Annotated in this window: 222 protein-coding genes and 3 tRNA genes (2 of these 225 only partly in view); 128 read left to right on the forward strand and 97 right to left on the reverse strand. The window is 57.6% G+C overall.

The features are described 5' to 3' along the window. From Q0802_RS00805 to Q0802_RS00820, 4 genes are all read left to right on the forward strand, one after another. Positions 1-336, forward strand: partial view of a metallophosphoesterase gene (locus Q0802_RS00805; RefSeq protein ID WP_298912169.1) — the end only. 1026 nt of this gene lie to the left of the window's left edge; the window shows 336 of its 1362 coding nt (coding positions 1027-1362); its start codon lies beyond the left edge, outside the window; it ends in the stop codon at positions 334-336. Next, complete coding sequence (locus Q0802_RS00810) at positions 333-2360, forward strand: hypothetical protein (protein WP_298912173.1); 2028 nt, start codon at positions 333-335, stop codon at positions 2358-2360. Before Q0802_RS00805 ends, Q0802_RS00810 begins: the two co-directional genes overlap by 4 nt. A gap of 2 nt (positions 2361-2362) precedes the next feature. Beyond that, the gene (locus Q0802_RS00815; protein ID WP_298912175.1) at positions 2363-3367 is read left to right on the forward strand and encodes a hypothetical protein; all 1005 of its coding nucleotides are present in this window, start codon (positions 2363-2365) and stop codon (positions 3365-3367) included. Positions 3368-3720: 353 nt separating this feature from the next. Then, positions 3721-4359 (forward strand): recombinase family protein, encoded by a 639-nt coding sequence (locus tag Q0802_RS00820; RefSeq protein WP_298912177.1) that lies wholly within the window; start codon positions 3721-3723, stop codon positions 4357-4359. Between the two features lie 1208 nt (positions 4360-5567). On the opposite strand, the gene Q0802_RS00825 is transcribed toward Q0802_RS00820, so the two are convergent. From Q0802_RS00825 to Q0802_RS00840, 4 genes are all read right to left on the reverse strand, one after another. Further along, the gene (locus tag Q0802_RS00825; protein ID WP_298912179.1) at positions 5568-6824 is read right to left on the reverse strand and encodes a relaxase/mobilization nuclease domain-containing protein; all 1257 of its coding nucleotides are present in this window, start codon (positions 6822-6824) and stop codon (positions 5568-5570) included. Next, positions 6821-7261: a hypothetical protein gene (locus Q0802_RS00830; protein ID WP_298912180.1), complete on the reverse strand. Its 441-nt coding sequence runs from the start codon at positions 7259-7261 to the stop codon at positions 6821-6823. Before Q0802_RS00830 ends, Q0802_RS00825 begins: the two co-directional genes overlap by 4 nt. 332 nt (positions 7262-7593) lie before the next feature. Continuing rightward, positions 7594-9183 (reverse strand): ABC transporter ATP-binding protein, encoded by a 1590-nt coding sequence (locus Q0802_RS00835; RefSeq protein ID WP_298912183.1) that lies wholly within the window; start codon positions 9181-9183, stop codon positions 7594-7596. Beyond that, a complete protein-coding gene (locus Q0802_RS00840) occupies positions 9180-10244 on the reverse strand; it encodes a hypothetical protein (protein WP_298912185.1) in 1065 nt (354 codons plus the stop codon). The genes Q0802_RS00835 and Q0802_RS00840 overlap by 4 nt, the downstream gene beginning before the upstream one ends. A 318-nt stretch (positions 10245-10562) precedes the next feature. On the opposite strand from Q0802_RS00840, the gene Q0802_RS00845 reads away from it, so the two are divergent. The 4 genes from Q0802_RS00845 to Q0802_RS00860 all read left to right on the forward strand — a co-directional run bounded on the left by Q0802_RS00845 (position 10563) and on the right by Q0802_RS00860 (position 16048). Beyond that, positions 10563-12140: a HAMP domain-containing sensor histidine kinase gene (locus Q0802_RS00845; RefSeq protein ID WP_298912186.1), complete on the forward strand. Its 1578-nt coding sequence runs from the start codon at positions 10563-10565 to the stop codon at positions 12138-12140. Between the two features lie 119 nt (positions 12141-12259). Then, positions 12260-13534 (forward strand): hypothetical protein, encoded by a 1275-nt coding sequence (locus tag Q0802_RS00850; RefSeq protein WP_298912188.1) that lies wholly within the window; start codon positions 12260-12262, stop codon positions 13532-13534. Next, positions 13531-14280, forward strand: coding sequence for a hypothetical protein (locus Q0802_RS00855; protein ID WP_298912191.1), 750 nt, complete (start codon positions 13531-13533; stop codon positions 14278-14280). The genes Q0802_RS00850 and Q0802_RS00855 overlap by 4 nt, the downstream gene beginning before the upstream one ends. A 436-nt stretch (positions 14281-14716) precedes the next feature. After that, positions 14717-16048, forward strand: coding sequence for an MATE family efflux transporter (locus Q0802_RS00860; protein ID WP_298912194.1), 1332 nt, complete (start codon positions 14717-14719; stop codon positions 16046-16048). Between the two features lie 178 nt (positions 16049-16226). Here Q0802_RS00860 and Q0802_RS00865 read toward each other — a convergent pair whose 3' ends face one another. The 3 genes from Q0802_RS00865 to Q0802_RS00875 all read right to left on the reverse strand — a co-directional run bounded on the left by Q0802_RS00865 (position 16227) and on the right by Q0802_RS00875 (position 17872). Then, positions 16227-17000 (reverse strand): polyphosphate polymerase domain-containing protein, encoded by a 774-nt coding sequence (locus Q0802_RS00865; RefSeq protein WP_298912196.1) that lies wholly within the window; start codon positions 16998-17000, stop codon positions 16227-16229. A gap of 42 nt (positions 17001-17042) precedes the next feature. Further along, on the reverse strand, positions 17043-17615 hold the full coding sequence (locus Q0802_RS00870) for a DUF4956 domain-containing protein (protein ID WP_298912198.1): 573 nt from the start codon (positions 17613-17615) through the stop codon (positions 17043-17045). A gap of 167 nt (positions 17616-17782) precedes the next feature. Beyond that, positions 17783-17872: transfer RNA gene (locus tag Q0802_RS00875), tRNA-Ser, on the reverse strand. Positions 17873-18508: 636 nt separating this feature from the next. Between Q0802_RS00875 and Q0802_RS00880 the strand changes: the two genes are divergently transcribed. Then, entirely contained in the window at positions 18509-18946 is a 438-nt protein-coding gene (locus Q0802_RS00880; protein WP_298912200.1) for a universal stress protein, read from the forward strand. Positions 18947-18960: 14 nt separating this feature from the next. Then, positions 18961-20511, forward strand: coding sequence for an alanine/glycine:cation symporter family protein (locus tag Q0802_RS00885; protein ID WP_298912203.1), 1551 nt, complete (start codon positions 18961-18963; stop codon positions 20509-20511). Between the two features lie 76 nt (positions 20512-20587). Here the strand turns inward: Q0802_RS00885 and Q0802_RS00890 are convergent, their stop codons facing one another. The 3 genes from Q0802_RS00890 to Q0802_RS00900 all read right to left on the reverse strand — a co-directional run bounded on the left by Q0802_RS00890 (position 20588) and on the right by Q0802_RS00900 (position 27577). Further along, on the reverse strand, positions 20588-23173 hold the full coding sequence (locus Q0802_RS00890; RefSeq protein WP_298912206.1) for an EAL domain-containing protein: 2586 nt from the start codon (positions 23171-23173) through the stop codon (positions 20588-20590). Then, positions 23174-24406 carry an ABC transporter substrate-binding protein gene (locus tag Q0802_RS00895; protein WP_298912209.1) on the reverse strand — a complete coding sequence of 411 codons (1233 nt, stop codon included), beginning with the start codon at positions 24404-24406 and terminating at the stop codon, positions 23174-23176. Positions 24407-24616: 210 nt separating this feature from the next. Next, a complete protein-coding gene (locus Q0802_RS00900; protein ID WP_366523287.1) occupies positions 24617-27577 on the reverse strand; it encodes an ABC transporter transmembrane domain-containing protein in 2961 nt (986 codons plus the stop codon). Between the two features lie 355 nt (positions 27578-27932). Between Q0802_RS00900 and Q0802_RS00905 the strand changes: the two genes are divergently transcribed. After that, positions 27933-28115 (forward strand): hypothetical protein, encoded by a 183-nt coding sequence (locus Q0802_RS00905; RefSeq protein ID WP_298912215.1) that lies wholly within the window; start codon positions 27933-27935, stop codon positions 28113-28115. A gap of 20 nt (positions 28116-28135) precedes the next feature. Here the strand turns inward: Q0802_RS00905 and Q0802_RS00910 are convergent, their stop codons facing one another. From Q0802_RS00910 to Q0802_RS00920, 3 genes are all read right to left on the reverse strand, one after another. After that, the gene (locus Q0802_RS00910) at positions 28136-28708 is read right to left on the reverse strand and encodes a hypothetical protein (protein ID WP_298912219.1); all 573 of its coding nucleotides are present in this window, start codon (positions 28706-28708) and stop codon (positions 28136-28138) included. Positions 28709-28811: 103 nt separating this feature from the next. After that, positions 28812-29534 carry an RlmE family RNA methyltransferase gene (locus tag Q0802_RS00915; RefSeq protein WP_298912222.1) on the reverse strand — a complete coding sequence of 241 codons (723 nt, stop codon included), beginning with the start codon at positions 29532-29534 and terminating at the stop codon, positions 28812-28814. Further along, the gene (locus tag Q0802_RS00920) at positions 29534-30649 is read right to left on the reverse strand and encodes a Ppx/GppA phosphatase family protein (protein ID WP_298912224.1); all 1116 of its coding nucleotides are present in this window, start codon (positions 30647-30649) and stop codon (positions 29534-29536) included. Before Q0802_RS00920 ends, Q0802_RS00915 begins: the two co-directional genes overlap by 1 nt. A 320-nt stretch (positions 30650-30969) precedes the next feature. On the opposite strand from Q0802_RS00920, the gene Q0802_RS00925 reads away from it, so the two are divergent. The 11 genes from Q0802_RS00925 (at position 30970) to Q0802_RS24705 (ending at position 39471) form a co-directional block, all read left to right on the forward strand. Next, complete coding sequence (locus Q0802_RS00925; RefSeq protein WP_298912227.1) at positions 30970-31266, forward strand: virulence factor; 297 nt, start codon at positions 30970-30972, stop codon at positions 31264-31266. Between the two features lie 47 nt (positions 31267-31313). Then, positions 31314-32240 carry a methylenetetrahydrofolate reductase gene (locus Q0802_RS00930; protein WP_298912230.1) on the forward strand — a complete coding sequence of 309 codons (927 nt, stop codon included), beginning with the start codon at positions 31314-31316 and terminating at the stop codon, positions 32238-32240. Positions 32241-32255: 15 nt separating this feature from the next. Further along, positions 32256-33338 (forward strand): methyltetrahydrofolate cobalamin methyltransferase, encoded by a 1083-nt coding sequence (locus Q0802_RS00935; RefSeq protein WP_298912233.1) that lies wholly within the window; start codon positions 32256-32258, stop codon positions 33336-33338. A gap of 234 nt (positions 33339-33572) precedes the next feature. Beyond that, the gene (locus Q0802_RS00940) at positions 33573-33848 is read left to right on the forward strand and encodes an STAS domain-containing protein (RefSeq protein WP_298912236.1); all 276 of its coding nucleotides are present in this window, start codon (positions 33573-33575) and stop codon (positions 33846-33848) included. Next, positions 33845-34210, forward strand: coding sequence for a response regulator (locus Q0802_RS00945; protein WP_298912239.1), 366 nt, complete (start codon positions 33845-33847; stop codon positions 34208-34210). The genes Q0802_RS00940 and Q0802_RS00945 overlap by 4 nt, the downstream gene beginning before the upstream one ends. 30 nt (positions 34211-34240) lie before the next feature. After that, positions 34241-36490: a chemotaxis protein CheA gene (locus tag Q0802_RS00950; protein WP_366523295.1), complete on the forward strand. Its 2250-nt coding sequence runs from the start codon at positions 34241-34243 to the stop codon at positions 36488-36490. Continuing rightward, positions 36487-36945, forward strand: coding sequence for a chemotaxis protein CheW (locus Q0802_RS00955; protein ID WP_298912244.1), 459 nt, complete (start codon positions 36487-36489; stop codon positions 36943-36945). The genes Q0802_RS00950 and Q0802_RS00955 overlap by 4 nt, the downstream gene beginning before the upstream one ends. Next, complete coding sequence (locus Q0802_RS00960) at positions 36945-37823, forward strand: protein-glutamate O-methyltransferase CheR (RefSeq protein WP_298912247.1); 879 nt, start codon at positions 36945-36947, stop codon at positions 37821-37823. Before Q0802_RS00955 ends, Q0802_RS00960 begins: the two co-directional genes overlap by 1 nt. 4 nt (positions 37824-37827) lie before the next feature. Further along, complete coding sequence (locus tag Q0802_RS00965; RefSeq protein ID WP_298912249.1) at positions 37828-38214, forward strand: response regulator; 387 nt, start codon at positions 37828-37830, stop codon at positions 38212-38214. Then, entirely contained in the window at positions 38215-38589 is a 375-nt protein-coding gene (locus tag Q0802_RS00970) for a hypothetical protein (RefSeq protein WP_298912251.1), read from the forward strand. It begins immediately after the preceding gene. 666 nt (positions 38590-39255) lie between these two features. Next, positions 39256-39471, forward strand: a complete 216-nt coding sequence (locus Q0802_RS24705) for a hypothetical protein (protein WP_366523288.1) — start codon at positions 39256-39258, stop codon at positions 39469-39471. A 65-nt stretch (positions 39472-39536) separates the two neighbouring features. Here the strand turns inward: Q0802_RS24705 and Q0802_RS00975 are convergent, their stop codons facing one another. The 8 genes from Q0802_RS00975 to Q0802_RS01010 all read right to left on the reverse strand — a co-directional run bounded on the left by Q0802_RS00975 (position 39537) and on the right by Q0802_RS01010 (position 49985). After that, positions 39537-39923, reverse strand: coding sequence for a chemotaxis protein CheD (locus tag Q0802_RS00975; protein WP_298912253.1), 387 nt, complete (start codon positions 39921-39923; stop codon positions 39537-39539). A gap of 131 nt (positions 39924-40054) precedes the next feature. Continuing rightward, entirely contained in the window at positions 40055-41206 is a 1152-nt protein-coding gene (gene cheB / locus Q0802_RS00980; protein WP_298912257.1) for a chemotaxis-specific protein-glutamate methyltransferase CheB, read from the reverse strand. 126 nt (positions 41207-41332) lie between these two features. After that, positions 41333-42481 (reverse strand): acyl-CoA dehydrogenase family protein, encoded by a 1149-nt coding sequence (locus Q0802_RS00985; protein WP_298912259.1) that lies wholly within the window; start codon positions 42479-42481, stop codon positions 41333-41335. 95 nt (positions 42482-42576) lie between these two features. After that, a complete protein-coding gene (locus Q0802_RS00990) occupies positions 42577-44817 on the reverse strand; it encodes a molybdopterin cofactor-binding domain-containing protein (protein ID WP_298912262.1) in 2241 nt (746 codons plus the stop codon). A gap of 103 nt (positions 44818-44920) precedes the next feature. After that, a complete protein-coding gene (locus Q0802_RS00995; protein ID WP_298912265.1) occupies positions 44921-45970 on the reverse strand; it encodes a lipocalin-like domain-containing protein in 1050 nt (349 codons plus the stop codon). Further along, complete coding sequence (locus Q0802_RS01000) at positions 45960-48320, reverse strand: ABC transporter permease (protein WP_298912268.1); 2361 nt, start codon at positions 48318-48320, stop codon at positions 45960-45962. The genes Q0802_RS00995 and Q0802_RS01000 overlap by 11 nt, the downstream gene beginning before the upstream one ends. After that, complete coding sequence (locus Q0802_RS01005; protein ID WP_298912272.1) at positions 48317-48997, reverse strand: ABC transporter ATP-binding protein; 681 nt, start codon at positions 48995-48997, stop codon at positions 48317-48319. Before Q0802_RS01005 ends, Q0802_RS01000 begins: the two co-directional genes overlap by 4 nt. A 97-nt stretch (positions 48998-49094) precedes the next feature. After that, positions 49095-49985, reverse strand: coding sequence for a LysR family transcriptional regulator (locus tag Q0802_RS01010; RefSeq protein WP_298912275.1), 891 nt, complete (start codon positions 49983-49985; stop codon positions 49095-49097). A 144-nt stretch (positions 49986-50129) separates the two neighbouring features. Between Q0802_RS01010 and Q0802_RS01015 the strand changes: the two genes are divergently transcribed. The 3 genes from Q0802_RS01015 to Q0802_RS01025 all read left to right on the forward strand — a co-directional run bounded on the left by Q0802_RS01015 (position 50130) and on the right by Q0802_RS01025 (position 52545). Further along, the gene (locus tag Q0802_RS01015; protein WP_298912278.1) at positions 50130-50750 is read left to right on the forward strand and encodes a glutathione S-transferase family protein; all 621 of its coding nucleotides are present in this window, start codon (positions 50130-50132) and stop codon (positions 50748-50750) included. A gap of 55 nt (positions 50751-50805) precedes the next feature. Beyond that, a complete protein-coding gene (locus Q0802_RS01020) occupies positions 50806-51786 on the forward strand; it encodes a pyridoxamine 5'-phosphate oxidase family protein (protein ID WP_298912281.1) in 981 nt (326 codons plus the stop codon). Between the two features lie 81 nt (positions 51787-51867). Continuing rightward, a complete protein-coding gene (locus tag Q0802_RS01025; protein ID WP_298912284.1) occupies positions 51868-52545 on the forward strand; it encodes an HD domain-containing protein in 678 nt (225 codons plus the stop codon). 37 nt (positions 52546-52582) lie between these two features. On the opposite strand, the gene Q0802_RS01030 is transcribed toward Q0802_RS01025, so the two are convergent. Together Q0802_RS01030 and Q0802_RS01035 are read right to left on the reverse strand one after the other, a co-directional pair. Next, a complete protein-coding gene (locus Q0802_RS01030; protein WP_298912287.1) occupies positions 52583-53560 on the reverse strand; it encodes a 2-dehydropantoate 2-reductase in 978 nt (325 codons plus the stop codon). 1 nt (position 53561) lies between these two features. Next, entirely contained in the window at positions 53562-55091 is a 1530-nt protein-coding gene (locus tag Q0802_RS01035) for an acyl--CoA ligase (protein ID WP_298912290.1), read from the reverse strand. Between the two features lie 93 nt (positions 55092-55184). Between Q0802_RS01035 and Q0802_RS01040 the strand changes: the two genes are divergently transcribed. The 5 genes from Q0802_RS01040 (at position 55185) to Q0802_RS01060 (ending at position 59534) form a co-directional block, all read left to right on the forward strand. After that, positions 55185-55493 carry a hypothetical protein gene (locus Q0802_RS01040; RefSeq protein WP_298912293.1) on the forward strand — a complete coding sequence of 103 codons (309 nt, stop codon included), beginning with the start codon at positions 55185-55187 and terminating at the stop codon, positions 55491-55493. After that, positions 55474-56160 (forward strand): fumarylacetoacetate hydrolase family protein, encoded by a 687-nt coding sequence (locus Q0802_RS01045; RefSeq protein ID WP_298912296.1) that lies wholly within the window; start codon positions 55474-55476, stop codon positions 56158-56160. Before Q0802_RS01040 ends, Q0802_RS01045 begins: the two co-directional genes overlap by 20 nt. A 154-nt stretch (positions 56161-56314) precedes the next feature. Next, positions 56315-57016: a sulfite exporter TauE/SafE family protein gene (locus Q0802_RS01050; RefSeq protein WP_298912298.1), complete on the forward strand. Its 702-nt coding sequence runs from the start codon at positions 56315-56317 to the stop codon at positions 57014-57016. 102 nt (positions 57017-57118) lie between these two features. After that, entirely contained in the window at positions 57119-58948 is a 1830-nt protein-coding gene (locus Q0802_RS01055; protein ID WP_298912300.1) for a glycerophosphodiester phosphodiesterase, read from the forward strand. Further along, on the forward strand, positions 58935-59534 hold the full coding sequence (locus Q0802_RS01060; RefSeq protein ID WP_298912303.1) for a hypothetical protein: 600 nt from the start codon (positions 58935-58937) through the stop codon (positions 59532-59534). Before Q0802_RS01055 ends, Q0802_RS01060 begins: the two co-directional genes overlap by 14 nt. Before the next feature lie 57 nt (positions 59535-59591). On the opposite strand, the gene Q0802_RS01065 is transcribed toward Q0802_RS01060, so the two are convergent. Then, positions 59592-60464 carry a LysR family transcriptional regulator gene (locus Q0802_RS01065; RefSeq protein ID WP_298912306.1) on the reverse strand — a complete coding sequence of 291 codons (873 nt, stop codon included), beginning with the start codon at positions 60462-60464 and terminating at the stop codon, positions 59592-59594. A 102-nt stretch (positions 60465-60566) separates the two neighbouring features. Between Q0802_RS01065 and Q0802_RS01070 the strand changes: the two genes are divergently transcribed. The 3 genes from Q0802_RS01070 to Q0802_RS01080 all read left to right on the forward strand — a co-directional run bounded on the left by Q0802_RS01070 (position 60567) and on the right by Q0802_RS01080 (position 63955). Continuing rightward, positions 60567-61709 (forward strand): TauD/TfdA family dioxygenase, encoded by a 1143-nt coding sequence (locus Q0802_RS01070; protein WP_298912309.1) that lies wholly within the window; start codon positions 60567-60569, stop codon positions 61707-61709. Then, the gene (locus Q0802_RS01075; RefSeq protein WP_298912312.1) at positions 61706-62302 is read left to right on the forward strand and encodes an HD domain-containing protein; all 597 of its coding nucleotides are present in this window, start codon (positions 61706-61708) and stop codon (positions 62300-62302) included. Before Q0802_RS01070 ends, Q0802_RS01075 begins: the two co-directional genes overlap by 4 nt. Before the next feature lie 102 nt (positions 62303-62404). Further along, positions 62405-63955: an acetolactate synthase large subunit gene (locus tag Q0802_RS01080; protein WP_298912314.1), complete on the forward strand. Its 1551-nt coding sequence runs from the start codon at positions 62405-62407 to the stop codon at positions 63953-63955. Between the two features lie 25 nt (positions 63956-63980). Here the strand turns inward: Q0802_RS01080 and Q0802_RS01085 are convergent, their stop codons facing one another. The 4 genes from Q0802_RS01085 to Q0802_RS01100 all read right to left on the reverse strand — a co-directional run bounded on the left by Q0802_RS01085 (position 63981) and on the right by Q0802_RS01100 (position 68751). Continuing rightward, positions 63981-64277 (reverse strand): DUF1653 domain-containing protein, encoded by a 297-nt coding sequence (locus tag Q0802_RS01085; protein WP_298912317.1) that lies wholly within the window; start codon positions 64275-64277, stop codon positions 63981-63983. A gap of 23 nt (positions 64278-64300) precedes the next feature. Continuing rightward, entirely contained in the window at positions 64301-66025 is a 1725-nt protein-coding gene (locus Q0802_RS01090; protein WP_298912320.1) for an adenosylcobalamin-dependent ribonucleoside-diphosphate reductase, read from the reverse strand. Positions 66026-66598: 573 nt separating this feature from the next. Next, the gene (locus Q0802_RS01095; RefSeq protein WP_298912323.1) at positions 66599-67906 is read right to left on the reverse strand and encodes a glutamine synthetase family protein; all 1308 of its coding nucleotides are present in this window, start codon (positions 67904-67906) and stop codon (positions 66599-66601) included. Continuing rightward, the gene (locus Q0802_RS01100; protein WP_298912326.1) at positions 67903-68751 is read right to left on the reverse strand and encodes a MurR/RpiR family transcriptional regulator; all 849 of its coding nucleotides are present in this window, start codon (positions 68749-68751) and stop codon (positions 67903-67905) included. The genes Q0802_RS01095 and Q0802_RS01100 overlap by 4 nt, the downstream gene beginning before the upstream one ends. Before the next feature lie 123 nt (positions 68752-68874). Between Q0802_RS01100 and Q0802_RS01105 the strand changes: the two genes are divergently transcribed. From Q0802_RS01105 to Q0802_RS01140, 8 genes are read left to right on the forward strand one after another with little or no spacing between them, the layout of a single operon-like run. Further along, complete coding sequence (locus Q0802_RS01105) at positions 68875-69639, forward strand: N-formylglutamate amidohydrolase (RefSeq protein WP_298913523.1); 765 nt, start codon at positions 68875-68877, stop codon at positions 69637-69639. Beyond that, a complete protein-coding gene (locus tag Q0802_RS01110) occupies positions 69639-70289 on the forward strand; it encodes an isochorismatase family cysteine hydrolase (RefSeq protein WP_298912328.1) in 651 nt (216 codons plus the stop codon). The genes Q0802_RS01105 and Q0802_RS01110 overlap by 1 nt, the downstream gene beginning before the upstream one ends. Then, positions 70282-71007, forward strand: a complete 726-nt coding sequence (locus Q0802_RS01115) for an ABC transporter ATP-binding protein (RefSeq protein WP_298912331.1) — start codon at positions 70282-70284, stop codon at positions 71005-71007. Before Q0802_RS01110 ends, Q0802_RS01115 begins: the two co-directional genes overlap by 8 nt. Positions 71008-71033: 26 nt before the next feature. After that, complete coding sequence (locus tag Q0802_RS01120; protein ID WP_298912333.1) at positions 71034-72185, forward strand: ABC transporter substrate-binding protein; 1152 nt, start codon at positions 71034-71036, stop codon at positions 72183-72185. 57 nt (positions 72186-72242) lie between these two features. After that, positions 72243-72947 carry an ABC transporter ATP-binding protein gene (locus Q0802_RS01125; protein WP_298912336.1) on the forward strand — a complete coding sequence of 235 codons (705 nt, stop codon included), beginning with the start codon at positions 72243-72245 and terminating at the stop codon, positions 72945-72947. Between the two features lie 3 nt (positions 72948-72950). Beyond that, the gene (locus Q0802_RS01130; RefSeq protein ID WP_298912339.1) at positions 72951-73847 is read left to right on the forward strand and encodes a branched-chain amino acid ABC transporter permease; all 897 of its coding nucleotides are present in this window, start codon (positions 72951-72953) and stop codon (positions 73845-73847) included. Beyond that, positions 73844-74872: a branched-chain amino acid ABC transporter permease gene (locus Q0802_RS01135; protein ID WP_298912344.1), complete on the forward strand. Its 1029-nt coding sequence runs from the start codon at positions 73844-73846 to the stop codon at positions 74870-74872. The genes Q0802_RS01130 and Q0802_RS01135 overlap by 4 nt, the downstream gene beginning before the upstream one ends. A gap of 13 nt (positions 74873-74885) precedes the next feature. After that, complete coding sequence (locus Q0802_RS01140) at positions 74886-75824, forward strand: acetamidase/formamidase family protein (RefSeq protein ID WP_298912346.1); 939 nt, start codon at positions 74886-74888, stop codon at positions 75822-75824. Positions 75825-75862: 38 nt separating this feature from the next. On the opposite strand, the gene Q0802_RS01145 is transcribed toward Q0802_RS01140, so the two are convergent. Then, the gene (locus tag Q0802_RS01145) at positions 75863-76309 is read right to left on the reverse strand and encodes a cupin domain-containing protein (protein ID WP_298912348.1); all 447 of its coding nucleotides are present in this window, start codon (positions 76307-76309) and stop codon (positions 75863-75865) included. A 359-nt stretch (positions 76310-76668) separates the two neighbouring features. Here Q0802_RS01145 and Q0802_RS01150 point away from each other — a divergent pair, with 359 nt between their 5' ends. After that, on the forward strand, positions 76669-77397 hold the full coding sequence (locus Q0802_RS01150) for a transglutaminase-like cysteine peptidase (RefSeq protein ID WP_298912350.1): 729 nt from the start codon (positions 76669-76671) through the stop codon (positions 77395-77397). Between the two features lie 152 nt (positions 77398-77549). Here the strand turns inward: Q0802_RS01150 and Q0802_RS01155 are convergent, their stop codons facing one another. After that, complete coding sequence (locus Q0802_RS01155) at positions 77550-77978, reverse strand: hypothetical protein (RefSeq protein ID WP_298912353.1); 429 nt, start codon at positions 77976-77978, stop codon at positions 77550-77552. A gap of 209 nt (positions 77979-78187) precedes the next feature. Next, entirely contained in the window at positions 78188-78928 is a 741-nt protein-coding gene (locus Q0802_RS01160; protein ID WP_298912355.1) for a choice-of-anchor K domain-containing protein, read from the reverse strand. A 591-nt stretch (positions 78929-79519) separates the two neighbouring features. On the opposite strand from Q0802_RS01160, the gene Q0802_RS01165 reads away from it, so the two are divergent. Further along, entirely contained in the window at positions 79520-79909 is a 390-nt protein-coding gene (locus Q0802_RS01165) for a cytochrome c (RefSeq protein WP_298912358.1), read from the forward strand. Positions 79910-79917: 8 nt separating this feature from the next. Here Q0802_RS01165 and choV read toward each other — a convergent pair whose 3' ends face one another. From choV to Q0802_RS01185, 4 genes are all read right to left on the reverse strand, one after another. Then, positions 79918-80949 carry a choline ABC transporter ATP-binding protein gene (gene choV, locus Q0802_RS01170; RefSeq protein WP_298912360.1) on the reverse strand — a complete coding sequence of 344 codons (1032 nt, stop codon included), beginning with the start codon at positions 80947-80949 and terminating at the stop codon, positions 79918-79920. Then, positions 80946-81779: a choline ABC transporter permease subunit gene (choW, locus tag Q0802_RS01175; RefSeq protein WP_298913526.1), complete on the reverse strand. Its 834-nt coding sequence runs from the start codon at positions 81777-81779 to the stop codon at positions 80946-80948. Before choW ends, choV begins: the two co-directional genes overlap by 4 nt. Positions 81780-81844: 65 nt before the next feature. Next, a complete protein-coding gene (locus Q0802_RS01180; protein WP_298912363.1) occupies positions 81845-82771 on the reverse strand; it encodes a choline ABC transporter substrate-binding protein in 927 nt (308 codons plus the stop codon). A gap of 115 nt (positions 82772-82886) precedes the next feature. Further along, positions 82887-86132 carry a chemotaxis protein CheB gene (locus Q0802_RS01185; protein WP_298912366.1) on the reverse strand — a complete coding sequence of 1082 codons (3246 nt, stop codon included), beginning with the start codon at positions 86130-86132 and terminating at the stop codon, positions 82887-82889. Between the two features lie 236 nt (positions 86133-86368). Here Q0802_RS01185 and Q0802_RS01190 point away from each other — a divergent pair, with 236 nt between their 5' ends. The 3 genes from Q0802_RS01190 to Q0802_RS01200 all read left to right on the forward strand — a co-directional run bounded on the left by Q0802_RS01190 (position 86369) and on the right by Q0802_RS01200 (position 88655). Continuing rightward, positions 86369-87046 carry a hypothetical protein gene (locus Q0802_RS01190; protein WP_298912369.1) on the forward strand — a complete coding sequence of 226 codons (678 nt, stop codon included), beginning with the start codon at positions 86369-86371 and terminating at the stop codon, positions 87044-87046. A gap of 76 nt (positions 87047-87122) precedes the next feature. Then, positions 87123-88076, forward strand: a complete 954-nt coding sequence (locus Q0802_RS01195; RefSeq protein ID WP_298912372.1) for an aldose epimerase family protein — start codon at positions 87123-87125, stop codon at positions 88074-88076. A 249-nt stretch (positions 88077-88325) separates the two neighbouring features. Beyond that, a complete protein-coding gene (locus Q0802_RS01200; protein WP_298912375.1) occupies positions 88326-88655 on the forward strand; it encodes a TfoX/Sxy family protein in 330 nt (109 codons plus the stop codon). Positions 88656-88715: 60 nt separating this feature from the next. On the opposite strand, the gene ndk is transcribed toward Q0802_RS01200, so the two are convergent. Next, positions 88716-89138, reverse strand: a complete 423-nt coding sequence (gene ndk, locus Q0802_RS01205) for a nucleoside-diphosphate kinase (protein WP_298912378.1) — start codon at positions 89136-89138, stop codon at positions 88716-88718. Positions 89139-89358: 220 nt separating this feature from the next. Here ndk and Q0802_RS01210 point away from each other — a divergent pair, with 220 nt between their 5' ends. The 3 genes from Q0802_RS01210 to Q0802_RS01220 are packed head-to-tail and all read left to right on the forward strand — an operon-like array spanning position 89359 to position 92529. Continuing rightward, a complete protein-coding gene (locus Q0802_RS01210; protein WP_298912381.1) occupies positions 89359-91221 on the forward strand; it encodes an ABC-F family ATP-binding cassette domain-containing protein in 1863 nt (620 codons plus the stop codon). A 52-nt stretch (positions 91222-91273) separates the two neighbouring features. Then, positions 91274-91897, forward strand: a complete 624-nt coding sequence (locus Q0802_RS01215) for a MarC family protein (protein WP_298913529.1) — start codon at positions 91274-91276, stop codon at positions 91895-91897. 50 nt (positions 91898-91947) lie between these two features. Next, positions 91948-92529, forward strand: coding sequence for a TIGR02281 family clan AA aspartic protease (locus tag Q0802_RS01220; RefSeq protein WP_298912383.1), 582 nt, complete (start codon positions 91948-91950; stop codon positions 92527-92529). A 21-nt stretch (positions 92530-92550) separates the two neighbouring features. Here Q0802_RS01220 and Q0802_RS01225 read toward each other — a convergent pair whose 3' ends face one another. After that, positions 92551-93009 (reverse strand): DNA polymerase III subunit chi, encoded by a 459-nt coding sequence (locus Q0802_RS01225; RefSeq protein WP_298912388.1) that lies wholly within the window; start codon positions 93007-93009, stop codon positions 92551-92553. Between the two features lie 138 nt (positions 93010-93147). Here Q0802_RS01225 and lptF point away from each other — a divergent pair, with 138 nt between their 5' ends. From lptF to rsmA, 6 genes are read left to right on the forward strand one after another with little or no spacing between them, the layout of a single operon-like run. Further along, positions 93148-94284 (forward strand): LPS export ABC transporter permease LptF, encoded by a 1137-nt coding sequence (lptF, locus tag Q0802_RS01230; RefSeq protein ID WP_298912391.1) that lies wholly within the window; start codon positions 93148-93150, stop codon positions 94282-94284. Further along, a complete protein-coding gene (gene lptG, locus Q0802_RS01235; RefSeq protein WP_298912394.1) occupies positions 94281-95378 on the forward strand; it encodes an LPS export ABC transporter permease LptG in 1098 nt (365 codons plus the stop codon). The genes lptF and lptG overlap by 4 nt, the downstream gene beginning before the upstream one ends. 3 nt (positions 95379-95381) lie before the next feature. Further along, positions 95382-97502, forward strand: coding sequence for an LPS assembly protein LptD (gene lptD, locus Q0802_RS01240; protein WP_298912396.1), 2121 nt, complete (start codon positions 95382-95384; stop codon positions 97500-97502). 5 nt (positions 97503-97507) lie between these two features. Beyond that, entirely contained in the window at positions 97508-98728 is a 1221-nt protein-coding gene (locus Q0802_RS01245) for a peptidylprolyl isomerase (RefSeq protein ID WP_298912399.1), read from the forward strand. After that, positions 98725-99699, forward strand: coding sequence for a 4-hydroxythreonine-4-phosphate dehydrogenase PdxA (gene pdxA / locus Q0802_RS01250; protein WP_298912402.1), 975 nt, complete (start codon positions 98725-98727; stop codon positions 99697-99699). Before Q0802_RS01245 ends, pdxA begins: the two co-directional genes overlap by 4 nt. A gap of 3 nt (positions 99700-99702) precedes the next feature. After that, positions 99703-100545, forward strand: a complete 843-nt coding sequence (rsmA, locus tag Q0802_RS01255; protein WP_298912405.1) for a 16S rRNA (adenine(1518)-N(6)/adenine(1519)-N(6))-dimethyltransferase RsmA — start codon at positions 99703-99705, stop codon at positions 100543-100545. Positions 100546-100565: 20 nt separating this feature from the next. Here rsmA and Q0802_RS01260 read toward each other — a convergent pair whose 3' ends face one another. From Q0802_RS01260 to prfA, 3 genes are all read right to left on the reverse strand, one after another. Next, entirely contained in the window at positions 100566-101141 is a 576-nt protein-coding gene (locus Q0802_RS01260; RefSeq protein WP_298912408.1) for a DUF4167 domain-containing protein, read from the reverse strand. 222 nt (positions 101142-101363) lie between these two features. Beyond that, positions 101364-102179 (reverse strand): peptide chain release factor N(5)-glutamine methyltransferase, encoded by an 816-nt coding sequence (gene prmC, locus Q0802_RS01265; RefSeq protein ID WP_298913532.1) that lies wholly within the window; start codon positions 102177-102179, stop codon positions 101364-101366. Positions 102180-102193: 14 nt separating this feature from the next. Next, positions 102194-103249, reverse strand: a complete 1056-nt coding sequence (gene prfA, locus Q0802_RS01270) for a peptide chain release factor 1 (protein ID WP_298912411.1) — start codon at positions 103247-103249, stop codon at positions 102194-102196. Between the two features lie 62 nt (positions 103250-103311). Here prfA and Q0802_RS01275 point away from each other — a divergent pair, with 62 nt between their 5' ends. Beyond that, complete coding sequence (locus Q0802_RS01275; protein ID WP_298912414.1) at positions 103312-103599, forward strand: hypothetical protein; 288 nt, start codon at positions 103312-103314, stop codon at positions 103597-103599. Here the strand turns inward: Q0802_RS01275 and Q0802_RS01280 are convergent. From Q0802_RS01280 to Q0802_RS01295, 4 genes are read right to left on the reverse strand one after another with little or no spacing between them, the layout of a single operon-like run. Further along, complete coding sequence (locus Q0802_RS01280) at positions 103543-103944, reverse strand: DUF1499 domain-containing protein (protein ID WP_298912416.1); 402 nt, start codon at positions 103942-103944, stop codon at positions 103543-103545. The two genes, Q0802_RS01275 and Q0802_RS01280, sit on opposite strands and share 57 nt — an antisense overlap. Positions 103945-103992: 48 nt before the next feature. After that, the gene (gene speB / locus Q0802_RS01285) at positions 103993-104943 is read right to left on the reverse strand and encodes an agmatinase (protein WP_298912420.1); all 951 of its coding nucleotides are present in this window, start codon (positions 104941-104943) and stop codon (positions 103993-103995) included. Positions 104944-104945: 2 nt separating this feature from the next. Next, positions 104946-105914 carry an agmatinase gene (gene speB, locus Q0802_RS01290; RefSeq protein WP_298912424.1) on the reverse strand — a complete coding sequence of 323 codons (969 nt, stop codon included), beginning with the start codon at positions 105912-105914 and terminating at the stop codon, positions 104946-104948. A 3-nt stretch (positions 105915-105917) separates the two neighbouring features. Continuing rightward, positions 105918-107087: a M20 aminoacylase family protein gene (locus Q0802_RS01295; protein ID WP_298912427.1), complete on the reverse strand. Its 1170-nt coding sequence runs from the start codon at positions 107085-107087 to the stop codon at positions 105918-105920. Between the two features lie 63 nt (positions 107088-107150). On the opposite strand from Q0802_RS01295, the gene mazG reads away from it, so the two are divergent. From mazG to Q0802_RS01315, 4 genes are all read left to right on the forward strand, one after another. Beyond that, the gene (gene mazG, locus Q0802_RS01300) at positions 107151-107975 is read left to right on the forward strand and encodes a nucleoside triphosphate pyrophosphohydrolase (RefSeq protein ID WP_298912430.1); all 825 of its coding nucleotides are present in this window, start codon (positions 107151-107153) and stop codon (positions 107973-107975) included. A 232-nt stretch (positions 107976-108207) separates the two neighbouring features. Further along, positions 108208-109149 carry a nucleoside hydrolase gene (locus tag Q0802_RS01305; RefSeq protein WP_298912434.1) on the forward strand — a complete coding sequence of 314 codons (942 nt, stop codon included), beginning with the start codon at positions 108208-108210 and terminating at the stop codon, positions 109147-109149. Next, entirely contained in the window at positions 109146-109595 is a 450-nt protein-coding gene (locus tag Q0802_RS01310) for a GNAT family N-acetyltransferase (RefSeq protein ID WP_298912437.1), read from the forward strand. The genes Q0802_RS01305 and Q0802_RS01310 overlap by 4 nt, the downstream gene beginning before the upstream one ends. A gap of 76 nt (positions 109596-109671) precedes the next feature. Beyond that, positions 109672-111084, forward strand: coding sequence for a protein adenylyltransferase SelO (locus Q0802_RS01315; protein ID WP_298912440.1), 1413 nt, complete (start codon positions 109672-109674; stop codon positions 111082-111084). Positions 111085-111087: 3 nt separating this feature from the next. Here Q0802_RS01315 and Q0802_RS01320 read toward each other — a convergent pair whose 3' ends face one another. Next, positions 111088-111975, reverse strand: a complete 888-nt coding sequence (locus Q0802_RS01320; RefSeq protein ID WP_298912443.1) for a DMT family transporter — start codon at positions 111973-111975, stop codon at positions 111088-111090. A gap of 160 nt (positions 111976-112135) precedes the next feature. Here Q0802_RS01320 and Q0802_RS01325 point away from each other — a divergent pair, with 160 nt between their 5' ends. After that, positions 112136-112957: a tellurite resistance TerB family protein gene (locus tag Q0802_RS01325; protein WP_298912446.1), complete on the forward strand. Its 822-nt coding sequence runs from the start codon at positions 112136-112138 to the stop codon at positions 112955-112957. Positions 112958-113005: 48 nt separating this feature from the next. Here the strand turns inward: Q0802_RS01325 and Q0802_RS01330 are convergent, their stop codons facing one another. Further along, the gene (locus Q0802_RS01330) at positions 113006-114319 is read right to left on the reverse strand and encodes a DEAD/DEAH box helicase (RefSeq protein WP_298912449.1); all 1314 of its coding nucleotides are present in this window, start codon (positions 114317-114319) and stop codon (positions 113006-113008) included. Positions 114320-114662: 343 nt separating this feature from the next. Between Q0802_RS01330 and Q0802_RS01335 the strand changes: the two genes are divergently transcribed. From Q0802_RS01335 to Q0802_RS01355, 5 genes are all read left to right on the forward strand, one after another. Continuing rightward, positions 114663-115076, forward strand: a complete 414-nt coding sequence (locus Q0802_RS01335) for a Fur family transcriptional regulator (protein WP_298912455.1) — start codon at positions 114663-114665, stop codon at positions 115074-115076. Positions 115077-115078: 2 nt separating this feature from the next. Continuing rightward, positions 115079-115636 (forward strand): chloramphenicol phosphotransferase, encoded by a 558-nt coding sequence (locus Q0802_RS01340; protein ID WP_298912458.1) that lies wholly within the window; start codon positions 115079-115081, stop codon positions 115634-115636. A 61-nt stretch (positions 115637-115697) separates the two neighbouring features. Next, complete coding sequence (locus Q0802_RS01345; RefSeq protein ID WP_298912461.1) at positions 115698-116570, forward strand: DMT family transporter; 873 nt, start codon at positions 115698-115700, stop codon at positions 116568-116570. A gap of 61 nt (positions 116571-116631) precedes the next feature. Then, complete coding sequence (eno, locus tag Q0802_RS01350) at positions 116632-117906, forward strand: phosphopyruvate hydratase (protein WP_298912462.1); 1275 nt, start codon at positions 116632-116634, stop codon at positions 117904-117906. Continuing rightward, complete coding sequence (locus Q0802_RS01355; protein ID WP_298912465.1) at positions 117906-118418, forward strand: GNAT family N-acetyltransferase; 513 nt, start codon at positions 117906-117908, stop codon at positions 118416-118418. The genes eno and Q0802_RS01355 overlap by 1 nt, the downstream gene beginning before the upstream one ends. Here Q0802_RS01355 and Q0802_RS01360 read toward each other — a convergent pair. Beyond that, positions 118408-119487, reverse strand: a complete 1080-nt coding sequence (locus Q0802_RS01360; protein ID WP_298912468.1) for an FAD-dependent oxidoreductase — start codon at positions 119485-119487, stop codon at positions 118408-118410. The two genes, Q0802_RS01355 and Q0802_RS01360, sit on opposite strands and share 11 nt — an antisense overlap. Before the next feature lie 46 nt (positions 119488-119533). Here Q0802_RS01360 and Q0802_RS01365 point away from each other — a divergent pair, with 46 nt between their 5' ends. Then, positions 119534-119956, forward strand: coding sequence for a cupin domain-containing protein (locus tag Q0802_RS01365; protein WP_298912471.1), 423 nt, complete (start codon positions 119534-119536; stop codon positions 119954-119956). Positions 119957-119965: 9 nt separating this feature from the next. On the opposite strand, the gene Q0802_RS01370 is transcribed toward Q0802_RS01365, so the two are convergent. After that, positions 119966-121090 carry an anhydro-N-acetylmuramic acid kinase gene (locus Q0802_RS01370; protein ID WP_298912474.1) on the reverse strand — a complete coding sequence of 375 codons (1125 nt, stop codon included), beginning with the start codon at positions 121088-121090 and terminating at the stop codon, positions 119966-119968. 64 nt (positions 121091-121154) lie between these two features. Here Q0802_RS01370 and tyrS point away from each other — a divergent pair, with 64 nt between their 5' ends. Continuing rightward, on the forward strand, positions 121155-122405 hold the full coding sequence (gene tyrS, locus Q0802_RS01375) for a tyrosine--tRNA ligase (RefSeq protein ID WP_298912477.1): 1251 nt from the start codon (positions 121155-121157) through the stop codon (positions 122403-122405). Here the strand turns inward: tyrS and Q0802_RS01380 are convergent. Beyond that, entirely contained in the window at positions 122402-122533 is a 132-nt protein-coding gene (locus Q0802_RS01380; protein WP_298912479.1) for a hypothetical protein, read from the reverse strand. The two genes, tyrS and Q0802_RS01380, sit on opposite strands and share 4 nt — an antisense overlap. Before the next feature lie 37 nt (positions 122534-122570). On the opposite strand from Q0802_RS01380, the gene Q0802_RS01385 reads away from it, so the two are divergent. Then, positions 122571-123464: a GNAT family N-acetyltransferase gene (locus Q0802_RS01385; protein WP_366523289.1), complete on the forward strand. Its 894-nt coding sequence runs from the start codon at positions 122571-122573 to the stop codon at positions 123462-123464. A gap of 55 nt (positions 123465-123519) precedes the next feature. Further along, a complete protein-coding gene (locus Q0802_RS01390; protein WP_298912482.1) occupies positions 123520-124275 on the forward strand; it encodes an SDR family NAD(P)-dependent oxidoreductase in 756 nt (251 codons plus the stop codon). Positions 124276-124277: 2 nt separating this feature from the next. On the opposite strand, the gene Q0802_RS01395 is transcribed toward Q0802_RS01390, so the two are convergent. The 3 genes from Q0802_RS01395 to bamE all read right to left on the reverse strand — a co-directional run bounded on the left by Q0802_RS01395 (position 124278) and on the right by bamE (position 127448). Beyond that, positions 124278-126086, reverse strand: coding sequence for an ATP-binding cassette domain-containing protein (locus tag Q0802_RS01395; RefSeq protein WP_298912485.1), 1809 nt, complete (start codon positions 126084-126086; stop codon positions 124278-124280). Positions 126087-126168: 82 nt separating this feature from the next. After that, on the reverse strand, positions 126169-126894 hold the full coding sequence (locus Q0802_RS01400) for a GNAT family N-acyltransferase (RefSeq protein WP_298912487.1): 726 nt from the start codon (positions 126892-126894) through the stop codon (positions 126169-126171). 71 nt (positions 126895-126965) lie between these two features. Beyond that, on the reverse strand, positions 126966-127448 hold the full coding sequence (gene bamE / locus Q0802_RS01405; protein WP_298912490.1) for an outer membrane protein assembly factor BamE: 483 nt from the start codon (positions 127446-127448) through the stop codon (positions 126966-126968). Positions 127449-127535: 87 nt separating this feature from the next. Here bamE and Q0802_RS01410 point away from each other — a divergent pair, with 87 nt between their 5' ends. The 8 genes from Q0802_RS01410 to Q0802_RS01445 all read left to right on the forward strand — a co-directional run bounded on the left by Q0802_RS01410 (position 127536) and on the right by Q0802_RS01445 (position 133465). Beyond that, positions 127536-128099, forward strand: a complete 564-nt coding sequence (locus Q0802_RS01410) for a DUF177 domain-containing protein (RefSeq protein ID WP_298912493.1) — start codon at positions 127536-127538, stop codon at positions 128097-128099. A gap of 186 nt (positions 128100-128285) precedes the next feature. Continuing rightward, positions 128286-128492 carry a 50S ribosomal protein L32 gene (gene rpmF, locus Q0802_RS01415; protein WP_195820411.1) on the forward strand — a complete coding sequence of 69 codons (207 nt, stop codon included), beginning with the start codon at positions 128286-128288 and terminating at the stop codon, positions 128490-128492. Positions 128493-128538: 46 nt separating this feature from the next. Then, entirely contained in the window at positions 128539-129612 is a 1074-nt protein-coding gene (gene plsX, locus Q0802_RS01420; RefSeq protein WP_298912504.1) for a phosphate acyltransferase PlsX, read from the forward strand. Next, a complete protein-coding gene (locus tag Q0802_RS01425; RefSeq protein ID WP_298912508.1) occupies positions 129609-130580 on the forward strand; it encodes a beta-ketoacyl-ACP synthase III in 972 nt (323 codons plus the stop codon). The genes plsX and Q0802_RS01425 overlap by 4 nt, the downstream gene beginning before the upstream one ends. Before the next feature lie 95 nt (positions 130581-130675). Beyond that, a complete protein-coding gene (ihfA, locus tag Q0802_RS01430) occupies positions 130676-130978 on the forward strand; it encodes an integration host factor subunit alpha (protein WP_159979738.1) in 303 nt (100 codons plus the stop codon). A gap of 4 nt (positions 130979-130982) precedes the next feature. Next, positions 130983-132188, forward strand: coding sequence for a MerR family transcriptional regulator (locus Q0802_RS01435; protein WP_298912511.1), 1206 nt, complete (start codon positions 130983-130985; stop codon positions 132186-132188). Positions 132189-132245: 57 nt separating this feature from the next. Next, a tRNA-Pro gene (locus tag Q0802_RS01440) sits at positions 132246-132322 on the forward strand. A gap of 66 nt (positions 132323-132388) precedes the next feature. After that, positions 132389-133465: a 2'-deoxycytidine 5'-triphosphate deaminase gene (locus tag Q0802_RS01445; RefSeq protein ID WP_298912513.1), complete on the forward strand. Its 1077-nt coding sequence runs from the start codon at positions 132389-132391 to the stop codon at positions 133463-133465. 3 nt (positions 133466-133468) lie between these two features. Here Q0802_RS01445 and Q0802_RS01450 read toward each other — a convergent pair whose 3' ends face one another. The 7 genes from Q0802_RS01450 to Q0802_RS01480 all read right to left on the reverse strand — a co-directional run bounded on the left by Q0802_RS01450 (position 133469) and on the right by Q0802_RS01480 (position 140295). Then, positions 133469-133666 carry a hypothetical protein gene (locus Q0802_RS01450; protein ID WP_298912515.1) on the reverse strand — a complete coding sequence of 66 codons (198 nt, stop codon included), beginning with the start codon at positions 133664-133666 and terminating at the stop codon, positions 133469-133471. Positions 133667-133738: 72 nt separating this feature from the next. Next, complete coding sequence (gene scpB, locus Q0802_RS01455) at positions 133739-134344, reverse strand: SMC-Scp complex subunit ScpB (RefSeq protein ID WP_298913538.1); 606 nt, start codon at positions 134342-134344, stop codon at positions 133739-133741. Positions 134345-134394: 50 nt separating this feature from the next. Continuing rightward, entirely contained in the window at positions 134395-135186 is a 792-nt protein-coding gene (locus tag Q0802_RS01460; protein ID WP_298912517.1) for a ScpA family protein, read from the reverse strand. A gap of 13 nt (positions 135187-135199) precedes the next feature. Beyond that, positions 135200-136198: a beta-N-acetylhexosaminidase gene (gene nagZ / locus Q0802_RS01465; protein ID WP_298912519.1), complete on the reverse strand. Its 999-nt coding sequence runs from the start codon at positions 136196-136198 to the stop codon at positions 135200-135202. Next, on the reverse strand, positions 136195-137196 hold the full coding sequence (locus Q0802_RS01470) for an SPOR domain-containing protein (RefSeq protein ID WP_298912522.1): 1002 nt from the start codon (positions 137194-137196) through the stop codon (positions 136195-136197). Before Q0802_RS01470 ends, nagZ begins: the two co-directional genes overlap by 4 nt. A gap of 78 nt (positions 137197-137274) precedes the next feature. Then, positions 137275-139020: an arginine--tRNA ligase gene (gene argS, locus Q0802_RS01475; RefSeq protein ID WP_298912525.1), complete on the reverse strand. Its 1746-nt coding sequence runs from the start codon at positions 139018-139020 to the stop codon at positions 137275-137277. 132 nt (positions 139021-139152) lie between these two features. Next, on the reverse strand, positions 139153-140295 hold the full coding sequence (locus tag Q0802_RS01480) for a deoxyguanosinetriphosphate triphosphohydrolase (RefSeq protein ID WP_298912528.1): 1143 nt from the start codon (positions 140293-140295) through the stop codon (positions 139153-139155). Between the two features lie 83 nt (positions 140296-140378). On the opposite strand from Q0802_RS01480, the gene Q0802_RS01485 reads away from it, so the two are divergent. Further along, a complete protein-coding gene (locus Q0802_RS01485; protein WP_298912532.1) occupies positions 140379-140702 on the forward strand; it encodes an iron-sulfur cluster assembly accessory protein in 324 nt (107 codons plus the stop codon). Positions 140703-140733: 31 nt separating this feature from the next. Here Q0802_RS01485 and Q0802_RS01490 read toward each other — a convergent pair whose 3' ends face one another. Both Q0802_RS01490 and Q0802_RS01495 read right to left on the reverse strand, forming a co-directional pair. Continuing rightward, entirely contained in the window at positions 140734-141783 is a 1050-nt protein-coding gene (locus tag Q0802_RS01490) for a hypothetical protein (RefSeq protein WP_298912535.1), read from the reverse strand. Positions 141784-141876: 93 nt separating this feature from the next. After that, positions 141877-142158, reverse strand: a complete 282-nt coding sequence (locus Q0802_RS01495) for a DUF6749 domain-containing protein (protein WP_298912539.1) — start codon at positions 142156-142158, stop codon at positions 141877-141879. Positions 142159-142513: 355 nt separating this feature from the next. Here Q0802_RS01495 and xth point away from each other — a divergent pair, with 355 nt between their 5' ends. The 3 genes from xth (at position 142514) to Q0802_RS01510 (ending at position 144687) form a co-directional block, all read left to right on the forward strand. Beyond that, positions 142514-143296: an exodeoxyribonuclease III gene (xth, locus tag Q0802_RS01500; RefSeq protein WP_298912542.1), complete on the forward strand. Its 783-nt coding sequence runs from the start codon at positions 142514-142516 to the stop codon at positions 143294-143296. 89 nt (positions 143297-143385) lie between these two features. Continuing rightward, positions 143386-144279, forward strand: a complete 894-nt coding sequence (locus Q0802_RS01505; protein WP_298912545.1) for a hypothetical protein — start codon at positions 143386-143388, stop codon at positions 144277-144279. Positions 144280-144285: 6 nt separating this feature from the next. Then, positions 144286-144687, forward strand: coding sequence for a hypothetical protein (locus Q0802_RS01510; RefSeq protein ID WP_298912547.1), 402 nt, complete (start codon positions 144286-144288; stop codon positions 144685-144687). Positions 144688-144705: 18 nt separating this feature from the next. Here the strand turns inward: Q0802_RS01510 and Q0802_RS01515 are convergent, their stop codons facing one another. From Q0802_RS01515 to Q0802_RS01535, 5 genes are all read right to left on the reverse strand, one after another. Continuing rightward, a complete protein-coding gene (locus Q0802_RS01515; RefSeq protein WP_298912549.1) occupies positions 144706-145290 on the reverse strand; it encodes an HNH endonuclease in 585 nt (194 codons plus the stop codon). A 256-nt stretch (positions 145291-145546) separates the two neighbouring features. Further along, on the reverse strand, positions 145547-146035 hold the full coding sequence (locus tag Q0802_RS01520; protein WP_298912551.1) for a DUF995 domain-containing protein: 489 nt from the start codon (positions 146033-146035) through the stop codon (positions 145547-145549). Between the two features lie 196 nt (positions 146036-146231). Then, the gene (locus tag Q0802_RS01525; protein ID WP_298912554.1) at positions 146232-146897 is read right to left on the reverse strand and encodes an alpha/beta fold hydrolase; all 666 of its coding nucleotides are present in this window, start codon (positions 146895-146897) and stop codon (positions 146232-146234) included. After that, positions 146894-147526: a DNA-3-methyladenine glycosylase 2 family protein gene (locus Q0802_RS01530; protein WP_298912557.1), complete on the reverse strand. Its 633-nt coding sequence runs from the start codon at positions 147524-147526 to the stop codon at positions 146894-146896. Before Q0802_RS01530 ends, Q0802_RS01525 begins: the two co-directional genes overlap by 4 nt. Then, complete coding sequence (locus Q0802_RS01535; protein ID WP_298912560.1) at positions 147523-148239, reverse strand: precorrin-6A/cobalt-precorrin-6A reductase; 717 nt, start codon at positions 148237-148239, stop codon at positions 147523-147525. The genes Q0802_RS01530 and Q0802_RS01535 overlap by 4 nt, the downstream gene beginning before the upstream one ends. 102 nt (positions 148240-148341) lie before the next feature. Between Q0802_RS01535 and Q0802_RS01540 the strand changes: the two genes are divergently transcribed. Next, positions 148342-149565 (forward strand): MFS transporter, encoded by a 1224-nt coding sequence (locus Q0802_RS01540; RefSeq protein WP_298912563.1) that lies wholly within the window; start codon positions 148342-148344, stop codon positions 149563-149565. A 19-nt stretch (positions 149566-149584) separates the two neighbouring features. Here the strand turns inward: Q0802_RS01540 and Q0802_RS01545 are convergent, their stop codons facing one another. Genes Q0802_RS01545 through cysS form a run of 5 tightly spaced genes read right to left on the reverse strand, consistent with a single transcriptional unit; the run spans position 149585 to position 154349 of the window. Next, positions 149585-150376 (reverse strand): squalene/phytoene synthase family protein, encoded by a 792-nt coding sequence (locus Q0802_RS01545; protein ID WP_298912566.1) that lies wholly within the window; start codon positions 150374-150376, stop codon positions 149585-149587. After that, complete coding sequence (locus tag Q0802_RS01550; RefSeq protein WP_298912569.1) at positions 150366-151094, reverse strand: class I SAM-dependent methyltransferase; 729 nt, start codon at positions 151092-151094, stop codon at positions 150366-150368. The genes Q0802_RS01545 and Q0802_RS01550 overlap by 11 nt, the downstream gene beginning before the upstream one ends. Then, positions 151091-152713, reverse strand: coding sequence for a citramalate synthase (gene cimA / locus Q0802_RS01555; protein WP_298912572.1), 1623 nt, complete (start codon positions 152711-152713; stop codon positions 151091-151093). Before cimA ends, Q0802_RS01550 begins: the two co-directional genes overlap by 4 nt. Continuing rightward, positions 152710-152964 (reverse strand): hypothetical protein, encoded by a 255-nt coding sequence (locus Q0802_RS01560; protein ID WP_298912575.1) that lies wholly within the window; start codon positions 152962-152964, stop codon positions 152710-152712. The genes cimA and Q0802_RS01560 overlap by 4 nt, the downstream gene beginning before the upstream one ends. Continuing rightward, the gene (gene cysS / locus Q0802_RS01565; RefSeq protein ID WP_298912578.1) at positions 152961-154349 is read right to left on the reverse strand and encodes a cysteine--tRNA ligase; all 1389 of its coding nucleotides are present in this window, start codon (positions 154347-154349) and stop codon (positions 152961-152963) included. Before cysS ends, Q0802_RS01560 begins: the two co-directional genes overlap by 4 nt. A gap of 221 nt (positions 154350-154570) precedes the next feature. On the opposite strand from cysS, the gene Q0802_RS01570 reads away from it, so the two are divergent. Continuing rightward, entirely contained in the window at positions 154571-155743 is a 1173-nt protein-coding gene (locus Q0802_RS01570; protein ID WP_298912581.1) for a pyridoxal phosphate-dependent aminotransferase, read from the forward strand. Positions 155744-155791: 48 nt separating this feature from the next. On the opposite strand, the gene Q0802_RS01575 is transcribed toward Q0802_RS01570, so the two are convergent. Beyond that, the gene (locus tag Q0802_RS01575; RefSeq protein ID WP_298912583.1) at positions 155792-156403 is read right to left on the reverse strand and encodes an outer membrane beta-barrel protein; all 612 of its coding nucleotides are present in this window, start codon (positions 156401-156403) and stop codon (positions 155792-155794) included. A 407-nt stretch (positions 156404-156810) separates the two neighbouring features. Here Q0802_RS01575 and Q0802_RS01580 point away from each other — a divergent pair, with 407 nt between their 5' ends. Continuing rightward, positions 156811-158349 (forward strand): trimethylamine methyltransferase family protein, encoded by a 1539-nt coding sequence (locus tag Q0802_RS01580; protein ID WP_298912586.1) that lies wholly within the window; start codon positions 156811-156813, stop codon positions 158347-158349. A 110-nt stretch (positions 158350-158459) separates the two neighbouring features. On the opposite strand, the gene Q0802_RS01585 is transcribed toward Q0802_RS01580, so the two are convergent. After that, positions 158460-158696, reverse strand: coding sequence for a hypothetical protein (locus tag Q0802_RS01585; RefSeq protein WP_298912589.1), 237 nt, complete (start codon positions 158694-158696; stop codon positions 158460-158462). 64 nt (positions 158697-158760) lie between these two features. Next, positions 158761-158928: a hypothetical protein gene (locus tag Q0802_RS01590; protein ID WP_298912591.1), complete on the reverse strand. Its 168-nt coding sequence runs from the start codon at positions 158926-158928 to the stop codon at positions 158761-158763. Positions 158929-158959: 31 nt separating this feature from the next. On the opposite strand from Q0802_RS01590, the gene Q0802_RS01595 reads away from it, so the two are divergent. Then, on the forward strand, positions 158960-159463 hold the full coding sequence (locus tag Q0802_RS01595; protein WP_298912593.1) for a sigma-70 family RNA polymerase sigma factor: 504 nt from the start codon (positions 158960-158962) through the stop codon (positions 159461-159463). 698 nt (positions 159464-160161) lie between these two features. Here the strand turns inward: Q0802_RS01595 and Q0802_RS01600 are convergent. Next, positions 160162-163815, reverse strand: a complete 3654-nt coding sequence (locus Q0802_RS01600) for a vitamin B12-dependent ribonucleotide reductase (protein ID WP_298913543.1) — start codon at positions 163813-163815, stop codon at positions 160162-160164. 790 nt (positions 163816-164605) lie between these two features. On the opposite strand from Q0802_RS01600, the gene Q0802_RS01605 reads away from it, so the two are divergent. Continuing rightward, positions 164606-165130 (forward strand): hypothetical protein, encoded by a 525-nt coding sequence (locus Q0802_RS01605; protein WP_298912595.1) that lies wholly within the window; start codon positions 164606-164608, stop codon positions 165128-165130. A gap of 37 nt (positions 165131-165167) precedes the next feature. On the opposite strand, the gene Q0802_RS01610 is transcribed toward Q0802_RS01605, so the two are convergent. The 4 genes from Q0802_RS01610 to pdxH form a co-directional block, all read right to left on the reverse strand. Then, positions 165168-165244, reverse strand: a tRNA-Pro gene (locus Q0802_RS01610). 41 nt (positions 165245-165285) lie between these two features. After that, positions 165286-165747, reverse strand: coding sequence for a DUF192 domain-containing protein (locus Q0802_RS01615; RefSeq protein ID WP_298912598.1), 462 nt, complete (start codon positions 165745-165747; stop codon positions 165286-165288). Next, positions 165744-166280 (reverse strand): cold-shock protein, encoded by a 537-nt coding sequence (locus Q0802_RS01620; protein ID WP_298912599.1) that lies wholly within the window; start codon positions 166278-166280, stop codon positions 165744-165746. The genes Q0802_RS01615 and Q0802_RS01620 overlap by 4 nt, the downstream gene beginning before the upstream one ends. 280 nt (positions 166281-166560) lie before the next feature. Beyond that, positions 166561-167166: a pyridoxamine 5'-phosphate oxidase gene (pdxH, locus tag Q0802_RS01625; RefSeq protein WP_298912600.1), complete on the reverse strand. Its 606-nt coding sequence runs from the start codon at positions 167164-167166 to the stop codon at positions 166561-166563. Between the two features lie 149 nt (positions 167167-167315). Here pdxH and fabI point away from each other — a divergent pair, with 149 nt between their 5' ends. The 8 genes from fabI to Q0802_RS01665 all read left to right on the forward strand — a co-directional run bounded on the left by fabI (position 167316) and on the right by Q0802_RS01665 (position 177257). Further along, positions 167316-168119 carry an enoyl-ACP reductase FabI gene (fabI, locus tag Q0802_RS01630; protein WP_298912601.1) on the forward strand — a complete coding sequence of 268 codons (804 nt, stop codon included), beginning with the start codon at positions 167316-167318 and terminating at the stop codon, positions 168117-168119. After that, complete coding sequence (locus Q0802_RS01635) at positions 168119-168736, forward strand: LysE family transporter (RefSeq protein WP_298912602.1); 618 nt, start codon at positions 168119-168121, stop codon at positions 168734-168736. The genes fabI and Q0802_RS01635 overlap by 1 nt, the downstream gene beginning before the upstream one ends. Before the next feature lies 1 nt (position 168737). Further along, complete coding sequence (gene gpt, locus Q0802_RS01640) at positions 168738-169265, forward strand: xanthine phosphoribosyltransferase (protein WP_298912603.1); 528 nt, start codon at positions 168738-168740, stop codon at positions 169263-169265. Positions 169266-169327: 62 nt separating this feature from the next. Beyond that, positions 169328-170509: an aminotransferase gene (locus Q0802_RS01645; protein WP_298912604.1), complete on the forward strand. Its 1182-nt coding sequence runs from the start codon at positions 169328-169330 to the stop codon at positions 170507-170509. A 78-nt stretch (positions 170510-170587) separates the two neighbouring features. After that, complete coding sequence (locus Q0802_RS01650; protein WP_366523291.1) at positions 170588-172426, forward strand: peptidyl-prolyl cis-trans isomerase; 1839 nt, start codon at positions 170588-170590, stop codon at positions 172424-172426. Positions 172427-172429: 3 nt separating this feature from the next. Then, positions 172430-173941 (forward strand): anthranilate synthase component I, encoded by a 1512-nt coding sequence (gene trpE / locus Q0802_RS01655; protein WP_298912606.1) that lies wholly within the window; start codon positions 172430-172432, stop codon positions 173939-173941. Beyond that, positions 173942-174979 (forward strand): succinylglutamate desuccinylase/aspartoacylase family protein, encoded by a 1038-nt coding sequence (locus Q0802_RS01660; protein WP_298912607.1) that lies wholly within the window; start codon positions 173942-173944, stop codon positions 174977-174979. A gap of 208 nt (positions 174980-175187) precedes the next feature. Further along, a complete protein-coding gene (locus Q0802_RS01665) occupies positions 175188-177257 on the forward strand; it encodes an EAL domain-containing protein (protein WP_298912608.1) in 2070 nt (689 codons plus the stop codon). Between the two features lie 3 nt (positions 177258-177260). On the opposite strand, the gene Q0802_RS01670 is transcribed toward Q0802_RS01665, so the two are convergent. Beyond that, a complete protein-coding gene (locus tag Q0802_RS01670; RefSeq protein WP_298912609.1) occupies positions 177261-178934 on the reverse strand; it encodes a divergent polysaccharide deacetylase family protein in 1674 nt (557 codons plus the stop codon). Between the two features lie 248 nt (positions 178935-179182). Here Q0802_RS01670 and Q0802_RS01675 point away from each other — a divergent pair, with 248 nt between their 5' ends. From Q0802_RS01675 to lexA, 7 genes are all read left to right on the forward strand, one after another. Further along, the gene (locus Q0802_RS01675) at positions 179183-179764 is read left to right on the forward strand and encodes an aminodeoxychorismate/anthranilate synthase component II (protein ID WP_298912610.1); all 582 of its coding nucleotides are present in this window, start codon (positions 179183-179185) and stop codon (positions 179762-179764) included. Further along, the gene (gene trpD / locus Q0802_RS01680) at positions 179761-180780 is read left to right on the forward strand and encodes an anthranilate phosphoribosyltransferase (protein ID WP_298912611.1); all 1020 of its coding nucleotides are present in this window, start codon (positions 179761-179763) and stop codon (positions 180778-180780) included. The genes Q0802_RS01675 and trpD overlap by 4 nt, the downstream gene beginning before the upstream one ends. Continuing rightward, positions 180777-181448 (forward strand): uracil-DNA glycosylase, encoded by a 672-nt coding sequence (locus tag Q0802_RS01685; RefSeq protein WP_298912613.1) that lies wholly within the window; start codon positions 180777-180779, stop codon positions 181446-181448. Before trpD ends, Q0802_RS01685 begins: the two co-directional genes overlap by 4 nt. Next, on the forward strand, positions 181445-182257 hold the full coding sequence (gene trpC, locus Q0802_RS01690; protein WP_298912615.1) for an indole-3-glycerol phosphate synthase TrpC: 813 nt from the start codon (positions 181445-181447) through the stop codon (positions 182255-182257). The genes Q0802_RS01685 and trpC overlap by 4 nt, the downstream gene beginning before the upstream one ends. 1 nt (position 182258) lies before the next feature. Then, on the forward strand, positions 182259-182738 hold the full coding sequence (gene moaC / locus Q0802_RS01695; RefSeq protein WP_298912617.1) for a cyclic pyranopterin monophosphate synthase MoaC: 480 nt from the start codon (positions 182259-182261) through the stop codon (positions 182736-182738). Next, the gene (gene glp, locus Q0802_RS01700) at positions 182735-183907 is read left to right on the forward strand and encodes a gephyrin-like molybdotransferase Glp (RefSeq protein WP_298912619.1); all 1173 of its coding nucleotides are present in this window, start codon (positions 182735-182737) and stop codon (positions 183905-183907) included. The genes moaC and glp overlap by 4 nt, the downstream gene beginning before the upstream one ends. A 66-nt stretch (positions 183908-183973) precedes the next feature. Continuing rightward, positions 183974-184675: a transcriptional repressor LexA gene (gene lexA, locus Q0802_RS01705; protein ID WP_298912621.1), complete on the forward strand. Its 702-nt coding sequence runs from the start codon at positions 183974-183976 to the stop codon at positions 184673-184675. 9 nt (positions 184676-184684) lie between these two features. Here lexA and Q0802_RS01710 read toward each other — a convergent pair whose 3' ends face one another. Further along, a complete protein-coding gene (locus Q0802_RS01710; RefSeq protein WP_298912622.1) occupies positions 184685-186715 on the reverse strand; it encodes a ComEC/Rec2 family competence protein in 2031 nt (676 codons plus the stop codon). A 90-nt stretch (positions 186716-186805) separates the two neighbouring features. Between Q0802_RS01710 and gltX the strand changes: the two genes are divergently transcribed. The 3 genes from gltX to Q0802_RS01725 all read left to right on the forward strand — a co-directional run bounded on the left by gltX (position 186806) and on the right by Q0802_RS01725 (position 190308). Continuing rightward, positions 186806-188218: a glutamate--tRNA ligase gene (gene gltX, locus Q0802_RS01715; RefSeq protein ID WP_298912623.1), complete on the forward strand. Its 1413-nt coding sequence runs from the start codon at positions 186806-186808 to the stop codon at positions 188216-188218. Between the two features lie 85 nt (positions 188219-188303). Next, positions 188304-189599 carry a citrate synthase gene (gene gltA, locus Q0802_RS01720; RefSeq protein ID WP_298912626.1) on the forward strand — a complete coding sequence of 432 codons (1296 nt, stop codon included), beginning with the start codon at positions 188304-188306 and terminating at the stop codon, positions 189597-189599. A 376-nt stretch (positions 189600-189975) separates the two neighbouring features. Further along, entirely contained in the window at positions 189976-190308 is a 333-nt protein-coding gene (locus Q0802_RS01725) for a hypothetical protein (RefSeq protein WP_298912628.1), read from the forward strand. On the opposite strand, the gene Q0802_RS01730 is transcribed toward Q0802_RS01725, so the two are convergent. The 10 genes from Q0802_RS01730 to Q0802_RS01775 all read right to left on the reverse strand — a co-directional run bounded on the left by Q0802_RS01730 (position 190305) and on the right by Q0802_RS01775 (position 201620). Beyond that, positions 190305-191081, reverse strand: a complete 777-nt coding sequence (locus tag Q0802_RS01730; RefSeq protein WP_298912630.1) for an enoyl-CoA hydratase-related protein — start codon at positions 191079-191081, stop codon at positions 190305-190307. The genes Q0802_RS01725 and Q0802_RS01730 overlap by 4 nt on opposite strands. 70 nt (positions 191082-191151) lie before the next feature. Beyond that, complete coding sequence (locus tag Q0802_RS01735) at positions 191152-191604, reverse strand: cytochrome c-type biogenesis protein (RefSeq protein WP_298912632.1); 453 nt, start codon at positions 191602-191604, stop codon at positions 191152-191154. After that, positions 191601-193562: a heme lyase CcmF/NrfE family subunit gene (locus Q0802_RS01740; RefSeq protein ID WP_298913545.1), complete on the reverse strand. Its 1962-nt coding sequence runs from the start codon at positions 193560-193562 to the stop codon at positions 191601-191603. Before Q0802_RS01740 ends, Q0802_RS01735 begins: the two co-directional genes overlap by 4 nt. Positions 193563-193621: 59 nt before the next feature. Further along, positions 193622-194209, reverse strand: coding sequence for a holin family protein (locus tag Q0802_RS01745; RefSeq protein WP_298912634.1), 588 nt, complete (start codon positions 194207-194209; stop codon positions 193622-193624). Next, entirely contained in the window at positions 194200-194811 is a 612-nt protein-coding gene (locus Q0802_RS01750) for a holin-associated N-acetylmuramidase (protein ID WP_298912637.1), read from the reverse strand. Before Q0802_RS01750 ends, Q0802_RS01745 begins: the two co-directional genes overlap by 10 nt. A 79-nt stretch (positions 194812-194890) precedes the next feature. Next, positions 194891-195334 carry a cytochrome c maturation protein CcmE gene (gene ccmE, locus Q0802_RS01755; protein ID WP_298912640.1) on the reverse strand — a complete coding sequence of 148 codons (444 nt, stop codon included), beginning with the start codon at positions 195332-195334 and terminating at the stop codon, positions 194891-194893. A gap of 6 nt (positions 195335-195340) precedes the next feature. Then, the gene (gene argC / locus Q0802_RS01760; protein WP_298912642.1) at positions 195341-196369 is read right to left on the reverse strand and encodes an N-acetyl-gamma-glutamyl-phosphate reductase; all 1029 of its coding nucleotides are present in this window, start codon (positions 196367-196369) and stop codon (positions 195341-195343) included. Positions 196370-196402: 33 nt separating this feature from the next. Continuing rightward, positions 196403-197212, reverse strand: a complete 810-nt coding sequence (locus tag Q0802_RS01765; protein ID WP_298912645.1) for an aspartate/glutamate racemase family protein — start codon at positions 197210-197212, stop codon at positions 196403-196405. Between the two features lie 27 nt (positions 197213-197239). Further along, on the reverse strand, positions 197240-198121 hold the full coding sequence (locus Q0802_RS01770) for a lysophospholipid acyltransferase family protein (RefSeq protein ID WP_298912648.1): 882 nt from the start codon (positions 198119-198121) through the stop codon (positions 197240-197242). 79 nt (positions 198122-198200) lie between these two features. After that, a complete protein-coding gene (locus Q0802_RS01775) occupies positions 198201-201620 on the reverse strand; it encodes an indolepyruvate ferredoxin oxidoreductase family protein (RefSeq protein ID WP_298912651.1) in 3420 nt (1139 codons plus the stop codon). 174 nt (positions 201621-201794) lie between these two features. Here Q0802_RS01775 and Q0802_RS01780 point away from each other — a divergent pair, with 174 nt between their 5' ends. Next, positions 201795-202700, forward strand: coding sequence for a LysR family transcriptional regulator (locus Q0802_RS01780; RefSeq protein WP_298912654.1), 906 nt, complete (start codon positions 201795-201797; stop codon positions 202698-202700). 329 nt (positions 202701-203029) lie between these two features. Next, on the forward strand, positions 203030-205189 hold the full coding sequence (purL, locus tag Q0802_RS01785) for a phosphoribosylformylglycinamidine synthase subunit PurL (protein WP_298912657.1): 2160 nt from the start codon (positions 203030-203032) through the stop codon (positions 205187-205189). A 4-nt stretch (positions 205190-205193) separates the two neighbouring features. Here the strand turns inward: purL and Q0802_RS01790 are convergent, their stop codons facing one another. After that, positions 205194-206456: a VWA domain-containing protein gene (locus Q0802_RS01790; RefSeq protein WP_298912660.1), complete on the reverse strand. Its 1263-nt coding sequence runs from the start codon at positions 206454-206456 to the stop codon at positions 205194-205196. A gap of 27 nt (positions 206457-206483) precedes the next feature. Next, positions 206484-207392 (reverse strand): MoxR family ATPase, encoded by a 909-nt coding sequence (locus Q0802_RS01795; RefSeq protein ID WP_298912663.1) that lies wholly within the window; start codon positions 207390-207392, stop codon positions 206484-206486. Between the two features lie 473 nt (positions 207393-207865). Here Q0802_RS01795 and Q0802_RS01800 point away from each other — a divergent pair, with 473 nt between their 5' ends. The 20 genes from Q0802_RS01800 (at position 207866) to Q0802_RS01895 (ending at position 227723) form a co-directional block, all read left to right on the forward strand. Continuing rightward, positions 207866-208915 carry a glycosyltransferase family 2 protein gene (locus tag Q0802_RS01800; protein WP_298912665.1) on the forward strand — a complete coding sequence of 350 codons (1050 nt, stop codon included), beginning with the start codon at positions 207866-207868 and terminating at the stop codon, positions 208913-208915. A gap of 105 nt (positions 208916-209020) precedes the next feature. After that, a complete protein-coding gene (locus Q0802_RS01805) occupies positions 209021-209950 on the forward strand; it encodes a phosphoadenosine phosphosulfate reductase (RefSeq protein WP_298912668.1) in 930 nt (309 codons plus the stop codon). Positions 209951-209988: 38 nt separating this feature from the next. Continuing rightward, positions 209989-211023 carry a dihydroorotase gene (gene pyrC / locus Q0802_RS01810; protein WP_298912670.1) on the forward strand — a complete coding sequence of 345 codons (1035 nt, stop codon included), beginning with the start codon at positions 209989-209991 and terminating at the stop codon, positions 211021-211023. A 58-nt stretch (positions 211024-211081) separates the two neighbouring features. Beyond that, positions 211082-211762 carry an orotate phosphoribosyltransferase gene (locus Q0802_RS01815; RefSeq protein ID WP_298912673.1) on the forward strand — a complete coding sequence of 227 codons (681 nt, stop codon included), beginning with the start codon at positions 211082-211084 and terminating at the stop codon, positions 211760-211762. Between the two features lie 146 nt (positions 211763-211908). Beyond that, positions 211909-213402 (forward strand): replicative DNA helicase, encoded by a 1494-nt coding sequence (locus Q0802_RS01820; RefSeq protein WP_298912676.1) that lies wholly within the window; start codon positions 211909-211911, stop codon positions 213400-213402. Between the two features lie 12 nt (positions 213403-213414). Further along, positions 213415-214242 carry a DUF1194 domain-containing protein gene (locus tag Q0802_RS01825; protein WP_298912679.1) on the forward strand — a complete coding sequence of 276 codons (828 nt, stop codon included), beginning with the start codon at positions 213415-213417 and terminating at the stop codon, positions 214240-214242. 95 nt (positions 214243-214337) lie between these two features. Next, positions 214338-215369: an alanine racemase gene (alr, locus tag Q0802_RS01830; protein WP_298912682.1), complete on the forward strand. Its 1032-nt coding sequence runs from the start codon at positions 214338-214340 to the stop codon at positions 215367-215369. Further along, complete coding sequence (locus Q0802_RS01835; protein ID WP_298912685.1) at positions 215366-216142, forward strand: ABC transporter permease; 777 nt, start codon at positions 215366-215368, stop codon at positions 216140-216142. The genes alr and Q0802_RS01835 overlap by 4 nt, the downstream gene beginning before the upstream one ends. Continuing rightward, positions 216139-216885, forward strand: coding sequence for an ATP-binding cassette domain-containing protein (locus tag Q0802_RS01840; RefSeq protein ID WP_298912688.1), 747 nt, complete (start codon positions 216139-216141; stop codon positions 216883-216885). Before Q0802_RS01835 ends, Q0802_RS01840 begins: the two co-directional genes overlap by 4 nt. A gap of 184 nt (positions 216886-217069) precedes the next feature. Next, complete coding sequence (locus Q0802_RS01845; protein ID WP_298912691.1) at positions 217070-217846, forward strand: DNA repair protein; 777 nt, start codon at positions 217070-217072, stop codon at positions 217844-217846. Between the two features lie 47 nt (positions 217847-217893). Further along, a complete protein-coding gene (radA, locus tag Q0802_RS01850; RefSeq protein ID WP_298912694.1) occupies positions 217894-219255 on the forward strand; it encodes a DNA repair protein RadA in 1362 nt (453 codons plus the stop codon). 27 nt (positions 219256-219282) lie between these two features. Beyond that, on the forward strand, positions 219283-219837 hold the full coding sequence (locus Q0802_RS01855) for a CvpA family protein (protein WP_298912697.1): 555 nt from the start codon (positions 219283-219285) through the stop codon (positions 219835-219837). Positions 219838-219926: 89 nt separating this feature from the next. Further along, positions 219927-221033: a PAS domain-containing sensor histidine kinase gene (locus tag Q0802_RS01860; protein ID WP_298912700.1), complete on the forward strand. Its 1107-nt coding sequence runs from the start codon at positions 219927-219929 to the stop codon at positions 221031-221033. Positions 221034-221166: 133 nt separating this feature from the next. Then, a complete protein-coding gene (purF, locus tag Q0802_RS01865; protein WP_298913549.1) occupies positions 221167-222648 on the forward strand; it encodes an amidophosphoribosyltransferase in 1482 nt (493 codons plus the stop codon). Between the two features lie 46 nt (positions 222649-222694). Continuing rightward, complete coding sequence (locus tag Q0802_RS01870; RefSeq protein ID WP_298912703.1) at positions 222695-223099, forward strand: DUF1801 domain-containing protein; 405 nt, start codon at positions 222695-222697, stop codon at positions 223097-223099. Positions 223100-223130: 31 nt separating this feature from the next. Beyond that, complete coding sequence (locus tag Q0802_RS01875; protein WP_298912705.1) at positions 223131-223766, forward strand: SDR family NAD(P)-dependent oxidoreductase; 636 nt, start codon at positions 223131-223133, stop codon at positions 223764-223766. 89 nt (positions 223767-223855) lie between these two features. Then, on the forward strand, positions 223856-224641 hold the full coding sequence (gene surE / locus Q0802_RS01880; RefSeq protein ID WP_298912707.1) for a 5'/3'-nucleotidase SurE: 786 nt from the start codon (positions 223856-223858) through the stop codon (positions 224639-224641). Next, the gene (locus Q0802_RS01885) at positions 224638-225282 is read left to right on the forward strand and encodes a protein-L-isoaspartate(D-aspartate) O-methyltransferase (RefSeq protein ID WP_298912712.1); all 645 of its coding nucleotides are present in this window, start codon (positions 224638-224640) and stop codon (positions 225280-225282) included. The genes surE and Q0802_RS01885 overlap by 4 nt, the downstream gene beginning before the upstream one ends. Before the next feature lie 68 nt (positions 225283-225350). Beyond that, on the forward strand, positions 225351-226547 hold the full coding sequence (locus Q0802_RS01890) for a LysM peptidoglycan-binding domain-containing protein (RefSeq protein WP_298912715.1): 1197 nt from the start codon (positions 225351-225353) through the stop codon (positions 226545-226547). Between the two features lie 153 nt (positions 226548-226700). After that, complete coding sequence (locus tag Q0802_RS01895; protein ID WP_298912718.1) at positions 226701-227723, forward strand: Hint domain-containing protein; 1023 nt, start codon at positions 226701-226703, stop codon at positions 227721-227723. Positions 227724-227890: 167 nt separating this feature from the next. Here the strand turns inward: Q0802_RS01895 and Q0802_RS01900 are convergent, their stop codons facing one another. The 4 genes from Q0802_RS01900 to tatA are packed head-to-tail and all read right to left on the reverse strand — an operon-like array spanning position 227891 to position 230312. Then, a complete protein-coding gene (locus tag Q0802_RS01900; RefSeq protein WP_298912721.1) occupies positions 227891-228736 on the reverse strand; it encodes an ATP-binding protein in 846 nt (281 codons plus the stop codon). Continuing rightward, positions 228733-229647 carry a twin-arginine translocase subunit TatC gene (locus Q0802_RS01905; RefSeq protein WP_298912723.1) on the reverse strand — a complete coding sequence of 305 codons (915 nt, stop codon included), beginning with the start codon at positions 229645-229647 and terminating at the stop codon, positions 228733-228735. The genes Q0802_RS01900 and Q0802_RS01905 overlap by 4 nt, the downstream gene beginning before the upstream one ends. Further along, complete coding sequence (gene tatB, locus Q0802_RS01910; RefSeq protein ID WP_298912725.1) at positions 229644-230096, reverse strand: Sec-independent protein translocase protein TatB; 453 nt, start codon at positions 230094-230096, stop codon at positions 229644-229646. The genes Q0802_RS01905 and tatB overlap by 4 nt, the downstream gene beginning before the upstream one ends. 3 nt (positions 230097-230099) lie before the next feature. Further along, the gene (gene tatA, locus Q0802_RS01915; protein ID WP_298912727.1) at positions 230100-230312 is read right to left on the reverse strand and encodes a twin-arginine translocase TatA/TatE family subunit; all 213 of its coding nucleotides are present in this window, start codon (positions 230310-230312) and stop codon (positions 230100-230102) included. Between the two features lie 220 nt (positions 230313-230532). On the opposite strand from tatA, the gene Q0802_RS01920 reads away from it, so the two are divergent. Next, positions 230533-230686, forward strand: the beginning of a protein-coding gene (locus Q0802_RS01920) for a hypothetical protein (protein WP_298912729.1). It continues 221 nt past the right edge of the window; the window shows 154 of its 375 coding nt (coding positions 1-154); the start codon lies at positions 230533-230535; its stop codon lies off the right edge, out of view.

Consider the following 230686-nt stretch of genomic DNA (forward strand, 5'->3'; position numbering starts at 1 on the left):
GGAGAGGTTTTCTTAGTGCGGTTAATTGAATACCGCCCTGACGAAAATGGCAGAATTGGAAATTATTCAGATCAACGTGCAACATTCTTTCCGCTAATCGCCGACAACCGAACGCTGCTTACACGTAACGCAAGGAAACTGTGGGATAGATTGCGGGACAGCAAACGACTGAACTGGCGTGAAGCTGTGGATGAGTGCGGCTCATTGCACATAAATGAAGATGAGCTAGAACACCTCCTGTTGCTATTGTTTTGTGCCGGGGTTGTTGAACTTGTCAATCTTGGAAAGCCGCGCGCGAAATGGCGTATAGTCGCGATGGAGGGTTTGGGCGGATGATGAACCCCTTCCAACCAACAAAGTCTGAATTTGAAAAAAAGCCGCGAGTTTGGCTTTCGTCATGGGCAAAGGGCTTAATCAGAAATAAGAAAGCTGACTTCGTTGTAGGCACCCGCGGCAGCGGGAAAACGACCGTGCTGCGCTCACTTCATTCAAAACTTCTCTTTGAAAATGAATTGCTTGCCGAACAGTTTCCGGCTCGAAGGTTTCACTGGTTCGGCTGCTACATGCAATTCAATCACAGCTTCCAGCATTTAACAGAAGATATTCAAAAACAGGTCTCAAGCGGAGCTAATCGAGAACCAACCGACCTAGAACGATACAAACTTTTCTGTGCATTTTTTGAGCTGAGCTTATTGGAAAGCGTTCTTGAAGACCTCAAGTCACTTGAAGACAATGAAACTCTTCATTTTTCAGCTAAAAAGGAGTTTGAGGCTTGCCAAGAGATTAGTGAAGTCTTCGCGAACCTTGGATTAAAGCACGTTAGGAAAATTGCAGACTATAGTGATGCACTGCGGTTGGTTCGCACTCTTCGATCATCTTTTTTGGCCATCTACGACAATGAAAAACTTTCAGAAGCCAGAATGGTTATTGATGCGTTCACACCAGCTACACTCATCAAGCTGATAAGTAACAAGATTGTCCCGTCCGTAATGCACTCGAGGCTAAAAAAGTCATCAGAGCTTGATCTGTTTATACTGCTGGACGACTGTGAAAACCTGAGTTCTTTGCAGCAAAAAGCGCTAAACACATACCTCCGATCAACCGAAGGTCAAGCGAAGTGGGTCGTCGCTTATATCAGAGGAGAATACAATACAGTCGAAACGACCATTCCTGAAACTTCCCTCAGTCATGCAGATCGAAAATTCTGCAATGTCGATGAACTAAAAGAAGATGATTTCAAAAAATTCTGTGAGAGCGTGGCCGATCTGCGAATTCGTGGTCTTGTCACGACAAACACAAAGAAAGTTACTTCCGACAACCAATTGTTCTCACTTGACAAAAAGTGTGGGGACCCTTCTTACAATTCATTGATGGAAGAAGTCTTGGGTGGGCAATACCGGAGTGCTGCAGTTACAAAGTTTCGTTCTGACGTTGGGCGCACTAAAGAGCTGTTGGACAGGACACTGTCACCAGACCAAAAAAGTTCCTTTCATGTAGTTTCGGGTCGTTCGCCATTTACCGAACATGTTGTAATTGACAGTCTTGGTTTGGACGTAACCAAATATCCTACGAAAGATGACCAAGTAAGGCTTCGAAAAGAAATTTATCGCAAAGAGGCCATTGCTTACATAGTTGCTTGCTTACAATGCAACCGACCTCCTATTTATGCGGGTCAGCGGTTCATAATATGGGCTAGCGACGGCAACATACGCGACTTCCTCGATATCATGGCGGAATTTTTTGATGCACAAAACCCTACAAGCCGAGTAGAGAGCGAGAGCGGTCAAACACTGGCAAGAGCTTGCCGAAAGTTTTTGAACAACTCACAGCGATTTTCTTTTAAGCTTCAAGATCAAGCCTTGAAGGCCGTGTCTGGGCATTCGTTTGAGACGATTGAAGAGATGCAAGATACTGGTGATGCCCATCAATACTATCTGCTGTCGGGTGTTGCAGAGCTGCTCAAGTTGTTACACCAGTATAATGAAAATGGAGAAGCTGTAAGATACCCTGATCGTGGTGTTTTCGTTGTTAATGCAGCTCAATTCGCCGCTTTGGCTAGGACATTGCCATTCTTCGATATCACATCTTTGCTGCGCCGGATCGAACGGGATGGTTTTGTTAGAATTCTTGATGGACACAGCTCAATTGGAAAAGACGACATCGCGTTCAGGCTCCATCGCCGCCTCTCCGCTCATCTACAGTGTTCTCCAAGAGGTGCATACGAAAATACTCGAATAGACCCTAAGGCGCTCGTTCGGCTGATGGCTCAAGTAGCACCATTGTCTCCGTCTGATTGGGCCAAAGAGTATTTTGATGGATTTATTGCCGTAGACAAACGTCAGGGGCGTTTTGAGATTTGAACATGATATTTGATGGATACTCCTTTGAGGAAACTTCTTGCGACTTGACTTCAATTCCCAGGGCCGCCGTTGACCAAGCCATCTTCACAATTGGTTGGGAAGACCGAGCTGAAGCCTTGCTTAAGTCTGGGGCCATCACTGGCGAGCACGCCTATTGCGTCCGATTTGACGGGGATGGTGTAGAAAACAGCAAGGTGAGCAGCTTTATTGCCGAGGCCAAAAAGAACTTCCAAAAAGTCGATCTGATAACACTCGGCAGCGCTTTGGATAAATTGTCATGGGAAGGCAGTCTAGAAAAGTTTGTGACCGGAACGATGGCTGAGGCTCCCGGCTATTCTGTGTTTATCGACTATACTTGTATGCCTAAAGCGATCACACAAACGCTTTATCGTATGCTGCTAAAGCGCACGAACTACCCCAAAACATTTTGGGGCTACTGCGAAGGAAAATACGAAGCAAGCATTGGTAATGTTCAGTTCGACCAAGGCTTGAGCGGTAAGTTCTTTCCAATACGTTTCACTCCCGGAAAAGGGGGAACTTCAAACGAACGCGCTCTGATCTTGGCGTTGGGAGGCGACCCAAAACTAATTTTCACGTTGCTCGAACAGGCTGATCGCGACCATATTTACGTTTTAACAGCAAGTGCTCCATCTTCCGCCGAACTATTTCACACCGCACATGACCAGAAGTCTCGATTAATGAGGGAATTTCACGTTCCACAGGGCAATTTCGTAGAAGCCAACGCGGCTTCTGTTAACAACTGTTTGGGAAAGTATTTATCGATTGTGAGAGCGCTTCCAAAGGCTTGCGCAATTGAAATCTTCTGTTCTGGGCCAAAATCACATGCGGTCGCAGCTTGTGCAATCGCGGAAAAATTTAGCGATACTGTTTCGCTACTCGGAAGAACACCGCTTGAATACTCGAGGCACAATGTCCCTGCGTCTGGACCTGTCTCAATCAGCACAGTGACAAATTTCTGCAATCCAGATGTAAGACAAATTTTATAAATGGCTGGCTCAACTGGTTGGTATTGCAAATATTCACGTTGAAAAAATTTGTGCCGCTTGGAATGTAAAGCACATTGGGTTCCTTCCCCCGTGGGGCCTGTCAGCAGTTTAAGCTGATTTCAACGGGTTTGTTTCATTGCAACCGTATTGAACAGTTATTTTCAGTTCGGTCTGTTCGCACCTTGTCAAAATCCCGATTGCTTGAAGCGTTGTCTGCAACCTGATGACAATTGTTCATAGTGGTATAGGGCAGTGAACATAGGGCTGGTATGCAGAAAGTATGTTCATAAGGGTTGACTTACCTTTGTGAACATATCATTTGTATGAACACTACTCTTGTGAACAGGTGATCAATGTCCAGAACAATTCTTTATACCCGCGTTTCCACTGCCGAACAGACCAGCGAACATCAACTTGAGCAGGCCCGCAAAGCAGGATTTCAGATAGATAAGGTGGTGACCGATCACGGCACTTCGGGCGTTACCACCAAGCTGGCAGAGCGCGAAGGCGGCAAGCGGCTCTTCGATATGCTACGCGAAGGGGACACGTTAGTGGTTCGTTGGGTGGACCGTCTAGGGCGCAACTATCAGGACGTGACTGACACCATTCGGGAGTTCATCCGCAGAGGCGTGACAATCAAGACCGTGATCAACGGCATGGTCTTCGACGGCACGACCACAGACCCCACTCAGAAGGCCATCAGGGACGCGCTCATTGGCTTTATGGCGGCGATGGCGGAAGCACAGGCAGAGGCCAACAAAGAGGCTCAGAGGGCCGGTATTGCGCACCATAGGGCCGCCTCTCCGGACAAGTTCAAAGGGCGTAAGCCAAACTTCGATAGGGCCAGCTTTGAAGCTGTGCAAGCGATGCTGAATGCAGGGCAAGGTCACTCAGCGATTGCTAAGGCCACAGGCGTCAACCGGAACGCCGTGATCAGGATTGCCCAAGACCCTTCGAAGGCAGAAGCTGCACTGGAGAAGTGGGGGTTGTGACGCCGCAACCCACATACAAGCCCAAGACACCGATAACAGTTGAGGACAGGACCAAGCCGAAGGCACTTCGTTGTTGACCGTGCATGGCAACTTGTAACCCACACCTTAGGCATAAACGGCATTAGTTGGCGGTATTCTGAGCGAGAGCAATTCACACACATACTAGACACAAACTCGCTTGATGCGCATCCATTGGCTTTACCGCCACTATAGAACCAACGGTGGTCAGTTTCGCGGAGAGCCAATGAACCCTCATACTAGAGGCAAACGCCGAAAGCCGAACGGCGTCGCCAATTAACCCACCCCATAGCACTAGAAGGGGTCAAGCATGCTGTGACGCAACAAACCCCCACCCTAGCCATAGCAGACCCTTTTCTACCATTGCCCACAACGTAGCCCCAGACCAAACGCCGAGACGTATTGACCCGCATCTGAGAGATAAAGAACGGCTGTCTCCTGCCTTTTTATTCGCCTGTTACTTTCAACTCGTGAATGATTGAGGGGGTGATCAGTATTTGAGGAAGCTGGCATGTAACGGCCAACTATGTGCATTCAGCCGATGACCTTACCTTCACATTTGAGGTGCATGTAAAGGAAATATCCTCTCCGTGGCAAAGCCATCGGAATTGGGTCTTCAAGCGATAGCGACATGCGAAGGTGAATGACTGGCAACCTTTTAGGGAGCATCCAGATTATCTGGAGCATTCAGTCCAATCTCCTTCGAGGTTCACCTCAAATTCTTTGTCGGCTGATGCCGCCATGATGATTTCCTCCCCCAAGTGAACCCGTTTGGTTTCCTATGCGATTACCAGTTGAGGTTGCTCTCGATGGTTCCCCTTTAAGGTTTCCCTCTCACAAACAACAGGTTTACGGCAGCGTGCCGTCGAAGCCTGAATTATCATTCATCTTCATATACTTACGACCTCTCTCAATTTCGAGTGAGACAGATGTGCCGTCCGCACCTCTCTTTTGCATCCCACAATCCCGGCCCTCAAGGCCAATGAACCGCTTCATCTCGAGGCCCCCAAACAGAAAGCTATCACATGCTCTACCCCAATCGCTCGACACACACCGTCATCATCGACCACACAGTGCTTTGGGCTACCGCCCGCCTGCGCCTGAAGCCATCGTCTTGATGGACCAAAGGCCAATCATGCACTAACTTTCAATTTGGACCACTCAAGTGGGGCTGCTCACTAGGGCGAGAACTACCGCTCAAAAATCGGCCTGTCTCGTGTCCTGTCCGATGACTTGCCGCGCACGTCCCTGAATTTCTCACGATCCATCGCAAGAGCCTGTGCCTGCTCTTTGATGGCATCCATCTCGTGCCGTTGTTGTCGTCCCAGATTTTTACGCTCATCCAAATGCTGAAAGACAAGCTGATCAGTTTGTTCGTGATCCCGTAGGTGAGCAGTCCAGGCCTGCGCTTCATTCTCTTTTTTGATCTTCGAATGCTCGCCGCGCAGACGATCCCATAGACCTTTGAGCCCAACACGAAAGCGCTCTTGTCTCTGTTTGACTTCAGCGATCTGGCGTTGCTCCAGCCTCTCTTTCAAACGCTGGCGCTCCGCACGTTGCCGCTCAATCAGCTTTCCGCGTTCTTGGTCTTGGCGTTGTTTTAGCTTCTGTTTTCTGGCCTTGAGCTCGGTCTGCGATTGATCGAGTGCAGGCTGCATTGACTTGGCGATATGGGCTTTGGTCTCTCCGACAGATCGAAGCTCTTTGGGAATACCCAGCTTTTCTTTCACCTGCCTGGTGCGCTGGCCCGTCCATTTCGCAACGGCATAGACTTCCCCATGAACATCCAACGCGACAAAACCGCGTCGATCACCTTTTGCTAGAAAAAAGCCCTTCTCCTCCAGTGCAGCAGCAAATGCGGCGCGGTTGTCTGAGACCTGCCATGCTTCCTGAAAGACCATTTTGATCTGCCGGGCGTCTTTGCCGATGCGTTTGGCCTGCTGCCACTCCGAGAGGCTGAAGTTTCTTGGATCGCGGTTCTGTTTATCCCTAAATCCGTCCGGTAGCCGCCAGCCATGCTCTAGAAACAGCTCTTTGGATAGACCTTTGAGCCGCTGTTTGTAGAAGGGAAGACAAACGGCTTTCATCTCCATTGCATCAATGCGGGACCAGACGACATGGGCGTGTCGCCGCCCGTTCTTTTCATGAAAAACAATTGCTCGTGCCTGATCATTCAGCCCGAGCTGCTGTTCTGCACGCTCAACGGCATCCAGAATATCAGCCGTTGAAACCCGTTCTGTCTCTGGCGGATTGATACTGAGTGAGAACAGATATTGCTGGCACTTGGTCCCTTTGGAGATGGCATCGGCTTCCTGGAATGCGCCGTGCAATGTCTCTGCCGTGAAGCCCCGCAGCTCGTGAACCTCCACATGATCGTTGTCACGGGAGTTCATCAAATGCGCCGCCAGTTTCAGGCCACCGCTGCGTTGGCTGCCTTTGAGGATCATTCACGTTCCTCTGGTTTGTAACCCAGGGCTGTCATCAGCTCCGAACGGATCGCAAGAATGGCAGCGCATGTTGTCATCAGTTCTTCTTCGACTTCGGGCGATACAGCAAGCGTTCCCAAATTCACGGCCTTGGCGAGTTGGTTGAGGTTGCTGGCCAAACGGAGATTGCCGAGCAGGCCGAGTGCCCGCGCCAGCGCGGCGTGATCTTTGACGGGAGCCCGTCCGCGAGTGCGACGTGGTTTGCATTCACCATCAAACACCTTGTTTTTGATGAACGATCCAAGCGGCATACCAGCCGCATCACGCTCCAGCCTCTGCCGTTCCTCCTTGCTCAAGCGCAGCGAGAATGGTGGGAGTTTCTTGCGGGCTTTCCGCTTCGAGGTCGTCGCGGAATTTGCAACTTTTGTATCAGTGAATGTTTGCGAGAGATGGTTCATGGTTCCATCTCCGGCAGGTTAGACTGATGGGGCTTCAACTGCGCTTCCACATCCTCCAAAGTCTCAAGAAGAGTGTTCGAGTTCCCTCCTAGGGAGCGCACCATAAAGTCCAAGCAATTAATAAGATATGATATTGTTGCGCTCGTTCGAAAGTAGATATTCTGCAATTCGAGTTCGGTGCGGAATCGCACCACATCGATCTGATTTTGGCGCCCGTTTGCCTTTAGAGCGTCCTCCAGCATCGGCAGCTTGATCGTTTCGACCGGTTTCGAGAAAAGGTCGGACAGGTGATATTCGATCCGCCGTCGATATTCTCTAAAGTAGGCTCGCCGTCAGAACGCCTGATCGGAGCTGAGGTCTTGGCCTGCGGCGGGACGCGTTGGATTGGCCCGGAAACTGAAAGACTGATCATCAGAGGCCCGGCGATCGACAACGACAATCGTGCTTTCAACGTGATCCGACAAAAGTTTGAGCAGTTTTTCACATTCCGGGTCCGCTGCAAACCGCGAAGTATCAATAATCACCAGGTCAGGTTTGGCCAAGGCTATGCGAGCGAGATCAATCCGCAAACTGTCAGCGGTGCTGAGATTTCGCGCCGCTTCGGCGACCCGCCCCCTCAATGATTTGCGGCCCTGCGGCAGCAACTCACCAAGGCCGAACGCGCGCGCGATTCTGGCAATGCTCTTACCCGCCGGCCGTGGGGAAATGCCCAGTGTCAGCGTTCTCCTCAGACTACCCTGTAACGCCACCGGCGTATCGCCAATGAAATGGATCCGCGGCAATACCGCAGTTCCTGTTCCGTAGTCGATTTTCAGGTCGGCATCGGTATCCAACCCGGCAATCAGCATCGCCAGTATCGATCGGCTTCGGGCATTGCCCCCTTGCAACAGGCCGATTGAGCCTGCGGGAACCGAAAGCGAAACGCACTTGCCGTCAAGAATGCCCGAGACCGTGACCCCCACAGGCCCGATGGCAGAAGCTTGTTCGCGCAAGCGGCTGGGTTTGTCGAAAAGTCTCAAAGCCTTACCTTTGGCAATACGCCAGCCGTTGTACTGATCCCACGACATTGCCAGATCACGCAGCGGCAGCGCCAGCACCCCCAACATTGACACTATCGCCGCAACCGTGCCCGGCGCCGTGCTGGACTGGGCTGCCTGCCACAGCGCCAACGCGCCGGCAGTGGTCAACCCCAGCTGCGGGATCGCGCTCAATGCGCCGGCCCTTCGCGCGCGCGCGGTTGCCTCCTCGCGGAGTTGTTGCCCGCTTTCTTCCAGAGCCTTCAACTCCTGTTCGGTTCTGCCCATCAGATCCAGGAGCGGCGCAATGGAAATGCGCTCCATCATGGCGATTGCAATGCGGGCACGTCGGCTTCGCAATCTCAGGTGGAGTCTTTCAAACCCGATTGCCACCGCCGCCATGAACAAAAGAGCAAGACCCAGCACAACGCTGCTGGTCAACGCGATGCCGGAATCCAGAAGCCAAAGCACCAGTAATGCACCGGGCAGCACGATGGCTGCTGAGACGACCCTTGGCAGACCCCATCCGAACCAGTTACGCGCAGCAGAAAGATCCCCGACAAAGCGGAGGGATAATGCACCCAGTCTTCGCGCGTCCAACTCGCTTTTCTGCATACCGGCGAGATGCCGATAGAGGCCAAGGCGCAAGCTGCTCGCGTAGCTCTGGCCCAGTCGTTCGGCGCAAATACGACGGAGAAATTCCAGCCCGACAGCCAGAATGCCTGAGCCCGCAAGCTTGCAGAGCGTCATGTTTTGCAATTGCACGCCTTCATGCAGAGCGCCGAATGCTTCGCGGGTGGCGAAGACGCCAATCCCAAGAAAAACCGCCTGACCTACGCTGAGCAACGGGAGGGCGACCGCATCAAGAATGCGGTCGCTTGCCAAGATTTTTGGTAACTTGTTCATGAGGCCGCACAGAGTTTTGGTTGACGCACATAGGGGCGGACCAGTTGTGTGACCATCGAACGGTCCCAAAGCTGCTCTCTTGTGAGAATGGGCAGCCCGGTGATTTCGGCAGCTTCTGCTGTCGCGAGCGGCGAGCAGCTGACCATGCCGGAGATGGCAAAAGGACTGAGACCGTAACGTTCAAGAACGGTTACGCCACCAAAGGCCCCAAGCGCGTCGGGGGCTGCGAACAAGATGCCATCAAGCCGCTCGCGAATTCGGGACTTGTTGAGAATGGCGCGCGTTTCTCGCTGGAAAACCCCATCCGCAATTTCGACGATGACCATGTTGGCACCGTTCGCCGCTGCGGTTGCAACCAAGGTATCAAAGCCACGCTCGATGCGTTCCAGCGGCATTTTGTAAGTGGTGGCCATGCCTGCATCAGTGAAATCTGTCACTGGCACGCCCGCGTCTTCGAAAGCATTGAAATCGCCAAACGCCCCGGTACCGGTCGCTTTGATCCCTGCGACACGGTACCCTGCCCGTCGTAACCCATGTGCCAGGCTCGCGGCGGCAGTGGTTTTACCCGAATTCATCGACGCTCCGAAAACACCGAAAACTGTCACGTCTCCATTTGGGGCTTTCGCGGGCAATGCGTAGTCGGAAACATTCATGACCTTACCGCTGGCGTTGGTCAGCAATCCCAGAGGCATAACCGCTGTTGGGGCCCGCATGCGCGCGTGTGATCGTTCGACGATGCCCACGATCCCGCCGCCTGCGGCGAGTTGCATGGGGCCATCATGGATCTCGGCGCGGCACAAGAATTGATCAGGTGCGTAACGATCACCCAGACAAAGTACGACCAGATCACCCGGATAGCTCGTTGAATTGCGGCGGTCAGATAGCTGAATATTCTTGTGCTGCCCAACTTCCAGAATCTGGCACAGCACCAAGTCACCAGCCGCCGCGCGCGCATAATCTTTGGTCAGCGCCACCGCATCCCCTTTGCTGACACGGCGTGTCGTGAAGGCCCATTTCGCGGCCGAAACGAGTTGAGTAGTCGGATTGGATTGGAAGGTCATGATAGGTCTCTCGATTGTTTGGTTTCGGTTCCCTCAATTTGACCCTTGTTGATAAATTCAGCTTGTCAGCCCGATTAACGTCTCAGAACGCCCACATGAACAAATCCTGAAGATCGCGTAACGGCTTTTCAAAGCCCGTGCCTTCGTTCATCAATTGTTCATCTTCCGGTCAGGGCGTGTTCAGATGGATCGGGCTATCAGTCTGACAGGCGGCCCGGATGTTATCATGTGCGGTACGTTTTACTGCCCCCAAGACTGTACTGAACTGCTAACACACCGACATTCCACTCCACCCCTCACACAGGAAGCGCGAACAAAATGAAGATTGCTCACATCGTCAGCATATTTGCATTTGTCGTGCTGCTGGTCGCATCGGCCAGCGTGTCGGTTGCAATCTGGGCCGCCAAACAGAGCGATTTTCACAACTATCGGATTTCGCTTGCCCACACCTCTTACGAACAACATCTGCAGTTGGCGACAGATACCTACCTGCTTTTCAAGAGGTTCGGAGATCTGCTCCTGGTAGGCGACTCCGACCGTGTGCAGGATGTCAATGAGATATCCAAACGGCTCAGCGTTCACATCTCCAATATCCGGGAGACAATCGAAAAGGAAATTCAGCTGGTCGGGGACGAAGAGATCGAAGACCTTGAGCACCTGATTGAAGTTGAGGCTGTCATCGAAGAGTTGACGTCACTGTTCGACCGGACATTGGCACACGAAGATATCGGCGATGTGAGATCAAATTGGCGCGATCTGTCACTGGTTCTCAATGACAACATCAAAAGCGATTTTCGTGAGCTAATCTCCGTCGCTCTGGAGGAAGAAGAGGAAGAGGTCGCTGAGACCGAAGCCGAGGCCAGCGCTCAGATGGCGCTTGTGCGGCTGATTTCCTACGGGCTGGCCGCAGTGTTTCTGCTGATCACGATCAGTACACTCATGATTTTCCGCCGCGAGTTCACGCATCCGTTCAAACATCTGCTGGATGGTGTGCGAAAGTTCGCAGCGGGTGACTTTTCTACAAGAATTGACCTAAGGGGGCGCAGCGAGCTTTCGGAGATTGCAGCGGTTCTGGATGAAATGTCAGAGGTCGTTGCTGCACGGACAAGAAGCCTGACCACGCAAAATCTTGAGCTCGAACAAGCGGTCCAGCAACGCACCGAAAAGCTGGAGGAGTTGCTGACCGAAGCCCGAAAATCAGAAGAAAACCGCCGTCAGCTTCTTGCTGATGTCAGCCACGAACTTCGTACACCGCTGACAATTATCCAGGGAGAAAGCGATGTCGCGCTGCGCGGATCAGACAAAACGATAGAAGAATATAAACAGGCGTTGGGACGCGCGCGTCTGGCGGCAAATCACACGGCCAATCTGATCAGTGATTTGCTGTTCATTTCTCGCAAGGAATCCGGTTCACTGCGCCTCTCACGCGAAACCGTCGACCCTTCGAGATTGATACGCGATGCTGTCACTTTGTCCGGACTTGACGCGAAATTGACCTTACCCACCCATGCGACAACAATCTCGCTCGACGGCAAGCGGATCAAGCAAGCGGTCCTGGCTTTGCTGGAAAACGCGCGGCGCCATGGCGGAAATACGATTGAGGTCGCCTTGGTTTCAGGTCCCGACGTCATCCAGATTTCCGTCGCTGATGACGGACCGGGCATGAAGGATGAGGACAAAGAACTCGCTTTTGAGCGGTTTTTCCGTGGTTCCAATGCAGCGGGGCAATACACCGACGGTTTGGGCCTGGGTCTGCCAATCGTGTTGTCGATCGCTGAAGCGCACGGGGGCTCTGCGCGAATTTTTGATCGCGAGCCCAAAGGGACAACGGTCGAACTGACCCTTCCCCGAATATCAGAAGATCAGAACGAGGATCATGATAATCCATCTGCCTGAAGACGAGACGCATATCGCAAAGTTGCATGTGACGTCGGCGAGGTTCCCCGCAACATCACGGATTTGAAACCTTGCTTTCCGACCTCTCGGTGCCCATCCTAAGCTGCGGAGGTATCGTGATGAGTGACAGTACACGTGGTTTACGCCATGCCCGCGAAGTTGAAGGCCATCTGACCTGGCTGAACAGTTTCAGTTCCGCAGCTCTTGGTGTTCTCGCTGTGGCTTCCGGCATATACACCTATCTTGGTGTGCGGGGCTTGCTCGATGATGGTGGCGCGCTGGCACTTTTTGCAGCCGTCGCATATAGCGCCGCAGTCTCAACCGGTATTTTTGTTTTCTGGTCCTACCTGATGCGGTTGTTGCCAACCATGCAAACGGCGGCGACGCGGCTGTGGCTGGTCATCGCGATGGCCATTGGGTCGGCCGCGATCATCGCGATGTCATCCTGGCTCAACGCCGCCGCTTTGGCCGGTTCAGCGGCGGTCGAACAGCATCTTGCGCGGACAGTTCAGGATTACCAGTCGTCTCTGGAACGCGCCCACGAGATTACGCTGCAGGGTCAAGCACTCGGCCTCGACGTTGGTCGGAGCCGACAGGGTTTTGAGGACCTGTCCCAGCAAGAGGCCGGGGGCGGACTGTCGGGCCTCGCAGGACGCGGCGCTGTCTTCCGCGTCTTGACCCAAAAGTCGGACGAACTTGCAGCGCTTGAAGAACTCATCGCCGCGCAAGACGCGCCTGTTGCCGCCGCTTTCGCCGAGGGCAACGCTACCCTCAGCCGAATGCGGGCCCTGATTGTAGCACCGGGACCGGTCGACGCACGCGCCGTGGAGTTTTCGGAGGAATCTGTTCGGCTGGCCGGGGTCATCACCGAGTTGCGCCAGCTTTCTGTCGCCCCGCTTGTCGACCGCGCCGCGCGCGATCTGGCCCAATCGGTGGTGCTGCCGCGCCTTGACGCGGGCAACGCAGGCGGGGTGGCTGCCCAGCAAGCCACAATCACCTCCCTGCTGGAAGTTCTCGCCAAACGGGCCGAAACACTTCAGGCGGCGGCAGCCGAAGTGCGCGCACTCGAACCCGCAGCCGAGGTCATCTACACACCTATTTCAACCGCCGACGCGGTGATCCGCTATGCCCACAACTTTGCGCCCTCCTGGGCAGGTGCGATCGCGATAGACTTGTTGCCCGCAGTCCTTGTGCTCATTCTCGCGGTTGCCCAGTCCGCCATCCGCGCCGGTCGCGAGCCTGCGCCACCAGAAGATGCAATGACAGTGGCCGATTTGCGGGCCGCCGTGCTGGCTCTGCGCGACATCGAGGCCGCGGAAGTAAGCGGGGTCAGCGCGCCTCTTATTCAAGAACATCGACCGGAGACCAAATCTCCGCGCGAGGCCGCTGAATGAGCGCAGCCCAAGACCACGATGCAAACGCTACAAAGCGGGCCCTGCGGTGGCTGCTGACCGGGCAAATCGCTCTGGCCCTGGGGTTGATCATTATCGACATCGGGCCCGCCGTGCCGCGTTTCCTGTCACCGTCAAGCCAGCCAGAACTGGATTTGCGGACAAGCCCGGGCGATCAGACACGGCGGTACAGAACGCGTGATCCTTCGAACCCCGGACCGGGGATTGATCCCGACATGCCCAGCCGTTTACGCGCAGAAGAGGTCGACGTCGACGGAACGACGGCCTTACAACTACGCGGTGCCATTGCGCCGGGCGACGCAAGCCGAATTGTCGACGAGCTTCGGAGCACTGCTCCGGCAACATTGCTTCTCGATAGCCCGGGCGGAAGTGTATCGGATGCACTCGAGATCGGGCGTGCTGTTCGCGAGCTCGGAGCGGAGACCCGGCTTTTGGACAATGCCGTTTGTTTGTCGGCCTGCCCCTACATATTTGTTGGCGGCGTCAAGCGCAGTATCTCGGAAAACGCACGCATTGGGGTCCACCAGCACGCCTTTGGCGAATCCACGATACTTCCGGCATTTCTTGCCGTGGAGGATATCCAGCGCGGGCAGGCTGAAGTCCTAATGCACCTTGATACCATGGGCATCGATCTCAGGATCATGGGTCCGGCGATGGCGACACCTGCCGATGAGATTTACATTCTGACGTCGGATGAGCTTGTCACATGGAATGTAACGTCGGATTAGGGCGGAACGGGAAATAGCTTCGCTGAAGGGCCCTGCCCCGGTTCGTGCCGTTTTCGACATTTTGGGTCTCACGAGGCAACGCAACGCCATCTCGACCCTCAGATGCCCCCTCCTTATCTGTTGAAGGATGGAGCAAGACCTTTGCCCTGGCATGAAGCTTTCATCGAACACCGCAAAATACTTGCCCCAAAAAAAACCACCGCGATGCCAGCGGCAAAAACGGATGCGCAACGGCCCGCATTTTACGGGCGACCGGAAAGAATGCGTCGTACGATCTGGACGTCGCATGTCAAATACCGTAAACGACCCGAACAATTGATCCTCAAAGGACCGAACTCATGGATTTCCCGTCGCCGGCCTAAGTGCCCCAGCATAAATCGAAGCACAGGCTTCGCCGAGCGACTTATACGCCGGGCATCACCCCGGCAGGTGACCCATGACACATTCATCCCTTATCCATCAGGCGTCTACGCGCGCCGAATTCTGGCCCCTTATCCGGTTGGCCGTCCCACTCATGGTCGGGTTGGCAGCCGCCCTGTTGATCGGCGTCGTCGACACGGCCATGATCTCCCCTCTTGGGACGGTGCCGCTGGCCGCCGCAGGTGTGACAACGGCGGTGCTGATCATTCTGATTTCAGCACTTTGGGGTGTCATCACCGTTATTTCAGTACAGATCAGCCAGGCGGAAGGTGCTGGTGATCCAGCCCGCGTTGCATTTGCTTTGCGCAGCGGTTTGCTGCTTTGCCTCGTTGGTGGCGTGGGTGCAGCCCTCTTGATGATCGCGCTCTACCCGCTTTTGGGCCCCCTGGGCCAGCCCCAGGAAGTGCTGTCGATCCTCCTGCCCTACTGGATTTCAATGGCAATCTGGATTGTCCCCTTCACACTCTTCTTCGGGCTCAAAGCGCTCTTTGACGCCGTGGACCGCCCATGGACTGCGGTGGGCTTGTCCTATCTGGGCGTCCTTTTCAACGTGCCCGCCAACTACACACTGATCCATATTCTGGAACTCGGGATTCTCGGGGCGGGACTGGCCAGCATCCTGTCACAATGCGTTTCATTGGTCGCAGCCTGGATGGTTCTATCGCAATCGAGCGGGCTCGCAATGTTCCGCCAGAGAGTCAGGGTTGCAGGCAGTGATGTCTGGGCACAATTGAAGGAAGCTCTCCCGCTTTGCCTTGGCTATGCCGGAGAAGGCGGGGCCTACGCCGCCGTCGGGCTGATGATGGGTTGGTTGGGGGCCGAAGCTCTTGCAGCGCACCAGATTGTCAATGCGATGGCAGGGCTGGCTTACATGATACCCCTCGGGATGGCGGGCGCTGTCTCCATAAGGGTCGGTCAAGCCGTCGGCGCCGGTCGCCAAGCCCGGCTTCGCCCCATCCTGAAAGCTTCCCTTGCCATGGTCACGCTCTGGCAGGGTCTGGCCGCCGTGTTCTTTATCGCGGCGGGCCGCGCAATGGCCGAAACCATGTCGACAGATCCCGCTGTAATCGATCTGGCCGTCGCGCTGTTCATCCTGATAGCACTCCTTCAGATCGCAGATGGCGTACAGGGCACAGCACTCGGCGCGCTGAGAGGCATGTCTGATATGACCTTGCCCACGGTGATCACACTCGTGGCCTATTGGCCGCTGGCACTCCCGGCGAGCTATCTGTGGGCGTTTGTATTCGACTTCGGGGCCGTCGGACTTTGGTCAGGGTATACTCTGGGGCTGGTGGTCGCTGCGATTGCCCTGCCCTGGCGTTTCTGGTGGCTGACAACTGACGACTAAACCTTTTGCAGTTAACCAAAAGAGAGGACCGGCTTGGAGGCGTTGCGCGGTTTCGCAAACACCCTCTTACACGGTCACCGGTCGAGCAGATGTATCAACCACTGATGGCCCTGAAGCGGATGGCCGTTTCAGGGCCATCCGAAATGTCGCCTGACATCCGCGCTTTGATCCCTCCATACTATCGCGAATTTGCCAGCTGCAGCTTTCTAAGCGCGGGTAAAAACCCATTGTGGCGCGTTACGGCGCCGGTCGAGGCCATCCCAATGCAGTACTTCGAGCAACGCTTGGTCGGATGATGGTGAAACCCGCGCAGGATTTTATCGGCAAGACCATTCCCGCGCGCGGATTTCGTTTCCACGATGAACATCTCGGGTTGAACTTTGCGGAATATCCCATTGGCTTCGAATTGCAGACCGGTATCGATGGTCATACGCTCACCGCCCGCCTTGGCCACCAGTGTTATGCGCTCGTATTGCATGGCAATGACGGGGTGCAGCGTCTTGTTGAAACACTCTCCATAGAGACCAAAATACTGATCTTCGATAAAGCTCAACGCGCTTTCGTTGAGGTCATTTGCCCGATTGGCAATCTTCAGGCGCTTCTTCACCGTGACCTTGCGCTTGTCCTTCAGCTTTACTTCAAGAAAGCTGAAACCGGCATCCACATACTCTCGAATCCGAACCTTGCAACGTTTGCGGCGACCTTGAAGGTGATCGTAATAGCTGCGTCTGGCCGGATCGTCATAGTATCTGGTGGCGTAGGTAAAGGCCCGCTTGCCCTCAATTTCCAACACTTCGAAGTATTCGGAAAATTGCATCAGGGCAGGCCCCAGGGCGCTGGCCGTGAGAATGTACTTGTTGTCGAGACGTTCCAGCATGGCAGCTTTGCCATTGAGATCGTCCAGATTGATAACGTCGAAACCTGCAAGCGTTCGGGCAATTATGCGGTCCATCGCATTGTCCTCTCAGTGGAGTATCCGTTTATCTCAGGCGGATCAGTTGCGGTAAAAGACGTTGATGCGCGCCATGTCGTTTATGTAATCAAGCGCGGTGATCTGATAGGACATCACATCGACACCCAGTCTCGAAGACAGGTCTTTTCGCATCGCGTCGGGATCGGACAGCGCGTGCGCGTCGATCTTGTCCAATGTAATTTTCACACCATCAGAGGATTGCAGCATCCGAGGGTGATCCAACAACCATGCGCCCAAAAGGACGAGCGATACGACAGCGGCCACAAAGGCAAGACCGGTTCCCTGAATGGAACAGATCACGGCAATTGCAATCGAGCCAAAAAAATAGGTGATTTCGACTTTTGAAATCTGCTCGGATCGCAACGTGAAAAGCGCAAGGATCGCAAAGAGGCCAAAGCCCGCAGCCAGACTGAACTCCACCGAGGACAGCACCGTCAGCACACCAAACGCAAAGACATTGAATAGCGAGGCCGCCGTGACGAGTTCCTTGTCGCGGTAACGACGATAAAACAGGCCGAAAATCAAGCAAACCATGGCACCGATGTTAATTGCAAATCGAATGAAGGTTTCGGGGGCGACAACGTGTTCGGGCATTGTATGATCCTTGACAATTGACTGCCCGTCAGGGGCAACCGGTGGATCAATGATTGCTGAGATGCTGTGAATTCATCCTGATCGGCGAATTAACCGCTCGTAACACTTTTATGAACAATCCATGACAGCGGGGAACTCGATTACCCCGAAAAGACGCTTGTGTTTGGTGGCGGAGACGAAGGGATTCGAACCCTCGAGACCCTTCCGGGCCTACTCCCTTAGCAGGGGAGCGCCTTCGACCACTCGGCCACGTCTCCGTCGACCGTCCTATCGACACCAATCACAGGAAACAACCCAAAAAAAGCGCAGCCGTACCCTTCTCCGTCCATTTTTATCTGATCAAAGATCGCTATTTCTGAGGCCGGCCAAGCATAAGCGAAGCACTCACTCCGTTTAGCATACCGACAGTGCTATGAACTTTTAGAACTTTACGAGGAATATGCGCATTTGAATACTGATGCTGTCTCGAAACAACAAACAAATGACCGGTAGAAACCCAGTCTATTCCGACCCGTTTGTTGCTACCAATGGGACCGTTCCAGGCGCTCTCTTACGCAACCAATGATCGTTCTGCCACAAAATAGAACCCAGGATCAGGTGCCTCATTCCTAGTTCGCCATACGCAATATATTGCAAAATTACTACCTCAGCTCAGCAACCGCTTTGTACGGGCTCTAGTCATATTTCCTGTAGAATGCCTCAAATAAGGGCGATCGTCCGAAATATAGGCGAATTAAGCTCCAAATACCGGTCAAATTGCCTAGTATGGGAGATCACGTAACGTGCGAGCGACCACCTGCCTCTAAGTAATTGGGGATTGCCGTTCAACACGTATGCGTTGAAACTGGGTTACACAAAACAAACCAACCAACTTGGGAACAAAGGGACAAAAAATGACCACAAAACTGGTGATTGGCACAGACGGAGAAGGGTCGGGAGACCGTGCTCTGTCATTTGCCACGGATCTGGCGAAGAGGATTGGCGACTGCGAGCTATTGGTCGCCTACGTGATCGAATGGTCACCGTATTCTTTCCAGACTGCCGAAGAGAATGCACAGCGGCATAAACGCCGTGAAGAAGAGATTTCAACGGCAATGGAGCGGGTCGTAAGCCCGGCCGTTGCCGCGCTCAAGGAGGCAGGCCTCGCAGCATCCGGCGTGGTGCGCCATGGGGACGTGGCCAACACGCTCAACAACATTTGTGAGACAGAAGGTGGCCATCAGATCATCGTTTGCCGATCTTCAGAGGGCGGCATTACGAAACGCATTTTTGGAAGTTCAACGGCGAACCTCGTCATGAGCGCGACGGTGCCAGTGACGGTCATTGGATGAGAAGGACGATAACAATGAAAATTATGAACAGAGCGCTGCTTGCGGCAGCGGCATTGGGTGGGGCATTGCCAGCCCATGCACAGGAAGCGATGTCACTGGATGAAAAGGTCAACAGTGTTTTCGCGCAATTCACCGGCCCTTTTGTCAGTCTGATTTTTGCCCCCCTGCCCGGAACCAGTTTCCCTTGGATCGTGTTGTGGCTGGTGGTCGCGGCATCAGTCTTTACCATCTACTTTTCCTTTGTGCAGCTGCGGTACTTTGGCCACTCCATTTCTTTGGTCAAAGGAGATTATTCTGATCCCAATGATGCAGGCGAAGTCAGTCACTTTCAGGCTCTCGCGACAGCACTCTCGGGCACCGTGGGTTTGGGTAACATCGCTGGTGTTGCGGTCGCCGTTGGTATCGGTGGGCCGGGTGCAACCTTCTGGATGATCCTTGCCGGATTGCTGGGCATGGCATCGAAGTTCACCGAATGTACGCTGGGCGTGAAATATCGCAATGAATATCCCGATGGCACCGTGTCGGGCGGTCCGATGTACTACATCTCCAAGGGTTTCAAGGAACGCGGTTTGCCAGGTGGCGGTGCCCTTGCCATCCTCTTCTCGGTCTTCTGTATCCTGGGTGCCCTAGGTGGCGGTAATATGTTCCAGGCCAATCAGGCACATGCTCAAATTGCCGGCATCGTGGGAGATTACCCTGGTTGGATCACGGGCCTTGTCTTTGCAGCCGTTGTGTTTGCAGTGATCGTCGGCGGGATCAAATCCATCGCCAATGTCACAGAAAAAGTTGTGCCTTTCATGGGTATTCTTTACGTCGGTGCCGCGCTGATCATCCTGATTGTGAACTACGACAAGATCGGGTGGGCCTTTGGCCAGATCTTCGCAGGGGCCTTCACGGGACTTGGCGTTGCCGGCGGATTTGTGGGAGCCCTTATCCAGGGTTTCAAGCGCGCCGCCTTCTCCAACGAAGCGGGTGTTGGGTCGGCAGCCATTGCGCACTCCGCCGTCCGAACCAAAGAGCCAATCACCGAAGGCTTCGTCTCGCTGCTGGAACCGCTCATTGACACGGTGGTCATCTGCACAATGACGGCTCTCGTCATCACTATTTCTGGGCAATTGATCTTTGATGCAGAAACCGGCCAATACGTGTTGAACGAAGCAGGTAATGCGATTGCAACGGAAGGTGGCGTTGGCGGTGTTGCGCTGACATCCGCTGCATTTGGCGCCTCGATCAGCTGGTTCCCTTATCTGCTGGCGATTGCGGTGGTACTCTTCGCCTTCTCGACGATGATCTCATGGTCCTACTACGGCCTGAAAGCCTGGACCTATCTCTTCGGAGAAGGCAAGACAGCAGAGCTGATATTCAAGATCATTTTCTGCGTCTTCATCGTGATCGGTGCGGCGGCAAGCCTGGGGCCGGTAATCGACTTCTCGGATGCCGCGATCTTCGCAATGGCGGTGGTCAACATCACGGCGTTGTATTTCCTGATGTCGATTGTCCGCGAAGAACTCCGGTCTTACTCAGCTCGGCTGGCCTCCGGTGAAATCCGGAAATTCGCGCATTGAACCAATTCCCGGGATGGCCTGCGTCATCCCGGGATACCCTCCTCTCGCCCAAGGAATTGGTCTTCCGAATTTGAGACTACCCGAGCTTTCGCTGAGGCTCTTCGGTCGGTGAGAGAAAATTTTTCAAATGCTCAAACGACATGGGCTCTGCAAAATGAAATCCTTGCAGTGTCTGACAACCCATTGATTGCATCATTTCAGCATGCATATAGGTTTCCACACCTTCTGCCGTAACGGAAATCTGCAAGGATTCGGCTATCCCGATGATGGACCGAACCATGTTTTGACAGACCTCTGTTTGTGGCGCACCGTAGACCAGGCGTTGGTCGATTTTCAGCACATCAGGGCGCACCCGCATCAAGCTGATCATCGATGCATGTCCCGAGCCAAAGTCGTCAATCTCAATCGAAAGCCCCTTTTCCCGCAGCAGGTCGAGGGTGAAATCGAGGTACTCCGGCTGATCATCCAGAAACACGGATTCCAGAATTTCAAAAGACACTTTTGTATCCTTGAACTCGCGCGCATCTATGGCGACCAGAAGCTCAGGGTCGGAAAGCCTGCTGGCTGTGACATTGAATGACACCTTGGGCAGCGCAATCTGCGCCCGCTCCAGTTCGGCCACGTCTTCAAGCGCCTTGTTCATGACCATGGCATCAAGGGTCGTCAGCATGGACAATTGTTCGGCGACTTCCAAAAACCCGGCCGGAGAGACAACGTTCCCATTTGGCTGAGCCCAACGGGCCAGCACTTCGACGCCAACCACCTCCAGGGTCTGAGCGTCGATTTGTGGTTGGTAGAAGGGCACGAATTCACCGCGTTGAAGACCAAGGCGTATCTGTTCTGCGACGTCGCGGACTTCGACCACTTTGTCGTGTTCCGCGGGCCCGTAAGTGATGACCTGGCTGCGTCCGCGCTCCTTTGCGATATAGAGCGCCGCATCTGCCGCACGAACCAGATCCTCTTTTTCAACGAGCGCGCATTCTTCGGTTGCAACACCAAAACTTGCGCCAACACTTAGTGATTTACCCTCGTAATCCATGGGCTCCGAAATTCTCGAAAGCATGTTGTTCGCAAGTCTTTGCGCATTCACCAAGGAACCGTCTTTGCCCAACAAAACGATAAACTCATCCCCGCCAATACGCACCGGAATGTCGTGTTCCGTGATCTCTTCCCTGAGAATTTGAGCGACACGGCACAAAACCTCGTCTCCGGCCTCATGCCCCATCGTATCGTTGACATTCTTGAAATGATCCAAATCAATCCGAATAATCGCGATCGATGCCTCGTCCGATTTTTCGGCGCATAACTTTTCAAACGTGACATTGAAACACCTTCGGTTCGGCAATCCCGTCAGTTCGTCATGCAGGGCCTGCCATTCCATGGCTGATGTTGTCGAAATCAGGTTTTTCTCATATTTCTTTTGGTCCGTAATATCGCTTGAAATAGCCATAAATCCATAAGCCTGACCTTCGTCATCAAACAGAGTGGAAATGCTCAGTCTGATCCAATATTCTTCGCTTCCAAACCGATAATTAAGCAGTTCAACCGTGATTGGTTGGCGCGCGTCCAGAGCCTTGCGAATTTCGGCGCGGGTTGCCGGATCGGTTTCCGGACCCTGCAACAAGCTCGTCGGTTTTTTCCCTATGATATCCTTGGCCTTGTACCCAGATCTTCGTTCAAATGCAGGATTATGCCAGATAATCCGCGTTTCTAGGTCCGTGATCAGGATCGCTTCTTCTGCCTTTCGGGCAATTGATGCAAGTTCACTCAACTCCTTTTGCTGCTCTCGAAGCTTATTGCGCGACCTTTCGACTTCCGCATGAGGGCGCAGAATCGTTTGACGCCCCAGCCAGCCAAAGATGCTGAAGGGCAACAGCAGTGCCGCGGATATTGCAACAATTGCCTTGAGAACCAATTCCTGACCGATGGTTGCGAATAAAGTTCCCTGAGAGTTCAATACCAGTTGCATCCCGGTTTTCCCGACCGGGACGACAATGGCATCCTGGCGCTCAAGATCAGCTGACCAAGGATCATCCGCATCCACAATGCGCGCCTGCATGGCGATTTGCCCGGGCCCGACCTCATCCTGGCGTAAATCAACTTCCAAGACAGATGTCAGCACGCCCTCGACAAAGCCTTGATTCATGATCGGTGCCGCAATCAGTATCTCCTGAAAGCTGGTGTTCACGGCCCGATAGGTATCAACTGTTCTGATCGCAAGGGTCTGTGTCTCCAGAACCTCCCTGGCCAGTTCACCCGCAGCCGAGGTTGTCTCAAGAGAATGTGACCTTGTCGATACCATGTGAAAACTCAACGCACTTCCCTCAAAATCGAAGACGAAAAACTCGGAAACGTTTTCGGGGACGACGGTATCTTGCAGACGATCAACAAAGGCGTCGTCGCGTGTGACATCGCCGATGACAAAGGACAAAAGCGATGGTTCGGATGCCAGATAAACAGTCAATGATGCACTGGGGTCGAGAACAGAATAGATCCTTGACGCTTCCTGCTTGGCCTGGCTGATCACCGCACGCTTGTGCGTTTCGGTCAAAAACGGCTTTGCCGTGACCCAGACAGCAACCGCAGCCGTCGCCAAGGCAAAGGCAAAGCTGCACGCCAACAAAATCCAGAAGACCTTGTTTATGGACACGGCTTTTCGCATCTATTGATGAGGCTCCACCGTTTCGGACAAAACCAGCTGACCGGACTCGGAGAATGACACCACGCAAAGATCCTGTAATCCCAGGGCCTCATGTGCATCCTGAGACGCATCGCTATAGGGCGCAAATGGCCTGTTGTAGGTTTTCAATATGCCTTCGACCGGTTCGGACAGATTTTCCAGAGAGCTGCGAAACAGATTGCGACGATCAACGATTGATCCGTCTGCCCAACCGTCCATTTCCATCGCATTGCTTAGGGCGGCAATGAGCAGCCTTGTCAGATCGTAACCATGCACGAAGCCAGTGGCCGCAGGAACGTCCGACAAGCGTTTGAAGGGTCGGACTTCGGTACTGGCGTTTTTGAGCGCTTGAACCAGTTCCGCCCGGCCCTTGCCCTCGACCTCAAGGCCGCAAGTTTGCAGAACTTCGATCTGCAAATCCGAGCGCACGCTGTGGGGCACCTGCGCTACGAAATCGCCGGACAATATCCCCCAGTGGCTGATGATCCGGATGTCAGCAGATTGCTGATGAAGCTCATTGACCAGAAGCGCTCCTTCGCGGGCCCTCGATAGCATGATCGCGCAATCCGCATTCGTCATTTTGATTTTTTCAGCAATTGTCCGTGCGCTGGCAGGCCCAAGCGAGGAAGAAAACATGAAAACAACCGGCGCAGGCACACCAGCTGCTTGGAATGCGTCACCCATGGTAACGCGGTTGGCGCGTCCCCATCCGGTGTCAACCAACAGCAAGACGGTTTGCTCACACTCGATGTTGTTAAGCGCATGTCCCACAAGGAACGGGCCCGCTTTTGTGTCGTCGACAGACAACCGGAAAATCCAGTTTAGCTGATCGTCGTCCGGTCTGGTGATTGGTCCCGCCGCGGACCAGGGCAATAGAAGTGGAATACCGCTTTCATTGATGTCCTGGCGGTGCGTCAGATAGGGAGGCGAATGGACCCCGCCGATCACCGCGATCCCGGTTGGGTCCTCCGTAAAGGCCCTCAAATTGGAATAAGATCGCTTTGAATTCGCGCGGTGATCTTTTGGAACGATCTCTATCTCAAAATTGCCGACCCGGTTTGCCACATCGGACATCGCCGTCCGGACCCCCAATTCGATGGCTTCAGCCGCCGGGCGTGCCATGGAATAATCGGCATCAATGTAGATACGCAGCTTCTCACCCGCAACGGACTGCCCCGCAAAACAACAAACCAAAAGAAACCAGATTACACGCATAAGACCAACCATCGCATTCAAAAGATCATCCCGAACCCCCTCGGAAACATACCCAAGGGACGCTCAGCAAATCGTTAAAACATGGATTGAAACTTTTAAGGAGATGGCAAAATTCTCCTGATCGTTTGCTTCAATTTTTCGGTGTCTCTGTCCGGATCAGCAGGTTGAAAAGCGCCCGTTCGTAGTACGTCAAGATACAACGACAGCAGTTCAGGCGGTGTAACCTGCAACGACCTGCAATAGCTTGAAGGACGTCGCGGCATCGTTTTCCACAACTGCGAGGAATTCTTCTGCCCCGAGACGCAAGGCTTCAACGTCGGTTTCGGCGCGCATCGTCAATGCACGCGGTACATTCCGGATCAGACCCAGCTCTCCCACAAGCGTCCCCGGTCCCACCATGGCGACATGGGTTTCCCGCGCGCCATTTTCAGGGTTGAGAAGCTCCGCCGCCCCGGACAGGATCATGTAGGCGCCATCTCGGGGATCGTCGTCCTTGTTGAAGATGACGTCTCCTGCTGCTGCCGTGTACCATTTCGCGCCGAAAGCGAGCAATCGCAACTGCTTGCGGCTCATTCCGGAAAACAGGGTCGTAGCCTCCAGAGCTCTGACCTTACGCAATAAATCTGCGCCTGCGGCACCGTCCTCCGTATCCTCATCAACCTGGCTCGCAGACACCATGCGGCCCTGCTTGATTTCAAGGAAAACATCGTATTGATCCGGATCGTCGAAGGCTTCTCCCAGCAGGATGATGGTGGTGTCTGGCAGCAGCGCGCGCAGCTTCGCAATCACCTCGTCGCGAAGCTTGGTATCATAACCAGACAAGACCTGTTCGAGCACCAACACATCCGGTCGTTTGACAACAGCGCGGCTGATGGCCAAAGGCTCGACGAAAGCCGTCGGGAGATTTTCGCCGCCAAGAGACAGTTCGAAATCATACATCAGCGCCATTACTTCAGCCTTCAACCCTTCAGCCTGCAAAACATCCGACACAATTTTTCTCAGATCATCGGCGCGCGCACCGGCGCTGTCGGAAACCTTGCCAAAGATGGCGTTCTCCAAAACGGAAAGACCGGGTGCCACGGTGGCGGCGTTGAGAGGGGCATAGAGATCGCCCAGGCCTTCGCGGATGCTCAGCCCGTAGTCCGCACGAAGTTCGAGAACCTTCTCTTTCATCGCGTCCGAAAAGGCCGGACCGATCTGCTCCGCCGTGATTTGCGCAAGCACGGACATCAACCTGGCCCTTGCGGCGGCATCAATCTCTCCGCTCGGGGTCTGTGCACGTTTTCGCAACGACTGGACCGACTCTTCAAACAGAGCCGGGTCGAGGCCCAATTTGCGGAAAAGAGGATGTTCTGTGCCGTCCGTGCCAAAAATCTGGTTCAACAGCTCGACAACATCCGCAGAGAATTCAACCAGCCCCGCTTCGAGCCCCAGTTTCCGCATCAGATCACGCAGATCGGTCTGGCTGACAAGCTCCTGTTGCGTCACCGGTCGCCGCATGGTCGCAAAGAGGAGGTTGTTGATCACCGGAAGCGCGGGATTATATGTCGCCGGATCAAAGCGATGCACATGCCGCGCCAGATCGGCCTCGACAATCGCCTCCCAGACCTTCGGACGGACAGCGACAAGCCCGCGCGCAAGTTCGGTATGTTCCGACAGATCGGTTTTCTGATCCAGTGAACGCCGGAAAAACGCCCCGCCTGAGCCCATGGTATCCAGCAATGTCAGCCACCAGCTCTGAACCTCGGCCCGGGTCGAGAGATTTGCAAGCGAGGGATCAAGCCATTCCGCCTCCGTCGCGTCAGCGCTGTTACCCGCCGCCTGCGCTTCCATTGCAGTCGCATGTGGCACGGTCATGCTGTCCGATTGGGGTTCTTGCTTCAGCGACATCATTGTGTTGTCCCCAAAGGAGCCCCGAAAAAGCACAGGGCGGGTATTGGCATGCCCTATCCGGTTGGCAATGACGGTCTGATGCAATTGCGTCAAGTCATGCCCCGCCATCACCACCTCGCCTGTTGCAGGCAGCACCTCTCTGGTCAAAACACCTGCCAACGCCTGACGGTCTTCGTCGCTTGGTGCCTCGATGGCCACCAGGGTCCCTTTTCCAAAGGCAGCGGTGATATGTTCAAGCACCGGGTTCCCGTCCATATCCGTGACGGTCACATCCCGAAGCTCGATCGTTCCTGCCAATCCGGGAATGTTCGCTGGCCCACCCTGCATCAGTTTCTCGTCAACTACCGTGGCTGGCGAAAATTTTTCGGTGACGGTTTCCCAGCGCAGACCCATATCTTGAGACTGATTGTAATAGGTCAGCAATTCCTTCCACGGCGAACTCAAATCCTTGTAGGCCGCCAATGCAGCAACCAGAGCGCCAAGCGACACGGCCCCCTGAATGACAAGATAGCCGCCAACTGAGAAGAAGAAGAAAGGCGTCAGTTGAGTGATGAAGTTGTTGATGAACTTCATGAAAAACTTCTTCTTGTAGATCTTCAGCCGGATATTGAAAACGATCCCCAGGCGTTCGCTGATCAGGGCGAGCCGGTATCTCCAACCGCCGTGGATGCGCAGATCGGAGGCACCCTGCGCACTTTCGCCGATCAGAGCCGCAAGTTGCCGGACCTCCTTGATGCGCTGTTTGTTCATCAGATTGATCTGGCGCTGCAGTTTCGGGATCAGCCAGGCCTGCAGCGGGATCAGGGCAACGGCGGCAAGCCCGAACCAGACGCTTTGCAAAAACAGGAAGACAAGGATGGTGATCATTTGGCCCGCCTGCAGGACGGGTTGGGTCAACGCGTCCCCCATGAGCCCGCCCATCGGTTCCGTCTCGCCGGTGATCATCGCCACAAGTTCACCTTGCGAAGTTCTGCGGAAGTAAGGTTTGGGGAATCGCAGCATCCGCGAGATCAAAGTATAGCGCAGGCGTCGCAACAACCGTTCGGACAGGATGCCCTTCATGGTGTTAATCCGCATTTTCAACAACCCATGCATCAGCACGGACCCCAGGAATGCGGCACATAGCAGCGCCAGAAATCCAACCTGGCTGATGACGATGCCGAAGACTTCAATCTGATTGCTCACCGAACCGATCGCATCGTTGATGATGCGCTTGGGCAATTCCAGCGTCAGGTACAAGAAAGGAAACAACGCGCAGGTAAAGATCAGCAGGATCAATTGGTCGCGCTTTGAGTGCTTCCAAATAAATTGAAAGATCGACTTTTCGATGTGCCGCACCCCCATGCGAGCCAGCGGATTCTTTGCGTCCGCGCCTTATGAAATTACGGCACCATAACCCAATAAAGATGCATCGGGAAATCCGAACTTTAACCAAATCTTGTACTTTGGTGCTGCCCATTTGCCTCAGGCCGCGCCCTGACGGGGTACGCTCTACCTTGGGTTACAGATCAGAGCGGGTTTTGGCGCACTTCTCATGGAATCGCAATTTGACGTTCTAGCGCCCAGATCCCGCCCAATCGCAGCCGCAGTCACCGTCTAGAAGTGATCCAAAATAACGCTACTGGATGAAATTATGTCCCAAACTTACGATGATCGTGATCCGCGCCACATGAAATTATTCGAGCTGATCCGGCAAAAAAATCAGGCCGATACTGCGGTCGCACGTCTGAGGGAAACTGATTTTAGCGAGATTACAACCGAGCAAGTCGCCCAGCTTCAGCAAGCCGCCACGCGGTCATTGCAGGCGCGGGTCTGAACGCGCCTGCCAATAGTATTTCAAAAGAAGGCTTCTGCATTCAGGCCTACGGTCATCGCGCCGATCACATCGCCGCTGTCGGGATCGGTGATCGCGAAGGATACCTGCCCCTGATAAGTCTGTGAACTTTCGTCGAACTCGACTTCGTCTACAAAGACGGAACCAGCACCCATACCGTAAGTTTTTGCATGTTTGTCCTCATCGCCCTGCCAGTAGTCCGAGGTGACGCCGCTTGCTGCAACGTTCAATCCCAGGGCGTCCATGATGAAAATTTCGGTGATGCGCCCACCGGAGGCGGCAACACGCTCCCCCAGAGTGACGGAAAGTTCGCGGCCCATGACTTCGTCAATGAGAGGCTGTTGGTCTTGCCCAACCTGCGCACGCCAGGCTGTGTCCCACTCTTCGATCTGAGTGATCGACGCACCATTCGTTTCGATATTCTGCGCGGCAATCGCATCGGTTACCTGAGCAGATTGCGCCCAGTCCATTATGTCGGCTTCAACAAAGGCTTTCATCGCCGGCGGGGCGTCCACGGCATATGCCAGGCCAGCCGCTGCGACCAGCGGCGCTGAAAGTAAGAATGTGCGGATCATAGTTCGGGTTCCTTAATAGCGAAGGCTCACCACATTGGTGCGGCCAATGCCCATACGCTAAGCAGAACACATTTAACGGCAGGTAAAGGATTGAGAGCGGCGTTTACGCTTCGGCCCGAAAGCCTGTCGCCACAACGAATTTTTCCGAACTATCCGCACGGGAGGACGGCGGTTTGATATTGGCAACCTTGGAGAATCGCTGCTTCAAGAGCTTCTGCAATTCACCCTCTGCCCCCCCGGCCAGGACCTTCGCCACGAAGGTGCCGCCTTCATCCAGGACATCAAAAGCGAAATAGGCGGCGGCCTCGCACAAGGCGATGATCCGCAAATGGTCGGTCTGTTTGTGCCCCGAACTGCTGGCCGCCATGTCCGACATGACGACATCTGCGCGCCCGCCCAGCCACTCCTTGACCTGTAGGTCTGCATCGTCAGACATGAAATCGAGCTGATAAAGATCGCAGCCCGCAATCGGTTCCATTTCCTGAAGATCAATGCCCAGAATCGTCCCCACGGCCTTGCCGGATTTCTCCCCCAACGCATTCACGCGTTTGACAGCCACCTGACACCACCCGCCAGGTGCCGCGCCCAGATCGACCACGCGCGCGCCAGGCACCAGAAAGCGATATTTGTCGTCAAGTTCCATGATCTTGAAGGCTGCCCTGCCCCGGTACCCTTCCGCCTTGGCACGTTTGACATAAGGATCGTTCAATTGCCGTTGTAACCACCGTGTCGAGCTCAGCTTGCGACCCCGCGCGGATTTCACCTTGACCTTGAGCTCGCGCTGCCCGCGACCGGAGGTGTTTTTGCCACTGGGTGTCTTCGCCATCAGAAATCTCCGTCTTCCAGCACGCCATCCGCACTCATCTGCGCGTATAGCAGGCCCTCGCGCAAACCACGATCCGCAACTGACAGCCTGTCCGTGGGCCAGCACCTCATCAGCGCCTGAAGGATCGCAGCCCCCGACATGATCAGGGCCTGTCGGTCCTGACCAATGCGCGGATCAGCACGCCGCCCGGCTGGACCCAGCGCCAGATACGACCGGATCACACGATCAATCTGCTCGGTTGTCATGTGCAGCCCGTCGACCTTGGTGCGGTCATAGCGCTTGAGGCCCAGATGGCTTGCCGCCACGGTCGTGACCGTTCCGGAGGTGCCGACGATCTGGAATTTCTCGTGTGGCTGAGTGTCATGATAGGGGGTGAAATCCGCAAGGTTTTCCTCAAAGAACCAGCTCATCAGGGCAAACCGCGCCGCATCGTCTTCGACATCGTTGAACTGGTCGCGTAGGGTGGCCACCCCGAGCGGGACTGAGATCCAGTCAACCACACGGGCGGCCGGCAACTCCGACACGACCTGTTTGAAACCACTGTGCAAACGCATGATCGACTGGGGCCGGTCATTTCTGGGCACATCCGTCAGGTCAATCCAGACCAGTTCTGTTGATCCCCCCCCAATATCGACAACCAACAGGTTTTCGGTAGAACGCCCCACAAGTGGCGCGCAGGAGATCACGGCCAGTTGCGCTTCTTCCTGCGGTTCGATGATATCCAGACGCAGCCCGGTTTCGCGATGCGCCCGTTTGATGAACTCATCGGCATTCAGGGCGCGTCTGCAGGCCTCGGTCGCTACCAGCCGCATACGCCGCACCTTGTTGCGCCGCAGTTTCTGCTGGCAAATCCGCAAAGCCTGTATGGTACGCGTCATGGAACCGCGCGACAAACGCCCGGTTTTCTCCAGCCCCGCCCCCAATTGGACGGATTTGGAGAAGCTATCAACCACATGAAAACCATTGCCCTTCGGTTGGGCGATCAACATGCGGCAGCTATTTGTGCCCAGATCCAGGGCGGCATAAAGCTCTCCTGACCGGGGCGGAACTGGCGCGGGGCTCAGAGCCGTCTTTTGTTCGAGCGCGCCCGCACCTTTGGGACGCTGTGGCGCCATCTTACGCGCCTTTCATTTCGAGTTGGGATCAGGCTAGCGGCTATGGTCTTTGCGCGCAAGTTGTCGTGAGGCATCGCGCGCATTTCCAGTGCCTGTCAGACCGTTCTCTCGCGTCACGCGCGAATTCAGCGTGTCACTTTGAACACGACCGAACCTCAGCATCATTATCAAGATTTTGAGCATCAGCCGATCTCGCGGTTTTCATCGGATTACGATAGACCCTGTCACGTCGCGGAAAGAGGTTGTTCTGTCGAAAACCGGCATTGGTATGGACCTATGTACCATTAGACAGGCGAAAAGAGTTCGAGAGGAATCAGCGAATGCCTGACGTCACGATTGTTTATTGGCGCGATATTCCGGCCCAGGTGATTGTGGGTAAAGGGCGTCGCGGGTCCAAGCGACAACTGCCAGAGCGTTTCGAGCAGGCCATTGACCGTGCGGCCATGAAGGTTGGCGCGGAGGACACGGATGCTTATCTGGCTGAATGGCGCAAGGCGGCCCCGTTCGAAGTTGCGGGGGATCCTGACGCAGTGGCAGATGCTGAGGCCGCCAGACTGGACGCTGAGTATGACAAGGAGCGCATCAAGGCGCTGATCAACAACGACGGATGGGCCTGACCCTGCCCAGTATCTTCGACACCCTTCTTCCGCGAAAGGAACGCCTGATGGCATTGTTGAACTTCAAAAAGAAAGAGGCTCCTGTTGGCGACGCTGCCAATCCGCAGGTCGAAGCCTTCTTGCAGGACTATTCCATCGAAGTGATGCCCCGCACCGCCGAGAAAGTGGAAAACTTTCGCGACCTTTTGCCCGAAGGAACGCGCGTCTATGTCGCGCATATCGAAGGCACCCCCATCGAGGACATGGTCGCAACCGCCAAACGCCTGAATGCCGATGGTTTCCCGGTGATGCCGCATTTCCCCGCACGTATCATCAAAGACAAGGCAACCCTTGCGGATTGGATCGCCCGGTATCAGGGCGAAGCGGATGTCAAACAGGCGCTGCTGCTTGCGGGGGGTGTTGCCAGCCCGCACGGCGACTTTGACAGTTCCATGCAATTGATGGAAACCGGCCTCTTTGATGCCGCAGGGTTTGAGCGGCTGCATGTTGCAGGCCACCCCGAAGGCAACCGTGACATTGATGCGGATGGCTCCATGTCCAATGTGACTGCTGCCCTGAAATGGAAAAACGACTTCCAGAGCCGCACGGACGCCAAGATGGCGCTGGCCACGCAGTTCGCCTTTGACGCCAAGCCCATCATCAAATGGGCAGATGATCTCGCGGCAGAGGGCATCACCCTGCCCGTTCACATCGGTATCGCGGGGCCTGCCAAGCTGCAAACACTGATCAAGTTCGCCATTGCCTGCGGTGTTGGTCCGTCGCTCAAGGTTCTGCAAAAACGCGCGATGGATGTGACCAAACTGTTGTTGCCCTATGAACCCACAGAGGTGGTCGCTGAACTGGCCGCGCACAAGGCCGCCCACCCGGACTTCAACATTTCCAATGTGCACTTCTTCCCCTTGGGCGGCATCAAGACCAACGCCACCTGGGCGATCCAACATGGTGGCGATGCTGCCACCCCTGCAAACGCCTGATCCAAGGACAGCTTCATGACCCGCACTATTGTCGAATCCAAAAGCAAGACCGCCATCATCGGCTTTGACCAGCCGTTCTGCGTGATCGGCGAACGGATCAACCCCACAGGCCGCAAGAAACTGGCACTTGAGCTGGAAGCGGGGGATTTCTCAACCGTCGAGGCCGATGCGATCGCGCAGGTTGCGGCAGGCGCTACGGTGCTGGATATCAATTCCGGGGCGGTTTTCACCAATAAGATGGCCGAAGATACCCGCTATGCGGACAACAACTTCGTCGAACCGCCCCTGATGAAGGAACTGGTAGAGCGCGTACAGGCCATTGTGGATGCACCGCTTTGCATCGACAGTTCGGTGCCGGGTGCCTTGGAATCGGGGCTTGAGGCCTGCGAAGGCCGCCCGCTCCTCAATTCCGTAACCGGTGAAGAAGAACGCCTGGAACTGGTTTTGCCGCTGGTGAAGAAATACAATGTACCGGTTGTGGCGATCTCCAACGACGACACCGGTATTTCCGAAGACCCGGATGTGCGTTTCGCCGTCGCCAAGAAAATTGTGGAGCGTGCGGCAGATTTCGGCATTCCTGCGCATGACATCGTTGTTGATCCGCTGGTGATGCCCATCGGTGCGATGGCCACGGCGGGTCATCAGGTGTTCACGCTGGTGCGGCGCTTACGCGAGGAGCTTGGCGTCAACACCACATGCGGGGCGTCCAACATCTCCTTTGGTCTGCCGAATCGTCACGGGATCAACAATGCGTTTTTGCCAATGGCCATGGGTGCGGGGATGACCTCCGCGATCATGAACCCGGTTGCCCTGCCCGTTCCGGCTGCGAAAATTGAGGCGAAGAAACTTGAGTTGATCGCGGCCGGCGTGGTTTTCCCTGACGATATGGATCTGGAGCTTTTTTGCCAGCTCACCGGTCTGGGATCCACCAAACCACGCCCGGGCAAGGAAATGGAAGCCATTCGTGCGGCCAACTTCCTGACCAATAACGACCCGCACGGCGGTGCCTGGATTGCCTTCAACAAAGAAGCTCCCAAACCAGGCCAGGAAGGCAGAGGGCGTGCCGGACGCACCGGTGGTCGGCGCCGTCGCGCATAGGATCACAGAAATCACACGACAAGAAGCTTCGATGAAAATTCATCGGAGCTTTTTTCGTTTTTGATGTCGTTAAGGATCACCCTGACAAGCTGGTTGCCCGATTTTCTTGGAAAAGATTTTCGCGGGTAACCGAGTTTTAACGCACTGCCATCTACAACCGCTGACATCCAGTAAAGCAGCCGATGTGGAGAGAGTGATGCACCCACAATTTTCTAGCGACTTGGGGAGGACGTCATGAGCACTCCCGTCACTCTACCCGCCCGACTTGATCTATCCGCTGCATCCGCGCTGATGACGACCCTCAAGGAGCACACGGATGGCGATCTCGTCATGGATCTCTCTGAGGTCAAGCATCTTGGTGCCTTGTGTTTGCAAGTCTTGATCTCCGCGTCTGACAAGGCTGTAGCGGCTGGGCGCTCTGTCTCGCTCATCAACGCCTCCGACCGCGTTGTTGATCAATTACGTGTCATGGGCATGACACCTGAAATTATCACCCGGGGACGCCAATGACCTTAGAAATACTTGCTGTCGATGACAGCCGTACGATGCGCGATATGATCAGGCTGGCCTTACTGCCAGCAGGGTTTAACGTCCATACCGCTGACGATGGCGTGCACGGGATCGAAGTTCTGGATGGCATAGAGCCCGATGCAATTATCACGGATATCAACATGCCGCGGATGGATGGTTTCGGGTTCATTGATGCCGTTCGAGGTCAGGACAAGCACCGCGCTACACCCATCCTTGTTCTGACAACCGAAGCAGCACCGGAACTCAAGGCTCGCGCCAGAAGCGCTGGAGCAACGGGCTGGATCGTCAAACCCTTTGATCCATCAAAGCTTATCAAAGCTCTGCAAATGGTCGCTGGTTAAGAGGTAGCAATGTCTGATCCAAATGACCCAATGGCCGAGATTCGAGCGTCATTCTTCATTGAATGCGAAGAGCTGCTGGAGGCCTTGCAAGACGGGCTCCAGTCTCTGGATGACGGCGACGATGATCCCGAAACAATCAACATCGTCTTTCGGGCTGTTCACTCGATAAAGGGCGGTGCTGGAGCATTTGGGCTCGAAGCGCTCGTCAGATTTGCGCACCGCTTCGAGACCGTCCTGGACGAAGTACGCGCCGGTCGCATGACACCCGACGCGGAAGCATTGAAGATTTTTTTCCAATGCGCCGACCATCTTTCTGACCTTGTACGCATCAGCCGGGATGATGGCGACCTGCCCGAGGACGAAACCGCCAACTTGCTGACACTCCTCAACGGGCTTCTGGGCGAAGACGGGACACCGGAAGATGAGGAAGCAGAAGAGGAAGAGATTGACTTCCAACCGGCCGTTTTGTCGCTGGATCTTGATCTGGGTGGAGATGTGGAAGACAGCGACCTGCCTGAATTGCCTCCCCTCGAAGATCTACCTGCGGCACCTCGCAATAAATATCAGATCAGCTTCCGCCCGGAGAACGAGCTCTTTGAAACGGGTAACGAACCGTTTCACATGTTGCGTTCATTGGATGAAATGGGCGATTGCATTGTCACTTGCCACACCGACAAGCTGGTCGAATTTGATGCTTTGGTTCCTGAGCAATCCTACCTTTATTGGACCGTCGAGTTAGAATCTGACGTAGAGGAAGCAGAAATCGACGCCGCTTTCGAATTTGTCGAGGGCCTTTGCGCTTTAGAAATATCTCAAGTGGCCGAAGAAACGAATCCAATCGTATTGGAAAGTGACGAGCCAATTGATGACATGCCCGGCGAGCTTGCATTGGAAGGCACAAAAGCAGATGCAACGCCCGCGCCGAGCGCAGTGTCGCTAAAACCTGTCCCTTCAGCAGAAGTCAGCACCGAAGACTTGCCGCGAACTGTTGAAGTCGAAAAACCCACGCTCCCGGATACCAAACCCGCCTCGTCGACCACTAAACAGTCGTCACCCGCTGCAGCAGCAAAATCAGTCGTCAGAGTGGATCTTGATCGCATCGAACGCCTCGTAAATCTTGTTGGCGAATTGGTAATCAACCAGGCAATGCTGTCACAAAGTCTCGAAAGCTCAGGTCTCTCGCCGCATTCCGACGCAATGAATGGTCTCGAAGAGTTCCAACGTCTGACCCGCGACATTCAAGACAGCGTTATGATGATCCGCGCGCAGCCGGTCAAATCGCTTTTCCAGCGAATGTCTCGCATCGTTAGAGAAGCATCAGCGGCGGTCGGAAAAGACGTCCGGCTGCATACTCAAGGCGAAGGAACGGAAGTCGACAAGACTGTCATCGAACGACTTGCTGACCCATTGACCCACATGATCCGAAATGCTGTAGATCATGGATTGGAAAGCTCCGAAGATCGCTTGGCCGCGGGCAAATCCGAACAGGGTCGTGTGAATTTGAGCGCCGCCCATCGCTCAGGCCGGGTTGTCATTGAAGTTTCGGACGATGGTGGGGGCATCAATCGCCCCAAGGTGCTGCAAATCGCAATAGATAAGGGTCTGATACCTGAAGACGCTAATTTGTCCGATTCAGAAATTGACAACCTTCTATTTTTGCCCGGATTTTCTACCGCAGCAGTTGTTTCAGATCTATCAGGCCGCGGGGTTGGTATGGACGTCGTCCGGACATCGATCCAATCATTGGGCGGGCGCATCACGATTACATCTACGCCAGGCGTTGGCACGACCTTCTCTATCTCTCTCCCTTTAACCCTGGCTGTACTGGATGGCATGGTGGTTCAAGTGGCCGAGGAAACGCTCGTACTCCCCTTGAATGTGGTTATTGAAACTTTAACCCTGACCAATGACGATGTCGAAATGGTTCGCCCCGGCGCGCACGTTGTTCGCGTTCGCAGCGGGTTCGTTCCACTGTTCGATCTGGGTAAGGAACTTGGGTATCGCGATCCAATCTCAGATTATGAGGGTTCTGTAGTGCTACTGATTGCGCATGAAGATGGATCACGTGCAGCACTCATAATTGATAGCATTCAAGATCAACGGCAAGTTGTAATCAAAGGGTTGGACGATAGTTTCTATCGGGCACCGGGAATTGCGGCGGCAACAATCCTCGGCGATGGTCAAATCGCCCTTATTCTCGACGCCTCAGATATCATATCCAACGCAATTTGCGCCACCGGATCACCACCCGCGCAATCACTAACAGGAACGTCAGCATGAGCGAGAAAGATATGTCAGATTCAATCGAGCTGCTCACTTTTCAATTGGCAGACCAAGAATATTCCCTCGACATAATGTCCGTGCGAGAAATCCGAGGGTGGACACGTACGACGCCGCTTCCGCACGCTCCAAGTTACATGAAGGGAGTGATCAACCTGCGCGGGACTGTCCTTCCGGTCATGGATCTGTCCGAACGACTGGGGCTTAAACCCCAGAAACAAACAGACCGAAACGTGATTATCGTTGTGAATCACGAAGATGTAATGACAGGACTGCTTGTAGACGCCGTTTCTGATATCATTGCGTTGACTTCGGAAGATCTCCAACCTCCCCCCGAGATGCAATCGAGCGGAAGTACAAATGTCGTAAGTGCGCTAACGTTGATCGATGAAAGGATGATCCGGGTTTTGGATTTGAGTTCAATTGTGATGTCAGTTCAAAGCACAGCAGCCTAATGCACAAGCCATCCTCTGAAACCGTAATTGACACCGATAGTTTCAATGCTCTTGCGGAGCTTACATACCGAGAAAGCGGTTTGCAACTGGCTATTGAAAAGACTTCGATGCTGCAGTCGCGCTTGCGCCATCGCTTGAGTGCACTCGGTTTGCAAGATTTCGCGAATTATAGCGCTTTCGTTTGTTCCGAGGAGGGCAAAACCGAGCGCCGACACATGATTTCTGCCTTGACCACGAATGTTTCGCATTTTTTCAGGGAGAAACACCACTTTGAAATATTAAAAAGGCACATTCAATCAGAACTACTGCCAAAACTTCGTTCAGGTGGACGCGTTCGCGTTTGGTCCGCCGGTTGCTCAAATGGTCAAGAAGCTCTTTCCATCGCAATGACTTTCCTAGAGCTTGCCGTAGAAGTTACTGAGCTAGATTTGCGAATTCTGGCAACCGACATTGATCCGTCCGTTATCCAATTCGCAAAGAAAGCCAGCTACCAGAAGCGCCTGGTTGAAAACATACCGGAAGACTTGCTGCAGAAATACTTTACACGTTCAGAACGTGAAGGTGACAGCTTCTATGTGGCGAGCGAAAAAATATTGCAGCTGGTTAGATATAGAGAACTCAACCTCTTGTCAGATTGGCCTATTACGCAAAGAATAGATGTGGTTTTCTGCCGAAACGTCGTGATCTACTTTGATGTCCCTACGCAAAACCTTCTTTGGCCGCGCTTCAAAGAGGTTCTCGGACCTGCCGGAATTTTATTTCTTGGACATTCCGAGAGGATTTCAAACCCCGAATCTTTTGGCTTTGCTTCAGATGGTCCAACTACATATCGCGCCAGCGTTCTCGGTGCTGGCTCCTCCAACAGTCTAAAGGATTAGTATCATGTCACTGCGTGACCAAATAAGAATAATGGTTGTAGATGATATGTCGACAAGCCGCGGTTTAATCACGCAAGCTCTAGACGCATTTGGGATTCGAAATGTTTCGACCGCAGAAAACGGCGTCGATGCGTTGAAGTCGTTGGCAACACACCCCGTGCATCTTGTGATTTCAGACTACAACATGCCTCAAATGGATGGATTGCAATTGTTGCATCAGCTTAGATCTTCTCCAAAAACAAAGGGAGTGGGTTTCATATTAATTACTGGCCGAGCAGAGCAGCAGATTGTTGATCATGGCAAGAAACTAGGAATGAACAACTATCTAAAAAAACCTTTCGAGCAATCAAACTTGCGAAACTGTATTGAAGCCGTAGTAGGTCGCTTGTAGATGCATAACGAAACACCCCAAGCGGATCACATAAGCTTAATCGTTGGGAGGCTTTCCAGTTACTTGGATAAATTGGCAGGTCAAGTATTTGATATTGAAGAAGCAATTGGGCAAACACTGTCGAACAATTCGGTTTCAAACAAAAACGCTATTACAGATTTACAGGCGTTGGACTTTCTAAGGCAATCACTTGAAGATCTCGCCTTGATGACGTTGCTTCTAAGCGATTGCGGCAAATGTAGCGTTTCGGCAAGTATGCTGGGAGCAATTGGTGACAAACTAAAGCTACGAACAACGCGCCTATTGCTCGATGGTCATGAGCCCAATCAGTTCGGTCACGATCAAGAATCTTTGGGTGATTTGGATCTATTCTGACGTTTGCGTCGTCAGATTCTTTAGAACCCAATGTGGCTTAAGCTAGTAGAGAATTCGACCCGGCTGGATCATTCTACAATGCAGCGAATTTTCTGTGATCCAAGCTCCGCGCTTCGCCTGTCTTTCGATTGACCCTTTCCGTTAACGCTGTCTTAGTCCCCTAGCACTCTGCCAAAGTTGATTTGGCTTTCGAGACGAGATTGATGGTCCGGAAATGGTATTCAGGTGAAGATACCAGAAGGACAGTTCGATCATCCGGCTGCGGCCGCAACACCCTAACTCCATCTGGAGCATCGACCTTGTTCACGACAAGCTGAGCAACCGACGCGCATACAAAATACCGCCGATGCTCGGCGAATATACCCAGAAAGCGTTGTGGGTCGTGGTCAAAACAGCTTCAACTAGTGCTTCAACGGGGCGCCGCATCGCGAGATACAGAACGCAAAATGCTTCCACGCGGCAATCCCCTTAATTTTTAAGGAGGTATATTAGTAAAACGCAATCTGCTTTCAACTTCTGCATGGTGTCACGCCATTGATCCTCCTGTTTCGTCTTTCGTTATTGCAAGCCCAGAGCCATCGCGTAGTGTGATCTTGACCTCCTCGATGCCGTTGAAGTGATTGCCGCCCAAGCCATTCAGCATGACGGTTCGCTTGTAGCTTCGGCATGTGCTCTCTGCTGCGGTTCACTCAACCGGGCTTAGATCAAACCGACTCCAGCGTTTTCGGCCCAACTCTGGAAACTGCTACCGACATACTCCAGGCCGTTATCAACAGATATCGCAAGCGGCTCCGGTCAGATAAAGCGCACGACATCTATGAAAACGTCAAACGTTCGCCGGGTCAGTTTCGCGCTTTTGGATTCACAGTTTCGACAAATTGAACGAACCAGAAATACGCATTTTAAATCAGCGGCTTGGGGTGCAACTAGAAAAGACCTTTAAGTTACTAAAACAGCTCAATTTCATTGCCGATATCTGGCGCAACATCAATCGTTGTCAAAGTCTCTATTGCAGCATCTCCACGAATTTTTTGCATCACCTTCCCGCTAGACGGCCAGAATTTCAACTGACGGGCGGTCTCCCCGCCCAGTGAGTGGCCCTCGCAAATGATGTTCTCCTGCTCAAGAAAGTGAAGAATAAAGTCACTGTTTTGTTGACCTATATCGCTCAATCCCGAAACCATTCGAGCGCCACCAAAAGCCTTTGCCCTGAGGCGGTCCCGTTGACCGCCGTATTTCAAAATCCCGTTAATTAACAATTCCATCGCATTGATGCCGGCGAGGTTGCAAACTCCTGCCTTTGACGTACTCGAAGTCAAGAGCATGTGGTTCATCCCGCCCACCCCGGCTTGGGGATCCCAAAGGCAACAAGAAACGCAAGACCCCAACAATGTACTAATGACCATATCCGGGTTATTTCCTATCGCCTGCTCGCCTTGCGTTATGTGGACATTTTGAAGCGACATTAGCTCAGGGTACTTTGACTTTGTCGGGGCGACCGCCGCTTGGCGGAATGACTTTCGGCAATGGCTTGACCGATTTTGTCCACCGGCACTTCTTGTTGCACTGCACCGATTGCTTTGGCGGCACGCGGCATTCCGTAGACAACGCAGGTGTCCTCGTCCTGCCCGAATGTTACAGCACCCGCTTTGGCAAGCTTAAGAAGGCCGTCAGCGCCATCTTTACCAAGCCCCGTCAGAAGCGCCGCAGAAACATGCTTCGCCTCGGTTTCAGCGGAAGCAAACAGAACGTCAACAGACGGACAGTGTAGCGCTGGCGGATCATTAGGAACATGAAAGCAATGCCAACTGCCATTTACCCTTCGTATCTCCGTATGCTGACCGTTTCCCGGAGCCAGCACAATGTCCCCGCGTTGCAGGGCGACATTCTCCCGGGCGAGAAAAACATTCTGCGGAAGATGCCTGTTCAAGCGCTCAGAAAAGCTTTGAAGAAAATTACCCGGCATATGCTGAACCACGACGACCGGGGGACCATTTGCAGCCAGGTTGGGTAATACGGTCTCAAGCGCAGCAACCCCGCCGGTCGAAGCACCAATAAGAATAATGGCGCCTCGCCTACAGGGAGGATTTGAACTTCTCGCAAGGTTTTTTTGATCGATATCCTGCGCCGTGCGCGCAGAAGAAGCGCGGCTCGATAGCTGCCCTGGCCGCGTGCAGGCCGCGTGATATACACGTTCACAAATGTCCTGAGTCAATTCTTCGCCAAAACGTTTGGAGGGTTTGACCATGCAATCGATCGCGCCGCGAGAAAGAGCCTGAATAGCGGCCTCACTGCCGGCTGCGGTCAGGCTGGACATCATGACAACCGGCATCGGCCGCGCCCGCATCAGCCTGGTCAGGAATTCCAGCCCGCTCATGCCGGGCATTTCTATGTCCAAAGTCAGGACGTCCGCGCTATTCGAACGCAAAAAATCGCGCGCTTCGACGGCATTGGCGGCTTCGGCGACAACCTCAAGTCTCGCATCAGACGCGAGCACCGTCCGCAGCCACGCCCGCATCACGCGAGAATCGTCAACTATCAGTACTTTTTTCGGCGCTGCCGTGCCAAACAAAGCAGTTTCTGTGTGGAGCCCTGTCACGTCAAAATCCTGTGCCAAGCAAAAGCGGGTCACCCCGCTTGAAACTCAGGTATGGCAAAGACTCATGAAGCGAAAATTAATACGCGAAGAGTTTCACGCGATGAGGCCGCAACCATCAATTGGATCGTGCAGCATAGCAAAGATTTAAGCGGCATGCTCTGCGATCAACTGGCGCGACACGATCAACCGCATGATTTCATTGGTCCCTTCAAGGATTTGGTGAACGCGCAGGTCACGCACGATTTTTTCGACGCCATAGTCCGCAAGATAACCGTAACCGCCATGTATCTGCAGCGCGTCATTGGCGACGTCAAAGGCGACATCTGTGACAAATACCTTGGCCATTGCACAAAATTTCGTCGCATCCACCGCCTGGCTGTCGAGCTTCCAGGCCGCTTGTCGCAAGAAGATACGGGCAGCCTGCAATTTGACCTCCATATCCGCCAGTTTGAACTGCAACGCCTGAAACTGATCGATGGACTTGCCGAAGGCCTTGCGTTCAGCTGCATATGCAAGGGCCGCATTCAACGCCGATTGCGCGCCGCCCAAAGCAGAAGCCGCAATATTGAGGCGACCACCGTCGAGCCCGGCCATTGCATAGGAAAACCCGCGACCTTCGTCGCCGATAAGGTTTTCTGCAGGCACCGCGCAATCATCGAACTGAACCTGTGCCGTGGGTTGCGCGCGCCAGCCCATCTTGCTTTCCAGCCCGCCGTAGGACAACCCGTCACTGCCGGCTTCAACGACGATGGCCGAAATGCCTTTGGGCCCATCCTCTCCGGTTCGCACCATGCTCAGATAAGCATCGGAATATCCACCGCCCGAGATGAAGGCCTTCGATCCGTTGAGCACGTATCCTTCATTGGTGCGGGCTGCACGGGTTCTCAACGCCGCCGCATCAGACCCGGAGCCCGGTTCGGTCAGGCAGTAGGAAAAGATCGTGTCCATCCGGCACATTCCGGGCAGCCATTTTTCCTTGCTTTCCTCCGAGCCAAATTTGTCGATCATGCCCCCGCACATATTGTGTATCGACAAAAAAGACGCCACGGCCGGGCAAGACATCGACAGCGCCTCGAACACGAGCGTAGCGTCCAGCCGGCTCAATCCCGAACCACCGTAGGCGTCCGACACGTAGATGCCGCCAAGCCCAAGCTGGGCCACCAGTGGCCAAAGCTCTTTGGGTATTGTGCCCAGGGCTTCCCACTCACGCGCAAACGGAGCGATATGTTCTTGCCCAAATGCAAAGGCCATATCAAAAATTGCGGTTTGTTCCTCTGATGCGGCAAAATCCAAGAGACCGCCCCTCCCCTTGCTATGGCACCGGCCAGGCGCACTGATCGGTTTGTCGGTTTTGAGATACCATCAAACGGCAGCGCTGCAACAGGGTTTCAAACGAAGTCGATGTGTCTGTAAAACGGCATTTCACGCAAACGCACGCCCGTTGCCGCAAAGATCGCATTGGCGAGCGCCGGTGCGGCAGGCGGCACTGGTGGTTCACCGATGCCCCGGATTTTTGTCGCATTTTCCAACCCGACCACCTTGATGTCCGGGGTCTGGTGAAATCGCATACCTTCTGCGTCATAATAATTGGCCTGTGTCACCCGGCCCTCAGAGAAAGTGATCTCAGAGTTGATGGCATGGCCCAAAGCCCAGACCACGCCCCCCTGAACCTGGTTTTCGAAATTCACCGGGTCCACCACACGCCCAACATCGGCAGACACAAAAACCTCGTCTATCCGGATGCCCTCCGGGGTCTGCGTGACATCAATGACCTCGGCCACCGGCACACCAAAGGAATTCACAAAGGCAACGCCCCGACCGCTGCCTTCAGGGACTGGCCTTCCCCAGTCTGACATCTCCGCCACGGCCTCGATCACGGCCCGTGCCACGGGATCAGTGACCAGCCGCAAGCGTTCGGCAATCGGATCGGCCCCTGCTGCCACAATCAATTCATCAAAGGCCGATTCTGCGAAAAACCCCGCCGTAGACGCCCCCACCGATCGCCAGGAGCTTGTCGGCGCAAGTTCCGGTGCCGCGAAGGCCGCAACCCGAAAATTTGGAATTTCATAGGGGGCATTCCATGCGCCAGCCGCGATTTGCGTGTCGGGGCCCGGCACCGGCATTCCGACGCGGCCCATTTGACTACGTACGGCAGAGGGCGTCGCAATTTCCAGATTGAGGGCCGTAACCTGACCATTGTGAACCTTGCCCCGGGCGCGGGCCATTCCAATCTGACGCGGATAATCCTGCGCGAAATCCTCTTCGCGGCTGAAGGTCAGCTTGACTGGCGTACCTTTGATTTGCAGGGCGATCTCCGTTGCCCGGTCTATGCTGTCGAATTCCAGTCGATGACCGAAACTGCCGCCTGCAAATTGGTTATGAAAGAAAACCTGATCCGGGCTGAGCCCCGTTTGGTCGGCAACGCGCTTCTGCACAAAACGCGGCATTTGATGAGAGGCCCAGACATCGGCGCGCTGGTCTGTGACGCGGACAATCGCATTCAGGGGCTCCAGCGGCTGATGCGCGACATAGGGGGCTCTATATTCAACCGCCACATCCGGTTCGGTGCCGATGACAGCGTCGACGTCACCCTCTTTGCGCCAGGTCTTGTCGAGATACTCGGGCGAAAAAGCCCCCTCCACAGCGGCCCAGTGGTCTTCCTGCTCCGCAGGATAGGGGGCTGGCTTCCAGTCGTACTCAATGGCATCAAGCGCCTGCATGGCGTACCAGGTGTTCTCTGCAACGACGGCAACGCCACCTGTCACGGGAAGAATGCGCTGCACCCCGCGCATGGTTTCGGCGGCACTGGCGTCAAAACCCGCCAGCCCTCCGCCCTTGTTCGGGTTGCATTTCACGGATGCCAACACCATCCCTTCGACCTGCAAATCAATGCCGTAGCGCTGCCCGCCCGTCGATTTTGCGAGGATGTCGGTCCTTTGCATTGGTTTCCCGGTGAACCGCCATGCTTCAGGGGGCCGCAGGGTCACCTCCGTGACAGGTTGTATTTGCGCAGCATTCGACGCCAAAGCGGAATATGGGATTTCCCCGCCATCCGGCAGAATGACCACGCCGCGCGCCGTTTTCAGCTCTGTTGCGGCAAAACCGGTTTGCGTCGCCGCAGCGGCCTTGAGGGTCTCGCGGGCAACCGCGCCTGCCATGCGCAGCTTGTCGAAACTGTCAGGCACGGTTGTGGAGCCACCCGTCACCTGCACGCCTGCGAGTTTGATCAGCGCACCCATGACGTCGCGCATGGTCTCAGCACCCCAGCTTGTGTCAGTCGACATAAACGGAACCGCCTCATCAGCCATGGCGGTATTGTAATACGCAGGATTCGGTTGCGCCTGTTCGATATCATATTGGCCGGGTTCAAGATCAAGCTCTTCGGCAATGAGCATGGCTTGCAGGGATGACGCCCCCTGCCCCAGATCCACATGCGGCAGGATCAGGGTCACGCCACGCGAGGTGACCCGCACAAAGGCGTTGAAACTGGCGTCACCCGGGCCCAGCCCCGCCGTCAGGGGGTTCGCATGCGGGCGCATCACGCGATAGGTGCCAAAGGCGACGCCGCCTGCAACGGCCACCGCGCCCATGATCAATCCACGGCGGGTCAGCGTGCCAATCCGAGACATCGGGCTCCTCCCATGCATAGGTCGCCTCAGACTAACTTGCCGGGCCCGAGGCGAAAACCCCGCCCAAGCACCGGCCGACAAGAACCTCGCGTCACCTGAAGGGTCAGTAACCGGTCATTTCCAGGTAGCCGCGCCCAGCGTGACTGCCACGGATGGTGACGGGCCCTTCCCAATAAGGGATCGACGTGGCCATCCAGGCATCAGCGTTCAGCGCTTCGACCGTGACATCCACGCCTTTTTCCGGTAGCTGCGCCCGCCAAAGGGTCGGGATTTGCCGCCCTGCGACCGTGCTGGTCGCCAAGGGCTCCGCCCTGAAGGCACCATCGGCAAATGCTGTGGCGCCTCCTTCCGTATCAATCCAGGTCGCGGCCGTATACGCGCCGCCTTCCGTGTCACGCAGGGTGAAACCCATCAACCGGTCCCCGCCGTCAAAGGCCATGGAGAACCAATCCCAGCTGACCTGAGACGCCCCCAGGGGCTGTGATGCCCATTCCCTGTCCATCCAGGCGTGACCGGTGACGGCAATATCCCCCTGCGGTAGGGTCAAGGTCCCGGCTATATCGAAAAATGGCTGCGAATAGTAATAGCTGGCGCGTCCGGATGCCGATTTCTGAGAATACCCACCGTCCCCATGCAGGACCAGCGGACCTTTGGCCTCAAGCTGCATCTGATAGGAAAAATCGGTCCCGCTAGCGCGCAATGCCAGCTTATCGAGACTTGGCCCCTGCATATGCCAATCGTCTATCCAGGCTTCAAAAGGTGCGGCCTTTACACCTGCTTGCCCAATCCCCCCGCGGGCGCGCCGTTCTGCAACATGATGACCTGTCGGTGTTGTAACAGCCGCATGCGCCAGCCAAAGCTGCGGACTGTCCCAACCGGGCCTTTCCACGGGCTCCAGCGCGCTGCGAAACAGGGTCCATTGCAGCCCGTAGGCCACGCCGTCAGCGTCGCGGAGATTTGCGGTCAGATACCACCATTCGATCCGAAATTCCGGGTGCGGGCCATGATCGGCGGGGAAATCAAAGACATACCCGCGCTGTGGTAAGGCAAATCCCTCCGCATCGCCGCCCAATCCGGCAAAACCCTGCGCCATTGCCGCCGCACCCAACCAAATATTGACAAAACACAATGATATAAATGGTTTAACGTTCATTGCTAAACACCCTAAGCAGTTTGTCAGGGGGCGTCCGGGCCAATCGGATGGCGGGCCAGACTGCCGCCAACAAGGCCGCGAGAAGCGTCAACGCCCCAAGCTGGAGATATTCTGCCGGAAACAGGAACATCGGCAGTTGCCAGCCAAATGCCTCAACATTGACGACCGCTAAAAGCACCCAGGCTAGTGCCAGGCCCAGTGGTATGGCAAATATCCCAGTGACAAGTGCCAGACACAATGCGCGCAGCACCTCAAGAAAAGCCAGATGTCGGCGCGTGAGCCCCAAGGCCCAAACCGGTGCCAGTTGCGGCAGGCGAAGCGTCGCGAGCGTCAGCAGGCTGATCAGGATCGCCAGACCTGCGACCGAGAGGGTCAAGAGATTTAGCGCGGAGGTCACCGAAAACGTCCGTTCGAATACGGACAGAGAAAAGGCCTTGAGTTGTTTCTGATCAATCAACGCCTCGCCAGTCAGACCATACCTGGCCCTCAAATCAGCCGCCAAGCCAACCGGGTCATTGGTCCGCAAGCCGAAATGCGTCGCCTGTTTTTGCGGGTAACGTTGCGAAAATGCGGCCTCGGCAATGATCACCTGCCCCTCGGAGTTGCCGTAATCACTGTAGACGCCCAGAATCCGGTCACCTGTTGCAAGCATATCCCCGGGATGCAAATCATTGCGCCGCGCCAGTTGCTCGTTGATCAGGGCCCCTTCGCCCGCCGCCAGCCTGTCCCAAACGTCCGGCACAGAATGCAAGACAGGCCAATTCTCACGGTAGGTCGCATCATCCCGCAAGCCGTAGATTTCGGCAGGAAGCCCGGCGATGCGGGCATCAACCGACATGATGGGCAAAACGGTGACCCCTCGCGCCGCAAGATCAGCAACAATGACATTGGCCTCCTGTGGTGTCGCCAACCTGAGATAAAGCTCAGAAGACAAGCGCTGATCGAGATAGCCGGTAAAGGTCAATCTGAAACTCGACACCATCGTCGAGACGCCGATATTCGCGGCCATGGCCAGAAGCAGTGCCATCAGGGCCATGGAAAGCCCCGGCAACTGCTGCCTGCTGTCGGCCCAGAACCATTGCGCCAAAACGCCTTTGCTAAGCCGTCCGGCGCCTTCGAGCGTCAGTGCCAGAAACAACGGCAGGCAAAAGGCAGCCCCCAGAAGCAGGCAAGCGAGCAATGAGAACCCCGCGATCAACCCTTGCCCCCAGATGCTCATGACCACGCCCGCCGCCAGAAGCAGCATCGCCACGCCCGCCAGCCAGCGTCCGGAGGCCAGCGCATGCATGCTCATTGCGCGGGGGTGGTTGAAGGACAAGAGGGGCATACGTGCAAGCTTGATCAAAGCGGCCACAGCCGCCACGCCGGTGCCCGCGAGCGCCATTCCCAGACCTGAAAGCCACCAGGATGGGCGCAGCCGGAGATGTCCGGAAATATCCGCGCCATAAAGACCGCGCAGTGTCGCCGCCACATCCGGTAACAAGGCCGCTGCAATGAAATAGCCCAGCGCCACACCCAACCCGCCCGCGACAAGCGCAAACACGCCAAGCTCCAATGCCAGAAGGATCATCAGCTGTCGCAGCGGCATGCCCATGGCGCGCAAGGTCCTGAAAACACCCCGACGCTGTTCAAACGCGAGGCCCACCGCGCCGTAAACGATGAAGAGGCCAACCGCAAAAGACAAAAGGCCGAATGCCGTGAGGTTCAGATGAAAGCTCCGGGTCAGCCGTGCAACGTCATTCTGGCCAGTTCTGCCTTCTACGACATATTGATCCGGAAGCGGCGGCAGACCGACGGGCTGAATAGGATCGACAATCAGACGGGTAATCTGGTCGGGCGCTTCTAAAACCTGCTGAACAGTCGAGATGTCCCCAAGGGCCGTTCCCGGGGACCGACCCGCATCCCCCTGAACTTCCACATCAATATTGGCAAAGATCGCGAGGTCATCGGGATGCACCCGCAAGCGCGATGCGTCTTCGATTGTGTTTTCCGTGTTCTCGAAACCGACGGGGCGCGGCATGGTCATGGGCTCAATCCCAATCATCCGCACTGTCTGACCGCCGACAGTGAAGTTGCCCTCCAGCACCGGACTGACCTGCCAGCCCATACGCCTGAGGGACACATATTCGTCTGTGCTGATCGTGGTGCCATCGCGTTTGCGCATCTGCTCCAGATCGCCAGACGCCAAAATATCAGATGCGCGTTGATAGCTGGCGCGCGCTTCGGCATTGATCGCCTGGACACCGCACCACAAAGCTGTCGCCAATGCGAGCCCGGCAATCAATGTCGCCAATTGCCAGGGGTTTCGCCGCCAGTGCGACATCAAGGCCATCAGCCCCGGTCGCGTCATGATACCGCCGCCTGTGCGGGCACGCCTTGAACCCGACCGCGCGACAGGGTCAACCGGCGCTGCATCCGGGCCGCCTGACGGGTCGAATGGGTCACCATGAGAATGGCGGTTCCTGCTTCTGTCGCACTTTCCAGCATGAGCCCCAGAACCTGATCGGCTGTAGCCTCATCCAGATTTCCGGTGGGCTCGTCCGCCAGTAACAATCGCGGACGGGCCGCTAGGGAACGCGCGATCGCGACACGTTGCTGCTGGCCCCCGGAAATGGCCTCTGGGTATTTGTCCAGATGTTCGTGCAAGCCAATCTTTTCAGCGAGATAGGCCGACCACTCGGGGTCATGCCGCCCCGACAACCGCGCATGAAAGGCGATATTGCTTGCGACGGTCAGGCTGGGGATCAGGTTGAATTGCTGAAAGATCAGCCCGATGGTCTCGCGCCGTAATTGAGCCGTCTTGTGATCAGGCAGGTCGGTGATGTCGGTGCCATCCACAACGATGCGGCCACCGCTTACCTGATCAAGCCCCCCGACCAGATGCAAAAGTGTGCTCTTGCCACTGCCTGATTCACCTTCCAGTGCAAGCGTTTCACCCGCAGCCATTTCGAATGAAACATCGGTCAAGACCTCAACCGGTTCGGCACCGGTGACATAGCGTTTCGACAGATGGTCGATCTTCAGCATCCCAGGACGCCTTTGTATTTGCTCTCACTCAAGACATGGCGCATTTGCCGGAATGCGCAAGCCCGTCTGCGCCGACCTGTCGCAGCAGAAATCGCGATTACCACCGCCCGGCATAGCAATCGACCAGGTGATCGATCAGCGCCCGCACTCTGGCGGTCAGGTGACGGTTTGGCGGGTAGAGCGCGTAAAGTCCCATGTCTGCGGTCTTGTAGTCTTCAAAAAGCCGTTCCAATCGGCCCTCGTTCAGCGCGGTTTCAACGGCGTAATAGGGGCTCATGGCGATGCCCCCGCCCGCGATGGCGATCCCGGCAATGGCGGCAGGTGCATTCGCGTGAAAGGCGCCTGATACATGCACAGAATGGCTGGTACCGTTCTTGGAAAAGGGCCAGTTTTGCGGTGCGTCACGGCCATCGTTAATCAGGCAGTTATGGGTCGAAAGCGCTGCCGGGTGATCCGGTTTGCCATGCAAAGCCAGATACTCCGGTGCCGCACAGACAATGAGCGGCATGTCCGAAAGCTTGCGTGCCACCAGCGTTGAATCAGGCAAGGCACCGATGCGAATACCCAGATCGAGCCCCTCTTCGACCAGTGCCACACGTGTATCTGTCAGGCGCAGATCAAGCGTTACATCCGGATGGCGCGCCATGAATTCCTGCAACGGCGGTATGAGTTTGGTGCTGCCAAATCCGGTCGGCGCGGTCAGCCGGATGGGACCGGATAGCGCCGTCTGGTGGTCCTGAACAAGCGCTTCAAGCTCATCAAACTGATCCAGCAAAGGGGTGCATCGCTCCAGATATGCGCGACCGGAGGCTGTCAATGCCACGCTTCGCGTTGTACGGTTAAAGAGCTGCACCGCCAGCCGGTTCTCCAACTGCGCCACATATTTGCTGACAATCTTGGTGCTGACGCCCAGTCTCTTTCCCGCGCCGGTAAAAGACCCTTCCCGTGCCACCGCCACAAAGGCACGCATCGTTTCGATTTTATCCATCAGATTTACAGCTTCGCATAATTATCCTCATTTTGTTCATAAAATTTCTATATTTTAGATCATTATATTCATTTAATACATATCGTAAATCCCTGTCATGGTCAGGAATTCACCTGACCACCAGATATGACGAGGACCCGCTTAATGCCTTCTCCCATTCGCATTCATCGCTTTGCAAAATCCGGTCACAGCCACCGTGTCGAATTATTTGCCAGTCTGATCGGCATTGATCATGAGTTGATCGATGTTGATCTTGCAAACGGCGCGCAGAAATCCGAAGCCTTCTTGTCACTGAACCCTGCCGGGCAGGTCCCGGTGATCGAGGATGGCCAGAGCGTCATTTCGGATTCCAACGCGATCCTTGTCTATCTGGCGCGCAAATTTGCTCCCGACTGGTTGCCCGGTGATCCTCTGAACGAAGCGCAGGTGCAGCGGTTCTTGTCCCTCGCCGCCGGTGAGATCGCCAATGGTCCTGCCGCGGCGCGGTTGATCACCGTCTTTGGTGCACCTTTGGACGCCGACCGCTGCCAGACGATTGCGAGCATTGCTTTGGGGCGTCTTGAACAGCATCTTGAGGGCCGCGAATGGCTGGTCGGCACCCGTCCCAGCATCGCGGACATCGCAATCTACAGCTACACCGCGCATGCGCCTGAGGGAAATGTCTCTCTTGATCCCTACCCCAAGGTACGCGCCCTGTTGGCCCGCATCGAAGCACTGCCCGGTTTCGTTCCGATGCCGGCAACCAACGCGGGCCTTGTTGCCTGAAAAACGCCGCGCGCGGCGATCTGTCACCGCGTGCCCCCTTCCAGGGAGTGTCCCAATGACCCAGAATACCGGCTGGCAAGAAGCGACGTCACCGTTTCACAAAGGCGAACGCGCAGCACAGGAAATAGTTGGCGTTCGTGAAAGAGTAGAGATGATTGGGCGTCGCGGCGTACGGGATTTCATGCCCGATCAGCACCGCGCATTTTACGAAAGCCTTCCGATGATCTTTGCCGGTCATGTAGACGCGGCAGGCTGGCCCTGGGCATCGGTCTTGTATGGCGGGCAAGGTTTCATCAGATCGCCGGATACCCGCAAATTAACGATCAAGGCGCGTCCCTTTGCTGGGGATCCGCTGGCCGCTTCGCTTCGCGTCGGCAGTGCTATGGGGTTTTTGGGTATGGGCCTCAACAACCGGCGTCGCAACCGGGTCAATGGCCGGGTCAGCCGTGTTGCGGAGGGAGAATTCGATCTGATGGTCGACCAATCCTTTGGCAATTGTCCCCAATATATCAAAACCCGTGACGTTTCCGAGGTGCAGCAACCGACATCGGCACGCCCCCACGAGACGCTGACCGCCCTGGATGCAGAGGCCCGCAAGCTCATCACAGGCGCGGAAACCTTCTTTGTCGCGACGGCCAATCTCTCCGAAACGGCGGAGACGGTCGCCCACGGCGCGGACATGTCGCACCGAGGAGGCAAACCCGGTTTCGTGAAGGTTGAGGGCGACACCCTCACCATCCCGGATTTTTCCGGCAACAATTTCTTCAACACGCTTGGAAATATGATCGAAACCCCACGCGCGGGTCTTCTGTTCATCGACTACACCAATGGTGATCTGCTGATGATCAGTGGCACAACCTCCATTGTCTGGGATGCGCGCGAAGTAGCAGATTTTGACGGCGCAGAGCGCTTTTGGCGCCTTAAGGTGCGTAAGATGCACCGGTTGCGCGTGGCCCTGCCGGTCAGCTGGACAGAGCAGGAGGCAGCACCAAATCTGAAAAATACTGGGTCATGGCATGATGGTTCGAAACCCTGACATGAACAGACCGTGCATCAGGCGGGACCAGACAAATTTGTACCTGTTGTCGTCATGGGGTGCATTTGGTAGCCGATGGAGATGGATTTCCTGTCACGTTTCGCCCCGCACGAAAATATCGCCAGCCAATTGTTGCCATTCGTTTCTGAGGCAACCGATGACGGATCACATGACCTGTCGCATATCTTGCGTGTATGGCAAAATGTTCGAGCCCTGAGTGCCCTTGAGGGCGGGGACATGGTCATTCTGACGGCCGCGACCCTGCTCCACGATTGCGTCGAGGTGCCCAAAAACGCGCCGTTGCGATCTTCGGCCTCTCGCATGGCGGCCGAGAGGGCATCTCAATTGTTGAGCGATCTTGGCTGGGATCAGGACGCTATCAACAACGTCGCCCATGCCATCGAGGCACATAGCTTTTCTGCCAATGTCGCCCCGACCACAGTGGAGGCCAGAATTCTACAGGATGCCGATCGCCTTGACGCGATTGGGCACATTGGCATTGCGCGATGCTTTTACGTTTCGGGACGGCTCAACCGGTCCATCTATGATCCTGCGGACCCCGATGCCTCAAGGCGCGCGCTGGACGACAGCACATATGCGATTGATCACTTCCGCACCAAGCTGCTGCATCTCGCCGGGTCCTTCAAGACAGAGACCGGTGCCCGTATGGCAAAGGACCGGCACGCGGTCATTCAAAAGTTTCTGGACGGATTGCTCAGAGAAATCTCCGCCGACCCAGCCGAGGCTGATAAAAGCTGACCGGCCAAGGCAGGCACCTCCCTCCGCGACTTGCAGATCAATAGAGTCCGGCGGTTCGGGCACGAAGCTGAACCAGCGCCAGAACCGTATCGATGGTCGGCGTCGGTGTCTGTGTGATGCGGCCCAGCTCCTGAACGGACCCGACCAGCGCGTCGATTTCCATTGGGCGGTCTGCATCCAGATCCTGCAGCATCGACGTGCGATGTGCACCCACCGCTGCACCGCCATCGATGCGACGCTCGACGTCGATCGGGAACCTGACACCCAGCTTTTCGGCGATGGTCTGCGCCTCAACCATCATCCCGCGCGCAACATTCCGCGTGCCGGTATCTGTGCACAATACATCCAGGGTCGCATGGGTCAGCGCTGAAATCGGATTGAACGACAGGTTGCCCCAGAGCTTCACCCAGATTTCATCGCGCAATCGCGGCCGTACAGGCGCCTTCAGACCGGCGGCCATCAGAGCCTTGGAAAGTGCGACGGCGCGGTCAGATTTTGCGCCATCCGGCTCTCCCAGAGAAAACCGGTTGCCTTCGATGTGCCGGACCGTGCCGGGTTCAGTCACCTCCGCCGCGGGGTAGACCACACAGCCCAGTACACGGTCAGGGCCAAACCCATTCCATTGCGCATCACCGGGATCAACGGATTGCAAGCGCGTGCCCTCAAGGGGGCCTCCGATCTTGTGAAAATACCACCATGGCACGCCGTTCACGCCACTGACAATCGTGGTGTTTTCACCGATCAGGGGCCGCATTTTAGGCACCACCGGCGGCACCGAATGGGCTTTTAGCGTGACAATCACGTAATCCTGCGGCCCCAGATCCTCAGGATCCGCACTTGCCTGGACTTGAACGCGGCTTTCGACCCCATTCTCTTCGAGCAGGGTCAGACCTCTGCTTTTCATCGCTTCAAGATGTGGTCCACGTGCAACCAGGCTGACATCGGCACCGACCTGCGCCAGTTTGACCCCCATGTAGCCGCCAATCGCACCGGCACCGAAAATACAGATTTTCATCTTACGCCTGCGCCACCAATCCCAGTTTTTCCGCAAGACCGATACGTTGCATCTTGCCGGTCGCCCCTTTTGGAATTTCCTCCATGACAATCACCTTTCGGGGAACCTTGAAATCCGCGATACGTTTTGCCGCAAAATTGCGGATGTCCTGTTCGCTGGCTGTCTGTCCTTCGTGCAGAACGACGGCCGCCGCGACATCTTCCCCCAGTTTCGGATGGGGCAATGCAAAGGTGACCACCTGTGCAATGGCTGGATGATCCAACAACACACCGTCCACTTCCAGCGGGCTGATCTTTTCGCCGCCCCGATTGATGATCTCCTTCAGGCGACCGGTCAAAACGAGATATCCATCCTCGTCAAAAGCCCCCTGGTCGCCGGTGCGAAACCACCGATGTCCTTCAGCTTGAAAGAAGCTCTTTTCATTGGCTTCGGGGTTGCCTTCGTAACCGGGTGTGACATTGGGGCCGGAAATGACCACCTCACCCGTGCCGTCGATTAAATGGTTTTCCACCTCATGAGCGATGCGCACCATAGGTCCCGCCTCAACACCAACCGCCCCGGGTTTTTGGGCACCCGGGTCCAGCGGGTTGGAGGCCATCTGGTGGGCGGCTTCGGTCATGCCATAGCCTTCGATGACCGGCGCATTGAAAGTTTCATTGAGCGCCAGCATGACCTGTGCTGGCAAGGAGGCTGACGAGGATCGCAGAAACCGCAAGCTTGTCTGCCTGATCACATCTTCATTCCGACCGGCGCGCGCAAGGATTGCCTGATGCATCGTGGGCACGGCGGTATACCAGGTTGGTTGCGCCGATTTCATCCAACCGAAAAATCGCAACGCATCGAAGCCCGGTGCGCACCAGACCGAGGCGCCCGCCGCAAGCGAGGCCAATACCGCCGCGATCAGTCCATGAATATGGAACAAGGGCATCACATTCAGGCAGCGATCCGTCGCCGCGAGGTTAAGCGACATCCGGACATGATCCGCAGAGGCGGCAACATTGGCTTGCAACAACGGCACGATCTTGGGCCGCGAGGTTGTCCCGGACGTGTGCAAGATCAACGCCACATCATCGTGCTGGATTTCTTTTTTCTCTGCTATTCCAGCGCTTTCAGAGCTCAGATTGAAGTATCCAGCCGGAGCGCCAACAGGTACCCGCAAGCGGATGATGATCATGCCCAGTTTCTGTGCAACAACCAATGCCGCACCGGAATACTCCTCTGTTACGATGATGGCTTTTGCGCCTAGATCACCGAGATAGAATTCATACTCTTCTTCTCTGTAGGCCGGGTTCAACGGCGCGGTTGTCGCAACCTGAGCGACGGTGACAAAAGCGGCGGCCATCTCCGGGCCATTGGGCAGCACGATGGCGACACGGTCCGCCTTAGCAATCCCCATCCCGTTGAGCGATGTTGCCACTTCCGACGACAGATCGCGCAGGCAACCATAGGTCATCCAGGCGCGATCCGGCGCCCCGATGGCCAACCTGGTCCTGTCGTGATCAGAAATCAATGAGTGCACCGTCTTGCGCATGACCCTTCCCCTCTTGAATTTTCCAGCAACCGAGCCAGGTGCAACCCGCAATCTGGTTCATCTGAATGCTGATGCCACGAAACGCTTGATCCGGTGGGGCAGAAACTGCCGGGCAGCACCGGTTTTGGATTTGTCGTGCATGGCGGCATGAACTCTCAAGTGCTCGGTGCTGTCAATCAACTAATTGATCACAAGCTCTTGTTTGAAGGCAATTTAAGCAGCTTGGCGTATCAGCCTTTCAGACTGCAACGCAATTTGTCCGCCCTCGCAAAAGGACTGCACCCTCCAAACCCCGGTACCAACGCTGAAGAGAGTCAGACCATTGCGGTTGAATGGCAAAGCGCTATGGTCCTGACGAAACGCCAGTTCCTCGGGGAGACACATGCTAGATTTCGTGATTGAAACGCCACCGGTTGTCGCTTTGCCCGTGGTCGGATCGGAGGCGCGTTTCCCGGTGCGCAGAGTTTACTGTATCGGTCGAAATTATGCCGCACATGCGATCGAAATGGGGCATGACCCGGATCGTGAAGCACCGTTTTTCTTTCAGAAAAACCCTGACAACCTCGATACAAGCGGCATTTTTCCTTACCCGCCTCACTCAGCCGACGTCCATCACGAAGCTGAACTCGCAATCATGTTGGCATCCGGCGGTGCCAATATTCCCGTAGAGTCGGCGCTCGACCACGTATTCGGGTATGCGGTCGCTTTGGATATGACGCGCCGCGATCTTCAGGCAGAGATGAAAAAAGCCGGGCGTCCCTGGGAGATTGGCAAGGCGTTCGAACGATCCGCCCCCGTTGGCCAGGTGCATCCCGTTTCGCAAACCGGGCATTTGGATCATGGGGCAATCACCCTGACCGTGAATGGCGAATCCCGCCAGGAAGGCGATCTGAACCAGATGATCTGGAAGACCGCCGAAATGATTGCCTATCTCTCACAATATTTCGAGCTCGCAGCAGGAGATGTGATCCTCTCCGGCACACCCGCAGGCGTCGGCCCTGTCGTTAAAGGAGAAACCATGGAGGTTTTCATCGAAGGTCTGGGCAGCATCTCTGTGGCTGTTGTTTAACCGCTCTGGGGGCCTCGCCCCCGGTCGACGCCCCATCCAATGATAGGCCCGGTGCCATGACTAAATACTCCCACATCCCGCAGCGAACCGTCCTATGATCGCGGAGGTGTTAAACGCAGGTCTCGGTTGGCCCGTCGCCCTGGCTCTGATGGGAATGAGCTTTCTCGCATCGTTGATCACTGCCGGCTTCGGGATCGGTGGGGGCGTGTTGATGCTGGCAATGCTGGCTTCCCTACTACCAGCGGCGGCCGTCATACCCGTTCATGGGTTGGTGCAGGTGGGATCCAACGCCGGGCGCTGTTTCCTCTTTCGGCGCGAAATCTACACCGCCGTGATGATGCCCTTTGTTGTCGGATCCTTGATCGGGATCGTTCTGGGGGGCCTCTTTGTCGTGCAACTCGATGCGGGCGTTCTGCAAATCGCCGTTGGTCTCTTTATTCTCTGGTCCGTTCTCTTCAAGCCCCCTGCGCTGATGCGCAAATCAGCTGGCATCACCGGTGTGATCTCCAGCTTTCTGACAATGTTCTTTGGAGCAACCGGGCCTTTCGTGGCCGCCTATGTAAAATCATTGGAATTGAACCGGGTCAGCCATGTCGCAACTCAGGCCACGTTCATGACCATTCAACATCTGCTGAAAACCTTCACCTTCGGACTGCTTGGATTTGCCTTTTCTCAATGGGCGGGGCTGATTACCCTCCTCATCCTCTGCGGGTTTCTGGGCGCCATGGCGGGGCGGCTTGTACTGCTGCGCAGCAATGAAGTTGTTTTCAAACGGATATTGAGCATCATCCTGACGGTTCTCGCCCTTCGTCTGATCTATGGGGGGGCAAGCAGCCTCTTCGCATCGGGTTCCTGAAAAACACATGACGCGGATCGGCGCAGCGTTTAGGGTCAGTCCAGACGGCATTCATAACTTGCCAGCCACGACACGTATCAAAACCGGGCAGCCCCTGTAATCATGACCGTACTGCAAGCCTATCAAGACACCTGGGCCCGTCGCGGGATTGTCGTTCCTATTTTCATCGCCGTACGCCTACTGAGCATTGCGGTGATGCTGCCTCTGACCACCCTGATCGTCACTCTGGCAATCTCCATATCGGGTCAGGCTGCTCTCACAGATCAGGCCATCGCCCAGTTCTTCTTTTCGCCCATGGGGTTTCCGATCTTCCTCGGGATTTCGGCGATCATTCTGCTGGCGTCGATCATCGGCCTCGCGGCGATGACGGTTTCATTCCAAAGTCAAAGCCAAAATAGCTTCGAAGCCTTGCACGCAACAATGATGCTGCTGGGCGAGCGGTTCTACCTACTTGCAAATTTTGCCGTCCGTTTTGTTTTGCGCATCTTGCTGATCACGGCGCCTTTTGCGCTGGCGGCTGCGTTTATCGCCGGGCGCTACTTCGGTGATTACGACATCAACTACTATCTGACCGCCCGGCCGCCGGAATTTTTGAGCGGGTTGGCGATGATCGCAGTGCTTATGGGCGTGATGCTGGTGATTCTGTTGCAACGCCTGCTGCTCTGGGCTGTGGCGCTTCATCTGGTGCTCTTTGACGACATCCACCCACGCGACTGCTTTGCGCGGAGCGCCGAGACCATGGCGGGTCAACGCTGGCGTCTTCTGCGCGGCCTGTTGATCTGGTTGGGCATCCGCACCGTCTTGGCCTTTGTTCTGGCATTGGTTTTCGGGTGGCTGATCCGTCATGCGGCAGATGGGTTCGGCGCGGCCTTGCGCACCAAACTGACCTTTGCCATGTGCCTTGCTGCGGCCTGGACGGTCTGCGGTATGATCCTGAGCGCCATCGCATTGGGTGCTTTGGCCCGACTGCTCTACAGGCTTCATGACGATGACCACCCGGTCAAACCACTGGATGTACCCGCCGCAGCCAGTTTTTTGAGACCGCGGTGGATGCTCTTGGGCGCCATCGCCCTCGCACTATTTGGGATCGTGGGCGGTGGTGTGCTCATCAACCGCGTGCAAAGTGCGGAAACCATAGAAATCATCGCCCATCGGGGGGCTGCGGGTGTGCGCCCTGAAAACACGCTCGCCTCGATCCGCAAAGCCGTCGAGGACGGGGCCGATTGGGTAGAAATTGATGTCCAGGAAACGGCGGAGGGTGAGGTCGTTGTCATGCACGACAGCGATTTCATGAAACTGTCCGGGGTTGATCTGAAAATCTGGGAGGCCACTGCAAAGGATCTGGCCGATCTCGATATCGGCAGCTGGTTTGATCCGACCTATGCGTCCGAGCGCATCCCGTCACTTGCCGAGGTGCTGGAGATTACACGCGACAAATCGAAGCTGCTGATCGAGCTGAAGTACTACGGCCATGACGAAGACCTGGAAGCCCGCACCGCAGCAATTGTCGAAGCGGCAGGCATGTCGGATCAGGTGGCAACCATGTCCCTCAAATACCCCGCCGTACAAAAAATGAAGGCGTTGCGCCCGGAGTGGTCTGCCGGTGTTCTGGCCGCGACGGCGCTTGGAAATCTGGCTGCTCTGGACGCGGATTTCATCGCCGTCAGCACCTCCATGGCCGGCCCTCATCTGGTCCGCAGCGCCCGTAATCAGGGAAAGAAGCTGTACGTCTGGACCGTGAATGAGCCGTTGACCATGTCCGCCCTAATGTCGATGGGCGTGGACGGCATCATCACCGATGAACCGGCCCTGGCAAGGCAGGTGATGGAGGCAAGATCCGACCTGACGACATCCGAGCGCTTGTTCATCCTGTTCGCGGACCGTTTCGGGTTGACCTTCGATGAAGACGAGGCGGCAAATGATCGGCCGTAAAGCGTTTTTTGCCATTGCGATCCTTTTGATCGCCGGTCCGGTTCACGCTCAGGAAGTGACCGGTTTCGGCCGGTTCACCGAACTGCCTGCTCACAGGGCACTGGTGGCGCAAAGCATCGAGGCGAAAGTGACGGGTTTTACCACCGATGGCTGCAGCGGTGGCATGTCGGACATCTGGCGCGCAGCTTCCCGGCAGTTCCCGGAACTGGCAAATACCTACGGATCAAAACCCCCGTGGGAAGCCTGCTGTGTCACCCATGATCGTCGCTATCATAACGCAGGCGGCGCCCGAAATGCGGTGAAGAGCTACCAAGCCCGATTGCGCGCAGACAAGGCATTGAAAGCCTGCGTTCTGGCGCGGGGCAAACGTGCGGTCAAGGCCCAGCAAGAGCTTGAAGACGGTAGCCCCGAGACCGTGCGACTGGCCTATACCAGCATCGCCGAAGCCATGTATTACGCTGTGCGCGCGGGCGGCGGTCCCTGTTCGGGCTTGAGTTGGCGTTGGGGCTATGGCTACCCCAACTGTTCGGTGTTGCGCGGTACCGGTGCTGATGGGCTGGCGCGTGGCAATCCTACGTCGAATTAGCAAAACGTCACCTTGGCGGCTTGCGGTTGCAAGCCTTGGCACAGGTCGTCGCTCTGTTCAGGTTGGCGAAGGTGCACCTGTGAACTGCGCATGCATGCGACGCCAGGCGGAAGGCGTGATCTGGTCAGTATCTGCGATCATCCAATAGGTCTCCGGCGTCTCCAACTGCGCCTTGGACAAGCGCACCAACTCTCCCGCGCCCAGCGGCCCGGTACAAAGCGGCAGCGATGCCAACAAAACCCCCTGCCCCGCCAGCGCAGCCGCAAGCGCTGCTGCAAAGCTGTCAAACCGCATCCTTGGCACCGGCGTTGTCGGATCTCCCGCAAACCGCGCCCATTCCTGCCATCCGGCGCGAGGGCCCGACACTGCGATGCGCGGCAGGCTGCGCCAATCACGGGCTTGCGCAATCAGTTTTGGCGCAGCAACCGGGCTGAGCCGCTCTGCAAATAGCTTTTCCTTGCGACCCGCGGCCCAATCGCCGGTCCCGTATTCAACCCGGATCATCGCATCGAGCTGCTGTGGCTGCGGTTGCAGAACCCGCGTGGAAAAAACGATCTGCGCCCTGTCACCTCCGAGTATGTTGCGCAATCGCGGCGCGAGCCATAGTTCGATGACCGACGCGCTTGCCGAGATCGTCAATTTCTCGCGTTGGCTGCCAAAAATCTCTTCGAAGCTCTCGTTGAGATTACGCATGGCCGCCGAGACATAGGGCAGCCAGGCCTCACCATCCACAGTCAGCGTGATGCCGCGCGCGCCGCGCAAGAACAACGGCCGACCAATGCGTCCTTCAAGGTTCGTGATGCGCTGGCTAACCGCAGCTTGGGTCACCTTCAGCTCCGAGGCTGCGGCTGTGAAACTGCCCAAACGACCGGCTGCTTCAAAACCGCGTATCCACTCCAAGGGTACTGAATTCAGAGCAAACTCACTCATAAGAATTTCGTAGCCTTGGTGTCAGTTTTTCCACATCGCCATTATGGCTGAGGCATGAAATACTGCAAGCAGAACAACCGGCAAAAATGCAAGGCAACCGCCATGAATGACGTCACAGTAAGCAAAGATGGCCAGCATCTCGAAGTTGAAACAACCGCCGGAAGGTTGCGGTTTCATGCCATCTGGCTGAGGGACAACGCCAGTGACGCAGGAACCCGGTCACTACAAAATGGCCAACGGCTGATTACGCTGCAGGACATCCCGCAGGACACGCGTATCGGAGCGGTGGCACTCTCTGACCACACGCTGACCGTAGGGTTTCAGCCCGAAGACAAAACCATCACTTACGACATCGATTGGCTGGTGCAAAACGCCTATGATCGCCCCCTGCCTGCACGCGCGGGCTGGGTCGCGGAGGGGATCGAGACCTGGGATCACCATCTGATGGATGCGGTGCCTTCGGCGCAATATGGTGATGTGGCCTCCAGCCCCCGTGCTCTCAGGGCATGGCTGTCCCGGTTTGCGCGTTACGGGTTTGCCAAACTCTCAGGTGGGCCCGTGCACGACCAGGCGCTCATGGGCATCGTGGATTGGTTCGGGCATGTGCGCGAAACCAACTATGGTCGCCACTTTGAGGTGCGTACCGAAGTGAACCCGACGAACCTTGCCTTCACCGGTCTGGGATTGCAGGCCCATACGGACAATCCCTACCGTGACCCGGTGCCGACACTTCAACTCCTCTACTGCCTAGAAAGCTCGGCGGCGGGCGGTGAGAACATGGTTGTGGACGGGTTTGCCGTCGCCCGGAGATTGCAGGAGGAAAACCCCGACTGGTTCGATGTGCTGAGCCGTCACTGTGCCCGGTTCGAGTACGCCGGGGCAGACGACGTTTTGCTGCAATCCCGGCGCCCGATGATCGAATTGGCCCCCGATGGCGAACTGATTGCAGTGCGCTTCAACAACCGCTCCGCCGCCGCAATCACCGATGTGCCCTTCGATGAGATGGCGCTTTATTACCAAGCCTATCGGCGCATGGGCGACATTATTGACGATCCTGCAATGGAGGTAAGTTTTCGCCTGAACCCCGGCGACAGTTTTCTGGTCGACAACACCCGGGTGCTGCACGCCCGCAAGGGATATTCAGGATCAGGCACAAGGTGGTTACAGGGCTGTTATGCCGACAAGGATGCGCTGTTGTCGAAGCTGGCGGTCCTGCGGGCGCAGCATCCGGAGGCCGCGCAATGAGCGAACATCCGGTCACCAATCTGACGCCCGCCAACATCGTTGCCTTTCTCGAAGACATCTTTGAGCGGCGTGGCGGCGAGGAATACCTTGGCGAGCCCGTAACAATGGCTGAGCATATGCTACAGGGGGCGACATTGGCGGAGCGCAGCGGTCAGGACGAGATCATCATCGTGGCGGCCCTGCTGCATGACATCGGGCATTTCACCAGCGAGTTTGGCACTTTCAGTATGGAAGACACCGAAGATCGCCACCACGAAGATGCGGGTGCAGATGTGTTGCAAGCGTTCTTTCCGACTTTGGTCACCGATTGCGTGCGGTTTCACGTGGCCGCCAAACGCTATCTGTGTGCGACCAAATCAGAATACTTCGCGCGTCTCTCGGCGGCATCCGTCCACTCGCTCAACCTGCAGGGCGGGCCGATGTCAGCGCAGGAAGTGAGCGCATTTGAGACCAACCCCAATCTGAGGGAGATCATTGCTGTGCGCTATCTTGATGACGCGGGAAAACACGCGGATATGGAAACACCCGCCTTTGCACATTTCGCGCCCATGGTGCAGCGCGTGGTGGATCAGCATTGCGGCCCCACTCGATAAGGGGAGTTCTTAGACCGACCCAATCCATCATCACCCGGCATTGTACCTGACGCCCCGGAATGTCATCCTGCGCCGATGCCCCCGCACACCAGGAACGGAGAGATGATGAACGGTGCCAACTCCCTTGTGAAAACGCTGCTGAAGAACGGCGTGGACACGGTTTTTGCCAATCCCGGCACCTCCGAGATGCATTTCGTTGCCGCACTGGACACTCACCCTGAAATGAACTGCGTGTTGTGCCTCTTTGAAGGGGGCACCACCGGTGCCGCTGATGGCTATTTCCGTATGAAACGCGACGTGGCCGGAACGTTACTTCATCTTGCGCCCGGTTTTGGGAATGCTTTCGCCAATCTGCACAACGCCCGCAAGGCCAGCACGGGTGTCCTCAATATCGTTGGGGATCACGCTACGCATCACCTGCGCTTTGAGAGCCCGCTTAAGGGCGACATCGTTGGGATCAGTCAGACGGTCAGCCATTGGACAAGGGTTTCACAGGACGCAGCAAGCGTGGCCTCCGACGGGGCAGACGCCATTCAGGCCGCACGGGCGTGTAACGGGCAGATCGCCACACTGATCCTGCCTGCTGATACGGCGTGGAACGCAGCCTCGGGCACCGCAGACAGCCGCGCGCCGGCCCCGCTGCCTGCCCCCGGCACCGCTGAGATTGAAGCCGCCGCCGCGCAGTTGCGAAACAAGGGTGCCGCGTTGATGATAGGTGGCAGCGCGCTCTTTGGGGAATTGCGTCAGCTCGCCGGGAAAATTGCCGCAAGAACCGGGTGCCGGCTGATGGTCGATACCTTGATCCCCCGGATATCGAAAGGTGCTGGCACCGCACGGATTGATCAGTTGGTCTATCCCGTTGATCCAAAAATCGCGCAGCTGACCGAGACGACGTCAATTACTCTCGTTGGCACAGATCGCCCCGTGGCCTTTTTCGCCTATCCGGGCAAGCCCAGCGTGCCCGAACCGCCAGGTTGCAGCGTTACAGAGCTTTGCACGCCGGTCATGGATATTGCCGCGACCTTGGAAGCCCTTGCAGATGCGGTTGGCGTGACGACCGGGACGCAGCCCGAAACCGTCGCGCTCGATTTGCCGGATAAACCCTCAGGTGCGCTGACCTTGCAGAAAGTTGGTCAGGCGCTTGCCGCGCTGATGCCGGAAAACGCCATTATCTGCAACGAATCCGTGACGTCTGGCTTTCATGTCATGCCGCCCACGGCGACCGCGCGACCCCATGACGTGCTGAGTGGCACCGGTGGCGCCATCGGGCTTTGTTTGCCCTGTGCCGCGGGTGCTGCGATTGCCTGCCCCGATCGCAAGGTGATCGCTCTTACGGGGGACGGCTCGGCCATGTATACGCTGCAATCCTTGTGGACGATGGCGCGCGAAGGTCTTGATGTGACCGTTATCGTCTTTGCGAACCGTGGGTATCAGATTCTGCGCGACGAATTGATCAATGTCGGTGTCGATTCTTATGGCCAGAATGCGCAGGCAATGTTTGATGTCGAAAATCCAACGCTGGATTGGGTGTCCCTTGCCGAAGGTCATGGCGTTCCCGCCATCCGCACTCGTGAGATGGAGGGGTTCATCCGCGCATTGCAAGCAGGTCTGGAAAGCGACGGCCCCTCACTGATCGAGGTGGTGTGCCCCTGACGGACCAACGGCGGCGGTCAGCGCATTAGATTGATCGCGCCGCTTCTGGTGAAGGTTCCGCCAGTTCGCTAAACCGGCCGTCTTCGAATTCCGACTTGGGACGCACCCAGATCGTGCCTTCGACATCATCGTAGATGACGACCTCACTGCGGTCCGCCTCTAGGATGCCATGTGCCAGCACCCGGTAAAGCCCGCCCTTGCGGTGCAGATGCGTTGCGACCCAGACCGCCCGCTCACCACCCGAACCCGTGGCAAAGGGCGTCTTTCCGATGGCCGATCCAGCCGACCAGAAAGACGACAACAAACGGCGCGCTCCCCACATTCCAGAACTCCCCCAGCTTTTGATCATGCGGCCAAAATCGAGCCCGTAACCGCGTTGGGCCTATAGGTCGTGCAGCCCTTGCATCCCGACCTGTAGGCCTCCAGATAGACATCCTCGAATTTCTCGAAGGCAATGTCTTCCGGGCAATTCACGGTTTTTGAAATCCCACTGTCAACCCATCTTTGGGCCGCCGCCTGCATGCGCACGTGATCACTCGGATGCAATTCCAGTGCCGTGACAAAGGCCTCACTCAATGCAGCGTCCGGTCCATGGAGTTGCCGATAGAGCCAGGCCGCGTAGTCCACCACCTCCTCTTGCGACTTTGTGCCGTCCGGGCCGGTCACCATACGTTTGTAAGAGGTCGCAAACATCGGTTCGATGCCGGAGGAAACATTCCCGGCAAACATGGAAATGGTGCCGGTTGGCGCGATGGTCGTCAGGACGCCGTTGCGCAGGCCATATTTGCCGATTTCATGCTGCACATCCGCATCAAGCCGCAAACATGCGGGTTGCTTGAGGTGTTTGGTCGCGTCGTAAAGCGGAAACGCCCCGCGTTCTTTCGCCAGATGGGCGGAAGCCAGATAGGCCGCGTTCTGGATCGTACGCATCCAGTTGTCCAGGAGCTCAACCGCCTTTTGGGAGCCATAGCGCGCGCCGGTCATGACCAGAGCATCTCCAACGCCAGTCACCCCCAGCCCGATGCGGCGTTTTTCGCGGGCCTCGCACAGCTGGGCGGGTGTTGCATAGCGTGACACATCGATGACGTTGTCGAGCATGCGCACAGCAACACCCGCCAGTCGGCGCAATTCATTCAGATTCAGTTCGGCGCCAGCCTCAAAGGGGTTCTCAACAAGGCGCGCGAGATTGATGGATGCCAGAGGGCACGTCCCATTGGGCGGCAAAGGCTGTTCGGCGCAGGAATTTGTCGCTGAAAGCACCTCGGCATAGTTCAGGGGGTTTTCGGTGTTTATCTTGTCAATGAACAGCACACCGGGCTCCGCCGCGGCATAGGTCTGCCGCATGATCGCCTGCCAGAGCCCGCGCGCGGAAAGCCGCCGCGTGACGGCACCGTCCCAGATCAGATCCCAGCTGCCATTCGCCTCGACAGCCTTCATGAAATCATCGGTGATCATCACGGACATGTTGAAATTACGCAGTCGCTCAGGCGCTGACTTCGCCTCAATAAAGGCCTCGATATCCGGATGATCACAGCGCAATGTCGCCATCATGGCGCCACGTCCCATGCCGGTCACGAGCATCTTGCAAACCGCATCGCAGATATCCATCGCAGCCAACGGTCCCGCAGCTGGACAATCCAGCCCGCGAACCAAGGTCCCCTTTGGCCGAATTGTCGAGAAATCGAAACCAATGCCGCCGCCCATCTGCATGGTCAAGGCTGCCTCTTTGACCGTGTCCATGATCCCCGAAACGGAATCCGGCAGGGTTCGCATGACAAAGGTATTTGACAGCGTCACGTTTCGGGCGGTGCCGCAGCCGGACAGAATGCGCCCCGCAGGCAAGAGTTTGAACTCCTTCATGGCTTCAAAAAAGCCGCGGGCCACCTCTTCTTGGCGCGCCGGGTCTTCAAGCTTTGCCAAACCGCGTGCGACACGCCGCCAGGTATCATGCACGGAGAAGTCAACATCGCCCGAGGCAGTTTTGTATTGGTACTTCGTCCGCCAAATCTGCTCTGCGATTGGCTGGCCGAAATCCACATCGACAATTTCAGTTATGGAGTAGTCAAACATCACCTCACCCGAATTTTACGAAAAATTTTCCTTAATTTAGTATTAATGGGACGTTGAAAATGAGGCAAACTGAAGCGGGAAGTATGGTTACCAACATACGGAAAATTAACACTTTTTCAGTATTTTGGGTTAATTTTTGTTAACTTTTCAACTAATGATTGAATCGCTTGAAGCCCTATTTTTCAAGAAAATAGGGCACGTAGCGGACAAGCCGAAGGATCAACTCGGCCGTTTTGTTTAGAAATTAATTTTAGGGTATCGGGCGAAAAAGTGGCGACGAAATGACTTGCAATTCGCCCTCGCGGTTCCTGCTTTCAGCGCTCCAGACGGTTTGACGCATCAAAATACCGGAAGATCGAGGTATTTTTTCGAGGCACGAAGGAACCAGCGTATCCAGGATTCAGGCCGCGCCGTCACTTACCACAACCAATACGCGACAGTACGGATCAATCGCCAATCTGATCAGGTGAACGGGCAAATATCCAGGCCGCTTTTTGCCAGCATCGAAAGCGCCGCTTGCGTTTGTTTCTCATCGATCCGGCTGCAAACAAGATCGGCCGTCACAGGAAAGCTTTAGTAGGTTTGCTCATATGCCGCACATTTGGCCGCAATGTTGTCCTCACTCAAATAGTCGATTTCTGCCTGTTTATGCGCGCGGTAGACCGGCAGAAACGCCTTCGGAAACCAGCGGGCGACCGTTTTATCTCCACACAGGACATCGAGTGCTGCTGACAGCGTCTCCGGCAAACGGACGAACCCCCGTTCCGCAAGAACTGCAGGCGACAATAGCGACAGATCCTCCTCGGTCGGTTCCGGGGCGCTCAACCCCTCCTCGACCCCCTGCACACCGGCATGAACGATTGCCGCAAGCGCCAGATGCGGACAGGCAGCATCGGCCGCCCGGTATTCGATGTTAAACTGGCGCGCGATGGATGCCGGATCCTTCGCTGTCACCGGACAGACCCGCAGGCTTGCTTCGCGATCTCGAAACCCAAGATTGTTGTAGGCTGCCGACCAGCGGTGCGGCGTCAGGCGTTCATAAGAAATTACCGAGGGGGCCGTCATCGCGATAATGCGATCCAGGTATTTCAACACACCAGCGGCAAAAGCACTTGTCAGCTCCGACATGCCGCAAGGGCCCGTCGGGTCATAGGTCATGGGCTGACCGTCGGCACCCTCAAAACTCATATGCACATGAACGCCGTTCCCGACGCTTGCGACATCCCGGATCGGCGTAAAGGTTGCTTCTTCGCCCAAGGACCGCGCAGCAGACCGGGTCAATTCCCGCACGATCACGGCAGCGTCTGCCGCACGCACCCCCACTTCGGGCCCGATGACCACCTCGTATTGCGCAGGCCCATATTCTTTCATGATGCTGTCAGGCGACAGCCCGACCTCCGCCAGGGCCGCCATCAGTATTTCGCAGAGCTGGCGTTGCACCTCGAATCCCTCCCGACCGTAGGCCTGGTTGGGAACCGATGCCGCGCCTTTCAGTTGGAATTCGTGCTCGAAAGCGGCAATGAGCCGGACACCCGCCACCCGCTCCAGTCTTTGCAACGCGGATTTCAACAAGGATCGCGTGCAAAAATCCCATGGGGCGCCATCCAGGTCGGTGATATCGCCCAGAATGAAATGCTGCTGAACGCCCTCGTCAAATGAAACCCTGGCCTCGGCGGCAGCATCCGGGATCAAAAGCAAATCCCCCAAAGCGCCGAACGGGCTTTCGGCGATCGTGTCAAAGCAGGTGATCTGGACATTGGTAGGCGTCCATCCCACGCCGCGGATCAGGCGTTTTTCCAGCTGATCGCTCGGAAAGGCTTTGCCGCGCACCTTTCCGGCCAGATCACAGGTTGCGGCAAAGATAAGCGGCATTGGCATCATTTGATCATGTCCTGTTGCGGGAGACGCAAAGCATCCCAGGCCTTTATGCGGTCGCGGGTTTCGTCCCAATTATCCTCGGCAATGCGGGTCACCAGGGCCTCCGTGACTGCCAAAGCGGGTGAATAGGTATCCCAAAGCGTCCCACTTTCGATCGGTACCGGCAGGATTTCGGATGCGTGTTTGGCAATGGGTGACAGCCAGCGGTCAGTCATCAGGATGATGCGCGCGCCCACCGTCGCCGAAGCGGTTTCAGCCAACACCGCCAGATTGGCCTGATACCTACGGAAATCGACCATGAACAGAATATCGCCCTGCTTCATTCTGAGCAGATATTCGGGCCAGACCTCGGTGCTGTCGGGAATATGAAAAACGCCGGTTCTGGCCTGTCGCAAGTGAAAGGAGAGGTGTTTTGCAATGGTGTCACTGATGCGCCCGCCGATCACAAAAATCTTGCGCTTCGGTTCTGACAGAAGGCGGCAGATACGGTCGAATTGCGCTTGCGTGATCGCGTCTCCGGCAACCTGCATCTGATCCGCCGCGCGGGCAATGAAATCATTCAGATACCCCCCGTTTACAGCCCGGTCAGCGCGGTGCACTTCGACCGGAGATTGTTGACCTTCCTTGAGCTCGGCAATCAGGTCACGCTGGAATTCCTGATATCCGCCCAATCCGATCTTGGCCACAAATCGAGAGATAGAAGGGGCCGAAACCTCTGCCTTGCGCCCCAGATCCTGGATCGACGCAAGACCGGCAAAAGGGTAATCCGCCAAGAGCGTTGCTGCCAGCTTGCGCTCGCTCGCCGTCATATCCGAGGCGGCCGCTTCTATCCTTTTCCTGACCTGCAATGACAGATTCCACTTTCTCAGTCGGGTTCAGAGTTTATGAAAAATATTTTTCAGTCAAGATACGAATGTTGACTTTGAAAATTTTCATCCCTTTACTTGAAGCTGGGGAGTCGCTGCCGAGTGATGAAAACAGAATTGCGCCAGAAGAAGTTGCTGGGAGATCAGGACCCGGAACCGGTCACCTTTGTGAACGCATCCAGCAGATCGCCGCTCTTTCTGGTCTGCGAGCATGCCGGGTCGGCCATTCCTCATGATCTGGGAGATCTGGGGTTGACCGGTACCGCGATGGAACCCCACCGGTACACCGATATCGGAGCAGAACCGCTGGCACATGCGATTGCAGAGCACTTGAAAGCCCCTCTGGTATTGCAGCGCTACAGCCGTCTGGTGATCGACTGCAATCGCCCGCCACAGTCATCCGAAGCAGTTCCCGCTCAACAGGACGGCATCGTCATTCCGGGCAACCTGGGCCTGCCCGACGACACCCGCATCACGGAAATATTCACCCCATTTGACACGGCCATCGAACAAGGATTGACCCGCTCGCCCCGAAAGCTGGCCATTTCAGTTCATTCCTTCACGCCGCGTTTGGTGGGTGGGCCGCCACGACCGTGGCATTGCGGTTTTCTGTCCCGACGCGACACCACCACAGCGCAGCGTCTGATGCAGGCGGTCGCAGATCAGGATGCGGCACTGGTTCTCGCAGTGAATGAACCTTACCAGATAGACGATGAGACCGATTGGTTTATCCCCGCCCACGCGGAACCGATGGGTCTGGCACATACGCTGATCGAAGTTCGCAATGACCTGCTGGCGACCCCGTCGGATGTGGCACATTGGGCCGGTATTTTATCCCGCGCCATTCTCAAACTGCCGGAGCTCCAGTGATGACCCTGACCCGCGATGTCCCCCTTGTTGCTGACCAGAGCGCCCTGCTCTTCATTGATGTCCAGAATTTCTCGGCCCATCCGGGGGGCGCGGAATTCAAGGGACTTTCCAAAGCTGAATTCGACACAAAATACGGGTGGTTCTTCTCGGAGCTGGAAACCCGTGTCATTCCGAACATGCAGGTGATTCAGACCGCGTGCCGAACTGCGGGCATCGAGGTGATTTATACCACCATCGAAAGCCTGACACTCGACGGGCGTGACCGCTCGCTCGACTACAAGATCACCGGCTTCAATGTGCCCAAGGGCTCCTGGGACGGTAAGGTTATTGACCAGATCGCCCCGCAGGGAGATGAGATTGTCCTGCCAAAATCCTCCTCATCGGTTTTTGTCTCCACCCATATTGACTACATCCTGCGCAATCTTGGGGTGAAACAGGTGGTGATGTCGGGGCTCCTGACGGACCAATGTGTGGAAAGCGCGGTCCGGGATGCCTGTGATCTGGGCTATCTTGTTACCGAGGTGACGGATGCCTGTCTCACCTACAGCCAGGAACGTCATGACAATTCCTTGCGCACTATCAAGGGGTATTGCCGACAGGTCACAACGGCAAAGCTGCTCGCCGAAATCGGTGGAAATACAAATGCTTGAGTTAAAGGGGCTCTCCAAAACCTTTGGCGGTGTGCAGGCCGTGCGGGACGTGAGCCTGCACATGGCAGCGCGCGAAGTACGAGGCTTGATCGGACCGAACGGCGCTGGCAAGACTACCTTGATCAACTTGATTTCCGGGATATTGGCCCACAATTCTGGCAGCCTTTCTTTGGACGGCAGGTCCCTTGACGGCAAGAAGGCAGATCAACGCGCCGGGTTGGGTATTTCGCGCACTTTCCAGAACCTGCGGGTGTTTCCAAACCTATCTGTTGCGCAAAATATTGATGTTGGTCGCTATACAGCCGCGCGCGCGGGGCGCGATACGCGCGCCTTGGTTGAGGCTGCAATTTCCGAATTTGATCTGACCGAGCGCCTGGTTGAGCCTGCGCAATCGCTGTCTTACGGACACCAGCGGCGGCTGGAGATCGTACGGGCACTGGCAACCGGACCAAAGCTTCTCATGCTGGATGAACCTGCCGCGGGCATGAACGAAAAAGAGACCGAAGCCCTGGGCAGATCTCTCGCCTGGGTACGCGGTCAATCCGATACGGCCATCATGGTGATCGATCATGATCTGAAATTCATCATGTCGCTCTGCGATGAGGTCACCGTGATGAACATGGGTGCCGTCATCGCAGACGGCAGCCCGGACGAAATTACCAAAAACCCTCAGGTGATCGACGCATATCTGGGGGAAGACCATGAAGATGCTGCATAGCGCAGCGAACCCAACAGGAGATTGAAATGAAATATACATTAGCAGCCCTGGGATGTCTGGCACTGGCAGCACCAGCCCTTGCAGAAGACACCATCAAGATCGGCCTTGGCGTTCCGATGACGGGCGACTACGCGCCATATTCCGAATGGCAGGGCGCGCGCTGCATGGCCGAAATGATCAACGCCGATGGCGGTGTGAATGGCCAGAAGATCGAAGTTCTGACACAAGATAGCGGCGCGGACACACAGACCGCCGTTTCCCTTGCGCAGAAATTTCTCGATGAAGGGGCCGTGATGCTCGGCACGATCCCCTTTTCGGATACGATGATCCCTGTGGCACAGGTCGCGCAAGGCTATGGTGTCTCGATTTTCCAACCACAATCGACGCAAGTGGAGATGCACGCGGGCATCGTGGACAACTTCTTTACCGGCGTTTCACCCGATCCGTTTACGGCCACGGCAGCCGCCAACCATGCTTTGGCGCAGGGAGTTAAGAATGTCGTTCTTTTCACCTCTGACGAAGGTGGGTCTTGGTCGGCGCGCACTCCTCTGTGGTTCGGTGACGTCATCGAAGCCGGTGGCGGTAAGGTGTTGAGCAAGCTGAACTTCAGCTTCGGCACATCCGACTGGTCGCCTCAGATTGCCGAAATCAAGGCGTTGGGAGAGTCGGTCGATGCGGTCTATATTTCCTCCATCATGCCCGACATCGGCGTGTTGGTCCGCCAACTGCGCAGCGCCGGTATCGACGCCTGGGTGGTGGGATCGGACGGTTTTGATGACCCCTCGCTGGATTCGATCGGCAGTGACGATCCGAGTCTTCTGGACAAGGTATTCTTTGCCACCTTGGCGCCCAGTCACGCAGATAGTGCCGTCGTGCAGTTCATGGCAGACTGCAAAGCCCTTGGCATTGACGTACCCGGCCTCTTCCCTGCCACCGGCGCGGACACGGTGAAAGCCGTTGCCTGGGCGGTTGAGCAGACCGGAAGCGCAGACCCGGAAGCGATTGCGGAAGCCATCCGCAACGCCGACAGCATCCCCGTTCTGACCGTCGACAGCATCTCCTTCAAGGACACCAAAACCTATGCGCAGCGGACGATTCCCGTCATCGGCTACGAGGGTGGCAAACGGGTGCTGATCTCCAACGAGATACCAGAAGGCGTGCCTTCCGACTGGAACTGATCTGACTATCAAACGGTGGGGCCACCTGATGGCCCCGCTGTCCTTTCCGAGGCAAACATGCTGGCAGTAGATAACCTGAAGGTCTTTCACGGGCCCATCGAAGCGGTGCACGGCATCAGCTTCAACGTTCCGCAGGGCAAATGCATCTCGTTACTGGGACCCAATGGCGCGGGCAAAACCTCGACGATTTCTGCCATCACCGGCGTCGCCAGATCATCCGGGATCGTGCGTTTTGATGACCTCGACATCACCGCCCTGCCAGTAGAAGCCCGCATTCGCGCAGGCATTTCCGTATCGCCCGAAGGACGCCGCGTGTTTGCCAACCTCTCGGTGGAGGAAAATCTGCGGCTGGGTGGGGCGATGCAACCCGATCTGGGGGAGAAGACGCGCGATATCGCACATTGGCTGGAAACCTTCCCGATTCTGGGCGAACGGCGCACGCAGAATGCAGGCACGCTTTCGGGCGGAGAACAGCAAATGCTGGCGATTGCACGCGCGCTCATGGCGCGCCCGCGCATCCTGCTGCTCGACGAACCCAGCCTGGGCCTGGCGCCCAGGATCGTGGCGCAGATTTTTCGGATGATCGCTGAATTGAAGGCGCAGGGCATGACCATCCTGCTGGTTGAACAAAACGCGACCCAGGCCCTACGCCTCGCCGATTATGCCTATCTGATGAATAACGGTCTGATCGCAACCGAAGGCACGGCGGAAACGCTGGGAGCCAACAGCGCGCTGATGGCCGAACTGACAGGGATGGGCTGAGCCATGGAATATGTTGCACAGCAGATCATGAACGCGCTCAGTTTTGGGGCCGAATATGCGCTGATCGCCCTTGGCCTCGCGATCGTTTTCTCGATCATGGGGTTGGTAAACTTTGCGCATGGCGAGTTGATCGCCGTTGGTGGATATACCATGGTCGCCTTCGGAGCGCTGGCCATCGGCAATCCGCTGATCGTGATAATAGGGGCCATTCTGGCGGCCGCGCTGGTCTCTGTCACGCTCGAACGCGTGGCTTTCCGGCCTGTGCGTTATGCCGATCCCACAACCGGGCTGCTGACGGCCTTTGGCGTGTCGATGATCTTGCAAAATATCTTTCTGCTCGCGGTTTCTCCGCGCCCGGTCGCCGTGACATCGCTCTATTTTCTGGATTGGCCGGTCGAGGTGGCGGGTCTGCGTCTGTCGTCTCTGCAACTCTTCGAGGCCGCCACCACAGTGATTGTCATCATCGCCTTGACCCTGTTTCTGCGGCGCTCGACGCTGGGGCTGGCGATGCGGGCGGCGTCACTTGACTTTGAGATGGTGCGCCTGACGGGCATCCGCGCCAACCGCGTCTTTGCCATGGCCTTTCTGGTCTCCGGTGTCCTCGCCGGTCTTGCCTGCATCTTCATTCTGGCACGCCGTGGCTCGGTTGACCCTCACTTAGGTTTCAATCCGGTGCTCAAGGCTTTTGTGGCCTGTGTTGTGGGTGGTTTCGGCAGTCTCCCCGGGGCCGTTCTCGGGGGCTTTCTTCTGGGCGCGCTTGAGGTCGCCATGCTGGTGCTTCTGCCTCAGGAATACGGCGGCATGAAGGATGCGTTGGTCTTCGGGGTGATCGCGATGGTGCTGATCTGGCGCCCCGACGGCATTCTCAGCCCGCCCGTCGAAAAGGGAGACAAGCTATGATGCGCCTGTCCTCCAGTCAAAAACGGGGCTTGATGGGGGCCGCAGCACTGGCCCTGATCCTGATCGCGGTTGGATTGTCCACGCTCTGGTTCGGCTCTCGCTATCAGGTGCGGCTGGTCTACAGCGCCTACGTGAACCTGCTGGTGGTTCTGGGCCTTCAGGTCTTCATGGGCAATGCACGGATCACCAACCTCAGCCACAGCGCCTTCATGGGGATCGGCGCCTATGCTGCGGCCATCTGTGTGACTCCAACGAACATCAAGGCGATCTCACTGCCTGATGCACCCTGGGGTCTGAGTGCCTTTACCCTTGATCCCATCACCTCTGCGCTCATCGCCCTTCTTATTACCGGTATCATCGCCTTCCTGATCGGTCTCTTTATCGTACGGATGACCGGCATCGGTGCCACCATTCTGTCACTTGCCGTCCTAGTCATCGTGCACTCGATATTCCTGTACCGAACCGACATCTTTAAGGGAAATCAGGCCTTTTTCGGCATTCCACAAATCTTCTCGCTGACGTCCATCCTCATCGTATCGGTTCTGGTCGTGTTCATCGCACGCGGGTTTCGGGAAAGCCGCTGGGGCATTCAGCTACGCGCCAGTGCCGATGACGAAGTCGGTGCCGTGGCCATGGGTGTCAACATCTACCGCCTGCGCCTGATCGCCTGGGTCTTGAGTGGCGTACTTCTGGCGGTCGCTGGTATTTCTTATGCGTATTTTCTGGGCACAATCAGCGCACGCCCCTTCTATTTCAACCATGTCTTCCTGACCCTCGCCATGTTGATCTTGGGCGGCATGCGTTCTGTCACCGGGGCGGTTCTGGGCACCTTCGTAATTTCATTCGGGTTGGAATGGGTGCGCTGGCTGGAAACCGGGCCGGAGGTCCTTGGGATCGACCTGCCCGAAGTTCTGGGCCTCTCCGGCATTGCCCTGGGATCGGTCATCGTGTTGACAATGACCCTACGTCCGGGCGGGATTATGGGGAACCGAGAAATCGAAGACCTGTTTTTGAAACGCGGATAACCGGGAGAACGCCATGGCTTGCAACCACACCATTCACAAACACGCCCACCATTTCGGCTGGGACAATGCCATCGAGCCTGTTTTGTCGGTAACGCCCGGGCAGACCATCGAGGTCGAAACCATCGACAGCTCGGGCGGGCAGCTCGGCCCTGCCTCCACCATGGATGATCTGATGTCGCTGAGCTTTGACAAGGTAAACCCGGTGACGGGACCCATCTACATCGAAGGCGCCGAACCCGGTGATGCCGTTGCGGTGACCTTTCGGAAATTTGCCCCCTCGGGTTGGGGCTGGACGGCCAATATCCCCGGGTTTGGCCTTCTGACCGACCAATTCCCCGATCCTGCGCTGCATATCTGGAAATATGACGCGTCCAGATTGACACCGGCGCTCTATGGGCCCGGTGGGGCAGTTCCCCTCAAACCCTTTGTCGGGACAATCGGGCTGGCGTTGGCCGAAGCTGGAAACCATTCTGTTGTCCCGCCCCGGCGCGTCGGGGGTAACCTCGACATCCGCGATACATCGGTTGGGACCACGCTATATCTTCCGGTAGAGGTTGACGGCGGGCTCCTGTCACTTGGCGATACGCATGCCGCGCAAGGTGACGGCGAAATCTGTGGCACCGCGATCGAAAGTCCCATGGATGTCGCCATCAAGGTGGAGCTGATCAAGGATGCACAATTTGCCTTCCCGCGGTTTGAGACAGATGGCCCGGTGACGCGCCATTTTGATACCAAGGGATATCAGGCAACGACGGGGATCGGCGAAGACCTCATGCAAGCTGCCCGAGACGCCGTGACGGGCATGATTGATTGGCTCACCAAGGAGACCGGTATGGGTGCAACAGAAGCCTACATGCTGTGTTCGGTTTGCGGTGACCTGAGGATCAGCGAGATCGTCGATATGCCGAACTGGACGGTTTCATTCTACTTCCCCAAGGTCGTGTTGAATTAAACTCTGTCCCTACAGCTCTGATTCGAATTAGAAATACATCATTCGTTGGCTTCTGGTGGGAGGAAATCCACCTCATGAGCGGCGGAAATCTTGACGACCTCCTCGACGTCGGACAGATCATGCAGCGCCTCGAAAAGGTCTTTCAACTTGCCCATGGGTGAAACCCAGAACAACGCGCGGCAAGGCTTGTCCGACTTGTTGAAATACCCGTGCGGGACCCCACGTGGCATACGCACGATGTCGCCCGCCTTTGCCTTGCTCCAGACACCATCCAGTTTCAAATCCAATTCGCCCTCTTGAACCAGAATGAATTCATCTTGTGTTGGATGAATGTGGACCGGCACAAAATCGCCGGGATTGGAATTCGTTTCAAAAGCAAATGTTGTGTCGCAAACCGCCTTTGGGAAGTAGGTTTGCCCGAGAATGTTCCAGGTTGTCTCGTTAAATCCCACACCGTTTTCAGTAATGCCTTTTTCCAGATCCATCGTGTTTCTCTCCCAACCAAATTGATGCGCGTATCCGTTTTCGCAAGATTGATGTCGTGATTGCGCTGATCAGCATCTTGGCACGAATACGTCATAATCCACCAGTCCTTGTGTCAGCTTGCCCGTCTCACCGATTGGTTTCAATGCATCCGTCCTGATAACGGATGCGCGGGAATACGCGCAATATCGCTCCAATTCCGAATAGTTAATTTAAAGTTTCGTCGAATGGTTCTATTTATCTTTCGTCCAAACTGACCGAAACGTAACAATCTTCTGTTGATAACCACATTGCTGACACTTCAAAGCCCGATTCTGTTGAGATGCTCTGTCGGGGGAACGCTATCTTCGGAGATTCACAAGTGGCCATTATAGAAAAGCGCACTGAACCTTTGGTTCAATCGGACCAACCCTGCAAGACGCAGGATGGCTACACCCTATATCGCCGAGCTAGTCGTTGGCCGAGCGGCGCGAAGGGTGGTAAATTTGCCAGCGGCATACTGGCTCTGGCAATGGCGACCATGCTGACAGGTCTGACCGCGAGCCACGCCGAGGCATCTTCCAGTAGCAAATTCCTCGTTCCGCAAAAGTCGATCAATGCACCAGCGGGTTTCACCGGAATCTGCGCGAAATACAATTGGGTGTGTGCACAATCGGCGAGCAGCAATTTGAGCGCGAACGAAACATTGCGCCTGGCAAAAGCGATCAATCGGCAGGTAAACCGTCAGGTACGTCAGATAGACGATCAGGCCCAATACGGTCGCGAAGAACTTTGGACGTTGCCGACAGCGCGAGGTGGCGATTGCGAAGACCTCGTGCTTCTGAAAAAGAAAATGCTGCTGGAACGCGGGGTACCATCCGAGGACCTTCTGATAGCAACAGTTCTGGACCACAAGCTCAGAAGTCATGCGGTACTGGTGCTTCGGACCGCAAGCGGCGATCTGGTTTTGGACAGTCTCAAGAACAAGATCGTACCCTGGAAGCAAACCGGCTACACTTTCCTGAAACTCCAAAATCCCAATTCGCTGAACCAATGGCAGGCAGTGCTGGCTGGCGGCGTGATCAAGGATCGCCCAACCGCTTCGCGCTAGTCTTGAGTAATGATCAGTTCCAACGAGCAAAATTTGTCGCGCAAAAAGAACTGGGAGGCGTAAACCAAAAAAGGACCTTCAAGGGAAGGTCCTTTTGAGTGCCTCGAAGGCTGGTTCATCGAAGCAACAATTGGTTGCCGGCGGTCCCGGGTTTATCCGAGAAAATCACCGGGGCCATCATCGCCGGGGCCGTCATCGCCCGGACCATCATCACCAGGCCCATCATCGCCCGGCCCGTCATCGCCGGGGCCGTCATCGCCCGGACCATCATCACCGGGAGGGTTGCCGCCACCTGGTCCGTTGTCGTCACCGCGGTCAACTTCGTTATCATTGTCGTCGTCAATAGCAGCGGTCGCTGCCTCGACCAAAGCCAATGCCGCATCAGGGCAGGAATCAAACATCCGTTCCAGAATTTCAGCGTAGTCAGCGCGGCGGGTGATCCGCGTTCGAATGTACTCAGGAACAGTTTCCAACTGACATACGTCAAATTCTTTTGCTACTGAAATAGTTGGTAGGGTTGAACCAAAGGCAGAAAAAGCTGCCAGTGCGAGAGTCATTTTGATCGATGCAGAGTATTTCATGTCAACTCCTAGTGTTTAAATAAATCGTTACATCAAAAGGCCATAGGGCCTATCGTTACATCCTGATGCTTGCGACCGTCAGCAAACAGTTTGCTGAGGCTTATCAGGAAACTCGCCCGCGCCGTTCCAGAAATTGGAAGCGCGGGCCTTACAGGTGCTTGCCTGCCATGCTCGACATCCGGAGACCGAATGCCAACATGGCACGAAATTCAAGCGGCCTGCTTTTCCCGGCGGCGCATAACAATAAGGCCACCAAGACCACTGATCAGCAGCCACGCGCCCGCAGGCAACGGAACTTCTGAAATACTACCATATACGGCGATTGTGGATGTCCCACCTTCGCGGTTTGTCCAAAAACCGTTTTCAGAATTGTAGGCGCTGGCGGCACCAGCGTCAAACAAGCTGAAATAGACCGAATCCAGGATGAGGTCTCCGCCAAGATCAACCGGCGCGTCGAACGCCGATGCGCCCAGAACAAAACCACTGATCTCATCCGGGAATGTCCCGAGCAGCTCGGCCTGTTCTGCGGTCGGTTGACCGTCAGGCGTGTTAGAGATGCTGAATTCGAAGGATTCATTCAGATCAATGGCGGTCGGGTTCAGAAAGCTCAGAGACAGGCTCACTGTGCTCGACCAGTCGCCACCGGTGCTGAAGTTGGATTGGTTGTTCCAGGTGATCGTACCCAAAAGGAATTCACCACCCCCGCTCGCATCAAAGGAAAACGGATTTTCGTTGATGGTCAGGGAACTGGAATCTTCAGGAACGACAACGCCACCACTGGATTGCGCGCCCCAATCCAGACGGTTGGTGTCGGCACCTTCGAAGCGAATGATATTGGTCGCCCCAGTCGGTGCTCCAATCGTTCCTCCGAAATCTCCTGTGACGGTGCTGGCCTGTGCCAGACTTGAAAGCGCTACTGTCACCGCGCCTGCGAATGCGATATGTTTCATCATTGTGAACCTCGAACTAATTAAAATACGCGTCTTCATTTCATCAATTACACACTCACCGCTCCACAATCAAGACAAGGATGTGCCGCATTTCGGCCATTATCCTTGTTTGTCGTTTCCTTTACGTCACCTATGCGATCCGTGCCGTTGCATTGAGTGTTCAGAGGAAACGGAAACTGCTCGTCAAGCTGTCGGTGATCGGTGAAAATCCGCGAAGCAAAGAACCGCATACGATGTTATGGAACACTCCACAAATTATTGAAAATAATAAACTTATTTTCCAATAATCCGCCAGATAGAAAGTAAGTATCTCTGCATCGGTCACGCAAATACTCCGTTTCGCCAGGTGCTCGCGCACCAGCCCGCAGACCCGGCGTTAACGATTTTCACATTTTGTTGCGATGCCCCCAAAAGTCGTGAAGCCGTTCACTTTTCACATTGAATGCCATGCAAAATCACAAGGGTTTGATCGCCGTTGATACTCTGAAAAATCTGGCCTGCCCCGCTAAAGAGGGCCCCAGTTGATGTAAATCAACGCAGATCACGTGCGCAAAATCTACAGTTTGTCCAAACCGATCATGAGGTACAAACATGCGCATTTTTCTCATCATAGGCCTGCTTTTGGCAACTTCTGCAACGGCACAAGACCTTCGCGAAGGCAAGAAACTGTACAACTTACATTGCGCCGCCTGCCATGGCGCAGAAGCGGTCGGCAATGGTCCGATGGCACCTGTATTGCTGGTCCAGCCGGCAAACCTGACGCAGCTTGCTGCCTCCGCTGGCGGCGCGTTTCCGACATATAGGGTGGTCAAACGTATCGACGGGCGCGACCCATTGGTCAGCCATGGCAGTGAAATGCCCGTCTATGGCTGGTTCTTTGAAGGCAGCGATGTCGCCATTTCAACAGATAGCGGACAGCCGATCATGACCAGTCAACCCGTGGTCGATCTGGTCAACTGGCTCAAAAGCATTCAGGAGTAAGCCGCAGTTCAGGAGGATTGGCGAGGGTCCAGAATGCGGGCGATGACACCGCTCTTGGTGACCTGCCCCACCAGATCGCCATCCTGCTCAACCCCCAACGGTCCATCGGTCTCCAACAGTTGGCGCATCACTGTCTCAACATCCATATCTATGGGAACAGATTGAGCCGTTTTCGCGGCCGTTGGTTCCATGACATCGCTGGCACGCAGAACCCCCAAGGGGTTCATGTGAGCAACAAAATCGGCCACATAGTCATTCACGGGATTGGAGAAAATCTCCTGCGGGGTGCCGCATTGAACGATACGCCCGCCTTCCATGATGGCAATCCGGTCGCCCAGTTTGAAGGCTTCGTCCAGATCGTGGCTGACGAATATGATCGTGCGCTGAAGGTCCCGCTGTAAATCCAGCAATTCGTCCTGCAGGCGTGTCCGTATCAGCGGGTCCAGCGCTGAGAATGGCTCATCCATCAGTAGAATGGGCGCATCGGTTGCAAAGGCACGGGCGAGGCCGACACGCTGCTGCATGCCGCCCGAAAGTTCTCCAACCTTGCGATGAGCCCAATCGGACAAGCCAACAAGGTCGAGTTGCTTGTCTGCCCGGGCATAGCGGTCTTGTTTGGGAACGTCGGCCAATTCCAGTCCCAGTGCTACGTTCTCGCGAACCGTTCGCCATGGCAGCAGCCCGAATTGCTGAAATACCATCGACACGCATTCCCGCCTGACACGGCGCAAATCAGCGGCAGAGCTGTGGGTCACATCGCACGACCATGCGCCATCAAAGACCCGCACGGCCCCCCGAACAACAGGGTTCAATCCGTTGACCGCCCTGAGCAGGGTCGATTTTCCTGATCCGGACAAGCCCATCAGAACCAGAATCTCTCCCGAGGGGACATCGAGTGAGCAGTTGTGAACGCCCAGCACCTGATCGGTGGCCTGTTGGACTTCGGCGCGGGATTTGCCCGCATCCATATCGGGCAATGCCTTTTCAGGTGTTTCGCCAAACACAATCGACACATTGTCGAACTCGACGGCATTTGTCATTTGCGATCCACCCGCAGCATGCGGTCGAGCATGATGGCGACCACCACAATGATGAAACCACTTTCAAATCCCAGAGCCGTGTTTACCTGATTAAGCGCGCGCACGACAGGCACGCCCAATCCATCTGCGCCCACAAGCGCCGCGATCACAACCATCGACAGCGACAACATGATGGTCTGGTTCAAGCCGGCCATGATTTGGGGCAAGGCAAAGGGCAATTCGACCTTCCAGAGTTTTTGCATGGGTGTCGCGCCAAATGCATCCGCAGCCTCCAGCAGTGGCTTCGGGGTCGTGCTGATCCCCAGGTGGGTCAGCCGAATGGGGGCTGGAACCACAAAAATCACCGTGGCAATCAGCCCAGGCACCATGCCGATACCGAAAAATACGATGGCCGGGATCAGATAGACAAAGGTCGGGAGCGTCTGCATCAGGTCGAGGACAGGTCGCATCGCCTGGAAGAGCCGTGGCCGGTGCGCTGCTGCAATGCCAATGGGCACGCCGATGGCCATGCAGACGACACAGGCCGAAAGCACCAGCGTGATGCTCTCCGTCATCTCTTCCCAGTAGTCTTGGTTAAGAATGAACAGGAACCCCAGCACGACGAAGACGCAGACCTTCCAGCTTCTTTGCAGAAACCAAGTCAGGCCCACGAAAACCGCGATGATCAAAAAGGGATGCGGTGTCTGCAGGAGCCAGAGGATCTGGTCAATCATCCACTCCATGACAACGGCGAGGCCATCAAAGAACCACTCACCATTGGTTTGAAGCCAATCAAAGAACGCCGCCGCACTTTTGCCAACAGGTATTTTTGTTTCGGTCAGCCAGTCCAGCAATTCATGCCCCCTACCCCGGATCGTCAGTTACTCCGCCCGTGGTTACGAGCGGAGTTTGGGCCTTAGAGGCCGAGTGCGGACTTCACAGCCGCAACACTGTCGCCACCGTCGACGGTCGTCACACCATCGAGCCATGCCATGAAGGCATCGGGGTTGGACGAGAGCCATGCTTTGGCGGCATCCGAAGGCTCGGTGCCGTCATTCAGGATCGCGCCCATGATTTCATTTTCCATGGCCAGGGTGAATTTCAGATTGCCCAGCAGCTTGCCGACATTCGGGCATTCAGCGCTATAGCCCGCGCGGGTGTTTGTGTAGACGGTTGCTCCGCCCAGGTCCGGGCCAAAGAAATCGTCCCCCCCGGTCAGATAGCCCATTTCAAAATTGGCGTTCATCGGGTGCGGTTCCCAACCGAGAAAGACGATGGGTTCGTCTTTCTTGGACAGTCGTTCCACCTGCGCCAACATGCCCTGCTCGGAGCTTTCTTTTACCTCGAACCCGCTCAGGCCAAAGGCGTCCGCGTCGATCATGGATTGGATTAGACGATTGCCATCGTTGCCGGGTTCGATGCCGTAAATCTGCCCGTCAAGCGCGTCCGAATGCTTGGCAATGTCAGAGAAATCCTTGATGCCAAGATCGGTCGCCGCCTTGTTGACAGCCAGCGTATATTTCGCCCCTTCAAGGTTTTCACGAACGGTATCGACGGTGCCTGCTTCGCGGTAAGGCGCGATATCGCCTTCCATGGTTGGCATCCAGTTGCCGAGGAAAACATCCACGTCACCTTGCGCCATGGAGGTATAGGTTACCGGAACGGACAGGACCTTGATGTCTGTTTCATAACCCAAAGCATCCAGCACTACGGTCGTTGCGGCGGTGGTCGCGGTGATATCGGTCCAACCGACGTCAGAAAAGGTGACCTCGGTACATTGAGCGCCCGCAGCACCCGCCAGCGCCACGAATGCCAGCGCGCTTGTTGTCATCTTGAATTTCATGAGTGATCTCCCGTTTGGATTTTTTTCCATAGATGCGCAGGTTTAATTGGGCGGTCAAGGCGAAACCAACGCCACTTCCCGCGCATCCCGGGGCTGATCACACGTCAACGCCAGATCAGGTCACTTCATTCAAAGATCTAAAAACGCCAATAATCTTGGCGACTTTACCGGTTCCGTCCGCCCGTGCCAGACCGATGGATTCAACCTCGACGGTCTCGCCATCCCGGGTCACAATACGGTGCCGGAACTTGAAATCCCCTCCCTCTTTCATGACGCGTTCCACCTGCTCGCGGACGAGATCACGATCATCGGGATGATAATACTCCAATCCACCGTCTAGATCAGGTGGCGGGTTCTTGGGATCCTCGCCATGTATCCGGCAAACTTCCGAGGACCAGTAGATTTTTTTGGTTTTTGTGTCCAGCGACCAGAAACCGATCTTCGCCAGATCCTGCAACAGGTGCAGTTGGGAAACAGCCTCTTCGGCTTCGTTCCGGGCTGCAACGACATTGGTGATGTCCGTTCCAACGGAATAGATGGAGGACGAACTCTGTGAGGGGTCCGCGAAAATGAAGTTTTCCGTGCTCATCCAGGCCGTCGACCCGTCTGTCTGCGAACTGACGGAGTTGACGTAGTGCAGACGCCCGGACTTGCTGTCCATCAACTTATTGTCGCGTTCTTTCACGGCCTTGGCGGTCTGCTTGTTCGCCAGTTTGAAGAAGTTCTTTCCCTCTGCTTCCTGGCGCGTAGTTCCCAGAACAGCCGCAGATTTCTGACTGATCCGGAGAATGGTCCCATCGGTCGTGCGGTTCAGCATGAATATTTCAGCATGATCCAGGATCAGTTCCAGTTCTTGTGCCAGTCCCGGGAATTCCGAGACAACCATGGTCGAGCCCTTCATCTGACCACGCATGTCGAAGAACGGCGAGCAGGTCAGCTTGAAACGCGCGCCCCTCGACGTGAATTCACGAGAAATCGGCTCGCCCAGTTTCAGCGTCTCGTTGCATATCGGTGCCAGTGAGGGGCAGTTTTCCGGCAGAACACATTGGCTGATATGGGGATTTGAGACAGGCCGCGACAGGCCAAACATTTCGGCGGCGGCATTCGTTGCCTGAGAGATTTGCAAAGCGGTGTCGAGCACCATGATCGCCAAAGGTGCGGTCTCAAGCACCGACATCAGTTCACCCGTCCGTCCGCTGAGCTCAGCCGCCGTGACCTGCAACTCTTCGTTGACGGTGATCAGTTCCTCGTTGGTGGATTGCAATTCCTCGTTTGAGGTCTCCAGCTCTTCGTTGGTCGCCTGCAACTCTTCGTTGGTGGATTGCAGCTCTTCGTTGAGCGACTGCAACTCCTCGTTCGAGGTTTCCAGCTCTTCTATGGTTTGCTGGAGCGCTTCGCGGGTGGTTGCAACCTCGTCTTCCAAAAGCCGAATGCGGTCGCTCTCGAAGGCGTCCCCATCCGACTGCTCCTGACTCTCGAACCCCTTGGCGCGATCAACCTGAACCTCGCTGAACACCACCAAGGCGGCGCGTTCGTTGATGTCACGGGCAATGATCGGATAGACGTCGAGCCTGATTTCCTCGTCATCATCCTTGGCCAGTAAATGGCGCACACCAGAACGATGTTCACCATTCTTGAGCGCCAGCGTGACAAGACTCCGCGCTTCCTCTCGGAACGGGCGTCGCAACAGGTCGATATGCATCTTCAGATTGCTGGTCTCGTTCATCTCGATGTAGGAGCTGACGTTGCCGTAGATGCGCACGATTGAGTATTCATCCGTCACAAGCACGGAGTTTTTTCCCAGCGCCAGCGCCAGCGCTTCGAACATCTGCCGATCCGTGGAATAGCCTGGCGGCGCCTGGACCGCTGGTTTGACGCTGCGGGATTTGGGCAGATTGCGGGTATTGGAAAAAGGTGTCTGCTCTGACCGGCGAATGGATCGGCGGCGATAGATATGGGCGGACTGGCTGTCCTGAATGAAAAGCTCATCCGAGCCCGCCACAGATTCCGCCGTGCCGAGGAACATCAGCGAGCTTTCAGTAAGGGCATAGTGAAACCGCGACATAACTTTATGCTGCAACGCATTTCCAAAGTAGATCAGCAGGTTACGACAGCAGAGCAAGTCAACTTTCTGGAAAGGCGGGTCCTGACAGACATTGTGATCCGAGAAGAGTATCGCGGATCGCAGGGAATCGATCACCCGGATGCCGTCATTTTGCTGGATGAAATACCGGTCAGACAGATCCTTGGGGATATCGTTCAGCGCGGCCATTCCGTACACACCCTTGCGCGCAACCTCCAGGGCGTCCTTGTCGATGTCCGTCGCAAAGATCTGGACGTGATCCTTCAACTGCACCTTGGCGCCGCCCAGCGCCTCGCAGAGCAAAATCGCGATGGAATATGCCTCCTCGCCCGTCGCACAGCCGGCAATCCAGACCCGAAAGGGTGTGTTGGTTTTGTTCTTCAAGAGCGCCGGTAGCAGCTCTTTCAGCGCTTCGAATTCGCTCTTGTCGCGGAAAAAGCGCGTGACAGAGATCAGAAGGTCTTTGAAAAGCGCATCCACGGCGTTGGGGTTGACACGGCAGAACTGGGTATAGTCTTCGTGACTGTCGATCCCCAGTGCGATCATGCGCCGCTCGATACGCCGGTTGATCGTGGTTTGCTTGTACTCCCGAAAATCGACACGTGTCCGGGCCAAAAGGATTTGCAGCAGGTCGGACGACGGACTTTTTTCCGACGCTTCCTGCCGAAAAGCGTCGAAATCTCTTGGTGAGGTCAGTATTTTTTGCAGATGTGTGCCGATCTCGAACGGCCGCAAGACCAGATCGACGCATCCGGTCTGCATGGCGGCCATGGGCATACCATCGTATTTGGCGCTTTCGGTATCTTGAGCAATGGTAATACCACCAGCCTCGCGGATGGCCTGCACCCCGTATGCCCCATCAGTACCTGTCCCAGAAAGGATGATCGCCATGGATTTCTCGCCATGCTTGTCGGCGAGGCTCAGCAGAAATCGGTCCACCGACGGCTTCGGAGAGGCGACTTCATGGCTTGGGTCCACAAGACATAGTTTGCCTTCGTCATAGACAACGTCGGTCTTGGGCGGCGTGACGTAGATAACATTGGGTTCCGGCACCGCCCCGTCCACAACGTCACGGACGGCGAGACTGGTTTGCCGGGCGACAAGTTCGGTCATCAGGCTCTTGTGATGCGGCGACATGTGCTGCACCACCACATAAGCCACCAACAGGTCGGTCGGCAAAGTTGCAACCAATTCGCGGATAGCCTCTAGACCTCCGGCGGAAGAGCCGATCCCAATGATTGTGAGTTCTTCGTTGTCAGCCCCGTCCACCAGCGCCACTCCCCGCTCCAGTCGCAATCACAGATTGCACTCTCTCAATGATACCCACCTTTAACCTGCCTTTGGCAACCCCTAGTTGCAAAATATTAATGCGTTTGAGGTAATTTCAACCACAGGCTACGCAGGCAATAAGTTCTTTCCAAGGGCTGCGCAACGGGTACCGTACGCACCGTTTACGAATGTGTTCATAAATACGTTCATTGTGGGCGAAACATTTAAACCCACGGGTGGCATTAATGACCAATCAACATGACGCCATACAACTGGCCTCGGATTTGTCGGACAGAACGCTTTCGATCAATCTGATTTTGAAACCTGACAATACGATTTCCGTGAGATCTTGCGAAGTACTTGCGCGCGGCTTGCGCAATCGGGTTTCCTTTCAGGACAAATGTGATCTCAGCCAAGTCTTGGTCGACAAGCTCGCCCATGCCATACGCAAATGCCTCTCCACCGTTCCAGATGGCGCACATGTCCTGTCGGTGCCCGAGTTTCTGGTCGAGTTGCCCGGCCTCTCGCTCTACGGTGTCCATGTGCTGATCATGGAAGTGAAGGACGGCATGCGAAATGCCATTTTCCGCTTCAAGGAGTTTCTCGGTGCGTTGAATGTCGCGTTTCGCCCGGACGTCGGTTTCGTTGAACCATATGTCAATTATGCTGAGAAGCTGGCGACGAATGTGCTGGCCGATATCTGTCTGCCTCTCCTTAACATGTGCCGCGAGTTGGAATACGCGCAGGTTGAACCGCAAGATCACCTGCCCGCCGGATTCTCTGACCGCGCCCGCGAGTTTGAATTTCAAACCGAGTTACTGAAGAGATTTATCTTTAATGCTGGCATCGGCCATGCAGAACCAACACAGGTCTATCTCGAGCAGGAGTACCGACCGCACCCCCTGACGCTGCCAAGCTCTTAGGTCTTGCGTCGGGGGGTTGGCCTCAGGCTGGTCAACTGGCAAAAGTCTCAGGCAAAGCAACCGGAGCCTGAAGCGCATGATCATTTTGACCTCCAATACAATGGAGGCACATATCTTGCCACGCGGCGCGACGCTCGCTGGGTTATGGATCAAGGGCGTTACCCACAGTCTGTGTCTGGGATTCGCGGATAGGGACTCTTTTTCATCTTGCCCGATCTATGCGGGCGCTTTGGTGGGACCGGTTGCCAATCGCATTTCGCGCGGTCGTGTTCGGATTGGATCCAAAGTCTACCAAATGCCCTCGAACGAGGGCACCACCTGTCTTCACAGTGGAGAAGAGGGCCTGCACGCCAGGGACTGGCAGGTCACGGATCAGACCCCTTCGAGCGTGACATTGGCTCTATCGCTGCCCGACGGTGCTATCGGTTTGCCCGGCCATCGCGAATTTACGGCGCGATATGCCCTGACACTTGATCGCAGCCTGTCATTGGTCATCACGGCCGCCACCGACTTGAAAACCGTCGTGAATGTTGCGCATCACCCCTATTGGTCTCTGGATGATCTCCCCGATATCTCCGGGCACAGATTGAAAATCCAGGCCGACAGCTACCTTCCCGTTGACGATACCGGCTTGCCAACAGGCGAGATCGCATCTGTGGCGGACACGCGGTATGACTTCCGCCACACACGCAGCCTTTCGGTTGAACACCCCCTTGATGCCAATCTGTGTTTGTCGCACGACAGGGTTGCAGCGCCGCGTCTTGCCGCCACGCTGGTTGGCGCTACCGGCGTCCGGATGAACCTTCTGACCACCGAACCCGGATTGCAGATCTACAACGGCAGCGGCCTGCCAAGTTCTGCGCCCAGCGCCTTGCCAGGCCAAACCATTAAGCCCTACGCAGGCATCGCACTTGAACCCCAAGGCTGGCCAGATGCGCCAAATCGCAGCGCATTTGCACCGGTCATCCTGGCCCAAGGCGCGCAATATCGGCAGGAAACCATTTACCGATTTGCTTCTAATTCACCTTGAATGACATTTTCTGGCCACGGGCACGCCCCGTAACCGGCAGAAAACAAGCACATATTTGCATCCTCAGCGCAGGGTTACCGCGCGCCGCAAGGAAGGTACGATGCAAAAAGAGCCCCAAAAACCGCCCGCCGCCCCCCCGGCGCAGGGCAGCAAACAGACGCCGCCGCCACCACCCATCACCGATTACGCGAGCCTTTAACGCAACCTTGGTGGTGACAAATCGACATTGAGGTGCCAATCTCGGCCACTATGAGCACGCCCGTTTCCTCCATTCGCAATCTTGGTCCAGCCTATGAGACCGCCTGTGCGGAGGCCGGCATAAATTCAGCCGAAGAGTTGCGCGCTCTGGGCGCGGATGAAACCTACGCCAGACTTCTGCGCGCAGGGTCGAAACCCCATTTCATTGGATATTATGTCCTCGTCATGGCCTTGCAGAACCGACCGTGGAACGACTGCAAGGGTGAAGAAAAAAAGGCCCTGCGAAAACGCTTCGATGCCATCAAGGCCAAGTCGTTTGACAAGGAACTCAGCGCATTTGAGCAAATGATGGACAGGATCGGCGTACGCGCGGCACCTTGAACGAAAAAAGGGGCCACCCATAAGCTGACCCCTTGGCGGTACTATCTGGTGGCCGCTGAATTAGCCGACCAACTCCATACCCGAGAAGAAATAGGCGATTTCAATGGCCGCTGTTTCCGGTGCATCCGAGCCATGAACGGAGTTTTCGCCAACGCTTTCGGCGAATTCAGCGCGGATGGTTCCTGGTGCCGCGTCTGCGGGGTTTGTCGCACCCATGACTTCGCGGTTCTTGGTAATGGCGCTTTCGCCTTCCAGAACCTGGACGACAACCGGGGCAGAGGCCATGAATTCGCACAATTCATCATAGAATGGGCGCTCGGCGTGCACGGCATAAAAGACACCCGCTTGCGCCTTGGTCATGTGAATGCGCTTTTGCGCCACAATCCGCAGGCCCGCGTCTTCGAACTTCGCGTTGATTTTGCCGGTCAGATTGCGGCGGGTTGCATCGGGCTTGATGATCGAAAATGTGCGTTCAAGGGCCATGAGAGGTCTCCTGCAGGGGTTAATTTGCGGCGCATCTATCATGGGATTTTGCAGGGGGAAAGGCCTTTGTTGAGCGCGCTTCGGGGCCTTCCCATGCTGTTTTTTCGACCGTTTGACACGTGAAGTCGAAAACGCGGCGCGCACCGCCGCCGCTGGTTCTTTGCCACATATCCCATAGCGCTCATTGACATGTCTTCATACGTGGTTCAGTGGAGCCGCCATGTTACGCATTTCAGACATCAGCTATTCGGTCGAAGGGCGCCCGCTTTTTGAAGGCGCGAGCGCTGTCATTCCGGACGGGCACAAAGTGGGCCTCGTCGGGCGCAACGGCGCGGGCAAGACGACTCTGTTCAAGATCATTCGCGGCGAATTGGGTCTCGACGGCGGTGCCATCTCATTGCCAAGCCGGGCCAAAATCGGCGGCGTGGCACAGGAGGTGCCGTCTTCGTCAACTTCGCTGATCGATACCGTGCTCGAAGCAGACACGGAACGCGCCGCGCTGATGCGCGAGGCTGAAACCGCAGAAGATCCGGCGCGTATTTCAGACATCCAGACGCGGCTGGCCGATATCGACGCCTGGTCGGCGGAGGCGCGTGCAGCGACCATCCTAAAAGGACTGGGCTTTGATGACGCCGAGCAGCAGATGCCCTGTTCGGATTTCTCGGGCGGCTGGCGCATGCGGGTGGCACTGGCTGCCGTGCTCTTTGCGCAGCCCGATCTGTTGCTGCTTGACGAGCCCACAAACTACCTCGATCTGGAAGGGGCCCTGTGGCTGGAAGCCTATCTCGCACGGTACCCGCATACGGTGATCATCATCAGTCACGACCGCGGGTTGCTGAACCGGGCGGTCGGCGCGATCCTGCACCTCGATGAGCGTCGCCTGACCTATTATCAGGGACCTTATGACCAATTCGCCCGGCAACGGGCCGAACAGCGCGCCGTGCAGGCGGCCATGGCCAAAAAACAGCAGGCGCGCCGCGATCACATGCAGGCCTTTGTGGATAGGTTCAAAGCCAAGGCATCGAAAGCCAAACAAGCCCAGTCCCGGCTGAAAATGATCGAAAAAATGGACATGATCGCCAGCCCTGAACAAGTGGCAAAACGGGTTTTCACTTTTCCGGAGCCGGAAGAATTGTCGCCGCCTATCATCTCCATCGAAGGTGGCTCCGTGGGGTACACCGACACACCTGTGCTCAGCCGGTTGAACCTGCGCATTGATCAGGACGACCGCATCGCCCTTCTGGGCAAGAACGGTCAGGGCAAATCAACCCTGTCCAAGCTACTGTCGAACCGGTTGACGCTGATGGCGGGTAAATCCGTGCGGTCCAACAAACTGCGGATCGGCTTTTTCGCCCAGCATCAGGTCGAAGAACTGCATATCAATGAAACGCCGTTGCAGCATATGATTTCGGCGCGCCCGGGCGTGCTGCATTCGAAACTGCGCGCACAACTGGCAGGCTTTGGCCTTGGACCGGATCAGGCGGAGACCGAAGTGGGCCGGCTGTCCGGCGGGCAGAAGGCGCGGTTGTCGCTTTTGCTGGCCACGCTGGATGCGCCGCATCTGCTGATCCTCGACGAGCCGACAAACCACCTCGATATCGAAAGCCGCGAAGCTCTGGTCGAGGCGCTCACCGCCTATTCCGGCGCCGTGATCCTGGTCAGCCACGACATGCATCTGCTCTCCATGGTTGCCGACCGCCTGTGGCTGGTGTCGAACGGCACAGTCAGACCCTATGAGGACGACCTCGAAGCCTACCGCAAAATGCTGCTGACGCCCGAAAAACCAACTGGCAAGTCGAGCAAGAAACCGGTCGCGGCCCCCAAGCCGCGACGCGCGAGCCGGGAGGATATGCTGGCCCTGAAATCGGAAGCCCGCAAATCCGAAGCGCGTGTTGAGAAACTGAACGAGATGCGCGACAAACTGGCCCGGAAACTCGCCGACCCGGTCCTTTACGAAGATGGCAAAGTGGGTGAGCTGGAAGTTTGGAACCGCAAATATGCTGAAGTCATGGACGCATTGGATCGCGCTGAGACACTTTGGATGAATGCTCTGGAAAAGCTGGAACGCGCCAGCGCGCCCTGACCACTCAATTGATTGCCCGCCGGGAACCCACCCAGAAAGATTGGACTGAACCATCGATACCGCCTTTTTCATAACAGCCTTCGTAACGATGTTTGTCGTGATTGATCCCATCGGTCTGGCCCCGCTCTTTGTGGCATTGACCCAAGGCATGACAGATGCGGCGCGCAGGCGCATTGCATGGCGGGCCACGGGTGTGGGCGTCTCCATCCTGCTTGCCTTTGCCGCATTTGGCGAAGCGATCCTGTCATTCGTCGGCATCTCAATGGCGGCCTTCCGGGTGGCCGGGGGTATTTTGCTTTTTCTGACAGCGCTCGACATGCTCTTTGAGCGGCGCACCAAGCGGCGGGAGGATCAGAGCGAGGAGGAGCACAATGACCCTTCCGTTTTCCCGCTTGCCATCCCGCTGATTGCCGGTCCCGGTGCCATTGCCTCGATCATTCTGCTGATGGGCCAGCGCCCCGGGCTGGAAGGCGCCGCCGTTGTATTGGGGGCCACCGGCATCGTGATGGTGATCGTCGTTGGGTTTTTCCTCGCCAGCGGTCCTATCGAGCGCGCGCTCGGCAAGACAGGTGTGACGGTTGTGACGCGGCTTCTGGGCATGTTGCTGGCCGCGCTTTCCGTGCAATTTGTCCTTGATGGGCTGAGCGCTTTCGGATTTGGCCCCGCCTCGGGCTGAAAAACACACCATCGTGCCTATATTCAAAGCGAAGCCCGAAGGAGTATCGCGTGGACAGCTTTGACACTGGCAGATTGATCTACCTGATCCTGCTTGGCCTGATGGTGGTCGGCTGGTTTTTCGCGCAATCACGTCAGTCGATGAACAAGACCCTGCAGCACGCGGCGGTCTGGGGATTCATCTTTCTCGGGGCCATCGCTGCCTTCGGTCTGTGGGAGGACATCAGTAACACGGTGCGGCCTCAGCAGACGGTTTTTGAAGAACAAGGCAAGATCATCGTCCCCCGCAGCCCCGATGGCCATTACTACATCGCAGCCCGGGTCAACGGCGCACCGATTCAATTTGTCCTCGACACCGGCGCGACTGAAATGGTGCTGACGCGCCGCGATGCGATGACCGCCGGTCTGACCCCTGACAGGTTGAATTTCTCTGGCCGCGCAATGACCGCCAACGGAGAGGTTCGTACAGCACCCGTCCGGCTGGCGACCGTGACGCTTGGCCCTGTTACCGACGAAAACCTGACAGCGGTGGTAAATGAAGCCGAGATGTCCCACAGCCTTCTGGGCATGACCTACCTTCAGCGCTGGGGACGCATCGAGATCAGCAATGGTGAACTGGTGTTGACGCGCTGAGCACGCGGGACGTCACCTGTGTCAGGTTTCGGCCTTTTTCTCCCAACGACCCGATTCCTCGGACCAATACTGCGCCGACGCCCCTGATGACTTGAGGTTTTTCCACTGCGATCGTGCCAGGTCCAATGCGACGGGATCATTGCCGTCAAAAAGCACACATACCCGATCCATGCTCTCCAGATCCTGATCGACGAGTGCCGCCCCATCGACCGTCATCAGGCAGGTCGCGCCATTGGGTGCCTGGGTTCCGGTCGTCAGCAAGACCGGTTGCATGGCTTCATGGGCCTCACCCGCCAGTCCATGCGGCAGGAACCCATCATCCGCGCCTTGCCACAGTTTTTCGTCAAGCCAGCCCATCCGCCCCAGATCGGTTCCGCGCACAACAACCCGCATTCCGGCACCTGTTGCCTTGCCCAGAAGCATGGCCAGGGTGTCTTCCATCGGTCGGCGGGTCAGATGGTAAAAAAGCGCGCTTCCCACGATCAGACCTCCCTACGTTGGCTCGCGATGGAAAAGACCTAACGCGCGCTTCCGCCAATGACCAGATAGCAGTTTTCGAGCGCCCCTTATTGGTCTATCGTCCTCCTACAGGCAACGACCATTCTGAAGGGGACAGAGGTGAGCAAAATCGACAGATACGTCCTGTCGCAACTGCTGATTCTATTTGGATTCTTTTCGTTGGTGCTCGTTGCCGTTTTCTGGATCAATCGCGCGGTTGTGCTCTTTGACCGTCTGATCAGCGACGGACAATCAGCGCTGGTCTTTCTGGAATTCACAGCGCTCGGATTGCCCAAACTGATCACTACAGTGCTGCCCATCGCCGCCTTTTGCGCTGCGGTTTATGTCACTAACCGCCTCAACAACGAGAGCGAATTGACGGTGATGCAGGCGACCGGATCGGGGCCGTTTCGACTGGCGCGACCTTTCTTTGTATTTGGCGTCATCGTGTTTCTGCTGGCCTCGATCCTGAATCACATTCTGTTACCACTGGCCCTGGAACAACTCAGCGACCGGGAAGCCGAAATATCGCAGAATGCCACGTCACGCCTGTTGACCGAAGGGGCCTTCCTGCACCCTTCCCCATCGGTTACCTTTTACGCCCGCGAGATCAGCGAGGATGGGGTTCTGCATGATGTCTTCCTCTCGGATAGGCGCAATGCCGACGAAGGCGTCATCTATACGGCCTCCGAAGCCTATCTCATTCGCAAACAGGATTTGACCACACTCATCATGGTGGATGGAACGGCGCAGCGGCTCGCCACGGATGACAACCGTCTGTCGACCGCGGAGTTCCGGGATTTCTCTTTTGATATCAGCTCTCTCATCCGCAATGATGCGTCAAATAACCTGACAGTCCGCAACATGATCACACCACAGCTTCTCTCGCCTTTCGATCGCCTGTCGCGGCTCACCAACCAAAGCCCCGGTGAAATAGCAGAAGAGTTTCACTCCCGTTTCGCCGAGCCCATGTTTTGCATCGTGGCTGCCATGATCGGTTTCACAACGCTGCTGATCGGGGGATATTCTCGGTTTGGCGTTTGGCGCGAAGTTGTCGTGGCTTTTGGATTGCTGCTGCTGATCAACGGCGCACGATCAACCCTGCAAAACCCGGTGAGGAATGATCCGGAGCTTTGGCCGCTCCTGTATTTGCCGGTGCTCTTCGGGACGCTGCTGGCGGTTGGTATGTTGTGGTATGTCGCGAGCCCCAAATGGCAACGTCGGGCGCCGGGCAAGTTGCAGGAGAGCCCTTCGTGATCCTGCACTTCTATTTCGCCCGCCGGTTCGCCATGAGTTTTCTGCTCCTGACGCTTGTTTTGTTTTCGCTTGTCGCACTTGTCGATCTTGTCGATCAGACACGGACATTTGGGGATTTGGATGTCAGCTTCGGCGCGATTGTCGGCCTGACGCTTCTGAACGCGCCCCAAACGGTAAATGAAATCCTGCCTCTGATCATCATTCTGGCGACAATTGCGCTTTTCGTCAGCCTTGCAAGGTCGTCTGAACTTGTTGCGACACGCGCGGCAGGGCGGTCAGCCCTGAAGGCGCTCGTCGCACCGGTTGCGGTGGCCATGACCATCGGCATTCTTGCGGTCACGATGCTCAATCCTATCGTTGCGGGAACCTCGAAGAAATACAGCGAATTGGCAGAGAGCTACCGGACTGGCGGCGCTTCCACACTTTCGATTTCCGGCGAAGGTTTATGGCTGCGTCAGGGAGGCGATGACGGGCAATCGGTGATCCGTGCGTGGCGATCAAATGCCGACGCCTCGGTGCTCTATGATGTCACGTTCCTGAGCTACGCGCCCGGTCGTGGGCCGATCCAGCGGGTCTCGGCAAACAGCGCATCGCTACAAGCCGGCGGCTGGCTCCTGCGCAAAGCCAAGCTTTGGCCTCTAGGCCCCGGCGTGAACGCAGAGGCCAAAGCAGAATACCATGATGAATATGTCATTCCGACAACATTGACCCTGGAACGCATTCGCGAGAGTTTCGGACGTCCCAGTTCGATTTCGATCTGGAAACTGCCCACGTTCATCGAACAACTTGACCAGGCGGGCTTTTCATCCCGTTTGCATCGCGTCTGGTTTCAGTCCGAACTGGCGCGCCCGCTGTTTTTGATGTCCATGGTTCTGGTTGCGAGCGCCTTTACCATGCGGCATACCCGATTTGGGGGGACCGGCGTTGCTGTGCTGGCCGCGGTGCTATTGGGGTTTGGTTTGTATTTCATTCGCAGCTTTGCGCAGATTCTCGGCGAAAACGGGCAGATACCGATATACCTCGCGGCCTGGATGCCACCCGTGGCGGCAATTCTGCTGGCACTTGGTTTGCTCTTGCACGCAGAGGACGGCTGAGACGTGAGACGCGCCCTCCTGATTTGCCTCCTTTTCCTGCACCCGGGAGTCGTCTGGGCGCAGGATCCTCCCGCTGATCCTGCCATTCTTATTGCCAATGAGATTTTCATAACTGCCGAACGCGTGCTGGTTGCGCGCGGAAATGTAGAAGCTTTTCAGGGCACCACGCGACTGACGGCTTCGGAAATTCGATATGATCGCAGCAAAGGTGCCCTGACGATCACTGGCCCGATCACCATGCAGGATGGTGAAAACATCACAGTGCTGGCGTCTGCCGCAGAACTGGACGCCAATCTCAGGACCGGACTGCTAACCGGGGCCCGGATGATCCTGAATGATCAGTTGCAACTGGCAGCAGTGCAGATTCAGCGCACCAATGAACGCTACAGTCAGCTTTACAAAACCGCCGTGACCTCTTGCCAAATATGCGACGACGGTCGGCCACCGCTCTGGCAAATCAGGGCAAAGCGCATCATTCATGACAAGGAAGAAAGGCAGCTATACTTCGATGGCGCCCAATTTTTGATCCGCGACGTTCCGGTGCTATACATCCCGCAACTACGCCTGCCTGATCCGTCCGTGGACCGCGCAACCGGGTTCCTCATACCATCATTGCGCACCAACTCACGATTGGGAACTGGCATCAAGATTCCCTACTTCATCCGCCTTGCAGATGATCGCGACATCACGGTCACGCCTTATATATCGACACGTACGCGCACGCTGGAACTGCGCTACCGACAGGCCTATGTGAACGGGCGTATCCAGTTCGACGGCGCCATCAGCCGCGACGATGTCCGATCCGGTGAGACCCGTGGTTACGTCTTTGGCAGCGGCGCCTTCAATCTGCAAAATGACTTCAGGCTGCAATTCGACATCGAAATTACCACGGACAATGCCTACCTCGTGGACTACGGGTATTCCGGAAAAGACAGGCTCGACAGCGCGATATCCGTTACCCGCGCGCGGCGCGATGAATTTATCGGTTTCGGGGTCACGGCCTTCAAATCGCTACGGGATGGCGACATCAATGCCAATCTGCCAACCATTGTAGGCGACGCGGTCTATCAGAAACGGCTGTTTCCAAAAGCCCTGGGCGGAGAGTTGCGTTTGGGTGCGAACGCGCACAGCCACTATCGCTATTCTGATGTCGATATCATTGGACGAGATGTGTCCCGTCTCAGCGCTGAGGCAGATTGGTTACGCAGCTGGACCTTGCCCGCAGGCATTCGCGCAGATGTCACCATTGGCGCGACCGCCGATGTTTTCAACATCACCCAGGACAGCACCGTGCGGCAAACACAAACACAGCTCAGCCCCCACGGCGCAATTGCATTTCGCTTTCCGATGACCCGAAACGATCCCGGTGGCGTCACCCAGTTTCTGGAGCCAATCGTGCAGTTGGCATGGGTGGGTGGTGATCGGGTCAACGTGCCAAACGAAGAAAGCACGCGGGTTGAATTTGATGGCGGCAATCTCGTGTCGCTCTCGCGCTTTCCCGAGACAGATCGCCGCGAACGGGGGCGGTCGGCTGCAATCGGAGTCAATTGGGCACGCTTTGATCCGCAGGGCTATGAAACCTCACTGACCCTCGGTCAGGTCTTGCGCGAAGAAGCGGATGAGGATTTTACACTGACATCCGGATTGCAAGGCATCTCCTCGAACTTTCTGGTGGCCGGACAATTCAAGTCTCCGGAAGGCTGGGCCATCACCGCCCGGTCGCTGTTCGATGACAGCTTCAATTTTGCCAAAGCGGAAATCAGGGGCGACTATTCGGGCCAACGTACGCGATTGGGCGGCAGCTATGTCTGGCTGACCCAGGATCTCGAAGAAGACCGCTTGGAAAACCTTGCCGAAATCGCGCTCGATGGGTCCTACCGCGTTGACCGCCATTGGACCGCTAACGCTGACTGGCGGTACGATCTGACGCTTGATCGCGCCGCCAGCGCCGGGATCGGGTTCACATATAATAACGAATGTGTATCAGTCGCGTTTTCGGTTGACCGGCGCTATACAAATTCGTCAAGCCTTGCACCGTCGACAACTTTGGGCTTATCCATCGGGTTACGCGGCTTCTCGGCACAAAAAGGCACCGACAGCTACAAAAGAACATGCGGGAAATGAGAACAATGCGCGCATCGAGCAAATTTGGAACGGCCATTTGCCTTATAATGGGTCTGGCATTGGGCAAACCGGCGTTGGCGCAGGGTCTGTTTGATCCCGTGATTCTGGTCAATGATGACGTTGTGACCGAATACGAAGTAGAGCAGCGCGAGCTGTTCCTGCGTCTGCTCAACGCCCCCGGCGCTAACCGCGAAGCCGTTATCGAAAGTCTCGTTGATGAAAGGTTGCGGGCGCAGGCCGTTGAGGCTTCGGGTCTGGAGCTAACACCAGAAGGCATCGAGACCGGGCTTGAGGAATTCGCCGCCCGCGCCAATATGAACAAGGATGAGTTCATCTCCGCCCTGCAAGACAGTGGCGTCTCCGAAGAGAGTTTTCGTGACTTCGTGGAAGTGGGCATTGCCTGGCGTGATCTGATCGCGGCGCGCTTTGGGGGACGGGTACAGGTATCAGAAGACGAGATCGACAATGCCCTCGGCTCAGCCGGTGGCACCAGCGGGATTCGCGTTTTGGTGTCAGAAATCATCATTCCGGCGCCCCCCGAAAACCGCGATGAAGTCGAAGAAATCGCAAAATTGATTGCAGCGTCCGAATCCGAGGGACAGTTTTCCGAATTCGCCAGGGAATACTCGGCAACCGCGTCGCGCGATGCCGGGGGCCGCCTGCCCTGGCAGGAGCTCTCCAAACTACCCCCCGTCTTGCGGCCCTTGATCCTGGCGCTTGCACCGGGTGAGGTGACAGATCCGATTTCCATCCCCGAAGCCGTGGCGCTTTTTCAGCTGAGAGCAATCGAGGAGACAGGCGCACCGACACGTGAATATGCCGCCATTGAATACGCGGCCTACTACATCCCCGGCGGTCGGACGGACGCCGCACTATCGAAGGCCGCGAAGCTGCGGGAAGACGTCGATGTCTGCGACGACCTCTACGGGATTGCACAGGGTCAGCCTGAGGAGGTTCTGGAACGCGGCACCAAAACACCTTCCGAGATTCCGCAGGACATCGCCATTGAACTCAGCAAACTGGACCCCAATGAAATCTCCACGGCGCTGACACGGGCCAATGGAGAGACATTGGTTTTTCTGATGCTCTGTGGTCGGACATCGGCTGTGAATGAGGAAGTCGCCCGCGAAGATGTGGCCAATGCCCTGCGCTCAAGTCGCCTCAATGCCTATGCCGACAGCCTGCTGGACCAACTACGCGCCGATGCCCGTATCGTAGACCCATGACCGGTGCCGCAGCGCCCGTTGTCATCACCTGCGGAGAACCTGCGGGCATAGGTCCCGAAATCGCAGCAAAGGCATGGGCTGCGCTGAAGGGGCAGGTTCCCATGGTCTGGATGGGTGACCCAAGACATCTGCCTGACCATTTCCCTCATCAGATCATCGACGATCCGTCGCAGGCCAGGCGGGTCGGTCACAGCGCCCTGCCCGTTCTGGCCCAGGAGTTTGCGCAACCGGCAATCCCGGGCAAGCCTGATCCTGCGAATGCGCAAGGCGTGATTGACGTGATTGCCAAGGCTGTCAGACTGGTCGGGTCCGGCGATGCGGTGGCGATCTGCACTGCGCCCATTCACAAAAAAGCACTGATCGATGGCGCGGCATTCCAGTATCCCGGTCACACCGAATATCTGGCCGCACTGGCAGGTGGCGCACGGGCCGTGATGATGCTGGCCTCCGACCAATTGCGTGTGGTGCCCGCGACAATTCACATTGCTCTGGAGGATGTTCCATCCACGCTGACCCCCGAACTTTTGCGTGAAACCATCGAGATCACGGCCACAGCGTTACGCACCCAATTCAAGATTGACCCGCCGCGGATTGCGATCGCCGGGCTGAACCCCCATGCCGGTGAAAGCGGTGCCATGGGGCGTCAGGAGCAGATCTGGATCATGGATCTGGTTGCTGAAATGCAGGGTGAAGGGTTTGATTTGCAGGGCCCTTTGCCTGCCGACACCATGTTTCATGCCGCAGCACGGGCCCGCTATGACGCGGCAATTGCGATGTATCACGATCAGGCGCTGATCCCGATCAAGACATTGGATTTTGACCGCGGGGTAAATGTGACCCTGGGGTTGCCTTTTGTGCGGACCTCACCGGATCACGGGACAGCTTTCGATATTGCCGGTCGGGGTGTCGCTAATGCGACCAGCATGATCGAGGCCATCAAGCTTGCGGCCAAACTGGCGGGAATGCCCTAAGGGATGGCGAAGATCGACACCCTTCCCCCGCTGCGCGAAGTGATCCGCACGCACGATCTGCACGCGCGCAAATCAATGGGTCAGAATTTCCTTCTGGACCTGAACCTCACGGCGAAAATCGCGCGGCAGGCCGGTGATCTGACCGGTTGCGATATTCTCGAAATCGGGCCCGGCCCCGGGGGGCTGACACGCGGGCTTTTATCTGAAGGCGCGCGTCACGTCCTGGCCATAGAGAAGGACGCGCGCTGCCTGCCCGCTCTTGCCGAGATTGCGCAGGCTTACGGAGACCGCCTGACCGTCATCGAAGGTGACGCGCTTGAGATTGATCCCCTCGCCCATCTGACGCCGCCCATTAGGGTTGCGGCCAATCTTCCTTACAATGTGGGCACTGAATTGCTGGTACGCTGGCTGACCCCCAGCGCATGGCCGCCGTTCTGGCAGAGCCTGACATTGATGTTTCAACGCGAAGTGGCCGAACGCATTGTGGCCCGCCCCGGCAGCAAAGCCTATGGGCGCCTTGCCATACTGGCGCAATGGCGCGCGGACGCCCGCATCGTTTTGCAACTGCCCCCCGAAGCCTTCACGCCCCCGCCAAAGGTGTCGAGCAGCGTCGTCCATTTGAATGCGCTGGATGCGCCCCGTTACCCGGCCGACGCAAAGGTACTCAGCCGGGTGGTTGCCGCAGCCTTCAATCAACGTCGAAAAATGTTGCGCGCGGCTCTCAAGGGGACTGCGCCGGATATCGAAGACCGGCTTATCGCCGCCGGCTTGAAACCCACCGATCGCGCCGAACAAATACCGCTGGAAGGGTTTTGCGCCCTTGCCCGAGAAATTGCCAAGACCTGAAAACCAGGCCCGGGCTCATTTTACTCGGCGGCTTTCGGGGTGTCATCCCCACCGGTCGGCGCATCACCATCCGGAGCAGCATGAGAAGGTGCTGCGTCACTCTGTGCCTCGGGTTTTGGGCGTGGTTTTCGACGCGGCGACCGTTTGGGCTTTGGCTGGCTCTCGGGTGTTTCAACAAGATTGCTGTCACCTTCCTGCGGGGCCACATCACCCTCGGGTTGCGAATGCTGCTCTGCGGCTTGGCTCGCCTCGCGTTCCTGACGCTCCGCACGTTCACGATCCCGCTCGGCTTGCCGCTCACGGTTCTGACGTTCCTGTTCTTCACGACGCGCGTCAATCTCGCGCTGCGCTTCACTCAACAAACGGGTGTAGTGCTCCGCGTGCTGCTGAAAGTTCTCTGCCGCCACCCGGTCGTTGCTCAGCTGAGCATCACGCGCAAGCTGATTGTATTTTTCGATGATCTGCTGCGGTGTGCCACGCACCTTGCCTTCCGGGCCGGAACTGTCGAACACACGGTTAACAACATTGCCGCCTTGATTGCCTTGGGACCGGTTGCGGTTGCCCTTGGAACGGGAACGGGATCTCGATGATTTCATGAAGTTCGCTCAGCCTTCGTGCTGTGGATCGTAAGACCGGATGCGCTTTGCGCCGCTAGACTTCCGGGGTGTCGATATGTTGGGCATAACGCCGCGCGGGATCACCTGTTGGGGTATCCACCGCTGCAACATGGTTGAATAAGCACGCCATGCGTTTCGCTGCAAGAGGTAATACAAAATTTTCCACAGTTTTACTGATTTTTCCTGCGATTTCAGGCGCAATCAGCCTGGTTTTGAGGCAGATACAACCCTGTCGTGTCCTCCAAGATCAGGGAGAATCGAAACCTCCCCCCAGCCTTGCGCAGTGAATATATCCCGGACACTTGGCCCTTGCTTCCAGCCAATTTCAACCATCACGCGACCTTGCGCCTTCAGATACCCCTGCGCCTCCGCAGCGATCACCCGATAGGCCGACAGCCCGTCGTGTTCATCCGTCAACGCCAGTCGTGGCTCGTGATCGCGCAATTCCGGCTGCACCTCCTGCATCTCGGAAGCGGCGAGATAGGGCGGATTGGACACGATCAGATCATAGCGCCCGTCCACCGCGCCAAACCAGTCCGATTGCAGGATCACCGCACGCCCGGCCACATCGTGTCGCGCCGCATTGGCACTTGCGTGCAGGCAAGCCGCCTCCGATATATCTATACCAACCCCAGATGCATCCGTGCATTCGGCCAGCAATGTCACCAGAATACAGCCTGAGCCCACGCCCAGATCCAGCACCGTGTCAAAAGGTTCTGACAAGGCGGCCTCGACCAGCGTTTCGGTTTCAGGGCGCGGGTCCAGCACATCGCGGCTGATGTCAAAGGCCCGTCCGTAAAATTCCCGCGCGCCGATCAGTTGCGAGACAGGGACGCGCACCGCCCGCAGCGACACCAGATTGTCATAGCGCTCGGCAATTTCCGGCGCGATGTCTTCGGGGGCAATCAGGGTAACCCGCGCCGCATCGACCGACGCCGCATGGGCCAACAGCACCCGCGCATCGCGTGCAGGATCAGGCACACCCGCCGCGCGCAGCCGTGCCATCGCGGCCACCATGGCCTCAGCCGCCGTCACTGCCCCATCTCCGCCATCATGCGGGCCTGCGCATCGGCGGTCAGCGCATCGACGATCTCATCCAGATCACCCTGCATGACCGCATCCAGACGGTAGAGCGTCAGGTTGATGCGATGGTCGGTCATCCGCCCTTGCGGAAAATTATAGGTGCGAATGCGTTCAGAGCGATCCCCCGACCCCACTTGCGCCGCGCGATCTGCCGATCGTTCGCTGTCCACCCGGTTGCGTTCGGCGTCATAGAGCCGCGCCTTGAGGACCTGCATCGCGATCTCGCGGTTTCGGTGTTGCGATTTCTCCGAGCTCGTCACGACGATGCCCGTGGGAATATGCGTGATCCGAACGGCCGAGTCCGTGGTGTTCACATGCTGACCGCCGGCCCCGGAAGAGCGCATCGTATCAATGCGCAGATCATTTGCGTCAATCTGTATGTCCACATCTTCGGCTTCGGGCAGCACCGCCACAGTGGCTGCCGATGTATGGATGCGCCCGCCGCTCTCGGTGCTCGGTACCCGCTGCACACGGTGCACGCCGCTCTCAAACTTCAGCCGAGCAAAGACATCCTGGCCCTTCACGTGGGCGACAACTTCCTTGATGCCCCCCAGCTCGGTCTCCTGCAATTCGATGATGTCGAACTGCCATTTCTGCGCTTCGGCATAGCGCTGATACATGCGCAGCAGGTCACCGGCAAAAAGGGCCGCTTCATCGCCCCCCGTACCTGGTCTGATTTCCAGCATAGCCGGTTTGGCATCGGCCTTGTCTTTTGGCAGCAGCGCCAGTTGCAATGCCGCCTCCGCCTCCGGCAGAGCCGACTTGATCCGCGGGATTTCCTCCTGCGCCAGTTCCGCCATATCCGGGTCAGCGAGCATTTCCTGAGCATCTTCCAGATCGCTTTGCAATTGCTGATATGCGGTGATCTGTTCCACGACCGGGCGCAGATCGGAATATTCTTTTGCCAAAGACGCAATGTCAGCAGCGGCATCGCCAGTGGCCATGGCCGCTTCGAGATATTCAAAACGGGATGTAATCTGTTCTAGTCTGTCGCGTGGGATCATGCGGATGATGTCCAATATTGAAAGCCATTGGTCAAGGGCTGCGACCATGCTATTCTGAGCTTATGAGACGTCTGACTTTCCTTCTGATCTGCCTTGCGGTGCCGGGCATCGCTGATGTGACAAGCCCAAGTGGCAAAACCGTTGAATGCTACTGCACTGACAAATCCGGCGACCGGGTCGAACTGGGTCAGACCATTTGCCTGCAAGTGGATGGCCGAATGTTCATGGCTCAGTGCCAGATGTCACTGAATGTGCCGATGTGGCGCGAAGTGCAGCAGGGATGTTTGTCCTCCTCATTGGACAGCAGCGATCAGCCCCTCCAGTCGTTTGCGATTGACGCCCAGATCTGACGCGCCGAATTTCAGCCGGGCAAACATCCTGATCTGGCCATCACGCAATTCGATCGTAGTTATGTCTGGAAATCCGAAAAACGCCGAGCGTGTGACATATGTTATCCTGTTCTCCGCAACGGACCCGGCCAGCACCTTTGTGCGCGGCAGAGCGCCAAGAGCGTTGTCCAGACGGCCAAACAAGGCGGCATCCCCATCGAGCACACGGATCGCTCCGCCGGTCAGGTCTTGATCCGATGCGGCCTCAATGGGCCTATGCCAGCGCGCCGCCTCCAGCGGCACCACGCGAACATAGAGGATCAGCGCAGCACCCACCAAGATCAGCACAAGGAGACCTGTGATCATTCTGCGCCTCATTCATCGGCTCCTCGGGGGTCGAAGGCACCTTCCGCCTCAACGATAGGCCACACCGGGCAGAACGCAGAGCAGTTCAAACATCAGGTTGGCACCCACAAGGGCCGTGTTGCCGGTTGTGTCATAGGGGGGCGAGACCTCTACCAGATCGCAGCCCACGATATTCAAACCCTTGAGTGCCCGGATGAGTTCCATGGCCTGTGATGTCGTCAACCCGCCGATCTCAGGAGTGCCCGTACCAGGGGCAAAAGCCGGGTCGAGGCTGTCAATATCATAGGTCACGTAGACCGGCACGTCAGCGCCGATGTCACGTCGCACTTCTCCGCCCAGCGATGCCAGACTTCTGTGCCAAAGCTCCTGCGCGGGAAACTGTTGGAAACCCCATTTCTGCGCTTCGGTGAAATCCTCGGCCGTGTAACCGGTCCCGCGCAGCCCGATCTGATAGGTTTTTTCGGGGATGATCAGCCCTTCCTCATAGGCACGCCTGAAAACCGTGCCATGGGTCTCGCGTTCTCCGAACATCTCGTCATTGACATCCGCATGGGCGTCCACATGGATCAGCGCCACGGGACCGAAACGCCTGTGCATGGCCCGCAGGATCGGCAGAGTGATCGAGTGGTCGCCCCCGATGGCCATGGGCATCGCGTCATAGTTCAGGATCGCGTCATAGCTCTGTTCGACGATTTTGAGGCTGTCAGCGAGCGAGAATGTATTGATCGCGAGATCACCGATATCGGCGCATTGCAAACTGTCAAAGGGTGCGGCCCCCGTGCCCATATGATAGGGCCGGATCATCGCACTTTGCGCACGCACCTCCTTGGGGCCGAACCGCGTGCCGGAGCGCCATGAGGTGCCAATATCCATCGGTATGCCCAGAAAGGCGACATCCAGCCCTTTGAGATCATTGACATACGGCAGACGCATGAAGCTGCCCGGCCCCGAAAAGCGCGCAAGTTCGTTGCCGCTGATCGGCTGGTTCTTTTTTTTCATTCTCACGCCTCTTCGCGCATCCGGTGCCCCAGCAGGGACAGCAATTCGGTGGCAACATGCGCCCCGGCAATCGCCGTCGCGCCCGTAGTATCAAACGGGGGCGAGACTTCAACAATATCTCCACCGCGGATGTTGATCCCCGCCAGGTCTCGCAACATCAAGGCAGCCTGTGCAGAGGTCAGCCCGCCCCAGACGGGCGTGCCGGTGCCGGGTGCATAGGCCGGGTCCAGCGCATCAATGTCAAAGGTCAGATAGCAGGGGCGATCCCGCAAAATGGATTTGATCTTTGCCACAGCGGCCCCGGGGCCTGTTTCATGGACCTCGCGCGCGTCAATGATGTTCACACCCAATGTGTCCGCGTTGGTCGTACGAATGCCCACCTGTACCGATGTGGCCGGATCGACGATGCCGGATTTCACCGCCTTGTAAAACATCGTCCCGTGATCCACGCGCGAAAAATCGTCATCTACCCAGGTGTCTGTATGTGCGTCGAACTGCAACAGGCTGATGGGTCCGAATTTCTCGGCGTAGGCTTTCAGGATCGGAAAACTGATATAGTGATCGCCGCCCAGCACAACGCTGGCTGCGCCTGCGTTCAGGATGCCGCGAATGTGGTCGCTGAGCCTGTCCGGAAAGGAAGGAATATCCGCGTAGTCAAAGGCCAGATCGCCATAATCGATGATCGTCCGCTCGCTGAGCACATCAAAAGGCCAGCCATAGGGCGCATCCGGAGCCTGAAGGCTCGACGCTTCGCGAATGGCGCGCGGACCAAGGCGAGTTCCGGGGCGGTTTGTCACGGCCTGATCGAAAGGCACCCCCGTCACGGCGATGTCCACGCCGCTCAGGTCCTTGGTGTACTTGCGCCGCAAAAACGACAGCGCGCCCCCGAATGTCAGCTCGAAACTCGGGCCTTTCAAATCCTCGCGGGTGAAAGCGTGGTCGATCTGCGTCTTTGCGTCTTCCAAAGCCATCTTTCAGGCCCCTGCCACCGGTTGGGCACGTTCGACGATGCGCGCAAAAAACGAGGCACCGATCGGGGCTATTTCATCATTGAAATTGTATTTCGGGTGGTGAACGCCTGCCGTGTCCCCCTGCCCCAGCATCAGATAGGCGCCGGGCCGTGCCTCCAGCATATAGGAGAAATCTTCCGCACCCATCACCGGCGTGACCCTGTCGTCGACACCGGCAGCGCCCGCCACATCTGCGGCAACCTCAGCAGCGAAAGCGGCTTTCTCGGCGTCATTGACCGTCGGCGGATAGCCGAATTCAAACGTCAGCTCTGCCTTGAGCCCAAAGGACGCCGCCTGCCCGGCAACGATCTCTTCCATACGTTTGACCACCATGGCCTGTACCTCCTTGTCAAAGGTGCGCACAGTGCCGTTGATATAGGCGGTTTCGGGGATCACATTGTCGGTCGTTCCGGTGTGTATCTGCGTGGTGGAGACAACCAGCGTGTCCTTGGTGTTGTGATTACGGCTGACAATGGTCTGCAAGGCCTGCACAATCGAACAGGCCGCCACTACCGGATCAATCGCATCGAAGGGGCGCGCGGCATGCCCGCCCTTGCCCGTGACATGGATGTGAAACGTATCGGCCGCCGCCATGATCGGCCCGGGCGTTGTGTGGAACTTGCCGAAATCCTTGCCCGGCGCGTTGTGGATCGCATAGACCTGACTGATCTCAAATTTCTCCATGATGCCTTCGCGCACCATGACCTCGCCACCGCCGCCGAATTCCTCTGCGGGCTGGAAGATCAACGCCACCCGACCGGCAAAATTGCGCGTCTCGGTCAGGTATTTTGCCGCCCCCAGCAGCATCGCCGTATGCCCGTCGTGACCACAGGCATGCATCTTTCCGGGATGTTTGGAGGCGTATTCGACACCGGTTTCTTCTGTCATCGGCAAAGCGTCCATATCCGCGCGCAATCCGATGGTTGGTCCCGCGCCACGCCCCTCGATGATCGCAACGATACCGGTTTTGGCGATCCCCTCATGCACGGCATCAACCCCGAATTCCCGCAGCCTTTCGGCCACAAACGCGGCGGTCTGATGGCACTCCAGCCCAAGCTCGGGAATGGTGTGCAAATGCTGACGCCATTCGGTCATTTCGGTGCTCATATCGGCGATCCGGTTTACGACAGGCATGGGGTGGACTCCTTGGTCGTTTCTTTGTCAGGTGCATGTGACACGACAGATAGGCGCGCTGCAATGGCTGAAGACCTGATCCACGACCCAAACGCCGGAATTGACCGCCTTCTGGAAATCATGCGCCGCCTGCGCGATCCGCAAACAGGATGCCCCTGGGACATTGAACAGGATTTCGACAGCATTGCCCCCTATACCATTGAAGAGGCTTACGAAGTTGCCGATGCCATCGCGCGGCGCGACTGGTCAGAGCTTGAGGGCGAGTTGGGCGATTTGCTGTTGCAAACGGTCTATCACACGGCCATGGGTGAAGAAGCAGGCCATTTCACCTTTCGATCCGTGGTGCGGGCCATTTCAGACAAGATGGTTGCCCGGCACCCGCATGTCTTTGGCGATGCGTCCCGCGATAAATCCGCCGACCAGCAAACCGCGGATTGGGAAGCGATCAAAGCAGCAGAACGGGCGGGCAAGGCGCAACAGGGCACGTTGGATGGTGTCGCCATCGGCTTGCCGGCCCTGCTGCGCGCGTTGAAATTGCAAAAACGGGCGGCGCGCGTCGGATTTGACTGGCCCTCGACCCATGAGGTGCTCGACAAGATCAAGGAAGAAGCGGACGAGTTGGTGGAAGCGCGCGATCAGCTGACGCAAGCTGAAATCGAAGAAGAGTTTGGCGATCTGCTCTTCGTCATGGCCAATCTGGGGCGTCACCTTGGGCTCGATCCGGAAGCGGCACTGCGCGCTGCCAACGCAAAATTCACCCGCCGGTTTGAAAAGATCGAAGCAAAGCTGGCCGAAAACGGCAAATCACCCACCCAGAGTGATCTGGCAGAAATGGACGCACTTTGGGACGTCGTGAAATCGGAAGAAAAATCTGCTAAAGAGCGCTGACGTCCCGGCGAAATGCCGCCAAGCCTTCGAAGCGTCATTTTCATGTTCCCGCCGGGATCTTTTGGGTGAGCCTGAGCATTGATTTCTTATGGAATGTTCCTGAATATCTGAAGGCTAATTGCCCGCGCCTCGGGCGTGAACCGGCCCGCGACCGCACCGGAACATCCTCAAAGCCTGCGCCGCTCCACAAAGTGCGCTGGACAATCTTTGGAGCGAGCGGCAAACAGGCCAAATGGTACAACGAAAAATCATCATCGACACGGACCCCGGACAAGACGACGCAGTTGCAATCCTGCTTGCGCTGGCCAGTCCGGAAGAAATCGACGTGCTCGGGATCACATGTGTCGCTGGCAATGTTCCTCTCGAACTTACGTCAAAAAATGCGCGTATTATCTGTGAGTTAGCGGGAAAACCCGACGTTCCGGTCTATGCCGGTTGCGACAGGCCTCTTGGGCGTAATCTCGTAACTGCCGAGCATGTACACGGCAAAACCGGGTTGAACGGGCCTGTCCTGCCAGACCCGCAGATGCCGCTTCAGGAAACACACGCCGTCGATTTCATCATCGAAACCTTGCGCGCAGAACCGCCCGGCACGGTGACACTTTGCCCGCTTGGTCCGCTCACCAATATCGCGACCGCATTAAACAAAGCACCCGACATTGCAGAGCGTGTTCAGGAAATCGTCCTGATGGGGGGTGCTTATTTCGAAGTTGGCAACATCACGCCCACGGCAGAGTTCAACATTTACGTCGACCCGCAAGCTGCTGAAATTGCGTTTAAATCCGGAATTGATATTGTCGTGATGCCGCTCGATGTGACGCATAAGGCTCTGGTAACGCCCGACCGCAACGAGGCATTCAGAAATCTTGAGACACCTGTGGGTACGGCTGTGGCACAGATGACTGATTTCTTTGAACGGTTTGACAAGGAAAAATACGGCTCTGATGGGGCGCCTTTGCATGACCCTTGCGTGACGGCCTATCTGCTACGGCCAGACCTCTTTTCCGGGCGTCATATCAATGTGGAGATCGAAACCGGCTCGGAGCTCACGATGGGCATGACGGTCGCAGATTGGTGGGGGGTCACGGATCGCCCGCCCAATGCGCTTTTTATCAATGACCTTGACGCGGATGGGTTTTTCTCGCTCCTGACAGAACGGCTGGCCCGGCTATGAGCGCTGCACTCACACTGGCAACGCCGGAACATCTCGACCGTCTTGATGCACTCGTGGCCGCTTTTCATGAGGAAAACGGCATCGCGTTGGGTGCAGAAGCGCGTCGCGCCGGTATCTCGCCGTTGCTGGATGGCTCACCGCATGGCGTGGCCTATCTGATTGGTCCTGCGCGCGCGCCCATCGGCTACGTGGTGATCACATTTGGCTGGTCGCTTGAATTCGGCGGGCTGGATGGTTTTATCGATGAGCTCTACATCCGCCCCGGTGTGCGCGGACGCGGCATCGCATCGGAAACCTTGCAGACCTTGCCCCGCGCTCTTGCGGCCGCCGGGCTGAAGGCGTTGCATCTGGAAGTGGATCGCGATGCGGAAAAAACACAGCGTCTTTATGGTCGGGCCGGTTTTTCCGCGCGCCCGAAGTCGATGCTGATGAGCCGCGCGTTCTAAACTTTGCGGATCACGCCGCTTTGAATTGAAAATCCGATCACTGGCGTGCACCCGTTGAAATCCCTATATCGGGTGAATGACCTTCTCTGCGCCCTTTGACAACAGTTACGCCCGGCTGCCTGAGGCTTTCTACACACGGTTGAACCCGACGGAGGTGCCCGCACCCAAACTGGTCGCCTACAATGAGGAGCTGGGGCGGTTACTTGGCATCACCGATGCAACCGAAGAGGACCGCGTCGCCGTTTTTTCCGGCGCGACCGTGCCGCCTGGTGCCACACCGCTGGCGCAATTATACGCGGGCCATCAGTTTGGCAGCTTTAACCCGCAACTTGGAGACGGGCGCGCAATATTGCTGGGGGAAGTGGTTGGCACCGACGGTCTCCGCCGCGATGTCCAATTAAAAGGATCCGGCCCGACGCCCTATTCCCGCATGGGAGATGGTCGTGCCTGGCTGGGGCCGGTCCTGCGCGAATACGTCGTGTCCGAAGCAATGCATGCTCTGGGCATTCCGACAACCCGCGCACTTGCCGCCACCCTGACCGGCGAGGACGTCATCCGCGAGACGGTTCTGCCGGGCGCGGTCTTTACGCGCGTTGCCGCCAGCCACCTGCGTGTGGGCACCTTTCAGGTTTTTGCCCATCGCGGCCAGAAATCCGAACTCAGGCAACTGACTGAGTATGCGATCCATCGGCACTACCCCGATGCGACAGGTCCCATGGGGTTGTTGCGCGCCGTTAGCGCAGCACAGGCTGATCTGATTGCGGCATGGATGTCCGTTGGTTTCATCCACGGGGTCATGAATACCGATAACTGCACGATTTCTGGCGAAACCATCGACTATGGTCCTTGCGCGTTTCTGGATGAATATCATGCCGATACCGTGTTCAGCTCGATTGATCAGATGGGGCGCTACGCCTATTCAAATCAGCCGCGTATCGTCGTCTGGAACATGGCGCAATTTGCCACATCGCTCCTGCAACAATATGACGATCCATCAACCATGGTCGATGAAGCGACAGAAATCGTGCACGCCATGCCCGGCCAGATCGAAGAGGCGTGGCGCAAGCGGTTTGGTGCCAAGATCGGGCTTAAGGAACCTGAGCCTGAGGACATGGGCCTGCTGGAGGATCTGCTTGCGCTCATGCAGAAGGACGGTGCGGATTTCACCAACACGTTCGATGCGCTTGCGCGTGGCAATGCCCGCGACCAGTTTGTTGACCGCGATGCCTTTGATGCGTGGCATCTGAGATGGCGCGCGCGCCTCAAGGACGCCACCGAAGCCGAAAAAACCATGCGGGCTGCCTCCCCTCGGATCATCCCGCGTAACCACCGGATCGAGGAAATGATCGCAGCGGCTGTGGCCGGCGACTACGCGCCTTTTCACCGCTTGTTGCAGGCCGTGTCCGACCCCTATGACACAACCGACACCGAACTGATGCGCGCACCGAGCAAGGCACAGAGGGTTGCCGCAACCTTTTGCGGGACGTGATTTTCAGCCGTTTCCGGGTTTTCGGTTGATCAGGTAGATACCCGCGGCGACCAGACATAGGGCAATCCAGACCTTTGGACCCACATCTTCGCCGAGGATCAACCACCCCAGAATCACCGCAAATACCGGCGACAGGAAGCTGAACGAGGCGACCGAAGAGGCCGGATAAATCGACAGCAGCCAAAACCATGCCAGAAACCCCAGGCTCGCCACAGCGATGATCTGAAATAGCAGGCCCGCGACATGGACGGGCTGCAGATCGCGCACAAAATCACCCGCGAACAAAGATGCAAACAGCAACAAGGGGGCAGAGATTGCGACCTGAAACATCAATTGCTGCGCGGGCGGCACGTCCTTGAGGGGCGTGGCTTTGACACAAAGGGCGATCCCCGCCCAGCAAATTGCGGCGGTAAGTGCCAGAACATCTCCTTTTGTACTGGCTGTCACATCGCTGCGGTCAAGCAAGGCCAGGGCAACGCCGCCCATGGCCATCACAAGCCCGATGCTGCGCAAACCACTCATGCGATCTGACGGCAATAGAAAATGCCCGATGAGCGCCAGCCAGACAGGCATGGAATAGAAAATAACCGATGCCCGGCTAACGGTCGTGAAATCCAGGGCTGTGAAAAGGCACATGAATTCAAGCGCAAAGAGCGTACCACTGACAATGCCTGCGGGAATGGCCGCGCGCGGTACGGAAAAGCTGACCCCACGCATCTTCATCCAGATGAGCAAGATAACGACCGCGCCGGCAGAACGAAGACCAGCGGCAAAGACCGGCCCAAAACCACCATTGGTCCATTTGATGACCACTTGATTGAACGCCAGATGCAAGGCGAAGGCGATCAGTGCGGTCGCTCCGAAAGCGTCGATGTGTGATTTTCGTTCCATATCTCAGATGGCGTCGGCCCTTGGGAATTGTCAATTGTGCGGCCTTCTGGCAGCAGGCCCTTCGCAGCAAAAAGGTGCCGTTGAAAAATAATTCCCCTTACGCGCCCCCAAAATGATGCCAGACTGCCCCCTATCAATTGATCAGGTGGGGATTTTCGAAATGAGTTTGATGAAGACATTGGCAAAGGTAGCCATCGGCGTTGCCGTTGCGAAAGGCGCGCAAAGCATGATGAAGGGCGGCGGTGGCGGTCTGGGTGGCATGGTACGCGATGCCGCAGGCCGTGCGGGCAGCGGACGTTCCTTTGGCGGCCAGCATTCAGCTGGCGGCGGCAGCGATCTGCAAGACATGTTGGGCGGTTTGCTGGGCGGAAAATCGGGAGCGCGGTCCGCTGGCGGCATGCCCGGTGGGCTTGGGGGGCTGCTCGAAGGGCTGGCCGGTGGCAAAGGCGGTGGGCTGCAGGATATGCTGTCGGGTCTTGCCGGTGGCGCCGGTGCGGGTGGATTGCTCGGCGCATTGGCCGGGCAGGCACAACGCCGCCCGCAAACCAGCAAGGGCAGTTTCGGCGAAGTGCTGAATTCGTCGTTTGATGCAACCCCCGAACCGGAGATCGAACCCAGCGCAGATCAGGAAGCCGCCGCAGCTTTGATGTTGCGCGCGATGATCCAGGCGGCCAAGTCGGATGGCAAGCTTGATGACGCGGAACGTGAGAAACTGCTGGGGCAGTTGGGCGACGATGTCGATGCGGAAGAAGCCGCGTTTGTGCAAAAAGAACTCGGCGCGCCCGTCGATGTGGATGGGCTTGTCGCACAGGTTCCGCGCGGAATGGAACAACAGGTCTACGCGGTCTCCGTTCTCGGCATCAACCTCGACAATCAGTCAGAGGCGGAATACCTGCACAAACTGGCCAAGGGTCTGGGGTTGGATGCCCAATCGGTGAACGGCATCCACGATCAACTGGGCGTCCCTTCGCTTTACACCTGATCCAGGAAGGCGGGGCACAGACCCCGCCTTTTGACCGCCTTCCACAGGTCAGGCAGCGCGCTGACCTCCACCGGGTTTGCCACCACCCCGGCGACGGCGTCGTCCGCCACCCGGCTTTTTGCCCTGCGGCGGCTGGCTTGCATTGGTGTTGCCGGAACCCTGCGGGCGACCACCGCGTCCTCTGCCCCGGCCCCGCCCTTTGGGCTTGGCTCCTTCGGGGATATCCACGGCTTCCCATGGGCGTCCTGACCCCACCGGAATGCTGATGCCCATCGTCTTTTGAATGGCCTTCAATTCACCCATCTCGTCGGGCGCACAGAAAGCAATGGCCGCGCCATCCTTGCCCGCCCGTGCGGTGCGGCCAATCCGGTGTACATAATTGTCCGGGACGTTCGGCAGGTCATAGTTGTAGACGTGTTTCACATCCGGAATATCGAGACCGCGTGCCGCGACATCCGTGGCCACCAGCACCTTGATCTCACCCGATTTGAAGGCCGCAATCGCACGATCCCGCTGCCCCTGGCTTTTGTTACCGTGGATTGATCCGGCCGCATAGCCAGCCTTGACCAGCGTCTTCATCAGCTTTTCCGAGCCGTGCTTCGTCCGGCCAAAGACGAGCGCGCGTTCTTCGCGGTGCTTGTCCAGCATCTCGATCAGCAGACCGGCTTTTTCCGATTTCGCGATAAAGTGTACTTCCTGCGTGACCTTGTCGGCGGCCTTACCCGGAGGCGAGACTTCCACGCGAATGGGGCTGCGCAGATAGCTTTGCGCCAATTCGTTCATCTGTTTGGGCATGGTGGCAGAGAAGAGCATCGTCTGCCGCTCCTTCGGGATCACATTCGCGATCTTGCGCAGGTCGTGGATGAACCCCATGTCGAGCATCTGGTCGGCTTCGTCCAGCACCAGAAACACCGCCTCATCCAGACGGACGGCGCGCCTGTCCATCAGGTCAAGCAATCGACCCGGTGTGGCAACCAGCAGATCAACTCCGCGCTCAAGTCTTTTGATCTGGTTATTGATCGACTGGCCACCGACAACCATCGCCACCTTGATCGGCGTGTTTTCAGCAAAGGCACGCAGGTTCACGCTGATCTGGGTGGCCAGCTCGCGCGTCGGCGCCAGCACGAGACCGCGCACGGATTTCGGCGCAGGTCGCCCATCCAGTTCCAGCATCTGTGCCACCAGCGGCACGCCAAAGGCCGCCGTTTTACCGGTACCCGTCTGCGCCAGACCCATCACATCGCGCCCGTTCAGCGCATAAGGAATGGCCTGTTTCTGGATCGGTGTCGGATCCTTCAGACCCATCGCTTTCAGACGTGCCACCAGCTTGGCAGGCAGGTCCATCATATCAAAATCGCTCATTCAGTTCTTTCCAGCGCACCGGACCGGCACGCACATAATCTTTGCCATGCCCGCTCGGACACCGCTTGGGACACACAGAACGGATCGCAAGCGAGGCCATATGCCCACACCTGTCCGCTGCGCTTGGACCCACGCGTGATTTTGGGAACATCGGCGGGCCTTTGAATTTGGCGCATCTGACGGGGATCATCCCGGGCGCTCATGACTGCTCACGCGGCAGAAGGCTTCGCTTGTCAGGCACATGGGGGTTTACGGGCCAGAAGTCAACAGCCACCGCAAATCGCGTCTGGCAGCGCCTAGTGAATCCCGTTAAACCTGCAAGCCACGGTTCAAGGGTCTTGGCATGAACAATTCGATCATCAAACGCTGTGAGGACAAAGGCCTGCGCATGACCGGGCAACGGCGCGTCATCGCTCAGGTGCTCGAAGACAGCGCGGATCATCCTGATGTCGAGGAGCTTTATGCAAGAGCCTCGGCAATTGATGCCGGTATCTCTATTGCAACGGTCTACCGCACGGTAAAACTCTTTGAGGAAGCCCGCATTCTGGACAAGCTGGAATTCGGCGACGGGCGTGCGCGCTACGAAGATGCCGAGCGCGATCACCATGACCACCTCATTGACATGAACTCCGGCGAGGTCATTGAATTCGTCGACGCCGAAATCGAGGCGCTGCAAGACCGGATCGCCAAAAAACTGGGTTATGAACTGCGCGGCCACCGGCTTGAGCTCTACGGCGTACCGCTCAAAAAGGAATAACCGTGCCGCCGGGCAAGATCATTTTGCTGCATGGCCCCTCCAGCAGCGGCAAATCCACCCTGGCCCGCGCGCTGCAAAGCACAATCGACGCGCCCTTCTGGCACTACTCCATTGACCACATCAAAGACGCAGGCGTCCTGCCGTCGGCGCGCATTCAATCCGGCGAATTTAATTGGTCAAGTTTACGCCCCGCTTTCCTAAGCGCCTTCGCGCACTCGGTTGGCGTCATCATGGCGGAAGGCAACAATCTGATTCTAGAGCATATTCTCGATCAACATGTCGATGTCCCGCAATTACGCCAGACGCTTGTGGACCAAGATCTGTTTTTCGTCGGCCTCCACTGCCCGCTTGATGTGCTGCAAGCCCGCGAAATCGCCCGCGGAGATCGCTTCAAAGGCTCGGCAGCAGTGGATTTTCAGACCGTGCATGCCGGAATGACCTATGATTTCATCGTGGATTCCACAGCTCCCGCCGCGCAATCGGCCAACCAGTTGATTGCAGCCTGGCACAAACGCTCGGGACGCTCGGCCTTTTTCGACCATCCGGATAAAATCCCGTAGGCACATGGACTTCGCCCGGCCCACGCCCTAGACCCGCTTCAAAGGCACGGCAGGAAACCCCATGGAAAATTTACGCGGCGCGGCCCTGATGGTCTTCGCCATGCTCGGCTTCGCAGTCGAAGACATGTTGATCAAGTTCATGGCCGTTGCCCTGCCCGTGGGTCAGATCATCGGGATGTTGGGCGTTGGCAGTGCGATACTCGCGGCAGGCATCCTGATCATGCAAGGCCAGCCGCTTTTTACCCGCAGCATGATGACGCGCGCGATCCTGCTCCGCGCTATTGGCGAACTCATCGGCACCATCGGTTTTGTAACTGCCATTGCCCTGACCCCTCTGTCGTCAGCTTCGGCCATCTTGCAAGCGACGCCTCTCTTTGTAACCCTGGGGGCTGCCCTTTTTCTGCAAGAAGCCGTCGGCTGGCGACGCTGGTCCGCTATTCTGGTCGGGTTCCTTGGCGTCTTGCTGATCATCCGCCCGGGCACAGAGAGCTTCAGCTGGCTGTCTCTGTTTGCCTTGCAGGGCGTCATCGGTCTGGGCATCCGCGATCTTGCCACCCGGCGCGTGCCCAAAGAAACATCCACGATGCAATTGAGTTTCCTGGCTTTTCTTGTGCTGATCCCAGCCGCGGCCCTGCTGATCTGGTTCAACGGGACAACTCTGGTGCCGCTGTCGCCGTCCAATTGGGTTTACTACACGATTGCCCTGCTGATCGGCATGATCGCCTACTACGGGATCGTGGCCGCGATGCGCATCGGCGAGGTCAGTTTTGTCACGCCTTTTCGCTATTCACGCATCATTTTCGCCCTCATTGTGGGTGTCTTTGTCTTTGATGAAAACCCCGACACGATGACCTTGCTTGGTGCGTCGGTCATCGTTGCGTCGGGCCTCTACACACTTTGGCGGGAAAGGAATGTTCGCGCTAACAGCGCCTAAGGGTTTCCATGTGCGGCGCATCCCGCTATGACGCGATCAACAGTGATCAAAGGAGCCTGCCATGAGCACCATTATCGACATCCACGCCCGTGAAATCCTTGACAGCCGGGGAAACCCGACGGTGGAGGTCGATGTGATCCTAGAAGATGGCACCATGGGCCGCGCTGCGGTGCCGTCCGGCGCATCGACAGGGGCCTATGAGGCCGTAGAACGGCGCGACGGCGACAAATCCCGGTACATGGGCAAAGGCGTGTTGGAAGCCTGCGCTGCGGTGAATGGCGAGATCGCCGAAGCGCTTGTGGGCATCGATGCCACCGAACAGGTCGATATCGACACAACCATGATCGAACTCGACGGCACCGACAACAAGGGACGACTGGGGGCCAACGCCATTCTCGGTGTTTCCATGGCCGCCGCGAAGGCAGCGGCAGATTTTTGCGCTCAGCCACTCTACCGTTATGTTGGTGGCACCTCGGCGCGGGTCTTGCCGGTACCAATGATGAACATCATCAACGGGGGTGAACACGCCGACAACCCCATCGACATTCAGGAATTCATGATCATGCCGGTCGCTGCGGACAATATCCGCGAGGCCGTTCGCATGGGCTCCGAAGTGTTTCACACACTCAAGAAAGAGCTCTCTGCGGCGGGTCTTTCCACCGGGATCGGCGACGAAGGCGGCTTTGCCCCCAACATTAACTCCACACGGGATGCGCTTGATTTCATTTTGAAATCCGTTGAGAAAGCCGGATATAAGCCGGGCGATGACATCTACCTGGCCATGGATTGCGCGGCGACCGAATACTATAAAGACGGCCAATATGTTTTGGCGGGCGAGGGCAAAACGCTTTCGTCGGAAGAAAACGTCGACTACCTCACAGCATTGGTCAACGACTACCCCATCATTTCCATTGAAGATGGGATGTCCGAAGACGACTGGGACGGCTGGAAGGCGCTGACACAGGCACTCGGCGATCGCGTGCAGCTTGTGGGCGACGATCTTTTTGTGACCAACCCAGCACGGTTGGCCATGGGCATTGAACGCGGATCGGCCAATTCAATGCTGGTCAAGGTCAATCAAATCGGCAGCTTGACCGAAACGCTCAAAGCCGTGGATATGGCACACCGCGCGGGTTTCACGAATGTCATGTCGCACCGCTCCGGCGAGACAGAGGATGCCACCATCGCCGATCTGGCGGTCGCAACAAACTGCGGGCAAATCAAAACCGGATCACTGGCACGGTCAGATCGGCTTGCCAAATACAACCAATTGATCCGCATCGAAGAAGCATTGGGCGAAACGGCTGAATACGCCGGGCGCACCATTCTGCGCTAATGGCTGGTATTTCGATCCGCGCGGCAGACATGCCGCGCGACCTACCCGCCGTGCAATCCTTGTGTTGGGCCTACCGCGACTATCTGCTCAATTTTAACCCCAACATGCGCAAACTGGCGAGCGTCTTTTACCCCGAAGACGCCTATCGGACGCTGATGGCCGACCTGCCCGTGAAACATGCCCGACCCAAAGGCATTATCTTTCTGGCAGAACGCGATAGCGTGCCGGTGGGATGTGGCATGAGCCACCCGCTGAACGGCTCTGATACCGAGATAAAGCGCGTTTTCGTAACAGATGCAGCCCGTGGATCGGGTGCCGGGAAAATGGTCTCGCAGGCCTTGATAGACCAGGCCCGGGCCGATGGATATGCGCGTATCTTGCTGGATACAAACAAAGAATTTGAAGGTGCGCGCAAACTCTATGAGAAACTGGGATTTGTCGAACGGGGCCCTTATTCCGAATTGCCGCCGGGTACAGAGGCGTCTTTGGTATTTTATGAATTCATTCTGTGAAGCGCTGCGGTCGGTAGGGCGACAAGAGGCGCGTCCGCTCACCTGAGAGGCCGACGCCCATAATCTCCGCTGTTGCCAGTTCTGCTACCAGCGGTGCCAATGTGGCACCGGAATGCATCGTCACCGCATAGAGACCTTGTGGTCCGCAGGGTCCAATGACTGGCAATCCATCCTCTGGCATGGGTCTTTCTGCCATACTCACACGCTCCCAACGGAATGCGCGATCCAGCATCTTTTGCACACGGAGCGCGGCGCGATCTGCCAGAACATCGGGTGTTTCAGCAATGCGGTCCGCGTCATCTGCCTGATGGTTGGCGGCCGTTGGTGCCAGAAGATATCCCTCCGGCGTCTGGCGCAATTCCTGATCCGGGGCAGCCAATACATGATACAAAAGCGGCGGTAACACCTCCGAGCGCAGGATCAAACCGGGCCTGTGCAACATCGGGACCGGGACATCCACGTTCTGCAACAGCGCCTGCGTGCCAACCCCTGCCGAGACAACAACCTGATCTGCCTGCAGGTCGCCCGCACCTGTCCTGACACCGACAATTTCACCGTTCCCGACGATCAGATCCGTCGCGCGGACACCTGAAATCAGTTTTGCACCATTGGCGGTCGCCGCGCATAAAGCGTCCCCGGTCAGCGCCACCAGATCGACAACGGCCTCTTCTTCAAAGAGCAATGCGCGTTCCGGTGGGACAACATGGGGCTCCAGTGTGGCGAACTCTGTCGCGTTGACCGCCCGTACTGAATAACCCAATTCCTTCAGAGTGTTATACTGTGCATCAAATCTACCGCCCTTCTCTTCCCAGACCAGCGCACCGGGCCAGCCAATTGCGCGGGTGCCCAGATCGCGCAGGAGCCGCCTGTGCGCGTTAATGCCCGCAAAGCGCAAACGGAAATGATCTTCGTTGAGGAAAAAATTGGCATTGATCCACCCAAACGATGCGCCCGAAGCGGCGGATGCAGGTTGGCCCGCTTCCAGCAAGGTAACGTCGGCTCCTGCCTCCGCCAGCCGGTAGGACATCAGCGCGCCCATGATCCCGGCCCCAATGACGATGATTTTCACACAAGTCTCCCTTGGCCCGCCCCACCACGCAGATTAACCTGCCCCCATGACAGCACAGGAGATCATCGCCCGCCTTAATCTTTCACCCCATCCCGAGGGCGGTCACTATCGTCAGACCTGGGGTGCCGAAGGGCCCGGACGCCCAAGCGGGACATGCATTTATTTCCTGCTCGCCGCGGGTGAGACCAGCCATTGGCATCGGGTGGATGCCACGGAAATCTGGCTCTATCACGCGGGCGCGCCGCTCATCCTTTCCATGAGTGCGGATGACGCGGGGCCCGCAACAGACCACTTGCTTGGGCCGGACCTGACGAAGGGCGCGCCGCAAATCATCGTTCCAGCCCATCATTGGCAAGCGGCGCGCAGTACCGGCGATTATACGCTGGTCAGTTGCACCGTTTCGCCCGGGTTTCAGTTTGAGGGGTTTGAACTCGCACCGCCCGGTTTTGACATTCCGCGTGCCCCGTGACGGGTGCGGTTATACGGCGATGTCCGTGGCTGATGGTGAACTCACGATGCCCCCGCCAACGGCTGCTCTGACACCGGTGGTACCGGGGCAGGATGTGGGCAACCCGCGCGCTACCCGTACGGCCAGATAGGCAAAAGCCTGTGCTTCAAGCATATCGCCATCAAGACCCACCGCTTCAACGGCGCGCACCGGGCAATCAAGTGACACCGCCAACATTTCCATCAATACCGGATTATGCCGCCCGCCACCCGTGACCAGAACCTGTTCGGGTGGCTTCGGGCAATGCTGAATCCCCTCCGCCACCCCTGCGGCGCACATGGCTGTCAAAGTTGCCGCCGCATCCGCGTCCTGCAACTCGGCAACCAAGGCGATCATTTCCGAAAAATCATTCCGGTCCAGTGACTTGGGCGGAATACGGGAAAAGTAGGGCTCCGCCAGAAAAAGCTCCAAAGCGCCCTGTTCAACTGTGCCGCGCCGCGCGATCTGGCCATCCTCATCAAAGGCGATGCCCAGCCGGGTTTGCAACAAATCGTTCAGCGGCGCATTGGCCGGGCCTGTGTCAAACGCCAGAAGCGCCCCGTCCTCTTCCGCCCGTTGGAACGTGGGGTTCACGTATGTCAGATTGCCAACCCCACCGAGATTAAGAAAAACCAGGGGGTCTGTGGCACCGATGTGCCGGGCACAGGCAAAATGGAAAAACGGTGCCAGCGGCGCGCCTTCGCCACCAAGCTCAACGTCACTGCTGCGAAAATCCCAGACAACCGGGCGCCCCAAAGCTTGCGACAACCACGCGCCATCCCCCACCTGCAATGTGCCTTTTGTGCGCGGCGCATGGGCAAGGGTCTGACCGTGAAACCCCACCAGATCATAGTCATCGAATTGCTCGAAAAGGGCCAGATGCGCCTGCTCGACAACATCCGTTGCCGCGTCGACCGCATCGCCGGACCATTGCCCCAGAGCCCCACGCAGGACGTTCTGCTCTGTGGGCGAATAGGGCCGGTAAGACGATGGGCCAAATCCGTCGATGTCCACCCCGTCCGTGCGCAGAATGGCCGCATCCACCCCGTCAAGTGAGGTGCCGCTCATCGCGCCCAAGGCCGTCACGATGCCGGTTTTTTCAATGGCCCTTTTCAAAGCCTTTTCCTTTGTCTGCTCACCGCCTATAGAGTGGGCGCAATTCAAGCCGAGAGCAAGCAAGATGACCTACCACCCGAAATCAGATTTTGTCGCTGTGATGATGGAGCGCGGCTTTCTCGCGGACTGCACCGATTATCAAGGGCTGGATGAGGCGCTGCTCAAAGGTGGGCGCGCGGGGTATATCGGTTTTGATGCGACGGCGAAATCCCTGCACGTGGGATCGCTCATTCAAATCATGATGTTGCGCTGGTTGCAGAAAACAGGCGGCAAGCCGATCACATTGATGGGCGGCGGCACCACCAAAGTGGGCGATCCGTCCTTTCGCGCCGATGAACGCCCCTTGCTGGACGCGCAGGCCATCGACGACAATATCGCCGGCATCAAACGGGTGTTTTCGGCATATCTGACCTACGGTGACGGACCTTCCGACGCGATGATGATCAACAACGCCGAATGGCTGGATGATCTCAACTACCTTGATTTCCTGCGCGACATCGGACGCCATTTCTCGATCAACCGGATGCTCAGTTTCGAGAGTGTAAAATCGCGACTTGATCGCGAACAGTCGCTGTCGTTTCTGGAGTTCAACTACATGATCTTGCAGGCCTATGATTTCATGGAGCTGCATCGACGCTACGGCTGCATCCTGCAGATGGGCGGCTCGGACCAATGGGGCAATATCGTCAACGGGATCGACCTGACGCGCCGGGTGATTGATGGCGAGGTCTACGGTCTGACCTCGCCGCTGCTGACCACATCTGATGGCAAGAAAATGGGCAAATCCCAGTCGGGTGCTGTCTGGCTGAACGGCGACATGCTGTCGCCTTATGAGTTCTGGCAGTTCTGGCGCAACACCACCGATGCGGATGTCGGGCGGTTTCTGAAGCTCTATTCCGAATTACCCGTTGATGAATGTGACCGGCTGGGTGCGCTGGAAGGCGCTGAGATCAATGAAGCCAAGGTGCGGCTCGCCAATGAGGTGACCACGCTTTTGCACGGTGCCGAGGCGGCGGCAGCGGCGGAGGCCACGGCGCGCGAAGTCTTTGAAAAGGGTGGCGTCGGGGATGACCTGCCCACACTGACGCTTTCGGAAAGTGATCTGGGCGACGGCATATCCGTTGTGCAACTGTTCGTGAAATCAGGGCTTGCGGGCTCCGGCAAGGAGGCCAAACGTCTGATTGCCGAAAACGGCGCGCGTCTGGATGACCAGCCGCTGACCAATGCCGGGCTGATGATCGACGCAAACGCGCTTTCAAGCCCGATCAAATTGAGCGCCGGCAAAAAACGCCACGCGTTGGTGCAACTGGGCTAGAACCAGAGCCACTCAACCAACGTCAGAACCGCGAAAACCGGGATCGACATGCCTGTGGCGATCAGAAATGCGGCGGTTTTGGTCAGGCGGGGAGCGGGGGCGGATATGCCTTGGACAGTTTTTTTCATGACGCGATTAACCACGAATTAGGTTTCAAGGGCGTTAATGCAGGTCATGTTTGATGCCGCCCCGATCGCCCCCGACATCCCCTTGCAACAGAGCCCGGAGTTTGAGCGTGCGCTGGCCGCAACTCGGACACCGCATCTGCGCACGGCGGATGGAACGCTCATCCTGCAAAGAAGTTTTGGCCGGGTGATGGTGCATATGATGACGCGCCCGCGCGCGGATCTGCCGGATGACATTCGACAAACCGCCCGTGCCATTGGAACAAAAAGCCCGGTCATCATCGCGCCCGATCAACCGATGCTACTTCAACGCATCGGCGCGCTGCCCTTGGTGAGCCCCGCGACCCAAGCTTCGCTTGATCTGTCGCCGGACTTGCAGGATTTACGCAAGAACCTGCATCAGAAATGGCGCAACCGGTTGAAGCATGGGGAAAAACAGCGCTTGCGTGTGACGCGTCAAAACATGCCCGATGATCCCAATCACTGGTTTTTTCAGGCAGAGGCGCGCCAACAACTCAAGCGCCGGTATCGCAATTGGCCGCTGGCGCTGACCCTGGCCTACGGGCGCGAAAACCGCAGTCATGCCAAGCTTTTCACTGCTTTTTGGGGAAAGGAGCCCCTGGCGGCCATTCTGATCCTGCGGCACGGAAATTCCGCGCATTATCATATGGGTCACAGCAAACCGGCCGGGCGGATCGCTTCTGCGCACACGCTGCTGCTGTGGACGGCGATCTCTTGGGCGAAGTCAAAAGGCCTTGCGCAGCTTGATCTGGGGTTGATCGACACCGAGGACGGACAGGGGCTCGCGCGGTTCAAGTTAGGCACCGGGGCGCAGATTAACCGGCTGGGTGGCACATGGCTCTGGTGGTCGCCGATAACGCGCCTGCTCCGACCTCTTGCCCGTCTGGACCGTGCTCTGATGGAGAATGGCTAGACAGTCACACCTTCCCGTGATTAACTGAACAAGTGTTCAGATCAGGAGAGTTTCCATGCAACTTGCAGACACCGCGGCCATTATCACTGGCGGCGCTTCCGGTCTTGGCGAAGCGACCGCGCGCCATTTCGCCGCGCAAGGCGCTCAGGTAACCCTTCTGGATCGGGACGTGGATCGCGGCACATCGGTTGCCGCAGAAATTGGCGGGCATTTCGCCGAAACCGATGTCACGGATGAAGCGTCCGTCAAGGCAGCCATTGAACTGGCCACGGAGAAAATGGGCCGGATCACTGCCGCTGTGAATTGCGCCGGTATCGCGGATGCCATCAAGACCGTCGGGCGGGACGGGCCGCATCCGCTCAGCGCCTTCCAGCGCACAATCGACATCAATCTGGTCGGCACATTCAACGTCGCCCGTCTGGCCGCCGAGGCCATGCAGCAGAACACACCGGAACCCGATGGCGCGCGCGGCGTGATCATAAACACCGCCTCCATCGCGGCCTTCGACGGGCAAAAGGGTCAGGCGGCCTATGCGGCCTCCAAAGGAGGCGTCGTAGGGCTATGCCTGCCCATGGCGCGCGATCTGGCGAAACTGGGGATCCGGGTGATGACCATTGCGCCGGGCATTTTCATGACGCCGATGCTGGCCAGCCTAGGTGAAGACATACAGGCGCAACTGGCCGCAGATGTGCCCTGCCCGCCGCGATTAGGCGATCCTTCTGAATATGCCGCTTTGGCGGGGTTCATCGTTCAGGCGGGATACCTGAACGGCGAGGTCATCCGTATCGACGGCGCGCTCAGGATGCGCTGAGATCAGGCGGAAGCTTTTTCTTCCAACAGCAACCATTCCTCTTCTGCCGCCGACAATTTCGCTTGTCTTTCGACCAATGCATCCGTCGCTTTCTGAAACTTCACCGGATTTTCGGAAAAGAGGTTCGGGTCGCTCAAAAGCACTTCCAATTTTGCAATTTCAGCCTCAAGCCGTTCCAGTTCCGCTGGCAGGGCTTCGAGACGGTGCTTTTCAGTAAAGCTCAGCCCGGATTTGGCCGCCGCTTTGGGCTTTTCCTGCCCTTGAGCCTGCCTGGATTTCACCACGCTTTGCGCAAAATCATCCTGACCGCGCTGGTCGATATAGTCGCTCCAGCCGCCGGCGTAGACCGTCGCCTTGCCGTCGCCTTCCATCGCGATGGTTGTCGCGGCCACGCGGTCCAGAAAATCGCGGTCGTGGCTGACCAGCAGGACGGTCCCGTCATAGGTGCCCAAAAGCTCCTGCATCAGGTCAAGCGTTTCCACGTCAAGATCATTTGTCGGCTCATCCAGCACCAGCAGGTTGCTGGGCCGCGCCATGATCTTGGCCAGCAGCAGCCGCGCTTTTTCACCCCCAGACAAGGCACGCACCGGCGCGCGGGCCTGCGCCTCATCAAAGAGAAACTCCTTGAGATATCCGACCACATGTTTGGGCGCGCCGCGCACCATGATCTGATCCGCCTTGCCGGAGACGCGCATGTCCGGATCGCCCGTCAGATTGTCCCAGAGGCTCATGTCCGGATCGATCTGTGCGCGGGCCTGATCAAAAAGCGCAATGTCGAGATTTGTGCCCAGCTTGACGGTGCCGCTGTCCGGAGTTTCCCGCCCGATCAGCATGTTCAGCAGGGTCGTTTTCCCCACACCATTGGGACCAACCAGCGCGATGCGGTCGCCGCGCTGAACGGTCAGGGAGAAAGGTTTCAGGATGGTGTTTTGCGCAAATGCCTTGGTGATGGCCGTGGCTTCAATCACCTTGCGGCCTGATTTTGGCCCCGCATCCAGCGCCATCGCCGCAGTGCCTTGCCGCCTGATCTGCGCGGCGCGTTCGGCACGCAGATCCTGCAAGGCGCGCACCCGGCCCTGATTACGCTTGCGTCTGGCGGAAATCCCTTCGACGGCCCAGCGGGCTTCGGCCTTGATTTTGCGATTGAGCTTGTGCCGCTGGGTGTCCTCCTCTTCCCAGACCTGATCCCGCCAGGCCTCGAAATCGGCAAACCCTTTTTCCTGCCGACGCACGGCACCGCGATCCACCCAGAGTGTCGCCCGCGTCAGCGCGCGTAAAAATGCCCGGTCGTGACTGATGAGAATATAGCCCTTGCGGCTGTGCCGCAGTTCGTTTTCAAGCCAGGCGATGGCTTCGATGTCCAGATGGTTTGTGGGCTCATCCAGCAACATCAGATCAGGGCTGCCTGCCATCAACCGGGCCAGAGCCGCCCGCCGTCGTTCGCCGCCACTGGCGGTTTCAACCGGGCGCGCGGGGTCGAACTTGAGACCCTCGCCTGCCCGCTCAACCAGATACATCTCGGACGCTTCCAGACCGTGCGCGGCAAATTCGCCCAATGTCGCGAAGCCGGATAGATCAGGGTCCTGCTCCATATAGCCCACGGAAATGCCCGGCCCGGCGATCACGTCACCTTTATCCGGTTCAACCAGCCCGGCCATCACCTTCATCAAGGTGGATTTGCCGGAGCCGTTGCGGCCGACCAGCGCCACACGGTCGCCGGGCTGCACCACAAGGCTGAGGTCCTCAAAGACAGGATCGCCGCCAAAGGTCAGGGATATTTCGTTCAGTTGCAAAAGAGGAACACGGGCCATGCCTGCCAGCTATGCCGCAAGGCGACGAAGGTCAACGCATCAAACATCCCAAGCGTGCAAATAGGGCGAAAGAAACTGCGATCTACGCGATCGCGCGCAACAGGCGTTTTCGGGTCGCTGGAATTGCCCCGATTTCAACCCCTGTGAAGACATGCAGCGTGTTCATCTGCCGGTCCACCACCGCGTGATCACTCACCCAGCCGCCCATCATCAGGTACGTCCGCAGCAAGGGTGGCATATGCGCCATCGCTTTTCTGAAGTCAGGTTTGCGCCGCAGCCGAGCGGCAAATCGGAAGACATCCGGCGCCTTGACTCGCGGGAGCCAGCGTTTCGGCGCCAGATGACGGGCTTTCAGCATCGCGAAGGCATCCAGATACTCTGCGGTCTCCGTCCCCGGGAACGAGGAGCAACCAAAGAGCAGCTGCACATCGTTTTCATCAACATATGCGGTCACCGCGGCCCAGGCGATCCGCAAGATATCCGGGTCGCGGTAATTCGGGTGAATACAGAACCTCCCCATCTCCACCATGCGCCCCTCAAAGGCCTCAAGCGCAGAGAGCTCATAATACTGGGCTGAATAGCTGCCAGATACCTTGGTCCCGGACAGATCCAGCATCCGAAAGGTACAGACCAAAGCATCGTCTTTTGTATCAACCACCAAAAAATGGGCGCACCTGCCGTCAAAGGCATCAACATCCCGTGACACCTGCAGCCCAAAGCAGGTTGCGCGAAACGCCTGCGCCCTGGCCAGTTCTTCTGGCGTTGATGCGACCCGCGCCTTATAGCGGCCCTTTGTCAAAGCGATCATAGCGACCTCCGCCGGTTCAGCTTTTGCTGACCGTCTCATATCGCACAATTCTTAAACGCCTTGTGACAGTCTTAAAGGCCCAAATCGCCACCACCGGGCGTAAAGCGTCCGATGTTGCCGATGAGTTGCCGCAGGAAGGTCTTGTCGCGCACACCGGAATCGGTGACACGCCGCGCAAGCGGAACAACCTGACCACGTTCTAACCCGAATGTTTCGATGTTGCTGACCACGCCGCCATCATCGAAGGTGATGGCAACGACTTTGCGCTCAACAACTTCCGGCTCCAGCATCGCAAAGGTGCGCACGCGACTGCGCACGAAATACATGCTGCTGTCATTGATCACCGAACCGGACGCCGCGGACCCCAATGTTTCCTCGACGCTTGCGCGCGTGTCGATCCCGACCACGATCTGCTCAAGGTCCTCAGGTGGCGGAACATACCCGTGATCCCTGAAACGCCCGCTGCATGCCGAAAGGGCAAGACAAACCAGAACAACGACACCCCATCGCGCGGTCTTTTGCGTCGGGCTGAAACCCGCGTTGGTGATGTGCATACAAACTGCCCTCTTGCCCTTGTGCATCTTGGCTTTTATCTCGCTTACACCAAGGAAGGGCCTCGGTTCAAGAAACGAAAGCGTAAGATGTCAAAGCAAATTCCACCCTCCCCAAGCGCCCTTCGCGTAGCCGAACTGAAGCAGAACAGCGCCACAGGCTTTGCAATGCGCCCGGATTCCGCCGAATTAAAGAGGCTTGCGGGCGAGTTGGACCTGCTGGGATTGCGCAAACTTTCCTTTTCCGGGGAGGTGGTGGCTCAGGGCAGCGTCGACTGGCGCCTGAACGGTGTTTTGGGGGCCACGGTTATCCAGCCGTGTAGTGTGACGCTCGAACCCGTCACAACCCGAATTGACGTGCCCGTCGAACGCATATTCATCAAGGATTACGTTGAAGACGACGCGCCCGAGGTGGAAATGTCTCAGGATGACACGATCGAACCCTTGGGGCATTGGATTGACCCCGATCAGATCATGAGGGAGGCTCTGGTGCTTGCACTGCCACTTTATCCACGCAGCGACGGTGCTGACGCAGGGGAATTGGTCTACACAAAACCTGGGCTGACGCCGATGCGCGACGAGGATGCCCGTCCCTTCGCCGGTTTGGCCGCCCTGCGCGAGCAGCTTGACGATACGGACAAAAGCGAAACGTAACCCGAAGTCGAAAAACTGCTTGCAACACGTAATTTTAACAGTATTTTGCGCCGCTCACCCAATTAGGGTTGGACAAGGGCGCATGCAGCGCCTAAACGCACGTCACACCCGATCTGTGGGAAAAGAATAGAAACTCGGCCCCGCACGCAATTGTGCCTGGCCCCGAACGACAAAAGGCCCAAGACAATGGCTGTTCAACAGAACAAAGTCTCCAAATCGCGCCGCAACAATCGCCGTGCGCATGATTCTCTGGTTGCGGCAAACCCCAACGAATGCACCAACTGTGGTGAGCTGAAACGCCCCCATCACGTCTGTGCTGCCTGTGGCCATTATGACGACAAAGAAGTCGTGGCTCTCACAGAAGAGATTGATCTGGAAGACGACGCGGCCTAAACCTGTCCCTTAAATAATAAGGGCAGAGTTTGGGGGCAGTCGCACTATGACGGCGCAGACCGATCAGGTAAACGCGAAGGCCAGACGCATCATTATTTCTGTAGATGCGATGGGCGGGGACGAAGGCCCCGCCGCTGTGGTTGCAGGCTGTGATGTTTCTGCACGCAAGAACCCCGACATCCAATTCATCCTGCATGGGCCGGAAGCTGAACTCTCCAGCCTTGTTGACCGCAAACGCGCGCTCACCGGTCGGGTCGAGATTCGCGATGCAGCGGGCGTCGTCACGATGGATGACAAACCCAGCCACATCGTGCGCAATGGCAAGGAAACTTCCATGTGGTCCGCCATCGAAGCGGTCCGCGACGGATCGGCCACCGTCGCCGTTTCCTGCGGCAATACGGGTGCATTGATGGCGTTGTCCATGATCCGGCTGCGCAAACTTCCAGGTGTCAACAGACCTGCAATTGCAGTGCTTTACCCCTCGTCGAACCCACAAGGCTTCAATGTCATGCTGGATGTGGGCGCGGATGTGCGCGCCGATGCGGATGACCTGCTGCGCTATGCCTTGATGGGGATGTCTTATGCCCGCAACGGGCTTGACCTGCCCCGGCCGCGCGTGGGCCTTCTGAATGTCGGTACCGAAGAGCACAAGGGCCGGACCGAGCTCAAGGAAGCCTACGAGTTGATTCGGGATCAACAGGAGGTCGCGGGTTTTGAATTCGCAGGCTTCGTCGAAGGTGGCGATATTACCGGCGATATCTGTGATGTGATCGTCACCGATGGTTTCACCGGCAATGTGGCCATCAAGACCGGCGAAGGCACCGCGAGCCTGATCGGCGACCGCCTGCGCGAAGCCTTCAAGTTCTCGCCGCTGTCGCGCCTGGCCTCGTTGCTGGCCTATACCTCGCTGAACCGTTTGAAAAAGAAGATCGACCCGCGCCGCGTCAATGGCGGCGTGTTTTTGGGATTGAACGGTACCGTCGTCAAATCCCATGGATCCGCGGACGCCACAGGCGTTTCTGCCGCGATCAAGCTTGCAGCGCAGCTGGCAGATATTAAGTTTACGGATAAGTTGGCCGCCCGTGTGGCCGCCCTGCCCGCTGAGGAGAGCGAAACATGACCCTGCGTGCAGTTGTCAAAGGTGTTGGTCACTATTTACCCGAACGTGTCGTGCCCAATACGGAATTCGAGGCCACACTCGACACCAATGACGAATGGATCAAAGCCCGCTCCGGGATAGAACGTCGGCATTTTGCAGCAGAGGGCGAAACAACCTCTTCCATGGCGAGTGCGGCAGCCCGCGCGGCGCTGAAAGATGCGGGCTTGGAGCCATCGGACATCGACGCAATCGTGCTTGCAACCTCTACGGCTGATCTGACCTTTCCATCCGCCGCCACAATGGTTCAGGCCGAGCTGGGCATGGAAAATGGGTTTGCCTTCGACGTTCAGGCGGTCTGCGCCGGTTTCATCTATGCGCTGAGCAACGCCAATGCGCTGATCCTATCGGGACAGGCCAAACGCGTTCTCGTGATCGGCGCGGAAACCTTCAGCCGAATCATGGATTGGACGGATCGTTCAACCTGTGTGCTCTTTGGTGATGGCGCCGGAGCGCTTGTGATGGAAGCCAGCGAACAGGATGGCACGGCGCAGGATCGCGGTATCCTGGCCACTGACCTGAACTCCGACGGTCGCCACAAGGAACTGCTGTACGTAGACGGAGGCGTGTCCACCGGCACAACCGGCTATCTGCGCATGCAGGGCAATCAGGTGTTCCGCCACGCCGTGGAAAAACTTGCTTCGACAGCGACAAAGGCCATGGAACGCGCAGGGATTACCCCCGAGGACGTCGACTGGATTGTCCCGCATCAGGCCAATATCCGCATCATTCAGGGCACGGCCAAAAAACTGGGGCTGCCCATGGAAAATGTCGTGGTGACCGTTCAGGATCATGGCAATACCTCGGCTGCATCGATTCCTCTAGCGCTTTCCGTGGGGCGCGCGCGGGGGCAAATCAAGGATGGCGATCTGATCGTGACCGAGGCCATTGGTGGCGGTCTGGCATGGGGCGCGGTTGTGTTGCGCTGGTAACGCGGAAAAACTGCTCAAACCGCAAGCCCCAAGTCATTGATATTGACTCTGAAAATCCCTCTCCCCTATGGTTGCTGAAAACTCAGGGGGACAACATGGCCGAAAAGACTTTGACACGAATGGATCTGAGCGAGGCGGTGTTCCGGGAGGTTGGCCTGTCCCGCAATGAAAGCGCGCAGCTTGTCGAATCCGTTTTGGAACATCTCTCTGACGCGCTGGTGCGCGGCGAGCAGGTCAAGATTTCGTCTTTCGGGACATTCTCGGTGCGTGACAAATCTGCCCGTATTGGTCGCAACCCCAAGACAGGTGAGGAAGTTCCTATCAATCCGCGCAGGGTGCTGACTTTCCGCCCCTCACACCTGATGAAAGATCGCGTGGCCGACGGGAACAAGTCCTGATCTGATGGCAAAATCGCCCGATGCTTTTCGCACGATCTCGGAAGTCGCAGACTGGCTGGGCGTGCAAGCGCATGTTTTGCGCTTCTGGGAGAGCAAATTCAGCCAAGTCAAACCGATCAAACGCGCTGGCGGTCGGCGGTATTACCGCCCGGCGGATATGCTGCTGCTGGGAGGTATCAAGAAGCTGTTGCATGACGATGGGCTAACCATCAAAGGTGTTCAAAAAATACTTCGTGAACAAGGGATTAGCCATGTGGCTGATCACAGTCAGGCGCTTGATGATCTGACCATGGCCGTCATCGAGGGGCAGGCCTCTGAAACGGCGTCGGCACCGGATTCATTCGAGGACGTTGACGTCGCCGCGGCAGTTGATGATCCCCCATCGGAACCCGAACCAACGCCGGTTGCTGATGCGCCGCAAGAAAGCGCTGTGGCGGAAGAGGATTCGGAGGAGATCGAGGCCCCAACGCCAGAAACGCAAGCCGATGTCACTGCTTTGAAGGAGGAGGACGAAGAGGCTCCCGAACCCGAAACTTCAGAGCCGGAGCCCGTTGAGGAGCAGATCGAAGAGATCGCTGCGGCCGAAAGCGACGCTCCAGACATGACCCCGGACGTCGCGACTGACGTTGCCGAGGATACCGCGGAGATTGCTGAACCGGAGGAGGCAGTCAACGCCAAAGACGATGCTGCACATCCAATTGCATCTGACGCCTCCGTCGAGGCTGTCGACGAAACGCCCCCCTCCATTGAGAGTACTCCTGACGAACCGGAAGAATGCAGCGATGCCCCGCTGCCGGAAGGAAACGATACGCTGCCGAGCTTCCTGAGGCGCCCCTTGACGGATCCCATACCGGAACCGGAAGCCGAGGATCAGGCAGAGGACGAAGCTGAACCGGTGGCCGCCGCGGCGGATGACGCAACCGAGGATGCAACTAATGTCGACCTGGCCCCCCTGCCCGATACGCATGAAGACGAAGCACCAGATGACACTCCGGCACCGCAGGAGGCGGCTCCAAAACCGCGAAATATAGACGTCCCACCGCTACCTGTCGAAGCGGATATGCCCGCACAGCCCCGGGCGCTGAGTGCCGTGGCACGGGCACGGGCCCTGGCACCGGAAAAGCAGACCGCCGCCAAACCTCTCTTGGCTCAGCTGATCCGCCTGCGTGCCAGCATGACCAATCCCCGCAAAGATATCAGCAAAGACTGAGGCGATGGCAATTCTCTCTTGCCACAGCCCTCAGATCGGGTATGTAGCCCCTCAAGTCGGGCTATGGCGCAGCCTGGTAGCGCGTCCGTCTGGGGGACGGAAGGTCGCAGGTTCGAGTCCTGCTAGCCCGACCAACATCCGACATATGCAAAGTTCCCGCGCACAGCCCGCGCGGGCCTTTGCATTTTAAGGAGCATCAAATGAGCGGTGTGCTGCCAAACCAACAGATCAGCCAGATGATTGCTGATAATAAGATCGCCGCAACCCGCGCTGTCAGTGACGCTCAAATCCAGCCTGCCAGCCTTGATCTGCGTTTGGGAACAACCGCTTACCGTGTGCGTGCGTCGTTTCTGGCGGGCCATGGAGAACGCGTTTCCGACCGTTTGAAAGAGTTTGAAATGCACCGCGTCGATCTCTCTGATGGGGCGGTGCTGGAAAAGGGCTGCGTCTATGTTGTCCCCTTGATGGAATCGCTGGCTCTGCCGGAGAATGTCCAGGCCGTCGCCAATGCCAAGAGCTCGACCGGGCGCCTTGATCTTCTGACCCGCACCATCACCGATGGTGGCACCGAGTTTGACCGAATAGCACCGGGGTACTGCGGCCCGCTTTACGCTGAAATCTGTCCGCGCTCTTTTTCCGTTCTGGTACGCCCGGGCATGCGGCTCAACCAGATCCGTTTCGGCGACGGTCAGGCTGTGTTGGATGATACCGAATTGCGGGCTCTGCACGACCACACCCCTTTGGTTGACGGGCCCGCCGTCATTGACGAGGGTCTTGGCTTTTCAGTTGATTTGCGACTGCCCGATACGTCGCTTGTTGGTTACCGCGCCAAACCGCACACCGGGGTGATCGATCTCGACCTGATCAATCACTATGCGCCACGTGACTATTGGGAAGAAGTGCATAGCGACAACGGCCAGATCATTCTGGACCCCGGTGCATTCTACATCCTCGTGAGTCGAGAGGCGGTAACGATCCCGCCCGAATATGCCGCCGAAATGGCGCCGTTTCTGGCCATGGTTGGGGAATTCCGCGTGCATTACGCTGGGTTCTTTGACCCAGGCTTTGGTCATGCTTCGGCGGGCGGCGCCGGATCGCGCGGCGTGCTGGAGGTGCGCTGCCACGAAGCCCCGTTTGTGCTTGAACACGGTCAGGTCGTTGGGCGTCTGGTTTATGAAAAGATGCGCGACGTACCCACGCAGCTCTACGGCAAAGGGATCGCGTCAAATTATCAGGGACAGGGCCTGAAGCTGTCCAAACATTTCAAAACCCGTTGACAGCTATAGCCGGGTCGATCTTTTGACCAGTTTCGCGGACTGACGGGCCTGACGTGTCATCTGCTCCGCCTGCAAGTCTTGCGACGCTTCGCGGGGCTGGGTTTTCCCGATGGACGCGGCCTTCTTGATACCCGCGTTGATACCTTTGTTGATCAGCCGCCGTGTTATCTGGCGCAAGATCATGTTGAGAATTCTGTCCATGTTTCTGCCCTTAGAACTTTGCCTCTGATCGATCATAGCGCAAATTGCGGCAATTTTCAGGGCGCAGTGTGATCAATCTTCAAAGAGCTCGCTCTGACCTTCGCCGCTCTCTTCATCATCGTCGTCCTGTGGTCCCGGCATCAGAGCACTTGGCGGAGGACGGTTTTCAAGCAGCCCCGCGGCCCGAAGCTCTTTGAGCCCCGGAAGATCGCGCGCATTCTCAAGTCCAAAGTGGTCCAGAAACTCCTGTGTGACAACAAAGGTGACCGGCCGGCCCGGCGTCATCTTGCGTCGCCCGAAACGAATCCACTCCATTTCCAACAGCTGATCCACCGTGCCACGGCTGACCGAAACGCCGCGAATTTCTTCAATCTCCGCCCGGGTGACCGGTTGATGATACGCGATGATCGCCAGCGTCTCGATGGCCGCGCGCGACAGTTTACGCGTTTCAACGGTCTCGCGCTGCATGAGGAACCCCAGATCGGAAGCCGTGCGCATGGCCCAGGCATCACCAATCTTGCAAAGGTTCACCCCGCGTCCTTCGTAGCGCTTGCGCAGATGCAGCAATGCTTCGGCGGGGTCTGATCCGTGCGGCATGCGAGAAGCCAGCTCCCGCAGGCTTATGGGTTCAGCGGTCGCAAAGAGAATGGCCTCGACCATCCGCTCCTGCTCGCCCATGGGGGGCGCTTCAAACAGGCTTTCTTCGGTCTCTATCGGAGCATCATCGTTCACTGTGGCGTGTCTCTTTTGCGCAGCTGGAGGGGCGCGAATGTTCCAGATTGGCGAATTTCCAGGTGACCTTCTTTAACAAGCTCCAGCGACGCCGCAAAGGTAGAGGCGGTTGCAGAGCGCCGCCGTACCGGGTCCATCTCCCAGCCTTCGGGCAAATAGCTGGAGATATCCGTCCAATCCCCGGCAAATCCGATCAGACCGCGCATCCGGTCGAGCGCCTGCTCCATGGTAAAGACGGCATCACGATCCATGACAAAGGGGCGAAAATCATCGCGTGTGCGAATGCGCGCATATCCCTGCATCAGATCAAGCAGGGTTGCGGTGTATTGCACTTTGCGCGTGCGGGTCACTTCGTGCGTCTGGCCGCGCGCAAAAAAATCCCGCCCCAGGCGGTCCCTGCCCATCAGACGCGCCGCCGCATCGCGCATCGCCTGCAGGCGTTCGAGCTGAAAGGCCAGATGAGCGGCGAGTTCCTCGCCCGTCGGGCCGTCTTCGGTTGGATCGGGCGGCAGCAGCAAGCGCGATTTCAGAAACGCCAGCCATGCCGCCATCACAAGATAATCCGCGGCCAATTCCAGCCGCAACGCTTTTGCGCGCTCTACGAAGGCCAGGTACTGTTTGGCCAGCGCCAGAACGGAAATTTTTCGCAGATCAACTTTTTGGGTCCGGCTGAGCGTCAACAGCAGATCCAGCGGGCCCTCAAACCCATCGACATCCACAATCAGGGCTTCGGCTGCGAGCCGGTCTGCCACCGATATCGTGTCTTCTTCAAACGGGACTTCAGCCATGCCTTCTTACGTTTTACGCTCCGCTCAACAGCGTCTCAAGCTGCGCGCGTAAGGCATCAATGTCAACATCATCTGCCGGTTTACGCGCCGCCAGCGCGCGTTCCGCCCGTTGCTGCGCGGCATCCGTCATCTGACCAGCAGCATCTGCGACGGCAGCGCGGTCCGACAGGGACGCATTACAGAAAAGAACCACATCACACCCGGCCGCGATAGCCGATCTGGTGATGTCCGGATACGCGCCTTTCAGGGCCTTCATGCTGATGTCATCGGTCATGATCAGATTGTCAAAACCAATGTCCTGCCGAATGACCTGCATAATCTTTGGCGAAAGCGTCGCCGGTTGGCGATCCAGAGTCTCGAAAACCAGATGCGCTGTCATGCCCATTGGCACATCCTTCAACGCAGCAAAGGGTGCAAAATCGGACGTCTCTAACGTTGCAATCTCCGCATCGACATGGGGCAGGTCGTGATGGCTGTCCAACGTGGTGCGCCCATGGCCAGGCATATGCTTGATCACAGGCAAGACACCCCCCGCAAGCAGGCCGTCGGCAACGGCCCGGCCCAACTTCGCAACAACAGCCGGATCAGACCCATAGCATCGGTTGCGCAAAAATTCGTGCGTTTGCGGCCCCGCGAGATCGACCATGGGTGCGCAATTGCTGTCGATCCCCAAGTCCAGAAGTTCCGAAGCGATCAGGCGGTAGCGCAGGTACATGGCCTGCGCCGCATGCGCGCCCGCTGCCTGAACGAAATCAAGCGGAGGTGTCCATTCTGTCCAGATCGGTCCGCGCAACCGCTGAACCCGACCGCCTTCCTGATCGATGGTGATTGGCGCATCCCGGCCAACGGCCTCGCGCATTTCCGCGCAAAGCCTGCGCACTTGTTCCGGCGCGTCGATATTCCGGGCGAAAAGAATGAATCCAAACGGATTGGATGCCCGAAAGAAAGCCTTTTCATCTTTGGATAGGCTGAGGCCCTCGGCGTCCAGAATGGTGGCGCCGAACCGGGTCATTTGCTGGCGACGGGAATGCAGTCAACGCCTTCGGCCTTGAAGGCTGAGCAAAAGCGCCTTGCATCACTCAGATCAACGAACCCCATGGCGCGTAATCGGTAGAAGGTCCGCCCGCCGGACTGCGCTTTTTGCACGACACGAGATTTGTCTTGCAGGTAATCCCCAAAACGGTTTTCCAGACGCTGCCATTCGCTGCGGGCCACGTCGGCGCTGTCAAAAGCCCCAAGCTGCGCAAGACGGGTGCCTGTGGGTATCTGCGCCGCGTCAACTTCGGAGGACGGCGTCTGCGCTACGAAAGCAGCCGTTTGCAAGGTCGGGCCATTGGCCGGGCGCAACTTGGGGCGCATCACCAACTGGCCGGTCGGTTTTTCGTCGGTTTCCGGCACCACGTCCTCTACTGGCACCGTTGTTTCGGAGGCAATAGCACTCTCGTCCTCATTTGCTGCGGAAGCTTGAGGCAAATCAGCGGTTAGCTCCGCCACAACCGCATCTATGGCACCATCTTGCAGATTCTCGGCAAGTGAATTCTCTCTTTGCGGTGCCGTCGGTCTGGCCGTTTCAAAAAAATCCGAGGCAGGGGCAAGAGGTTGCGGTTGCTCGACCGGAGCGACTTTGGCAAGCACAACTGGCTGGTCTTCCTGCGCCAGATCAGCGGCCCGTGGTGCCAGGACGACCTGGTCAACCGGCCCGGCTGCGGACCCTTCGGCAGCCACGGCGTTAACAGCGAGACCCTGATGGCGCGCAACCTGCCCGCCAGGATCTTCGGGTCGTACGCGCATTTCGCCGGCTGCGGCGCGCACAACGGGAATGCCGCTGACATCGCGCACCATCAGTTTGTAGCCCCAGACGCCAATGCCCGCGATCAGCGCCAGAGACACCACGGCGCCGGCCACATTTGTCATCATTGCCAGGGAACTGGGGGCGAGATCATCGCCTTCCTGGGCCTCGGATTCACGTCCGTAGGCCCCCATACCATGGGAGAATTCAATATCCGCCATCATCGCCTCACTGCCGCCAGGATACGTGCCCCGGTGGTCTCATTCATGCTTGCCTGCTCTGGCGAAGGGCGCGATTTGTTACCGCATCTCCTGCGCCGGTGTGACCCCAAGAATACCAAGACCGGCTGCAATTACAACGCTCGTGGCACGCGCAAGGGCGATTTTTGCCTGGCTTGTGGCAACGTTGCCCTCCTGCACCGCGCGCAGGCTGTCGTCAGATCGACCGAGATGGTAAAGGCTGTGGAATTCCGATGCCACTTCATAGAGATAAAATGCCACGCGGTGCGGCTCATTGCTGCGCGCTGCCGTCTCGACAAGCCGCGGCCATTCGGCCAGCTTCGCCGCCATCGAAAGCTCGGCTGCATGTGCCAGTTGCCCCAGATCCGCAGCACCCAGCGTCGCGTCGTCCACAGCAATGCCCGCCTCTGTGGCCTTCGTCAGGATCGACGCGATCCGGGCGTGCGCATATTGCACATAAAACACCGGGTTTTCACGCGATTGCTCCATGACCTTATCGAAATCGAAATCGAGCGTCGCGTCGTTCTTGCGGGTCAGCATGACAAAACGCGTCACATCCGGACCCACCTGATCCACAACATCACGCAGCGTGACAAATGTTCCTGCCCGTTTGGACATTTTGAACGGCTCACCGTTTTTATAGAGCTTCACCAACTGCGTCAGCTTGATATCCAGCGGCACCTGACCGCCGGACAGCGCCGACACCGCCGCCTTCATCCGTTTGACGTAGCCGCCATGATCAGCCCCAAAAACGTCGATCAGCGCGTCGAAACCCCGGCTCACCTTATCATAGTGATAAGCGATATCCGGCGCAAAGTAGGTCCAGGAGCCGTCGGATTTCTTTACCGGGCGGTCCACGTCATCACCGTGCTCGGTCGAGGCGAAAAGTGTCTGTTCGCGGGGCTCCCAATCTTCCGGTTTTTTGCCCTTTGGCGGCTCCAGCACGCCTTCATAGATCAGACCCTTGCCGCGCAGATCATCGATCGCCGCTTCGATCCGGCCCGTCCCATAAAGCGATTTTTCCGAATAGAAGACGTCCATCTCGACGCCAAGCGCCTTGAGGTCGGCTCGGATCAGGCCCATCATCGCCTCAGTCGCGAACTCCCGCACGTCTTCCAGCCAGAACTGTTCGCCTTTGTCGAGATAGGCCTCCCCCACCTTGTCTTTCAGCGCTTCGCCCACGGCGATCAGGTAGTCGCCGGGGTACGTGCCGTCGGGAAAGGCCACTTCCTGCCCATGCGCTTCCAGATACCGCAGATAAACCGACCGCGCGAGCACATCGACCTGCGCACCACCGTCATTAATGTAGTATTCGCGCGTTACATCGAACCCGGCAAAATCCAGCAGGGACGCCAGCGCATCCCCAAAGACGGCCCCCCGCGTATGGCCCACATGCAGCGGACCTGTTGGGTTTGCAGAGACGTATTCAACGTTGACCTTCTTGCCATGCCCCAGACTTGCCCGGCCAAAATCCGTACCTGCCGCCAAAATGCCCGACACAACACCCTGCCAGATATCGGGCGCAAGCCGCAGGTTCAAAAATCCCGGGCCTGCGACCTCCGCTTTGCTGATCCGATCGTCCTTGATCAGATGTGCGGCAAGGTTTCCGGCAATATCGCGCGGTTTCTGACCCGACGGTTTTGCAAGGACCATGGCAGCATTGGTTGCCATATCGCCATGCGCGGCATCGCGCGGCGGCTCCACCGTCACATTGTCCATGGTCAGGCCCTCGGGCAATTGCCCGGCGGCCACCATGTCCTGCAAGCAGTCGACTACAAGCGCGCGGATATCGGCGAATAGGTTCATCTTCTTGGTCCTAACAGAAACTTCGGGCGGTTTATCACGCCCCGGGGCCGGGTCAACCGCACATGCCTGCAGATAGTCCGCCCGAAATCGAAAAGACACGCCGCCGTGCCCCTAGAGGCTAAAACCCGCCGTTTATCCCTCAGCGATCAAACGTTCATGTTCTTGCAGGGCAAACCTGTCGGTCATCCCGGAGATATAATCAGACACGATACGCGCCAGCGCCGTTTCCCCGCGCGCCTCCTCCACATCCTTGCGCCATTGTTTTGGCAATTGATCCGGGTGGGACATGAAGTAGGGGAACAGCTCTTCGACAACCTGCGTGACCTGTGCCCGCATTTCCACAACACTGGGCGCGCGGTACATACGGTCGAAAAGAAAAGACCGGATGACTTTCAGATCGGTAAAGACATCATCGGAAAAACGGATAATGGTGCGCCCTGCACCGCGAATGTCATCCACCGATTGCGGGGCCAGCTCCATGAGCCTCTCCTGCGCAAAATTGATCACGTCCTCGACCAGAACGCCAAAGAAGCGCCGCAACGCCTCATGGCGGCGGCGGTAGTAGTTCAGTCCCGGATAAAGCCTGTCGACCTCTTTGAAACATGCGTTGAGGATCGGCAAAGCAGCCAGTTCGTCGGTTGAAAAAAGCTCGGCGCGCAGCCCATCATGAAGATCGTGATGATTGTAGGCCACATCATCGGCAATCGCCGCCACCTGTGCTTCGGCACTGGCGAACGTTCCCAACTCAAGATCATGTCGATCGTTGTAGACTTGCAGCGCCCAGGGGATTTCACCGATGACCGGCCCATTGTGCTTGGCCAATCCTTCGAGCGTTTCCCAGGTCAGGTTCAGCCCATCAAAATCCGCGTAGTGACGCTCCAGATGCGTGACGATCCGTATGGCCTGCGCATTGTGATCAAAACCGCCATAGGGCGCCATGAGCGCAGAGAGCGCATCCTCCCCGGTATGGCCAAAAGGCGTATGACCCAGATCATGGGCAAGAGCCACGGCTTCTGTCAGCTCGGCATTGAGCCCCAGCGCACCCGCAATTGTCCGCGCCACCTGCGCCACTTCGATAGAGTGGGTCAGCCGTGTACGGTAATAATCGCCTTCATGTTCTATGAAGACCTGAGTTTTGTGCTTGAGCCTTCGGAAGGCGCTGGCATGAATAATCCGGTCCCGGTCACGCTGAAAACATGACCGAAACGTGCTTTCCTCCTCCCGCACGCGCCGTCCCCTGGCGCGGGCCGGATCAGAGGCATAAAGAGCCGTCATTGCTCGCTTGTCCTTGTGGCCTGATCTGCGAGTTTCTATATTGCACCTACAGCATTAATGAAACCGCTTGACGGAGCCCGCACATGCAACTGCCCCCTAAGGTTACGCCCCGCGCTTTTGATCGGCTGGCCGAAATAGGCGCCGCGACTGACGGCAAGGCCCTGCGCGTGGCCGTTGAGGGGGGCGGCTGTTCGGGTTTTCAGTATGAAATTGCTCTGGATGAACCTCGCGAAGACGACCTGATTCTCGAAGGGTCAGGTCAAAAAGTTGTCGTTGACGCCGTGTCCCTGCCCTTTCTGGGTGGTGCAACAATTGATTTCACCGAAGAATTGATCGGTGCGCGATTTGTGATCGACAATCCGAATGCGTCAAGTTCTTGCGGTTGTGGAACCTCTTTCTCGATGTAGCCGCGATGCCCATGCGCGCGTTTGGCCAAGACTAGACCTCTGCTCGCGAGAAATCCTCGAAGAATGCGCTGAACCTTTCCGAGGATTGTTCGGCACCACTCAGAATTTCGACACCCTCAGAACCAACCGCTTCGGCCATGCCGTCGCGCATTTGAGCCCAGTTGCGGCTGCGGGCGGGGCCGAGATGAAACATGTATTCGGACATGGCGCGCAACGGTCCCTTACGGCCCGTATGACGGCGGACATGTAACCCCTGCGCGGAAGGAATACCGGGAAAGGAAGATCGACCGGTAAGTTGCGCCCACCAGCTGGTGACAAGGTACTCATGGTAACAATCCCCGGCACCGTTGCCGTTGGGTGCCAGAACAAAACCACCCATTTCCTGCGCAATCCAGTTTTCCCAGATGTCACTGGGCACCTGCCCTGCGAACCGCATGGCAACGCAAATCTCTGCAAGAAGGTCAATGTCCTGATCGAGAAAGGCCAGAAGGCCTGCATATTCGAGGCTGGCAATCGCCTGCTCCCCCAAATGAGGGTTGGTTACCCCGTAATCTGAGAGGTAGAACACGATGTGGGTAAGTTCATATGTGGCCTTCTTGTTCGGCAGGGCGAAAGTTTCAGACCGATCAACGAATGCGTGCAACCGGTTCCACAAGGCTTCTTCGTCAGCTTTCACCTCACGCCGCGCCATCAGGCGATATGCTTCGGCACGTTGAAGGTCTGATAATTCTGCTTCGACAAGTCCCATTTCCGCGACCCATTGGCATAAGGACGCCCCCTTGTCGCCATCGATTCCAAGGTCCTCAAGATCAAGGCAAATGGACAACAAAAACCTGTAATATTGTGGGAAAAACCGCAATCTCTCTTCGAGCCCCTGATACACCCGCTCATAGGGTGCTAATGCCGCCTCCGACAAAGTGGCTCCGCTGGAGGCCAGTACGTTGAGAACTTCGGCGTTTTCCTTCAGCCAGAAAACGTCATCGGGTGATCGGCGGTTACAAGCAAAATTGTGTAGCAAAAGGGCCTGGCGGTCAGCCAGAGCCGGTCTGCGCGGCAGACCCAAAGAGACGACGTTAGACATGGGGGTTCTTCCTTTGTCCTAAGGATCTGCCGCACAAGGCTGTTGATCGGGCCAAGGTCCATTGCGGACTTGGGCCCAGCCAATCAGGTCGGGTTACATGGAGGTTGTGAACAGCCCCGTTGCATCACCCGAAAACGCATCTTTACCGGCAACCATACTGGTGGTGAATTGACCGGTCTCTGCCCCTGTCAGAGTATCTGCGGATGGGCCCATTGATGTGGTAAAAAGCTCAGTGCCATGACCGCTCATCATATCGGTACCAGAAGGTGCCATACTTGTTGTGAAAAGAGCGGTTCCAGCGCCACTGTGCAGGTCATTTTCAGACCCGAAGATATCTTCAGAAACCATAGCTGCGGCAAGTGCGTTCGTCTTCATATCATATCCCTTTCAAATGAAGTTTTGTTCGCTCTTTCACGCTTGCCCGTTTAAGGAGAGTTTCCAAGAATTATTCGCGTTAACAATGTGTTAACCATTACTTATCCACACGAACATTCCGTGTTAGCGCCAGACATTTTTGGAAAGTTCGACGCAGTAATCTTGGTTAATTTTTTTTTATCCACAGAGGATAACTCTGTGGATATTAACCTTTTAAGCCCGATTTTCGTTAACCATTAACAAGAATCACCTTCGCCCGTTTCAGCTTTTCAGCCGGCGTGGAGGACTGCTTGGCCCTTGCTCTGGCGGCGCGGTTGGGCAATAGCTGAACAGGTCCGTGACAAGGAGCGCCCCCATGAAGATCGCCACATTCAACATCAACGGCATCAAAGCCCGGATTGATGCGCTTCCCGCATGGCTCGATGAAGCCCAGCCAGACGTCGCTATCTTGCAGGAAATCAAGTCCGTGGATGAAGGATTTCCTTCCGAGATATTCGAGGAACGGGGCTTTAATGTCGCCACCCACGGGCAGAAGAGCTTCAATGGCGTCGCCATATTATCCAAGCGCCCGCTGGAGGATGTCACGCGGGGCCTGCCGGGGGATGACAGCGATGAACAGGCCCGCTGGATCGAAGCCACGGTCATGGGAGATACGCATCCTGTTCGTATTTGTGGTCTGTATTTGCCCAATGGCAATCCAGCGCCGGGCCCGAAGTACGATTACAAACTATCTTGGATGGCGCGTCTGCTAGATCATGCGCAATCGATGCTGGCCAGTGAAACGCCGTTCCTGATGGCCGGGGATTACAACATCATCCCGCAAGTGGAGGATGCAGCAAAGCCAGACAGCTGGCGCGAGGACGCATTATTTCGGCTGGAAAGCCGTGCGGCATTTCGAAGATTGCTCAATCTCGGTCTGACAGAAGCCTTCCGGGCGCGCACCGCCGGACCCGGGCACTATAGTTTCTGGGACTATCAAGCCGGCGCGTGGAACCGAAATAACGGCATTCGCATCGATCATTTCCTGCTGTGCCCGCAGGTGGCCGACATGCTGCAGGACTGCCAGATCGACAAAGAAGTGCGCGGCCGTGACAAGCCTTCGGATCACGTTCCCGTCTGGGTAGAGCTTGCCGCCTGACTAACCTCGCACCCCCATAAACCTCAACCGGTGATAGAATTTTCTTGGCATAAGGACGCATCCTGCTAACCTCGCGCCCAAGAGGTTGCATGATACGATCACATACTCCGCCGAACCTGATCCCCGTTCCAGCATCTGCACGATCTGGACAACAGCGACAGAAAACCGCGCCGAATAGCGGCATTGATGCGCTGCAACGGCAGGCGGATGAAAGTCAGATCGTAGGTCACTTGCAGCTGCTCCAACGCAAGGCTGACAGCCACCGCTCCCGCCTTGCAGCCGGTGGTCCCCCGATACAGCGTGAAAAGAATATCGGGTTGGGTTTCACCGATCTGGAGAATGACAAATACGGCGAAGATGCATTCGGCAAGTCAAGCAGTTCAAAGGGCAATCTTGACAAGTTCCGCACCGAAGTTAACGCCGAAGGCCCCGGCGCGTTTGTCAAAGGGCTGGCCAGCCAACGCCAAAGCGGGCAGATACAGGGTATCTTCACAGGCGGCATCAAGAAGGCCATGGAACAATCCCTGACAATCAAACAAAACCTCGCGGGATTTACGCAGGATCAGATCGACCACGCGCGCAATCACCCGCCCATGTTGGACGAAGACGAGACCCGGGCGGCGCAACTCGCCGTTCCGGTTTTCAAGGACATGCCGGGCACATCGGCGGAACTTTGGAGCGCGATGAGTGATGTCGACCCGCCACTGGGGTTCAGCAAGGGTAATGCGGCGATTTCGGTTTGGGAACTGAGCCACATGCTGCACAACGAGACACTTTTCGCCAAGACCGAATTTTATGACTTCAACGCGTCAGACGATGTGCCGAATGCGGTGCCGCTGTCTCCGCAGCAGCTTGAATCGCGCGGCATCGAATTGAGCGAAGAGGACCAGAAAACACTTGCCGAACTCGGGATCGAAGCCCCAACGGGCCGCTCAAACGGCAATTGGTTCACAAATTTGTTCAAATGTTGCTTTGGTGGGTAGACCCAGATGACTACGCGAAACGATCAACAGGTGCAGATTGAGATGATGCGCCAAGAGGCCCAGGTCCTCTTTGTGCAGGTGCTGCAAGACGGGGCCTTCCAACGCTTGGGGGCCAGGGATTTGCGGACTTCAGATGGCGTGCTGGTCAAAGGTCATCTTGAACCAGACACCACCCGCCGTCTCTTCGAGGCTATCCCGGACGATTTTCGCGAAACTGCCGGACACTACAACGATCCCGACGCCACAGGCGACCGTATGGGACTAAGCATCATCCTGCGCCGCAACGGGACTGAAGAGGTGTTTCAAATGGTCTACGGCAGCCAATCGACCGGGCCGACCCAGGAGATCAAGGATTTTGTGATCACCGCGATACAGCTGACAGAACCAGCCTATCAGGCACATCTCTGACAGCATCAGACCGCTGATTCAGGCTTCGAGTTCGGCATCCCAGTAGAGAAAATCCATCCAGCTTTCGTGCAGGTGGTTTGGGGGAAATTTGCGCCCCATATTGCGCAGTTCTTCAGCGCCCGGCTGGCGGGGCGGTTTACGCAGGTTAAGACCCGTGCGGTGAAGCGGTTTTGATCCCTTCTTCAGGTTGCATGGGCTACAGGCCGCCACAACGTTCTGCCAGCTGGTCACCCCGCCCGAGGCGCGGGGCACAACGTGATCAAATGTCAGGTCTCCGCGCGCGCCGCAGTATTGGCACCGGAATTCATCTCGCAGAAATAAATTAAAGCGCGTGAAGGCCACGCGCTTTTGAGGTTTTACATAGTCTTTCAGAACAACGACCGATGGGATCCTGATCTGGGTACTGGGGCTTCGGACAATGTCATCGTATTCCGCCACGATATCCACCCTGTCGAGCCAGGCCGCTTTCACTGCCTCCTGCCAGGGCCAGAGGGATAGCGGATAATAGCTGAGCGGTCTGTAGTCGGCATTCAACACCAGAGCCGGCCTGTGCCTCAAGGCTGCCGGGTTGCGCGTAAAATCCGTCCTGAAATCGCCGTCCATGTCTGGGCTTGCCCTCTACCGATTATCCACAGAGCCTCACGCCAACCGCGCCACCAGCGCACGAGTCCTAAGCTGGACTATATATCGTGGTTTCCACCGCGCAAGCCCTGCAATTCCACAAGATGTCGCGGCTCCTTTTGACGCTCTATTGTAACACAAAAATGTCTCCAATCGGTAAAGTTCAAAAAAGAGGCGCCAGAAGAGGCGCCTCTTTGATCAGCCGGTTATCTCGGACCTGTTTTCGCCTGTATGGCGTCTATTGTCCTACAATGCGACGGTGCGCATCATATGTCGCCTTGATGGCATTGCCGCTCGATAACTTCTCGGGGCTTGGCCGGTACCAGTCTTCCTTTTCGTGGTGGCGCTGCCAAAGCCGACCTTGCTTGTCGACAACATGCCGCCAGCAGTTTTTCCTGACCTCATCGGGCTCGTTCTTTTCTTTCCATTCCCAAACGGCTTCGTAGCAAAGCGTGCCTTTGTTGGTGACATACCATTTGCCGTCAGCGTAGGATTTGCTCTGGTTTTCTTCATTGGTCCAGACCGCCTGAAATTTGCCACCACTGCCCCAATACGAGCCACCTTGCGACCAGTTCCACGTGTTGCCAAGATATTTCGCGATGATTTGCTGCGGGTCTGCGGGTGTCGCCCCGCGTGGTTTTTTCTCGGCCAGCGCTGCGGTGCCGGCAGTCGTGAGCATGGCGCAAGCACCGGCGACCAGAGTGTAACGCATATGTTTCAAAATCATTTTTATCTCCAAAAAAATTTGCGAATAGCGCCGCTATTTGAGCGCGCTGGCAAGCCGGCGTCATGATCCATATGGACTATGCGACAAACTCATCGCCCAGACGCATCCCTGTCGCATGCTGATAGTCAGATTTTGGAGAGCAAGCCCTCGGAGCAATTGCAGTTTGGCAATACTAGTGCCGCAAAGGCGTCCGGTCCTACAGGCTGAGCTTATCGCGCATAAAAGCCAGGGCAACGGAGAGCCCATCCGGCGCGATGCCATGGCCGGTACCCTTCATGACATGAGCGTAGACATCCTGCCACCCTGCCTCCTGCAAGGCTTCGGCGGCTTGTGGCAGCGATTGTGGCGGGACAACATCGTCCTGATCGCCATGGACCAGCAGGACAGGCGGGCGCACGACCACTTCGTCGGTCAGCGTCTCGGGGCTCAGCAAGCGACCGGAAAACGCGACAATCCCCGCAATCTGATCCTCGCGCCGGGGCGCAACATGCAGCGACATCATGGTTCCTTGTGAAAACCCGAATAACACGACCTGCTCGGGCAACACATCTTCATCGACCATCAGCGCATCCAGAAAGGCATTCAGGTCATCCACTGCCTGCATCATGCCGCGCATGGATTCCTCTTCGGAAGACCCATCAATCCAGGGGATCGGAAACCACTGATAGCCCATCGGAGCCCCTGCGCAGGCTTCCGGCGCATCGGGTGCCACAAACAAAGTATCGGGCAAGTGCTCGCCCAAGGGATCAGCCAGCCCCAGAAGATCGGCGCCATTGGCGCCATAACCATGCAGAAAAACCACAACGGAACGCGTCTCACCCGACACTGGCGCGCGGCGCTCTGCATTCAAAACCCTTGTCATCTGATCCCGTCCCGTTGTTTGGCATGTCTGTAGTAGGCAAAGAGCAGGCGCGCCGCAACCGACCGCCAGGGAGACCAGTTTTCCGCCATTTTTCGCAACTCGCGTTCTTTTGGTCTTTCGGGCAGGCCATAGAGAAGCCGCGCGGCTTCCTGAAGGGCCAGATCACCGGGCGCAAAAACATCCGCTCGGCCCAGACTGAACATCGCGTATATCTCTGCTGTCCACACGCCTATGCCTGTGACGGCGGTCAGCGTCTTGATGACCTCGTCGTCCGATGCGGATCGCAAGGCTGCATAGTCGATGTTTGCGGCCGCCAAGGCATGGGCGTAACGCGCTTTTTGTCGACTCAATCCAAGATCACGCAATTCCTGCTCGGTAAGGGCCCGCACCGCATCAGCGGAAACGGCGCCTGCGTCGCGCAATCGGGCCCACAACGCCGCGGCGGAAGCTGTCGAAACCTGCTGGCTGACGATCGCGCTCAACACTTGGGCAAAACCATCCGGTTTGCGGCGCAGGGGCAAGGGTTCGGTCAGACGCAGCGCCTCTGCCAGGCAGGCCTCCCTGCCGGCCAGCCAGGCGGCCCCTTCTGCGACATCCGCATCGGTCTCGATGATCCGGCCTGCATTCACGCGTTTGCTTCCCAGGCCAGTGCTTCGGCGACGGTCTCTACAACCGGCATCGCAGCCGGAGGGGGCTGCCGTTCGATCATCATAACGCGAATGCCCAAGCGCCGCGCCGCCAACAGTTTGGACATGCTCGCAGCACCGCCGACGTTACGACAAATCAGCCGGTTTATTCTCAGCTCGCGGAACAGGGTTTCTTCATTGCGCTGCGAGAACGGCGGCACGCCGAAACTGTATTTTACAAAGGGAAACGGCGGTGGCGCAGATCCTGAATGTGTTTGTCTCAGATACAGCACCTGACCCTGGAAATCCGCGAACTCGGGAAGCGACGCCCAACCGGTATTGCTGAAAACGCGCGCACCCGGAGGCACTGCATCGGAGGCTTTCTTGACGGAACTGCAATTGGTCCAGCGGTCCTGACCGGTCGCGCGCCACGCCGGGCGCAAGACCCGCAGATAACTGAGGCTGAGCTTTGCACAGACGACAGCAGCACGTTGCGAAATATTTGCGTCAAAAGCGTGGCTTGCATCAATAACACAGGCGACCTCATTCGCCGTGAACCAATCTTCCAGCGCGTCGGTGTCGTGAAAAGGTCCGATGCGCGTCGGCACCGGCAAAACATCAAATAACCGCTCCGGTTCCGGCAGGCTGGCAATGACATCCCGGCCTCGGGATACAAGTCTGGTGATCACACCATGTGCTTCTCTTGCACCCGACATCACAAGAACTTTGCCACCCTTTACCATGGGATGATTGTAATTCAGATCACGTCATAGGCAAGAGGGCTTGCCCCTTTCCCGCAACAGGAATACGCAAGGCTCATGCAAGCCTCCGACGTCAGCCGCGCCGTTCGAAATGTAGCCGTTCTGGTCATGGCCCAGGCGTTCCTGGGCAGTCAGTTACCGATGATGTTCGTCGTGGCTGGCCTTGCCGGTCAACAAATGGCCACCAACGTCTGCCTCGCGACGCTGCCGATCTCGATGATTGTGTTCGGGTCCATGACGACGGCACCTTGGCTGTCAGGGCTGATGCAACGGTTTGGCAGGCGCGCGGGATTTGTCGCAGGTGCCGCGGGCGGCATGGTCGGAGCTGGAATCTGCGCCTATGCGCTGACCATTTCCAACTTCTGGATTTTCCTTGCAGGCAGTTACCTGATGGGCATCTATATGTCTTCGCAGGGTTTTTTCCGATTTGCGGCGGCCGATACAGCCTCTGATGCCTTTCGGCCCAAGGCGATTTCCTATGTCATGGCGGGCGGTCTGGCCTCGGCCATCATCGGACCGCAATTGGTGGCGTTTCTGACCGGCACCAGCCCGGATGCAACGGTCATGCGGTTTTTTCCGGTCTATCTGGCCGCGGTCGCCCTCAATCTCATCGGCATGTTCTTTTTCGTGTTTCTGGACATTCCTAAACCAATAAAACGCACCGCAGACGCCCCGCGCGGGCGATCTCTTTCGGAGCTTTTGCGCACCCCGCGCATCGCGGTCGCAGTCATTTGCGCGATGGTATCATATGCATTGATGAATCTGGTGATGACCTCGACACCGCTTGCCGTTGTCGGTTGCGGTTTTGCAGTGGCCGATGCATCAAATGTGGTCACAGGTCACGTGTTGGCCATGTTCGCACCCTCCTTTTTCACCGGCCACCTCATCGTGCGGTTCGGCGTTGAGCGGATCATGGGGCTGGGGTTGTTGATTCTGGGAGGTGCCGGAGCGGTTGCGCTCTCGGGGGTGGAACTCGGTCATTTCTACATTGCCCTGATCTTGCTGGGTCTGGGATGGAATTTCGGTTTCATCGGCGCCACGACCATGCTTGCAGGCGCACATGAGCCGCATGAACGCGGGCGTATGCAGGGTTTGAACGACTTGCTGGTTTTTGGCGGCGTCACCCTGGCTTCCCTCTCCTCGGGCGGGTTGATGAATTGCTCAGGTGGCACACCGCAAGAAGGCTGGGCCGCCGTCAATATCGCGATGATCCCCTTCCTTGTGCTGGCGGGGGGGGCGTTGATCTGGTTGATGATGCGGCCCAAACCTCAACCCGTTTGAGCCCAATAAACCAATGGTCTCAGGACCAGCGCCAGAGCTGCAATGAACGGCGCAGCGGTGACACAGCCAATGTGCCATCCGCCACGCATCGCGGATTGTTCACAACCTGGGCCAGCAGCCTTTCGGTCAGAAAGGCCTCGGTAAGCGCGGACTGCAGGGCAGCGGGCAGCGTGTTTTTGAGGCTTCGGGTTGGCCGAATTGCAGCAAGGGCTTCCTGCGCCATCTGTGCAATGGCATCGGGGCGTCCGTCCACAAGGGGGATGCGGCCCTGTGCTTCCAACGCTGGCACCGCCTGCAAGAACCGCGCCAATCCGGTGGCATAGCCCAGTTTTTCTATCGCAGTCCAAAGCGCGTCACCGGGAGCAATCTCCACATCGCTGCGCTGTCCCAGAACCCGCGCGGCAACCAGCATGATGCCCGCGGCAGTGTCATCGAGATATGCCTTGAAATGCGCTTCATCCTCGAAGGCTTCCTTGTAAATGTCCCATCGTCGCGCGGCAACGAGCCGGTCAAGACGTGTGGCCGCCTCCGGGTCCAGAAGTGCAGCCAGAGGGGTGACAACCTCATGACGGCGTATGGCGTTTCGGGCGGCGATTTCCTCCAAAGCATCGCGCCACCATTGCAACCGCATCTCTGCGATCATCGGCTCCTGCGTCAGCCAGGGCGCGCGGGCCACTTCGATGTTGAAGGCATAGAGCGGAAAGAGCACGCGGCGTGCGGCAACCGGGCTGGCCATGGCTGCGGCAAACCTGTCCGGATCGCCTTTTTCGACAAGAGCCGCGCAGGCGGTGAGGTCCGCGTCAAACGTCATCCGGGCGCACCACGCTCAGCAAATATCCGAAAGCATCGCGGTGCGCGCGCCAGCAGGCAGCTTCGGTTTCCGCCTCATCCAGAACCTGCGCCAAATCGGCCGTAGCACCCGTTCGCAGGTTGGCGATGCGCCGATCCAGCGGGGCGAAGTAATCTTCCCAGGCCTTGTCCGACAGTTTGCGGGTTGCCAGCGTCCTGTAGCCTGCCGCCTCCACATGGCGCGCGATGCCCGCCACATCCGTCATCGCCGGGTACTCTTGCCAAAAGTCAACGGCGGCTTTCGGACGGGCGTCCGAAAACCAGCAAACCTCTGAAAAGGCGATCACCCCGCCCGGTGCCAGTGCCTTGCGCCATGTGGTCAGGCCTTCCTGAATCCCCATGAAGTAAAGCGCACCGGCGCACCAGATCATGTCAAAGGGGCCGGTGATGTCTTCCATGTCGGATACCGACAGGGACACCTGCGGGTGATCCCCAAACATGCTGTGCGCCTGCGCCACAAATTGCGGCGCCTTGTCCATTGCGGTCACATGTCCACGTGGGGCGGCCTTCAGCAAAGCGGAAATATCCGCCCCCGGCCCGCAGGCCGCATCGCATATGCGTGCATCAGCGGCCAGCCCTGCGATGCCAGCGGCCCATTCAACGTCCTGCGCCTGCCCCGGCCCTTCGCGTGGCAAGTCGCGATGCAGGGCGAAGAACGCATCCCAGTAGGCGTCGCTCATGACGCCCTCTTGATGTCACGCAGCAGCTTCCAGCGGATAGCGTCCAGAAGCGCTTCGAAAGAGGCATCCACGATGTTGGCCGAGACGCCAACCGTGGACCAGCGTTGCCCCTGCCCGTCTTCACTGTCGATGATCACGCGGGTCACGGCCTCTGTCCCGCCCTGGGTGATACGCACCTTGAAATCCACCAGCCGCATGTCGTCGATGATCTCCTGATACGGCCCCAGATCCTTGGCCAGCGCCTTGGCCAGCGCGTTTACGGGGCCCCGGTCCGAGCCTGTTTCATCCATGGATTCGCTGACAGAGAGCTTTTTCTGCCCATCCACTTTCACGACCACAACCGCCTCGGACAGGCTGATCATCTTGTTGTATTTATTTTTACGCCGCTCAACGGTCACGCGGTAGCGTTTGACTTCGAAAAACGCCGGCATCTGGCCCAGAGCGTCCCGCGCCAGCAGCTCGAAACTCGCCTGCGCCGTGTCATAGGAATAGCCATCCGCTTCGCGCGATTTGATCCGGTCAAGGATCAGCCCAAGCGCCGGATCGCCCTTGGTCACCGTGATACCTGCCGCCGTCAGACGCTCGCGCAGATTGGACTGGCCCGCCTGATTGGACATCGGGATGATCCGCGCATTGCCGACGTCACCGGGGTCGATATGTTCATAGGTGCTGGGGTCCTTGAGGATCGCGGAAGCATGCAGCCCGGCCTTATGGGCAAAGGCCGAAGAGCCCACGAAAGCCGCCTGCCGGAAAGGCACGCGGTTGAGGATTTCATCAAGCATGCGACTGGTCCGTGTCAGCCCCTTCAGCGCCGCGCGCGTCACGCCAATTTCATACTGGCTGGCATAGGGCTCCTTGAGCAACAGAATAGGGATGAGCGCCGTGAGGTTGGCGTTGCCACAGCGTTCGCCCAGACCGTTCAGCGTGCCCTGTATCTGACGCGCGCCCGCGTCCACTGCCGCCAGCGTGCAGGCCACGGCGTTTTCGGTGTCGTTATGGGTGTGGATGCCCAGATGGTCCCCCGGAATACCCGCCTTGATGACCTCTGCCGTGACGCGCCCGACCTCTTCGGGCAGCGTGCCGCCATTGGTGTCACAGAGCACAATCCAGCGTGCACCTGCATCATAGGCGGCCCGGATCGCGGCCAGCGCGTGATCCGGATTGGCCCGGTAGCCGTCAAAGAAATGCTCCGCATCAAAGAGCGCCTCGCGCCCGGCGGATGTGATATGCGCCATGGACCGGGCGATGTTGTCGATGTTCTCGTCAAGCGGGATGCCAAGTGCTGCCTCGACGTGGAAATCATGGGTTTTGCCCACAAGGCAGATGGCCTTGGTGTCAGCATTCATGACGGCTGCCAGCACATCGTCATTTTCCGCCGACATGCCGGAGCGTTTGGTCATGCCGAAGGCGGTCATGCATGCGCTGGTCTGCGGCGCGGCCTCGAAAAACGCGCTGTCCGTCGGGTTGGCCCCCGGCCAGCCGCCTTCGATATAATCCACGCCAAGCGTGTCCAGTGCTTCGGAGATCAGACGTTTTTCTTCGGTCGAAAACTGCACGCCTTGCGTCTGCTGCCCGTCGCGCAAAGTGGTGTCGTAGAGGTAAAGACGTTCGCGGCTCATGGGGCGATCTCCCCGGCAAAATCGCCGTATGACATGCGTGCACAACCTGTGCACCACCTGTGCACCGCTCGGAGCACCCGCCGGAAACCATACGTCGCGTGGCGTGTTGCCGAGGCTTCGACCTTCGCGGGAACGTCAGCCCGGAGCGCGCGCAAGGCGCGCGCCGCGCCCGACCCGCCCCCCCACGGGGCGGGCGCTCCCCGCCCTTCTCGCGCGGTCCGGGCGCTGATCTCAAATTTGAACCGGGTCATTTCAGGGCCTCCAGTTTGGAGGGATCGAACCCCGGTGTTGGTTTGAGCGACACGCCGTCTTTCGACATCTGAACTTCCACCCCAGCCTCCAGCAATGCATTTTTCAATGTGTCCAATGCCGAAAAATCCTTGCTTTCAAGCGCAGCAATACGGGCGGATTTCAGCTTGTCTTCCATATCCGAAAGGTCAGTTTCAGGCTGCTCAGCCCATTTGGGCACCCGCCCATTGAACAAGCCCAATATCGAAAGGTTGCGAAACAATGCCATGTCATCATTTGCATTAGCTAAGCGATGGCAGGCGGTAAGCGCGCGAGGTGTATTCAGATCGTCCTTCAATGCGGCATCAAATTCCGGCTCCTTGAATTGAGAAACTGAACCGTCAAACAATCGGTACCAGCGCCGCAGCGTCTTCTCCGCCTCCTGCCGCTTCTTCTCCGTCCAGTCCATCGGCTTGCGGTAGTGGGTGCTCAGCATCACGAAGCGGATCACTTCGCCGGGCACGCCTTGGTCCAGCAGGTCGCGCACGGTGAAGAAATTGCCCAAGGACTTGGACATCTTCTTACCCTCGACCTGAAGCATTTCGTTGTGCATCCAGACATTCGCGAAATCATGTCCTGCGCAGGTCGACTGGGCGATCTCGTTTTCATGATGCGGGAATTGCAGGTCATTGCCGCCACCGTGAATGTCGAAGTGCGCGCCCAGAATGTCATGCGCCATGGCGGAGCATTCAATGTGCCAGCCGGGCCGCCCGCGCCCCCAAGGGCTGTCCCAGCCGGGCAGGTCGTCGGTTGAGGGTTTCCAGAGCACAAAATCCATCGGATTGCGCTTGTAGGGGGCGACTTCGACCCGGGCGCCTGCGATCATGTCATCTGTCGAACGGCCCGACAGCGCCCCATACGCCGCATAGCTCTCGACGGCGAAAAGCACGTGACCCTCCGCCGGATAGGCATGGCCTTTTTCAATGAGGTCTTCGATCATCATCACCATCTGGTCGATGAACTCGGTCGCACGCGGCTCATGATCCGGTCGCAGTGCGCCAAGCGCGTCCATATCGGCGTGATACCAAGAGATGGTCTCCTCCGAGCGCGCGCGGATCAACTCTTCGAGCGTTCCGGCCTCGCCTGCGGCTTTGCGATCTTGCGCCGTCTGGTTGATCCGGTCGTCCACATCCGTGAAATTGCGCACATAGGTCACCTGTTCGGCCCCGTAGACATGCCGCAGCAGACGGTAGAGCACATCAAAGACGATCACCGGCCGCGCATTGCCCAGATGTGCACGGTCATAGACGGTTGGCCCACAGACATACATCCGCACGTTTTCAGGATCGATGGGCGCGAAATCCTCTTTGGTCCGGGTTTTTGTGTTGTAGAGCTTGAGTGTCGTCATGACAGGCGTCCTTGCGCGAGAATAGCGCGGGCATAGCAATCTGAGTTCAGGATGAAAACGACCTAAATCCGCCCGCAGGGTGCGTTCAGCAGATAATACAGCAAATGAGCGTCATCTTGGTCATGCCCCTCCCTAGCGCGACCAGCCGGCGGCGGTCAAGACAGATTGACGAATCGTGCGGCCTCTGCGCCCCTGCGCGGCAGACAGCGAAGGAGTGGGTCATGCAGTTATCTTCACGCATCACAGGCCTGACGGGCGGCGGCTCGGACGGGTGGGATGTCTTCTTGAAAGCGCGCCGGATGATCGCCGCAGGCACCCCTGTGACCGAACTGACCATCGGCGAACATGACATTCGCACCGCAGCACCCATTTTGCAGGACATGCATGCCTCAGCCCTGGGCGGGCACACCGGTTATGCCGCCGTTCCCGGCACCGAGACGTTGCGTCGAACCGTGGCCGCACGTGTTCAGGAACGCACCGGCGTGCCGACAACGCGCGATAATGTGATGATCACCCCCGGCGGTCAGGCCGCGCTTTTTGCCGCGCATATGGCCGCCTGCGATCCCGGTGATACGGCGCTTTATATTGATCCCTATTACGCCACCTATCCCGGCACGCTGCGCGGTGCGGGTACCATCCCGCAGGCCATTTCCACACGGGCCGAGGATGCGTTTCAGCCGCGCGCGGAGGCCCTGAAGGCGCATTCCGGTGCCGCCCGGTCGCTGCTGGTCAATTCCCCCAATAACCCGACGGGCGTGGTCTATTCTGACCGGACGCTTGAGATGATCGCATCTGTCTGCTGCGAGGACGACCTGTGGCTGATTTCCGATGAAGTCTATGACACGCAGGTCTGGGAAGGCCGACACCTGTCACCGCGTGCCTTGCCGGGGATGGCCGAACGCACGCTGGTCGTGGGCTCCATGTCGAAGTCCCATGCGATGACAGGGTCCCGCTGTGGCTGGATCATTGGGCCGGAAGACGCCGTGGCAGACCTGATCACGCTTGCAACGCATACGACCTACGGGGTGCCCGGATTCATTCAGGACGCCAGCACTTTCGCCCTGAACCAGGGCCGGGATTTCGAAGCAAAAATCGCCGAGCCGTTCAGACGCAGGCGCGCGCTGGCAAGCGAGGTATTGGCGCGCCAGAACACGGTTGGCCTGGTCCCGGCGCAGGGAGCGATGTATCTGATGCTCGATGTCCGGGCGACGGGCCTGTCGGGCGAAGCCTTCGCCTATGACCTGCTGGACGCTCACCATATCGCGGTCATGCCCGGCGAGAGCTTCGGCAAGTCCGCGGCGGGTCACATCCGGGTTGCAATGACAATCGAAGACACCGCCTTTGAAGCGGCATTGCAAACACTGTGCGCCCATGCGGAGAAGCTTGCCGCATGAAAAACCCCGGCGGCGCAGGCCACCGGGGTTGCGCAAGCTGGCGGTTGATCAGAACTGCCAGGAAGCCCGGATGGTGAAGGTGTCCGCATCCGCATCTGTACCCGGCGCACCGATGTCGCTGAAGCTGTGTTTCAGATATTCACCGCTTATGATGATCTGCTGCGTCGCCTTGTAGGACAGGCCGATGCCGTAAAAATCTCCGGTGTCGCTGCCGATGGAGGTGTCCACATCCGCGAGACCCGCCGTGGCATAAAGCAGCGTGTTGCCAAAATCATAGCCACCGCGCAGCTTTGCCCGCCAGACAGAATCCACGGATGCGCCTATCGGGCCGCCGGCGTTCTCAAGATCAACACTGGCATCGTCATAGTCCAGCTCGCCGCCCAAAACCCAGCTGCCAAAGTCATAGTTGTACCCGGCGTGCACACCATAGGTCGTGTCATCGCCCCCGACCCCGGCCAACCCGCCCTGACCATCAACGTCCAGATTGCCAAGCTGCGCACCGGCATAGAAACCGGTCCAGTCGCCACCTGAGTAAACAGGGGCTGGCGGTGGTGCTGCCGGAACGGGCGCCGCAACCGGCTCCTCCAGAGATCCTGCAACCGCAGGGGCCGTTGCCAGGGTTGCTGCCGCCAGTGCTGCTACACTCAGAATATTTTTCATTTTCATATCCTTACCTCATTTATCGAGCACCACTTCCAGCACCCACAGGATGTAAACTGATCGCCCTGACGATTGTTTCAATGGTCGGCACCTGCGGTTGGCGGAGATCGGCGGAAAGGGGCTAAAAACTCCCGAAAGATGCGGGATTCCTGAGCGAATACCTGCTGCGTTCCCATGTCGCACTGGAAAGGTTGGAAAACGACACAAGGTCGCAAACAAGCTTGACCGTTTCCTTTGCTTCGCCGCAGGCTGAAGCGGAAATGAAGGAGCCGACATGCAGGGTGATCTGAGCAAGATCAATATCGTGGTCCGCACGATCGGTGCCGAGCGGGGTCGTGCCGCGCGTGGACGTCCGCAGAAGCGGTAGCCGTTTTCCCTTCGACACCCTTTCTTCTCAGGACGACCCCATGACAACAAAAACCCAAACCCGCAGCGGTGGACGCTCCGCCCGCCGTGCTGCCCGTGCGGCACCGCTTGCATCACATCTGCGCCCGATCCGGCCCGGCATGGAAGGCGGACGCTACAAACCGTTGACCGAAGCCGACATGAACCGCATTCACACGGCGGCGCTTGATGCACTGGAACATATCGGCCTGGCGGATGCGCCGCCCACGGGTATCGCCTATCTGACGGAGGCGGGCGCGACGCTGGGCGAAGACGGGCGCATTCGCTTCCCCCGCGCGCTTGTCGAGGAAACCGTGGCCAAAGCCAACCGTTCCGTGACGCTGATGGGGCGCGACCCGGCGCATGATCTGGAACTCACCGGCCACCGCGTCCACTATGGCACCGCGGGCGCTGCCGTGCATCTGGTCGAAGCGGATGGCAGAAACTACCGTGAATGCGGTGTCCAGGATCTGCACGATGCCGCGCGCATCGCCGATGTGCTGGAAAACATTCACTTCCTGCAACGCCCCATGGTGTGCCGCGACATCACGGACAACCTTGAGATGGATCTCAACTCGATCTACGCCTGTTGTTCGGGAACGAAAAAACACATCGGCGTATCGTTCACCGAGCCGGGGTTTGTGCCCCATGCCGTCGAAATGCTGCATATGATCGCGGGCGGTGAGGACAAATGGCGCGAACGGCCTTTCATCAGCAATACCAATTGCTTCGTCGTGCCGCCGATGAAATTTGCCACCGAATCCTGTGAGGTGATGGAGGCCTGCATCAAGGCGGGCATTCCCATCCTCCTGCTTTCTGCGGGCATGGCCGGGGCGACCGCCCCCTCGACAGTTGCAGGCGCCATTGTACAGGCGGTGGCCGAATGTCTGGCGGGGCTTGTCTATGTCAACGCAGTTCAGCCCGGACATCCAGCGGTATTCGGCACGTGGCCCTTTGGCCTCGACCTGCGCACCGGGGCGATGACCGGAGGTTCAGGCGAGCAGGCCTTGCTGACGTCGGGCTGCGCCCAGATGCACAAGTTCTACGGCCTGCCCGGCGGGGCCGCCGCCGGTATCGCCGATTCCAAACTGCCCGACATGCAGGCGGGTTGGGAACAGATGTGTTCCAATGTCATGGCCGGCCTGTCCGGCCTTAACATGGTCTATGAGGCTGCGGGCATGCATGCCTCGCTGCTGGGGTTCTGTCACGAATCCCTGATCCTCGGCGATGATCTCATCGGGCAGGCGCTGCGCTGCGTTCGCGGGATCGAGGTGACCGACGAGACCCTCGCCCTCGATCAGATGCGTGAGGTCTGTCTTGGCGGCCCCGGGCACTATCTGGGCACCGAGCAGACCCTTGGGCGCATGGAAGCGGATCACGTCTACCCAACCTACGGTGACCGGACGTCGCCAAAGGAATGGGATGAACTGGGCAAACCCGACCTGATTGCAAAAGCGACCGCCCGCAAGGAGGAAATCCTGTCACGGCCCTCAGCTGCGCGGTTTGATCCCCTGCTGGATGCGGAACTGCGGGCGCGTTTCAACATCCACCTGCCCGTCTGACGGCGGTAGAAACAGATGTACCCGGTTTCTGGGGGTGAAACCGGGTACGTAAGCCGCAACGCCCCTCAAGCCTAATGCGTGGCCCGGGCGTTGTCTGGCCTGCTGGCTGATTAGGCTGGCATCAGGCCGGCTTCTTGCGCGGACTGCACTTCGGCCTCGTCCAGCGCGCCGTCGGCATTCAGGTCCATGGTGCTGAAGGCCTCTGCGGTGACGTCAGGAAAGACAGCCTGTACTTCATCAATCGTCAGAACGCCGTCTCCGTTGGCGTCCGCAGCCAGTTCAGCAACAGCAACGGATGCTGAAAGTGCTGCGATCAACGTGATGGCGGATTTTTTGAACAGTGTCATTTGGGTACTCCCGTTTTTAAGTTTGAACATACGTGTTCAAGGCGCTGCTCTGCGCCTCACTTTGTCAGATGCACCAAACGGCCATTCCATCCGCCTGATCGGTCGGGTTGTCCACGACGCGCCGATCCTCGCCGATCGGACCATCCTGCGGTGGCAACCCGTTGCCGAAAAAGGCCTCTTCCGCCTCATCGGCAAAAAGCCCCCATCTGGTGCTGCGGGAAAGACATGCCATGTTGAATGCATGCCTCACAAAGGAGCCTCAAATGGAACATCTGCACGATATCCCACCCGCTCTGAATGCCGTTTTACCCAGATTGCTGGCACGCGCCCGCAGGTTGGCCGACAGTCCCAGTGACGCGGATGACCTGGTTCAGGAAACGGCCCTAAAACTCTGGCAAAGCTTGCGAAAGGGCACGGAAATCGAAGACCTTGACCGCTACGCCATGACCGTGTTGCGCAATCAGGCCCGTCAGCGATGGCGCTCCGACAGGCCCACCGATCCGCTGGAAGAGGAAAGTGCTGCGGTGCCCCCCGTCGCCCCGGCGCGCATCGCCTGTTCGGAACTTGCCGCCGCTGTCGAAAGGCTGCCCGATACACAAGCCGCACTGATCCACATGATTGCCGGAGGAGAAACCAGCCCTGCGGCTTTGGCGGAGCGGACGGGTCTGCCGGTCGGGACCGTGATGTCCCGCCTTGCGCGCGCCCGTTCGAAACTGCGCGCCGAGATGGGGATCACGCAAAAAGCGCCGGTGTCCGACCTGTTCTGAAAGAAATGAACAACGTCCGGCAATTACCTGAATAAAAAGAAAAAACGGAGGGCATGTGCCCTCCGTTGAGTTTCGCCGTTCAGGCTCTCTATGTTAACCGCTCGGTATTTTTCTGCCTGCGGCCTGAACGTCGTCGGGGGCGAGCGCACCCGCCCCGTGTAAAGGTGGGAAGGAACAAAGTACCGTTCCCACGCTATTCGTCGGGAGACGGACCGTCTGGTGGTCCGGCGCCGCCCCCCTACACGTCCCCCAGGGACGCGTTTTCCTGAAGCAGGATGCCCAACCAACGCGGGACACCCAGTTGTCTCACGGAAGAACTATTTCTTCCTGTTCGGTCGCTGCGTAAGCGCCGATGCTGCTGCTGTTTTAGCAGCCTTGGACGATTTCGGATTTCTGAGCACTTTGGATGCAGCAGATGCTGCCTTAGCGCTCGTAACTTCCGAGTTCTTGCGTCGAGCCATTTTTTAGCCCTCCATTTATCCACCGAAAACTGTGGGCAATTCAGGTATGTTCTCTGTATCGCCATGTATTTCCTGTGGAACTGCAGCGCGTTGTTGATCGCAGTTTCCGACCGTGTTTTTCCTTTCATTACGGCCGACTCAGGCCGATCTGCTTTGTCTCCCGACCACGCTGTTGAACCGGGGGACGAGCTTGGGGGGTGGTGTTCGCGCACCGCTCCCCGCCAGCTCTCAATTTCCTCAGCTACACCCGGACGTCCCGCCGCAGGTGTTGCATTTCATGCAGGTGCCGTTGCGCACCAGCGTGTAGTTTCCGCATTCGCCGCAGGCTTCGCCTTCATAGCCCTGCATCTTGGCTTTGGTGCGCGCGTCCATCGGGGCCGAACCGCTGGCAATGGCGGTTGTGGCCATCGCAACGGCCACGCTTCCCTCCGCAACCGGCGCAAGACCGTCATAGGCCACCGCAGTGTCGGCAAACCCCTGTTGACCGCCCTGCAATACCACCAATTCCTGCGGCATCCTGTTGCGCAGGTAGCCCGTTGAGCTGATTTGTTTCAGCACTTCCAGCGACTTGGTTGCGGCACTCTCGGAAAGTTCGGAGACATTGCTCACCCCTTCCTCTTCGCCCCGGCCCAGCGCGTCGAAGGTGTGGCCTTCTGGAGCGACATGCGCCAGATCGGTGCGGTCGAGGTAGCTGACAGCCAGTTCGCGGAAGACGTAGTCGAGTATCGAGGTGGCGTTCTTGATGGTCTCATTGCCTTGCACCATGCCTGCAGGCTCGAATTTGGTGAAAGTGAAGGCGTCGACAAATTCCTCCAGCGGCACCCCGTATTGCAGACCGACCGACACCGCGATGGCGAAGTTGTTCATCATCGCCCGGAAGCCTGCACCCTCCTTGTGCATGTCGATGAAAATCTCTCCGAGATTGCCGTCCTCATACTCACCGGTGCGCAGATAGACCTTGTGCCCGCCCACGATGGCTTTTTGGGTGTAGCCCTTGCGGCGCTGGGGCATCTTTTCACGGTGCGATTTGACGATCTCCTTAACGATCACTTTCTCGACGATCTTTTCGGCCAAAACGGCTGCCTTTTCGTGGGCATTACCGCTTTCGAGCGTCTCCTGCGCATCCTCATCATCTTCAACCAAAGCGGCTGCTAGTGGTTGCGAAAGCTTTGAGCCATCACGGTAGAGCGCGTTGGCTTTAACCCCCAACGACCAGCTGAGTTCATAAGCCTTCTGGCAGTCCTCGATGGTGGCGTCATTGGGCATGTTGATCGTCTTGGAAATCGCGCCGGAAATGAAGCTCTGTGCCGCAGCCATCATGTGAATGTGACTGTTCACCGACAGGTAGCGCTTGCCCTTCTTGCCACAGGGATTGGCGCAGTCGAAGATGGGCAGGTGCTCGTCCTTGAGGAACGGCGCCCCTTCCAGTGTCATGGTCCCGCAAACGTGATCGTTAGCCGCGTCGATGTCCTTTTTCGAAAACCCAAGGTGCTTCAAGAGATCGAAGGTCGGATCGTTCAGCTTTTCAGCAGGAATACCAAGTACTTGCGTGCAGAACTCTTCCCCCAGCGTCCACTGGTTGAACACGAACCGAATGTCAAAGGCCGAGGCCAATGCCGCATCCACTTTCGCTAACTCGTTGGCGCCAAAACCATGACCCGCAAGCGAGGTGTGGTTGATGCCCGGCGCGTTGCCAATGGTGCCGTGACCGACCGCGTAGGAGACGATCTCTTCGATCTGCGCGGAGCCGTAGCCGAGTTTTTCAAGGGCGGCCGGCACCGACTGGTTGATGATCTTGAAATACCCACCACCGGCGAGTTTCTTGAACTTGACCAGCGCGAAGTCTGGCTCGATCCCGGTGGTGTCGCAGTCCATGACCAGACCGATGGTGCCGGTGGGGGCGATAACGGAAACCTGCGCATTGCGGTAGCCGTGCTTTTCACCGAGTGCGAGTGCCTCATCCCAGGCGGAGGTGGCAACTTCGATCAGTTTGGCATCCGGGCAACCTTTGTGGTCGAGGGCCACCGGTTTCACCGCAAGGGCTTCATAACCTTCGGTTTTTCCCTGTGCTGCGGCACGGTGGTTGCGGATGACACGCAGCATGTGGTCGGCGTTTTTCGCAAAACCCGGGAACGGTCCCAACTCACCCGCCATTTCGGCGGAGGTGGCGTAGGACACGCCGGTCATGATCGCGGTCAGAGCACCGCAGAGCGCGCGACCTTCTGTGCTGTCGTAGCTATACCCCATGTTCATCAGCAGACCGCCGATGTTGGCATAGCCCAGACCCAGCGTGCGGAAGTCGTAAGATCGCTGCGCGATTTCCTTGGAGGGGAACTGCGCCATCATCACCGAAATTTCCAGCGTCACGGTCCAGAGCCGGGCCGCATGCATGTAGTCTTCGACCTGGAAAGTGCCGTCTTTAAGGAAGGTCAGCAGGTTCATCGACGCCAGATTACAGGCCGTATCGTCGAGGAACATGTATTCCGAGCACGGGTTGGAGCCGCGGATCGCGCCGTCTTCGGGGCAGGTGTGCCAATCGTTCACGGTGTCGTGGTACTGGATGCCGGGATCGGCGCAGGCCCAGGCCGCGTGGCCGATCTGTTCCCAAAGTTCCCGGGCTTTCACGGTTTTGGTGACCTTGCCGTCAACACGGTTGATCAGCTCCCAGTCGGCGTCCTTTTCGACGGCCGTCAGGAAGGCATTTGTGACGCGGATCGAGTTGTTGGAGTTCTGGCCGGAGACGGAATTATATGCCTCGGAATCCCAGTCGGTATCGTATGTGGGGAATTCGATCGAGGTGTGGCCCTGCTTGGCATAATCCAGCACGCGTTTGACGTAAGTCTCTGGGATCGAAACCTTTTTCGCTTCTCGGATTGCCTGTTTCAACGCGCCGTTCTTGGCCGGGTCATAGGCGTCTGCCTCCGCCCCATCCCATGTCTTGATGGCTTCGAACAAACCATTCAGCTTCTGCTCGTGCATCTTGGAACCTGCGACGATGCTCGCCACTTTTTGCTCTTCAATGACCTTCCAGTTGATGAAATCCTCAATGTCGGGGTGATCCGCGTCAACAATCACCATCTTGGCGGCCCGGCGCGTGGTGCCACCCGATTTGATGGCCCCCGCCGCACGGTCACCGATTTTCAGGAAGCCCATCAGTCCGGACGACTTGCCACCACCCGACAGGCTCTCCCCCGCAGCCCGCAGGCTGGAGAAGTTGGTGCCGGTGCCGGAGCCGTATTTGAACAGACGCGCTTCCCGCACCCACAGATCCATGATGCCGCCGTCGTTTACGAGGTCGTCCGAGACAGACTGGATGAAACACGCATGGGGTTGTGGGTGCTCGTAGGAAGATTTCGATTTGGTCAATTTGCCGGATTTGTAGTCGACGTAATGGTGACCCTGCGCCGGGCCGTCGATCCCGTAGGCCCAATGCAGACCGGTGTTGAACCACTGCGGGCTATTGGGGGCCGCACGCTGGCTGGCGAGCATATGGCGCATTTCGTCAAAATAGGCCCGCGCATCGCCTTCAGTGGAGAAATAGCCGCCCTTCCAGCCCCAATAGGCCCAGGCCCCTGCCAGCCGGTCGAAAACTTGCTTGGAGGAGGTTTCGCCCCCCATTTCCGCACCCTCTGCCGGGACCGACCGCCACAGGAACTCGGGAACGCCCTTTTCTTTTACTTTCTTGGTGGCCGAAGGAACGCCCGCCTTGCGGAAGTATTTCTGCGCGATGACGTCGCTGGCAACTTGGCTCCAGGATTTGGGCACCTCGACTTCATCGAGGCGGAACACGATTGTGCCATCCGGGTTGCGAATTTCAGATGCCGTTGTGACGAAATCCAGATCTGCGTAGGCGTTCTGATCTACTTTTGTGAATTTACGTTCAATTTTCATTTTTGCTGCCTCATTTCCAGCATCTTCGTTCAAGAGACCGCTTTGTCTTTGCAAAGCTTCTCCAACCTCTTTGCCGTGGACTGCAGGGCAAAAATCATCCTGTGCCGCGCCTGCAAAAGCTGACGCTGCCGGTTGTGCCAGATCGATGATATTGATCGTCTGTCTGCCCCTGTCCCGCCGATGCACCTCTGAGCGTTCAACCACTACATGTTGTGGCGTCATCGTCGGCCTCCACAAACTGACGTATATACCCCTACTGGGTCAACGGAATTTTTATAGTTTTTTTGAAGTTTACCGGCTTGACGCATCGCGAATTTTAATCCGCGCTCACGCCGTCGTGATTCAACATATTAACAGCCGGTTAATATCCCCAGATCGCTGTTTTCGAGCTGCTCTATACCCACCCCTCAATAATTGAATGGAATGGCAGCTTTAGACGATATTTCTGAAGCGCCACATGAATTTATCCACAGAACACACCCGTTAAGCTTTCAACCAAAGCGTTAACTTTTTCAGAATCAAATATTTTTACGGGTAATCACGCTGTGTTACATTTTTATGTCGGTTTCCCGTCCAGGAACGGTTCCCGCCTCCCCAGATATGGTGAGTAAGCCGTCATTGAGTGAAAGCTCCCACTATATATAGTGGCCGTCCGATCTTGAATTTCGACCACGCTCCACCCCGAAATTGCGCGTTAATCTGGCGATTTCGCGCATTGATTCCTTTACGGAACCGCACTCACGCCCTCTGATATGAACTATCCGCAGATTGAGATTTGGACACATCCCTTATGGCGCACGCCTCATCTGATTTCGCCGCCATGCTCCGGCAATGGGACCAGAAGTCGAAACCACAGATCGTCGAAATCTATCAGGCGTTCAAAGATACTGACGATTTCCTGGCCGATCTGCTCGATTTCTGTGGGATCGCGGATTTGCAAGGCGGGGCCACCTGGTTGATCAAGCACCATTGCGAACAGACCGACCTGGTATTCAGCCCCGCTGAACAATGTCGGTTTTACGAGACCTTTGAGCAACTGGCTTCGTGGGACGCGCAGTTACATGCGCTACAAACCATGCACCACGTTCCCATCCCCAAAGCCAGCGGACCGGCGTTGAAGACGTTCCTCTTCACCGGGATCGCCCAGCAAAACAAACTTGTCCGCGCCTGGTCCTATTACGGGCTGGCCCTTCTGGCCCGCCGATTCCCCGAAGATAAGCCAGAGGTTTTGGCGGTTCTTGACGAGGCCGCCCTTCAAAATCCATCCGGTGCGATTGCGGTGCGTTTGCGCAAAGCGCGCGCCCTTTTGCCCTGACACCAGGGCTCGTTGCATTAAGCCGCGATTTTGAAAGTGGTCGGAGCGAGAGGATTCGAACCTCCGACCCCCTGTACCCAAAACAGGTGCGCTACCAGGCTGCGCCACGCTCCGACTGCGGTCTCTTTAGACGGGGTAATTCGGTTTGAAAACCCCTAACACGCCCATTCCGCCTCCGATTTCGAAAATGTTGGATGGCGCAACAGCGTGCCGGTCGTAATGCCCAGTGCCTCGGCAAGGCCGCCGTTGATCTCCAGCACATGTGTCAGATTGTCACCGCCCGGGATCGGGGTCTCATCGAGCGGCTGCGCGCGGTGATGGATATGACGCACGGTGCCACTGGCGTCGATAAAGAGCATATCCAGTTCGATCAGGGTATTGCGCATCCAGAAAGATAGGCGTTGCGGTCGGTCATAGACAAAGAGCATCCCCGCCGCACTCGGCATGGTTTCGCGGTGCATCAGACCTTGGGCGCGTTCCTCTGCATCATCTGCAACTTCCACGGCGAACCGCGCCTGCCCCCAATCGCCTTTGAGAAAGACCGTATCGTCCCGGCAGTCCTGCGCCTGAAGGGCCGTCGCCAGAAAGCTGACCACCAGCGCAAGGCGCAGGATCATGTGGAAGCGGCCTCCAACGCGGCTTCCCAGGCAAAAACCTCGGCGGCCATATGGCCACGCTTGCCCTCGATCACCCGCAATGCCAAAGCCTCCCCCGGCGCTAGATCCGAGAGGCCGGAGCGTCGCAATACTTCCATATGCAGAAAGATGTCTTCTCGGCGGCCAAAAACATTCGCAAAGCCGAACCCTTTACCCTTGTCGAACCATTTTACACGCGCAGGTTCTAAAGGTGCTGCGGCGACAACCGCAGGGTCCAAAGCCGCGATGTCGGACAATCCGACCGACTCACCCGCCTGAGGGGGAAAAAGTGCGATAACCTGCGTGGCCTGAACGCCCCGTTCGGTGCGTTGCACTTCCAGTTCAACCCGTGCTCCATCGGCAACGGAACTCTGACCAAAGTTGCGCAAAACGTTAACATGCAAGAGAATATCCGGCCCGCCCGCGTCGGAAACAACGAAGCCAAAACCCTTTACCGGATCAAACCATTTAACCAACCCGGAAACGGGGGAAGATATCTCTTCGGTCTCGTTCACACACACATCTTTCGGTCGCAGTACATTCTTTTAACACAGTCTTGCGCGATTTGGCTTTCTTGTTTCAAGTTGAAATACTAATTCTTCGGTCTGAAAGTGATCAGATGAAGGCGAAATCTCTTCGTATGCGCATCACGTAGTTGTGAATTTGGATACATTTCCCGCAAAAATAGAAATTTGTCTTTTAAATCACTGTAGAAGCTAAATACATTTCATCTACGCACATAATATTGTGCGCTGGCAAACACTATTTTTCATCGCAATGACATTGCTTGTGCAATCACGGGTTGAGGCGGGTGACCGTCCACGGCCCTTGCGGGTCTTTTCTGCGCCATACAAAGCGGTCATGCAGCCTGAAATCGCCATCCGCCCAGAACTCAATCTCCAGCGGAATGATGCGAAAGCCCCCCCAAAAGGGCGGACGTTTGGGGTTTGCGCCGTGAATTGCGGTGACCTTGGCAACTTCAGCCATAAGCGCGGCGCGGCTTGAGAGCGGGCGCGACTGCCGAGAGGCCCAGGCACCCAGGCGGCTTTTGAGAGATCTTGACGCGAAATAAGCGTCGGCCTTTTGCCCATCTTCTTTTTCGACCAGACCGCGCACCCTGATCTGCCGCCGCAGGCTTTTCCAGTGCATCACGAAGGCCGCCTTGCCCGCACTGTCCAACTCCCCCGCCTTGGCGCTCTCGTAATTGGTGTAGAAGACGAAAGCATCGCGGTCGATTGCTTTCAGAAGCACCATGCGGGCGTTGGGCAACCCATCCGCGTCGACGGTGCTCAGCGCTATGGCATTGGGATCATTCGGTTCGGTATCTTCGGCTTCGGAGAGCCAGCGATCCGCGATCTCAAATGGATTGTCGCCCGCAAACTTGCCGCTTCTGCTTTCCATCTCACCCTCACAACACTTGGTAAGACAGCAATTGGGGGAAGCGGCCCAAAGGTCAAGGGCGATGCGCTGACTCCGACCAGCCTTGATGGGCCTCGCGCAATCGCCTAAAGGACAACAAAGAAAAATCATACGTAAACCGAGGTACCTTCATGGGAAATGATCTTCTGGCGGGCAAGCGCGGCCTTATTATGGGTCTGGCCAATGACAAATCGATCGCCTGGGGCATTGCGAAAGCCTGTGCCGATGCGGGTGCGCAACTGGCGTTCTCCTATCAGGGTGAGGCGCTGAAGAAACGTGTCGATCCATTGGCTGCCGAGTTGGGCAGTGACATCGTCCTGCCCTGCGATGTGGGTGACGAGGCATCGCTGGATGCCCTGTTCGCCGGGCTGAAGGAGCGTTGGGATCAGCTGGATTTCGTGGTTCACGCCATCGGGTTTTCCGACAAGAACGAACTGCGCGGGCGCTATGTAGATACCAGCCGTGGCAATTTCGCCCTGTCGATGGATATTTCTGTCTATTCCTTCACAGCCGTGGTTCAGCGCGCCGAAAAAATGATGACCGAGGGCGGCTCCTGCCTCACGCTCACCTACTACGGCGCGGAAAAAGTGATGCCCCATTATAATGTGATGGGCGTGGCCAAAGCGGCCCTCGAAGCCTCAGTGCAATATCTGGCCGAAGATCTTGGCAAGGACGGCATTCGCGTGAATGCGATTTCTGCCGGTCCGATCAAGACGCTTGCGGCCTCAGGCATCGGCGATTTCCGCTACATCATGAAGTGGAACGAATATAATTCTCCGTTGCGGCGCAATGTGACCACCGAAGACGTGGGCAAGGCCGCCCTCTTTTTGCTGTCTGATCTGGGGTCTGGCACCACGGGCGAAAACCTGCATGTGGACGCGGGCTACCATGTGGTCGGGATGAAGGCGGTCGATGCGCCTGACATGAGCAAGTAATGACCGTTGCGGCGCTGACCCACCTGATGCTTTTGCAGGTGTTGATTGCGATGAGCCCCGGCCCAGCGGTGGTCCTGACCATTCGCACGGCTGCAAGCAAGGGTGCGCGCGCCGCTTTGAAGATCAGCCTTGGGCTGGCATTGGGCATTCTGCTCTGGGCGATCGCGGCTCTTGCAGGGCTGGCGGTCCTCTTTGAGGTAATGCCCTGGATCCAGACGGGCCTGCGCCTGATCGGTGCCGCCTTTCTGGTGTGGATTGGCATCCGGCTGTGGCGCGATGCGTCTCACCCGCTCGCGGAGATCGGTACCGAACTAGCGCCACAAGGTTATTCCGGCGTTGGACTGGGTGTCTGGACCAATCTGGCGAACCCCAAGGCGCTGGCCTATTTTGCCGCTGTTTTTACCGGGATTTTGCCGGTGAACGTGACATTTGCGGATGCCGCCGCCATCCTGGCGGTCGTTTTTATTGTCGAGGCCGCATGGTACACCAGCGTTGCCTTGGTGTTTTCACGCCCGGCACCACGCCAGATTTACGCCCGCGTGAAAGCAGGTCTGGAGCGTTTCTTTGGCGCGCTCATTGCAGCTTTCGGGCTGCGCCTGCTTTTCGAAAGGACCTGATATGAGCAAAGATCAAAGCCGCCTGCCCCATGAAAAGGGCTTCCACATCAGCTGGGACCAGATCCACCGTGACAGCCGGGCGCTGGCCTGGCGGCTGGACGGACAAGGCCCCGACAACGGCGGCTGGCGCGCGGTTGTCGCGATCACCCGGGGTGGCATGGCCCCTGCGATGATCGTGGCGCGCGAACTCGACATTCGCACGGTCGACACGATTTCGGTCATGTCCTACCATGCCGGCGGGGGCAAGGCGGACCAGCGCCGCGACGCAGAGGTGCTGAAAGCCCCGGACCAGCAGATGATGGGTGACGGCACCGGCATCCTGATCATCGATGATCTGGTGGACAGCGGCAAGACGCTGGAACTGGTGCGCGCGCAGTACCCCAAGGCCCATTTCGCCACTGTCTACGCCAAGCCTCAGGGTGAACCCCAGGTCGATACCTTCATCACCGGGGTGAGCCAGGACACATGGATATTTTTCCCCTGGGACATGGCGCTGCAATATGTCGAACCCTACCGCGGCACCGATTGATCCGACGTCGCGCGCGGGTCAGCCAAAATTGGCACGACAGATGATGCAGGAAAGATGAAGCGATGACACTCTCCCGAACCGCCACCACCTTTGCCCCCCCGGTGATGGAGGCGCGGCGCTGGCTGGAAGGCGTGAGCTTCCCCGAAGACCGCCCGTTGATGAATGTCAGCCAGGCGGCACCTGTCGACCCGCCCCCCGATGCGCTGAGGCAGGTCATGGCCGATGTCGCCTTGGGGCGCGATGATGCGCATCTTTACGGTCCGGTGCTGGGCTTGCCGCCACTGCGTGAGGCGTTGGCCGCGCAGACCGGCGGGCATTACAACGGCCCGGTGACACCCGGGAACGTCGCAATCACCTCAGGCTGCAATCAGGCCTTTGCGGCGGCCATCGCGACGCTCTGCGCCGAAGGGGATGAAGTCATCCTACCGACGCCGTGGTACTTCAACCATAAAATGTGGCTGGACATGTCCGGGGTGAAATCCGTGCCACTGAAAACCGGTGCCGATCTGCTGCCCGACCCGGAGCGCGCCGCGGAGCTTATAAACCCACGCACCCGCGCCTTCGCCCTGGTCTCGCCCAATAATCCCGCTGGCGTGGAGTACCCCGCAGAGCTTTTGCGCGCCTTCTTTGACCTGGCCCGCAACCAGGGGATCGCGCTGATCCTCGATGAAACCTACCGGGATTTTCACGCCCAAAGTGGCGCGCCGCATGATCTTTTCGAAGACCCCGCGTGGCAGGACACGCTGATTCATCTTTATTCTTTCTCCAAAGCCTACCGTCTGACCGGGCACCGCGTCGGCGCCATGATCGCGGCACCTACGCGATTGGCCGAGGTCGAGAAGTTTCTCGACACGGTCGCCATCTGCCCGGGCCAGATCGGGCAGCATGCGGCCCTCTGGGGCATGCAGAACCTCGGGCAATGGCTGGCAGGAGAGCGGGCCGAAATTCTGTGCCGCCGCGCCGCGATCACAGCTGGTTTTCCAAAACTTGCTGATCAGGGCTGGGCCCTTTTGGGACTGGGGGCCTACTTTGCCTATATGGCGCATCCTTTTGCCATCAGTTCCGCGGAACTGGCCCCGAAACTGGTTCAGCAGCAAAGTATTCTGAGCCTGCCCGGCACCATGTTTTGCCCCGCCGACGATCCGGACGGTCGGTCCCAGATGCGGATCGCTTTCGCCAATCTTGATGCGGCGGGCATCGCTACACTTTTCGAACGGCTTTCGCAGGTTGATGCGGCACGGTGAGACCCCTTGCCCCCCGGTCGCGCTGCGCATAGACAGTGCGTCAATAACTGACAAATCTGCATGTTGCGAAGGGTGCGTATGGCCAAGGGCAAGAGTGTTTCGAGAACTGCCGTCTGGATTTTGATGGGTCTTTTGATCCTGGGTCTGGGAGGCTTTGGCGCGACCAATCTCTCTGGAACCATCCGGACAATCGGATCGGTCGGGGACATGCCGGTTTCCGTTGACAGCTACGGCCGCCAACTTCAGCAGGAAATCCGCGCCGTCGAGCAGCAGACCGGTCAGGCCTTGCCCTTTGCACAGGCGCAGCAGATCGGATTGGATCAGGCGGTTTTGCAGCGGCTGATTGCCACGCGGGCACTCGATCATGAAGCCGCACAGATCGGATTGTCGATCGGCGATGAAAACCTGCGGGACCGGATTCTCGAAATTCCGGCATTTCGCGGCATAGATGGCGAATTTGACCGCGAAGGCTACAGGTTTGCGCTGGAACAGAACGGGGTTTCTGAATCGCAGTTCGAAACGCAGCTGCGCGAAGAGGTCTCCCGCACCCTGATGCAGGGGGCGATTGTCGGGGGGGTTGTCATGCCGGATGCCTATGTGGACACGCTGGTCAACTACGTGGGTGAACGCCGCAGCTTCACCTGGACCCGTCTGGGCGATGCAGATCTGGCCGAGCCGGTGGAGACACCGGATGATGCCACGTTGCGCGCTTTCTACGACGCCAATATTGACCTCTTCACCCTGCCCGAGACACGCCAGATCACATATGCGGTGCTCAGCCCCGACGCGATGATCGACGAAGTCGAGATCGACGAGGCCGACCTGCGTGAGGCCTATGATTTGCGCGAAGCCGAATTCAATCAACCTGAGCGCCGTCTTGTCGAGCGTCTGGCCTATCTGGATGACGCCGCCGCAAGTCAGGCCGCAGCCGCACTGGAAGTCGGCAACAGTTTCGAAGGTCTGGTCGAAGAGCGTGGGCTTGCGCTGGCTGATATTGATCTTGGCGATGTGTCGCTGGCCGATCTCGGAGCGGCCGGGGAGGCCGTTTTTGCAGCAGAGGTCGGGGCGGTCGTCGGGCCATTGCCCAGCGATCTGGGCCCGGCGTTGTTTCGGGTCAACGCTGTTCTGCCCGCGCAGTTCACCTCCTTTGAGGAGGCAGTGGAAATCCTGCGCCCCGAGCTTGCCGCCGACCGTGCGTTGCGTCTGGTTGAGGCGCAGGCCGAAACCTTCGACGACATGCTCGCCGGTGGCGCAACCCTAGAAGAGCTGGCAAATGACACCGACATGACGCTTGGCCAGATTGACTGGAGCACCGAGAGCACTGAGGATATTGCCGCCTATGAGGCTTTCAGACGTGCCGCATCAAGGGTGACGGTCGAGGATTTTCCCGAGATCGGGCAGTTGGATGATGGTGGGCTTTTCGCCCTGCGTCTCGACGCGGTTTTACCACCACGCCCAGCCCCTTTCGAGGACGCGGGCGAAGACGTGCTGGCCGCATGGCAGGCCACCGAGGTTCAAAGCAGGCTGATGACGCAGACCGATCCGCTGCTGCCGCAACTGCAGTCCGGCACGGAATTTGCCGACCTCGGGCTGGATGCGGTACGCGAGGAACACTTGCTGCGCAGCGACTTCGTGGGGGGCACGCCTCCCGGTTTCCTGTCGACGGTGTTTGATCTTGACGCAGGCGATGTGGAAGTCATGGAAGACAACGGGGCCATTGTTATCGTGCGCCTCGATAGCATCGACGGACCGGAAGAGAACGAAGAGGCCATCGCCCTGCGCGAACAGCTCAGCCAGCAGGCAGGGCAGGCACTGGCGCAGGATCTTTTCGAGATTTACCGCACAGACGTGACGCTGCGCGCCAATGCCCAGATCAATCCGCAGGCCCTTCAGGCCGTGCATGTGAACTTCCCCTGACCCATGGCGCTGACCCCTGAATTCGATGCCTTCGAGGCAGCCTATGCAGCCGGGCGCAATCAGGTCGTCTTCACCCGTCTGGCGGCGGACCTCGACACGCCGGTTTCCCTGATGCTCAAGCTGACGGGCGCGCAAAAAGATGCTTTTGTACTGGAATCGGTGACCGGGGGTGAAGTGCGTGGCCGCTATTCGATCATCGGCATGAAACCCGATCTGATCTGGCGCTGCCGCGGCACGACCAGCGAGATCAACCGGGCGGCACGCTATGATGCCGATGCCTTTGACCCTCAGGTCGGAAACCCGCTCGACACCCTGCGCGCGCTGCTTGCCGAAAGCCGCATCGACTTGCCCGATGACCTGCCGCAGGCGGCCGCCGGGCTGTTTGGTTATCTGGGCTACGACATGGTGCGGCTGGTCGAACATCTACCCCACATCAACCCCGATCCGCTGGGTCTGCCAGACGCCATCATGCTGCGGCCCTCGGTCATCGCGGTGCTCGATGGCGTCAAGGGTGAAGTTACCGTTGTCTCACCCGCCTGGGTCTCGGACGGCCAATCCGCCCGCGCCGCCTATGCGCAGGCCGCCGAACGGGTGATGGACGCCGTGCGCGATCTGGAACGTGCCATGCCGGTCGCCACCCGTGACCTTGGCGAGGCCGAAGCGCCCGGCGCCCCGGTCAGCAACTTCACCCACGAGGGCTACAAACAGGCGGTGGAAACCGCAAAAGACTACATTCGCGCGGGCGATATCTTTCAGGTTGTCCCGGCGCAGCGCTGGTCACAGGATTTCAAGCAAGACCCTTTTGCGCTTTACCGCAGTCTGCGGCGGACAAACCCATCGCCTTTCATGTTCTATTTCAATTTCGGGGATTTTCAGGTCATCGGGGCCAGCCCGGAGATTCTGGTGCGGGTCTTTGGAGATGAGGTCACCATCCGACCCATCGCAGGCACCCGCCCCCGGGGGGCGACGCCGGAAGAAGACAAGGCCCTTGAGGCCGATCTGCTGGCCGACCAGAAAGAGCTGGCAGAACATCTGATGTTGCTCGATCTGGGGCGCAACGACGTGGGGCGCGTCGCCAAAATCGGCACCGTCCGCCCGACCGAAGAATTCATCGTCGAACGTTACAGCCATGTGATGCATATTGTCTCGAATGTTGTGGGGGAATTGCACGACGACAAGGACGCGCTTGACGCCTTCTTTGCCGGTATGCCCGCAGGGACAGTATCAGGCGCGCCGAAAGTGCGGGCCATGCAGATCATTGACGAGTTGGAACCCGAAAAACGCGGTGTCTACGGTGGTGGCGTGGGCTATTTCAGCGCGGGCGGTGATATGGATATGTGCATCGCCTTGCGCACAGCGGTGGTGCAGAGTCAAAAGCTCTATATTCAGGCAGGCGGCGGCGTCGTCTACGACAGCGACCCCGAAGCGGAATATCAGGAGACCGTCCACAAATCCAACGCCATCCGGCGCGCGGCGGCGGACGCGGCCCGATTCTCGGGGCAAGGCAACAGCTAGATGCCCCGCCAGCCCTTTGAGATTGCAGGACAAAGCATTGCGGCAGGCGCGGTCGAAACGGTTCATCTGCCGGTCTCGACACTCCCCGATCATACGCCCGTAAACCTCTCCGTTCAGGTGCATCATGGCAAAAGGGCGGGTCCGGCGCTCTTCGTCTCGGCGGCCGTCCACGGGGATGAGGTCATTGGTGTGGAAATCGTGCGGCGTCTGCTGCGCACGCCCCAACTCAAATCTCTGCGGGGCACCTTGCTGGTTGTGCCTGTCGTGAACTCCTTTGGATTTCTCAACCGCTCTCGGTACTTGCCGGACCGGCGCGATCTGAACCGGTGTTTTCCGGGCCATCCGTCAGGATCACTGGGGTCACGGCTGGCGCATATTTTCCTCAATGAGATTGTCCTGCGCTGCGATGTCGGCATTGACCTGCATTCAGCGGCCATTCACCGCACCAACCTGCCGCAGATCCGCGTCTCGCCACGCGACAAGACCACGCGCGACATGGCCACAGCCTTTGGCGCTCCCGTTATCCTGACTTCCCCGCTGCGCGATGGGTCGTTGCGAGGGGAGGCGGCTGAGCGCGGCACACCGGTCCTGCTTTACGAGGCAGGTGAAGGGTTGCGATTTGACGAAATGGCGGTTCGCGCGGGCGTTGCCGGTATCCTGCGGGTGATGCGCAGCCTCGACATGCTGCCTGCAAAGGGCATCGCAAAAGCCAAGGCCGCGCCCTACATCTGCGAAAGATCCACCTGGCTGCGCGCGCCGGCAGGTGGTTTGCTGCGCACCTTTCGCGCCGAGGGCGAAACCGTTGAACCCGGCGATTTGCTGGCCACGGTCTCCGATCCCTTCGGGGGATTTGAGACGGATCTTCTGGCACCCTCACCGGGCATCCTGATCGGGCGCGCGATCCTGCCTGTGGTCAATGAAGGTGACGCGGTTTTTCATATCGCAACCCTCAGCCCGAAAGTGGCCGAAGCCACCGTGGAAGACCTCGCAAGCCAGTTGGAAACAGACCCGCTTTTCGACGAAGACGAGATCATCTGAACATTCAGATTTCGAAAAATTTCTCCAAAACTTCAAATAATTGCCACGTAAAAATCAGGGTGATCCTCCCCGGAATAGGCATTCCATTGAGATATTCGAAAGGCCAATGAGGAACACTGATCAGTGATACGCAGGCCGCGTTTCCGCTGGGTGGAATGGACGCGCGGGCCTCCTGCACGCAGATGTGAACGTCGAGGGAACTAGCGCCATGGGTGTAGTGAAGAGGCTCATTCGGAGGTTCCAGCGCCATGTCTGCATCACCGAGCCCAAATCCCTGTGGAAACGTTACGCCATTGGTTTGGCCTTTATTTTCGTAACAATAGGGGCCGCTCACTACAGTTCCTTGAGGGCAATCGCCGCATCGGGCCTGGACGCTGAAGCCAGCAGGATCAGCAACCAGCAAATCATGCTCAGCCAGCGCATTCTGTTTTTGATGCGCGAAAGTGAACAGAACCCTTCCCTGGAGGTCGAAGCGCGTCTGTTGTCGGCGATTCAGTTGTTCGAATCCGCTCATGACTGGCTGGTGACCCGGCAGGAACTGACCCCTGCCCTGCAGCAGCTGTATTTCGAAGATGATACCTTTCCACTGGACTATTTCTCCCGCCGGTTTGTCGAGACAGCCCGTTATGCCGTGAAGGCAGAGGGGCAGGTTCGCAGCAATATGCAAAATCGCCTCGTAGCCCTGGGGCAACAGGATCTGCTTTCAGCGCTGAGCAAAGCCTCCCGTTTGCACCAAGATAAATCCCGCAGGCAGACTGCGTGGCTGCAGAATCTCGAAACCATCGCACTCGGATCAGCCCTGTTTGTCCTGCTTCTGGAAGCCCTCTTCATCTTTGTGCCGGCACAGATTTCGGTGTCCCGGGCCATCCGGCGCATGGAAAGACGTAGCAAACAACTCTCGACATCTTATGAAACTCTCAAAGCGCGCAACCTTGAACTCGTCGCAGCGCGAAAAAACCTGACCCACGCCGCCAACCACGACGCGTTGACAGGGCTGCTGAACCGTCGCGCGCTTTATGATTTTCTGACACATCTGAAAGCCGCACCCAATGGCAGCGACATTGCGCTCAGCGTTCTGAAAATTGATCTGGATCGGTTCAAGTCGGTCAATGACACGCTTGGGCACAAAGCCGGAGATGATGTGCTGGTTGTGGTTGCCAGCATCCTTCTGGCACAGGTCCGGGAAAACGATCTGGTTGCAAGGATCGGCGGCGATGAATTTGTCATCGTGGTCAAGGCGCCGAAATCCATGGATACGCTGGAAGCTCTTGGTTCCCGGATCATCGAAGAGATCAGCAAACCCATGCAGATCGCCGAGAATGTCTGCAAGATCGGTGCCAGCGTCGGGTTCACCATGGCCAGCTCCGCTGTTGCCACCCCGGACCAGCTTTTGATCGAAGCGGACCTGGCGCTTTACAAGGCCAAGCGTGGTGGACGCGGACAGGTTTTCGCCTATTCGGGCGATCTGCGCGAAGAGATCGAAACACGTGAGGCTCTCTTTGAGGAAATCACCGAAGCTTTGGCTGACGATCAATTCGAACCCCATTTCCAGCCGCAGCTCTACACGGGGTCGGGAAAACTCTTCGGCTGCGAGGTTTTGGCCAGATGGCGGCATCCGCGACGGGGTATCATTCCCCCCGCAACCTTCCTGGCAGCGGCGGAGGAGGCTGGGCTGATCCAGCAGATCGACCTGATCATGGTTGAAAAAAGCCTCGATTTTCTGGAGCGGCTGCGGTCAGAAGGTAAGGATCTGCCTTCCGTTTCCGTCAATGCGTCGCCCGATTCACTGAGGGATCCGAATCTGCCGGATCGCCTTGCCCAGGAGGTTTTGGCGCGCGGATTGTCACCCGCGGATCTCACCATCGAGGTGCTGGAAACCACGCTGATCGAGAGCCAGGATGACGAGGCGTTCCTGACCATAAGGAACCTGACCAGCGCGGGCTTCTCGGTGGTACTGGACGATTTCGGCACCGGTTATGCCTCTATGTCGAACCTGTCACGCCTGAAATTTGATGGCCTCAAGCTGGATCGCTCGCTGGTTGAGCCTGTCCCCAACGAACGCGCAGAAAGCATCATCGCCGCACTTGTCGCCCTGTCACGAAATCTTGGCATGCGCGTTGTTGCAGAAGGTGTCGAAAACAACGCTCACTATGATCGCGTCAAGGAGCTGGGGTGTGATGTTGTCCAGGGGTTTGGTATAGGCTACCCGATGCCGGCGGCTCAATTCATCGACTGGTATGAGGAATTCGCCAAAAAGGACAAAAAGCGCCCTGCATGATGGCTATTCCGCACTTTGGAGCGCCGCCGAGACAGGTACCAGGGCCACACGCTCGGACCTGTCCTGAAGGGCCCAGAGGAGAAGCGCGGAAATCGTATCTTCCCGCAACCGTCCCAGCATGACAACCGCACCCTCATTGCCCGCCCGGAACGCCGCCTGATCCAGAAAACGGCGAATGACGGTCGGGGTCTGTTGATTGCTGTCGAAATCGCGAAAGACGACTGCCGACGGAACACCGGCTTTGGCGGCCAGTTTCTGGACCGTGTTCAAACCCTTGTTCTGGGTCACAAAGCCGTGCCCTGACGCGGCCAGAATTTCGGTGACCTGACGGGCGGCATCCCGGGTTCCCTGAACACCCTCTCCCACACCTTCCAACACACCAACGGCCTCTGGCACCGCCTCCAGCGCAACCGCCAGCGATATTTCCGCGTCTTGCGCCTGCGCGCCCTCGGGCAAGTTGATCGTTGCCAAGACCTCAAACCCTTCAGCGCGGTAGGCGGCCATTCGGTCCTTGGCGTCGGGAAGGCTTGAATCCACCGCGAAACTAACCGGGTATGGAAAGCTGCGCAGAGCAGGTAAGCCAATGGTATTCGCCGACAAATCCACGCCATCATCCATCAGGACAATTGCCATAACCGGTTTGTCAGCCGGGTTGTCATGGGGGACCGCAAATCGTTCAACCGGGGGCAGCGATTCGAGAGTTTCCGGGCTCGGGTCCTCTTCAATCGGTTCCGGTTGCTCTTCAAATTCAATCTCGGGCTCTTCACCCAATGTCGGCAATCTGTTCGTCTTTACCTCCGGTGCCAGATCATCAAATGTGCCAATGGGCGTCCCGATGGTCTCTGCTGTCTGCTCATCCTGAACAGGGTCAGACGGTGCCTCGACCTCTGGTTCTGATGGCGCGGCGGGCTCAACCTTCGCTTCTTCTTCTGCAACCGGTGGCTTCGGTTCCGGGTTAGCTTGAGGGGCATCAGCCGTTTCCGGTGCCGGCAAGCTGTTTACGGCCACCTCCTCGTCGGCGCGTGGCGTTTCATCCGCCGGGCCACTGGGTATCAGAGGTGCATCATCATCACCGATCAGTGGCGCGGGGGTCTCAAAGGCCTGCGATTGCGTCGGAACTTCTGGCAATGGCGGTTGATCAGGCTCGACCGAAATGGAAGTTTCAAGTTCTGCTGGCGCAGGTGTTTCGTCAACGTTTGGTGCCAATCCCGTGGCTTCGACATCAACCGTCGGCTGCCCCGGCTGAGCCGGGCCTTCGGACAAGGCAATCTCTTCTGCCACCTCTGGTGCCGGTGGCTGCGCCGGATCAGTTGAAATGGACACCGAAGGGTCGGCGCGCGGTGTTTCCAGGCCCTGCGACCCGGCATTTGATACAATTGGGGTGCTGCCTGCGGAGGTCGCAATACCACCCTCGGCATCAGTGGATGATGGCCCTGTCAGAGCCGTGGCGTCGCCGGTTTCAGGCAATGCAGCCGGGGCCGTATCACTCTGACGCACAGCGCTCAGTGTATCAGGTTGCGGTGCGGGGGCCTTGGGCGCTTGCTGGCCGGTCACGGGCACCCTGTCACCTTGCGATTTTTTCGCATCCGCCGCCGAAGGTTGCGGGGCGACCTCGCTTTGAGGCGCGGCATCTGTCACGGACGGCGCGACAGGGCCTTCGGCTACGATAGAAACCACTGCAGCAGCACCCAGACTCACTGCGCTGCCCCAAAGAGCCCCCTTTAGAAAACCACCTGCCACGCGCTGCTCACCTCTTTTCGTTTTCCCGGCAGACAACATCTGTCGCGAACCGGTTTCGCCTTCCCACCCAAGCCTGTTGCGCGACTCTGCGCCCCTTGACGCAGCCTTGCAAGCCTGAACATGTATGCACGACTTATACCGCGCTTGAGCCCATGGTCTCCAGCCCTGAATTCGAAGATTTGGACATGCTGCTGCTGATCGACAATTACGACAGTTTCACCTACAACCTTTTGCACTATCTGGGCAGTCTTGGGGCGGATGTTGTGGTCCACCGCAATGATGCGCTGGACGTTCAACAGGCGATGGCGCTGAACCCTTCGGGCATTCTGCTGTCCCCCGGCCCGTGTGATCCAGATCAGGCGGGAATTTGCCTTGCCATCACGCAGGCGGCAGCGGAAACCCGCACACCGCTGATGGGCGTTTGCCTTGGCCACCAGACGATCGGGCAGGCATTCGGTGGTAAGGTGGTTCAGGCCAAGGACATCGTACACGGAAAAATGGGACACATCCGCCATGGCGGAAAAGGTCTCTTTGCAGGTTTGCCGTCGCCTTTTGCCGCCACACGCTATCACTCCCTGATTGTCGAACGCGCGAGCCTGCCGGAAAGTCTGGAGATTACCGCAGAGCTGGAAGACGGCACCATCATGGGCGTGCAGCATCGCGACTTGCCGATCCACGGCGTGCAGTTTCACCCTGAATCGATCCGTTCCGAACATGGTCATGCGCTTTTGAAAAATTTCCTGAACGAGATGAAGGTCCCCGCATGAGTGACGCGTTGAAGCCCTTGATCGGCGCCGCAGCCAGCGGCCCGCTTACGAAAGAACAGGCTCAAGCCGCTTTCGGCATTCTTTTTGACGGCGAAGCCACGCCAAGCCAGATTGGGGGCTTCCTGATGGCTTTGCGCACACGCGGGGAAACGGTGGATGAATATGCCGCAGCCGCCGCGGTCATGCGCCGCAAATGCCATGCCGTGCGCGCGCCAGAGGGGGCGATGGATATCGTCGGCACTGGCGGCGACGGCAAGGGCACGTTGAACATTTCCACGGCCACAGCCTTTGTTGTCGCCGGTGCAGGCGTGGTTGTGGCCAAACATGGCAACCGCAATCTCAGCTCCAAATCCGGGGCGGCGGATGCGCTGACCCAGATGGGGTTGAATGTCATGGTCGGGCCGGAGGTCGTTGAAAAAGCGCTTAACGAGGCCGGAATCGGGTTCATGATGGCCCCGATGCACCATCCTGCCATCGCCCATGTGATGCCCACGCGTGCCGAACTTGGGACCCGCACGATTTTCAACATCCTCGGCCCCCTGACAAACCCGGCGGCTGTGAAACGTCAGTTGACCGGCGCTTTTTCACGTGAGCTGATCCGCCCTATGGCTGAGACATTGAGAGAGCTGGGTTCGGACAAGGCTTGGCTGGTACACGGATCGGACGGCACCGACGAGTTGACCATAACGGGCGTATCATGGGTCAGCGCCTTGAACCTGGATGGCAGTGTCACCGATCACGAAATTCATCCCGAAGAGGCTGGTCTGCCAACCCATCCTTTCGAGGCGATTATCGGCGGGACGCCCGAAGAGAATGCGCGCGATTTCAAAGCATTGCTGGATGGGGAACCTTCCGCTTATCGAGATGCCGTGCTGCTGAATTCTGCCGCAGCCCTTGTGGTTGCAGATGCCGCAAGCACGCTTAAAGACGGTGTGGAAAAAGCCGCCGCCGCCATCGACAGCGGTGCGGCGCGCGACAAGATCAATGCCGTCGCCCGTATCACCCAGACCGCGTGACGGACGATCAACTCAATCGCCTCGGGCGTTGGAAAGAACTACCGTTCTTTTCAAATAGCTGGCCGCTGATCAGGTCGCGACTGCGGGTTGAAAAACGGGATATCCTGCCGCCCGCGCCGCTCATCTTCCGCGCACTGGAAATGGTGCAGCCGCAATCGGTGCGCGTTGTCATATTGGGCCAGGATCCCTATCCGACCCCCGGACATGCTCATGGTCTGGCTTTTTCCGCAGCAGAACACGTAAAGCCCCTGCCCCGCTCTTTATCAAATATTTTCAAGGAGATGGAGCAGGACATTGGCGCCTGCCCGCCCCACGCTGACCTTGGTTTTTGGGCCGAACAGGGGGTCTTGTTACTCAACACGGTCCTGACCGTTCCAGCGGGCGAGGCCAAAGGGCATGACAAGCTTGGCTGGCAACGGCTTACCGCAGAAGTTCTGGACCACCTCGGGCAGACCCCGCGCGCCTACCTGCTCTGGGGAGCGAATGCCCATAAGGTTGCCGCAGATGTTGATCCCGATTTTAACCTGACGATCAAAACGGCCCACCCGTCTCCGCTCTCCGCGCGGCGCGGGTTTTTTGGCTCCCGCCCCTTCAGTCGGGTCAATGCATGGTTGCAGGCCCGCGGAGAGCGCGCCATAAACTGGACCAACGCGCCGGAGGCCCCATGACCGAAACCATATTGGACAAGATCAAATCCTATAAGCTGGAGGAAGTCGCCGCAGATAAAGCAGCCAGACCCCTCGCTGATATCGAAGCGGATGCGCATGAAGCCCCGCCTGTGCGCCCCTTTGCCGACGCGCTGCATCATGCGACACTCGATGGGTATGGGCTGATCGCCGAAATCAAGAAAGCCAGCCCCTCCAAAGGCTTGATCCGTGATGATTTTGATCCCGCAACGCTGGCGCAGGCCTATGAAGCAGGCGGTGCCACCTGCCTATCCGTTCTGACGGACACGCCGAGCTTTCAGGGCGCAAAGCAATTTCTGGTTGAGGCTCGCGCTGCCTGTGATTTGCCGGTTTTGCGCAAGGATTTCATGTATGACCCCTACCAGGTGGCCGAAGCACGCGCGCTTGGTGCCGACTGCATCCTGATCATTATGGCGTCTGTCAGTGACGCCCAGGCCCGCGAGTTGGAGGACGCTGCAAGCCAATGGGGGATGGATGCGCTGCTGGAGGTCCATGACGCGGCAGAACTGGAGCGCGCCAGCCGCCTTGAAAGCCGCCTGATGGGCATCAACAACCGCAACCTGAAGACATTTGAAACCACATTGGACACGACCCGGACCCTGTCGCGTGATGTTCCGGAAGATAAGCTTATCGTGTCTGAATCCGGTCTCAGCACGCCGGAAGATCTGGCGGATATGGCGCGCTACGGTGCCCGCATTTTCCTGATCGGCGAGAGCCTGATGCGTCAGGAGGATGTGCAATCCGCCACGCGCCGTTTGTTGTCAGACCCGATGACCGCCGGAGGCATGTGAGGTGACCGACAAGCTCACGCATTTTGACGCCAAGGGTGATGCCCATATGGTCGATGTGGGTGACAAACCGGTCACAGATCGGATCGCGACCGCTCGTTGCTGCATTAAGATGATGCCAGAAACCTTTGATATCATTTCAGAAGGTCGCGCCAAGAAAGGCGATGTTCTGGGTGTCGCCCGGCTAGCTGGCATCATGGCGGCGAAGCGCACGTCTGATCTTATTCCGCTCTGTCATCCCCTGCCGATCACCAAGGTGGCCGTCGAATTCGAAGCCGACGCCGCCTTGCCCGGATTTCAGATCGAGGCAACGGTGAAGACGACGGGTCAGACCGGCGTTGAAATGGAAGCACTGACGGCGGCTTCCGTCACCGCGCTGACGGTTTATGACATGTCGAAAGCGGTGGACAAGGCCATGCAAATTCAGGATTTGCGGGTGGTGTTGAAAGATGGCGGCAAATCGGGCCGTTTTGTCGCCACATGATTTCCGTCGCCGAGGCGCTGGAGCATTTGTTTGCCCTCGTGCAGCCTATGGAGACCGAAACCGTCCCGCTGCGGAACGCCGCCGGTCGCGTGCTGGCACAGGACGTGGCAGCAACCCGGACACAACCACCTTTTGACGCCTCCTCCATGGACGGCTATGCGCTCCGCCGCACCGAAGTCGAACCGGACGCGATGTTCAAGGTTGTCGGAGAGGCCGCCGCTGGTCACGGGTTTTCCGGATCGGTGGGCCCCGGTCAGTGCGTGCGTATTTTCACCGGAGCGCCCATGCCGTCCGACACGGATTTCGTGGTGATTCAGGAAGATGTCACGCGTCGCGGTGATCTAATTACCCTGAACCGGGATGTGGAGAGCAAGGACAACGTGCGTCCCGCAGGCGGTGATTTCAAACTTGGGGATGTGATCTCATCGCCCAAACGGCTGGGTCCTTCGGATGTGGCTTTGCTGGCCGCAATGAACTGCCCGGAGGTCCCTGTTGCCAGACGTCCAAGGGTCGCCATCATGGCCACCGGTGACGAATTGGTCATGCCCGGCGAAACCCCCTCCCCGGATCAGATCATTGCCTCCAACAGTTTTGGACTTGCCGCACAATTGGAAGCGGCGGGGGCTCTCCCCCGGATGATGCCCATTGCGAAGGACACGCCCGAAGCGCTCAAGGCGGTCTTTGAGCTGGCCGCGGCATCCGATCTGATCGTCACCATTGGCGGCGCCTCGGTCGGAGATCACGATCTGGTGGCCCCCGTGGCGGCAGAACTGGGCATGGAGCAGTCGTTTTACAAAGTGGCAATGCGCCCGGGCAAGCCCCTGATGGCAGGACGGCTGCGCGGCGTTCCGATGATCGGCTTACCCGGCAATCCGGTCTCGGCCCTTGTTTGCGGCACCATTTTTGTCGTGCCGGTGGTTTCGGCCATGCTTGGTCTGGGGGCCCGTCCTGTCAGCCAGCGCACGACCCCCTTGGCCGCCCCGCTGTCAAAGAACGGGCCGCGCGAACATTATATGCGCGCCGAGATGACCACGAACGGGCTGCGCGCCTTCGACCGGCAGGACAGTTCCTTGCTCGGTGTACTGGCACAGGCCGACGCTCTGCTGGTGCGACCGCCACATGATCCTGAACGCAACATTGGTGAGGTGGTTTCTTACCTGCCTCTTTGAAACCGTTGACACAAAACGGGAACATCAATAGAACAAAGGCGAAAACAGGCGTCGGAGGACCAAAAGATGCTCACCAAGAAGCAGTTGGATTTGCTCGAATTCATCCACAAGCGCGTTGGCCGTGACGGCGTGCCCCCAAGTTTTGACGAAATGAAGGAAGCCCTTGATTTACGGTCAAAATCAGGGATTCACAGGTTGATCACCGCGTTGGAAGAACGTGGTTTCATCCGCAGGCTAGCGCATCGCGCGCGTGCCATCGAAATCGTGAAATTGCCCGAAAGCCTTGGTGGGGCACCTTCCTCTGGGTTCTCGCCGCGTGTGATAGAAGGCGACAAGCCCGATGTGCCGATGCCCGCGAATGCCCAGCCCGTAAGCCCGATTGACGCCAGCGAAGTACCGCTGATGGGCCGGATTGCAGCGGGCGTGCCCATTGAGGCGATCAATCAGCGATCTCATTCCGTCGCTGTTCCGGGGCAGATGCTTTCAGGGTCGGGCGAACACTATGCGCTTGAGGTCAAGGGTGACTCGATGGTTGATGCGGGCATCAATGACGGCGATGTCGTGGTGATCAAGGAAACCAAAATCGCAGATAACGGCGATATCGTGGTGGCCCTTGTGGAGGATCATGAGGCGACGCTGAAACGCTACAGGCGCAAAGGCAGTCAGATCGCTCTGGAAGCCGCGAACCCCGCCTACGAGACGCGGTTTTTCTCTGATGACAAGGTGAAGGTGCAGGGAAAACTGGTCGGGCTTATCCGCACTTACTGACCCACCCGTTCAACGTTTTGCCCACGGGGTCCACAAGCGGTCACCTGTCACATCCCGCACGGAAGTGAGCTCGACGCCGCTATCCCCCATAAATATCGCGACAGCGCCGGTATCCCGCAGGCGCTGCGGATCGAGTATCAGGCAATCTGCCTTCACGGTCGGCAGATCCTGATTGGCCACAATGATCTGCCCTTCACCACAGCCGTCAAAGGCGGCCACGGCTTTCTTTCCGGAAAGATGTGTGACCTCCACGCCCCCCGGCAGGGCCGCGCCCCCGGTTGGCCACCGCGAGGCTGCGGTGATCTGGTCGGTCGCCTCCCCATCGTTCTCCAGCCAGTTTTGCGCGACAAACCCTGCGCCCTTGCTCTTGCTCAGCGCCCGCCCCTGATCGGTCATCACGCCCACCAATGCGCCGTTCTCGGCAATCAAACCAACCGGTCGGTCTGCCACGTGCCACATCCAGAATGCCACCAGAACCGGCGCGATACCCGTCAGACGCGTACGGCCCTGCCATAAGCACAACCAAAGGAACCCAAGAGACATCATTGGCAACACCGCGACGCCGGGGCCTGCGACGAAGGACCGTGCGCCATCAAGGTTGGCCACAAAGCCGCCAACTTCCAAAATCCAGCGCAGACCCAAACCCATGATCCACAGACCAAGCCAGTCCAGGCCAAATGGTGCCAGGCAGAGCGCCAGAACCGCGGCCGGGATCACCACCATACCCATCATCGGCACCGATGTGAGATTTGCCAGCAGACCGTAATGCGAAATGGCGTTGAAATGCGCAGCCCCGATCGGCGCGGTCGCGAGCCCCGCGACACCCGAAGAGATCAGCACCGCCACCACCGGCTTTGCCCAGTTTGGTCCCATGGAAATGCGGTGATCCCGCATATAGCCAAAGACCGCGACCAATGCGGTTGTGGCGGCAAAGGACATCTGAAATCCCGGTCCCAACAAGGCTTCCGGTCTCAGGAACAGCACAATCGTCGCGGCAATGGCCACAGCCCGCAGACTGATGGCGCGTCTGTCCAGCATCAGCGCCGTCAGCGCCACTGCCACCATGATGAACGCGCGTTCTGTTGCGACATTGCCACCGGAAAGCGCCAGATAACCTGACGCAACGATCAGGGCGCCCCCTGCGGCAAGCTTACGCGCCGGGACCCTGAGCGCGAAGGGCGGGATCAACGCAATGATCAGCCGCAAGAGTGCGAAGACAAACCCCGTCAGCAATCCCATGTGTAGCCCTGAAATGGCCAGCAAATGAGCGAGGTTACTGGCCCGCAAATCCCCCAGCGCCTCCTGGCTGATCGCGCTGCGGGCACCGGTTGTCACGGCAACCGCGAACCCACCCACGTCACCAGGCAGCACCTCCAGCATGCGGGCAGCGACGGCCATGCGCACACGGAAAACCAACAAGCCCGGATCTCCTTTTTCAGCGGGCTCTATGGCAAGGAGCGGCACGCGGGAATAGCCAACCCCGCCGAGTTGACCGAACCACGCGTGCCTTTGGAAATCGAACCCACCGGGCTCGACCGGTCCGCCGGGCGGCGAAACATGTGCGGTTGTCATCACCCGCAACCCCGGTGTGGGCGTGATGCTATGGGTCTGGTCACCATGCAGCGAGATCCGCACACGTTCCGGCGTTCTGTGCGGCGATGTTCTTTCCATGATCACGCGGTCCAGGGTGATGCGCAAAGCGTCCGACCCGCTGCGGTCAATATTGACAACGCGCCCTTCGACGGGACCGTAGTAGCGCCACCCAAGGACGGGGCTGGCAACATCATGGGCGCGGTAGGCGGCCAGTACGAAACCTGTAGCAACAAGCGCTGTGGCAATGGCAATTGGGGCGAAGGCTTCGCCCAGCAACCGATGGCTGGCCAGCAGCGAAACGGCAGCAAGACCCGTACAGATCAGAAAGAAGGACGACGGCTCGAACCGCAGCAGAAAATACCAGCCGATGCCAATGGCAAGGCAGATGGGCACCCATTCAAACAAAGACCCGCGTTGCTGTAGCAAAACGGTCCTGAGCCATGTCACGCAGCACCTCCTTGCCCCCGATCACTGCACTGGATAGACAGTGCTTCTAAATTTACGCCTCCCATGGTTACTGAAAGGTAAACACCGCCCATGTCAGCCCCTGTCGTCACCCGTTTCGCCCCGTCGCCCACGGGTTTCCTGCACATCGGAGGCGCGCGTACGGCGCTTTTCAACTGGCTTTATGCGCGGGGTCGTGGCGGTAAGTTTCTGCTGCGGATCGAAGACACCGACCGGGCCCGTTCAACACCAGAGGCCACGGCCGCGATCTTGAAGGGAATGGAATGGCTTGGACTTGATCATGACGGCGAAATCGTCAGCCAGTTTGAAAACGCCAAGCGTCATGCCGCGGTAGCCCGCGAATTGCTGGCCGCAGGCAAGGCATATAAGTGCTTTGCCACTCAGGAAGAGATCACCGCCTTCCGTGAGGCCGCCCGGGCAGACGGCAAAAGCACCCTTTACCGCTCCCCCTGGCGCGATGTTGATCCCGCTGAGCATACCGATGCGCCCTTTGTGATCCGGATCAAAGCCCCGCAATCGGGCGAAACCATCATACGTGATCAGGTTCAGGGCGATGTGACCATTCGCAACGATCAGCTTGATGACATGGTTCTGTTACGATCGGATGGCACACCCGTCTACATGCTGGCCGTGGTTGTCGATGATCATGATATGGGGGTCACCCATGTGATCCGCGGGGATGATCACCTCAACAATGCCGCGCGCCAGATGATGATCTATGAGGCCATGGGCTGGGACATCCCGGTCTGGGCGCATATCCCCCTGATCCACGGGCCGGACGGCAAGAAACTGTCGAAACGTCACGGTGCTCTGGGGGCCCAGGAATACCAGGTGATGGGGTATCCTGCGGCCGGCATGCGCAATTACCTTGCAAGGCTGGGCTGGAGCCATGGGGACGATGAGTTTTTCACCGACGCGCAGGCGCGTGACTGGTTTGATCTCAAGGGCATCGGCAAGGGTGCTGCGCGCTTCGACCTCAAGAAACTCGAAAACCTGTCCGGCCAGCATATTGCACAATCGGATGATGCCGCACTGCAGCAAGAGATTGCCGAATTCCTGAATGTCACGGATGTGCCAGCCTTGACGCAACGGCAGTCAGAATTGTTGATGAAGGCAATGTATTGCGTGAAAGAACGGGCAAAAATCCTGCCGGAACTCCTTGAAAAAGCTCACTTTGCCTTAATCACGCGCCCGATAGACGTGGATGAGAAAGCCGCAAAGAATCTGGATGCTGCGTCTGTCGCGTTGCTGAGAGAATTGACGCCGCAGTTGCAAACTGATAGCTGGAACAAGGAAAATCTGGAAGACCTGCTGAACAGCTTTGCACAAAGCAAAGACACTAAGTTCGGGAAGTTGGCCGGACCCCTGCGCGCAGCGCTGTCTGGAAGGGCGGTAACGCCATCAGTATTCGACATGATGCTGGTTCTGGGCAAAGATGAAACCCTCGCCCGTTTGACGGATGCAGCACAGGGTGTGGAGCGATGACTCCGCACAATGAATTGGCCGGATGCTTCGCGCATCAAGCGCCGGAAGGCGGGTGCGCCCGCAGGTAAGACAGGAAGGACCCCTTATGGCTGAAAGCACAAAATCCGCTAAGCTGAGCATTGATGGCAAGGAGTATGAGTTGCCTATCTTTGCCCCGACTGCCGGGCCAGATGTGGTCGACATCCGCAAGCTCTACGCGCAGGCAGGTGTCTTCACCTATGATCCGGGGTTCACCTCCACGGCGAGTTGCGACAGCACCATTACTTACATCGACGGCGACAAGGGCGAACTGCTGCACCGGGGCTACCCGATTGACCAACTGGCGGGCAATTCCCACTACCTCGAAGTCTGCTACCTGCTGCTTTATGGCGAGTTGCCGACGCCGGCGGAGCTTGAGGATTTCGAGTGCCGCGTGACCAACCACACGATGCTGCACGAGCAGATGATGAATTTCTTCCGCGGATTCCGCCGCGATGCCCACCCCATGGCGGTCATGACCGGTGTGGTTGGGGCCATGTCGGCGTTTTATCACGACAGCACGGATATCGCGGACCCCTGGCAGCGCGAAGTGGCCTCCATTCGCCTCATCGCAAAAATGCCAACGATTGCGGCGATGGCTTACAAATATACGATTGGTCAGCCTTTCGTTTACCCGCGCAATGATCTGGATTACGCATCAAACTTCCTGCGCATGTGTTTCGCAGTCCCGGCGGAAGATTACGAAGTCAATCCGATCCTGAGCCGCGCGATGGACCGTATCTTTACGCTGCATGCGGACCATGAACAGAACGCCTCCACCTCGACGGTGCGACTGGCATCTTCCTCGGGTGCCAATCCGTTCGCGTGTATCGCCGCCGGTATCGCCTGCCTCTGGGGCCCGGCGCACGGCGGTGCCAATCAGGCCTGTCTGGAAATGCTGAACGAAATCGGCACGGTGGACCGCATCCCCGAATTCATCGCCCGTGCGAAGGACAAGAACGACCCCTTCCGCCTGATGGGCTTTGGTCACCGGGTCTACAAGAATTTCGACCCGCGCGCCAAGGTGATGAAGCAATCGGCAGATGAAGTGCTGGACCTGCTTGGTGTCGAAAACAACCCGATCCTTCAGGTTGCCAAGGAATTGGAAGCCGCAGCACTTGCCGATCCGTATTTCGCGGAGAAAAAACTCTTCCCCAATGTGGATTTCTATTCCGGTATCATCCTGGAGGCGATGGGCTTCCCCACCTCCATGTTCACGCCGATCTTTGCGCTGAGCCGGACGGTCGGGTGGATTTCCCAGTGGAAGGAAATGATCGCAGATCCACAAAACAAGATTGGCCGTCCGCGCCAGCTTTATCTTGGCAGTACCGCCCGGAACTACGTGGATATCGAAAACCGGTAACCTCTGTTTATGCCGACCCGTTGCATTCACCGGGTCGGCACTCTAGGGCGCGTATCCGCTTGCGAGCGAATCGCACTGATATCGCACCCATAAATCCCTGTTTTTCCTGAGATTACGGCAGATTGGCCCGCCGACTGTTCACGAGACCCTAGGCGAAATGTGTTCGAATTATGTCATTGTTTCTGGCATTGGCATAATGCGGGTGATTTCTTGACCCCTCGTCGAATTGCACCGTAGTGTCGCCATCCAAGGCGCTTTGGAGCCATGGGTGGTCCGTTCTTCGTTTCGATTTCAGAACCGTGATCACACCATAGCAGCGCTGCGAAGTCAGGGTTCAGCGGCATCATTCGCCCTAAGTGTCAGTATGAGGAACGGGATGGTTCGGCACGTGGTCAATTCAGAAGACAAGATACCCGGGCTGGCACGCCGGATGCCGGTTCCGCTGATCTGCAGCGACGGCCCCGAAGGCGCGTTGATCCCCGGTGACCGCGCGCAGGAGGATAAGATCGCCGTCGTCTATGACAAGGGCGAGTTGCCGCCAACAATCACGATCACAGAAGTATCTGGTAGCGTGCAAACCGTGCACGCCAATGGCGTGGCCGTGGCTGTGGTTGCCCGTGCAGAAGGGCCACGGCTGACTGTTGACGATATTCTGCTTGTCGAAAGAATGATTGGTAAAAAGCGCTGGCGCTCAGGTGCGAGCGCCTAACGTCCTTCGAACCGGGCGGCACGTTTTTCCGTAAAGGCCAGAACGCCTTCCTGGAAATCCCGGGATTTTCCGCAATTACCCTGCTGGCGTGCCTCAAGGGTCAGTTGATCTTCCATCGAATTGTCCCAGCTTCCCCGAATGACCGTCTTGATCGCGGCATATGCTGCGGTTGGCCCTTGGGCCAGATGGGCAGCCCTGGCTTTCCAATGCGCATCGAATTCAGCATCCGGCACGGCCTCCCAGATCATCCCCCAGTCATCGGCCTGTTGCGCCGTGATCTTGTCGGCGAAAAGGGCAGCCCCCATGGCTTTGGCGGTTCCCATGGTCCGGGGCAACACGTAGGTCCCCCCTGCGTCGGGGATCAGGCCGATGCGCGCAAACGCCTGCATGAAGTAAGCAGATTCGGCCGCGATCACCACATCAGCCGCCAAAGCCAGATTTGCGCCTGCGCCCGCCGCAGCCCCGTTCACGGCGGCGATGGTTGGCACCGGGCAATCGGTGATGGCCCTGAGCATGGGCGCATATTCATCCCGCAAAGTCCGTTCCAGATCAAGATTGGCCGCACTCACCCGGTCCCCCAGATCCTGACCGGAACAGAATGCCCGACCGGCACCGGTCAGCACCACGACACGCGCCGTCTTGCCTGCTTCGGTGACCGCATAGGCAATCTCAGCCCGCATCTGCGTGCTGAGCGCATTCATCTTTTCCGCACGGTTCAGGGTGATCGTGGCAACGCCATCCAAGAGCGAATAGGTCAGTGTCTGATAGTCCATCGGGCAATCCTTTTTGCGGGGCTTGCCCTGTCATATCAAACTGACCGGTTCAGAAAAGAGCAACGAGACGTCACTCCTTGAGGATTTCGCGCAAACGCGCCTCCTCGGCTTCGGAAAGCGCGGCTTCCTGAGGCGCGGGTGTTCCTGCGCGGCCGCGCAGATATCCGACGCCAACGCCTGCGGCCAGCAAGAGCATAAGCGGCCCTGCCGCCCACAAAAGCCAGTTTGACCCGCTGACCCGCGGCGACATCAGAACGAATTCACCATACCGGGCCACGAAGAAATCCATGATCTCGGCGTCTGTCGATCCGTCTGTGATCAATTCGCGCACGGTCCGGCGCGCATCCTCAGCCCAATTGGCGTTGGAAGAGGCCACCGATTCCGACTGGCACACGACGCACCTTAGCTCGTGATCGATTGCCCGCGCACGGGCTTCCAATGCCGCGTCTTCGAGCATCTCCTTGGGATCAAGCGCCCAGAGCGGGCTGGCAAGGAGCATCAGAATGAACGCAATCCGTTTCATTCCGCCGGAACCGCCATTGTCTTGCGCGCACCTGCGGCCACACGGAACCGCCTGTCGGAAAGGCTCAGAAAGCCGCCCAAAGCCATCAAGGCACTGCCAATCCAAATCCAGTTGGTCAGCGGCTTGATGTAGGTGCGCACGGCCCAACCGCCGCCCGCTTGCTGATCACCGATCACGACATAGACATCGCGCGCCAGATCGTAGTCGATGGCCGCCTCCGTTGTTGGCATCTGAGCCACGGGATAAATACGTTTTTCTGGTTCCAATTCGGCCAAAACCCGACCGTTTTGCGCCAGCGTGATGAACCCTGTCGTCGAAAGGTAATTCGGGCCTTCGCTGTTGACCACATCGTTCAGGGTCAACGTATAGCCCCCCACGTCAAAGGGTTCTCCGAATTGGGCAACGCGAATGTCTTCATGTTGCCACGCCATCAGGCCCGACACGCCCATCATGGTAATACCAAGCCCGGAGTGCGCGACCATCTTACCCCAATCTGCCCGCGGCAGGCGCATCAGCCGCGCCCAACGACCCGAACCGCGCCCTGTGCGTTGGGCCAGATCAACAATGGTGCCGGCGACAATCCACGCGGCCAGAAACATACCAATTGGCCCCAGAAGGCTGCGCCCGCTCTGCATCGCATAGGCCAAGCCGGCAATGGCAAAGGCCAGCACAAACACATATCTGAGCGGACGCAGGGAGCGCATGATCCCCGCCCGTTTCCAGGGCATCGCCGAACCGATGGGCAGGATCAGGCCCAGCACGAGCATGAAGGGTGAAAACGCCATGTTGAAGAAGGGCGGGCCAACGCTGAGCTTGCGATCGAAAAACATCTCCGCCACCAGTGGCCACATAGTGCCGACGAAAACGACAAAACACGATACCGCGAGCAGCAGATTATTAGCCACCAGCGCACTTTCCCGGCTGACCACGCTGAACACGCCCTTGGCTTCCATCGCTCCTGCGCGGAAGGCAAAAAGCACAAGCGCACCGCCCATGAAAAACGCCATGATCATCAGGATGAAGACGCCGCGTTCAGGATCGTTTGCAAAGGCATGCACCGAGGTCAGAAGCCCCGAGCGGACGATGAACGTGCCGATGAGCGAGAACCCAAAAGCAAGGATGGCCAGCAGGATCGTCCAGCTTTTCAGGGCCTCGCGCTTCTCCACAACAATCGCGGAATGCAAGAGTGCCGCTGCCAGCAACCACGGCATGAAAGAGGCGTTCTCTACCGGGTCCCAGAACCAGAAGCCGCCCCAGCCCAATTCGTAATAGGCCCACCAGGACCCAAGGGCGATGCCGATGGTCAGAAAAACCCAGGCCGCAAGTGTCCATGGCCGCACCCAGCGGCCCCATGCGGCATCCACACGGCCTTCGATCAAGGCACCAACGGCGAAGCTGAACGTCATGCTGAGCCCGACGTAGCCAAGATAGAGAAACGGTGGGTGAAACGCCAATCCCGGATCTTGAAGCAGGGGATTGAGGTCTTGGCCATCAAACGGCGGCACCGCAAGGCGTAAAAACGGATTGGAGGTAAAGAGGATGAAAGCAAAAAAGGCGACCGCGATGGCTGACTGAACTGCCAGAACACGGGCGCGCAAAGTGGGCGGCAGGTTCCCGCCGAACCAGGCCGCCATTGCACCGAAAAGCGTCACGATGAGTACCCAAAGCAGCATGGACCCTTCATGATTGCCCCATGTTCCGCTGATCTTGTACAGCATCGGCTTGGCCGAATGGCTGTTCAGCGTCACCAACCTGAGGCTGAAGTCGGACGTGATGAACGCGTACATCAATGCCCCAAACGCAAAAGCCGTCAGCAAGAACTGTGCGGATGCCGCCGGTTCAGCGATTGCCATCCACGCGGGCCAGCGTTTCTGCGCGCCCACCAAGGGTACGATCATCTGAACGATGGCCACGATAAAGGCCAGGATCAGGGCGAAATGTCCAAACTCTGTGATCATGAGGCGCAGTATAGGACGCGCAATCAGCGCATCCAACGACAATCGCCCCGGTCAGTCGATCACTTTGTCGCAGGTCGCTTGTGACTATGCCACTCCTCGAGGGCGGCATTTCCGTCCGGCATGATCGACAGGGCTGACAAGCGGGCGTCCGAGCCGCTGTCCGCGACACCGGGCGATGTTGATCTGAGGCCGTTGAGCGCAGAGATATTCTCGATCACCTTCGGCGCGTGGGCCATTGTCTGCGCAATAGATCGTTGGAATTGCTGGCTTTTGATCTGATGTCTCGCACCGAAGTAGAAAGAAACGATCACCCCCAGCAACCACCACAACGGCTCCGGTACCAGCGCAATGCCCTGCATGCGCTTTGAAAACCAGATCGGGTCCACCATTGCGGAGACGAACAACGCCAGCGTTCCCAAGGCCAGGGCAGGCCGGGGAACCCGATTGATACCGTCCATGATCCGGTCAAAGATACTTTGATTGGAGGCTTCGAATTCGCGGGCGAATTGTTTCATCGCTTCCAGCCGAAGTTCCTGTGACCGCGCAGCGCCCTCTTCAGTGTTTTCCCTGAAAACTTCGACCGTGTCGCTTATCGCGTTGCGGCCATTGCCAAAAATGACGTTCAGTATGCCCGTGATCAAACCCATGCCGCGACCCTTTGTTTAAACTGTTGCTCGGTGAGGTGGTACTTTTCCGAAATGAAAACTTCCGCGCGTTTGATCCAGCCACCCTTGTGACCCGCGCGGGTGCGCGCGTATTTCCGGCTAGCGGCGCGTCGGTCCGCGATGCGGAAATAGTAGTTGCGGCGCGCAATGCCGTAGGCATCGGCAAGATGATTTGGCGCGTTCAGGAACGCCGCCTGAGCAGCAGCGATGCTTTGCGGGCCAAGCGCACCGTCCACTTCGATGTCATGGCCCATATCTCTCAACAGGCGTTGCAGAATCTTGACGGCATTAGCGCCTGCGTTGACGTACATGTCGAAAACACTGGCGTGCAAAACAGGCGGCAAAAGCGCAATCAGCGGCTTTTCGAAATAGTGTTTTTCGAAGATTTCGACGGCCTGCTCTTTCGTCAGGGCGCGCACATCGGCAATTGTGATCGCCCCGTCGCGATCCAGATCAAGTCCCAATGTGCGCATCGTATGAATGGTCACACCAAAGTTTGTGGCCCCGCCGGGATCATCCGGATCATTTACATAGCCGCCTTCACGCGCCACGATTTGCGTTGCGATCTCTCTGACCGTTTGCATCTACGCCCCCTTTATTCGCCATTGCGGAGGGTAAAATGTGCAAAGATTGGTTAATTACGTCTAAGAGCTGCGTACGCAACTAGCCTTCGGGGTCTTGGTAGACGCCTTGTTCTTTCAATGCGTCAACAACTTCCTTGGGCATGTAGGTTTCGTCATGTTTTGCAAGTATTTCAGAGGCTTCGAACACGCCATTAATGTAACGACCGGTGCCAACCATCCCCTGATTTTCCTCAAAGAGATCAGGCAGTACACCGGTGAAACTGACCGGCACAGTTGCGCCGCCATCCGTTACACTGAACTGTATGGTCTTGCCCTGACCACGAACCAATGAGCCTTCTTCGACCAGCCCGCCGATGCGAAAAACTTCCGACGGCGCGGGAGGTTCCGCCAGAACCTGACTGGGCGCGCGGAAGAAGTTGATGCCGTCGCGCATCGCGTAGCCGATCAAACCGGTTGAGAGCGCCAAAGCCACCGCCGCGACGGCGATGACTTGAATTCGGCGTTGTTTCTTCAGGCTTTTCATCGGTCCTCAAGGAAAAAGTGGTGCCATTTTCAGGCCCTGTGTTTCCTCAATACCTAACATCAGGTTGGCGTTTTGCAACGCCTGACCGCTTGACCCTTTCGTGAGGTTGTCCAAGGCACCAACCACGATTGCCCGGCCCGGAATGCGATCCGCTGACACGCCGATGTGGCAGTAGTTTGAACCCCTCACATGCCGGGTACTGGGCGTCTCCCCAAAAGGCAGAACGACCACGAACGGCTCGTCGTCATAAGCGTCACGAAGCGTCTTGTGGATCGCTTCCGCGTCGCCCTTCACATAGGTGGTCGCGAGAATGCCGCGGTTCGCAGGAACAAGATGCGGTGTGAACTGCACCTGAACGGGACGACCGGCAAGCGCGCTGAATTCCTGATCAAATTCACCCAAATGACGGTGCGTACCCCCCACCGCATAGGCATGATAGCCTTCCGACAATTCGGCATGCAGCAAATTCTCCTTCAAACTGCGCCCGGCCCCGGAGACGGCGCATTTCATATCCAGAATGATCTCATCGAGATCAATCACCTGCGCAGAAATCAGCGGCCTGAGAATGAAATGCCCGGTAGCTGCATTGCACCCGGTTCCCGCCACGAGCCGGGCTGATCTGATCTCTTCGCGATAGAATTCGGTCAATCCGTAAACGGCTTCGTGCTGCTGGGCGACTGCGCTGTGCGCGTTGCCGTACCACTTTTCGTAGTCAGCCGGATCACGCAGCCGGAAATCCGCGCTGAGGTCGACGATCTTCAAACTTGCGGGCAGTGCCGGGATGACCTGCTGGCTGGTCTTATGCGGCAGCGCGCAAAAGCACAGGTCGATATCGGTAAAATCGATCTCTTTGATTTTCACAAGCGCTGGCAAATCCAGATGGCGCAGATGGGGAAAGACCTGCGCCATGGTCAATCCCGCTTTGGAATTAGCGCCAAGGGCCGTGATTTTCATTTCAGGGTGATCGGCGATCAGCCGGATCAGTTCTGCCCCGGTATAGCCAGAGGCACCGAGGATCGCGATGGAATATGTCATGGATATCATCCGTGTCGAAGGAGTTTTGAAAGCTCAGGCAGATTGAAATGTGATCCGTCGTCGCAAAAACTGTGTGGCCCGGTCACTGACCCGGCGGGCATCGCCGGTCGTCAGGAAGTCACTTTTGCCAGTGCCCAGCATGTCGGGATGGCGTGTCAGATAATCCGCCAGACTGTCCGCCACCAGCGACGCCTGACTGAAAACCCGCACATCGGGTCCCAGTGCATCCTGGAAATGGGACTGCATCAGCGGATAGTGCGTACACCCCAGGATCGCCGCATCGGGATCCGGCATTTTCCGTTTCAATGCATCGACATGGCTGCGTACCAAGGCTTCGGCCAGTATCATGTCGCCTTCTTCGATGGCGTCCACGACACCGCCGCAGGCCTGCGCCTCGACATCGACGCCAATGGCCCGAAACGCCAGTTCACGCTGGAAAGCACGGCTGGCAACTGTCGCAGGCGTGGCAAAGAGCGCTACATGTTTCACCGCAACCTCGCGCGGCGGAGAATTGTCGCCCCATTGCCGTTCCGTCATCGCTTCGATGAGCGGCACGAATACCCCAAGCACGCGCTTGTCTTGCGGAATCCAGGCCTCCTGCATCCGCCTCAGAGCGGCCGCCGAGGCCGTGTTGCAAGCCAGAATCACCAGATCGCACCCGGCATCAAAAAGCCGGGTCGCAGCGGCACAGGTCAGATCAAAAATATCGTCGGCGGTGCGCACGCCGTAGGGCGCATGCGCGCTGTCCGCCAGATAGACAAAGGGCACATCCGGCAGACGTTTTTCGACGGCATCCAGCACGGTCAATCCGCCCAATCCGCTATCAAAAATCCCTACCGCCATTTTACCCGGTGCCTCATTGGCACCCGGTCAACCGCGATGCCTGTCTTCGAATTCATATCCCAGATCAAAGGATTTCTCCGGGTCTGGGGACAGCTCATACGTTGCTTTTCGCAGGAAATCCATCATCGCTTTGCTATCTTTTGCAAGCGGGTCCAGAACGTCACGCTTTATCGGTTGGCCCACGCACAATCGTACCGGGGTATCGACGCGCTTGACGAACTCTTTGATCAACAACCCCATGCGCAGGGTTGCATGCATGTGGCTCGCAATCTGGAACAAGCGGCTTGTGTGCCCGTCAAAATAGAGCGGCAGCACCGTCGCATCAGATTTCGCTACCATGCGCGCGGTAAAACTGCGCCAGCCCGGGTCCATCGGGCGCGAAAAGGGTCTGGCACCTGTGCTCACAGTCCCGCCGGGAAAGATACCGATGGCACCAGCATCGTTCAAATAGGCCAGCGCCTTTTTGCGCGTCGCGATGTTCAGGGCCATCGCTTCTTTTGTGGCATCAAAACTTATTGGCAGAATGATGCGGTCAAGGTCTTCTGCTTTGCGAAACACCGAGTTGGCCACAATGCGGAAATCGCCCCGTATTCCGGACAGGATATGCCCCATCACCAAACCATCGAGAATGCCGTAAGGGTGGTTTGCGATCACAATGAGCGGCCCCTGTCGCGGAATATCCGCCAGGCGACCGGATGCAATCTCCAAGCTTAGTCCATAACGGTCCAGCATGACCTCGAAGAAATCGCGACCGGCCGCAACTTCGTGCTCATAACCCCGGGCCCGGCGTATCAGACGCAGGCGTCCGGTGCTGTTTTCCATCAAACGGATCAGGGCGCGACCGCCCCTTGTTTCAGCCGAATAGGAATAGCTGATATCGCGTGCAATGTTCGGGCGCATCATTCCCATAGAGTTCTCTCTTGGTCCCCACGCGACCTTAGCCACGCGACCTCTGGATGCCCAGAACATATGACAGGAATGTGACGCCCTATTCCGCGGCTTTCGAGAACCCGGCCCCGCCTGCACGGATTGCCGCGAGCAGCTCTTCACGGCGTTTGGCCGCTTTTGCCTCACTTTTCTGTTTGACCGGACCAAATCCCTTGATTTGCAAAGGCAGTTCCGCAAGCGCAATGATCGCAGGCTTGGTCGCCTCTTCCAATCTTGGCAGAACGTCGGCCATGTCGCGCTCAAACTGCCGGATCAACTGACGTTCCATGCGACGTTCCGCGGTATATCCAAACGGATCAAGCGGTGTGCCGCGCAAGAATTTCAGCTTGGTCAGAAGCCGCAGCGGGCGCTCCAGCCACGGGCCGAATGTCCGTTTCGCGGGCCGCCCGTCCGGGCCGGTTTTGGACAGCATCGGCGGGGCAAGATTGAAGGTCATCCTGAAATCACCATCGAACTCTTCTGCCGCCTTTTCGCGGCTGGACAGAAGCAATCGGGCAACCTCATACTCATCCTTATAGGCCAAGAGCTTATGATAGCCTTTTGCCGCAGCGCGCCGGACATCCCCGTCCGAGATCTTCTCCAGGAAGCGCCGATAGCGTTTGGCCAGGCGGCCACTCTGATAAGCTGAAAGCGCTTCTGCACGGTAGGTGATCTGTTCTTCCAGCGTTTTTGGCAGGCTGATAACTTTGGCCCGCAACAAACCCGCCGCTTCTTCGGCGTTCAGAACCGCCCAGCGCCCAATCTCGAAGGCGCGAAGATTCTGCTCTACCGCAGCACCATTAAGCTGGATCGCTTCGGTGATCGCAGCAAGCGACAACGGCACGAGCCCACGCTGCCAAGCCGCCCCAAAGATCATCATGTTGGAAAAAATGGAATCGCCCAACGTCGCCTTGGCCAGTTCCGACGCGTCGAACATATCAACGCGATCCTTCAGGCGCGCCTCGATCGCCAGAGACAACCGTTCACTCGGCAGTTGGAATTCCGTGTCGCGCGTGAAATCACCGGTGATGATCTCGTGGCTGTTGACCACGGCCCCGGTACGCAAACCGCGTGTCAGACCCAGCGTTTTAGCGCCCGCAGAGACGACGAGGTCGCCCCCGATCAATGCATCCGCCTCTCCCGTCGCCACACGTATCGCACTGATATCGTCGGGTTTCTCTGCCAGGCGGCAATGAATGTGAACAGCGCCCCCTTTTTGGGCAAGGCCAGCCATTTCCATCATGCCCGCACCTTTGCCATCAATATGCGCAGCCTGCGCCATCACAGCACCGATTGTCACGACGCCGGTACCACCAACGCCCGTGATGACCACATTCCAGGTCCCATTGATTTCCGGAAGAACCGGCATCGGCAGCTCAGGGATTTCGAGCTGAGTGGTCGGAGTCTTGCGCACCGTCGCCCCTTCAAGGGTCACAAAGGACGGGCAAAACCCCTTCAGACAACTGAAATCCTTGTTGCAGGATGACTGGTCAATTGCGCGCTTGCGTCCCAATTCGGTCTCTTTGGGCACAATCGAGACGCAGTTAGACTGGACGCCGCAATCACCGCACCCCTCGCAGACGTCCGAATTGATGAACACGCGCTTGTCAGGATCAGGAAACAGCCCGCGTTTGCGGCGCCGTCGCTTTTCAGCCGCACAGGTTTGAATATAAACGATTGCCGAAACGCCTTCGATCTTTGCAAACCTCTCCTGCACGGTTTGCAAGTGCGCCCGCTCATGCAGTTCGACCCCTTTGAAGGCGTTGAGATCGACGTCCTCTTTTTCGTCATAGACAACAGCGACATGGCTGACGCCCATCGCTTGCAGTTCCTTTACAATCCGCGGCGCATCCAGATCACCTTCATTGTGCTGCCCGCCCGTCATCGCGACCGCATCGTTATAGAGAATTTTATAGGTGATGTTGGTCTTGGCGTTCAGCGCTGCGCGAATGGCCTGGATACCGGAGTGATTGTAGGTGCCATCGCCGAGGTTCTGGAAGACATGACTGCGGGTCGAAAAGGGCGCCTCGCCGATCCAGTTTGCGCCTTCGCCGCCCATATGAGTGAAACCGGTGGTTTCGCGGTCCATCCATTGCACCATGTAGTGGCATCCGATGCCCGCATAGGCGCGCGCGCCCTCGGGCAGTTTGGTCGAAGAATTATGCGGGCAGCCGGAGCAGAAATACGGCAGACGCGCGGCAATATCCTCGGCGTTGTCATTTCGGCGGGCCTCTTCAAGCACATTAAGACCGGCGCGTAACCTTTCGTTATCACGCTCTTCTTCGATCAAAATCTTACCGAGTTTTTCCGCAATCATGATCGGGTCGAGCGCGCCGCGTGTTGGGAAAAGCTCTTCCCCATGCATGGATCCTGCGCCCCCGCCCTTGTGCCAGCCATAAACCCGTCGACCCCGACGATCATCAAAGATCGCCTCCTTGATCTGAACCTCGATCAATTTGCGCTTTTCCTCGACCACGACGATCAGATCGAGCCCCTCGGCCCAGTCGTGAAAGCCTTCCATATCGAGCGGGAACGTCTGCCCGATCTTATATGTCGTCAGCCCCAGGCGCTCGGCCTCTGCCGCGTCGATGTTGAGCAGGCTCAGAGCATGCTCCAGATCAAGCCAGTTTTTTCCCGCCGCCACGAACCCGATCTTTGCCCCAGCCTTGCCCCAGACACGTTTGTCCATTTTGTTGGCGCGGCTGAAGGCTTCGGCAGCAAAACGTTTATGATCGATCATCCGCGCTTCCTGATCGTGCGGCGTATCGATCAGACGAATGTTCAGCCCGCCTTCGGGCATCTGGAAGTCCGGAACAACAAAATTCAGGCGTGATGGGTCGGCATCCACGACCGACGTGGCCTCGACCGTGTCTTTCATTGTTTTCAGCCCGACCCAAAGGCCGGAAAACCGGCTCAGCGCAAACCCGTAAAGGCCATAATCCAGTATTTCCTGAACACCCGCCGGGCTGACAACCGGCATATAGGCATCCACCATCGCCCATTCGGACTGATGCAGGACCGTCGAGCTTTCGCCTGTATGGTCATCGCCCATGGCCATCAGAACGCCGCCATTTTTTGCGCTGCCCGCCATATTGGCATGGCGCATGACATCGCCCGACCGGTCAACACCGGGCCCCTTGCCATACCAAAGGCCAAAGACCCCGTCGAACTTGCCTTCTCCGCGCAATTCCGCCTGCTGGCTGCCCCACAACGCCGTTGCCGCCAGATCTTCATTCAGGCCGGTTTGAAAGGTAATATCATGCTCTATCAGCGGCTTAAGGGCCCGTTGCATCTGCATGTCGACGGCACCAAGCGGTGACCCGCGATAGCCGGTGACCAGACCAGCCGTGTTGAGCCCCACTTCGATGTCGCGCATCTTTTGCATCATCATCAAACGGACAAGCGCCTGCGTGCCATTTAGCAGCACGGTGCTTTTGCTCAGGTCGTAGCGGTCATTCAGCGAAATTTTCTGAGTGCTCATCGATCGCCTCCCCAGCGCTCGGTCAGTGTTGCACAGATTTGAGACAATAATAGGTCATAAACGCTGACCTGTATAGGGGTAAATTTGCCTTTCGCCGCGTTTTGCCGAGACGTCCACTGTATTTCAGCGGAAGATACCGCTAACACGGCATCAACGCTTTGCACGGGTTACGGTATGGATTGGGATAAGCTGAGAATTTTTCACGCGGTCGCTGACGCCGGGTCTCTGACTCATGCGGGTGACAAGCTGAATTTGTCGCAATCCGCCGTTAGCAGACAGATCAGGGGCCTTGAGGAATCACTGAACGCCACCCTCTTCCACCGACATGCCCGCGGCCTGATCCTGACTGAACAGGGTGAGCTTCTGTTTGACGCCACTTCCGCGATGTCAAAGCGACTGGATACAGCGTCTGCGCGCATCCGCGACAGCGAAGAGGAGGTCTTTGGAGAGCTGCGGGTGACGACCACAACCGGCTTTGGCACCCTTTGGCTCGCGCCGCGCCTGCCGAAACTCTATGAGCAATATCCCGATCTTAAGATCGATTTGATGCTTGAGGAGCGGGTGCTTGATTTGCCCATGCGCGAAGCCGATGTGGCCATCCGCATGAAAGAACCCAGTCAGGCAGACCTGATCCGCAAGAAACTGATGACGATCCGCATGTGCCTTTATGCCACGCCGGATTACCTCAAGGCGAATGACACCCCTGCGGTGATCGAAGATATCGAGGATCATCGCCTGATTTGCCAGAACACGGACAGCAACCAGGTTGGTTCGGGGCGTAACCTCGTGCAGCACCTGATGACATATGACATACGCTCGTTACTGACGGTGAATAACTACTACGGCGTTTTGCAAGGTGTTCTCAACAATCTGGGAATCGGTGTGCTGCCGGATTACGTGACGGAGGATTTCCCTGATCTCGTTCAGGTTCTGCCTGATCTGGAATCCGCCGATGTGCCTGTTTTTCTGGCATATCCGGAAGAATTGCGTCACTCCCAGCGGGTATCTGCCTTCAAGGACTTCGTGCAGGAAGAGATCATCACATACCGCAAACAATTGAGAGAAAAGCAAAAGTTCTGAGGTGGGGCTTGAGCTATGCGCTCAATGCATATCGGACATGCTACCTCGCGTTGTGATTCAGCCTTGATCGTGAGCAGCACGCCACTTATCTGATCAATTGAAGGCGCGGGTGCTCTGCACCAGCCTTCATACCTCCCTGTTGGACTTGGCCGAGCTTCGTGCTCGGCCTTTTTTTTCGACCTCATAGAAGCGACTGACCGTTGTCAGGGTTGAATAGTATTTGAAACCGCCCTCAACAACAGGCTTTGCCCTTTTCCCCCGATGTCCCTTCCTCTAAAGACGTCGCAATATTTGCGATTGCCAATGACGCGACGGGGGGCCCAAGCGCGATGACTGAACCTGCCATCACACCGGAGCTGATTGCCAGCCACGGGCTGAGCCCGGATGAATACGCGCGCATTCTGGAGATTGTCGGGCGCGAGCCCAGCTTTACCGAGCTTGGCATTTTTTCGGCCATGTGGAACGAGCATTGCTCCTATAAATCCTCGAAGAAATGGCTGCGCACCCTGCCAACAACTGGCCCGCAGGTTATTTGTGGCCCAGGCGAGAACGCAGGCGTTGTGGATATCGGGGATGGTCAGGCGGTTGTCTTCAAGATGGAGAGCCACAATCACCCCAGCTATATTGAGCCCTATCAGGGAGCAGCCACCGGAGTGGGCGGCATTTTGCGGGATGTCTTTACCATGGGCGCGCGCCCGATTGCGGCGATGAATTCGCTCAGCTTTGGCGCGCCATCGCACCCCAAGACCCGGCAACTGGTCAATGGTGTTGTCGAGGGCATCGGCGGCTATGGCAACTGTTTCGGCGTGCCGACCGTGGGCGGCGAGGTGCGCTTTGACCCGGCCTATAACGGTAATTGCCTTGTGAATGCTTTTGCAGCCGGTCTGGCGGATGCGGATAAGATTTTCTATTCCGCAGCCTCCGGGGTTGGCATGCCTGTTGTCTACCTGGGGGCCAAGACCGGGCGCGACGGTGTGGGCGGGGCCACCATGGCTTCCGCCGAATTCGACGACACCATCGAGGAAAAACGCCCCACCGTGCAGGTCGGTGACCCCTTCACGGAAAAGCGCCTGATGGAAGCCACGCTGGAGTTGATGAAAACCGGCGCGGTGATCTCCATTCAGGATATGGGGGCCGCCGGGCTGACCTGCTCCGCTGTGGAAATGGGCGACAAGGGCAACCTCGGCGTACGCCTTGATCTGGAAAACGTCCCTGTCCGTGAAGAGGCGATGACAGCCTATGAAATGATGCTTTCGGAAAGCCAGGAACGCATGCTGATGGTCCTGCGGCCCGAGTTGGAATCGCAAGCCAAGGCCGTGTTCGACAAATGGGACCTCGATTTCGCAATCGTCGGGGAAACCATTGCCGAAGACCGTTTCCTTATCGTCCATCATGGGGAGATCAAGGCCGACCTGCCGCTCAAGACACTGGCAGGCACGGCACCGGAATATGACCGCCTCTGGGAGCCGACACCCCCTGCTGTCCCCTTTGACGAGGCGCTCGACATTGATGCCATCGACGGGCTCAAGGCGCTGATCACCAGTCCGAACTATGCGTCCAAGTCTTGGGTCTACACTCAATATGACACGATGGTCATGGCCGATACGGTGCGCGTTCCCGGGCTGGGCGCTGGCATCGTGCGCGTGCATGGCACCGACAAGGCGCTGGCCTTCACCTCCGATGTGACCCCGCGCTATGTCAAAGCAAATCCGGTCGAGGGCGGCAAACAGGCGGTGGCCGAGGCTTACCGCAATCTGATCGCCGTGGGGGCAACCCCGCTGGCAACCACGGATAACATGAACTTCGGCAATCCCGAAAAGCCGCAGATCATGGGGCAGTTCGTGGGGGCTATTCAGGGCATTGGCGCGGCGGTAGAGGCGCTGGATATGCCCATCGTCTCCGGCAATGTCTCGCTTTACAATGAAACCGACGGGGCGGCGATCTTGCCGACGCCGACCATTGGGGCCGTGGGGCTGATCGCGCATACGGATGACATTATCGGCTGTGATGTGCGCGCGGGCCATGTCGCGCTGCTGTTGGGGGACACCACCGGGCATCTTGGTCAATCCGCCCTGCTGGCCGAAGCCTTTGGCCGCGCGGAAGGTGACGCCCCGCCGGTCGATCTGGACAAGGAAGCCGCCCATGGTGCGTTCATCCGCGACAACCACCACCTGATCGCCGCCTGCTCTGACCTGTCAGACGGTGGGCTGGCGCTTGCCGCCTTTGAGATGGCTGAAAAATCTGGCGTCGGGGTTCATCTGGAAACCGATGACACGGGCGCTCTTTTCGGGGAGGATCAGGGCCGTTATCTGATCGCCTGTTCTGTCGAGCAGGCCGAGGCGCTGGCAGCAGCGGCCAATGCCGCCAGTGTGACACTGAACCCTGTCGGACAATTTGGCGGTGATGATATCTCCTTTGGCGACAGCACTGCGCCGCTGGCGACACTCAGCGATCTTTATCGCGGGTCTTTTGCAGCAGCGGTTGCCTGAGCGGTTACGCGCCCAGCATCCGCATCAATCGTTCCTTCTCGCCCCGATCATCCGGGCGGGAGAGTGACGTGGCCAGATCATCCAGTGAGGCAATCGAATGGCCCGCGCGAAAGCTGTCCACATGCGGCAACATCGCCGCAATCCCTTGCGCTTTGGGCGCAAACCCTTCCCACCGCAGCAATGGGTTCAGCCAGATCAAACGGCGCGACGACAAATTCAGCCGCTCCATCTGTTTTGACAACGCTTCAGGGTCGTCCCGGTCGAGCCCGTCTGTGATCAATAGCACCACCGCCCCCTGCCCCATCACCCGGCGCGACCAGTCGCGATTGAAGCTTTCGAGACATTGGCCAATGCGCGTACCGCCTTCCCAATCCTGCGCTTCGGCGCCTGCTGCGGCCAGTGCCGCATCCACATCCCGGTGACGCAGATGGCGGGTAATATTTGTCAGCCGCGTGCCGAAGGTAAAAGCATGAACCTTGGCCCACCCCGCGCCCTTGGCATTCGCGACCGCATGCAGGAAGTGCAACACCACGCGGCTGTACTGGCTCATCGACCCGGAAATATCGCAGAGCACGACAAGATTTGGCCAGCGTGGGCGCGGCGCCTTTAGCGCGATCTTGTGCATCTCACCCCCCTGCCGCATGGCCGCGCGCAGCGTTCTGGCCGCATCCACCCGCGTGCCGGTCAGGCTGGACATGGCCCGCCGCGAGCGGATGGGCGGCACCGGCAGGTTCAGCCGCGCCAGCATGCGTTTGGCCTCGGCCATCTCCGACGTGCTCATCTGTTCAAAATCCAGCGAGCGCAGCCGTTCCTGTGACGACATGGTCAGGCTGGCGTCAATCTCGACCTCCGTGGTGTCGTCGGTTTCTGCATCGTTTTCGTCGAACTCGGGGGCCTCTGCCCCATCCAGCAGCGCTTCGGCGGCGCGTTTTTCAGCGGATTTCGCCTTGCGATCCTCCTGCACACCGCGCACGGCAGGGATCATCATCGACATCATATGTTCCAGATACCGCGGATCCCGCCAGTAAAGCCTAAAGACCTGCGCAAAGACCAGACGGTGCTCCGGCCGGTTCACAAAGCACGCGTGCAACGTCCAGTAAAAATCCCGCTTGTCCGTGAACCCCGCCGCCTGCACCGCACGCACCGCATCAAGCACCCGCCCGGGCCCGATGGGCAGGCCAGCCCGCCGCAGTGCGCGGGCGAAATGGGTGATATTGCCCGCCAGCTTCGGATCATCCGGCAGATCGAGGGGCGTGTATTCAGGCATGCGTCACAAAGGGTGCCGTGGCGCGCATCAGGCGGGCTCCAGCGAGGATTTGACCTGATCAAGAATGCGTTTGGCCTCCGAGCCCTGAAGCTTCTGGATGTCATCCTGATACTTGAGGATCGCGCCCAAGGTATCGGCTATCACTTCCGGGCTGAGGTTGATGACATCCAGCGCAAGCAGGCATTTCGCCCAGTCGATGGTTTCGGCGACACCGGGTTTTTTGAACAAATCCTCCGTGCGCAAATGCTGGACAAAAGCCACGACCTCGCGGCTGAGCGCTTCGGCGGCCTCTGGCGCGCGGGCGTGCAGGATGCTCATTTCCCGCTCGAAATCGGGGTAATCGACCCAGTGATAAAGACAGCGCCGCTTGAGCGCATCATGCACCTCACGGGTCCGGTTGGAGGTGACGATCACGATGGGCGGCTGGGGTGCCTTGATGGTGCCCAGTTCCGGAATGGTGACCTGAAAATCGCTCAGAGCCTCCAGCAAAAACGCCTCAAAGGGCTCATCGGTGCGGTCCAGTTCGTCAATCAGCAGGACAGGGGCGCCATTCTCATCCGGTCGCATGGCCTCCAGCAGGGGCCGTTCGATCAGGAACTCATCGCTGAAAAGTTCCGCCTGAAGGGCTGTTCTGTCGCTGCCACCGGCCGCTTCAGCCGTGCGGATGGCCACCATCTGTGCGGGGAAATTCCATTCGTAGACAGCGCTTGCCGCATCCAGACCCTCATAGCACTGCAACCGGATCAACCGGCGGTTCAACCCGGTGGCCAAAGCCTTGGCAATCTCGGTTTTGCCCACGCCGGCTTCCCCCTCCAGAAACAGCGGACGCCCGAGTTGCAAGGCCAGAAACACAACTGTTCCCAGAGAACGATCACAGACATATCCCTGTTCTGACAGCATTTTCTGAACGGTGTCGATCGAGCTGGGATGTGTCATGTAGTCTCCTGTGTTGCGCAGTAACCTGCACTCCTAACCACAGCCGTCAAGCACTGATCGCCTTCTGGCGCCTGCCATCCGTTGGATTGACGCGATTCGGTGGACCTGTCATGTTTGCCCCACAAGAATGGAAACCCGGGCGATGAACCCGGCGTCGAGCAAAAAAACAGGCGGCAAGGGCACATGGCAGAGACCGACGACGGCACTACCGGGACGTTCTGAGATGTTTGTTGTCCTGACCCAGGTTGCTCAAAACGATTGGCCATGTCAGCTGGCAGTCTGCGCATCCAACAAACAGCTGCACGATAGGCGATTGGAGACACCCGACTGTCCGCCCGATCTGACCCTGTCTTCAAATGCTGCTTTACGCGGGCACACAAAGGAGGCCGTCCGTTGCTCGGGACAATCCCCGAATCGCTTGCCTTTCAGCCAGATGCCAGACATCCGCAACACAACGAGCCCATGGTAAAGACTTGAAAATCCTCGCAGTCCTGACTGTACGCAACGAAGGAGCGTTCTTGCTGGAATGGCTGGCGCATCATCGCGCGGCGGGTATCACCGATTTCATTGTCTGTTCCAATGATTGCACAGATGGCACAGACCGTATGCTCGACCGTTTAGAGGCCCTTGGCTGGCTGACGCATCTGCGCAACGCGGGGCCTTATGGCAAAAAGGGCGTTCAATTCACAGCCCTGCGGATGGTCGACGATCACTCGAAACTGCGCGAAGCAGACTGGATTTTGCCGATCGACATTGATGAGTTCGTCAATGTGCATGTGGGAAACCACAAATTGCCCGACCTCATCGATACGCTCAGCGAGGCCAGCGCCATCACGCTGACCTGGCGGCTGTTTGGTAATGGTGGTGTGGTCCGTTACGACGACCAACCTGTCACGCAGACCTTCACCCGATGCGCGCCTGAGATTATTAACTGGCCCTGGCGGGCGGCCATGTTCAAAACCCTTTTTCGCAATGATGGCACCTACGCCAAACTCGGGGTTCACCGGCCCAGAGCACCCGACCGCGCCAAATTAGCCAGGGCCCGCTGGTTCGATGGCAATGGGCGCGAGTTGGACGATGCATTCAAGACCAAAAGGGTGTTCTCAAATTTTGGCCAGCCCAATCATCGCCTGGTCCAATTGAACCACTACCCTCTTGGGTCGATGGAAAGCTATGTTCTGAAATCTGACCGCGGGCGCGTCAATCATTCCGATGACCCGATGGGGTTGGATTATTGGGTGGAGCGCAATTTCAATTCCGATCAGGACAGCAGCATCGACGCACTGAGCGATCACAGCGCCCCCCTGCTCGCTGACCTCAAACAGGATTCGACGTTGTCTGAACTGCACGCTGCTGCTGTCTCATGGCGCAAGGACCGGTTCGACGCCCTCATGCGGTCCGAGCCCTCCCGGGCGCTTTTCGGGCGTCTCCTGATGACAGCGCCATCAAAGGCTTTGACTGGGCACTCGGCGCGCTTTCTGCTCAATTATGCCCTCAAAGATATCCAAAACGGAGACAATTAGCGAAAATTCGGCGCTCTGTTTCCGCAATTTTGCCTCAAATCGCGCTTAGTTTACACTGGAAGCACCGCCGCCTATCACAAACAGGCAGATTTGAGGGCCGCCACCATGCCGGACACGGCGTTTGATTTTGAATCGTCGCTCAAAGATATGAGCAAACAGGAGTGGATCTCCGAGGTCACCGAGCTGGTCGGCGAACACGGCTACCTCACACCATTGGGACGCCGCCATACTGCAACATTCGTTGAAAACAGCGCGACACTTCTTGTCTCTTTTGAGACCCATCAAGGCATCGAAACCCTTTCGCCCCATGGGCACCCTTTGGGGTGGCATATGGTCAAGGCGCACGGCTGGTCACATTTGAGCATTATCAGTGACGGCGATACCTGGTTTCGCGATCCGGCTGTTTATGCCCATTTTGACCAATTGGTAGATGATGGCTTTTTCGACGCCTTCGATACGGTTCTGTTTTATGGTGCGGGACCCTGCGGATACGCCGCCGCCGCTTTTTCGGTTGCAGCCCCCGGGGCCAAGGTGCTTGCGATCCAACCGCAGGCCACGCTGGATCCGCGCGTAGCCGAATGGGACAAACGTTTCGTGGAGATGCGGCGCACCGATTTCACGCAGCGCTATGGCTATGCACCTGACATGCTGGACGCCGCGTCGGAAACCTTCATTCTGTACGACCCCGCAGAGGCCGAAGACGCGATGCACGCAGCCCTATACACGCGACCCGGCGTCACAAAACTGCGCCTGCCGCATATGGGTGCAGCACTTCAGACCGACCTGTTGCAGCTTGAGGTTCTGTTTCCGCTGATGAAAGCAGCGGCGGACGGCAACCTCACTCCGCTCTTCTTTGCGAGACTGGCCCGGGCACGTCGCGTTCATCTGCCCTATTTGCGCAAACTGCTCGCGCGTTTGGAACAGGACGAGCGCTCGGCGCTGATCGCAGCTCTTTGCCACAATGTCACCCAACGCATGCGCGCGCCCCGATTTGAAAGCCGGTTAAAACAGATCAGGGGTCGGGTCACAGACTGACGCTGGAACAACGGCAAATCCTGTGCTAGCGCAGGCGCATGAGCCAGACCATCACGCTTCGCCGCCCCGACGATTGGCATCTGCATCTGCGCGACGGCGCGATGCTCAAAGCCGTTCTGCCTGAAACCACCGCGCATTTTGCCCGGGCGATCATCATGCCCAATCTGGTGCCGCCAGTGGTCACCAGTGATCAGGCACAGGCCTATCGCGAACGTATTCTGAATGCGCTGCCCCAGGGGGCGGATTTTGAGCCTTTGATGACGCTCTACCTGACCGAAGACACCGATCCTGCGGATGTGGCGGCGGCACATGCTTCCGGCCTCATTCATGCGGTGAAGCTTTACCCCGCCGGGGCCACGACGAATTCCGCCAGCGGTGTCGCTAATTTTGACAAGGTCCGAGCCGTTCTGGAAAAGATGGCGGAGATCGGCCTGCCGCTCTGCGTGCATGGCGAGGTTACGGATGCAGAGATCGACATCTTTGACCGGGAAGCCGTCTTCATTGACCGTGTGCTCGACCCGATCCGCCGCGCGACGCCCGGCCTGCGCGTGGTCATGGAGCATATCACGACCCGCAATGCGGTCGATTATGCCAGCGCACAGGATGACACACTGGGTGCGACGATCACGACGCATCACCTGGTGATCAATCGCAACCACATTCTGGCCGGGGGCATCAAGCCGCACTATTATTGCCTGCCCGTGGCCAAGCGCGAAGAGCATCGGCTCGCCCTGCGCGCAGCGGCCACTTCCGGGGACAACCGCTTTTTCCTGGGCACCGATTCCGCGCCGCATACGGATGCCAATAAGCTCCTGCCCTGCGGCTGCGCGGGATGTTTCACCGCGCCCAACACCCTGTCGATCCTCGCGCAGGTTTTCGAAGAAGACGGGGCGCTGGACCGGCTTGAACGCTTCACGTCTCTGAACGGTCCGGCCTTTTACGGGCTCCTCCCGAATGATGCGACCATAACGCTGGAAAAATCCGGCGCGTCTTATCCCGATCATATCGCCACAGAAGACGGGCCCGTGACGATCTTTGATCCGGGCTTCGATCTGCATTGGAAAGTGCTGTGAAGGCCCGGACACCGCACGTGACACTCATGTTCCACCATCCACAAGTCAGGAAACCCCAATGATCCCAAGCAGCTACCCTGATCCTTCCGAAATCGCACGCCTGACAGCGCGGATGCTGCTCGAAATCAAGGCGGTGCATTTCAACGCCGCGGATCCCTTCATTCTCGCCTCCGGCCTGCCCAGCCCCACGTACATTGATTGCCGCAAACTGATCAGCCACCCGCGCATCCGCTCGACGCTGATGGATTTCCTGACAGCCACCGTCATGCGCAACGCCGGGTTTGAAGCTTTTGACAATATAGCAGGCGGTGAAACTGCGGGCATTCCCTTCGCCGCGCTGGTTGCTGAACGCATGGGCCTGCCCATGACCTACGTGCGCAAAAAACCCAAAGGCTACGGCCGCAATGCGCGTATCGAAGGTGACATGCATGAGGGCCAGCGCGTGTTGCTGGTGGAAGACCTGACCACGGATGGCGGCTCCAAACTCTCCTTCGTGGATGCGATTCGCGAAACCGGGGCCAGTTGTAGCCACACCGCGGTGATTTTTTACTACGGAATTTTCCCGGAGACGGAGAAAACACTTGGAGATCATGGTGTTCAGCTGCATTCGCTGTGCACCTGGTGGGATGTGCTCGCCGAAGCCAAGGCGCAAGGTGTGTTTGACGCGACAACGTTGGGTGAAGTAGAAGCTTTCCTGAATAACCCGCGTGTATGGCAGGACGCGCGCAAAAATACCTAAATTCTCTCTACATCTTGTTATCTTCGTGCATGAAGCGTCAGCATGCTGTAGTCTTAGCATTATCCACAAGTTGTCCAGAAAAACATACAATTTGCCTCTGGTGAAACGGACAAGCTAAGACACAGCCGGGACAAGGTGAGACAGGCATGAACGAAATCGCAGCATTCAATCCGACCGGCGTCGATGTGCAGTCGCCCGAGTCGATGCCGCATTCCATCGAGGCTGAGCAACAGCTTCTGGGTGCGATTCTGACCAACAATGACATCTATGACCGGGTGGCCTCGATCATCGGTCCGAAACATTTCTACGACCCTGTACATGCGCGCATTTTCGAGATTGCAGCGGCGCGGATTGCCAAAAACAACCTGGCCTCGCCGGTCACCCTCAAAGCCTTCATGGAGGACGATGAAGGGCTGAAAGAACTGGGCGGTCCGGCCTATCTCGCCCGTCTTGCCGGGGCGGCCATTTCCGCCTTTGCGGTGCGCGATTATGCCCAGATGATCTATGACCTTGCGGTACGCCGCGACCTGATCCAGCTTGGCCGCGAAATCTCCGACAAGGCGGCCACGGTTGATGTCGCCTCCGAGCCGCGCGAACAGATCGTGGAGGCGGAACAGGCGCTCTACAAATTGGCCGAACAAGGGCAAGTCGAGAGCGGATTTCAAAGCTTTCTCAAGGCAGTAACGGACGCTGTTAATGTCGCCAATGCGGCCTATCAGCGCGAAGGTGGGCTTGCGGGTGTCTCCACCGGATTGATCGACATGGACAAAAAGCTGGGCGGATTGCACCGCTCTGACCTTTTGATCCTCGCCGGTCGGCCTTCCATGGGCAAAACCTCGCTGGCCACCAACATCGCCTTTAACGTCGCCAAAGCCTACAAACGCGGCCAACTGCCCGATGGTACCGAAGGCGCCATCGACGGTGGCGTTGTGGGCTTTTATTCGCTTGAAATGAGTGCCGAGCAGCTCGCCGCGCGGATTCTGTCAGAAGCAGCAGAAGTGCCATCAGAACAGATCCGTCGCGGCGATATGACCGAAGGCGAATTCCGCCGCTTTGTGGATGCGGCCAAAGCACTCGAAGCCTGCCCGCTTTATATTGACGACACCCCAGCGCTGCCGATCTCGCAGCTTGCCGCCCGTGCCCGGCGCCTCAAGCGCACCTACGGGCTTGATGTGCTGATCGTGGATTACCTGCAACTGGTGCGTGGCACCGGAAAATCGGAAAATCGTGTAAACGAGATCTCCGAGATCACCATGGGCCTTAAGGCCATTGCCAAGGAGTTGGACATCCCGGTGATTGCCCTGTCACAGCTCTCCCGTCAGGTCGAGAACCGTGAAGATAAGCGCCCGCAACTCAGTGACTTGCGCGAATCCGGCTCAATTGAGCAGGACGCGGATGTGGTGATGTTCGTATTCCGCGAAGAGTACTACAAGGAACGCGAAAAACCCGGTGATCATGATCTGGAGGCCATGGCGAAGTGGCAAGAAGAGATGGAACGCCTGCATGGGCGCGCCGAGGTTGTGATCGGCAAGCAGCGTCACGGCCCCATTGGCACCGTTGAGCTGAGCTTTGAGGGGCGTTTCACCCGGTTCGGCAATCTCGTGCAGCCCTGGCAGCAGGGTGGTGACCGGGAGTTCTGATCGGAATTGTGATTGGACAGCAGCGCCCGTTTCTGGCGCTGTGGTGCCATGCGGTTCATCCTCGCCTGTCTTTGCTTTTTCATCCCCGTGGCATCGTTCGCGGACGACCTTGAGGTCGACGTTGAATTGTTTCTGGCCGTCGATGTCTCCCGTTCCATGTCACCTGCCGAGCTGGAGATTCAGCGACGCGGCTATGCGGAGGCGCTGACCAGCCGTCAGGTTCTGCAGGCCATTGAAAGCGGGCTGCTGGGGCGCGTTGCAATCACCTATGTGGAATGGGCCGGCGAATATTCTCAGCGTGTGATCGTGCCCTGGACCTTGCTGCAATCACCTCAAGAGGCGCAGGCGATCGCGCATCAGATCACGGCGCGATTTGATGAGGGGTTGCGGCGCACCTCGATTTCCGGCGCGCTGATCTATGCTGCGGGCGATTTTGAGGGCAACGGGTTCTCGGGGTTGCGCCGCGTCATTGATATCTCCGGCGATGGCCCCAACAACCAGGGTCGCCCGGTCGAGCGCGCGCGAGATGCAGCCCTTGGGCAAGGCTTTGTGATCAATGGCTTACCCCTGATGACCCAGGATGCGCTCAGCGAGCTTTGGGGCATTCCCGATCTCGACATCTACTACCGCAACTGCGTCATCGGAGGCCCCGGCGCTTTTGTCATCCCGGTGCTGGCCTGGGACCAGTTCGCCGCAGCGGTCAAACGCAAACTGGTTCTGGAAATTGCTGGTCTTGAGCCGCGTCTCATTCAGGCGCAATTCACCCCTGCCGAACCCTATGACTGTTTGATCGGCGAAAAGATGTGGGAGCAGAACCGCGCCTATTTCGATATTCCCTGACCCCTAATCCGCGCCCCGCCCCCGCCCCGGGACCGAACCCCGTCTGAGGTTCATTTTCCGCTTGACCCCCCGCACATCCCTGTCAAAACCCGGCCATGGCCACGGGAACCTTAAAAATCGACCTTTCAGCGCTTGCGTCGAACTGGCGCGATCTGAGTGCCATGGCCAGCGGCAAGGCTGGTGCGGTAGTAAAGGCCGATGCCTACGGGCTGGGTCTGGCGCAGGTTTCCAAGACGCTGGCGCGGGCCGGTGCGCGGGAATTCTTTGTTGCCGTGGCCGAAGAAGGGGCCGCGTTACGCCAGATTTTGGGCAAAGGGCCGCGGATCAATGTATTTTCCGGCCATATGGCAGGGGACACAAAACTGGTCCGCGATGCCAATCTGACGCCCATGTTGAATTCAATTGACCAGATGCTGCGGCATGTGGAAGCCCTGCCCGGCCATCCCTTTGGCATTCAGCTTGATACCGGCATGAACCGGTTAGGCATGGAAGAGGCGGAATGGGCCGCGCTGCGCGATCTGGCCCTGGCGCAAAAACCCACTCTGATCATGTCGCACCTTGCCTGTGCCGATGCGCCCGATCACGCGATGAACGCACGGCAGTTACAGGTTTTCACCCAGATGACGGCGGGCCTTGAGGTGCCGCGCTCGCTCGCGGCGACCGGCGGTATTCTTCTGGGCTCCGATTATCATTTTGACATGATACGCCCGGGCATTGGCCTTTATGGGGGAATGCCCTTCGTCGATGCGCGTCCCGTGGTGACGCTGGACATTCCCGTGATCCAGATCCGCGATGTCGCGGTAGGTGAAACAGTGGGGTACTCAAACACTTGGGTGGCACGCGGGCCATCGCGGATTGCGACCATTTCGGCAGGCTACGCTGACGGTATCATCCGCGCGATGGGACCAAATGCACAGTTGCACACCGGCAGCTCCGCTGTTCCGGTGGTGGGGCGCATTTCCATGGACATGATTGGCGTTGATGTCACCGGTCTGGCGCAGGAACCCGAACATCTGGAATTGATCGGCCCGCATCAATCGGTGGACACTGTCGCCGGATTTGCCGATACAATAGGCTATGAAATTCTGACCTCACTGGGAGCGCGTTACAACCGCGTCTACATTTGACCAATCCGCTCGCTCTCATAGGACGCACGGTGCTTTCCGTGCTGGCCACCATCGGCCGCATCGCGATTTTTGGCATCGACGCGATCAGCCACATGCTGCGCCCGCCCTTCTATGGTCGCGAGTTCCTGTCCGCGCTGCTGAACATCGGCTGGCTGTCGCTGCCGGTGGTGGGGCTGACTGCCGTGTTTACCGGTGGCGCGCTGGCCTTGCAGATTTATGCAGGCGGCTCGCGTTTCAATGCCGAAGCGGTGGTGCCGCAGATTGTTGCCGTGGGCATGGTGCGCGAACTTGGTCCGGTTCTGGTGGGACTGATGATTGCGGCGCGCGTGACCTCTTCCATTGCCGCTGAAATCGCCACGATGAAGGTCACCGAACAGATCGACGCGCTGGTGACGCTTTCCACGCATCCAATGAAATACCTCACCGTGCCGCGGGTGCTGGCGGCGGTGCTGGTTGTGCCTTTGCTGGTGGGCGTCGGCGATATCATCGGAGTATTTGGTGGTTATGCGGTGGCGACAGGCACCCTGGGGTTCAACCCGGCAGGCTATATTCGCAACACGGTCAATTTCCTGGAGCCATTGGATGTCATTTCGTCGCTCACCAAAGGGGCGGTTTTCGGCTTTGCTGCCGCCACCATGGGCTGTTTTCACGGAATGAACTCAGGCCGGGGGGCCATGGGGGTCGGACGCGCCACCAAAAGCGCAGTTGAAGGGGCGGCAGTTCTGATCCTGGCCGCCAACTTCGTGCTGACCGGGGTGTTCTTCTCGCTATGATCAAGATGGACAACATTCAAAAATCCTTCGGGTCCAACCACGTGCTGCGCGGACTTGATCTGGAGATCGAAAAAGGCTCCTCGATGGTGATCATCGGTGGCTCCGGCACAGGCAAATCCATTGCACTCAAGTGCATTCTGGGGCTGGTCAAACAGGACAGTGGAACCATCACGGTTGACGGCAAGGATGCAGCAGCAGGTGATCGCGATGCATTTTTGGCCCGTTTCGGGATGTTGTTTCAGGGCGGTGCGCTTTTCGACAGCCTGCCCGTCTGGCAGAATGTGGCGTTTCGTCTGCTGCGCGGCTCGCTTAAACGCCCGCGCGATGAAGCGCGCGAGATTGCCGTTGAAAAATTGCGCCGTGTGGGCCTGAAACCGGATGTGGCGGACCGCTTCCCGGCAGAGCTCTCTGGCGGCATGGCAAAACGTGTGGGTCTGGCGCGGGCCATCGCGGCAGAGCCCGAGATCATCTTTTTTGACGAGCCCACTACCGGGCTTGATCCGATCATGTCCGGCGTAATCAACGAGCTTATTCGCGAAATCGTAGTGGAAATGGGGGCGACGGCTATGACCATCACCCATGACATGACGTCGGTACGCGCCATCGCCGACAACATTGCCATGCTGCACGACGGCATTATCCAGTGGACGGGCCCGGTCAGTCAGATGGATAACAGCGGTAACCCCTATCTTGACCAGTTCATTCAGGGCAAGGCGGACGGCCCAATCGAAGCCGTCCGCTGAAGTAATTGGCAACAATTCGACGGATTGTGGGGTACTTTAGGTGATCCGTGGACAATTCACCCGGATGGGTTGAAACGTTCACCAAGATCTCCGATTTGGTCGAATTTTCAGAACTTTTGTGGTACATTGTCTTTATGGTGGGCGGATTTCCGCCGATGTTAATGATCTCAGGGAGTGTACCGTTTTGGAACAAATACGTCCCATTCTATTGAACACGCGGACAATTCTGCAGAGCTTTTCCGTTACGTTGATCGCTCTTGCGTCTATTGTTGTTATAACCTTTTCAGCGCTTGCGGCCTTTGGCGTCGTCCCGTGGCTTGAACTGCCGATACTGATCGACGGCACCTTGGTCGAAGATGCTGGTTTTTACGTCCAGTTGGGTGTGATGACCCTGTTATTGAGCTTGTGTTTTTTCGTGCCGACCAACCGGCGCATCATGCAGCTTGAAAGCGCTCATCACGGGTTTTCCCTGCGCATGGAGGACATTCAGCGCGCCTATGCGGCCGTACATGCAGCGGATCGCAAGGGCGTTTTCCAGGCATCTTCCGAATTTGATGCGGTCAAGGAACGCATGCTGCATCTGCGCAACCATCCCGATCTGGGCAGCCTCGAACCTGACATTCTTGAGGTCGCCGCCCAGATGAGCCGTATCAGCCAGGATCTTGCTGAAACCTATTGCGATGAACGTATCGACCGGGCCCGTGATTTCCTGCGCCAGCGTCAGGCCGAGATCGAGACTTTTCAGGATCGGCTGGAGCATGCCAAAGCCTTGCACGCAGACATCCGACAATGGGCAAACCGCGTGGAAATGGATGAGGCTGTTGCTCAGTCCCAGTTGAACCGCCTGCTTGAAGGCCTCGCAGAGCTTTTACCGGAAATAGATATCGGCCCAAGCCCGCAGGCCTCCAAAAACCACAGGCAAAACGGCGTGATCAGGTTGTCGTCACTGGCTGCAGAATAGCGCGGATTATCCTTTGACCTTGCATGCCCTCTGGGGCATGAAGTGCCATGGCCAAATCCCCCTCCTTTTCCTGTTCAGCCTGCGGCAATGTCACAAGCAAATGGGCCGGGCGCTGTGAAGCCTGCGGGGAATGGAACACGATTTCGGAAGATGCCGGGATCTCCAAAGGACCCGCCAAATCCCTGGGTGCAAAGCGGGGATCAGCCATTGTTCTGACCGATCTGGCAACGCAGGAGGCCCCGCCGCCCCGCACCCAATCCGGCATCGCCGAGCTCGACAGGGTTTTGGGCGGCGGATTGGTTCCGGCATCGGCCATTCTGGTGGGCGGGGACCCGGGTATCGGTAAATCGACCCTGTTGTTGCAGGCCGCCGCGCAATTTGCCCGCTCAGGTCTGAAAACAATTTATGTCTCCGGCGAAGAAGCCTCCGCGCAGGTCCGCATGCGCGCGCAACGTCTCGGGTTGCAGGATGCGCCCGTCAAACTGGCTGCGGAGACCAACCTGCGCGACATCCTGACAACGCTGGAAACCGAAAGACCACAGTTAGCCATTATCGATTCCATCCAGACCATGTGGGCCGACAATGTGGAAAGCGCGCCCGGTTCGGTCAGCCAGGTACGCGCCGCGGCGCATGAGCTGACCAGTTTTGCCAAACGCAAAGGGATTTCGGTCGTCCTTGTCGGCCATGTTACCAAGGAAGGACAGATCGCAGGGCCACGTGTCGTCGAACATATGGTCGACACGGTGCTCTATTTCGAGGGCGAACGCGGTCATCAGTTCCGCATCCTGCGCGCCGTGAAAAACCGCTTCGGTCCTGCGGATGAAATTGGCGTTTTCGAGATGACCGGCAAGGGGCTGTCCGAGGTGGCAAACCCCTCCGCGCTGTTTCTCTCTGAACGGGGCGAGCCCTCACCCGGATCGGTCGTATTTGCCGGTGTCGAGGGCACGCGGCCGGTATTGGTCGAGTTTCAGGCCCTTGTGGCCCCCTCGCCCCATGCTCAAGCGCGACGCACGGTTGTCGGCTGGGACGGTGGACGCCTTGCCATGATCCTCGCGGTGTTGGAGGCGCGCTGCGGCATTCCCTTTGCGGGTCTCGACGTCTATCTCAACGTTGCGGGTGGCATGAAGGTCTCCGAGCCTGCCGCTGATCTAGCTGTCGCGGCGGCGCTGTTGAGTGCGCGAGAAGACGCTGCCTTGCCCGCAGACACGGTTGTTTTTGGCGAAATCAGCCTGTCGGGCGCCTTACGCCCCGCCTCCCAGACCGAAAACAGGTTGAAAGAAGCGCAAAAACTTGGTTTCACCGGCGCAATTGCCCCGAGCGGCGGCAAAGCGGTTGGCGTGAGCGGCATCTCCCTGAACACGATGGGGGATTTGACCGGCTTTGTGGGTGAAATATTTGGGGCCGGATAGGCACGGGCACGAAAGGCGTTGAGAACTATGGAAGGCTTCACAATAATCGACGGTGTTGTTGCGCTGATAATTGTTGTCTCGGCACTGTTGGCCTATGGGCGCGGTCTTGTGCGAGAAATCATGGCGATCATCGGATGGATTGCCGCAGCCGTGCTGGGGTTTCTGTTTGCGCCGCAGGTCGAACCCTTGGTGCGCGAAATCCCCGTCGTCGGAGAGTTTCTTGCTGACAGCTGCGAACTGTCGATCATCGGAGCCTTCGCCTTGGTATTCGCGGTGGCACTGATCATCGTGTCTCTTTTCACCCCGTTGTTTGCCTCGATCGTGCAACGTTCAGCCCTTGGGGGCATTGATCAGGGCTTCGGCTTTGTCTTTGGCGTTGCGCGCGGCCTGTTGTTGGTGGCAATAGCCTTTTTTGTCTACGATACCGTCGTCACCGGCCAAACCTATTCTGTCGTGGATGAGAGCCGTTCTGCGGTGGTGTTTTCGCAGGTCGCCGACCGCATCCAGAATTCCGAACCCGAACAGGCTTTGGGGTGGATCACGGGTCAATATGAAACCCTTGTCGGAAATTGTGGCAACTGATCCCAAAAACCTGAAAAAGCGGCACGCTTAAGACCGTTTTAAGAGGCGCGCGCCTATGTTGCGTGCGATTTATTTATTTTGAGGCGCTTGTGACAGATCCATCAATTGAGTGCTTTGATGATGTTGCGGCACCTGTATTCGTGCTGGAACCAGATGCGCAGCAACTGCCTCGCTATACCGGCTGGAACACCTTTGCTGAATTGAAAAGCGGGTTGGCGCGCGAGCAGGTCATCGGCAAAACCGCCCGGGAAGTCTACGCAGGACGCATGGGTCAAACGGCGTTTGAACGCCATATGCTGGCCATCGAAACCGGGCAATCCGCCACATATGAGATAGAACTGCCGATCAACGACCAGCAAATCTGGGTCCGCACAACCCTCAATCCCCAGAAAAACGACGCCGGTGAGGTCTGCCGCATCGTCGGGACCAGCATCGACATCTCCCCCGAGCAGGAGGCCAGCAGGCTGAGAGCCTCGCTTGCGACGGCTGCGTCGGAAATGGAACAGTTCATAGCGATTGCGGCCCACGATCTGCGCACGCCCATGCGCAACATCAAGATCCTCATCGAAATGCTGCGCGAGGATTTCGAGGATCATGGCGACGGTAAGGTTGATCTGATCAATCTGCTCGAAGAAGTGGCCATCAAGTCCGGCGGCTTGATCTCGGACGTGCTGACCCACGCACATGAAGCCAATGTACTGCCCGAGCAGATACCCTTCGACTTCGGACTGCTGTGCCAATCTATCCGGGACGTTCTGGACCCGCAGGGGCTTCATGAAGTCAACTGGCCGAATATCGTCCTACAGGGTGACAAGACAGCCTTTCAGATTGTGCTCAGGAACCTGCTGGACAATGCCATCAAGCATGGCGGCAAGCCCAATATGCGAATTGATATTTCGGCGCGCCAGTCGTCCGCCAATATGATCTGCGTCAGCGTTCAGGACGACGGCGTCGGCTTTGACAATCCCGGCATGGATCTTTTCAACACCGGCACCTTCCGACCCGATAGCGGGTACGGTCTGCTGGGTGTTCGTCGTCTCCTGACAGCACGTGGCGGCCATATCGCGGTCGAAAAAACAGCCTCTGGAGTGTCCGGTGCGGTTACCTTTTCACTGCCGGGCATCATAGCCGAAGCCGCTGATGATACTGGCACCGTTGCCCAACTGCACCCCCTCAGGCGCCGCGCTACGCGCTAAGCGTGTCCTAACCGTGTCTCAGAGGCGACAATCGTGTCCTTGAGCATGATAGTTTCGTGACACTTACGGCCATAGTCCCTACATACGAGATAACCCACAAACCGGATTCGGAGCTGCCCCGTTGTCCAAGATCATGCCCCCCGCTCACCCCTTTGACACGTCCTACCTGCGCGACAGCGACGATGACGACAAACTCAAAGAGGAATGCGGGATTTTCGGCGTCATCGGAGTTGTCGATGCCGCGAATTTTGTCGCTCTGGGCTTGCATGCGCTGCAACACCGCGGCCAGGAAGCTGGCGGTATCGTCAGCCACCATTCGGAACAGGGGTTTCAATCCGCCCGGCGGTTTGGCTATGTCCGGGACAACTTTACCTCGCAAAAGATTATGGAGACGCTGCCGGGGCCCTTGGCAATTGGACATGTGCGCTATTCAACGGCAGGTTCCAAAGGGCAAACGGCGATCCGGGACGTCCAGCCCTTTTTTGGTGAATTTGCCATGGGGGGCGCTGCAATTGCTCACAACGGCAATATCACCAATGCCAATTCGCTGCGCCGTGAACTGATCGAACGGGGGTCGATTTTCCAGTCCTCTTCAGACAGCGAATGCATCATTCATCTGATGGCGCGCAGCCTGCAACGCACGATCCCTGAACGCATGGAAGACGCCTTGCGCCGTGTCGAAGGGGCTTTTTCGATTGTGGCGATGACCCGTACCAAACTGATCGGTGTGCGCGACCCATTGGGTGTACGCCCGCTGGTTTTGGGCCGTGTGGGTGATGGCTGGGCGTTGAGTTCAGAGACCTGCGCATTGGACATCATCGGCGGCGAGTTCATCCGCGAAATCGAGCCCGGTGAAATGGTTGTCATCACGGACAAGGGGGTAGAATCGCATTTCCCCTTCCGCCCGCAAAAACCCCGTTTCTGCATCTTTGAACATGTCTACTTCAGCCGCCCTGACAGCATTCTGGGTGGCCGGTCCGTCTATGAGACGCGCGAAGCCATTGGGCGTGAACTGGCCAAGGAAGCCCCGGTGGAGGCCGATCTCGTCTGCCCGGTCCCGGACAGCGGCACACCTGCGGCCATCGGTTATTCCCTGGAATCGGGTATTCCTTACGCCATGGGCATCATCCGCAATCAGTACATGGGCCGGACCTTCATTGAGCCGACGGAGCAGATCCGCAACATGGGTGTGCGGCTGAAACTGAACGTCAATCGCGCGCTCATCCAGGGCAAGCGTGTGATCCTGGTGGACGATTCCGTGGTGCGCGGCACCACCTCTCGCAAAATCAAGGAAATGATTCTCGATGCGGGGGCGGCGGAAGTTCATTTCCGCATCGCCTCCCCCCCCACAGCCTGGCCCTGTTTTTATGGGGTCGATACACCGCAGCGCGAAAAACTTCTGGCCGCCACCATGTCAGAAGAAGAAATGCGCGCGCACCTGCAAGTGGACAGCCTGCGCTTTATTTCCCTTGATGGCCTGTACCGCGCGGTCGGAGAGACCAAGGGCCGCGATACCAAGCAGCCGCAATATTGCGACGCCTGTTTTTCCGGGGAGTACCCGGTCGAACCCGCCGATCAGATAGAGAGCGGATTTGAGATGAAAGCGGCCGAATAACACCCTGCTGCCGGTTTCTGTCAGGATCAACCCGCACATAGATTTCATGACAACACTGCCGAAAAATATGGAAGACGTCATCCGGCAATGGCCGGACCCTGCGCAGTCACGCTTTGCCGATATACGCGAGACCGTGCATCAGGTCGCGCAACGCGCGCAAATCGGAACGCTGGTGGAAACCCTGAAGTGGGGCCAGCCATCATGGCTGCCAAAACGCCCCCGCATTGGCACGACACTCCGGTGTGACTGGCAAGCGCATGAGCCTGATCGCCTTGCATTGTTTGTGCACTGCCAGACCACCCTGGTCGAAACCCTGCGAACGCTATACCCCAAATCCTTCACGTTCGAAGGCACACGCGCCTTGAAACTCGCCCTGGATGAACCCTTGCCCATGGACGCCATCGACCACTGCGCCTTTCTGACGCTGACCTATCATCGCAAGAATACTTGACGCGCCTGCCGATCCCCCTCAAACCGCGCCTATGACAAAGACTGCTCTTATCACCGGTGCATCGCGCGGCCTGGGTGCCGCATTGGCCGAAGCGCTGGCCCCCACCCATCATATCGTCGCCGTGGCAAAAACCACCGGTGCCCTTGAAGAACTGGACGACCGCATTCAGGCCAAAGGCGGCAGCGCCACGCTGGCACCGATGGATGTTACAAATCAAGACGCGATGGCAACCCTCTGTCGCGGCATATTTGAACGGTGGGGCACCCTCGATATGTGGCTGCACGCGGCCATCCATGCAGCCCCACTGGCACCAGCGGATCACATTGACGCCAAGGATTTCGCCAAATCCGTGGCCTGCAATGTCACCGCAACCGCAACGCTGATCACCTTTGTGGCACCGCTGCTGGGCGATGCGGGACAAGCCGTCTTTTTCGATGATCCAAATGCCGGGCAGAAGTTTTACGGCAGTTACGGGGCGACCAAGGCGGCGCAGATTTCGCTTGCCCGGAGCTGGCAGGCTGAAACGCAAAAAACCGGCCCCAAGGTCCATGTCGTGACACCCCCGGCCATGCCAACCGCGACAAGAGCGCGTTTCTACCCCGGTGAAAACCGCACCAACCTGACCCAACCGGCGGATGCTGCCTTGGCTGTTCTGCAACAGCTCTGAGGTGCCGCGCGGCAAATCACCCGCCATGAGGCTAGGTGGCCTTGCCGCCTGACCGACCCTCGCCTATCAAGGCAAAAAGGGGCCATTTCATGCGCATTCTCATTACCAACGACGACGGCATCAACGCTCCCGGCCTGAAAGTGCTGCATGCCATCGCCACCGAACTGGTCGGGGATACGGGCGAGGTCTGGACGGTCGCCCCCGCCTTTGAGCAGTCCGGTGTCGGGCATTGCATCAGCTATACCCATCCGATGATGATCAATGAATTTGGTGACAAGCGGTTCGCGGCCGAAGGATCGCCCGCAGATTGCGTTCTGGCAGGGTTACATGAGGTGATGAAAGATGCGCCCCCTGATCTTGTGCTGTCAGGTGTCAACAGGGGCAACAATTCAGCCGAAAACACCCTCTATTCAGGGACCATCGGGGGGGCGATGGAAGCCGCGCTCCAAGGACTCCCGGCGATTGCGCTTTCACAGTATTTCGGCCCCCAAAACGCCAAGACCGCGGACCCTTTCGAAGCCTCCGGACAGCATGGTGCCGAGGTTGTTCGGCGCATTCTTGCCCATACGCCCGAAGAAAACGGCGGCTACCGGCTTTTTTACAATGTCAATTTTCCGCCTGTTCCGGGTCAGGGCGTCAAGGGCATTCGTCTTTCCAGGCAAGGTATGCGCCCAGGCACGGGGTTCAGCACGGAACCGCATCTGTCGCCTTCGGGGCGGCGGTTTTTGTGGATCAAGGGCGGCAATCAGCAGGTCGCGACAGATCCGGGCACCGATGCTGCCGACAATCTGGAGGGCTATGTGTCGGTCACGCCCATGCGGGCAGACCTGACGGCACATGACATGTTGGGCGCTTTGTCGGGCATTGCCACATGAGTGACGACGCCACGCGCAAGATGCAGTTTCTATATGCGCTGCGTTCCAAGGGCGTTACCGACAAACGTGTGCTGTCGGCGATGGAGGCCATTGATCGTGGCCCTTTCATTCGCGGTATATTTGCTGAACGCGCCTATGAAGATATGCCCTTGCCGATTGCCTGCGGCCAGACGATCAGCCAGCCTTCGGTGGTTGGCCTGATGACGCAGGCCCTGCGGATCAGCCCCCGGGACAAGGTGCTTGAGATCGGCACCGGGTCGGGGTATCAGGCGGCGATCCTGAGCAAGCTGGCGCGGCGCGTCTATACCATCGACCGTCACAGCCGACTGGTACGCGAAGCTCGCGAGCTCTTTGACCTGCTGGATCTGACCAATATCACCGCAATCACCGGCGATGGCAGCTACGGGCTGCCGGATCAGGCGCCGTTTGACCGCATCATCGTCACAGCCGCCGCCGAAGACCCACCCAGCACCTTGATGGAACAGCTCAAGATGGGGGGGGTGATGGTGATTCCGGTTGGTCAGTCAGACGCTGTGCAGCATCTGATCGTTGCTCATAAGACCCCCGATGGATTTGAATATGACGAACTGCGGCAGGTTCGCTTCGTCCCCTTGCTGGAAGGCTTGGGAAAGGACACATAAGCTGCTATAAAGGGCGCATAAAGCGTTGGAGCAACCAATGCGACGATGGTCAGATTGAGGACAAGCAGATGACCCACTTTATTTCGCGCAGCCGTCTGCGCCTTTCGCTGATGTCAGCCAGTGCGCTGGTTGTGCTGGCCGCCTGTGATCAACCGCTTGATTTTGACCTGCGCGGCGGGGTTGGCGGTTTCAGCACCGCAGATGCCGCAACGCAAGTCATCCCCGGCAGCCGCCCCAGCCCCGATGATCGCGGCGTGATCTCCTATCCGAACTATCAGGTTGCCATCGCCGACAGGGGCGACACGATTTCTTCGGTCGCGACGCGTTTGGGTGTGAGCACAGCCGAATTGGCGCGTTTCAATGGCATCGAGGCAGATGTACCTTTGCGCAAGGGCGAGGTGATTGCCCTGCCCAAGCGGGTTGCTGAACCCTCCCCGGCCACCGGCGCGATTGGAACAGGACCGATCCAACCCGGGGGCGTCGACATTGGCACACTGGCGGGCGACGCCATCAACCGCGCACCGGAATCAACTGGCGTGCAGACTGCCGCACTGCCGCCTGCCGCGACCAGCACGCCGACCCCACAAACCGGTCAGGAACCCATCCGCCACAAGGTGGAGCGCGGCGAGACCGCCTATACAATTGCACGGCTTTACCAAGTGCCCGTGAAAACACTGGCCGAATGGAACGGGCTGGGCGCTGATTTCGCCATCCGCGAAGGGCAGTTTCTGCTCATCCCGGTGGCAAAACAGGCCCCTCCTGCGGCGGCCGCATCCGCCGTCACGCAACCGGGTGCAGGATCACCAACGCCGACACCCCCCAGTGCGACCAAACCTTTGCCGGAACCGGAAAAAACCGTCGCCGTGCCCACGGAACCTGCCGCTGATCTTGGGCCTCAGACAACGGCATCTTCCTCTGCACGCATGGTCTTCCCGGTCAGCGGCTCGATCATTCGCGAATACGCAAAAGGCAAGAACGAAGGCATCAACATCAAGTCTGATCCGGGCTCTGCAGTGAAATCAGCCGATGCGGGCACCGTCGCTGCCATCACAAAAAGCGCCGATGGTATCCCGATCATCGTGGTGCGCCACGATCCTGAGTTGCTGACGGTCTACGCCAATGTGACAGATGTTTCGGTGAAAAAGGGCACAAAGGTCAAACGTGGCGAACCGATTGCCAAGCTCCGCCCGGGAAAGGACGCCTATGTCCATTTCGAAGTGCGCAAAGGTTTCGACAGCGTGGATCCACTTCCCTACTTGCAGTAGAAGCGCGCTGAAATTGCAACTTTGCGTGGAAAACAGCCCGCAATCACCCTGAAATCGCCCAAGGCCTGCCGCATTGTCAGGCCTTGAGACACGCTACTGCCGTGTTTGCCAGCTACATAAAATCCAGTTGGAAGCAACCAGTTGGATCGACTCATGCCGAGTTTCTTCGGGTACACGAACGCAATTTTTGGCTCTCAGACCACGACCGATGGCGGCGCGGCGGTCAACTACCGGTTTGCGCCAACCGGTACCTGGCGTTGGGAAGGAACCACCACGTCCTTTGTGGTCGAGGAAGCGTTCGAAAGTAACACGGTCTTCAACGGCGATCCGACCAATGAATTCGTCAGCGACAACTTGCAAATCGGGGGCAGCCGTGCCCAGACGGTAGAGATTGATGGGACCGACCGGCAGGTGATCTGGGACTACACATTCAACGTGACCGATGGGACCAACACATGGCGGGTAGGTGTCATCGACGTCGATCTGGACAACAGTGATGTGATCGAAGCCGGATCTGAAAACGGTTACTTCCTGGTTTTTCCCGATGGTCTTCCGCCGGAGGGTGTCGATCTGACATCAGGTGCTATTGTTGAGAATGACAGTGGAACGTCGCACGCAGGTCTGGGAGGCACAGTTGTCTGCTTTGCGGCTGGCATGATGATCGAAACCGCGTCCGGGCCCCGTCCGGTTCAAGACCTGCAAACCGGTGACATGGTTCTTACGCGGGAGGATGGCTTTCAGCCGCTGCGCTGGTCCGGTCACACAACCGTTGCCGCCCTCGGCGATCTTGCCCCGATCATCATTTCCGCAGGGGTACTGGGCAATACAACCGAACTGATCGTCTCTCCGCAACATGCAATCCTGGTAGAGGATTGGCGGGCCGAATTGCTCTACGGATCATCTGACGTGCTTGTACGCGCCATTGATCTGCTTTCACATGACGGCGTTTATCGTCGTTCCGGCGGTCTGGTGACCTACTGCCATATTCTGTTTGACAGCCACCACCTGGTGCGGGTGTCTGATCTTTGGTCTGAGAGCCTCTATCCGGCTGAAATGGCGATGGAAGCCATGAGCCCCGAAGCGCGCGCTGAGATAGCGGCGCTCTTTCCGAACCTCCACGCCTACGGACCCAAAGTGGCCCGCTGTCTGCGCCACTACGAAGCGACGTGTCTTTGAGCAGAGGACGCACGATATGAAGCTCCAACCCTCCGTGCTGGCATCCTTCAGCCTTGGAAACAGGCACATTGGTGGCTGCACGCGCCTCAGGATTTCATTGAACAAAAGCAGCTGGCGCAAAGCGCCCAGACCATCGGGGGCACAGGTCATCCACCTGATACAGCCCGTCAACCGCCCAGCGTCACGCCCTTGCGCCCCGCCAAATCGGTGAAGTACTGCCAGGCAACGCGCCCTGAACGCGCGCCGCGTGTGGCCTGCCATTCTATGGCTTCGGCGCGCAGATCGTCATCGCTGATCTTCACGCCATAGGCGTCACAGTACCGGCGGATCATCTCCAGGTATTGGTCCTGATCGCAGGGGTGGAAACCAAGCCACAACCCGAAGCGATCTGACAAGGAAACCTTTTCCTCAACCGCCTCTGACGGGTTGATCGCGCTGCCGCGTTCGTTTTCGATCATGTCGCGGGGCATCAGATGACGCCGGTTCGATGTGGCATAGAGCACAACGTTTTCTGGACGGCCTTCGATACCACCGTCCAGCACGGCTTTGAGGCTTTTGTAATGCGCATCATCGTGACCAAAGGAGAGATCGTCACAAAACAGGATGAACCGGTAAGGCGCACCGCGCAACAGGTTCAGAAGCCGCCCGACAGACGGCAAATCCTCCCGCTGCAGCTCCACGATCCGCAAGTCATCATATTTTTCGTGAACTTCGCCGTGTATCGATTTGACAAGACTTGATTTTCCCATGCCGCGCGCACCCCAGAGAAGCGCGTTGTTGGCGGGCAATCCCCGGGCAAATTGGTCGGTATTTGCCAATAGCGTATCGCGAGAGCGATCCAGACCCACAAGTAGCGACAGATCAATGCGCGCGACCACAGGTACAGGTTCCAGCCGATCCGGCTCTACGTGCCAGACAAATGCGGAAGCGGTCGAGAAGTCCGGCGCGGCCTGTGGCGCCGGCGCCATCCGCTCCAGTGCCGCCGCGATGCGGTCCATCGGGTCGTCAATCACTTCAGATGATCCTCAGCACTGTCATCGGTTTCATCTTCGTCGTCCTCAAACCACAGACCTTCTTCGCGCAATTTGGTTTCGCGTTTGGTTTCCACGCGCTTCACAAGGAAGATGGACACCTCATAGAGCCCGTAGACCACGGTAAAGAGAATACCCTGCGTGATCACATCGGGCGGTGTGACCAGTGCCGCGAGCACAAGGATGGCCACCACGGCGTATTTACGGACGTTGCCAAGCCCTTCGGCATTGACCAGGCCCGCCTTGCCCATCAGCGTCAACAGCACTGGCAGCTGAAAGCAAAGCCCGAAGGCCATGATGAATTTCAAAGTAATATCAAGGGATTCGTTTACCTTGCCGAAGAAGGTAATACGGATACCCTCCTGCGTCGCACCGGCGGTCGCAGCAACCTGATCAGCACCTGTAATGGACCCCATCAGATCGGCAATGATGGAAGGTACATCTGCAAATCCGAGGAAAAATGCCATCGCCAGCGGTGTCACGACAAAATGCGCAAAGGACGCGCCTAGCAGGAACATGACCGGTGAGGCGATCAGGAACGGCAAAAAGGCGTTCTTTTCCGTACGGTAGAGCCCCGGGGCCACGAAACGCCATAGCTGCAACCCGATGACCGGAAAGGCCAGGGCAAACCCGAAGACCATCGAGATCCGAAACAGCGTGAACAGGTATTCCTGTGGCGAGGTATATTGCATGGTGGGCGAAGGATCACCCAACTCGCGCAGGGTTTCCTCGATCGGCTCCAACAGAAACTGCAATATCGGCTCTGCCACGGTAAAGGCGAGCACAATTCCGATCAGAAAGGCAATTACGGAGCGGATCAGCCTTGTGCGCAGCTCCGCCAGATGTTCGATCAACGGCGCGGCGCTGTCGTCAATGTCATCAGATGCGCTCATGTTTCACTCTTTGCGGGCGGCTCCGCGTCCCGCGCGGCTTCTAATTCGGCAGCTTTGGCCTGCGCTTCCTGCGCCTCTTTCATCTTACGGTCTGCCGCAGCGCGCGCCGTGGCAGCCTGTATTTTCTTGGTTTGCTCCGCCCGCTCAGCGGCCAGCTTGCCGGTTTCGCTATCGGGATCGAACTTGCCAAGGTCTGATGCCGCGTTTTTCACGCCATCCATGGCGGAGTTGATCGGGTTCGTCGCCGTCTTCAACCCTTTGGCCACGTCTCGCATGCCTGTCTCATCAGCGGCGTCATTCATGGCCCGGCTGAACTCGCGCGCCATGCCCTTGGCCTTGCCCACGGCCTGCCCGACCTTTCGGAACAGCACCGGCAAATCCTTGGGACCCACAACAATCAGCGCGACGATGCCGATGACCAGCATCTCCGTCCAGCCAATATCGAACATGGCTTAGACCTTGTCTTTCTCAGCCTCAGGGGTCACGTCCTTGGCTTCCTCGGACGCATTGGCGATCTCATCCTGGCCCTCGTTGATGCCCTTCTTGAATGACGTGATGCCTTTGCCCACTTCACCCATCAGGCTGGAAATCTTGCCACGCCCGAAAAGCACCAGCACAACGACCGCGATCAGCAAAAGGCCCGGCAGGCCAATATTGTTCAACATTTCAAATCTCCCATTTCGTAAGCCACCGCCAGCGGGGCAGCCTCAGTCGCCTTCAGTTCTAGGGAATTCCCAATTGGCCGAAAAGAACCAAAGCGGTTTTCAGAACCCACAGCACGGCTGAATCTCGGAAAATTGAGAATGACAAAACTCAACTGACAGGTTTATGTCAGTTGTCTGCTGTCATGTCTATCCTCGACGCAGGACAATGAAAGGACAGATCATGCGCTTATTTCCCTATTCGACAACCGGTATCGCTTTCGGCGCGGCAGATGCGGCGCGAGGCGCTGCCAGCCCCGAGACAGTTGCAGAAGTTGTCACCTTTCGGCTGGCCGAGAGCGTCGAACGCGACGTCTTTTTAAAGGCTGCCGGCGATA

The organism is uncultured Roseobacter sp., assembly GCF_947495275.1.
GTDB lineage: Bacteria > Pseudomonadota > Alphaproteobacteria > Rhodobacterales > Rhodobacteraceae > Roseobacter.

Coding starts and splice junctions, on each gene's coding strand:
- Q0802_RS01070 (WP_298912309.1), top strand. CDS start 60,567: ATGAATGACGTCACAGTAAGCAAAGATGGCCAGCATCTCGAAGTTGAA.
- Q0802_RS01580 (WP_298912586.1), top strand. CDS start 156,811: ATGACAACAAAAACCCAAACCCGCAGCGGTGGACGCTCCGCCCGCCGT.
- Q0802_RS00935 (WP_298912233.1), top strand. CDS start 32,256: ATGACCCGCACTATTGTCGAATCCAAAAGCAAGACCGCCATCATCGGC.
- ihfA (WP_159979738.1), top strand. CDS start 130,676: ATGGCCGAAAAGACTTTGACACGAATGGATCTGAGCGAGGCGGTGTTC.
- Q0802_RS00945 (WP_298912239.1), top strand. CDS start 33,845: ATGACCTTAGAAATACTTGCTGTCGATGACAGCCGTACGATGCGCGAT.
- Q0802_RS01605 (WP_298912595.1), top strand. CDS start 164,606: ATGGCGCACGCCTCATCTGATTTCGCCGCCATGCTCCGGCAATGGGAC.
- Q0802_RS00845 (WP_298912186.1), top strand. CDS start 10,563: ATGAAGATTGCTCACATCGTCAGCATATTTGCATTTGTCGTGCTGCTG.
- Q0802_RS00810 (WP_298912173.1), top strand. CDS start 333: ATGATGAACCCCTTCCAACCAACAAAGTCTGAATTTGAAAAAAAGCCG.
- Q0802_RS01775 (WP_298912651.1), bottom strand. CDS start 201,620: ATGAGCACTCAGAAAATTTCGCTGAATGACCGCTACGACCTGAGCAAA.
- radA (WP_298912694.1), top strand. CDS start 217,894: ATGGCCAAATCCCCCTCCTTTTCCTGTTCAGCCTGCGGCAATGTCACA.
- Q0802_RS00970 (WP_298912251.1), top strand. CDS start 38,215: ATGCATAACGAAACACCCCAAGCGGATCACATAAGCTTAATCGTTGGG.
- trpD (WP_298912611.1), top strand. CDS start 179,761: ATGAGTGACGCGTTGAAGCCCTTGATCGGCGCCGCAGCCAGCGGCCCG.
- Q0802_RS01075 (WP_298912312.1), top strand. CDS start 61,706: ATGAGCGAACATCCGGTCACCAATCTGACGCCCGCCAACATCGTTGCC.
- Q0802_RS01445 (WP_298912513.1), top strand. CDS start 132,389: ATGAGCGGTGTGCTGCCAAACCAACAGATCAGCCAGATGATTGCTGAT.
- Q0802_RS01840 (WP_298912688.1), top strand. CDS start 216,139: ATGATCAAGATGGACAACATTCAAAAATCCTTCGGGTCCAACCACGTG.
- Q0802_RS01115 (WP_298912331.1), top strand. CDS start 70,282: ATGCTTGAGTTAAAGGGGCTCTCCAAAACCTTTGGCGGTGTGCAGGCC.
- Q0802_RS01390 (WP_298912482.1), top strand. CDS start 123,520: ATGCAACTTGCAGACACCGCGGCCATTATCACTGGCGGCGCTTCCGGT.
- Q0802_RS01325 (WP_298912446.1), top strand. CDS start 112,136: ATGAGTTTGATGAAGACATTGGCAAAGGTAGCCATCGGCGTTGCCGTT.
- Q0802_RS01140 (WP_298912346.1), top strand. CDS start 74,886: ATGGCTTGCAACCACACCATTCACAAACACGCCCACCATTTCGGCTGG.
- nagZ (WP_298912519.1), bottom strand. CDS start 136,198: ATGACCCGGTTCGGCGCCACCATTCTGGACGCCGAGGGCCTCAGCCTA.
- Q0802_RS00925 (WP_298912227.1), top strand. CDS start 30,970: ATGCCTGACGTCACGATTGTTTATTGGCGCGATATTCCGGCCCAGGTG.
- pdxA (WP_298912402.1), top strand. CDS start 98,725: ATGACCGGTGCCGCAGCGCCCGTTGTCATCACCTGCGGAGAACCTGCG.
- tyrS (WP_298912477.1), top strand. CDS start 121,155: ATGACCTACCACCCGAAATCAGATTTTGTCGCTGTGATGATGGAGCGC.
- Q0802_RS01585 (WP_298912589.1), bottom strand. CDS start 158,696: ATGACACTGTTCAAAAAATCCGCCATCACGTTGATCGCAGCACTTTCA.
- Q0802_RS00870 (WP_298912198.1), bottom strand. CDS start 17,615: ATGCCCGAACACGTTGTCGCCCCCGAAACCTTCATTCGATTTGCAATT.
- trpE (WP_298912606.1), top strand. CDS start 172,430: ATGGCGCTGACCCCTGAATTCGATGCCTTCGAGGCAGCCTATGCAGCC.
- Q0802_RS01065 (WP_298912306.1), bottom strand. CDS start 60,464: ATGAGTGAGTTTGCTCTGAATTCAGTACCCTTGGAGTGGATACGCGGT.
- cimA (WP_298912572.1), bottom strand. CDS start 152,713: ATGAGCCGCGAACGTCTTTACCTCTACGACACCACTTTGCGCGACGGG.
- Q0802_RS01780 (WP_298912654.1), top strand. CDS start 201,795: ATGGATTGGGATAAGCTGAGAATTTTTCACGCGGTCGCTGACGCCGGG.
- Q0802_RS00905 (WP_298912215.1), top strand. CDS start 27,933: ATGTCCCAAACTTACGATGATCGTGATCCGCGCCACATGAAATTATTC.
- Q0802_RS01365 (WP_298912471.1), top strand. CDS start 119,534: ATGACAGCACAGGAGATCATCGCCCGCCTTAATCTTTCACCCCATCCC.
- Q0802_RS01750 (WP_298912637.1), bottom strand. CDS start 194,811: ATGCAAACGGTCAGAGAGATCGCAACGCAAATCGTGGCGCGTGAAGGC.
- Q0802_RS00915 (WP_298912222.1), bottom strand. CDS start 29,534: ATGGCGAAGACACCCAGTGGCAAAAACACCTCCGGTCGCGGGCAGCGC.
- fabI (WP_298912601.1), top strand. CDS start 167,316: ATGGGAAATGATCTTCTGGCGGGCAAGCGCGGCCTTATTATGGGTCTG.
- Q0802_RS01030 (WP_298912287.1), bottom strand. CDS start 53,560: ATGAAAATCTGTATTTTCGGTGCCGGTGCGATTGGCGGCTACATGGGG.
- Q0802_RS01645 (WP_298912604.1), top strand. CDS start 169,328: ATGACACTCTCCCGAACCGCCACCACCTTTGCCCCCCCGGTGATGGAG.
- Q0802_RS01310 (WP_298912437.1), top strand. CDS start 109,146: ATGAGCGCTGCACTCACACTGGCAACGCCGGAACATCTCGACCGTCTT.
- Q0802_RS01245 (WP_298912399.1), top strand. CDS start 97,508: ATGCGCGCATCGAGCAAATTTGGAACGGCCATTTGCCTTATAATGGGT.
- Q0802_RS01160 (WP_298912355.1), bottom strand. CDS start 78,928: ATGAAACATATCGCATTCGCAGGCGCGGTGACAGTAGCGCTTTCAAGT.
- Q0802_RS01730 (WP_298912630.1), bottom strand. CDS start 191,081: ATGGACTATCAGACACTGACCTATTCGCTCTTGGATGGCGTTGCCACG.
- Q0802_RS01015 (WP_298912278.1), top strand. CDS start 50,130: ATGCCTTCTCCCATTCGCATTCATCGCTTTGCAAAATCCGGTCACAGC.
- Q0802_RS01615 (WP_298912598.1), bottom strand. CDS start 165,747: ATGATCCTGCGCCTTGCGCTGGTGGTCAGCTTTCTGGCGACGGCCCTT.
- Q0802_RS01600 (WP_298913543.1), bottom strand. CDS start 163,815: ATGAAAATTGAACGTAAATTCACAAAAGTAGATCAGAACGCCTACGCA.
- Q0802_RS00960 (WP_298912247.1), top strand. CDS start 36,945: ATGCACAAGCCATCCTCTGAAACCGTAATTGACACCGATAGTTTCAAT.
- scpB (WP_298913538.1), bottom strand. CDS start 134,344: ATGGGCGAGCAGGAGCGGATGGTCGAGGCCATTCTCTTTGCGACCGCT.
- Q0802_RS00885 (WP_298912203.1), top strand. CDS start 18,961: ATGAAAATTATGAACAGAGCGCTGCTTGCGGCAGCGGCATTGGGTGGG.
- Q0802_RS01090 (WP_298912320.1), bottom strand. CDS start 66,025: ATGTTTGACTACTCCATAACTGAAATTGTCGATGTGGATTTCGGCCAG.
- Q0802_RS01485 (WP_298912532.1), top strand. CDS start 140,379: ATGCAACTGCCCCCTAAGGTTACGCCCCGCGCTTTTGATCGGCTGGCC.
- Q0802_RS01890 (WP_298912715.1), top strand. CDS start 225,351: ATGACCCACTTTATTTCGCGCAGCCGTCTGCGCCTTTCGCTGATGTCA.
- argC (WP_298912642.1), bottom strand. CDS start 196,369: ATGACATATTCCATCGCGATCCTCGGTGCCTCTGGCTATACCGGGGCA.
- Q0802_RS01400 (WP_298912487.1), bottom strand. CDS start 126,894: ATGATCGCTTTGACAAAGGGCCGCTATAAGGCGCGGGTCGCATCAACG.
- xth (WP_298912542.1), top strand. CDS start 142,514: ATGAAGATCGCCACATTCAACATCAACGGCATCAAAGCCCGGATTGAT.
- Q0802_RS01110 (WP_298912328.1), top strand. CDS start 69,639: ATGACCCTGACCCGCGATGTCCCCCTTGTTGCTGACCAGAGCGCCCTG.
- Q0802_RS01295 (WP_298912427.1), bottom strand. CDS start 107,087: ATGCCTGTCGTAAACCGGATCGCCGATATGAGCACCGAAATGACCGAA.
- Q0802_RS01275 (WP_298912414.1), top strand. CDS start 103,312: ATGAGACGTCTGACTTTCCTTCTGATCTGCCTTGCGGTGCCGGGCATC.
- Q0802_RS01570 (WP_298912581.1), top strand. CDS start 154,571: ATGCAGTTATCTTCACGCATCACAGGCCTGACGGGCGGCGGCTCGGAC.
- Q0802_RS01815 (WP_298912673.1), top strand. CDS start 211,082: ATGATCCCAAGCAGCTACCCTGATCCTTCCGAAATCGCACGCCTGACA.
- Q0802_RS01725 (WP_298912628.1), top strand. CDS start 189,976: ATGGTTCGGCACGTGGTCAATTCAGAAGACAAGATACCCGGGCTGGCA.
- Q0802_RS01675 (WP_298912610.1), top strand. CDS start 179,183: ATGCTGCTGCTGATCGACAATTACGACAGTTTCACCTACAACCTTTTG.
- Q0802_RS01000 (WP_298912268.1), bottom strand. CDS start 48,320: ATGACGCGACCGGGGCTGATGGCCTTGATGTCGCACTGGCGGCGAAAC.
- Q0802_RS00850 (WP_298912188.1), top strand. CDS start 12,260: ATGAGTGACAGTACACGTGGTTTACGCCATGCCCGCGAAGTTGAAGGC.
- Q0802_RS00990 (WP_298912262.1), bottom strand. CDS start 44,817: ATGTCTCGGATTGGCACGCTGACCCGCCGTGGATTGATCATGGGCGCG.
- Q0802_RS01820 (WP_298912676.1), top strand. CDS start 211,909: ATGAACGAAATCGCAGCATTCAATCCGACCGGCGTCGATGTGCAGTCG.
- prfA (WP_298912411.1), bottom strand. CDS start 103,249: ATGATCCCACGCGACAGACTAGAACAGATTACATCCCGTTTTGAATAT.
- Q0802_RS00840 (WP_298912185.1), bottom strand. CDS start 10,244: ATGACCTTCCAATCCAATCCGACTACTCAACTCGTTTCGGCCGCGAAA.
- prmC (WP_298913532.1), bottom strand. CDS start 102,179: ATGGTGGCCGCGATGGCACGGCTGCGCGCGGCGGGTGTGCCTGATCCT.
- Q0802_RS01195 (WP_298912372.1), top strand. CDS start 87,123: ATGATCATTTTGACCTCCAATACAATGGAGGCACATATCTTGCCACGC.
- Q0802_RS01305 (WP_298912434.1), top strand. CDS start 108,208: ATGGTACAACGAAAAATCATCATCGACACGGACCCCGGACAAGACGAC.
- Q0802_RS01395 (WP_298912485.1), bottom strand. CDS start 126,086: ATGGCCCGTGTTCCTCTTTTGCAACTGAACGAAATATCCCTGACCTTT.
- purF (WP_298913549.1), top strand. CDS start 221,167: ATGCCCCCCGCTCACCCCTTTGACACGTCCTACCTGCGCGACAGCGAC.
- speB (WP_298912424.1), bottom strand. CDS start 105,914: ATGGCTTTGGAAGACGCAAAGACGCAGATCGACCACGCTTTCACCCGC.
- tatB (WP_298912725.1), bottom strand. CDS start 230,096: ATGTTCGATATTGGCTGGACGGAGATGCTGGTCATCGGCATCGTCGCG.
- Q0802_RS00835 (WP_298912183.1), bottom strand. CDS start 9,183: ATGAACAAGTTACCAAAAATCTTGGCAAGCGACCGCATTCTTGATGCG.
- Q0802_RS01435 (WP_298912511.1), top strand. CDS start 130,983: ATGGCAAAATCGCCCGATGCTTTTCGCACGATCTCGGAAGTCGCAGAC.
- Q0802_RS01885 (WP_298912712.1), top strand. CDS start 224,638: ATGAGTGACGACGCCACGCGCAAGATGCAGTTTCTATATGCGCTGCGT.
- Q0802_RS01535 (WP_298912560.1), bottom strand. CDS start 148,239: ATGTCGGGTGCAAGAGAAGCACATGGTGTGATCACCAGACTTGTATCC.
- Q0802_RS01055 (WP_298912300.1), top strand. CDS start 57,119: ATGACCGTACTGCAAGCCTATCAAGACACCTGGGCCCGTCGCGGGATT.
- Q0802_RS00955 (WP_298912244.1), top strand. CDS start 36,487: ATGAGCGAGAAAGATATGTCAGATTCAATCGAGCTGCTCACTTTTCAA.
- Q0802_RS01480 (WP_298912528.1), bottom strand. CDS start 140,295: ATGACGGCTCTTTATGCCTCTGATCCGGCCCGCGCCAGGGGACGGCGC.
- Q0802_RS01510 (WP_298912547.1), top strand. CDS start 144,286: ATGACTACGCGAAACGATCAACAGGTGCAGATTGAGATGATGCGCCAA.
- Q0802_RS01210 (WP_298912381.1), top strand. CDS start 89,359: ATGTTACGCATTTCAGACATCAGCTATTCGGTCGAAGGGCGCCCGCTT.
- Q0802_RS00920 (WP_298912224.1), bottom strand. CDS start 30,649: ATGGCGCCACAGCGTCCCAAAGGTGCGGGCGCGCTCGAACAAAAGACG.
- Q0802_RS00965 (WP_298912249.1), top strand. CDS start 37,828: ATGTCACTGCGTGACCAAATAAGAATAATGGTTGTAGATGATATGTCG.
- Q0802_RS01335 (WP_298912455.1), top strand. CDS start 114,663: ATGAACAATTCGATCATCAAACGCTGTGAGGACAAAGGCCTGCGCATG.
- Q0802_RS01425 (WP_298912508.1), top strand. CDS start 129,609: ATGACCCTGCGTGCAGTTGTCAAAGGTGTTGGTCACTATTTACCCGAA.
- Q0802_RS00895 (WP_298912209.1), bottom strand. CDS start 24,406: ATGCGTGTAATCTGGTTTCTTTTGGTTTGTTGTTTTGCGGGGCAGTCC.
- Q0802_RS01085 (WP_298912317.1), bottom strand. CDS start 64,277: ATGTGGGGAGCGCGCCGTTTGTTGTCGTCTTTCTGGTCGGCTGGATCG.
- Q0802_RS01145 (WP_298912348.1), bottom strand. CDS start 76,309: ATGGATCTGGAAAAAGGCATTACTGAAAACGGTGTGGGATTTAACGAG.
- Q0802_RS01180 (WP_298912363.1), bottom strand. CDS start 82,771: ATGAAATTCAAGATGACAACAAGCGCGCTGGCATTCGTGGCGCTGGCG.
- gltX (WP_298912623.1), top strand. CDS start 186,806: ATGTCAGCCCCTGTCGTCACCCGTTTCGCCCCGTCGCCCACGGGTTTC.
- purL (WP_298912657.1), top strand. CDS start 203,030: ATGACTGAACCTGCCATCACACCGGAGCTGATTGCCAGCCACGGGCTG.
- Q0802_RS01260 (WP_298912408.1), bottom strand. CDS start 101,141: ATGAAATCATCGAGATCCCGTTCCCGTTCCAAGGGCAACCGCAACCGG.
- glp (WP_298912619.1), top strand. CDS start 182,735: ATGATTTCCGTCGCCGAGGCGCTGGAGCATTTGTTTGCCCTCGTGCAG.
- Q0802_RS01130 (WP_298912339.1), top strand. CDS start 72,951: ATGGAATATGTTGCACAGCAGATCATGAACGCGCTCAGTTTTGGGGCC.
- Q0802_RS01590 (WP_298912591.1), bottom strand. CDS start 158,928: ATGGCATGTCTTTCCCGCAGCACCAGATGGGGGCTTTTTGCCGATGAG.
- Q0802_RS01550 (WP_298912569.1), bottom strand. CDS start 151,094: ATGAGCGACGCCTACTGGGATGCGTTCTTCGCCCTGCATCGCGACTTG.
- eno (WP_298912462.1), top strand. CDS start 116,632: ATGAGCACCATTATCGACATCCACGCCCGTGAAATCCTTGACAGCCGG.
- surE (WP_298912707.1), top strand. CDS start 223,856: ATGCGCATTCTCATTACCAACGACGACGGCATCAACGCTCCCGGCCTG.
- plsX (WP_298912504.1), top strand. CDS start 128,539: ATGACGGCGCAGACCGATCAGGTAAACGCGAAGGCCAGACGCATCATT.
- Q0802_RS01080 (WP_298912314.1), top strand. CDS start 62,405: ATGATGAACGGTGCCAACTCCCTTGTGAAAACGCTGCTGAAGAACGGC.
- Q0802_RS01905 (WP_298912723.1), bottom strand. CDS start 229,647: ATGAGCGCATCTGATGACATTGACGACAGCGCCGCGCCGTTGATCGAA.
- Q0802_RS01660 (WP_298912607.1), top strand. CDS start 173,942: ATGCCCCGCCAGCCCTTTGAGATTGCAGGACAAAGCATTGCGGCAGGC.
- Q0802_RS01745 (WP_298912634.1), bottom strand. CDS start 194,209: ATGGGTTTGATCACGGGCATACTGAACGTCATTTTTGGCAATGGCCGC.
- pdxH (WP_298912600.1), bottom strand. CDS start 167,166: ATGGAAAGCAGAAGCGGCAAGTTTGCGGGCGACAATCCATTTGAGATC.
- Q0802_RS01165 (WP_298912358.1), top strand. CDS start 79,520: ATGCGCATTTTTCTCATCATAGGCCTGCTTTTGGCAACTTCTGCAACG.
- tatA (WP_298912727.1), bottom strand. CDS start 230,312: ATGTTGAACAATATTGGCCTGCCGGGCCTTTTGCTGATCGCGGTCGTT.
- Q0802_RS01735 (WP_298912632.1), bottom strand. CDS start 191,604: ATGAAACGGATTGCGTTCATTCTGATGCTCCTTGCCAGCCCGCTCTGG.
- cysS (WP_298912578.1), bottom strand. CDS start 154,349: ATGACGACACTCAAGCTCTACAACACAAAAACCCGGACCAAAGAGGAT.
- Q0802_RS01060 (WP_298912303.1), top strand. CDS start 58,935: ATGATCGGCCGTAAAGCGTTTTTTGCCATTGCGATCCTTTTGATCGCC.
- Q0802_RS01665 (WP_298912608.1), top strand. CDS start 175,188: ATGGGTGTAGTGAAGAGGCTCATTCGGAGGTTCCAGCGCCATGTCTGC.
- argS (WP_298912525.1), bottom strand. CDS start 139,020: ATGAACCTATTCGCCGATATCCGCGCGCTTGTAGTCGACTGCTTGCAG.
- Q0802_RS01520 (WP_298912551.1), bottom strand. CDS start 146,035: ATGATTTTGAAACATATGCGTTACACTCTGGTCGCCGGTGCTTGCGCC.
- Q0802_RS00910 (WP_298912219.1), bottom strand. CDS start 28,708: ATGATCCGCACATTCTTACTTTCAGCGCCGCTGGTCGCAGCGGCTGGC.
- Q0802_RS01450 (WP_298912515.1), bottom strand. CDS start 133,666: ATGGACAGAATTCTCAACATGATCTTGCGCCAGATAACACGGCGGCTG.
- trpC (WP_298912615.1), top strand. CDS start 181,445: ATGACCGAAACCATATTGGACAAGATCAAATCCTATAAGCTGGAGGAA.
- Q0802_RS00890 (WP_298912206.1), bottom strand. CDS start 23,173: ATGCGAAAAGCCGTGTCCATAAACAAGGTCTTCTGGATTTTGTTGGCG.
- Q0802_RS01505 (WP_298912545.1), top strand. CDS start 143,386: ATGATACGATCACATACTCCGCCGAACCTGATCCCCGTTCCAGCATCT.
- Q0802_RS01410 (WP_298912493.1), top strand. CDS start 127,536: ATGTCAAAGCAAATTCCACCCTCCCCAAGCGCCCTTCGCGTAGCCGAA.
- Q0802_RS01795 (WP_298912663.1), bottom strand. CDS start 207,392: ATGACACATCCCAGCTCGATCGACACCGTTCAGAAAATGCTGTCAGAA.
- Q0802_RS01495 (WP_298912539.1), bottom strand. CDS start 142,158: ATGAAGACGAACGCACTTGCCGCAGCTATGGTTTCTGAAGATATCTTC.
- ccmE (WP_298912640.1), bottom strand. CDS start 195,334: ATGAAAAGCCTGAAGAAACAACGCCGAATTCAAGTCATCGCCGTCGCG.
- Q0802_RS01740 (WP_298913545.1), bottom strand. CDS start 193,562: ATGATCACAGAGTTTGGACATTTCGCCCTGATCCTGGCCTTTATCGTG.
- Q0802_RS01385 (WP_366523289.1), top strand. CDS start 122,571: ATGCAGGTCATGTTTGATGCCGCCCCGATCGCCCCCGACATCCCCTTG.
- Q0802_RS01490 (WP_298912535.1), bottom strand. CDS start 141,783: ATGTCTAACGTCGTCTCTTTGGGTCTGCCGCGCAGACCGGCTCTGGCT.
- Q0802_RS01515 (WP_298912549.1), bottom strand. CDS start 145,290: ATGGACGGCGATTTCAGGACGGATTTTACGCGCAACCCGGCAGCCTTG.
- Q0802_RS01120 (WP_298912333.1), top strand. CDS start 71,034: ATGAAATATACATTAGCAGCCCTGGGATGTCTGGCACTGGCAGCACCA.
- Q0802_RS01870 (WP_298912703.1), top strand. CDS start 222,695: ATGACAACACTGCCGAAAAATATGGAAGACGTCATCCGGCAATGGCCG.
- Q0802_RS01345 (WP_298912461.1), top strand. CDS start 115,698: ATGGAAAATTTACGCGGCGCGGCCCTGATGGTCTTCGCCATGCTCGGC.
- Q0802_RS00995 (WP_298912265.1), bottom strand. CDS start 45,970: ATGAACGTTAAACCATTTATATCATTGTGTTTTGTCAATATTTGGTTG.
- Q0802_RS00865 (WP_298912196.1), bottom strand. CDS start 17,000: ATGGACCGCATAATTGCCCGAACGCTTGCAGGTTTCGACGTTATCAAT.
- Q0802_RS00820 (WP_298912177.1), top strand. CDS start 3,721: ATGTCCAGAACAATTCTTTATACCCGCGTTTCCACTGCCGAACAGACC.
- rsmA (WP_298912405.1), top strand. CDS start 99,703: ATGGCGAAGATCGACACCCTTCCCCCGCTGCGCGAAGTGATCCGCACG.
- Q0802_RS01595 (WP_298912593.1), top strand. CDS start 158,960: ATGGAACATCTGCACGATATCCCACCCGCTCTGAATGCCGTTTTACCC.
- ndk (WP_298912378.1), bottom strand. CDS start 89,138: ATGGCCCTTGAACGCACATTTTCGATCATCAAGCCCGATGCAACCCGC.
- Q0802_RS01460 (WP_298912517.1), bottom strand. CDS start 135,186: ATGGCTGAAGTCCCGTTTGAAGAAGACACGATATCGGTGGCAGACCGG.
- Q0802_RS01315 (WP_298912440.1), top strand. CDS start 109,672: ATGACCTTCTCTGCGCCCTTTGACAACAGTTACGCCCGGCTGCCTGAG.
- Q0802_RS01035 (WP_298912290.1), bottom strand. CDS start 55,091: ATGCGCAAGACGGTGCACTCATTGATTTCTGATCACGACAGGACCAGG.
- Q0802_RS01525 (WP_298912554.1), bottom strand. CDS start 146,897: ATGACAAGGGTTTTGAATGCAGAGCGCCGCGCGCCAGTGTCGGGTGAG.
- alr (WP_298912682.1), top strand. CDS start 214,338: ATGGCCACGGGAACCTTAAAAATCGACCTTTCAGCGCTTGCGTCGAAC.
- Q0802_RS00975 (WP_298912253.1), bottom strand. CDS start 39,923: ATGAACCACATGCTCTTGACTTCGAGTACGTCAAAGGCAGGAGTTTGC.
- Q0802_RS01135 (WP_298912344.1), top strand. CDS start 73,844: ATGATGCGCCTGTCCTCCAGTCAAAAACGGGGCTTGATGGGGGCCGCA.
- Q0802_RS01560 (WP_298912575.1), bottom strand. CDS start 152,964: ATGACCCGGTTCAAATTTGAGATCAGCGCCCGGACCGCGCGAGAAGGG.
- choV (WP_298912360.1), bottom strand. CDS start 80,949: ATGACAAATGCCGTCGAGTTCGACAATGTGTCGATTGTGTTTGGCGAA.
- Q0802_RS01280 (WP_298912416.1), bottom strand. CDS start 103,944: ATGATCACAGGTCTCCTTGTGCTGATCTTGGTGGGTGCTGCGCTGATC.
- Q0802_RS01575 (WP_298912583.1), bottom strand. CDS start 156,403: ATGAAAAATATTCTGAGTGTAGCAGCACTGGCGGCAGCAACCCTGGCA.
- Q0802_RS00855 (WP_298912191.1), top strand. CDS start 13,531: ATGAGCGCAGCCCAAGACCACGATGCAAACGCTACAAAGCGGGCCCTG.
- Q0802_RS01355 (WP_298912465.1), top strand. CDS start 117,906: ATGGCTGGTATTTCGATCCGCGCGGCAGACATGCCGCGCGACCTACCC.
- pyrC (WP_298912670.1), top strand. CDS start 209,989: ATGAGCCAGACCATCACGCTTCGCCGCCCCGACGATTGGCATCTGCAT.
- speB (WP_298912420.1), bottom strand. CDS start 104,943: ATGAAAAAAAAGAACCAGCCGATCAGCGGCAACGAACTTGCGCGCTTT.
- gpt (WP_298912603.1), top strand. CDS start 168,738: ATGAGCAAAGATCAAAGCCGCCTGCCCCATGAAAAGGGCTTCCACATC.
- Q0802_RS01025 (WP_298912284.1), top strand. CDS start 51,868: ATGGATTTCCTGTCACGTTTCGCCCCGCACGAAAATATCGCCAGCCAA.
- Q0802_RS01790 (WP_298912660.1), bottom strand. CDS start 206,456: ATGCCTGAATACACGCCCCTCGATCTGCCGGATGATCCGAAGCTGGCG.
- Q0802_RS01650 (WP_366523291.1), top strand. CDS start 170,588: ATGGCCAAGGGCAAGAGTGTTTCGAGAACTGCCGTCTGGATTTTGATG.
- Q0802_RS01855 (WP_298912697.1), top strand. CDS start 219,283: ATGGAAGGCTTCACAATAATCGACGGTGTTGTTGCGCTGATAATTGTT.
- Q0802_RS01125 (WP_298912336.1), top strand. CDS start 72,243: ATGCTGGCAGTAGATAACCTGAAGGTCTTTCACGGGCCCATCGAAGCG.
- Q0802_RS00815 (WP_298912175.1), top strand. CDS start 2,363: ATGATATTTGATGGATACTCCTTTGAGGAAACTTCTTGCGACTTGACT.
- Q0802_RS01050 (WP_298912298.1), top strand. CDS start 56,315: ATGAGCTTTCTCGCATCGTTGATCACTGCCGGCTTCGGGATCGGTGGG.
- Q0802_RS00825 (WP_298912179.1), bottom strand. CDS start 6,824: ATGATCCTCAAAGGCAGCCAACGCAGCGGTGGCCTGAAACTGGCGGCG.
- Q0802_RS01010 (WP_298912275.1), bottom strand. CDS start 49,985: ATGGATAAAATCGAAACGATGCGTGCCTTTGTGGCGGTGGCACGGGAA.
- bamE (WP_298912490.1), bottom strand. CDS start 127,448: ATGCACATCACCAACGCGGGTTTCAGCCCGACGCAAAAGACCGCGCGA.
- Q0802_RS00940 (WP_298912236.1), top strand. CDS start 33,573: ATGAGCACTCCCGTCACTCTACCCGCCCGACTTGATCTATCCGCTGCA.
- Q0802_RS01635 (WP_298912602.1), top strand. CDS start 168,119: ATGACCGTTGCGGCGCTGACCCACCTGATGCTTTTGCAGGTGTTGATT.
- Q0802_RS01005 (WP_298912272.1), bottom strand. CDS start 48,997: ATGCTGAAGATCGACCATCTGTCGAAACGCTATGTCACCGGTGCCGAA.
- Q0802_RS00880 (WP_298912200.1), top strand. CDS start 18,509: ATGACCACAAAACTGGTGATTGGCACAGACGGAGAAGGGTCGGGAGAC.
- Q0802_RS00950 (WP_366523295.1), top strand. CDS start 34,241: ATGGCCGAGATTCGAGCGTCATTCTTCATTGAATGCGAAGAGCTGCTG.
- Q0802_RS01320 (WP_298912443.1), bottom strand. CDS start 111,975: ATGGAACGAAAATCACACATCGACGCTTTCGGAGCGACCGCACTGATC.
- rpmF (WP_195820411.1), top strand. CDS start 128,286: ATGGCTGTTCAACAGAACAAAGTCTCCAAATCGCGCCGCAACAATCGC.
- Q0802_RS01380 (WP_298912479.1), bottom strand. CDS start 122,533: ATGAAAAAAACTGTCCAAGGCATATCCGCCCCCGCTCCCCGCCTGACC.
- Q0802_RS01095 (WP_298912323.1), bottom strand. CDS start 67,906: ATGATGCCAATGCCGCTTATCTTTGCCGCAACCTGTGATCTGGCCGGA.
- Q0802_RS01470 (WP_298912522.1), bottom strand. CDS start 137,196: ATGGCGGATATTGAATTCTCCCATGGTATGGGGGCCTACGGACGTGAA.
- Q0802_RS01020 (WP_298912281.1), top strand. CDS start 50,806: ATGACCCAGAATACCGGCTGGCAAGAAGCGACGTCACCGTTTCACAAA.
- Q0802_RS01190 (WP_298912369.1), top strand. CDS start 86,369: ATGACCAATCAACATGACGCCATACAACTGGCCTCGGATTTGTCGGAC.
- mazG (WP_298912430.1), top strand. CDS start 107,151: ATGGCTGAAGACCTGATCCACGACCCAAACGCCGGAATTGACCGCCTT.
- Q0802_RS00830 (WP_298912180.1), bottom strand. CDS start 7,261: ATGAACCATCTCTCGCAAACATTCACTGATACAAAAGTTGCAAATTCC.
- Q0802_RS01540 (WP_298912563.1), top strand. CDS start 148,342: ATGCAAGCCTCCGACGTCAGCCGCGCCGTTCGAAATGTAGCCGTTCTG.
- Q0802_RS01105 (WP_298913523.1), top strand. CDS start 68,875: ATGAAAACAGAATTGCGCCAGAAGAAGTTGCTGGGAGATCAGGACCCG.
- Q0802_RS01155 (WP_298912353.1), bottom strand. CDS start 77,978: ATGAAATACTCTGCATCGATCAAAATGACTCTCGCACTGGCAGCTTTT.
- lexA (WP_298912621.1), top strand. CDS start 183,974: ATGCTCACCAAGAAGCAGTTGGATTTGCTCGAATTCATCCACAAGCGC.
- Q0802_RS01875 (WP_298912705.1), top strand. CDS start 223,131: ATGACAAAGACTGCTCTTATCACCGGTGCATCGCGCGGCCTGGGTGCC.
- Q0802_RS01765 (WP_298912645.1), bottom strand. CDS start 197,212: ATGGCGGTAGGGATTTTTGATAGCGGATTGGGCGGATTGACCGTGCTG.
- Q0802_RS01200 (WP_298912375.1), top strand. CDS start 88,326: ATGAGCACGCCCGTTTCCTCCATTCGCAATCTTGGTCCAGCCTATGAG.
- Q0802_RS01895 (WP_298912718.1), top strand. CDS start 226,701: ATGCCGAGTTTCTTCGGGTACACGAACGCAATTTTTGGCTCTCAGACC.
- Q0802_RS01805 (WP_298912668.1), top strand. CDS start 209,021: ATGCCGGACACGGCGTTTGATTTTGAATCGTCGCTCAAAGATATGAGC.
- Q0802_RS01045 (WP_298912296.1), top strand. CDS start 55,474: ATGCTAGATTTCGTGATTGAAACGCCACCGGTTGTCGCTTTGCCCGTG.
- Q0802_RS01545 (WP_298912566.1), bottom strand. CDS start 150,376: ATGACGTTTGACGCGGACCTCACCGCCTGCGCGGCTCTTGTCGAAAAA.
- Q0802_RS00860 (WP_298912194.1), top strand. CDS start 14,717: ATGACACATTCATCCCTTATCCATCAGGCGTCTACGCGCGCCGAATTC.
- Q0802_RS24705 (WP_366523288.1), top strand. CDS start 39,256: ATGTGCTCTCTGCTGCGGTTCACTCAACCGGGCTTAGATCAAACCGAC.
- gltA (WP_298912626.1), top strand. CDS start 188,304: ATGGCTGAAAGCACAAAATCCGCTAAGCTGAGCATTGATGGCAAGGAG.
- Q0802_RS01330 (WP_298912449.1), bottom strand. CDS start 114,319: ATGAGCGATTTTGATATGATGGACCTGCCTGCCAAGCTGGTGGCACGT.
- Q0802_RS01770 (WP_298912648.1), bottom strand. CDS start 198,121: ATGGGAATGATGCGCCCGAACATTGCACGCGATATCAGCTATTCCTAT.
- Q0802_RS00930 (WP_298912230.1), top strand. CDS start 31,314: ATGGCATTGTTGAACTTCAAAAAGAAAGAGGCTCCTGTTGGCGACGCT.